Origin of the sequence: Nitrosomonas sp. Nm58, assembly GCF_900107335.1 — a bacterium.
Classification (GTDB): Bacteria; Pseudomonadota; Gammaproteobacteria; order Burkholderiales; family Nitrosomonadaceae; genus Nitrosomonas.
Window position 1 is genome coordinate 173,015 of the sequence record NZ_FNPQ01000001.1, and the last position, 199,783, is coordinate 372,797.

Consider the following 199,783-nt stretch of genomic DNA (forward strand, 5'->3'; position numbering starts at 1 on the left):
TTCTACGATAAATGGTAATCAACAATCACGATAACTATTCCTTTGCAGAACAAGGTTATATTTATCTATGGACACTATTTGCGGTCGCGCTCGCAGGTGTCGTGCTGGCGGGCGTAGGTCCAATGTGGCAAATTGAATCCCAGCAGGAGAAGGAAAGAGAACTCCTGTTTGTAGGCGATCAATTCAGGCGTGCAATCGAGTCGTATTACAATAACTCATCTGGGAAAGCAAAACGGTATCCAGAATCACTTGAGCAATTGCTTGAAGATAGAAGTTCATTGGTAATCAGGCGTCATCTCAGAAAAGTTTTCCTGGATCCAATGACTAATGGTTTTGACTGGGGATTGATTAAGCAATCAGATACGGGAATTACCGGTGTATATAGCCAATCGACCGGAATTCCGATCAAACGAGCCAATTTTCCAGAACATTACTCCGCATTTTCAGAAGCAAAGAGTTATAAGGACTGGAAGTTTGTTCATGCTGGTGGTGCGGCGAGCGGAACGGGATCGCAGCAATCAAAAACCCCCAAGTCAGGTTCGTCAAATACTGCGCCTACCAATCCTTTTGCAAGCGGTCAGGCTCCGGCAGCTCCTAGTCCTTTTTCGCAAAACCAGCCAGCAAGTGGCGCTAATCCATTTACACAAAATCCTGAGTGACAGAATGACTTATACTCATCGCACTTCAAAATTCGGCAACTATACCTTCTCCCGCTGGGAGAAGGCTGGATGAGGGATGATAAAAGCCGAATTTTGAAGTGTGATGAGTATATCTTCAAAAGGCATTTTGTTCGATAGCTAAACAGGCCTTGGATGCATAAGTTAATGTGCGCATCAAAAATGCATATATGTATTGCGATATCGTTAGCTATACTGGGAAGACTGTTAAATATGCCGTAGTATAAGAACTGGTTCAGTTTTTTTTAGTCTTAATGATTTTATTGGCTCGATTCAGATGAATTTTAGAATGCATTGGATATTGTTACTACTCGGGCTAGCTGGATGTACGCAGATCCCAAAAGTTGGAAGTTCTCAGGTAGATGAATTGGCTGGTCAAACCCAACAAGGGCAGCCAAAATTACCCGGCCAAGAATTGACGAGCGAGCTGCTGTTTGATTTTTTGCTGGCTGAAACAGCATTGCAACGCGATAATCTTGATGTGGCGGCTGAGCGATATTCTAAACTTGCTAGAAATACACGTGATCCACGCCTTGCCGAGCGCGCTACTGATGTAGCGCTTCGTGCACGCCGACCTATTGAGGCAGAAGAAGCCGTTACCTTATGGGTTGAGCTGGAGCCAGATTCAATCAATGCCCGTCAAGCTGCAGCAGCATTGTTTGTGAGTATAGGAAAACTTGACAAGGCACGCCCCCATCTTGAAAAACTGCTATCGTCTGAAAAGGGGTCCACTGATAAGGCCTTTATGCACCTAAGCAAGCTGCTTTCACGTCACAGTGATAAAAAAGCAGCGCTGAAATTAATGCAACAACTTACGACCCCTTACCCTGAGTTACCGGAAGCGCATTTTGCAGTTTCTCAGGCGGCATGGAATGCTAATCAGCTTGAACTCGCACTTAAGGAGATGAAGCGAGCATTGGTGTTACGTCCCGATTGGGAAATTGCCGCGATTCATCAGGGCCGGATTTTGCAGAAAATCGCTAATGCCGAAGCGATGGCTTTTTATGAGCATTATCTCGAGAAATATCCTAAAGCCAATGATATGCGGATTGCTTATGTGCGCATGCTGATGTCGGAAAAAAACTTCGTTTCAGCGCGTGATCAGTTCCAGAAATTGATGACGGAGAATCCGTTTAATGCAGATATTGCGCTTGCAGTTGGTTTGTTATCTCTTGAGTTAAATGATTTTGATGGTGCTGAAGAAAATTTTAAGAAAGCTTTGGATCTGGGTTACGAGGATTCCAATAATATCCACTTTAATTTAGGGCGAATCTATGAAGTTACTCAACGAACGGATGCTGCCCTGGAATCATATCGGCAAGTAAATGGAGGTGAACGGTATTTTCCTGCTCAAATCCGTTATGCTGTTTTGCTACTCAAGAAAGAGGGAATTGATCGCGCACGTCAGCATTTGCATCAATTAACGCCAGAGAATGAGCTGCAGCGTACCCAATTAATACTGGCAGAGGCACAGTTATTACGAGAAGTTAATGCACATCATGAGGTCTTTAATTTACTAGACAGAAATCTGGAAAAAATTCCAGATCAGCCTGATTTACTTTACGACCGGGCCTTGGCGGCAGACAAGATTGGCAAATTTGACATCGCAGAAAAAGATTTGCGCAAGCTGATCGAGCTAAGGCCAGATAATGCGCATGTATATAATGCGCTGGGCTATAGTCTTGCAGAGCGAGGATTGCGCTTGCCTGAGGCATTGGCATTAATCAAGAAAGCGGTTGAGCTATCGCCTGACGATCCATACATTATGGATAGCTTGGGGTGGGTGTATTATCGGATGGGTAATCTTAAGGAAGGTCTCAATTATCTGAATCTCGCCTTTTCCTCTCGCCCTGATCCAGAGATTGCTGCTCATTTAGGTGAGGTACTCTGGGTTAAGGGAGCGAGAGAGGATGCTGAGAGAATTTGGCGTTCTGCTCTTGAAACAAATCCAGACAACGAAATGTTGCTGGATACCATGAAAAGATTGATGCAGTAGCTTTGGTTTTTAACGGAGTATTCTAAGAGCAGCTACACGCTGCTCGATTTTTTTTATCAATTGCTGATATCCGGGGGTATCGATACTACCAAAACGGGCGACAAACTCTGATTCAGGCATATGTTCTGGAAAATCAGACCAGGCTGGCATCAAATCAGTATCCTTTAGCTCAGTTGCCATTACCCTCTGTATTTTTAGTGCTGATGCTCGATTTGCAACAGCTTTTTCAGCGAATTTTATGCCTGCACGGTTGGCTGCAATGTCATTAAACGAAAAACCGCTTCCAGACCGTGAATCTTCAATCTCTTTATAGAGACCGATCGCATCGGAAAGCATCGTGTCCGCATAAGCGGTGATGGCGGCAGATACCATAAAATGTTTAGCAAAATCATCTCGCCCATCAAGGGTGACTTTAAGGCCAATAGGTTTTGGCCAGTTACTTGCTTCCGGGAAAAGCAATTTAAAGGGTAAGCCTAGTACATGGAATGTTGTTGCAAGAATGGCAGCGCGATTTTCTTCTAAAGGATTGCCATTAATTGAATGTTTGGAGGCAAGATGCATTGCTCGAGCCAGAAATTCTGAGAGAGGAATGGTTGCTCTATTTCTAAAGCTTTGATTATTAGCAAACATGAGGTGATAACGAAACACTCTTTCTTGCTCCTGTTTGCTCATGATAGGCGCACCAACGACCATATTGCTTGCTTTTCCAAATAAACCACCTTCCCAGCGATAGACGATATTGAGTCCATCCTGAGATATTTTTATCTGCTGGAGTGCATCCAAGCCTGCCCGAAATTCAGGATTATTATTTTGTAGCCAACGCAGAAATTGTTGAGCTAATAGATTGGTGAGGAACTCTGGTAACTGGAGATTTCCAATTCGGATTGATTGAGGCAGCGGAAGATGGCTGGTCTCAGTAAGCATCGTTTCAAAATTTAGATAACCCCTCAGTACGTTGCCGGGAATAGGATAGCTTAATCGAAGCAATACCTCGCCATCATCAAGCGAGGCCTGTGCCCGGCCATTGATGAAAAGATGCGCCAAATAATTTATTCCCATATCAAAGTCTTCCGGAAGAATTCTTGCGGTTGCTATTTCTCCTGGATAAACCTTGTGACGATGAGTATCGATGATGTGCTTAATGCGCTCAATATGCTTGGGAGCAATGGCGATAGCTCTATCAACCTGAGGCCCATTTTCAATGGCGAGATAAAGTATCGCTAGGGGTGAAAGAAAAAATATTAATAAGCCGGTTGCTATTACCCGAAAAAATATACCCAAAATTTTTTACCACCAGTAACGATAAGGTCCATAGTAACCCCTATAGAAATAGGGGTTACCGTAATAGTAAGGATAATAATTGTATCGATAATCTTTGGGCCACAAGTAAATTGCCGTTGCAGAAATAAGCGGTACTCGTATAGTTTTATTGCCAATGGTGCGTTCAATGTCACCCTTGATTGTTCCAGCAACAGTTATCTCAGTGTCTTTAGTGTAGGCGGCGGGATCAAGAAAGTCACTGCTTTCAATGACAAAGCGACCTTCATTTTTCTTGTTCAGCTGTGGGTATCCTTTGTAATCAATGGGGTAGAATAGAACTTGTACTAGACTGAAGTCTTTTTCATTTTCTACATCGATGATAACGCCCCCCCAACGGACGGGTACGTCCTTATACGCGCTGATATCCTGATTGGCCGCTTGATAGGGTACCTGAATAAAGGGAAAATCCCTTATAGCAGGTGGCAGACTGGTGCAACCACTTACCAGAAGAAGTAAACTGATCATTGATAAAGACGATTTCATATTTACTCCTTTCCTAAATGGGTTTGCCTTCGATGTTTGGGGAATGGCTCATCAAACCTAGAAAGAATTGTATCCACCTTATTTGACCATTAATGAAATAAATAATTCTAGTTTAAGTGGTAGAGAAGGCCATTACGCTGAATGGATCGCAATGTTATTAGTTTCACATGCAATATGATAGAGGAAGGCTATCGAGGTTAAATTGTTCAAATACTGAGTAAAATTATTTGCTCCTTTCGATTGAAAGGTATAATGCATACTTGCTGTCGGTAAATAAATTGATATCGATATTATCTTCTACTATTGTGACCCGCTGATTTAACAGATGTCGATAGATCCTGAAAAAATGCACGATGTCCAACCAGTACTGGAAATTAGGAGTAGTACTTTTTTTGTGCCAGTTTTGGTTTTGTACAGTAATGATTTGGCTGTTATCGAGCAACGATTGCAGCAAAAAGTATCTCAAGCCCCGGATTTCTTCGAAAGCTCACCCATCGTGTTTGATTTGCATGAATTGAACAATAATAATGATGAAATAGATGTTGTGAGTTTAGTGGAACTTATTCGTAAGGTTGGCTTATTTCCTATAGGAATACGTGGCGGTAACGAATCTCAGAATGAGCGGGCAAGCTCGATATTTATTCCAGTAGATGCTATTCGAAGTAGCCAAAGTATGGCAACTGAAATACCCAAGGTATCTGCACCTGTTCCTGAGCGCCAAACGGTTGTTAAGGAAGTGGTCGTGAATAATGCAGCGACACTCATTACTCAACCCGTTCGTTCGGGTCAGCGTATTTATGTATCTGGCGATTTGGTTATCTTAGCGCAGGTTAGCGCGGGTGCTGAGATCATGGCTGAAGGTAATATCCATGTTTACAATACATTGAGAGGCAGAGCGCTTGCAGGGGTACAAGGCAATACGGATGCAAGAATATTCTGTTTTGATTTACAAGCTGAACTTGTTTCAATAGCTGGAGATTATAAGACGAGTGAGGATCTTAAAGAGACAGTTCGAAAAAAACCAGTTCAAATCTATTTGCAGAACCATGCTTTGATAATAAAAGAATTAGTATAGGCTATTTCAGCGAAGGAGAATCAAGTGGCAAGAATCATTGTCGTAACGTCGGGCAAAGGAGGAGTTGGTAAGACTACTACAAGTGCTGCTATTGCCATGGGATTGGCAAAAAGAGGGCATAAAACAGTGGTGATTGATTTTGATGTGGGATTACGCAATCTTGATCTTATCATGGGTTGCGAGCGGCGAGTTGTATACGATTTCGTCAATGTGATCAATGGAGAGGCGAATCTCAATCAGGCATTAATCCGCGATAAGAACTGTAATCTGCTCTATATTTTGCCTGCCTCACAAACGCGTGATAAAGATGCTTTAAGTCTGGAGGGGGTAGGAAGAATACTGGAAGAGCTCTCTAAAGATTTTAAATATATTGTGTGCGACTCACCTGCTGGCATTGAAAAGGGCGCTCATTTGGCGATGTACTATGCGGATGATGCTTTTGTCGTGACCAATCCAGAAGTATCTTCTGTCAGAGATTCGGATCGCATGCTTGGCATTATGGCAAGCAAATCACGTAGAGCAGAATTAGCAATGGAGCCCATCAAAGAGTACTTGTTATTGACTCGCTATGATCCCAAGAGAGTTGAGTCAGGAGAGATGCTAAGTCTGGATGATGTGCAGGAAATATTATCTCTGCATTTACTGGGTATTATTCCAGAGTCAAAATCAGTTCTGAATGCCTCTAATTCAGGCACTCCAGTGATCTTGGATGAAAAAAGTGATGCGGGCCAAGCTTATGCCGATGTAGTGGCGCGTTATCTTGGGGAAAAAAGGCCCCATCGTTTTATTGAAAGTAAAAAAGGGTTTCTTAGGAAGCTTTTTGGAGGAAAATAATGAGCTTGCTGGATTATTTTAGATCATCTAAATCTAAATCTAAAACAGCTTCTGTTGCTAAGGAAAGATTGCAGATTCTCGTGGCACACGAACGTTATTATCGTAATAAACCTTCTTACCTTCCACAATTGCAAGAAGAATTACTGGCAGTCATTCGTAAATATGTCAAAGTGGATCAAGACGCTATTTCGGTTAAATTTGAACAAGATGAAAATCAAGAAACGCTTGAGCTGAATATTGTGTTGCCTGACACTCAAAGCAGTAAAAGTACACCGGAAGTTTCCAAGGGTGATCTTTGTTAATCTCTACTTTACTGTGAAGTAATGACGTATAAATTGAAGCAGAAACAAAGCAATAGCAGTAAGCTGAGTACTTCGCTGCTGTGTATGTAGAAAAACAAAACGTAGGTTAGATATCCATTGGTCAATAGCATCAGAAATAATGAGCTTTTTGTATGGAAGTTACTACTTTGCTTACTTCCGATGTTTACAGGCTGTGCAGTATTTGAAAGTCGGGAAGTAGTCGTTACTACAATTGTTACGCAACCCAGCGAAGGGACAGTAAAGGAGGCAGTTACTGATTTTGGTCTGATTGGTAGAGTTTTAGTCAAAGCAGATAAACATGGATTCTCAGGCGGTGTGCATTGGCAACATACAGACATCAGTGACGAGTTACTGCTATTTTCACCATTGGGGCAGACTGTTGCTCAGATTGATCGGGGTCCAGAAGGTGTGTACCTGATTACCTCAGAGCAAAAAACTTATTATGCAAGTAGTGTGGAAGATTTAACAGAAGATGTATTGGGATGGCGTTTACCTCTTTCCGGATTACAGTTTTGGGTGCTAGGTACTCATTTTCCGTTCACAATGTCTGAAAAGGATTTGGACGCAAATGGTCGTACAGTGGCGATCAGGCAAGATGGTTGGAAAATTACTTATTTAGATTATTTTTCGCAGCCTGTTCCAGCATATAATATCCTTCCAAGGGTATTAGAGCTTAGTCGTGTGGACTTGAAACTGAGATTGGTCATCGATAATTGGAAAATCAAAGATTGATGGTATTCATTTTTAGAAGATATCTTATGAAACGCAAAGAATATGGAAATTTTCCCAGCGCCTGCCAAACTTAATTTGTTTCTGCATGTCGTTGGGCGTCGGGAGGATGGGTATCATCTGTTGCAGACAGTTTTTAGATTTTTGGATTTCTCTGATCAGCTAGGATTTGTTTTAAGGGATGACTCCGTCATCAAGTTGCATATGCCTACTCCCGGCGTTCCCGAAGAAAATGACTTATGTGTTCGGGCAGCAAAATTGTTGCAGCAAAGAAGTCACAAAAATCTTGGGGTGGAAATTTTTCTGGAGAAACGTATTCCCATGGGCGGTGGATTAGGAGGCGGGAGTTCCGATGCGGCAACTACCTTGCTTGCGCTAAATCGTTTATGGGGGCTGAATTGGAAAAGAGCCCATTTAATGGAATTAGGTTTGGAGCTAGGTGCTGATGTTCCCATATTTATCTATGGTGAGAATGCTTTTGCAGAGGGGATAGGCGAGAAGCTTTCAGCTATCGCACTACCACCAGCCTGGTATTTAGTATTAACACCATCAGTGCATGTTTCAACAGAACAGATTTTTTCAAGCAAGGAATTGACACGAAATACAAATCCTATCACAATACCGCCCTTTTCCATCTGGCAGGGACGTAATGATCTTGAGTCAGTGGTTTGCCAGATATACCCTGTTGTGGCAAGATGTCTGGAATGGCTGAAGAAATTGAATAATACGACATTGGTAGCAATGAGTGGCTCAGGTGCTTGTGTATTTGCCGAATTTGCAAATGAGCGGGCAGCAAGGCATGCATTTCAGCAATTGCCTAATGAGATGAGTGGTTTCGTAGCAGAGGGATTAGCCTCTCACCCATTGCAAAATTTTTTAGAAAAGTAATGAACTTGGGGAGTCGCCAAGCGGTAAGGCACCGGATTTTGATTCCGGCATTCGTAGGTTCGATCCCTACCTCCCCAGCCAGTCATCTGTAATGATCAGAATCGATTTTAAGAAACTGGTTTTCTGGTTCGAATCAGAGCATATAAATTAAAAGTATGTGGCGAGCTTTGTATTACCAGGAGGGGTCTATGTTTTTCAGTTTCCAGTTAGTAGCAGGAAAGCATTAACCATGTCTTACGATAGCTTGATGGTTTTTACTGGCACAGCTAATCCACAACTGGCCCAGGATGTGGTCAAGTATCTCAATATTCATTTAGGACGAGCGACGGTTTCTCGTTTCAGCGATGGTGAGATCATGGTAGAACTGCTTGAGAATGTGCGTGGCAAGGATGTGTTCGTATTGCAATCCACTTGTGCACCTACCAATGATAGCCTCATGGAAATATTGGTGATTGTGGATGCTTTGAAGCGTGCCTCAGCAGGCCGCATTACCGCAGCGATTCCATACTTTGGTTATGCGCGTCAAGATAGAAGGCCGCGGTCGGCGCGTGTTCCGATTACAGCCAAGGTAGTAGCCAATATGCTTGCTACCGTTGGAGTGGATCGACTTTTGACGATGGATTTACATTCGGACCAGATCCAAGGCTTCTTCGATATTCCTGTGGATAACATTTACGGAATGCCCATATTGCTCGGTGATATATGGAAACATAATTATCAGGATTTGATCGTAGTATCCCCTGATGTGGGCGGTGTTGTAAGGGCGAGACATTTGGCCAAGCGTTTAGAATGTGATCTTGCCATCATCGATAAGCGTCGCCCTAAACCGAATGAATCTAAAGTAATGAATATCATCGGCGAAGTTAAGGGGCGTACTTGCGTCATCATAGACGACATGGTAGATACAGCCAATACGCTATGCGAAGCTGCCAGGGCTTTAAAAGAGGAAGGCGCTGAGAGGGTCGTTGCCTATTCTACACATGCAGTATTGTCTGGAAAGGCAGCGGAGCGAATTGCAAATTCTAAACTGGATAAAGTAGTTGTTACTGATACGATACCATTACGTGAGGATGCCAAGGCATGTGATCGAATTTGTCAGTTGAGTGTAGCGAATTTACTGGGTGAAACCATGCTCCGAATAAGCAATGAGAGTTCATTAAGCTCATTGTTTATGGAGTAAGTGGAGATATTTTTATTTTTTGGTTTATCTGGTCGCGGATAAATCTTGTTTTGGAGAATTGAAATGCAAATTGAAATTGATGCTAATAAACGTGAATTGCAGGGTAAAGGTGCGAGCCGCCGTCTGCGTACAGCTGGTAAAGTTCCTGGTGTGGTTTATGGTGGAGAGGGGACTGCACAATCTATAGAATTAGACCATAATAATTTATTTCACAAGCTTAGACAGGAAGCGTTTCATGCATCTGTTTTATCATTAAATGTTGAAGGTGTTAAAGAGCAGGTATTGTTACGTGATGTACAAATGCATCCATACAAGCCGCAGGTACTTCATGTGGACTTTCAGCGTATTGATAGGAATAAAAAGATGCACATGAAGGTTCCGCTGCATTTCATTAATGCTGAGCTTTCGCCTGGAGTAAAGCTATCGGGTGGCATGATAAGTCATGTGCTTACCGAAGTGGATATATTATGCCTGCCTAAAGATTTGCCCGAGTATATTACGGTAGATTTATCGGAAATGACTGTAGGGGGTAGTACGTTACACTTGAGTGATCTCAAATTGCCAGAAAATGTGGAAGCTTCTGCGCTGATTAGGGGGGATGATTTACCCGTGGCTACTCTCATTGTTCAGCGAGGAGGTGAATCTGAAGAAGGTGGTGCGGGTGCTTAAATAGACCAGATTCTTATCCCATAAATTGGAAATACAGAATGGACCGCCCTTGTGTATTTCGATTCCCCATAATTAAGCAATTGCACATGAACATACCCAGCCTGATGGAATGCTGTTGTTGCGGTCAAACTAAGTAATCAATGAAGCTCATTGTGGGACTCGGTAATCCTGGGGAGAGATATGCTGCTACTCGTCACAATGTTGGATTCCACTGGCTGTGCCGACTGGCCGGAGAATTACGGATCCCATTCAAATCAGAAGCTAAGTTTCATGGTTTATGTGCAAATATTATGCAAGGTGATGAGCCGTTATGGCTGCTTAAGCCGGAGACGTACATGAATGCCAGTGGGATGGCCGTGGCAGCATTATCTCGTTTTTATAAGATCTCTCCTGACCAAGTACTGATCGTTCATGATGAACTGGATTTGCCGCCCGGCACCGCCAAATTAAAACTAGGTGGTGGGGCAGGGGGGCATAATGGTCTTAAGGATATCATTTCACGTCTTGCCACCAAGGATTTCTGGCGTCTGAGAATTGGTATAGGTCATCCGGGAAATAAAAATGAGGTGGCGGATTATGTATTGCATCCACCCCGAAAAGAAGAAGCTTTATTGATCGATGACGCTATCCAGCGAAGCCTGGTTATCTGGCCACTCATTGCAAGCGGCGATTACTCTGCTGCGATGCATAAATTGCACACAAAACAAAAAGAGACCTAAAGCTGCACTTTTTATTTTGTGTATTTTCCCGTTTACTAGAAATTCAATAAGAATCAGATTATGAGCCTGAAGTGTGGCATCGTTGGCCTGCCTAATGTGGGTAAATCAACACTTTTCAATGCACTAACCAAAGCGGGTATTGCTGCTGAGAATTACCCTTTTTGTACGATTGATCCTAATGTGGGCGTGGTTGAGGTGCCTGATCAGCGCCTCAAGAAGCTCAGTGAAATTGTTAACCCCCAGAAAGTACAGCCTGCTATTGTCGAATTTGTCGATATTGCGGGTCTTGTGGCAGGCGCGTCCAAAGGCGAGGGACTAGGCAATAAATTTCTGGCAAACATCCGTGAAACAGATGGGATTGTTCATATGGTACGCTGCTTTGCTGATGACAATGTGGTGCATGTGGCGGGCAAGGTGGATCCCATTTCGGATATCGAAGTAATTCATACTGAACTCGCGCTAGCTGATTTGGCCACAGTGGAGAAGGCATTACAACGAGAAACCAAACTGGCCAAATCGGGCAATAAGGAGAGTATCCGATGTGTGAGCATGCTGGAGAAATTACATGCGCATCTTGATCACGGCCGGCCAGCGCGGAGCCTGGCGTTAGAGAAAGAGCAGCAACCACTTCTGAAATCATTGTGTCTGTTGACATCAAAGCCCACTATTTATGTGGCCAATGTTGCGGATAGTGGTTTTGGGAGCAATCCACTGCTGCAAAGCGTTCAGGAGTATGCGGCAGGCGAGGGAGCGCCCGTTGTTGCCATCTGTGCTTCGCTCGAAGCAGAAATTGCGGATCTATCTGATGAAGACAAGCAAGTATTTCTAGCAGATATTGATCTGGAAGAGCCCGGCTTAAACCGCCTGATTCGCGCTGCTTATCAAATACTCGGACTGCAAACGTATTTCACCGCGGGTGTCAAGGAAGTGCGTGCATGGACGATTCACAAAGGGGATACTGCCCCGCAAGCAGCAGGGGTGATCCATACTGATTTTGAAAGAGGTTTTATCCGCGCCGAAGTCATTGCCTATGATGATTTTGTCGCTTATAGCGGTGAGCAAGGTGCCAAAGAGGCTGGAAAAATGCGTCTAGAAGGTAAGGAATATGTTGTAAATGATGGCGACGTGATCCATTTTCGCTTCAATGTGTAGATTATTGCTGTACGCTATCAGCGTATGAAAATTACTTGATATGGTCTGCCCCTATGTCTGAATGATTGAGATATAAGGGCAGATGTTTTAGTGATTAGAAATTCAGGAACAAGTTGACGCCTACAATATGCATCATTTGATCCGGGCGGGGGTTATGTGGCCTATTGATATATTGGTTCATATAACCAATTTCACCGGTGGCCATTTGATTGAACTTCCAACCTAGCCCAACAAAACCCCTGTTCTGATCAAGACCGTTGGTAATCCAGCCTTTCTGAGGCGTATTCATGGCAATAAACAATTCATCCTGTACTATAAAGCTAAGATTCGGAGAGATAAAAGGCATGGGTATGGCTAGTTTTATTAATTGGCGGAACCGATAGGCCACATCGTTTTTACCGGGATCAGGAACATCATGATCAAAAAAGCGTTGCTCAAAGCGGCTGCGCCATTGGAATCTACCAAACGAGAAATTATCGGTATAGATTAATTGTTGCCAGATCCGGTGCTCATCATAGGGGCCCTGTGCGCCTGAGATTGGTTCAGCGGTTGGTGCCCAGGCATAACCTGCCCAAATCGTAATTTTGTCATTAATGGCATAACCTATGCCTGGACGTATCAGGGATTGAGTAAATTGGGTGGAATCATTGCCAAAACGTCCCTGTCCTTCGAGCCAGAGTCTCCAGTTTTTCAAATTTTCATTACCTGTTACATTGCCTAAATTTACATTCGCCATAATTTGACCCCAGGTTTGGAAGTCAGTGTCAACATCTTCAGCTAAGGCGGGAACCGACAGCAAGCTAAACACAGTGAATACTGTAAAAAGTTTTAGTTTTTTAAACATATGTTTTTTCCTTTGGTTGATAGAAGTCCTTAATTTTCTTATGTATGTATTTAAAAAAAGAAAATTTACTTAAAAACTTATTACGTTGAGCAATTAGAAGAAAGATTAGGTAGCTTTTATTTGTCTTTAAGTGGGCTGATGTTACAAAGCGAAACGCTGCGGGGGCGTAGCGTACCATAAGAAATGTTAAGAAAGTGTTAAGAAAATATTGAGAAAGTGTTGAGAGAAGGTATTTTGGAGCAAAAAAAATGCCTTGACAAGCATTGGATATTGCTGCAAAAACCACGATCAGGGTCGGATTTTTGATCGGAAGAGTTACTTTATAGCACGTAACATCTACTTCTTTCTTAGACTGAGTAAACTGGTGAGAGGATGGGGAAAGCAAAATCAAGTTAACCAACTAGGCTGAATATACTTCTAGCAATGTCCTGCCTACCGGAAAAACCAGGACGATGACTGTTCAGTAAAGAGATATCAATTCGTAAGGATAACGACGATGATAGAAAAATATAAATCCGAGCATCTCTATGAGTGGATGGTAGCAGTACGTCGTATCTTGCATCACCACCCTGAATTAGCCTTTGAAGAAGTCGAAACCGCCAAAGTATTGATGGCGGAATTAGGCAAATTGGAGATTGCTTATGACTATGCTGGCCCTGGCAATGCGGTCATTGGCAAGCTGCTCTGTAAGAATTCTGCTGCGCCGGTCATTGCCCTGCGCGCGGATATGGATGCGCTGCCCGGTACCGAAAACACCGATTTGCCTTTTGCTTCCTGCATTAGAGGTAAAGTGCATGCATGTGGGCATGATGCGCATATGACCATGGTGCTGGGTGCCGCTGCACTACTGAAAGCATCGCCCCCTCCTTGTCACGTCCTGTTTGTCTTCCAGCCAGCAGAAGAAAAAGGTGGCGGAGCGCGCGTGGTCTTGGAATCAGGTGCTTTGCAAGGTGTCAGTGCGATCTTTGGCGGACATGTGACTCATCATTACCGTGTTGGAGAAATGATGGTGGCTGATGGGGTTATCACAGCTCAGTCTGATCGTTTTAAAATTCATATTAAAGGTAAAGGTGGACATGGCGCGCGACCCCATGAAGCGACTGATGCCATCGTGATTACTGGTTTATTCATCATCGCTATGCAAACACTGGTCTCGCGAGAAATTAATCCGGTTTATCCTGCTGTGGTAACAATTGGAATGGTTCATGCGGGCAGTGCGCCTAATGTAATTGCGGAAGAGGCGACTTTGGAGGGATCAATTCGCACCACATTGCCCGAAGTGCGTGATCACATCCATAGGGGACTAAGGCGTATGGCTAAAGCTATGGGTGAATTACACAATGCCAAAGTGGACCTTGACATTACGCAAGGTTATCCACCTGTTGTCAATACCACACGAGAAACCTATATTGCTTACCGTGCGGCTGAGAAAGTTGTCGGGCACGCGGGCTTAATGACTCTTGATCATCCCAGTATGGGATCAGAAGATTTTTCTTATTATCTGCAAAAGATACCTGGTTGTTATGTGCGTTTTGGCGCAAGGCGGCATGAGAATGAATATATTCCGTTACATAGTCCGGAATTTGATATCAATGAGGAGGTATTAAAGGTGGGTTCGGCATTTTTTGATGAAGTCGTCAGAGAGGCGGCGCAAGACTATTTCAGCTGATTCCACCTTGGAATTTACCCCCTCCAAACCATTGACAGTCGGGATAGAACTCGAACTGCAATTGCTCGACAAGGAGAATCTGAATCTGACAAATGGTATTGGACCTTTGCTCAAGTGTTACCCACGGTCGCCCTATATCAAACCGGAGTTTATCCAAAATACCGTCGAGGTAATTTCCAAGGTCGGTGAAAACACTGCTCAGGTCCATGCGCACCTTGCTCATCTCGTCAAAGAAGTGAGGCAAACCTGTCTAACGCTGGGAATGGAGCTATGCGCGGCAGGGACCCATCCCTTTGACAAGGAGCTAGCCTTGTTCACCCCGCTACCCCGTTATCTGAGAATGGAAAAGGATGCCGGTTATTTAGGTCATGCCCAAATCACTTTCGCAACCCAGGTACACATTGGTGTCCAGGAAGCAGCAGAAGCACTCTATCTGATGCATGCATTTAAGGCTTATCTGCCCCTATTAATTGCCCTTTCTGCCAGCTCTCCGTTCTGGCGTGGCTATGACACAGGCTTTGCATCCTACCGTCAGCGTGTTCTGGCGGCCACGCGTAGTTATGGCATACCGCCAAGTTTTAATGATTGGCAGCACTTCATGGATTTTTATAACGCCTTACAACGTGCCGGCATGATACAAACCATCAATGACATCCATTGGGATATCAGAGTGCGGCCGCATTGGGGTACGGTCGAAGTCAGAGTCATGGACGCACAACCGACTCTTACCGAGTCAATGCAACTCGCTAGTTTTATTCGGGTATTGGCAGCCTATCTGTTAGCACACTCGGAAACCAGCATTGAGAACATGCCGCATGCATTACCTTGGTGGATTGAGAAAGACAATTGTTATATGGCTTCGCGACTGGGGTTGGAAGCAAACTGTGTGGTTGATAAAAATGGCTCATTCAAATCTATCTATGAGATCTGGCAGGCAGTACAGGCTGAAATTCAGTCTTATGCTTATTCGATAGGCGAATCAAGATATTTTGAACAACTTATCAAGCGCGTAGCAGAACGGAATATAAGTTATCAGCGTCAACGCAACGTTTACCAGGCAACTCATTCATGCGAGAAAGTAGTTTCAGTGCTCATCAATGAGTTGGAAGATGACCTGGCTTGTGGTTGAGCGAGTACCCTTTCATGTATGAATTGGTTCGTGTCTGTCTCAATTTCCCCCGGTTTTCTCGCCGAGATTCGAGCTGGTCTTGTGATAGGGTTCGTCGGGAAGGTAACGCTCCCATTCTTCAGGGGTGAGTTCGCGATCGGCCTTCAATGCAGCAAATTTCACCCAGTCATTGAGATCCATATTCCACAATATAATCGTTCCATCCTTGCTGCCGGATGCGAGCAATTTTCCATCCGGGCTGAACGCCACACACCTCACTATGTCGCGGTGGCCTAATAGCGGTGGGCTAAGAGGAAATCCGCTGGCCACATCCCAAAGCCTGATATCCGCATCCCCTACATTAGAATGAATGGATCCGCTTGCTGATGCGAGTTTCGATCCATCGGGGCTGAACGCAATACTTGCAATGTCATTTTTGTGCGCTTTCAGAGGAGTGAATTTACACTGCCCGCGTTCGATATCCCACAGAATGATCGTATTCTTGCCTTGGCCGAACCATTGACCGCTTCCCGAAGCAAGCGTTTTGCCGTCGGGACTGAAAGCGAGCGACAGCACCGGCTCTTGGTGACTGTATAGCGGTTCGGTTTTCCCCTCGTCCTTGACTAAATTCCAGAGCAACACGCTTCCGTCCCAGCATCCTGAGGCAAGGGTTGAACCATTTTGACTGAACGCCAAGCTCGTCACCAAACCGTGCAGTCCGCAGGGAAATTTGGCCCGCAATTCAGCCTGAGCGATATCCCACAATAAGATTTCACCTTTTCCCTCGATCGGAATCGCTTGGCCACTAACGTAGGCTAACATAGTCCCATCGGGACTGAGGGCTATGGTGGCTATGCGAGCGTCGGAAGTCAGTGGTTGACACTTTGCCTCGCCGGTTATCGGGTTCCAGATTCGAATGGTCTTGTCCAACAAGTAACTGGACGCGGCGGTAAGCAAGTCTGAGCTAAAAGCCATGCTCCAAATCTTGGATTCATGCTTTTGTGCCGGCTGGTAGAGGGGGGCAGCGACGCCGATGTCCAAATTCAATAGAGCGACTTCACCATCTGAGTCTCCCGACAAAAGCGAACTTCCACTCTGATCGAAAGCGACACCGACAATCACACCATTATGGACCCTGAGTGGCTCGCTGCGGAGTTCTCCTCCGCGCAGGTTCCACAGAATGACTGATTTGTCCAAGCTCGCTGAGGCGAGCGTGCCACCATCCGGACTGTATACAAGACCCATTATGGCTTGTTGATGAACTTTCAGCGCTTCGGGTACGGCTTTCTTCCCGAGCTGCCACAAAACGATTGAACCGTCTGGACTGCCTGAAGCCAGCGTGCCGCCGTCGGGAGCTAAGGCGATCGAGGTGACACCGTTTTGCCCTTGAGATATGGGTGAGGTACCCTGAAGCAAGCTGCCGGTCTCTGCGTCCCAAAAGGTGATCATTCCATCATGCCCGCCGGATAGTAGGATCTCTCCGTCCAGACTAAAAGCGAGGCATGCCACTGCCCCGTCATGACCTCTGAGCGGCTCATATTTGTGCTGTCCAGTTTCGATATTCCATACGCTGATCCAGCTGTCATGCTTTACCTCCCCTACCACCTTAATCCAGCCCGAAATCGATGCCAGTATCTTACCGTTGGGACTGAAAGCAAGTCTGGTCACTGATCCTTCACCCTTGAACGGTTCGCACTTCGGCTGGTTATTTCGCATATCCCACAGGTAAACGGCCCCATCCCAACTTGCTACGGCGAGCGTGATACCATCCGGGCTGAAGCGAACCTCCGAAACCGTACTCTCATAGCCTTCAGGGGCAGGCGTAAGCTTCTTGCCTGTATGGACATTCCATAAAGCGACGCAGCCCTTGTCTTCTCCTGTACCTGCCAGGGTTCCGCCGGTAGCCAATATGCTTCCGTTCGGACTGAAATCGAGGCTTGTAACCAAATGGCCTACTTGCCACACCCATTTTTGGGTAGGGATATCGGACGCCATATCCCACAAAACGACGGTACCGTCGACCCCTCCTGACACCAGTGTTTTACCGTCCAGGCTGACAGCGACACAGGATACCTGCTCGGTGTGCCCATAAAGCGATATTTTGACACGTCGCGTCTTCATTAACAGATCGAGCAGATTTCGCTGTGCTTCGACTGTTGGAAAGCGTCTTACGGCCTCCACGCAAAGCAACAGACCCACGCGAGAATCGAACTCGGTGACAGCCTGTACGGCGAGCTGCCGCGACAAAGCTTTGGCGTAGAGTGCTTTCCATCGCTGCAGTTCTTGTACTTCACGTTTGTCGCTTTTCTGAATAAAGCTGTGTTCTGCTGAACTCAGATCACTCCCTCGCTCGGACAACCAGCGTTTAGCCTCTGCCAATACTGGCCCGCGCAGCAACGTGCTGTCGTCATACCCGGTATGCTCCCAATCAGTTATCTCGCCGCGCAACCGCTGGCGCCACAGGAGGAACTCACGGTCTGAGTTCAACCATCCTGCAAGACGATCCCAACTGCGGAACAAGGCATCATGGGCTACTTCAAGGATTTGTTCCGTGCTCTCGCCACGGGAAATGAGTAGCCGTGCCTGCACAAACTGTTCGAGCAGATCGTGCACATCTTCTGGCAACTCCTCCCAGCGCGCTGGCTTGCGGATATAGCGGCCTTCCTCATCGACGCGGACCATCGCCAGGAATGCCTTATGCAGATGACGCTCTTGATCAGGAGAGAGAGACGTGCACATCATCTCAGCCGCCCGTGCCACCGAGCCCTTCAGCCCTCCGAGCCGATTCCGATACTCTTCCAGGGTCAGCCGTCCGTCACCGCTATACTGCTCCCACAGTTCGCGCAAGGTAAAGGCCAGCAGTGGCAGTCCGTCATCGGTGGCAGTGTCAGCCACCATGGCCTGCGCCAGCCCAGGCTCGAGTTCGACGCCAGCGACTCTGGCTGGACCTTCGATCACTTGCGCAAAATCGGCGAGGGCCATCTGCGGGAGATGAATCGGCTCATATAACAGGTCTTGGATTACTTCATGAACCTGGAATGCGCCGAGAAAGTCGGACCGCAGGGTGGCTATAGCCAAGAACGGGCTGTTGGGCTGGCTTAACACCGCCTTTAATAAGCGCAAGAACAGACTTGTGGACTGATTGGTATCCCGCCCCAGAAGTTCCTCGAACTGGTCGACCACGAGTAGTACCGTCGCCTCGCACCGACCCGCCATAACGCGTAGGTCATTGGCAAAATCCAGTAGATGAGCATCGCTACCATTGGCAGCCGCCTGGTTCAATGCATCACGAATCGACTTCCAGTCGCAGGTATTGCCGAAAGCGGTCAAAGCAACGGCGATCGCCATCGCCAGATGGTCAAGCGGCCTTCCCAGTGGGCGGAAGGGCTCCAGCACCAACCAGTGATCCTTATCCCGTTTGAGCCTGGGAACAATTCCTGCCCGCACCAACGATGATTTGCCGCTGCCCGAGGCTCCTAAAACCATTACCAAGCGCGCGCCACCGAGACGCTGCAGGCGATTGAGGGTTTCCATCGTCCCCTGTATGGCAGCATTGCGGCTAAAGTAGACGGCGGCATCCTGCTCCTGAAATGCCAGCAAACCAGGGTAAGGGGGCCGACTAGGGTCCCAGTCAAAGACATCCAGTGGATCAAGACCCCGTTCCAACAGGCTGATCCTGAGCCGCTGATAACCATCCTCAGGTTCAACCGTGAAGTCGATGTGCTGAGTATCGTTGAACACGTCATGCACTTCGCAAGGCTGGATCTTGACTGGAAAGATGACCTTGCCGCGCTCCCGTGCCTGCACCAGTTCGGCGAAGCACCATTTGGAGGTCAGCCAGTTTGGTGTCAAGAGTGCAATCACCGCTTGGCACTGGCGCAGTTTCTGATAAAGCGTCTGTTCCCAGTCCGAGCCTCCCTTGATTCCCGCCTCGGGGTCGAAATCAAGAAACAGGGAAGTGTGGCCTTGCGCTTCCAGCCAGCGCTTCATGTCCGCCGCCGCCGCGCTGTCGGCGCTGCTGTGGCTGATAAATATCGCGGTCATTTTTACCCCCTTCGGTTAAGGCCGCCTTGGATCCGTAGCTCCTCACCGCGGTCTCTCTCAATAGGTGTTCTGGTGATAAAACCGAGCCCCACGGTCTGGTACGCTGTTTTTCAAGCAGGTACGCTGGCGTTATCTGCCACTCATAATTTATCACATATTTTTACCTTGCAAGTTTCAGAGCTGAGTCCAATACTCAGATGCCATGGTGACCCCTGGAGAAGTGCTCGATGCTACTGAGTGATTCTCAGATGAGGAAGGTGTGATTGACCGGAACGGGTGGATTTTTGCCTGTTAACTGGCCGACGAAATCTGACTAAAATTGGACATTACGCTAATGCTATGTCAGTTTGTATTCTATTTGTACCGGAATGATTCCATCATCCAATCATCGAGGTCATCAATAAAGTTTGCTCGAGAGAGTCGCTGCTGATCTTTCAGCCAGCGTTTGAAGAACTTGTCGTCTTGGATCTGCTGCAAATCCTGCCGCATGGCGTTCAAATCCTGTTTGAGGGATGTTTCCTCCCTCTTCAGGTTGCGCTTTAGATTGGCTGTACTCAGGGTTTCGTAAGGACTGAGACCGAATTCATTGCGCACAGCGTGACGCCGATGGTGCAGTTCGTCTTCGAGTTCCTGGGCTTGTTGCTTGAGTAACAGCGTCAGTGAGGCGATTTTTTCTTCTGCCATTTTGGCGATGGATGCCGTGTCAGTAAGTTCGGTGCGCAGTTGGATCTGCAGGAGTGCAACTAAATCACGGCGATCATAAGCGGCGTTGGCCTCGCTCATTAAAGCCGTTTTGCGAGCATGTTCATCGGGGTCGTTCTCGCGATCGGGGTGCAATGCGCTGGCGAGCTGACGAAATACCTTGCGCAGAGTAATTTCTGCTTCCTGTTGCTCTGCTGCAGCTTTAAGCTGGGCAGCAGTGGGTTTTCTTTTACGTGCCCGGGTTTGCTGGCGTGTTTCTTCTCCGGCTTCAGCCTCGCGCAACCGCGCCATGCCGGCGTTAAACACATCATGCATGGTATCCAGCGGTTCATCGCCGGCCAGCGGTTTACCTAGCATGTCTTCCATTATCGCACGCATTTCCCTGATGCTGGCTTGTTCTTTTTGTGCCAGGCTTTCGGTGCTGTGCTTGTCATGCAGGATTTGCATTTCCTCGTCACCTTGAGCAGCAAGCTGTTCACAGAGATTGCACAAAATCGTGATGGCAATACTTTTTTGAGTGGGACTCAATCCTTTGCGTTGCAATCTTTCATCTAGCCACAGCGCCATTTCCCGTGTGAGCGTTCGATGACGCTCATGAAGTGGCGCCAGCGTCTGGTGGTATAGCGGGCGATGCGCATCGCTGATGGTTTGTACCTCGGCCAGCTGATGCTTGAGTTTTTCGATACGCTCGAGTAAGCGGTTGAAGCGCTGTTGACCCGAAGTTAGCCGGGAATCTTGTGCAGTCAGTTTCAGTGCAGTAGCTGAGTTATTTGCGGTTTGCTGAGAAGCAGCTGTTTCATCAGCAAATAAATCGGATTGGTGGGACATAGTTCTCCAATATAGTCGATTAGTGGGTGAAGGGGGTTAGAGTTCCAATCACTTTTCAAAGTGCCCGCGCAGTAGAGATACTGAAAAGATGATATGTTTCTAAGCTACAGGAAGTCATAGAACTTCCTATTCTTTCTGAGGTCAATATATGCTTAACGTTGAGAGAGATAGAGTGTTTCCAAGCCGTTTGCAGGAGTGTCGATGATGGAATCACCTGTTCTTCCGTTATATACTTACCAGGCTTTGCAAAATAATCCATTCAATTTCCAGTTAACCTACTTGTAATATTCCGTGAGTAATAAATTATATATCAAGACTTTTGGCTGCCAGATGAACGAGTATGACTCGGATAAAATGGCGGATGTGCTTCATGCGGCAAGAGGTATGGAACTGACTGATAATCCCGATGAAGCCGATGTGATTCTGTTCAATACCTGCTCAGTCCGTGAAAAAGCTCAGGAGAAGGTTTTTCACGATCTTGGACGAGTCCGGCACCTGAAAAATACCAACCCCAATTTATTAATTGGTGTTGGCGGCTGTGTAGCCAGCCAGGAAGGGGCGGAGATTGTTAAACGTGCACCCTTTGTGGATCTGGTGTTTGGGCCGCAAACTCTGCATCGTCTGCCGGAATTGATTGAGGAACGTGAATCGACAGGACGGCCGCAAGTTGATATTTCTTTTCCGGAAATCGAGAAATTCGATCATTTGCCGCCGGCACGCACCGAAGGCGTGACCGCTTTTGTTTCTATCATGGAAGGCTGCAGCAAGTACTGCAGTTTTTGTGTGGTGCCTTATACGCGCGGCGAGGAAGTGTCGCGCCCGCTCAATGATGTGCTGGTGGAAGTGGCCGGATTGGCGGTACAGGGCATCAAGGAAATCACCTTGCTTGGGCAAAACGTCAATGCCTATCGGGGTGAAATGGATGATGATGAAATCGCCGATTTTGCGCTGCTGCTCGAGTATATTCATGAGATCCCCGGCATTGAGCGTATCCGTTATACCACCTCTCATCCGAGGGAATTTACCACCCGTTTGATCGAAGCCTATGCGAAACTGCCCAAAGTGGTCAGTCACTTGCACTTACCCGTTCAATCAGGTGCGGACAGGGTTTTGGCGGCGATGAAGCGTGGTTATAGTGTGCTCGAATATAAATCGATCATACGTAGAATACGGGGGGTACGTCCCGATATTTCGATCAGTTCCGATTTTATTATTGGATTTCCGGGCGAGACGGATGCGGATTTTGAAGCAACCATGAAGCTAATTGAGGACGTTAATTTTGATGAATCATTCAGTTTTATCTATAGCCCGCGGCCAGGCACGCCCGCTTCCGATCTGCCTGATGACACGCCGCATGAAATGAAATTGGCACGGCTCTATCGCCTGCAGCAAAGAATCGCTCAGCAGGCGCAGGCCATTAGTCAAGGTATGGTGGGGACAACCCAGCGTGTTCTGGTAGAGGGACCATCTAAAAAGAATCCAGACGAACTCTGCGGCAGAACCGATAACAATCGCGTGGTCAACTTTGCGGGGACGCTTGATCTGGTCGGTCATTTTGCACATATCAAGATTACGGCGGCGCTGTCTCATACATTACGTGGGGAAATCATTACTGAATAGTAGCCGGTAACGGTTCATTATCACTTGCAATCTCTCGTAACCCCTGCGAGAATCAGCAGGTCGCATTTATTTAAAATAGTTTTGAAACCTAAACCTGTCGAGATCTCTTTTTCTCCGGCTGATAATCGGCGTCTTGCCAATCTCTGTGGCGCGTTAGATGAAAACCTTAAACAGATTGAAAATGCGTTGGATGTCGTGATTGCCCGCCGGGGCGAACATTTCAGTCTACGCGGTCAAGCCAATCAGACGCAGCTTGCTGCACAAGCTCTGAAGAATTTTTATAACCAGTCACAACATCATCTCAGTGTAGAACAAGTGCAGCTCGGTTTGATCGAGATAGCCAATTCACACTATTCCTCGCATGCTGCTGCGGATGAAACGGCGGGTGCTGAAGTTACCGTGCCGAAACTGCTCACGCGTCGTAGCAATTTACATGGCCGCACGCCACGTCAGGGGCAATATCTGCAGCAAATTCAGGAGCATGATATTACCTTTGGCATTGGTCCGGCGGGCACTGGAAAAACCTATCTGGCGGTCGCCAGCGCAGTCGATGCATTGGAGCGGGAGACCGTCTCGCGCATTATCTTGGTGCGCCCAGCGGTCGAAGCGGGCGAACGCCTGGGCTTCTTGCCAGGAGATATCGTGCAGAAAGTCGATCCCTATTTACGCCCGCTTTATGATGCGCTGTATGATCTCATGGGGTTTGACAAAACCGGTAAGCAGTTTGAACGCAATGCTATTGAGATCGCCCCTTTGGCCTTCATGCGCGGACGTACCTTGAATCAGTCATTCATTATTCTGGATGAAGCGCAAAATACCACGCCAGAACAAATGAAAATGTTCCTGACGCGAATTGGCTTTGGTTCCAAAGCAGTTATTACAGGCGATATTACCCAGATTGATTTACCCAAGAATCAGAAAAGTGGTCTGGTCGATGCAGACCGTGTCTTGGGAAAGATACGCGGGATTGCCTTTACCCATTTCAAAACCGAAGACGTCGTGCGCCACCCGCTGGTACAGCGCATCGTCGATGCTTACGAGCGACATGAGAAACGCCAGTAAGGCTCCCAAGCCTGCTCCCGCCACAAGTCATAAAAAAATCAAACTAGTGCTGCAATATGCCGCCGATTTTTCCGGAACACCCACCCGACCGCAGTTCCGTAAGTGGGTGAATGCTGCGTTGACGCAAAATGCGGAGATCGTATTGCGTATTGTTGATGAACATGAGGGGAAGGAGCTGAATCGCCATTTCCGTGGTAAAGACAAAGCGACCAACGTACTGACGTTCGTATACGATGAACTGCAGCCCTTGTCAGGGGATATTGTGCTGTGTGCGCCGGTTATAATCAGCGAAGCGCAACAACAACAAAAAGATCTGACTGCACATTACGCCCATCTGACAGTGCATGGCGTGTTGCACTTGCAAGGCTATGATCACGAGCATGACGCAGACGCAGCGATCATGGAGCAGCTCGAAACAGACATTGTCACTCGGTTAGGTTACGCTGATCCTTATCATGAACGATAAGATTGCAAGCGCTTTCATTCCAAATCCAGGTTTTTTAACAGCGCTATCTTGCGCATACATCTATCGATGATGAAATTTATCATGAGTAATTCCTCACCTAAGGTCAGCTGGTTTGAACATATCGGTGCCCTTCTTTTGCGCCAACCTGAAGATCGGGAACAGTTGGTGACATTGTTGCATTCTGCATATGAGCGTAATTTGCTCGATGCCGACGCACTGGCCATGATCGAAGGAGTGATGCACGTATCCGAAATGCAGGTGCGCGACATCATGGTGCCGCGCTCACAGATGGATACCATTGACATCAGTGAAAGACCTGATGAATTCATTCCGTATGTCATTGAAAAGGGGCATTCGCGTTTTCCGGTAACGGATGACAGTAAAGATCAGGTGATTGGCATTCTGCTAGCAAAAGATTTGCTGCGCTACTATGCAGGAGAAGAGGAATTCAATGTCCGTGACATGCTCCGTCCGGCGGTATTTATTCCTGAATCCAAGCGGCTCAATATTTTGCTTAAGGATTTCCGCAGCAACCGCAATCATATCGCGATCGTGGTGGATGAGTATGGCGGCGTGGCCGGCTTGGTCACCATTGAGGATGTGCTGGAGCAAATTGTTGGAGAGATTGAAGATGAGTATGACTTTGATGAAGAGGAAGCGAATATCGTAGCCGATGCGGATGGCTATTATCGTGTCAAAGCGATTACTGAAGTCGCCAGCTTCAATGAGGCGCTGAATGCCACCTTCAGTGACGAGGATTTCGACACCATCGGCGGACTTGTTACCAGCAAATTTGGCCGGCTTCCCAAGAATGAGGAAGCAATCGTGATAGAAAATTTCAGGTTTACGGTATTGCGCGCTGATAGCCGCCGCTTGCATTTGTTAAAGGTTGAACGGGTTAAATCAGATAGTTAAGTATTTTCCAGGATGCATTTTTCAGGATGACTGGCCCGCAGTGTGATTAGCCAGGTTGGCGGGAAATACTTATCCTATTATCTGGACTTAACCTTTACGGATGCCAGATGATAAAATAGCGGGCAAATGCCCAACATCACGACCCGCTGTTTTTCTCAAGACGCTTTTGATTCGCTCAATCAATACGGTTTACCCCCCGTTTTAGCGCGTATTTATGCTGCGCGAGGCATTGAGCAACCCCGCCAGCTTGAGACTGAATTATCACTGTTGCTTCCCTTTGAGCAGTTAAACCATATTGCGCATATGGCTGCACTGCTTGCCGACGCCATCGCTAGGCAGAAACGCTTACTCGTCGTGGCGGACTATGATTCAGATGGGGCGACTGCCTGTGCCGTGGCGATCCGTGCGCTGAAAAAATTTGGTGCCATCGTGGATTATCTCGTGCCCAACCGTTTTGAATATGGCTATGGTCTGACGCCGGAAATCGTGCATCTTGCGGCCTCACGCTACGACGAGCAGCCGGATATCCTGATCACCGTAGACAATGGTATTGCAAGCGTGGAAGGTGTGCGGGAGGCCAATCATCTGGGTATGCAAGTGTTTATCACCGATCACCACCTGCCTGGAGACCAGCTGCCTGATGCGGCGGTGATCGTCAATCCCAATCAGCCTGGCTGTAATTTTCCCAGCAAGCATCTTGCTGGCGTTGGGGTTGTTTTCTACGTGATGCTTGCATTGCGGGCGGAGCTACGTAAACAGGGCGCATTCATTGCCCAAGGCAAAGAGCCTAACCTGGCGAGTCTACTCGATCTGGTTGCGTTAGGGACGGTAGCGGATGTCGTCAGACTCGATAGCAACAACCGCATTCTGGTACAGCAAGGTCTGCAGCGCATTCGTAAGGGGCGAGGATGTGCCGGCATTAATGCTTTGCTGCAAGTGGCCAAGCGTGATTATCGGCAGGTATCCACTTATGAGCTGGGTTTCATCATTGGGCCAAGACTCAATGCAGCTGGCCGACTCGATGATATGACCCTGGGAATTGAGTGCCTTATCACGGATGATGAAAGCAAGGCGAATCAGCTTGCCGCTCAACTGGATGAGTTGAATCGTCAGCGGCGTGAGATCGAGACGGATATGCAACAGGATGCGCTGAGCAAGCTGGCGACCGTTATCGAGATTCAGAAATCGGCAGTCGACCCCTCTTATAGTTTATGTTTGTATGATTCGAGCTGGCACCAAGGTGTGATTGGCTTGCTTGCTTCACGGATCAAGGAAAAATTTCATCGTCCGGTGATTACTTTCGCACCAGGCAATGAAGGTGAAATCAAAGGCTCAGGGCGCTCGATTCAGGGTTTTCATTTGCGGGACGCCCTAGATCTGGTTTCTAAGCGCCATCCTGGTTTGATCCTGAAATTTGGTGGTCACGCAGCCGCTGCCGGGCTGACTGTGCATGAGCAAAATTTTGAAGACTTCCGGGCTGCTTTCGAGCAAGTTACGCAAGCACTGCTGACGCCTGCGGATTTGACCCGGGTCATAGAGACCGATGGGGAGCTAGATGATGCTGAATTAAATCTGGATCTCGCGCGCTGTCTAGCTGACTGTGTCTGGGGACAAGGTTTCCCTGAGCCCAATTTTAACGCCTGCTTTCATGTGGAGAGCCAGCGTGTCGTAGGTGAAAAACATTTAAAATTAAGACTGAAGAAATTTAATTCACACTGCAGCTACGATGCGATACTGTTTTTCCAGGCGGAGTCACTGCCACCACTCATTAACGCGGTCTTTCGCGTGCAAGCCAATGAATATAATGGAAATACTACTTTGCAATTGCTGCTTGAACATTGGTCCCCAATTGATTCGATGACGATATGAATGACGTATTCCTACCGAACGGCGAGCTCGAGCATCTCGCTGCATTTGCTACCAGTCTCGCCATTGGTCTGCTGATTGGTCTGGAGCGTCAGCGTAGCCCGGCAGCAAGAGCGGGATTACGGACATTTGCCCTGGTGGCGTTGTTTGGCACGCTCAGCGCCATGCTGTCACAAAAAGCCAGCTCACCGTGGTTGCTAGTGGGTGGGCTGCTCCTGGTGGGAATAATGACGATTGCTGCCTATTTTCGTAAGCAGGATGAATCAATTGATATCGATCCTGGCACAACCACTGTTGCGGCCATCCTGATGTGTTATGGATTGGGTGCAACTGTTTGGTTCGAAGAATCCACACTGGCGGTGATGCTCGCGATTATCACCACCATTTTGCTGTATTTTAAAACTGAGCTGCATGGTCTAACGCACAATCTTGATCGACGTGATCTGATTTCGATGCTGCAATTCGCAGTGCTTACTTTTATCGTTTTGCCGATCTTGCCCGATCAGAATTACGGTCCATATGATGCGCTCAATCCTTATCAAATCTGGCTGATGATCGTATTGATCTCCGGTATCAGCCTGACTGGCTATATCGCATTGCGCTTTATCGGTCAGCGTTATGGTGCCGTCCTCCTGGGTACATTGGGTGGCCTGGTATCCAGTACCGCAACCACCATGGTGTTTACGCGTCGTAGCCAAGATAATCCGGGTCTGGTGAAATTGGCGGTGGTCGTGATTTTGCTCGCCAATCTGACGGTTTTAATAAGGCTCGCTGTCATCAGTGCGGTCATTTCTCCGGCCATATTGCCGGAATTGTTACCGATATTAGGGACGGGCCTTTTTCTTGGACTGCTTGCTGCTGCTTTCTGGTGGCGTGACTTAAACCAGCAGGCAAAACTTTCCATACCCGAAACCAAGAACCCGGCTGAACTGACCACTGCGGCAGCCTTTGGGATACTTTACGGAATTGTGCTGCTCATGAGCGCTTGGTTATCAGATATTGCTGGGAGTAGCGGGCTTTATATTGTCGCTATCATTTCTGGTTTGACAGATGTCGATGCGATCACGCTCAGTAGTCTGCGCCTGCTTGATATGGGTAAGCTGCAGGCAATGGAAGCGGTAACCGCCATTACCCTAGCCATTATTTCAAATATTATCTTTAAGCTGGGGTTAATACTGGTTATCGGTAGTTCGTTGCTGGCCAAACATACCGCTTTAGGCATGATCATCATGGTGATCGGTTTGGGCGGCGCGCTGCTATTTTTTGGAAAATAAAGTGGTAGACCATGCATTTTAAATTTGCTTTACCTGCGCCTGGCATGTTGACGCGCCATGCTGGCTTTGACGGTTCCAGCGATACATTTGCTCTTGCGGAGCTTGCGCGCATGGTGCAATTGGCCAAGCCATTGACGATTATTACCGCCAATGCGCTGGATGCGCAAAGATTACTCGAAGAGTTGCCTTTTTTTGCACCTGAACTGAACGTACACTTGCTGCCAGATTGGGAAACGTTGCCTTATGATACCTTCTCGCCTCACTTTGATCTGATATCAGAACGACTGGCGACACTCTATCAAGTCATGAATGGGAGTTGCGATGTATTAATCGTGCCTGTGACCACTGCACTGTATCGCATGCTCCCCAGGGAATTTCTGGCAGCCCACACTTTCTTTGTCAAGCAGGGCAGTACGCTCGATCTACCCGTATTCCGCGGTCAGATGACCTTGGCCGGTTATACGCATGTGGCTCAGGTATTGTCACCTGGAGAATACAGTGTGCGCGGCGGATTGGTTGATTTGTTTCCCATGGGCAGTCCGTTACCTTATCGCATGGATTTGCTCGATAACGAAATTGAATCGATCCGCACGTTCGATGTGGATACCCAACGCAGTATTTATCCAGTTAAAGAGATCAGACTGCTGCCTGCGCGTGAGTTTCCATTGGATGAAGCCGGGCGCACCCGTTTTCGTATTAACTTTCGCGAAAAATTTGAAGGCGACCCCTCACGCAGCCGGATTTATAAAGAAATCAGCAAAGGCGCTACCCCCGCAGGAATTGAGTATTATCTGCCGCTTTTTTTCGAGCAAACGGCCACCTTGTTCGATTACTTGCCAGAGAACAGCCTGCTATGCCTGCATCAAGACATTTATCCGGTAGTCGATAATTTCTGGCGCGAAACCCAGTCGCGCTATCAATTATTGCGCGGCGATACGGAGCGCCCACTGCTGCCGCCCGTCGACTTGTTCCTGACCACTGATGGTTTCTTTGGCAAACTGAAGCCTTATGCGCGTATTCAAATTCAAACCAGCAAAGACCTGGCCACAGAACCCTTTACCCAACCTTTGCCAGCCGTGCGAGTGGATCGTCATGCAGGCAATCCCCTTGAGAAGCTGGCGGCATTTATCGCTGATTTTACGCTATCGGGCGGGCGCGTCCTCCTGCTCGCTGAAAGTATGGGGCGGCGCGAATTGATCGCCGAATACCTGCACGAATATGGTCTATCCCCCAAGCTCTGTAAAGATTATGCGGCGTTTCAGTCAGATACCGAACCCTTTATGCTGAGCGTCGCACCGCTGCATAACGGCTATATCCTCAATGCCAGTCGCTATGCACTGATTACTGAGAGTGAGCTTTACGCAACCCATGTGCAGGGGCGGCGTGAACGCGAGACGCGCAAGGCTTCCTCGACGGATGTCATGCTGCGCGATTTATCGGAAATCAAGCCCGGTGATCCAGTGGTGCATGAACAGCACGGCATCGGCCGCTATCTCGGGCTGGTCAATATGGATCTGGGCGAAGGGGAGCCTGGTCAAACCAGCGAGTTCCTTGCATTGGAATATGAAGGCGGCGATAAGCTGTATGTTCCTGTCTCGCAGCTGCATGTGATCGGACGCTACAGCGGGGTATCGCCTGAAGCAGCGCCCTTGCATAAACTCGGCAGTGGACAATGGGAAAAAGCCAAGCGCAAGGCGATGCAGCAGGTGCGCGATACCGCCGCTGAATTGCTGAATTTGTATGCGCAGCGTGCCGCGCGCGAAGGGCATGTTTTCAGGCTTAAACAGCACGATTATGAAGCGTTTGCGGAGGGATTTGGCTTTGAAGAAACCATTGATCAGGCGGCAGCGATTCAGGCGGTCATTAACGATCTGACTTCTGGCAAGCCGATGGATCGGCTGATTTGTGGTGATGTCGGCTTTGGTAAAACCGAGGTTGCCTTGCGCGCGGCGTTCATTGCGGTGGCGGATGGTAGACAGGTGGCGGTGCTGGTTCCTACCACCTTGCTGGCGGAACAGCATTTTCAGAATTTCTCGGATCGTTTCGGCTTGATTGCCGATCAGTGGCCGGTGAAAATCGCTGAGCTATCGCGCTTTCGCTCTGCCAAGGAGCAAACCCAAGCCCTGGAAGGATTGGCCAAAGGGCAGATTGATATCATCATCGGCACACACAAGCTGATTCAGGAAAAAGTCAAATTCAAGAATCTCGGACTGGTGATCATCGATGAAGAGCACCGCTTTGGTGTGCACCAAAAAGAGCAGCTAAAGAAACTGCGTGCTGAAGTGGATGTGCTGACGCTGACGGCTACGCCGATTCCACGCACGCTCGCCATGTCACTGGAAGGGTTGCGCGATTTTTCCATCATTGCTACCGCCCCGCAAAGGCGGCTGGCGATCAAAACCTTTGTTCATCCGTTCTCAGAAGGGATTATCCGCGAAGCGTGTTTGCGGGAATTGAAACGCGGTGGCCAGATTTATTTCCTCTATAACGAGGTCAGCACTATTCAGCGCATGTATGACAAGCTGGCGCAGCTTCTGCCGGAAGCGCGTATCCACATCGCCCATGGGCAGATGCGGGAAAGCGAGTTGGAGCATGTCATGCGGGATTTTTATCAGCAGCGCTTCAATCTGCTGCTTTGCACCACCATCATCGAAACCGGAATCGATATTCCCAGCGCCAACACCATCATCATGCACCGCGCGGACAAGTTCGGCTTAGCGCAACTGCACCAGTTACGTGGCAGGGTGGGGCGTTCTCACCATCAGGCCTATGCCTACCTGCTGACACCAGATGAAGAAGCGCTGGGGGCGCAAGCCAAAAAAAGACTGGAAGCAATTCAATCGATGGAGGAGCTCGGATCAGGTTTCTACCTGGCAATGCATGATCTGGAAATCCGAGGAGCAGGGGCCGTATTGAGCGAATCACAAAGCGGTGAAATGCAGGAAGTCGGCTTCAATCTCTACAGCACCATGTTGGAGAACGCGATTAAATCGCTCAAGGCGGGGTGTGAACCTGATATACAGCATCCGCTCGGCATTGCCACCGAAATCAAGCTGTATGTCCCCACTTTGCTGCCAGAAGATTACTGCAATGATATTCACGAACGCCTGGTGCTCTATAAACGCCTGGCGAATTGCACTGACGATACGCAGCTGGATGACATGCACCGCGAATTGATCGATCGCTTCGGCTTGCTGCCCGATCCGGCCCGGGCGCTATTGGATTGCCATCGCTTGCGCATTGCCGCCAAACCGCTGGGCATCATGCGTATCGATGCCAGTACTGACGGCATACTTATTCAATTTGCCCCCAACCCGCCTGTCGAAGCGGGCAACATCATCGCGCTTATCCAGAGTGGCCGGGAGTACAGCCTGGCCGGCCCAGACCGCCTGAAAGTCCAGGTAAAAATTCCAGATGCGGCGGAGCGTGTTAAACGCGTAAGGAAGCTGATGGATAGGCTGACGTAGGAGTAGCTTCTTCTCTCAGGAATGAATGAAAACAGCAATGGATTACTACGACAGTGTTTCCCCAAGAATATGAAATTGACTGATGTTACCGAAGAACAAGTACAATGGGCAGTCGTTCGTACCAATCACCGACCTCGCAAAGTACTTGGATTTAGAACTCCTCATGAGGTATTCTTCGGATTATCGATTAGCTATACTAATCAGCCATCAAAAGTTGCGCTTCGAATTTGAATCTACGGGATTTGAGAGTGACCGCACTTTACTTTTTACTACCGATCTCCCGCGTTGACTTTGGGAAAATTAACCCGCATTTTGAGGCTGCGCGAGCAGGAGCAGCCCACTTATTGGCTCAACCCATACTAGAAGCCTGCAAGTATTGGCGATTGGTTTATTCCGGAACATTCCAATCGCCAATATTTCAGTATCATGTGTGCAGCCTGCAACAGTCATTATTTCGGCTGCCTTCGGCTACACACTTAGTATTTACAGCACATTATGCCTGCTTAATTCTGGGAAGACTCCGATTTTCCCTGCTTTCTTTCCTGATTCTTTTCACACCACTTTTCATGACGGCGCTGTTTCATTTCTTTGAATTGGGTATTTTGTTCAGGCGTCAATATCTTTTGTAATCGCGATTCGGTTTCCTCATGGATCGCTTTGTATTTCTCGCCTTGCTCCTTGAAAAGTGCTTCGATTTTGACTTTCTGATCCTCGCTCAACTTTAGCTCCTTATCGAGCCGTTCTATTTTCTTGGCGCGATATTGCTCATGATCCCCCTTCTCGCCTGAATACGCGGCTACAGTCAGAGGAAATGCCAAGGCGACTACCATACCTATAAGTTTAGCGTTCATCGTTTAGTTCTCCTGATTAAAGATTGACAATCAAGCAGCATTTCTGCTGCTCTTGGGAATAACTATAAGTAACAAATATGTAAGCAGTTTGCAGCGATTGTGGAAAAAATGTGAAAGCTAAGAGTATGACTAAATCTCAAAGCGATCGTTGCACTAGCCCGAATATTTCATAAATTCGCGTGATGATCACGCAGGATTTTGATTAATAGGGAAGTTTTGAGAAAGAGGGGTGTAGTGACTCATACACCCGACTGAGCAAAATCTTTCTTATTAATCAAAAGGCAAGTGAGGGCACGTGCCAATTTATGAAATATTCGGGCTAGCTCCCTTAGGAAGCGCTGATCAATTAGTCAAACAAGATGAAGTGCAAGGCGGACGGAACACATGAAGCGAGTCTTATCAGATAGACAGACAAGTTTCAGTGCATCACCTAAACAACAATCTACTTGCGCGGATGATTATCCGCGTTCCCCTAATCGGGGTTTTGTGGATCATAACGGTATCCTGCTCCATAGACCGAATGAATCACTTCTTTTTCCGGAATCAGTTCAGCCAATTTTTTCCTCAACTTTTTGATATGACTGTCTATCGTTCTATCTGAAACGATCCGCTGATCCTGATAAATCAAATCCATCAACCTGGAGCGCGAAAAAATACGCCCCGGCTGCTGATACAACACATAGAGCAGTTGAAATTCAACCGCTGTTAATTCGATTTCCTGATTACCGTACTGCACTTTGAAACTTTGCGAGTAGAGCTTGAGCGCCTGTTCCGCTGAATTGATGGTTGGTGGCTGCAGCCGACGTAATACTGCCTTGACTCGTGCGACCATTTCCCTTGGACTGAAAGGTTTACATATATAGTCATCAGCACCCATTTCCAGACCCAGCAAACGATCAATCTCTTCAATCCGCGCAGTCACGATGATGATCGGCACTTGGCTAAAACTGCGAATATCGCGACAGATATCAAGCCCATCCCTGCCCGGCACCATCAAATCCAGCAGCACCAGCTCAACCGCGTTGTCTTTCAGCCAGGGCACCACCTCCAAACCCTGGCTCAAGCAATATGTCTGAAAGCCAGCGTGATGCAAATAATCAGCCTCCAGGCTGGCGAGCTTAGGCTCGTCTTCGACAATCAGGATACAGTTCATGGCGTAACCGGAAATGCAATACGCATCGCAAGGCCACCCAGTGGGGAGTGAGACGCTACCAGGGTTCCTTCGTGTGCCTTTACGATGTTACTGCAAATAGCCAGGCCCAGGCCTGCACCACCCAAATGCCGGTTACGCGAACCATCGACACGGTAGAATCGATCAAACAGATGCGTAATATCCTGCTCCGAAACGCCGGGACTGCTGTCAGCCAGTTCAATCACCAGATTATCCTCAAGGCGCTCAATCATGATTTCCAGTTGGCCGCCCTGATCAGTATGATTCAGGCTATTCGTCAGTAAATTGCGGAATAATTGCGATAGTCGATCCGGATCGGCGTTGATCAGCAATGGTTTGGGCAATCGATTGGTTGATATGACGCTGATCTGCTTGTTATTGAACTCAGGTATAAAGGCTGCGAGATCTTCCTGCAATAGCGGTACCGGATCGAGTAAAACTTTCCGATAACTCAAAGCACCCTGATCAGCCAAAGCCAGTTGGTAAAGATCTTCAGTTAAGCGGTTAAGTCGCATCACATCGCCCGACAACGACTTGATCGTTTCCGATGTCAGCGGACGTATCCCATCCATGATCGCTTCCAGCTCGCCGCGTAAAACAGCTAGCGGTGTGCGCAGTTCATGAGAAATATCCGCCACCCACCGTTTGCGACTTTGCTCTGCCTGCTCCAGCGCTGCGGCCATATCATTGAAATTGCGCGCAAGTTGACCCATCTCATCGTTTGACTCAACCGGGAGTCTAGCCTGGTAATTACCAACCGCAAGCCTTTGCGCTGCCGCTGCGATACGTTTCAGCGGCCGCCCGAGATGATAAGCTAAAAACCAGGCGATCAACGCAGAAAGCAGAATCATCACCAAGGCAATCCAGAAAAACAAATTGGCTTGCCGTTCCATAAAATAAATATCGCTCGCCTGATTAACCGGATTTCCCGGCAAAAGCCCAAGAAAGCCCACGGTTTGATTAGCATGCTGAATCGCATGCAGGTGTAATTGGGAAAGCAACTCCTCCCGTCCAAACAGTATCGATTTGTCTGCGCTTAGCAGCATTACGCGTAATCCGAATGGAGGCCACCTTGAGTTTATTTTTTCAGGTAATGTTCTGGGCGGCCACCACTGTTCAGGTTCTTGCTGCGCCTGCTTGATGACCCATTTTGGCGGATGATGCTGATGCGGATCAGCACGCCAGAGCAATGAAATCCATTTAAGTTTATTGCCTGTCAGGGCGTCCCAACTGCGATTCTCGGCGTAGTACTCTTCCAGTACGTCGATAATTTTATCCACCCGCTCCTGCTGCCTTTTTTCAACAAATTCAGTAAATCCTTTTTCGAGCGACCAGCGGGTAAAGAAATGCATACCCAGGACCACCAATAAAGTCGTCAGCAAGAAGGTTAAAAATAATTTGATTCTGATTGACATGGATCGCTGCTCACTTTTCAAGCGTGAACAAGAAAAACTCAAAAGATTCAGAATGAAGTCATTTGGGTTAATGCTAACTTATCAAGCTAAATAGCCTTTCATTAGATCAGCTCAGGTATGACATTATACGGGGATGATTGTCCCGGCTGATTGTGCAAAAAATATGAATTTCCCTAACTTGCGCACTTGGCAGCTGTTTGGAAATTCAGAGCGCTGTCGATAATGTGGTACTTTTATGTTGTTAACATATACTATTTTATGAATCAACAAAAAGCGTAAGAAGCGTAAGAAGCGTAAGAAGCGTTATCCGAGTAATCCAAGCGCTGGGGCGTGGCATTACTTGAAACCACACTTGCCTGTATCGGCAGTGGGAAGACCGAGAAAAATGCGGACGCTACAAGCACCCGGCGGCAAGTTATCTGAACAGTCAAAACATCAAATGCGCTGCGGTTCCTGGGCAACGTGGTTATGATGCTGGCAATAGGGTTAATGGTCGTAAACCCTATTCTGGTAGACACACCGGGTTACTGTTGACGGTTGTAGTAACCATTGCCAGCGTGCGAGGCCGTGATGGTGCTTGCTTACTGTTGCGTCATCTGCCGGTTAGGTTAGCCTGGGTTTACATCGCCATGCCCCGTGTTATGTTGAGGCACTAGCTTAAAACAGGGGTTTCCAAACAATTTCTTGGAGCGATGATTGCCCATCGCACCAGGGTAAAAGAGCCGCAAGATAATCTGCAAGACAAAACATGCCTTAGTGAAACGAAGGCAAATGTTCATAACTTGCAAATTGAAATACATCTTCAAACTCAAATTCAATACCAGCCAGTGATATAATTGCATCCGAATTGAACAACCATACAGCCTGATTACCTGGGAATACCCGCTTGAAGCACACGAAAACCGATAGAAACGCCCCCAGTCATTTACCCGCTTTCCGCACATCATCATGTGTTTCAGAAGAAAAAATTCTGAACATGCTTCACTTCCACTTCCTGTTTTTGATTCAGCGCTACGGATATATCGATCGATCTATTTAATTTATTGGAGGAGAAATGAGTCATACATTGTTTGAAACCAAGATTCAGCGCGTGCAACGTTGCGAATTGGCTGTGCCAGGTTCGCGCCCCGAAATGTTTGAAAAGGCACTGAAAAGCGGAGTGGATTTTATCTTCCTGGATCTTGAGGATGCCGTTGCCCCGGACGATAAAATACAGGCCCGCAAAAATATCATCCAGGCGATCAACGATCTGGACTGGAAAGGGCATGGGATCACGCTTTCAGTGCGTATCAACGGTCTGGATACTCAATTTATGGTACGCGATGTGGTCGATCTGGTTGAACAGGCCGGGCGCAAGATCGATACCATTCTGATTCCCAAGGTGGGCGTTTATGCAGATGTCTACATGGTTGAAGCGATGCTCAATCAGCTGGAAATGCAGCAAGGATTAAAAAACAGGATCGGCATCGAAGCGCTTATCGAGACCGCGCTGGGGATGGCTAATGTCGAGGATATCGCCCGTAACGGCGCAGCCGGGCGACTGGAAGCGCTGCATTTTGGTGTGGCTGACTATGCCGCCAGTAACCGTGCACGCACTACCAATATTGGCGGACTCAATCCGGATTATCCCGGTGATCAATGGCACGCCGCCATCAGCCGAATGACTGTGGCATGTCGTGCTTTTGGCTTGAGGCCAATCGATGGACCTTTTGGTGATATTCAGGATCCGGAAGGTTATAAGCAGGCGGCCAGACGAGCGGCTGCACTGGGCTGCGAGGGAAAATGGGCGATTCATCCGACCCAGATCGCTTTGGCCAACGAAGTATTTACGCCTCCTGCTGCTGAAATTGAAAAAGCCAGGCGGATTCTGGCTGCATTGAAAGAGGCGGCGGCGCAAGGAAAAGGCGCAGCCTCGCTCGATGGCCGTTTGATCGATGCGGCTTCGGAAAGAATGGCCAATAATATTGTGAAAGCAGCCGAGGCGATTGCTGCAAAAAATAACTAATCAGCAGGCAGGTTTTTAAACAGTTCTTTGAAATTGAAAGGGGATAGGCATTGGATATTCACGAGTATCAGGCAAAAGAAATCTTGGCTGAATATGGTGTCAAGATTGCCGAAGGCGGCTTGGCATACACGGTGGAAGAAGCCGTGCAGCGTAGCCGGGAAATCGATGGAAATGTCTGGGTAGTCAAGGCGCAGATTCATTCTGGCGCACGCGGGAAAGCAGGCGGCATCAAAGTCTGTAGGGCCCATGATGAAGTGGAGGCGGCAGCTGAAGCGCTCTTGGGCAAAAGACTGGTTACCCATCAGACGGGTCCAGCCGGCAAGATGTGCACCCGGCTTTATATCGAGGCGGGGACGGATATTGCCCGAGAGCTCTATCTGTCTTTCATGATCGACCGCAGTCATGAGCGTGTCATTATGGTGGGTTCTGCACAGGGCGGCATGGAGATCGAACGCCTCGCAGTCACTAATCCCGATGCAATCGTCAAAATCTATGTGGAACCCGCAGTAGGGTTACAGGATTTCCAGGCGCGCACCATGGCTTTTGCCTTAGGCGTTGGAGAAGATTTGCTCAATCACGCGGTTAAAACCATCAAGGGATGCTACCGTGCCTTGCGCGATCTGGATGCCAACATCCTGGAAATCAATCCACTGGTTGTGACCAAAAATAATGAGTTGCTGGCGTTGGATGCGAAAATGAGTTTCGATGAAAACGCGTTGTTCCGCCGTCATAGAATTGCCGAATTGCGCGACAAGACACAAATCGATCCACGCGAGGTGGCGGCAGCAGAGGCTGGCTTGAGCTATGTGGGACTGGATGGAGATATCGGCTGCATGATTAATGGCGCTGGCCTGGCGATGGCAACCATGGACATGATCAAGCTGGCAGGTGGTGAGCCCGCTAATTTCCTGGATGTCGGCGGAGGCGCATCGGCGGAACGTACCGAAAAAGCATTCCGCCTGGTGCTGGCTGATGAAGGCGTCAAGGCGATGCTGGTTAATATTTTTGCCGGAATTAACCGATGTGACTGGATTGCAGAAGGGGTGGTTCAAGCGGTTAAAAATATCGATATGAAAGTACCGCTGGTGGTGCGTTTATCTGGAACGAACGTTGAAGAAGGTCAGCGAATTATCGCAGACAGCGGTTTGCCGATTATTACCGCGGAAACATTGGCGGATGCGGCGGAAAAAGTGGTTCAGGCACGCAACGAAATGGTTGCAAAACAAGGGTAGGGGGGACAGAGTGGCCATTTTAATTAATGAAAATACACGCATTATTGTGCAAGGCTTCACAGGCAGAATTGGCAGCTTTCATGCGCAGGAAATGATCGAATATGGATCGAAAGTCGTAGGGGGTGTTACCCCGGGTAAGGGCGGGAAAACGCACTTGGGGCTACCCGTTTTCAATACCGTGAAAGAAGCGGTTGAACAGGTGGGGGCCGAGGCGAGCATCGTATTTGTGCCCCCGGCATTTGCCGCTGATTCGATCATGGAAGCAGCCGATGCTGGCATTAAATATTGTGTCTCGATTACAGATGGTATTCCGACTCAAGATATGATGACAGTCAAGAGTTTTTTACGCCGTTTTCCCAAGGCGCAAAGGATGATGTTGACCGGCCCCAATTGTTCAGGGACGATCAGCCCGGAACGTGCCATGCTGGGCATCATGCCAGGACATATCTATATGCGGGGTAATGTGGGGGTGGTTGGCCGTTCAGGGACGCTGGGCTATGAAGCTGCCGATCAAATGCGGCGGCTGGGGATCGGTATTTCCACCTCTATCGGGATTGGCGGTGATCCGATCATCGGGAGCTCCCACCGCGATGTGCTGGAAAAACTGGAACAGGATCCGGAAACCAAGGTGGCGCTGATGATTGGTGAAATCGGAGGGCCGCAGGAAGTGGAAGCCGGCATTTTTGCCAAAGAGAATATGAGCAAACCATTAATAGCCTATATTGCGGGATTGACGGCACCAGCCGGTCGGCGTATGGGACATGCGGGAGCAATCATTTCTTCTGCAGGAGAAAGCGCTGCAGAGAAAGTGGAGCGATTGAAAGAGCTGGGTGTCACCATATGCCCAACACCGTCTTTGATGGGAAAAACGGTCGCAGAATTATTGGCCAAAATGTAGCCTGAAAGTTGTTTTCTCAACTTGCTGACCAGATTGATTGCGAAATCTGGTCAGCTTCCTTGAATCCGGCACAAGCACCCATACAATAAGCAAGGCGTTTTATGGTGTGCAAAATTGAAGTAATCGAATTTTTAATGATATGGAAATTAACCAGAAAACCGACAAAAAAAGAATTTCAGCGATAGCCCGTTTTCTCTTTTTATCACGTTGGCTGCAATTACCGCTCTATTTAGGGTTAGTACTGGCGCAGTGTGTCTATGTTTTTCACTTTTGGGTCGAGTTAATTGATCTGGTGGGTGCGATCATAGGTGACAAAGAGTCATTGAGGCATATTCTGCATATTGTTTCTCCTGAAGAAGGAGAAGCGCCCATGAAGATCACAGAAACGGCCATTATGCTGGTAGTGCTGGGTCTGATTGATGTGGTAATGATTTCTAATCTATTGATTATGGTGATTATTGGCGGATATGAGACGTTTGTTTCACGCATGAATCTGGAAGGCCACCCCGATCAGCCTGAATGGCTATCGCATGTCAATGCAGCGGTATTAAAGATCAAGCTCTCCACTGCTATTATCGGTATCTCGTCCATTCACCTGCTCAAGACCTTTATCAATGCCACTGCTTATGATGAAAAGACATTGCTGGCCCAAACAGGCATTCATATTACTTTCTTGCTATCTGCAATGGCGATTGCCTATACAGATCGCCTGATGTCTATGACCCTGCACAACAGCATAGCGGAATCAGACGAGTGAAGGTGGCATAACGTCTAATAAATGGATAATGCCCAATAAGGCGGTTCCCACAGCTTGCCGCCTGATTGCTTCGCGATCTCCTGAGAAAAAATGGGTCTCGCTGCCTGCGAGCTCTTGCTTGGATGCCCAGGCAAAGCACACCATCCCGACGGGTTTTTCTTGCGATCCGCCTGCTGGTCCAGCAATGCCGGTTACCGCAACCGCTACCTGGGCATCGCTCATTTTAATGGCGCCTGTTGCCATTTCTTGCGCGGTTTGTTCGGATACTGCGCCATATTGAGTCAAAGTCGCCGCCTGCACGCCCAACATTTGTTGCTTGGCGTGGTTACTATAGGTAATAAAACCCCGATCATACCAGGCTGAACTCCCCGCAACGGCTGTGACCACCTGACCTATCCAGCCGCCTGTGCACGATTCTGCACTAGCCAGTATCAAACCCCTTTCAGCAAGCGCTACGCCAACATGCTGTGCATAAGAGAGCAGTATTCGATCATCGACCATAAATCATCTCTAAAAATTTATCTTGCAGGTGAATCGCAGCACTCTGCGCCTAGCCCTGAGTACCTGAATAGGTTTCTAGGGAAGACCTGAATAAGTGAGCAATGTGTCACAGTAGCTACTTATTCGGGTTAAGCTAAAAGTAGCTTTCGAGTAGAACCAGCGACTTCCAGCCAGCGAGGCAAAGTAAGGTATAGAATGCTGCCAGTAGATCATCGAACATCACACCCAACCCGCCACGAAGCTTGCGCTCATAGTATTTGATGGGCGGAGGTTTAAGGATGTCAAAAAAGCGAAATAATATAAACGCAGCGCCAGACCATAGCCAATGATCAGGAATGAAATAGAGCACTAGCATGAAAGCGACAATTTCATCCCATACCATACCGGGATGATCATGGGCGCGCAACGCTCTGCCAGTAATGGCACACGCCCAGATACCCAAAATGAAGAAAATATCAATAGCGAGTAATAGTGCGATCGGCTCGAGAAACGAATCCAGGGACCAGAATAATGGAAAGGCAACCAGTGTTCCAAAGGTGCCCGGTGCCAACCGACTTAGCCCGGCGCCAGCACCAAATGCAAGAAAGTGGGCAAAGCGGCTGTGAACAAACGCTAAATCAGGTTGCAAAGGAGGAAGCTTGAAACTGGACTGGTAGGGCTCAGGTAAGGAAGTGGTCATAGCCTTTTTTCTCGTGGGTGATCGCGTGACCGTTTGCATCAAGAATGAATAATCCTTTACCCGGAGTAATTTTTCCAATGCGGGCAAGGGGAACAGTCAATTCCTGAGACAATTGTATTATTTCGGGACGCTTTATCTCGGGAGCGGTAAAACAGAGTTCATAATCATCACCTCCTGCCAGTAAACAGTCAACTGCAAGTGATGAAGGTAAATATCTTTGCATGGCCCATGAGCAGGCGATTCTTTCTAAATGGATCGTTGCGGCAGCATGGGAGCATTCCAGAATATGTCCAAGATCAGCCAGTAATCCATCGGAAATATCAATCGCACTATGCGCAAGATCAACTAATCGCTGCCCAAGTTCGACGCGTGCTACGGGGGTATAAAGCGCAGCTAAGCACACAGCCAGTTCTTCTGGATCCAGGGTGATGCGTTGTTGCAGATGAGCAAGCGCCAATGCAGCATTGCCTAAATACCCGGATATCCAGATATCATCTCCCGGAATGGCTCCACTTCTTTTCAGCGCTTTTCCTTTGGCGACTTCACCCATGATGTGTACGCCTATATTAAGCGGGCCACACGTCGTGTCGCCACCTATGAGTTCCACCTGATATTTGCTGGCCAGCGTAAAGAAGCCATCCATAAACGCTTCCAGCCAGCCACTATTCATGTTGACCAAATTGGCAGGTAATGTCAGTGCGAGTGTAACCCAGCGGGGAATGGCCCCCATCGCTGCCATATCAGAGAGATTGACCGCCAAGGCTTTGTGACCAAGCTTGCCAGGATCGGTATCGGCGAAAAAATGCTGACCGGATACCAGGGTATCGGTAGAAACGGCCAAATCGGTCGTCGCTGTGTAGGGAATCAGCGCAGCATCATCGCCTATGCCAAGGATCGCCCGATGAACCGGTCGTGTGAAATATCGACGGATAATATCAAACTCGGAACTCACGATCAGTCCATGGTATGAAATTGTTACCAGAAGGCAGCTAGAAATAGGTTGTTATATTGATTCAATTTTTTTCTTGGCTTGCGATTGAATTTCTATGGCGCGCAATTGTGCCGCAAGCTTATCCAGCACACCATTCACGTATTTGTATCCATCGGTTCCTCCGTATGTCTTAGCGAGTTCTATGGCTTCATTGATAATGGCGCGATAAGGAATTTCCAGATGGTGAATGAGCTCGTAGGTGCTGAGTAAGAGAATGGAAGACTCAACCGGGCTGAGATCAATCAAAGGGCGATCAAGGTAAGGCTGAATATGGTGTTCCAGCGTGGTTGAATTTTTTAGCACACCGCGAATTAAATCGGAAAAAAAAGATTCATCTGTTTTGGGAAAAATGTCTGTTTCACGTAATTGTGTTTCGATAAAACTCACATCGTTTCCAGCGACACGCCACTGATAAATGCCTTGTAATGCGAGCTCACGCGAAAGATGGCGGCGTTTCTTGTATTTAAAGCCGGTTTTTAAAGGTGAAGTAGATTGGATTGCAGTCATGAGCCAATTATTATGTCATTTCATCAAGTTTTGCCAGAAGATTGGCCATTTCGATCGCTGCGCGTGCAGCTTCTATTCCTTTCTGGGTCATCCTGGCAAGCGCCTGATCATCATTGTCAGTCGTGAGTATGCCATTTGCTACAGGAATGCCCGTATCAAGCTGAACAGAGATTAATCCTCTTGCTGATTCATTCGATACCACTTCAAAATGATAGGTGTCGCCTCGTATGACGGCACCTAAAGCGATCAATGCATCAAACTGATCGGATAAGGCCATCTTTTGCAATGCCAATGGAATCTCCAGTGCACCAGGTACTGTAGCCAATAACAGGTTCGATTCTTGAACGCCCTGCTTGGCTAATTCAGCGGTACAAGCGCCAAGTAGCCCCTCTGTTACTTCAATGTTAAAGCGGCTCATCACGATGCCAACGCGAAGCTCGGCACTATTGAGGCTGGTTTCAATTTCCGGGATATTGTCGTAATATGCCATGCTCACTCCAGTAAGCGTGCTAAAAGTTGAAGAAAGGTTGAAGAAATAGAAAAGGTTAGATTTTACTGTAAAGCGGTATATTTATTCAGAGTTTCCAGATATCCCGTCACTTCCAGACCAAAACCCGTCATGCTGGGCATTTTGCGTGGCGTCGCAAGCAAACGCATCTTACCTACGCCAAGATCTTTCAGTATTTGCGCACCGATGCCATGATCCCGTAAATCTGTCTTGACCGAGTCATGATGCTGTGCCTGATTCTGCAAGAGACGTTCTGCCAGGATGGCAGCATCCCCCTTGCGATGCAACAGCACGATCACCCCTTGCCCTGTCTCTGCAATCACACGCATGGCATCATTGATGCTCCAGGAATGCATATGATCGTTGATATCCAGTACATCGATCACGGATAAAGGTTCATGCACGCGTACCAGTACTTCTTTATCTGGATGAAGCGTGCCTTTTACCAGCGCAAGGTGCGTAATATTGGCTGTTTTATCATGATAAGCAGTCAAGTGAAATTCACCATAGATAGTTTGAATGGGACGATCAGCCACCCGTGTCACCAGACTTTCCGTGAGGCTGCGGTGATGAATCAGATCTGCGATGGTGCCAATTTTGAGCTGATGTTTGGCGGCAAATTCGATGAGATCCGGTAGGCGCGCCATTTCACCATCATCTTTCAGGATTTCGCAGATCACCGCAGCCGGAGTCAATCCCGCCATCTGCGCCAGGTCGCACCCCGCTTCGGTATGTCCCGCGCGTACCAATACACCCCCTTTTTGCGCCTTGAGCGGAAAAATATGGCCAGGCTGGACAATATCTTCGGATTTGGCATCTGCTTTGACAGCGGCTTGTATGGTGCGAGCGCGATCAGCTGCAGAAATCCCTGTCGTTACACCCGTTGCGGCCTCAATGGAAACAGTGAAGTTGGTTCCATGGGATGAATGGCTAGTCGAAACCATCAACGGCAATTTGAGTTGATGGCATCGTTCTTCCGTTAGCGTCAGACAGACCAGTCCTCGGCCATGCTTCGCCATGAAATTGATCGTTTCCGCGGTCACGAAATCAGCGGCCAGAACCAGATCGCCTTCATTTTCACGATCTTCTTCGTCAATGAGAATAACCATTTTTCCGGCCCTGAAATCCGTAATGATTTCCTCGATAGTGCTAATTGCCATATTTACTTAACTATAACTCCAGAAGATAGTTCCATTAGACGCGCGATATAGCGTGCCAGCATATCCGATTCCAAATTTAATCGTTCATCCCGTTTAAGATGCTTCAGATTCGTTTCAGCTAACGTATGGGGAATGAGATTGATTTCCAGGATATCGTCCTCTATACGATTGATGGTCAGGCTGACGCCATTTACCGTAATCGACCCTTTTGCTGCAATATATTTTAACAGTGATACCGGTGATTTGATCGCCAGCAGATAATTTTCCCCTGCTTGTTCGAATGTAGTGACTGTGCCTACTCCATCCACATGGCCGCTTACCAAGTGACCGCCTAATCGATCCGTTAATCGCATTGCTTTCTCCAGATTAACATAATTTCCGACGATATTCAGGCCATGTGTGCAGCTTAAAGTTTCATCTGAGACATCGACAGTAAAAAAAGTATTGGCTAATGAAGTGACCGTCAGACATACGCCATTAACTGCAATACTGTCACCGATCTTGACGTCACTCATATCCAGCTTGCCTGGGGTGATATGCAGGCCGAGCGCATTAGTTTTCTGGCTAATTTGTTTAATTTCCCCGACCGCTTCAATAATTCCTGTAAACATTTTATATTTTCCAAACATTAAGATACTGCCACCTTGTTGATGCTGTTCCTGGCGAACAAGAACAGCATATGCCATCTGCCTTAATTGCCGTACAGCAAATAACTGAGCGTTACTCAGTTTCCAACACATAAAGCCGGCTGGCTTTATCAACGCCACATAATAGGGATAGGGTCGAAACATTTTTCGCCTTCCAAAAGGTATTTATCTCATTTGCCGAAACCAGCTTCGCTGGGTCGTATATCTCCGCCTTCATGTTAAAGCCGAAGACTGACTGATTATTTCATTTTATTTTCAATGTATTAACTATTCTACCTGCCGAGCGTTCGGATAACAATAATTTCTGGCACGCTACTTGCTCTTATTTCTAATGAAGGCAACCAAAGTTGAACAAGTTGTCCTGACGAAAATGAAATCAAACGCGTTAACGCTGGGCCTGATGCCTGGATGGGTCACAAGCCGAAGCGTGACGGAGAACCTGAGAATTGGAGGACTAAGCCATGTATGAGAGCGAAAACACATTCGAATTCAATCCGGAAATGAGCAGTCTTGAGAGCGAGCAATACGAGAACGAGCAATACGAGCAATTCGAGTTTGGCGAAGCGGAGTGGGGGGAAGTATTTAACGAGAGTGAAGTGATGGAGCTGGCTGCCGAGCTTCTGGAAGTGACTAATGAAGAGGAGCTTGATCGCTTCCTGGGTGGATTAATCAAGAAGGCCGGCGGGGCTCTCCGCAAGGTAGTGAAATCTCCCATCGGTCGAGCTGTGGGAGGGGTACTCAAGGGTGTCGCCAAAAAAGCCTTGCCCATTGCTGGCGGCGCACTGGGTGCCTATTTCGGCGGGCCGTTAGGGGCCAAGATTGGCAGCGGCCTCGCCTCTGCAGCAGGCAGTGCGCTGGGGCTTGAACTTGAAGCATTGAGCCAGGAAGATCGTGAATTTGAAGGCGGAAAGCAATTCGTCCGTTTCGCCGCTAACACCGTCAAAAATGCAGTTTCAGCACCTGCTTCTATCGATCCACGCACTGCCGCGCAAGCTGCAGCAACTAAAGCTGCGCAAAAGTATGCACCCAGTCTGTTAGCTCCGGGCTCAGGATCTGCGGCGCCATCGACTGTGCCGGGTAAGGGTCGTAGTGGTCGATGGATTCGGCGAGGCCGCAACATCATTATTTTCAATGCCTGAACAACCCCTGGCAACACATTTCTCGAGGAGGATAACACCATGCACGATATCGACCGCACTCAACTGGAAACCAGCCATGAACTGGAAAATTACGAATATGAACAATACGAAGATGGTGAAACCGAATGGAGCACTGAAGCGGGCGCTTTCAGTGAAGCAGAAGCGATGGGGCTCGCTGCCGAGCTGTTGGAGGTCAGCAGCGAAGAAGAGCTGGAGCAGTTCCTGGGTAGCCTCATCAAAAAGGCCGGTCGAGCCGCCGGCCAGTTTATCAAGTCACCGGCAGGCCAACAGCTCGGCGGGCTCTTGAAAGGCGCAGCCAAGAAAGCGCTGCCCATGGTGGGGAGTGCTATCGGCGGTTATTTCGGCGGAAGTGGCGGTGCCAAAATCGGCAGCCAGGTTGCATCCACTGCTGGTCGAATCTTCGGCTTGGAATTGGAGGGATTAAGTCTGGAGGACCAGGAATACGAGGCTGCGAAAAGCTTCGTTCAGTTTGCCGGAACAGCTGCTAAAAATGCAGCCTCAGCGCCACCGACGGCTAATCCGCGAACAGTCGCTCAATCGGCTGTGCTGGCAGCCGCTCGTCAACTGGCTCCAGGTCTAGTCAGTGGCATCCGGCCTACAGTCCCTGGCGGCACAGCGGGTACAGTCTGTCCTTCTTGCGGAAGTGGGGCGAGAAGCGGTCGCTGGATGCGCCGTGGCAACAAGATTATTCTGTTTGGGGTTTGAGCCATCATGGCCGCCGTTTCCTATGCCACATGGATGCTCGAGCAGGAAGCTCGTGCGTTGATGACCAGATTAGAACGCATCAAGCCTTTTGCATTGCATGAAAGCATGTTGCCGGCGGCGGCTATTCTGCCAGCAGCACAAACCGGCATCGAACGGTATCTCATGAAAGGCCGGCGAGAGCTGAGAGGTTTAATCCGGCGTTATATAAGCTGGCTACGGGGGCCGTTAGGTCAAAGAGCGAGCCCGGCGCAGGCGCAACGGCTATTTACAATGCTCCGGCTTAGGTTCAATACCGTCCTGACTCAGTTCGATTTGTTCAATGATGCATTGACGCAGCGTAGCGAGAATGAGATCGGTGTGTGGCTTTCAGGACTCGATGTCGCTTCTGCCGACGCGCTGACACTGACTGGTCATTACTATGATGTGCCCCCCGTCATCTGTTATTTCGATCGCGACGTCGGGGCCGCCATTCGGCGGGCTCGCACACGGCTCCCGGGTGGTGGCGAAAATCCGGTGGCCGTGATTCGTGTGCCGAGGGAACGTCTGATCGGCAGCGGTATCGCCTCTTCCCTGGTTCACGAAGTGGGTCATCAGGCCGCTGCTCTGCTTTATCTGGTGAATTCACTTCGTCCTGTTTTGCAAGGAATGCAACGAGGCAGCGGATCTCATAGCGCTATCTGGTCGTTATGGGAGCGGTGGATTTCCGAGATCGTTGCTGATTTTTGGTCGGTTGCTCGCATCGGGATTGCTTCTACTTTGGGGTTAATGGGTGTCGTAAGCCTGCCGCGTGCTTTTATGTTCCGCCTGAACCGGGATGATCCCCATCCTTCTCCTTGGATACGCGTCAAGCTGAGCTGTGCCATGGGGCAGGCGCTCTATCCTCATCCGCAGTGGGAACGCCTGGCTCGGTTATGGGAAGCGTATTACCCGCTTAGCGGACTGGGTGCAGAGCAGCAGCGGAATTATGGTGCTTTGCAGGCGACGTTACCTGGCTTTGTCGCACTGTTGGTTAACCACAGACCCCTAAGCCTGCGCGGCCATAGCCTGGCCGAAGCCTTGCAGGTGCGAAACCGTCAACCGCACTATCTTCAGGCGCTTTTGCAGGTTTGGCGGCAACAGCCGTCGAAAATGTACCGGGCACCCCCTACCTTGGCTTTTGCCGTGATTGGTCAGGCGCGTTCCGACGGTCGCATGAGTCCGGAACAGGAAAGCGCCATCCTGTCCAAACTGCTGACTCACTGGGCGCTGAGCAGCACCTTGCAAGTATCCGAAGACTGCTCCAGACAGGGCTGGGGACACAGAACACCAGAGTTTAAACTGGCAATCCAATATTGATCATCATTTATTAAGGAGACGTCCATGTCTACAAAAAATACGCAGTTAGGTAAAGTGACCATTTTGGTGACCGACGACCCTACCGTCCAAAATACCCCAATAAGAAATGCTTGGGTTACCCTTACCCGCCGAGGTAAAGAAAGCGCTGAGCAAGCTCAGCAGAAATCTAAAACGAAAGGAGGCGTCGAAGAGCATTCGGATGAGTATTCTTGCGAAGAAAAAATTTATCGAAAAGAGACTAATGAAGATGCTCTTGCCATTCTCGAAGTACCCTGTGGCGACTATGAAATCTGTTGCGAAGCTTTTGGAATCGTCTCTAAAAAAGCGGACATCACGGTAACACAGGACAGCTGTCTCACTAGAACAATAGTCATTCCTTTGCAGTTTGACATCGAGTGGGGAGCACTTGCGGAGAATTGTCAAGGAACAGAATTTAATCAGTGCATTCAGGCGGATGCAGGAACTACCTGGGTTTTCAGCGTCCATCATAACTTAACAATACAACCGGGAAATCGAAAGATCAGATGGGCAACAACCCGCGGCCATTTTTATGAATCCGATACCGCGCGCGATATGGTTCATCTCAGTACGCATGGGCATGTGGGTGAAATCAGAGTCAGCGCCACAATGAGCGAAATAGGAAGCGCCTCAGTCACCAAGGAAATACCTGTCTTTTCTAATCAGCCGCCAATAACCAATGTTGAAGGCAATCTAAACGTCTCGCTGACGCGTACGGAGACTTCTTTCACTGAAGACACCGCGTTCTGGACAGGAATTCGCAACAGCACAGACGCACTCTCGTTCAATAATTATCTTCGCTTCATGGATTGGGTTTTTTGTGGCGGGAAACCTCCAAACCCAAAAAATGGCTTTGAAGATGGGCGTTTTATTACCAAGAAAGAAGAATACGATCGACTGAAGATTCAACGTTTCCTGCCCTTTGCCGACTCCGACGCTTATCGCGTCATGAAGGCAGCCACCGAGGCCTTCGTGATGGTCAACTGCGGCGTGCAGCAGGAACCGCTACCGTTCGATCCGAATACGAATCGCCCAAATCGCGATGACGCCTATCTTAACCGCAGAGACCTGCCCATTCCAAACGTGGGGTTGAGTACCGCTTTCGACCAATATCTTGTACCCGTGAACGGCGACAAAACACTGCCTTATCTTGCGGTTATTCGGCGAAAACTACCCGATATTCCAATCAAGACTACATTGTTCGAAAACGCCGTCCCGAGAAACCAAGGAGATTTAGCCGAAATATTCGACAATTGCTTCGGTTTGCTGCAAGAGAAACTTGAAAACCCTTGCCTGTTGGAACTCATCTGGTCCTACTGGCACGAAGAAGGCATGCTCGTGCAGTCGATGAACACTATCTCGCGACGCTTCCAGAACATACGCTCGTCAGTCCAGGACCCGCTTGCCAACCTGGAGATGGATCCATTGCGTCCACTTAATAATTTGCTATGGAGTTATATCCAGGATGAGCCGCATCGGCTGACGATCAATCGGCGCAACTACGAATACGATCACCATTACGGCTTGCGACTGGAAGGTAAGGCTGTTCAGAATTTCAGTCCTGTGGATACACGTTCGAAATTCCTGGAGGCATTCCACCACTTGTTACGCTTGTGTACCGTGTTCTATAAGCAGGATGACGATACCACGGTTAAAGCCGACGCCTTCCCGGTGCTCAATGCGCTCAAGGAAGTGCATTTGATTCTTTCCCAAGGGGCTCACAACCAGTTCGGAGATCTGCCGTCGAGTGCCCGCATTGAAATGCTGATGCAGCAGTGGTTGCTGGCCAGACCCGAATTTCGGGAGCTTTTGCCGACCCGTATCATGGTCGCTTACCCTGAACCCTGGATGGACCGCGTCGATGCGATGAAGAAACTCCAGGGGTGGACCGACACCAGTGTACTGCACTTCCGCAACCTTGGCATGTTCGGCGAGCAGCTATTGCTTTCAATCCGCTGGGGTCATTGGAGCGATGAGTTCGAGCCTGTTAAGGCGCTTAATTGGGCACGGTTTTTCCGTCCGCAGGTGCAGGGTTACATCCATGCTTACCGTGCGGCAACGGGCGTGGATCTATCGGCTGATCCAACGGTGAATGCGCGTGTGGATTCCACCTTGCCATCAGTGTTGTTGCAGAGGCGCTTGGCAAGCCAGCAGCGGGCAAGTTGAGGTCATCAAAGATGATCAACTTCACTTCGGCACTCTACCTTGGGTTGCATCACCCGAGTCGGCTTCTGCAGCCTTGGAAGCAGCTCACCTTGGGTGTGCCGGCGGCTCTGGCCGAACCCCCCGGCGCCGAAGAAGTGGCTCAAAGACTGGCGCAGTTACAGGGCTGCGAGCAAGGCGTTCTGATGCCTTCCACCTTGCATTTGTTTTGGGATTTATTCGGGATGTTATGCCAGCAACCGGTGACTGTATATCTGGATGAGGGGGCTTATGCGACCGTGCGGTGGGGAGTGGAGCGGGTAGGTGCAAGAGGTGTTGCCGTTCACCGCTTTCGTCATCACGATGCCACAGCGCTTTTGTCTCAAATTAAGCTACAGATACGTAAAAGGAAATATCCGGTGGTGGTCGCCAATGGCTTCTGCCCCGTTTGTAGCAAGGCAGCCCCCATCGGCGACTATTTGGAGATTGTGAGACGCTTTGGCGGTCTGCTGGTTTTGGACGATACTCAGGCGTTGGGCATCTTGGGGGAAGCGCCCGTAGGGTGTGCCCCCTATGGCCATGGCGGGGGAGGCATTTTACGCTGGAGTGGGCATTTCGGGCCGGACATCCTGGTGGGTTCTTCTCTGGCAAAGGGATTGGGTGTGCCGGTAGCGGTTCTTGCAGGGAGCCAGCATTGGCTCAAACGATTTAAAACTGCAAGCGACACCCGAGTGCATAGCAGTCCTCCTTCGGTGGCCGTTATCCAGGCTGCTGCGCATGCGCTGACGGTAAACCAGGTTCAGGGTAATTTGTTGAGACAAAGGCTCGCTCAGCGAGTCGGACAATTCCGAAAAGGATTGGAGCTCGTCGGAGGGTCTTCCGCCGGCGGCTGGTTTCCAGTTCAAACCCTCCACGGCATTGCTGGGGATGCGGCTGTGCGGCTACACCAACGTCTTTCTCAGCGGGGCGTTCAAGCCGTATTATCACGCCCCCACAATAATAGGGAAGCCCGTCTGAGTTTTTTGATCACGGCCCGGCACTGCGCTATGGAGATGGATCGATGTATAGATATGTTGGATTCATTGGCCAATAGTGTCAAAACCCCAACAAACAACGAACAGCTTAAGGGGCAGCCAACTTCGGCCTGCCAATCAAGATAGTGACACTACATTCTAGAGGTGAATCATGAATCAAGAACCCAGCTTTGAAACGTTGCCCTTTGAACTCGCTCCCGAATTTGCTGGCGAGATGTTCGAAGTAGAAAGTGAACGAGGAAGTCGTCGATCATTCGGCAGGAGCGGAGGACGGTATTCCCAGTCCCCCTCCCTGTCTGGATTACGACCGAAGGGAATCAAGCGCCCGCCGATTGCAAAACCCCGCCCCCTCCCGAAGGGGCGCCGTAGGCCTTGGGGCGTGGGACGTGAACCCTATGGTATCGTGAGCGAGCCCTATCCCATTGGACCCGAACCGTTAGGGTCGGAGCGAGTGCGCTGGCTACAGGATTGTCTGAATCAAGCGATAGGAACACAGCTTCCAGTGACGGGCGTTGTGGGACCGGAAACGCGCAGTGCTGTCAGGCGTTTTCAGCGGCAGCAAGGCCTCAGAACAACCGGTATCGCCGGCCCCGATACCGAGGAGGCATTGAGGGTTGCTTGTGAAAACCGGGGTGACCAACCATCATCGGAGGAACTGGAATTCGGTGCCATCTACGAGAGCGAGTGGATGGAAATGGAATTGCCCGCTGCATTTCGAGACAATTACAGCAGGCTCCTCACACACATGTTGCCAGCAGATCAGGGACTCTGGGCCACCAGGCGATGTTATCGGCTCTCGCAGTATCATCGCGCTCCTCAGCAACGGGGTGTATATCTTCTCATTTTCCGTAATCGCTCGCCCAGCGGCCACATCGGTTATGTCGGTGAAAGCGAAAACCTTCGCGAGCGAATGCAAGGATACCGCCGGGATGCGATATTCTTCGGTCTCAATCCCGACAATTATGCCTTTTGCTGGGTACTGACATCTCAACATAAAGCAATCGAAGAGGGCCTTCGGGCTGCTCTGAATCCAACTGGGCTGGTCACCAATCAGCGAGAGCTCGAAATAGCACTGGAAAGCCCGTTCAATGAAGCTGAAGAAATCGAGCTTGCCGCGGAATTGTTATCGATTTCCAGTGAGGAAGAGCTGGACCAGTTTCTCGGCAAGTTGTTCAAGGGAATAGGCAGGGGGATCAAGAAAGCGGGCCGCTTCATTGGCAAGCGAGTGCTGCCCGTACTGGGCAAAGGTCTGAAAGCTATTGGCAAGGCCGCGCTTCCGGTCGTGGGCAAGGCATTAGGATCCTTTATTCCGATACCGGGGGTCGGCACGGCAATCGGTGGTGCTGTGGGAACAGCGCTGAGCAAAGCACTGGAACTTGAATTCAGTGGCTTGAACGCGGAAGAAGCAGAGTTGGAAAAGGCGCGGCGCTTTGTCCGCATTGCGGGCACAGCAGCCAGGCAAGCAGCGCTGGCCGACCCCAATGCGGACCCTCAGGCCGCAGTAAGAACGGCATTGATGGCTGCGCTACACCGGCATGTGCCGAATCTCCCGGCCAGCCTCACTGACAATGCTTTGCAGACGAGCGGAGCTAAAGCCTCTGCGAGCACCGGCCGGTGGGTTCGACGTGGGCGCACTATCGTTGTGGAAAGAGCCTAAAGCAAAAAGGCGCATGGAAGTCCGGCTGAACCGTATTGAAAGACAGGAAATAAGCACAGTGATTAACTCTCCGGAGCCCCGGACCTCCATCCTGTTACGCTGGCTGGCCTTAATAAATATATCTCAGTAGCGTAGGAGGTCACTCATGAGTACGCCATTCAGTTTTGAAGATGAGCTGTTCGAGGTGGTGCATCTAGCCGTGATATTGAGGGAGCCAGAAACCGAACATAGTACGGTAATGCTTGATCGCTGCGCAGCGCCCTACCACAGATGCCTGGCGCCATTTCAGAATCCGGCCGCTGTTGACTGGGCATCCGTACGACAGCAGCGGCTCACGAATTGTCCTCTACCGGCTATCTTGGCAGCCGTTGGCCGGGCTTGCCCCAAGTTTCTGCGAAACATGATCTTTCATGACCTCACACAGCCTTACAAAGCTACTCTGGGGAAACGGCCAGGTTCGGGCTCCAGCGTGTTCCACATCACATTTAGAGGAGTGAACAGAACGATTATCATTTCACTCCGACTGCATTTCCCGCGGCCAGAGGATGCGCAGCACCCGGTAGCGCCGGAACTTCACAATCTAATGTTTTCCAGAGCGTCTGATGGGGGTTGGGCCAGCTACATTGAGAAAGCCTATGTTGTGATGCGAGGAAAGAATCGTTATGAAAATTTAAACATGCATGCAATGGATCCACCCCTTACCGTCAATCGTTTTTTCTTCGATGTGCTGGACCGATTTACGAAGATTCAATTCGAGACAAACGAAATATTCTTCAGCCTAAGGCCAAGCCTGAACATTGAAGGAAAAGAAATCTGGATAACTGAAGAAAGATTCATAAGGCCGTTGACGCGCGGAAGACTCAAGGCATTACTGATTTTGACGCATGAACGCCCAACGATTGCTACAACTCATGCTGCTTCATCACGGCTGATTCGTGAACATACTTACCTAGTGACACATTTGTCCAGAGCGGGCGTTCATGTTCAGGAATTCATGCGACGCTCGCCGCCGGAGGCTATTCCGCTGGCTGATCTCGGCAGGGAGTTTGACGCTATTTATCAGAGTTCAAGCAATTGTGCCTAGTGTTGAATGGGAGGAAATACCATGATCATCGATTGCCACTGCCATGCCGGAATGGGCGATGGCTTAACCGGGCCGTGGGATACCCGGGCATCCTTGCGGGATTATCTGCAGCGTGCAGCAGCGGCAGGGATTCATCGTACGGTGCTGTTTTCTGCTTTTCATTCGAACTATGCCGTTGCTAACCAGGAAGTAGCGCGTATCGTAGCCAGTGGATCCAGCCGATTTTACGGTTTTGCTTTTGTGCATGCTGAACGTGATCGGGGACGCATACACAAATTGATTGAGATTGCCGTAAAACGTTATGGCTTCGTTGGCATCAAGGTGCACCGCCACGATGCCGCCATCACGCGCGAGATCTGTGCGGCTGCCCGGGCTTATGCTTTACCGGTGTTGTACGATGTGGCGGGGGAGGTATCCGTTTGTGAATTGCTGGCCCAGGAATATCCAGACGTCAACTTTATCATCCCGCATCTCGGTAGCTTTGCTGACGACTGGCGTGCCCAGTTGGCCGTGATTGACCATCTGGTTCGCCATCCGAATATTTACGCTGATACTTCTGGGGTGCGGCGCTTTGATTTGCTGGAACAAGCCGTTAAACGGGCGGGAGCGGCCAAGATCCTATTCGGCTCCGACGGGCCATGGCTGCACCCGGGCGTTGAGCTGGCCAAGATCAAGGTTTTGCGATTGCCGCTTTCTCAGGAGAATCTGATTCTGGGAGGAAATTTTCGAAATTTAATCGGCATAGCTGGGCGCCGTCAGGCGATGTTATTGGCAGGTGGATTGCGAAGCTAGTCGTTGATGATCCTAAAACAATTACAAAAGGTATTCGGTCTTACTTGTTGAGGATCTATCTTTCTTCCAGTTCTGAACAGTACGATCGGTTACACCTAAAAGTTGGGCTGCCCGTTGTGTATTGCCGTTCACTTGCTCTAACACAATGCGGAACGCAGTCTCTTCAGTGTTCCGGCTGATGGCTTTGAGTCCTACGCCTCGACTCAGCGCGATACGAATTGCACGTTCGAAACCAGTATCACGCCACTCCTTCCAGTCCTCTGTCCAAACCGGTCGATCATCCGGCGGAATACACCCTACCGTGATAGCGCCCTGCCCAGCGTGACGACATAGCATGCGCGCGATAACTTGCTTGAGATCACGTACATTACCAGGGTATTCACGGCGCAACAGGTACTCCTGAACAGGAGCATCCAACTTGGGTGAGTCCTGATCAGGGTAGTTTACCTTCAGGAAGTGGTTGGCCAAGGGAAGAATGTCTTCAGGACGCTCCCGCAAGGGAGGTAAATGACATACATTACTGGCAATGCGGTAGTAGAGGTCCGCGCGGAATTCACTCCGCTGAACTTGCGCCCAAAGATCGCGATTAGTGGCGCAAACCAGCCGGAATGAAGTGCGTTGCCAAGCGTTGCCGCCGACGCGCTTGAAGGTGTTTTCTTGAATGACTCGCAGTAACTGGGTTTGCAGTGTAAGGGGCAGCTCTCCTACTTCGTCAAGAAACAGCGTGCCGCCGTTTGCAAGTGCGAACACGCCGTCACGCGAAGATGCCGCGCCAGTGAATGCGCCACGCTCATGGCCGAAGAACTCGCTACCAGACAATTCCGAAACAATAGTGGTGCAATCCAGAATGACGAGGTCGCCTTTGTCGGGGCGAGGGTCCAGGGTATGGATGAGATTCGCCAGCAACTCCTTGCCGGTGCCACTTTCGCCCAGAATCAAAACCGATGCATCCGTAAAATGAGCCACCTCTACAACTTGACGCAGGATCGCCTTTAAAGCCTGGCTTTCTCCTACTAATACATTCTGCACTGCTGGTGAATTCACCATACGATCCACTGCCACCCAGCGGCGGAGGCGTGAGGTGATCTCATGGATGATCGTACTGCATTCCGAGCACACCAATACATCAGAGGCCCCCGCCTCCAATAGTTGCCAGACTGCATCACCCGGAATGGCCGTATCACAACAGGCAAGAACTTGTAGCTGACCATTATGGCTAAATTCGCGTAGCTGCTCGCAGATTTTCGGAGTGACTTCATTACTAAAAATCACACCAGGATTGCGGGAAAGATGATCATCATAGTCTTGCATTTGAATACCCTGTTCGATCAAGAGATCAGTAATTTCATGAGCAGTTTGTTTCTGATATCCACTCATCCAGCGAACCCAGATTTTGATAGCCACCTCAAACCTCCAGTACTCAGTATTTTCGAATAGAAAAGTAACTCTTAACCCGAATATTTCATAAATTGGCACGTGCCCTCACTTGTCTTTTGATTAATAAGAAAGATTTTGCTCAGTCGGGTGTATGAATTACTACACCCCTCCTTCTCAAAACTTCCCTATTAATCAAAATCCTGCGTGATCATCACGCGAATTTATGAAATATTCGGGTTAAATAAAGAGGAAAATAGAAGGTTGCTTGTATTAGTCGGGTTCCTTGGGGGATGTAAAGAAAAAGAACGGCGTGTTATTCCTGATCTCCTTAATAATCGTGACGCTCATAGTCTCCTCCGCAAGATGAGTGTAGAAAAGTAAGAGATTCTATCGGCCCCGCGGCGTATCACACTGAATCAGGCCATTGCCCGTGTGCTGGGGATTAAAGATTATATAAATGCTTTTTTTGAGTTTGGATACTCCGATAGGTTATCGAAATATACTCACTAAAAAAATACGTGCAAACACGTAAAGCATAATTTTTTTGACTCAAACTATGCTATATATTCAAAGTTTGGATGCATTTTGTCTTTTGGGTAAAGACAGCTGGAGGATGAGTCAATGCATGAATAAGGAAAGACCTTGGCTGGCTATGTTACTGATCCGATGGTATAATCTTGCCCCTTCTTTGCATCAATTTCAGGTTAATTCTTAGGGATTTATTATATGTCACGCCCACTCCGAAACATCGCTATTATTGCTCACGTCGATCATGGCAAGACCACAATGGTGGACAAGCTGCTACATCAGGCAGGAACGTTTGCCGCGCATCAGACCATCGCCGAACGTGTCATGGATTCCAACGATATCGAACGCGAGCGGGGTATTACGATTTTTTCCAAGAATTGTGCGGTCGATTATGAGGGCGTGCATATCAATATCGTTGATACACCCGGTCACGCGGATTTCGGCGGCGAGGTCGAGCGCGTGCTATCGATGGTGGATGGCGTGTTGTTGCTGGTAGATGCTGTGGAAGGGCCTATGCCGCAGACGCGTTTTGTCACCAAGAAAGCGTTGGCGCTGGGGCTGCGACCCATTGTGGTCATCAATAAGATTGATCGCCCGGGTGCGCGTCCGGATTGGGTGATCAATCATACCTTCGACCTATTCGATAAATTGAATGCAACGGAAGCGCAACTGGATTTTCCGGTGGTGTATGCGTCCGCGCTCAATGGTTATGCCACACTGGATCCGAAACAGACCAGCACCGATATGCGTCCGCTTTTCGACACCATCCTCAAGCATGTGCCTGAGCCAACGGGTAACCCTGACGAGCCTTTGCAATTACAAATCAACGCGCTTGACTATTCGAGTTTTGTTGGCCGGATTGGTGTGGGGCGGATCGCGCGCGGCCGTCTCAAGCCTGCCCAGGATGTGATGGTCATGACCGGGGATCAAACACCCAAAAAAGCGCGCGTCAATCAGGTATTCGGTTTTCGTGGTCTTGAGCGTGTGCCACTGAGTGAAGCATTAGCGGGGGATATCGTCCTGGTGAATGGCATTGAAATACTCAGTATCGGTACGACGCTGGCCGATATCGATCATCCTGAGGCATTGCCAATGCCAATAGTGGATGAGCCGACACTGTCCATGAATTTCCAGGTCAATACCTCGCCATTCGCAGGTAAAGAAGGAAAATTTGTCACCAGTCGACAGTTGCGCGAACGATTGGAAAAAGAACTGCTGACCAATGTGGCGCTCAAGCTGGAAGAAACAGGTGAGACCGATTCGTTCCTGGTTTCTGGACGGGGTGAATTGCATTTGACCATATTGCTGGAGAATATGCGGCGTGAAGGCTATGAACTGGCTGTTTCGCGTCCACGTGTCGTCATTCGTGAAATTGACGGTGAGAAATGCGAGCCCTTTGAGGTGCTCACGATAGATGTCGATGAAGAAAACCAGGGCGCTGTGATGGAAGCGCTGGGTGCACGTCGGGGTGATTTACTCGATATGGTATCGGATGGGCATGGCCGGGTCAGACTTGATTATCGTATTCCTGCACGCGGCTTGATCGGTTTTCAATCCGAATTCATGACCATGACGCGGGGTACCGGCATGATGAGCCACGTTTTTGATGAATACGCACCGATGCGACCTGAGATCGCAGCGCGCAGAAATGGTGTGCTGATTTCTGCCGAGCATGGTGAAGCAGTGGCCTATGCACTATGGAAACTGCAAGAGCGTGGGCGCATGTTTGTCAGCCCGGGTGATCCAGTTTATGAGGGTATGGTGATTGGCATTCATAGCCGGGATAATGATCTGGTCGTGAATCCGATTAAAGGCAAGCAATTGACTAACGTCCGTGCATCGGGCCATGATGAGGCAGTGACGTTGACACCGCCCATCCAGCTCACGCTGGAGTCTGCCATAGAATTTATCGCCGATGATGAACTGGTAGAAATTACGCCCAAAAGTCTTCGGATACGTAAACGCTTCCTTCTGGAGCATGAACGCAAACGTGCATCGCGCCCGGCAGCATAAGCTATAAGCTACCTTATTATTGCTTTGCCGCATGAATGAACGCACGCTGTTGGTACATTGCCGATCCTATGTGTTCCTGGTGCTGGGGGTTCTCGCCTGTCATTGAGGCAATCCGGCATGAATATGGCGATCGCCTGAAAATCGGACTGATCGTGGGGGGATTGCGCCCTGGTACAACAGAGCCAATTGCGCTCGAAAAGCGCGCAGAGATATTGCATCACTGGCATAACGTGCAGCGGATGACCGGGCAGCCATTCAAGTTTTCAGGCGCTTTGCCGCAAGGATTCATCTACGATACCGAGCCTGCCTGCAGGGCTATAGTCAGCGCTTCGCTCATTGATTCAGCGCACACGTTTTCGTTGCTTGCCGCTATTCAGCATGCCTTTTACGTTGAGCAGGCCAACGTGACGCAGCCGGATGTGCTGACTCAACTTGTCGCTGAGCTGGGCATGCCTGCCGCGCAATTTTCGCAAGTATTTGCCTCGGATGCGGCAAAACGCCACACCCAGGATCATTTTCATCAAGCCATCCGATGGGGGGTGCGGGGTTTTCCTGCTATCCTTGCCCAGGATGCGCCTGTCCCGCAGTTTCTTAGCAAGGGTTATTGCACGCTTGAAGTGTTACGTCAGCGCATTGATGCCTGGCTAAATGCCGGCATCAGTCACAGTTGATTTATTCAGCGCTTCCCTATTTCGATTACGTGCCGCTCCTGAATCAGCGTTATAATTACTCTTTTTTCTAGATGCAGAGTAGTTGATATGACCACCATAGTATCCGTACGACGAGGCAAGCAAGTAGCATTGGGGGGCGATGGGCAGGTAACGCTCGGTGCTGTCGTTGCCAAAGCCAGCGCGCGCAAGGTGCGCAGGCTTTACCATGGTAAGATTTTAGCGGGGTTTGCGGGCGGAACAGCTGATGCCTTTACCTTGTTTGAGCGTTTTGAGGGCAAGCTGGAAAAACATCAGGGCCATCTGATGCGATCAGCAGTTGAACTCGCCAAGGATTGGCGGACCGACCGTATTTTACGGCGCCTTGAAGCCATGCTGGTGGTGGCTGATGGTGAAGCCACGCTGATCATCACTGGGGCAGGTGATGTGATTGAGCCAGAATTGAGTTTGGCTGCGATTGGCAGTGGTGGCGCCTATGCGCAGGCTGCGGCGAGGGCGTTGCTGGAGAATACTGATCTGTCTGCCAAGGAAATTGTTGCCAAAGCACTCGCCATTGCGGGCGATATCTGTATCTATACCAATCAGACTCACGTCATCGAGTCCCTCGATTAATTTGATTCATTCCTCCGAGAAGCTATTACCATGTCACAAATGACTCCCCAGGAAATCGTTCACGAACTCGATAAACACATCATTGGCCAGCTTAGCGCGAAGCGCGCCGTTGCGATTGCGCTCAGGAACCGCTGGCGCAGACAGCAAGTGGCTGAACCGCTTCGGCAGGAAATCACGCCCAAGAATATCCTGATGATTGGTCCTACCGGCGTAGGTAAAACAGAAATTGCGCGCCGGCTGGCGAAGCTCGCGGATGCGCCGTTTATCAAGATAGAAGCAACCAAGTTTACTGAGGTGGGTTATGTTGGGCGCGATGTCGATTCCATCATTCGTGATCTGGTGGAGTCCGCCATCAAACAGGGGCGCGAACGGGAAATCAGAAAGATGCGTCCACTTGCGGAAGATCGTACCGAAGAGCGGATTCTCGATGTATTGTTGCCGCCCGCGCGTGATCTGGATTTCCGGGCAGAGAGCGAAGAAAGCAATGCAACCCGGCAAAAATTCCGCAAAAAACTGCGTGAAGGCGAGCTGGATGACAAGGAAATAGAGATTGAGGTCGCTACACCCCAAGCGGGCATGGAGATCTTCGCGCCTCCGGGAATGGAAGAGCTTACTTCACAGATTCAGGGCATGTTCCAGACGATGGGGGCAGGTAAGAAGAAAACACGCAAACTCGCGATCCGTGAAGCCAAAAAAATTCTGCTCGAGGAGGAGGCAGGACGATTGATCAATGACGAGGAGCTCAAGCTGCGCGCGGTGCAGAATGTCGAGCAAAACGGTATCGTGTTTCTTGATGAAATCGACAAAATTACCAGTCGCTCTGAAACATCCGGCGCTGATGTATCGCGGCAGGGCGTGCAGCGTGATCTATTGCCGCTGGTCGAAGGTACCACGATTTCCACTAAGTATGGCATGATCAAGACCGATCATATCCTGTTTATTGCCAGTGGCGCCTTTCATCTGGCCAAGCCTTCTGATCTGATTCCCGAGCTGCAGGGGCGTTTTCCGATCCGGGTTGAGTTGGGCAGCCTGAGTGCAGACGATTTCGAGCAGATTCTTACCAATACCGATGCTTGTCTGACACGGCAATATCAGGCGCTCCTGAAAACAGAGGGGATCGAGCTGAGCTTCTCGGAGGATGCCATCAAGCGATTGGCGGAGATTGCCTATTCGGTCAATGAAAGAACTGAAAACATTGGCGCAAGAAGACTGCATACTGTCATGGAAAAACTGCTGGAAGAAGTTTCTTTCAACGCGACCAAGCGCAGCGGTGAATCGATCGTCATCGATGCGGTGTATGTCGATACGCGTCTCAAGGAGCTTTCTCAGAGTGAGGATCTGGCGCGATATGTGCTGTAGTAGAGGAAAGCCTGCTAAGTGATCGCAGTGACACATTACTGTGTTGCGCGGTGCTGGCTCCCTTGCCTATCTACGAGGTATGTGATTTCGCCGAGACTCACTAAGCTTTTTTTCCCGGGTTCTGGGTATCGTACGCTTTTCACGGTGCCGACTTCGCTCACTTATTCAGGCTTTTCCGAAATATTCATTCAATCAAGGAGCATCTTTCGTGCCAGCACGTGAGGTCGTCATACTCAGTGGCGTGCGCACTGCAATCGGAGATTACGGCAGAGCGCTCAAGGATGTCGCCCCTACCGCCCTGGCGGCAAAGGTGGTGCGTGAGGCTGTTATGCGTGCAGGTGTCGAATCCGCTGAAGTGGGGCATCTGGTTTTTGGCCATGTGATTCACAGTGAAGCACGCGATATGTACCTGGCTCGAGTGGCTGGCCTGGAAGGAGGGTTGCCGCAATCAACCGCAGCCTTGACGCTGAACCGGGTATGCGGCAGCGGTTTGCAAGCGATTCTATCTGCTGCGCAAACCATTATGCTAGGTGATACGGATGTTGCTGTCGCAGGTGGCGTGGAATCGATGAGTCGGGCAGGTTATCTGTTACCTGCGCTGCGCTGGGGGCAGCGCATGAAAGATAGCCAGGCGGTAGATATGATGGTTGGCGCGCTGACCGATCCGTTTGATCAAGTTCATATGGGTATAACGGCGGAAAACATCGCCAGGAAATGGGGCATTACCCGCGAGGAACAAGATCAATTTGCCATGGAAAGCCATCGGCGGGCGATGGTTGCAATCCAGCAGGGCTATTTTAAAACGCAGATTTTGCCCATCGAGATCTCTACGGGCGAAGGAATCAGGCTTTTCGATACCGATGAGCATCCCCGCGAGCAGGTTAGCCTAGGGAAACTGGCCAGGCTTCCCAGCGTTTTTCAGGAGAATGGCACAGTCACTGCGGGCAATGCATCCAGCATCAATGATGGTGCGGCTGCCATGGTACTTATGGCAGCGCAAACTGCTGAGCAAAAGAATCTGAGCCCGCTGGCGCGTCTGGTCGCTTATGGTCATGCTGGCGTCGATCCCAGCTATATGGGGATCGGTCCGGTTCCAGCCGTGCAGCAGGCGCTCGATCGGGCCGGACTTAAACTCGCCGATATAGATGTAATTGAGTCGAATGAAGCCTTCGCGGTTCAAGCCTGTGCAGTGGCGCGCGAGCTCGGCTTTGATCCAGTCAAAGCGAATCCTAATGGCGGCGCAGTGGCATTCGGGCATCCGATTGGGGCGACCGGCTGTATTCTGTCAGTCAAAGCGATCTATGAACTGCATCGGGGAGGCGGGCGTTATGCTTTGGTGACAATGTGCATAGGCGGCGGACAAGGAATTGCCGCCATCTTTGAACGACTTTGATCGCATTACGCGCGGCCGTTTATTTAACAAACCATGCCATCCATTTCTTCCCGTCACGCGCTCCAAGTCCTCTTCATTACGCCGGAAGTCTATCCATTGTGTAAGACCGGCGGATTGGGCGATGTCAGTGCAGCATTGCCTGCTGCTTTGCGTGAACTGGAAGTGGATATTCGCTTGTTATTACCCGGCTACCCATCCGTTCTGTCAGGACTCAAATATAAGCGTAAGGTAGCCGTATTCGGTGATCTTCCTCATTTTCCGCCCGCTACGTTATGGTCAGCCAAGTTGCAGATCAGCCCATTGACGAGTGTACCGGTCTACGTCATTGATTGCCCGGCGTTGTACCAGCGTGAAGGCGGACCTTATCTGAATGCTGTGGGGAAGGACTGGCCGGACAATGCCTTGCGCTTCGGCTTACTTTCAAAAATAGGTGCGATCTTGGCGAGTGACGCCAACCCGCTGACATGGCGGCCGGATATTGTGCATTGCAATGATTGGCAAAGTGGGCTCGCACCTGCTTACCTTCATTTTCATCCAGGAAAAAAAGCTGCTTCCCTGATGACGATTCATAATCTTGCCTTCCAAGGCTGTTTCCCCTCTGAAACCGTTACCCAGCTGGGATTGCCCACGAGCAGCTTTGATATTAACGGTGTGGAATACTACGGTAATCTGTCGTTTATCAAGGCTGGCCTTTATTATGCCGATCGTATTTCGACAGTCAGTCCCAGTTATGCCCTGGAAATCCAGCAGGCACCGCTTGGCTTTGGCTTGCAAGGATTGCTGGCTGCACGTAGCCGGCATATTCATGGCATCGTCAACGGTATTGATACCAGAGAATGGAACCCTGTCACCGATCCTCATCTCAGCAAGAACTATTCCAGCAAACAACTTGCTGCAAAGCAGGACAACAAGCTTGCGATCCAGCGGGAAATGGGGCTGGAAGTCGATCGTGATATTTTGCTGTTTGCCGCAATCAGCCGCTTCAGTGAACAAAAAGGCTATGACCTCATACTGCAGGTAGCCTCGCAGCTCGTGCAAATACCGGCGCAACTGGTCTTGCTGGGAAGTGGTAATGCTAAACTGGAGGAAGATCTGGCCAAGCTGGGAGAAACTTATTCTGGCAAGATTGTGGCGCAAATCGGTTTTGATGAGGCTTTATCGCACCAGATTGAAGCGGGTGCTGACAGTTTTCTGATGCCGTCACGTTTTGAGCCATGTGGCTTAAACCAGATGTATAGCCAGCGTTATGGTACGCCTCCGCTGGTCCATGCCACTGGGGGGCTGATCGATACGGTGGTGGATTGTACGCCAGCTACGCTTGCAGATGGAAGCGCCAGCGGCTTTCAATTCCCTCGCATGACCCCTGAGGATTTTCTGGCGGGCATTCAGCGTGTCGTGACAGCCTACCGCAATAAGCCACTTTGGCAGCAGCTGCAGAAAAACGGCATGCTCAAGGATTTTAGCTGGCAAGCCAGTGCCATGGCATATCGTGACATTTATCAGTTATTGGCGACTGGTTCAGATTGATCACAACTGAAGGCGATCTACCACGCCTTCTGATTTTCTGCCGATACCATCAGTTTGTGGTAGACAGCCAGACGCCGCGCATTGATTTTGCCATCCTGAGCGGCTCGCAACAATGCGCAATCCGGTTCTGTCATGTGCCGGCAGTTGCTGAAGCGGCATTGTCCGAGATAGGGACGGAATTCGGTGAATCCCCATGCCAGCTCCCTGCTGTCAATATGATGCAGCCCAAATTCCTGCAAGCCAGGTGAATCGATGATGCTACTTTCCGAATCAAGATGATAGAGCCGCGTATGCGTGGTGGTATGTCGTCCACTATCGAGTGCGGTGGAAATTTCCATGGTGGTGCGCTGTGCATCCGGAATCAGCGCATTGATGATAGTCGATTTACCCATCCCGGATTGGCCGGCCAATACACTGGTATGACCCTGCAGATAAGGCCTGAGCGGTTCGATATCCTGACAGGCGCTGATAGTCAGCAGGGGATAGCCAAGCGATTGATAAAATGCTAGCGTGGCAATAGGCGCACGTGTCTGTTCCAGCAAATCTGCTTTGTTGAGCAGAATGAATATCTTAATATGCTGGTTTTCCGCCGCAATCAGGCAACGGTCGATTAATTCCTCACTGAAGCTCGGTACCGCCGCAACCACAATGATGAGTTGAGTCACGTTAGCCGCAATCAGTTTTTGGCGAAAGGCATCACTGCGATACAATAAGCTTGAGCGTGGTAAAACCGTTTCGATGACACCTTGTCCTGGTGTCGTAGGCAGGATTTCAACCTGATCCCCGCAAGTTACGCCTCCTTTCTTCCCGCGCATGACACACGTTAGCAGAGTGCCATTCTGTGTTTTGATTTCGTATTGCCTGCCGTAGGTGGCGATTACCTGGCCTTGGCCTACGGTTGGCTGAGTAAGTTTTCTGGAAGAGGGATGCTTTGAGCTCAAATTCTGAACAGCCAGTCAATTTTAGCTGCGCAAATAAAATCATTTTCAGACAGCCCATTGATGGCATGCGTCATATACTCGACATGACACTTGTTATAACCTACTGCCATGTCAGGGTGATGATCTTCGCGATGAGAGATCCATGCGGCTGCGTTGACAAAGGCCATCGTTTGATAGTAATTTTTGAATTCAAATGTCTTGCTGATTTTATTGTTTGCAAGCGACCAGCCTTCGAGCTGTTGCAGCAATTTGCTTGCTTCCTCGGCAGTGAGGGGAGGCACACCGCCTTCGCAGGGTTTGCATTGCTTGTTCGTTAAATCACAGATATCGGTCATAAGCACACCTATACGGAAATGAGTTTTTTGAGTTGGGCAATACGAATCGCAGCCGGAGGATGCGAATCGTAAAAAGCGGAATGCAAGGGATCAGGCGTGAGCGTTGCCGCATTATCCTGATAAAGTTTTACTAACGCACGAATCAAATCAGCTGCAGAAGCATTCTGTGCCGCATATTCATCTGCCTCGAATTCATGTTTACGGGAGTATAGGCTAGAGAGGGGGTGCAGTAAAAAAGTAAATACCGGCATCACCAGAAAAAACAGCAGCAGCGCCATGGCCGTGGAGGAAAGGGATGCGGTAGAAGCGCCTAATCCTTGATAGAACCAATCCTGCTGCATCAGATAACCTAATAACCACAAAAATGCCAGGCTGACGAGGAATGACCAGACGATCCGTTTGATGACGTGATAGCGTTTGAAATGACCGAGCTCGTGGGCGAGTACGGCCTCTACTTCCGTTGCTTCGAGACGCGATAGCAAGGTATCGAAAAAGACGATGCGTTTGGTTTTGCCAAAGCCGGTGAAATACGCGTTACCATGGTTGCTGCGGCGTGATCCATCCATCACGAACAAACCGCTGGATTTAAAACCGCACTTATGCAAAAGCTGCTCAATACGCGTTCTGAGAGAAGCGTCTTCCAGGGGTGAAAATTTGTTGAACAGGGGCGCGATCCATGTCGGATAAACGGCCAGCAGGAAGAGGTTGAAAGCGACCCATGCGAGCCAGGCATAAAGCCACCAGTTATCGCCCATTTTCTCCATCAGCCATAAAATGCCGAACAACAATGGCGCACCCAGCAGCAGGCCTAATGCATATTGCTTGATGAGATCAGAAAAAAACATGGCTGGTGTCATCTTGTTGAAGCCAAACTGCTGCTCAATGACAAAAGTCCGGTAATAACTAAAAGGGATTTCGGTCGCGCTCAACAGCAAAGCCGTGCTGATAATGAGCGCCATGCCATGTTGTATCGGATCGGTAAACCAGTTCGCCCAGAAGTTTGCGAGAACATTCAATCCGCCTCCCAGCGTGAGTATCAGTAGCAGGAGGACATGCATTAAGGTACTGGGATAATCCAGGCGGGTTTTAGCGCAGGTATAATCGGCAGCTTTTTGATGGGCCGCAAGATCAATTTGTGATGCGAAATCTGGTGGAACATTGCCGCGATAGGCGCGAATATGACGGATGTGCCGCGTAGCTAGCCACAATTGGGTAAAGGTAGTCAATAATAGTGCAATGATAAATATAGCAGTGAAAGTTTGCATAGCAATATAGTCGGAGTGGAAATATAACAAAATTTGCGTTCGCCTATCATAAAGTGACGGGCAACTTGCAATATGACACAATCAATCTATTAAAATTCAAGAAAGTTCATTATGGCACAAGATAGTAATAACCTCATCTGGATAGACATGGAAATGACCGGTCTGAATCCTGATACCGACCGTATCATTGAAATCGCCCTGGTCGTGACCGATTCACAACTCAATGTGGTGGCGGAAGCGCCGGTATTGGTGGTGTCGCAGCCAACCGCCATACTGGATGGCATGGATAAATGGAATCAATCGACGCATGCTAAATCTGGGTTGATTGATAAGGTCAAAGCTTCCAGAATTACGGAAGCGCAGGCAGAGGCGAGTATGCTGGTTTTTTTACAAGCCCATGTACCCTCCGCTACCTCACCGATGTGTGGTAATTCGATTTGCCAGGATCGGCGCTTTCTTGCTCGCGCCATGCCACAGCTGGAAGCTTACTTTCATTACCGTAACCTGGATGTCAGCACCCTCAAGGAACTGGCTAAACGTTGGAAACCCGGCATCATGGCGGGGCTAAGCAAGGAAAGTAAACATGAAGCGTTGGCAGATATTTATGATTCGATCAACGAATTAAAATATTATCGCGAGCATTTTATCGTCCCATGACCATCACGGTATTTATCTCGTCAAGGAGAGCAATTAATGAGTACCCGAACTGCATTCACCGTCACAGTCAATCCCAAAATACCCTCCCGCCTGTCCCGCATGGAGGAGTTAGCCAATAATCTTTGGTATAGCTGGGATCGCGAAACACGTGCTTTGTTTTCCCGTATCGATCCACGTTTGTGGGAAGCTACCGGGCATAATCCCAAAGCTTTCCTCAAGCGAGTCGATGAGTCATTGCTATACAAAGCTGCGGCGGATCAAACGTTTCTTTCCAGTTATAACAGCGTGTTATTAGCTTATGATTCCTATCATTCAGAGTCTTTGCAGTACAATCACATCGAAGGCTTCAACCCAGGCGATCGGGTTGCTTATTTTTGCTTTGAATTTGGCTTCCATGAAAGCCTTCCGGTCTATTCAGGAGGGCTGGGTATCCTGGCAGGAGACCACTGCAAGGCCGCCAGTGATTTATGCCTACCTTTTGTTGCGGTCGGTCTGCTTTATCGGCAAGGTTATTTCTTCCAGACCATCGATAGTCAGGGTAATCAGCAGGCGGTTTATACCGATTCAGATTTTGAAGATCTGCCCGTGAAGCCGGCTTTGCATGATGATGGTTCAGAAGTCCGCGTGCAGGTGGCCCTGCCGGGACGTAAGGTGATGGCGAAAGTATGGCAAGTTATCATAGGTCATGTGAGTTTGTATTTGCTGGATACCGATTTGCCGGAGAATCCCCAGAATGATCGCTTGATCACCCATCAGCTTTATGGCGGAGATAAAACGCTGCGCATTGAGCAGGAAATCATTCTGGGGATAGGGGGGGTTAGCGCATTACAGGAAATGGGGATCAAACCCACTGTATGGCACAGTAACGAAGGGCACGCGGCATTTATGATGCTGGAGAGGGCGCGCAATCTGGTGCGGCAGGGACTGGATTTTGCCAGTGCGGTTGAAGCAGTGGCGGTCAATACCGTGTTTACCACGCATACTGCCGTACCCGCTGGGCATGACCATTTCTCCAAAGCCATGATGCATGACTATTTTAGTGGGTTTTGCCATGATCTGAAGATTTCCTGGGAAGAATTTATGGCACTGGGGCATATGCCAGGTTGTGATGATTTCAATATGACGGCGCTGGCTATCCATATGTCACGCACGCATAACGGTGTCAGCAAGATACATGGTGATGTGTCTGCCCGTATTTGCCATGATCTCTGGCCGCAGATCGAGCCCGAGGAAAATCCGATTGCCTATATCACCAATGGGGTGCATGTGCCGACTTTTCTGGCGCAGGAGTGGTCCGATCTGTTTGATCGCTACCTTGGCTACGAATGGCGCAGCAAGATGTGCGACACGGAATTCTGGTCATTGGTAGACGCCATTCCTGATCATCTGTTCTGGAGTGTGCGGCAGACGCTGAAATCACAAATGTTTTATGGCATCCGTGCGCGCCTGACCGAACAAAATAGACGTAATAGCGGTTCAGAAGCCCATCTCGATCGGCTCTTGAAGCTGGTCGATCCGATTAACCCCAATGTGTTGGTATTAGGCTTCGCACGCCGCTTTGCGACTTATAAACGCGCGACCTTGTTATTCGAGAACCTCGACTGGTTAAGAAGAATTCTGCTTGACCCGGAACACCCGGTACTGTTTATTTTTTCGGGCAAAGCCCATCCAGCGGATATTCCAGGTCAGGATTTGATTCGACGGATTAGCCAGGTATCACGCATGCCGGAATTTGAAGGGCGGATTCTTCTGGTGGAGAACTATGATATGCGCCTTGCTCGCAGGTTGGTGGCGGGGGTGGACGTCTGGCTCAATAGCCCCATTTATCCCCTTGAAGCGAGTGGCACTTCCGGCATGAAGGCAGGGATCAATGGCACGCTTAATGTGAGTGTGCTCGATGGCTGGTGGGAAGAGGGCTACGATGGCAAAAATGGCTGGGCAGTCAAACCGGCGTCGGATGATACGGAAGCTGTCTTGCGGGATAAGGATGAGAGTCAGTCGTTTTACGAGATTCTGCAGGACCAGGTCATTCCTATGTATTATCGCCGCGGCAAATTCGGCTATTCTTCAGAATGGGTTAAGATGGCCAAATACTCAATGACTTCTCTATTACCGCGCTACAATGCGACGCGCATGGTGAACGAATATGTCAACAAATTTTACGTGGCCGCTAATGAGCAAGGCGCGCAATATGCTCGGGATGATTTTGCCAATGCCAAAAGCATCGCTGCCTGGAAGGCGAAAGTAAGGGCGGCATGGGGAGATGTCTCGCTGCGACGGCTGGATACGCCATGCAAGCAGATTGATTTTGGCACTACCCTGAATTTCAAGGTGGCAGCCAAATTAAATGGCTTGCAGCCAGACGATGTCGCGGTGGAACTGTTACTTTGCCGACAGTACAAGAAAATGAGACTGAACAGTTTCCAGCGTTTCCGTTTTGAGTTTGCCGAAGTGGACGCGACTGGCGAGCATTTATTCGAGCTGCATCACATGCCTGAGTTATGTGGTAAGCAGGAATACTATTTGCGCATGTATCCTTGTCATCCGCTGCTGACCCACCCGCTGGAGATGGGTAGGATGGTGTGGTTGTAGCGCTTTTCCCGGAGCGCTATTTGACTGGATGATGCTTTGTTTTTTTTGCTTGCTCGTATTGGGCTAGCCCGAAATTTCCAGATTATCAATCAGCCGGATCTGGCCCAGCCTTGCTGCGCCGAGGATGACCAGATCAGTGTCGCTGGCATGGGCAGGCAGGAGCGTTTCACGCTGCTGCAAGGCGATGTAGTCGACTTGCCATCCGTGGCTGGTAAGGTCCGATTCTGCGGATTCTTCCAGTGACCGGAAGTCACGATGGCCTCGTTCTATGGCTTGCTTTATTTGGAGCAAAGTACGAAATAGATGACTCGCCTGCTGTCGTTCCACTCCACTCAGATAGCTGTTACGGGAGCTCAGCGCGAGTCCGTCTTCAGAACGCACCGTTTCACCCGTCATGATATCGATGGGTAGATTCAATTGCTGCACCATGTTTCGCACGATGTGCAATTGTTGGTAATCTTTCTTACCAAATAGGGCTAACTGCGGCTGGACGATATTGAACAATTTCAGTACGACGATCGCCACGCCTCGAAAAAATCCGGGGCGGAATGCGCCTTCCAGCGTATCGGCTAGCGGCGGGAGCAGCAGTTGGAATTCCTGGGAGACGGGATAAAGCGTTTTTTCATCAGGTAAAAATACGATGTCAACACCGAGCTTTTGGAGAAGCTGGCAATCGTTTGCCTGAGTGCGCGGATAACGGTCAAAATCTTCATGGGGCGCAAATTGCAGGCGATTGACGAAAATACTCACCACGGTACAGCCTGCGTTCTGCTGTGCAATTCGCACCAGAGATAAATGACCCTCGTGCAAATTGCCCATGGTGGGCACCAGTGCAATCGATGGCTCGCGTTGCAGGCGAGTTCGCAACGCTGCAATATCAGTAATGATTTCCATGGGTAGCGCTTTGAGAGAATTGAGGCTTGTGGTTAGAAGGTATGCTCTGCTGCCGGGAATTTCCCGGCCTTCACTTCTGCGACATAATGCGCGATCGCTGCCTGAACGCTCTCTGCACCTATCATGAAATTTTTGATGAAACGCGGTTTGTTTCCCGGATAGATTCCCAGCATGTCGTGCAGAACCAGTACCTGAGCAGAGCAATCTGCTCCCGCGCCGATGCCGATGGTGGGAATGGAAAGTTCCCGGCTAATCTTGCCGGCCAAGGAAGCCGGAATCGTTTCCATTAACAACATGCCGGCTCCCGCTTCCTGTAAAAGAATAGCATCGTTCAGGAGCTGTTCCGCTTCGTTAGCCGTTCTTCCCTGGACTTTATAGCCCCCAAGCTGATGAACGGATTGCGGCAGTAGGCCGATATGCGCGCATACCGGGATACCCCGCTGGGTAAGAAAATCAATGGTGTCAGTCATCACCTGACCGCCTTCAATCTTGACCATTTGCGCGCCTGCGGCCATGAGCCTGGCGGCATGCATGAAGGTTTCTTCAGGGGATATCTGAAACGTGCCAAAAGGCATGTCGACCATGATGAACGCTTTGCTTGATCCACGCACGACGCACTGGGTATGATAAATCATGTCATCCAGCGTCACGGGCAAGGTGCTGGCATGGCCTTGCAGAACATTCCCCAACGAATCGCCCACCAATAGCATATCGACTCCTGCATTCTCCAGCAGGGTGGCAAAGGCGGCATCATAGCAAGTGAGCGCAGCGATTTTGCTACCTGCTGCGTGCATTCTCTGTAAGGTATCTCGAGTTATTCTCATGTCAATTTAGTCCTTAACGACTTATAGATATTCCCTAAGACCGCAGTTGAAATATTCCCGTGCGCCTCGCATCTGGCTGATGCGCTGGAGCAACAGGTTAAAATCAGCCGTGTTGTTGGCAAAATTGAGATTGTCGCTATTGACAGTGATCACGGGCGCTTTATCGTATTGATGAAAAAACTGCGTGTAGCTACTGGACAATTTATGCAGATATTCTTCGGATATATTTTTCTCGTAAGCGTTGCCGCGACGTTTGATTCGCTCGAGCAGCTTCTCCGGTGAAGCCTGAAGATAAATGACCAGATCAGGGAAAGGTGCCTGAGGCTGCATTTGATGATAAATTTTCTGATAGAGATCAAATTCGGATGGGCTCAGCGTGATGCGGGCAAATAATTGGTCTTTCTCCAATAAGAAATCGCTGATCATCGGTCTTGAGAGCAGGTCAGCTTGCGTCCAGCCCCGGAATTGGTTGATGCGCTGGAGTAAAAAGGAGAGCTGGGTTGGCAATGCGTAACGCGCGATATCGCCATAAAATTTTCCAAGGAAAGGGTTTTCTTCCGGACACTCCAGTAATAAGGCGCATTCCAGGTAGTCTGCCATATTCTGGGCCAGGCTGGTTTTACCCGCACCAATAGGACCTTCGATGACAATATAGTGGTATTTTTCCAGTATCATGATGTTGAAATACATTCCAGTCGTTGTTCAGTACAGGCGGCCAGCAGGCCGGTAACTAATCCCTGTCCAGGAATCATGCAATCCTGTTTGATCTCCATGAGTGGCTGCAATACGAACGCGCGCTCATGCATGCGGGGGTGCGGCAATGTTAAGCCTTCCTCATGGCATTGCAGATCATCATATAACAATAAGTCAAGGTCGAGGGTGCGCGGCGCGTTGGGATAGGTTCGAATGCGTCCGCAACGCCGTTCGATTTCGAGTAACGCCCTGAGAAGATCATGAGGCATCAGCGTTGTTTGCAGGTGGACCACTGCATTAATGAAATCAGGTTGATCAACTGATCCCATTGGCGCGCTGCGGTACAGGGAAGATTGTTTTATCAGGCGGCAATCGGGAAGCGCTGCAAGCAGTGAAATGGCTCGTCTGATTTGGTATAGGGGGTTTTTCAGATTGCTGCCTAAACCAATAAAGGCTTGTCTGGCTGGTTGGGTTCCAGTAGCGGGCATCAGATCATGTTTCCGTAGGGGGCGCTAAATTGGTCACATCGCTTTTTTTATGGTCTGCCGATTCTGCTGGCTTGCGACGCCGCTTGCTTCTCTTGCGCCGTTTGGGTGTGGTTTCCTTTAACAGCATTGCTTCGCGGGTGGAGGCATCAGTATGCTGGAAAACTTTCCACCATTGCCCCACTTCCATATCGACTTCGCCGCTTTCACAGCGTAGCCATAAAAAATCATACGCCGCGCGGAAACGCGGGTGTTCAAGCAAGTGAAATGGTCTGCGTCCTGCCCGCGCCACAAAGTGCGGCTGGAGTGTCCAGATATCATAAATGATTGAATCCAGCCGTCGAGGGATGGCGAGCTGCTGGCGTTGTAATGCCAGGATTTCAACCATCGCCATATGGAGGGCGGGAATAGGCTTTACCCCTTCTGCTTGCCGTTTGTTCCAGGCGGCGAGCACTTCATGCCAGAGCAGGGCCGCAAACAGGAAGCCGGGTGATACGGGCTTATCCTGCTGGACACGCTCATCGGTATTTTTAAGCGCTAAAGTGATAAAGCGTTCTCCGAGGGGCTGCTCAAGAAGCACATCCAGCATGGGCAGCAAACCGTGATGAAGCCCGCGCATACGCAAATCCACGATACAGCTAAGGGAGTGGCCAGACATCAACAGTTTCAGCATTTCATCGAATAATCGGGCCGCGGGCACATTTTGCAACAACGGCGCTAAGTCACCTATGGGCGCTGCAGTTGAATCATCAAGCTGGATATGCAGCTTGGCTGCTAGGCGAACTGCCCGCAGCATGCGAACGGGATCTTCCCGATAACGTTGGATCGGTTCACCAATGATGCGCAGGCGCTTGGCCTTGATATCCTCATAACCATTCAGATAATCAAGAATTTCTTCAGTGGCAGGATCATAAAACAGCGCATTGATTGTAAAATCACGCCGCATCACATCCTCTTCCTGACTGCCAAAAATGTTGTCCTGCAGCAAGCGCCCGTATTGATCGGCGTGGTTCTGGGCCGCCATGTCCGTGTCACCATCAGCAGCGCAATTGGCGCGAAAAGTAGATACTTCCACAATCTCGGTACCATAGGTGACGTGCACCAGGCGAAAGCGTCGTCCAATGATGCGAGAACGACGAAATAGCCCACGCACCTGCTCCGGTGTAGCATTGGTCGCCACATCGAAATCCTTGGGTTCCAATCCCAGCAATAAATCACGAATAGCGCCACCGACTACGAATGCGGAGAATCCGCCCTGCTGCAAGGCTACCGTCACTTTTAATGCGGCCGGGCTAATTTGCTGGCGGGTAATGCCATGTTCCTTGCGCGATACCGTGTGCAACACTGAAGTGGTGTTGGCGGCAGGTGGATTACGCGTGAAGATACGTTTAAAGAATTTACGGATCATTGCAAAACGCTGAAAGAATCAGTCACGGATTATCCTAAAAACCGCGGTTGAACGGAAGGGGGGCGTGTGACGATTCGGGTGCGAGGCAAGGCGCGACAAGGCCACAGGGCTGCTCTCTGCAATAGGGAGCAACACCGCCTTCGCGCCTGGAGCGACGTACGATGCACGCCGTAGCGACATTACCATTTGGTTGAATGAAAAATTTTCGAAGATGTCTTTATGTGTCATGGGCTTGGCTTGCCGGTCAAGCGGTCAACTGCGGTTTTTAGGATTATACACTTGGTCATGCAATCAATACGCCGCTAACAGGCTTGGGATCAAAGGGTCAGGAATAAGGGAAGCTGACCGATAAGCCGGATTCTGTCTTGGACAGTCATTCCTCTAGGTACACAGTTACCCGTGTACTCAAGCAACCTACCCGCAGGCTCAGCGAGCAGCATCGTAGCCTGCCTATTTGGTCTTGCTCCGGATGGAGGTTACCGCGTTTCACCGTAACTTAATACGCTCGTCTCTGTGGCCCTATTCCTCGCCTCACGACGGCCGGCCATTAACCGGCATCCCGCTCTATGGAGTCCGGACTTTCCTCTCCCTGCTTTCGCAGGCAGCGACTGTCTGGTCAGCTTCGAATACATTCTATCAACTTCCTGTACCGGGAAGGATAGATTTTTATCCTATAGCAGCGCGTTGATCTCTTTCAGCACGTCTTCATCCAATTCTCCCGCTTCGGCTTTCAGCCGTAATCGTGACATCAGATAAGTGTAATAGGCTTGCGCCAAATCTCTGCGTGCAGAAAAGAACTGCTGTTGCGCATTTAAAACATCCACTTCTGTTCTGACGCCAACTTCCTGTCCTAGCACCGTAGAGTCCAGCTGGCTCTTGCTGGTTGTGAGCGCCTGTTTCTGAGCTTTGATCAGGGCAATGCCGTTGGTCACATTCAGATATTGCTGGCGTACTTGCAGACCGATGGTTCTCCGGACATTTTCCAGATCCTGACGCGCCTTGTCCCGATTGGCTAGCGCTTCGCGAACACGAGATTGTACTGAAAGTCCCTGGAATATGGGTACATTAAGCTGAAGTCCTACCGATTTCGATTCTAAATCGATACCACGCCCGGTAATCGCGCCCCCGACGCCCTGTTGATTGCTGTACTGCGCGACCAGATCAAGCGTGGGGTAATGGCCTGCCTTGGCTTTTTTGATTTCCTGCTCGGCCAGATCATAGGCGATTTGTTGTACCTTGAGAGAGAAATTTTTCTGCTCGGCCAATGCTACCCACTCTTCCATGTTGTCATAGGGCAGGGTAAGCGAATCTGACACTATTTTATCTATGCTGGTACTGGCCAGGGAATCTGGAAATCGATTGATGATCCCTTGCAGGGTCCGCTTATTAACCTCCAGCGTATTTTTAGCCAAAATCTCTTGCGAGACCGTCAGATCGTAACGAGCTTGAGCTTCATGCGTGTCTACGATCGTGGCAACGCCCACCTCGAAGTTGCGCTTGGCTTGTTCCAGTTGCTCGCTGATAGCTTTTTTCTGGGCGCCCATCACCTCAAGATTGTTCTGGGCGATCAGGACATCAAAATACGCTTGCGCTACGCGCAATATCAGATCCTGGGCAGCCAGAACAAACCTTGCATCAGCTTGTATAACCTGATTTTTTGATTGTTCATAGATGATGAAATTTTCAAAGCGAATTAGCGGCTGGGTGGCTGCGATGACTATTCCACGATTTTTGATCACTCTCTCAGGACCCAGATTGGTATCGATATACTGATTCTGACCTGTTCCTGTGAAATTGATATTAGGCAGTAATCCCGCTCTTCCTTGAGGCAGTTTTTCCTGGGCTGCGATGTAGGCCGCCCGTTCGGAGCCATATTTCGCATCCTGCTCCAGCGCTTCACGATAAATATCCATGAGGCTGGCTGCTTGCAGAGGCGTTTGCAGCATGACGCCGATCGCAAGCGCCATCCTCCAATATCGCAGATTTTTCATGAACGCTTGGAGCACGATTTTTCCGGATAAGGCGTGATGCCAACGCGCCTATCCTGTTGAAATGGTGAGCTATCGTACTCAATTAGAAACATTAAAAAGTGAACCGCTGTGGTTGCAGGGCATTCCTGAGGGGCGCTGTGCAGGTTTCGAACAGTATTTTGGTATGGTAGACACCCGGCGTGACGCACGTAACGAGCATTGCCTCCATCAAAGGCTCTTCCCCGACAATCGCAAATAAACGTCCCCCCGGATTAAGGCTTTTTTGGAAAGACTCCGGTAACACCGGTATGGAAGCTGTCAGCACGATGACATCATAGGGGCCATGCTGAGGCCAGCTTTGCGCGGCGTCGCCTTGTTCCAGGGTGACGTTGGTAATGCCATGTACCTGGAGATTGATCTTGGCCATGGTGCAGAGCGTGGGCACGATCTCAACGCTGTAAACATGCGCGCCCAGTTCTGCGAGCAAGGCGGTCATGTAGCCGCTGCCGCTGCCCACTTCAAGGATTTTATCGGTCTTTTTGAGGTGTAATTCCTGCAGGATGCGCGCTTCCATCTTGGGTGTCAGCATGACTGCGCCATGCTCCAAAGGGATTTCCATATCCGTGAAGGCGAGCGAACGATAAGCCGCTGGCACGAATTCTTCGCGTCGTACTTTGTAAAGTAAATTAAGAACTGTCGTATCCAGAACACTCCACGTCCGAATTTGCTGTTCAACCATATTGAAGCGGTTTTGTTCGAGATTGGTATCGAGTTTCATAATCGTTATTTTTATGGATGAAATAAACAGGCTTGCAATTATTTCATATTTCTATTAGTTTCACAGCTTAAGCTAGGGGTCCGCACTTGGAAGTTATCCAGAGAGCCTGTGAAGAAATCGTGGTGCGCGGTAGATTGGTTAGCAAAACTACGTTTTATCGAAACTTCGTTTTAACGAAACTACGTTTTCACAGGGGCAGGGTGCTGGTGAGATAGTCCCTTAATACCTGATGCGGATAACGCCGCCGTAGGGAAGCTGGGAATAGCCCTGCTCCTTACGGTAATTTGAGGAGCATAACATGAATACAATTATTTCAAAGCTGGAAAAGTTTACGAGCGATACTGCGCAGGTGGATGAAGCTGCGATCAAGCCGCTGCCCAATTCGCGCAAGATCTATGTGCAGGGCGCTCGTCCTGATATTCAGGTCCCCATGCGGGAGATCAGCCAATCGGATACGGCGACGCGCGATGGCACCGAAAAGAATCCTCCCATCTATGTTTACGATACCTCCGGCCCCTATACTGATCCGGCTGTCAGGATCGATATTCGTGCCGGGTTAGCACCCTTGCGCGAACAATGGATCGAGGCGCGTGGCGATACCGACTTGCTTTCAGGGCTGACTTCAGCTTATAGCCGGGAGCGGCTGAATAATCCGAAGCTTGCGGAGATGCGCTTCAATCTCAAACGCCCGTCCCGGCGTGCCAGGACAGGCGCCAATGTGACGCAGATGCACTATGCGCGTAGGGGCATGATTACCCCGGAGATGGAATATATTGCCATACGGGAAAACCAGTGCCGCGAAAGCATCGATGTGCAAAGCAATGAATGGCTCGCGCGCCAGCATCCCGGCCAGGATTTTGGCGCCGCGATTCCACGCCTGATTACCCCGGAGTTTGTGCGCGATGAGGTCGCGCGCGGGCGCGCGATAATTCCCGCCAATATCAACCATCCGGAATCCGAGCCGATGATCATCGGGCGTAATTTTCTGGTCAAAATCAACGCCAATATTGGTAATTCCGCATTGGGCTCCAGCATCCAGGAAGAGGTCGAGAAAATGACCTGGGCGATCCGCTGGGGAGGCGACACGGTGATGGATCTTTCCACTGGCAAGAATATCCACGAAACGCGCGAGTGGATCATTCGTAACAGTCCGGTGCCGATCGGTACGGTACCCATTTACCAGGCCCTGGAGAAAGTCGATGGGAAAGCAGAGGAACTGACCTGGGAAATATTCCGCGATACCTTGCTTGAACAAGCAGAGCAGGGCGTGGATTACTTCACCATTCACGCCGGGGTCCGTTTACCGTTCATTCCCATGACGGCCAAGCGCATGACCGGGATTGTTTCACGTGGCGGCTCGATCATGGCCAAATGGTGCCTGGCGCATCATCGGGAGAGTTTCCTCTACACGCATTTCGAAGAAATCTGCGACATCATGAAAGCGTATGACGTCAGCTTCTCGCTTGGGGATGGGCTTCGCCCCGGTTCGATTTATGATGCCAACGATGAAGCGCAGTTTGCCGAATTGAAAACACTGGGCGAGTTGACGCAGATTGCCTGGAAACACGATGTGCAGGTCATGATTGAAGGGCCGGGTCATGTGCCCATGCACTTGATCAAGGAGAACATGGATTTGCAGCTCAAGTATTGTCAGGAAGCACCGTTTTACACCCTGGGGCCGCTTACCACCGACATTGCGCCTGGCTACGATCACATTACCTCCGCGATTGGCGCCGCCATGATCGGCTGGTATGGAACAGCCATGCTATGTTATGTCACCCCCAAGGAACACTTGGGACTGCCTGATAAGGATGATGTCAAGGATGGGATCATTACCTACAAGATTGCAGCGCATGCGGCTGATTTGGCCAAGGGGCATCCCGGCGCGCAAATTCGCGACAATGCGCTTTCCAAGGCGCGCTTCGAGTTTCGCTGGAATGATCAGTTCAATCTCAGCCTGGATCCGGATAAAGCCAAGCAGTTTCATGATGAAACGCTACCGCAGGAAGGCGCCAAGCTGGCTCATTTTTGTTCGATGTGTGGCCCTAATTTCTGCTCAATGAAGATCACTCAGGACGTGCGTGATTATGCGGCGCATCAAGGCATCACCGAGGACGAGGCACTGAAAGCAGGCATGGCGCAGAAATCCACGGAGTTCGTGGAAAAAGGCGCGGAGATTTACAGTAAATTATGATCGTTTTCTCAAATCTTGCTATTTTTATGGTTCTTTGAACGCAAATGGATTGGCTGATACTGATCAAAGCATTGACCCTCGGGATTGTTGAGGGATTAACGGAGTTTCTGCCGATTTCTTCCACGGGACATTTGATTCTGATGGGGGATCTGCTCGATTTCAATGATGGCAAAGCCAAGGTGTTTACCGTGGCTATTCAGCTGGGCGCGATTCTGGCGGTGTGCTGCGAATATCGCGCCCGCCTGATGGCGGTTGCCACCGGGATTGGGTCGAAGGAATCGAATCGCTTCCTGTTAAACCTGCTGATCGCTTTTTTACCCGCGGCCATCCTGGGATTCTTGTTCATCAAGACGATCAAGTATTATCTCTTTCATCCGCTGCCGGTGGCCTTGGCGTTGATCATAGGCGGGGTGCTGATTTTATGGGCGGAGCGCCGTGATCATGTGGTAGATGTCGAGCGGGTGGAGGCAATGGACTGGAAACATGCGCTGAAAGTGGGCTGTGCCCAGTGTCTTGCCTTGATTCCGGGCACCTCCCGGTCGGGAGCCACCATCATTGGCGGCCTGCTGTTTGGTTTGTCGCGTAAGACAGCCGCCGAGTTTTCTTTTTTTCTGGCGATCCCGATCATGTTTGCGGCCACCTTTTACGATGTTTATAAAAGCCGTGACCTGCTGCAAATGGAAGATCTCAGTATGTTTGCCGTGGGCTCTCTTGCCTCCTTTGTGAGCGCATGGCTGGCGATCCGCGGATTGCTGCGCTATATCAGCCATCATGATTTCACGCTGTTCGCCTGGTATCGCATCGGCTTCGGCATCATCATCCTGTTAACCGCTTACTCGGGCGTGATTGCCTGGTCAGCGGGTTAGTTTAAAGGCAGGGCGCCATGCCCATCGGGCAGGACGCCGCCTTACGAGACACAGAATGTCCGCCGGTGATTAACTCTGCACCCAGGGCAGACCTGCCGCTTTCCAGCCCCCTTTCTGGCCACGGTGGCCCGTTTCATCCTTGTCGCCTTCGAATCCTTCCAGGATGTTGTAGCAATTGGGGAAATCTGACTGCGTGGCAATCATGGCCGCATAATCCGAGCGTCCGCCGCTGCGGCAAAGAAACATGATCAGATCGTCCTGGTCTACTTTTTCCGCAATCTGGTCAATAAAATCGGGATTAGGCTGCATGCCCGGGTAGCGTTTCAGCTCGACTTCGATCGCGCCGGGAATGCGGCCAACCCAATCGAGCTCAGCTTTGCAGCGGACATCGATCAGTTTGGCATCGGGAGCCTGCTGCAACAATGCGAAGGCTTCATCGGGTAACAAAGCGCCTTTGTAAGGCAAATCCATATCTTCGGCGCGTTCCTGCGCTTTTTCCAGTATCGTGGTGATGTTTTCCTTTTCCATGGGCCTGTTTTAATCGATAAAACGAGCAGTGTAATCAAAGTAAGGCGCTGAAGCAAAAAAAGCCCTCGATGCCCATCTGAACTGATGCTGTCAGGATGAATCTCATGTAACGTATCGCAAATTAATTTTCTTCCTGGATAATCGAAAAAGCGCCATGTTTTATTTGATATTGATCATTCTGCTCGTTGTTTTAGTCGTTGGACCTTCCTACTGGGTCAAGCACATCATGGAGAAATATAGCCAGCCGGACGATCGCTATGCGGCAACGGGGGCGGAATTGGCCCGTACCCTGCTCGATCGGGCAAATTTGCCGCAAGTCAGCGTCGAGATCACAGCGCTGGGTGATCATTATGATCCGCTGGAAAAAGCAGTTCGCCTTACCCCGGATAAATTCAATGGCCGATCACTTACGGCGATTACGGTAGCGGCGCATGAAGTGGGTCACGCGATTCAGGATCAGGCTGGCTATTTGCCTTTGAAAATGCGCACCCGGTTAGTGCAGCTTGCCGCGCCGGCGGAAAAACTGGGCGCGGGCATCCTCATGCTGGCGCCGCTCATGGTGGTATTGGTTCGCGCGCCTATCGTCGGGGCGTTATTTCTGGCGGGAGGGTTGTTAACTTTGGGAACCTCAACATTGGTGCACTTGATTACCCTGCCGATGGAAATGAATGCAAGTTTTGCGCGTGCATTGCCGATATTGGAGCAGGGAAATTACCTCAAACCGGGCGACGCGCCGCATGCCCGGAGATTACTCACCGCCGCAGCCTGGACGTACGTTTCCGCATCGCTCATGACCTTGCTCAATATCGCGCGCTGGTGGGCGATTATTCGCAGATAACGCGGTCGCAGAAATATACTCATCGTACTTCAAAATTCGGCATCAATACCTTCTCCCGCTGGGAGAAGGCTGGATGAGGGATTATGAAAACCGAATTTTGAAGTACGATGAGTATAAATCGCCTCTTTTTTCGGCAAGCGTATCGTCAGCAATAATGGTATCTTGAAAGGGATGTCAATACGGTTTGCCGGATTGGCCGCGCGTCCTGATCCTCCTTCGACAAGCTTGTGTGATATCGGGAGCGAACGGATGCTTGGCGGCTTCTTTAACGATACGATTTAACCCGAATATTTCATAAATGGGCACATGTCCATTTATGAAATATTCGGGTTAAAAGCACAGGAGAGTGGGATGACTTCTATCAAGGGATGGGCAGCGCAGGGCGCAAAACAGAAACTCGCACCGTTTACTTATGAGGCTGGCCCGCTTGGCGCGGAAGAAGTAGAAGTGGCGGTCGAATACTGCGGTCTTTGCCATTCTGATCTTTCGATTATCAATAATGATTGGGGATTGTCGCGCTATCCCCTTATTCCGGGGCATGAAGTGATTGGCCGTATCGTGGCAGTGGGTGATCGCGCCAAGGAATTGAAGATCGGGCAGCGGGTCGGCATAGGCTGGAATGTCGATAGCTGCATGCACTGCCATGAATGCCTGACGGGTAACCATAATCTTTGCCGGGAAGCCGCGCCGACGATTATCGGCCATCATGGCGGCTTTGCAGAGCGGGTGCGCGCGCACTGGCTCTGGACGATTCCTTTACCCGGCACGCTTGAAGCCTCTTCCGCAGGACCGCTGCTCTGTGGCGGCGTGACAGTTTTTGCGCCGTTGCTGACCTATGGCGTGAAACCCACTGACCGGGTGGGCATTGTCGGCATCGGCGGCCTTGGGCACCTTGCGCTGCAATTTGCCCGCGCCTGGGGCTGCGAAGTGACAGCGTTTACCTCGGACCTGTCGAAAGCGGAAGAAACCCGGGGATTTGGGGCGCATCGCGTCGTTTCCAGCCGTAACAGTGCGGAAATCCTCAAAATGGCCAATTCGCTCGATTTTCTGATGATCACCGTGAATGTGCCGCTCGACTGGCCGTTGCTGCTTAAAACACTGAAGCCGAATGGCCGCATGCACGTTGTGGGCGCTGTGCTGGAGCCGATGGCTATTCCCGCATTCGATCTGATCATGGGACAGAAAAGCGTTTCGGGATCACCGACCGGCGGGCCTGCGGTCATCGCCGCCATGCTGGATTTTGCGGCACGACACCACCTTGCGCCGCAAGTCGAGCATTTCCCGCTCAATAAAGTCAATGACGCCATCGCCCATCTGGCGGCAGGCAAGGCGAGGTATCGGGTGGTGCTGGATCATGCGGGTTCTTTCTGAGTTAAAACCAGCGGCTGCAGGGTGGGCACGATAGTGCCCACCGAATACCCGCAAAAATACCAACCAGTTCGTAGGGTGCAATAAGCGTAGCGCATTGCACCAGATTTAGCCTCTACTCCATGTCTGCCCCTATGACATACTGTCGAAGGCCGAACGGTCTGCCAGCCTTATTTTTTCCGCTTCGCACGCGGATGAGCGCTATCGTAAATCTTGGCGAGGTGCTGAAAATCCAGATGGGTATAGACCTGCGTGGTGCTGATGCTGGCATGTCCCAGCATTTCCTGCACGGCGCGTAAATCCCCGCTGGATTGCAGCACATGGGAAGCGAACGAATGGCGCAGCGCATGGGGATGCACCTGATTGCCGAGATTCTGCCGGGCAGCCCATGCGTCCAGGCGGTACTCGACTGCACGGGGGCTGATTTGACAGCCGCGCAGCGACACAAAGAGCGCGGTCTCTCCGGGTTTCAGCATGCCTGCGCGCTGCGTCAGCCATGCCTGAAGCGCCTGCAAGGCATAGCTGCCGACGGGCACCACGCGCGTCTTGCCGCCTTTTCCTTGCACCCGCACCGTGCCCTCGGCAAAATGGATATCCTCTGGCCGAAGCTGCGTCAATTCTGCGAGCCGTAATCCCGAAGAATAAAACAACTCGAACATGGCGCGATCGCGCACGCTGAGCGGATCATCATGATCGAACGCCATCAACCTCGCGGTTTCATCCGGGGAAAGCGCATGCGGTAAGTTTTTCGGCGATTTGGGAACGCGCATTCCGTTGCAGGGATTGTCAGAATAGCCGTGATGGCGGCTTAAATAGCGGTAAAAACCTCGCCAGGCAGAGAGCATTCTCGCCAGGCTTCTGCCGGAAAGACCGCCCCCATGCAGCTTGGCGACGAAGTGGCGAATATCGTGCGCCCGCAACTGATTCAGGGGAACTGCTTCAGAAAGCTGCAATAAAACAGCCAGATCCCGGGCATAACTTTTTCCGGTGAGCGGTGACAGCCTGCGCTCATGCGTCAGATGAGCAAGGTAGGCGCTGACCAGCGCTGGCTTCTCGTCAGGATCAGGAGAATTCATGCGTCGCTATCTCCACCCTTATCAGCCCTTGTTCTTGAGACGGGTCAGCGCGCCCGTGATCAGCGCGCCTAACCGCTCCAGATAAAGCGTGCCCATGTCGGGATAAAATCGCTCCAGTTCCGGGCTGCCCATCACCAGCAAGCCAATGGTATGTTTCCTGCGTAGCGGAATCATGCAGAAAGAGCGCAGCAACTGCGCATCCTGTCCAAACCATTGATTGATCTCGTCCGCCAGATGCGGGCCGCAGTAAGGCCGCGTCATGTTGTCAACGAGGGCGTGCACGGTGTCGCTGACCGGCGTGAATTCAAGGCGTTGTCCCTCGCTGGCAGCCTGGTTTGAAGACCACAAGCGTAACGCCACATGGGGAATGGCGAAATCATCGCGCAGATGATTATTCAGCCCATGCAGCATTTCTTCCAGCGAATTGAATGCCACCAGCGCAACCGCCAGCCGATGCATTTTCTCGCTGATCTTATCATTATTCTCGCCGATATTGATCAGCTCATGCAGCTTGACCTGCAGCTGGCGGTTTTTCTCCCGCAGCGAGATCATCTGGCGTTCACTGATCGAAATCACCCGGCCCTCGTAGGGATGCGGAATCCTGATATCCGCCAGCATTTCGGCATAGTCATCGAAAAACTGCGGATTTTTCCGCAGATAGTGTGCAACATCTTCCGGTTTCATCATGATTTCCTGGTCAGCAAAAAAACGGTGATATTAGCGTATAAACCCCTCAACAGTGTGACCACTTTCAGCTATTGAGTCCTTCTGGTTTGTCTCGCGCCATGCCGCTTCCGCAGCACGGTCTCCGCCGTTCGTCATGCAGATCATTGTCATATTCCCGGAAGGCGATCGGTGTTAGAATGAAAAGAAGTCGAAGTTCTGCGGACCGATGACAAGTCATTAATGTGGGAAAAATCACGCGCTTTTCAGTCGTTCGACTGCACAATCTTAATGTAAGATGGAAAGTATAGTCATCGCACTTCAAAATTAGGCAGCTAGGCCTTCTCCCGCTGGGAGAAGGCCGGATGAGGGATGATAAAAACCGAATTTTGAAGGGTGACGAGTATAAATAGCGAAGGCAGCTTGCGGGAATGGCTGGCGGCTGCTGTTTATTGACAGGTGATGTGGCATGGCGCGCAAGCCTGTTCCTTGCAATACGCAAACTGTTGCAAATAAGCGACAAAATATTTTTAAGCATCCCAGCTTGCTTGCACGGGTCGGATTTTTTAGGCAGAATCGTTGAGACTTGTCAACTGTGTCGATTTCTGGTAGCAATTATTGTCATGAAGGATGCAATCAGACAAACGGGAACGCGAAAACCGGCTTATAACAGGTTGCAAGGACTGTTTGTTTCATATTCAGCAATTTCGTAACATAGAGTTTGTGGTCTGACGTTTTTTTAACTCAATTTAAAAGGAAGCTTTTACTTATGGCTATTTCTGACATTCAAAAACAATACATTGTGGGGTTGACGGTGGGCTTGTTCAACGGTGCCCCTGGCGCTAATTTTCTAAGAGAGTTCTCTAACCTGATTGAAGGCGGGATGTCCTTCGAGGAGCTGGCTGATTTCCTGGTAGCGACGCCGCAGTTCCAGCAGGATATTCTGAAAGGTAATGTAACGGTTGCCCATCAGACGGAGGTGCTGCTGAAAAATTTTGGCCTGACACCAGGTAATACCGATCCTGCCAGCGCTGACGCCCAGGCGGAAAAATTTATCACCGACAGCTTCAATGCAGGCAGAGACATTGGTGATATCGTCATTGAAGCGGGCCTCTATCTGCTCGGCAATCCGGCGCCCGAATTTGCAGATACCGCTAATCTGTTCAAAAACAAGATCCTGGTGGCAGAAATCTATTCCAGAGAGAATTCGGATGACAATGTAACTGATCTGCAAGCCATCCTCGCCGGCGTGACCGCGGCGGGTCCGGCAACTGATGCTGATGCCGTAGCTTATCTGGAAAGCATTGGTATTGGTGGCAATCCAGGTGAGACTTTTGCATTTACTGTCAATCAAGATAATCTGATCGGTACAGTGGGTAATGACACTTTTATCGCTGCGGCAGCGCAGGATGGAACCGGTAACCTGATCAACACGCTGCAAAGTGTGGATACGGTAGATGGTGGCGCGGGTATCGATACGCTTAAATTTACCGACGTAGATGGTTCAACCGTAACTCCGGTCATGAGCAATGTGGAAATTGTTGAGGCACGCTTCACAAGTTCTGGTGCGATTGATCTCTCGAATGCTGATGGTGTTACCGAAGTTAGGGTGCTGGGTAGCACGAGTTACGGCGAAGTTAGTGGTGTCGGTACTGCTGGGAAGTTTGTGATCGGCAACGACAAAGCGGGTAATGAAGTGGATTTTTATGGCGGTACTGCGACTGCATTGGATATCACGTTCAATGGCTATGGTAATACCAATCCTGATGATGAGACTCAAGGTGCTGTCTGGTTTAATGACAATGCCGTGGAATCGGCAACAGTCAACTTGAATAACTCGAATGTCGAGCTGCATTTCCATAACGAGGAAAATCTCAAATCGATGTCGGTCAATGCGACAGGCACCAATATCTTCGATACAGTGGATGAGGGTGACGAGTTTATTGAAACGCTAACTGTGACAGGAGCGGGCTCAGTTGACTTTGATGACAATGACTGGGAAGCGCTCAAAACATTGACGGCAGATACGGCAACTGGCAACTTGACCAATATTCATGTTGGTGCCGCTGCTGTTTCAGTAACATTGGGATCAGGTAATGACGAGATTACCTATGACGCAGCACCTGCTGCTACGGCTGTAGTCAATCTGGGCGCAGGTGACGATAAGCTCGTATTGACAGCAGCGCCAGCCGCCGGAGTAACCCTGACGGGGGGGGATGGTAAAGATACGATTTCGCTGACTTCTGCCATTGCAGCAGATATTGGATTATTGTCGGAAGAGGAACTTGCAAAAATTACTGGTTTCGAGGTTCTGTCTATCTCTGACGCGCTAACCGGTGGCGATCCCTACGATGTTTCCAATCTGGCTGGTGTGACTGATTTTGTGGCAGAAGATGGTGTGGTTACTGGTGAAACAGCGACTGTGAAGGTGGCAAGCAATAGTACAGTTACCTTGGCAGGCAATCTTGGGACCAATAATGGCGCACTCGTTGTTGATGTGAAGGATGCAGCCACCACTGATGCAACAGCGAATGTTGTACTGAACAGTTCTGGTTCTGGTAGCATCGGAGTCGATTTGACTGCTAATGATGTCGAAACCCTCAACCTAACAGCATCTAGCACCGCGACTAATGGTAGTAGCTATAATGTTACGCTAACTGATGATGCACTGGTGGCGCTGAACATTGGTGGCGATCAGATCGTGAATTTTGCTTCTGATGCTGACATGGCCAAGCTGGCAACGATTAATGCCTCTGGCAACACGGCGGGTGTAAATATCGATGTGTCTGCCGCTACTGCTACCGCTGCTGCAATCACCGTTACCGGTTCTGCTGGCGATGACACCATTTTAGGTTCTGGCAATGCTGACACCATCTCTGGCGGTGCTGGCAACGACACCATCACGGGTGGCGCTAAAGCAGACACCTTAGCTGGTGGTGAGGGTAATGACATATTTGCCTACACTGCACTTGCCGATTCCACGCTGGTTAATCTTGACGTCATTTCCGATTTCAAGGCCAATACCTTCGGTAACGGTACCAACGGCGCAGTAAACGAAACAGGTGCTGCTGCGGATGCAACGAAATGGACAGGTGATGTGATTGATTTGTCTGTTGTAAATACAGGAGGATTTGATAAGATTGATGTCAGTGTCCAGGCAAATTCATCCGATGCCCAGACCTTCCTGCAAAATCTGGGTCAAGCGACTACTGACACAATCGGTGCCGCTTTGGATTCCAGTACCGGTCGAGTACTCATAGATGTCGATTCGAATGGTACGGCTGATATGGTGATTCAGTTGACAGGCGTCACCACCATTGATGAGGCTGCTTTTATCATCAACATACCTGTTTAATGGCACGTTGAGCCACGTAGGGTGGGTACGTGTTGTTTGTGCCCACGCGGAACAATCCCCGGATTAACCGCAAATCCTGATCAAACGAAACCGCCCTTGGGAAACCGGGGGCGGTTTTTTATGTGCGGTTTCTGGCTACAAAAGAACGCCCCTCACTGGGGAGACGTCTTGAGGCTTTATGTGAGATTGACCAAACATTACGATGAGTATAGATTAAAAGCCGGAATTTCCTTTCATGAAAAAATGTTTTTTACGGCAATAGCCATGATGCTTGGTTTGTTGGGATGGGTTGCAAGCAATTATTTATCTGCAAGTACCGTGGTTCTTTTTTAGCAATGATCGGCCTGTTCGGTACAGCTGGCTTTGGTGTCTGGAACTATAAAAGGATCAAACAACTACTGGAGAGACTTGAAAATGCTGAATAGTATCCTGATGGCATTGATGGGATGTATTTTTGTTGCTTTTGTGTATTACCTTGCCTATGACGCATGGAAAGATTATTCAAAAAAGGATTGAATGGCGCTTGATCCAACCACTGCTCTCTGGAAACCGGGAGCCAGGTAGCGTGGGCACGCGCTGTTTGTGCCCACGCGGACTAATCCTCTGATTAACCGCAAACGCTAACCAAACGAAACCGTCCTTGGGAAACCGGGGGCGGTTTTTTTATGCTTGTTGTTTTGCGCTGGTTGGCATTTTTGTGGGGATGTCGGGGCACATTGGTCTACTGCGGGTTCCCGTTTTTATGGTTTCACATTCCCAAATGCACGGCTTTATTTTCCCGAATGCACGTTGATAAGTTCCCGGTTGCACGATACTATTCCCGCTATGAACGGTACACAATCTCTCTATCCGCGGCTCATTGCGGCACGGATCACTGTACGATGGCGCGGAAACCTTGCCGCTTGGAGCGGGCTTATGGGCTGCACCATTGTCGTCTTTGTGGGGAAGATGATGCGTCAAGCGGGTAGGGTGGGCACGCGTTGTCTGTGCCCACGCGGGATCTTGAATTAACCGCAAAACCTGATCAAACGGAACCGCCCTTGGGAAACCGGGAGCGGTTTTTTTTATGCTTGCTGTTTTGTGCTGATCGGTATTTTTGTGGGCATGCGGTGGGCTTTAGTAAAGATGCACCAAAGTACACCTGTCCCTTTGTACGATTCCCCGCCTGGATCAAATTCTTCATGATTAATCCCCGTAACGCCCTGCTGAATAGAAATACGGAAGAAGAATAATTCAAGCGCTTCTGATGGCATTCAGAAAATTGGGGCAAGGTAATGATTTAATCAATAAGAATAAGGAGATACGATGGAAATGGCTGGGGAAAAAAAGAATGGCGCTTGTAGAACATGTATTAAACATGTTTTTGTGTTTAGGAAAGGCACAAACCATCTGCTGCACTTAACATTGACAGTTATGACTTTCGGTGTATGGTCAATAATCTGGCTTCTGATATCACTTAATAAATTGGGTGGCTGGAGGTGTATTGAATGCGGATCATCAGAAGTAAGGTTGTAGCCCGTAGGATGTGCCGACGTCAGGAGGCGCATCATTCGTGTTATTCAATGCCTTCAATATCCTGGTTTTCATGGCTTGCCCAATCTTCTGGATAAATATCTTGTGCCAGGTAGCGATGAAAACTGGAGTGAGGCCAATCACGAACCTTTTTGACCCAACCGTGTTTTACTGGGTTCCAGTGAATATAATCGACATGCCGATTAAAATCAGACTAATCGCGTAATGCATGTTCCCAGAAACGTCGTTGCCATATTCCTCTTTCTCTTCGGGATTTCCGGCTGGCGGAAATTCGCTCACCTTTTTCTAAATTGCGGGAAAAATAACCTTTCAGCATATTCCATCGGCAGGAAAAATCAGAGTCCTCTGCTGGTAATGTCCAGATACAATGCAAATGATCAGGCAAAATAACCGCTGCATCCAGACGAAAAGGATGACGTTGTTTGGTGTATACAAAGGCTTGGCGTAATAAATCGATATTATCGATCAATAACCGGTTGTCTTTGCGCTCGGCAAGATTTACGGTGAAAGACCAGGATGCGCCAGGAATATAAGTGCGGCGGTATTCGGTCATGCTGTTTTTTTCCTGTTAATGACGCATCACGCGAATGATGCGCCTCCTGACGTCGGCACATCCTACTCCCTATCGGTCATTCAACCTGGGGTAGCTAATGTAAGCGCCTGCTGCAACACGCTGCCCTAATTGCATCTTACGATTGTAAAAAACGACTGCTTCTGAGAAATCTGGAGTGGTTTTTTGCACTCCGATTATGCGGCCCGCCCATTCTGTAGTCTGTAGGATGTGCCGACGTCAGGAGGCGCATCGTTCTCAGTGATGACTTACCCCACCCTGCGCGGTTAAAGCAATGCACTCCAGACCACTTTGGTTATCATGCCGATGGCGATACAGCCGGTAAGGAGAGCGAAGGCCTGCTGCAATCTGGGTCCGGCAAAACGATCGGCAAAGGTTCTGCCAAGCAGCATGCCTGCAATCGTTCCAGCGCAAAAGGGGAGGGCTATCGGCCATTTCATGACGCCAATCAGTATTGCTGAGATGACGCCCGTGGTGGAGATCAGTGCCGTGATAGCAAGCGATGTCGCCATGATGGACAATATGGGAATATTCGTGGCTTTCCTGAGTGCCGGCACGATTACGAAGCCACCGCCTACGCCCAGCAGGCCTGACAGGAAACCAGCTGTCGTGCCTGAAAATACTAACGCGCTGAAACATGGCCAGGTCCAGATCAAACGTCCGCTGGTGTCATCTAGCTGGCAAGGCGGAGCGCTATGCCGGTCAGTCATGTCCTTTGGATGTTCGCGCAGGCTTTGGCGCAGCATGTGCTGGGCAACGTAGACGAGCACGCCGGCAAGCAGCAGTGTCAACGGGGTGTTGGGTATTCGCGGGGCGAGCCATATGCCCGCGGGTGAGACCAATGCGCCGGTGAGCGCGATAAGGCTGGCTGCCCGGTACCGGACTCTTTTCTGCCTGAATGCCAGCAATGCGCCGATGGCTGCCGATAAGCCGACCGCCAGCAAGCCAACGGGAGCCGCTTCTGCAACGGTCAGGTGCAGGCTGAACATGAGCAGCGGCACCGCGATGAGGGTGCCGCCTGCCCCGGTGAGCGCCAGCACGAGGCCGGTAAATGAACCCAGCAGGATACTGATCAAGTCAGGCTCCATGCGTTGCTCAGTTTGTACCTTTTACACGCGCAAGCCATTCGCGGCCTTTCAACATGCCGTTCCAGTACAGCCAGGGAAATAATTTTACTTTGAATAGCCAGTAGAGCCGCCTTGCTATCAGCGGATCGAGCGGAAAAGTGGGTAGCAATTTGCCGCCAAAACCAAATTCGGCCAGAATCACTTTGCCTTTTTCCACGGTAAGCGGGCAAGCGCCATAGCCATCATAAACATCGGGAAGTTCTCTGCCTTCTTTGGCGGCCAGAAGGTTTTCGGCTACGATGACGATTTGCTTTCTGGCTGCGGCAGCCGTTTTGGTATTGGGCGAGGAGCAGGCATCTCCCAACGAGAAAATATTGGGGTAGCGGGGATGTTGTAAGGTTTTGGGATTGACTTCGCAATAACCCGAAGCATCTGCCAGTGGGCTTTTGCTCAGAAAATAGGGGGCGGCCTGAGGGGGGGTAACGTGCAGCATATCGAACGGTTTTTCTACCTGAGTGATATTGCCTTCACTGTCCTTGATTTCGAAAGTGGCGATTTTTTTAGCGCCATCCACTTTTACCAGGTTGGAGTTGAAAACCAGCTTAGCGTGGTAGCGCTTCACATATTCCATCAGTGGCGGAACAAAATCAGCGACGCCAAACAGGACTGCGCCGGCGTTGTGGAATTCGACTTCGATGTTATCCAGCGTGCGCTGGTGCAGCCAGTAATCGCATGAGAGATACATGGCCTTTTGCGGCGCACCGGCGCATTTGATCGGCATGGGCGGTTGGGTGAACAGCGCCTTGCCGCTTTTGAGGTTTTTCGTCAGCGTCCAGGTATAAGGCGCCAGCTCGAATTGGTAATTGGAAGTCACGCCATTCTGGCCAAGCGTTTGCTGGATGCCTTCGATTTTTTCCCAGGCCAGGCGAATGCCTGGGCAAACGATCAGTTGCCGGTAACCGATCGAGCGGCCATCGGCCAGATGAACCAGATTGTTGTCCGGGTCGAATCCGCTCCCGGCTGCCTGTATCCATTCTGCCTCCGGCGGGATGACGTCCGCCATGTCTCTTACCGTTTGGGCAATGTCATAAGCGCCGCCGCCCACCAGTGTCCAGGCGGGCTGATAATAATGCTTATCGCTCGGTTCGATAATGGCGATGCGTAACGATGGGCGGCGATGCAGCAGGCTGGCTGTCACGCCAATTCCCGCAGATCCTCCTCCTACCACGACGATATCAAAAGCGTTGCCCCAGTTGCAGGCGGCAGTTACTGAAAGCTGTTTCTCCTGGGAGGGAGGGGGGACGTAAATGGTTTCTGGCGGCTCTTCTGTCCAACTACAGGCGGCGGTGACTGATTCTTCTTCGCTTGCGGGTTTTTCCGGTTCGGGCGTTTCCTGCGCTTGTCCGGCTAGTTGATACAGCGCCTGGGGCCGGCTGCCAGTTTTACAGAATGCGAGAACGGGCCCTGGTAATTCTGCCAGCAGCTTGTTGAATGCCGCGCTTTTTTCTACTGAAACGGCGCCGATCTCGACGGGTAAATAAACAAAATCGATACCCAGCGAGCGCGCTGCCTGTTCGAGTTGGGTGCTGGTGGGTTGGGTTTCTCCGCCTTCCTGATCGGGACGGTTGCAGATAACCGATTGATAGCCTGCTGCAGCGATTTCTGCTAAATCATCCACGCTGATTTGACTGGTAACAGACAGTTTTTCATTCAGTTTGGTCGTGACAAGGTTCATTTTCTTCTCCTCTGGAAGGGATCGGTTTCTTTAATTCAAGATGACTGTTTTTCTGCGGGTGATAAGGGGTCTTATTCATGCAATAAAGTTGGTACAGCGTTTGCATGATTTGTAATGCTTCCTGACTGGCGAGGCTGTAATAGATATATTTACCCTTGCGCGCAGTATTCACAAGCTTTTCTTCACGCAGGACAGTAAGTTGCTGTGACAAGGTCGGTTGACGGATTCCCAGCGATTGCTCCAGTTCACCTACATTTTTGTCACCTTGCACGAGGTGACAAAGAATGAGCAAGCGGTCTTCGTTGGCCAACACTTTCAGCAGCGCACATGCTTGTGCAGCAGACGCCCGATTTGACAGTATGCCAGTCAAATCGGCAGGGTCTTCTGTTTTTTTTATAATTAAGGGATTATTCAGCATAAAGGCATACTCAAATTTTCTTATTTTCCGATTTGGATTGCGTTGCCTGGTGTCGTTCCAGAAGCTCAAAAATACCCATGCCAAGCAGCATGGCGGCGACAAATACGATGCCGTGCAGGCTGCCTGTTCCAACCAGCACGAGCCCGGGGCCTGGACAGATACCCGCTAATCCCCAGCCGATTCCGAATGCCAGGCTGCCAAGCACCAGGCGCTTATCGATTACACGGGAAGTAGGGAGTTGGAGGGATGAGCCCAGGTAAGTTTGGCCGCGGCGACGCGCCAGGGTGAAAGCCATCACGCCAACGCTGATCGCGCCCATCATGACAAATGCCAGCGAGGGGTCCCATGAACCGGTTATGTCAAGAAATGACAGCACCTTGGCCGGATTGGCCATCTCCGACAGAATCAGTCCCATCCCGAAAATAAGACCTGCCAGTAATGCGATAAGAATAGTGATCATCAGTGTGTCCTCCTTGACGAAATCATCAGCTCAATAGATGTCTGATGAGATAAACCGTGATAGCGCCTGTGGTCATGAATACCAGCGTGGCGACGATCGAACGGGGTGACAGTCGCGATAGTCCGCATACGCCATGACCGCTGGTGCAACCTGAGCCATAACGCGTACCCAGGCCCACGATCAACCCTGCCAAAGCCAGTGCCGCGTAACTGGTGTCAATCTGGATGGGCGGCAAGTCATGGAATAACCGCCAGATGAAGGGCGCCAGGATGAGCCCTGAAACAAAGGCGAGGCGCCATCCCATGTCGCCCCTGCTCAGCTTGAACAAACCACCAACTATGCCGGAAATGCCCGCAATCCGGCCGGCAAGCAATAACAGTATTGCAGTGGCGATACCGATTACCATGCCGCCTGCCAGGGCAGACCATGGTGTGAAATGTGTCCAATCAATAATCATGATGGCTTTCCTCGATTTATCTTTATATATAATTATAATTGATATTATGTTAATAAATAGATTATAGTCAATTGATATGAATTTATTGGGACTTAAAAAGGAGAGCACCGTGCAGCCAAATATCCAAGCATTCTTTGATCCCGTGACCTGGACCGTGACTTACGTGGTGTATGATGAGCCGGGTGGAAGCTGCGCCGTCATTGATCCTGTGCTTGATTACGACCCCAAGGCGGGCAGGACGAAAACAGTTTCTGCCGACAAAGTGATCGCCTTTGTCACTGAACAGAAACTCACTGTGAGCTGGCTTCTCGAAACGCATGCCCATGCCGATCATCTCTCATCCGCTGATTATCTCAAGGGCAAGCTCGGAGGGAAAACGGCGATAGGCGACCACATTCCGGTCGTGCAGCAAACTTTCAAGAAGCTGTTCAACATGGAGCCCCAGTTCGCGACAGATGGGACGCAATTCGATCATTTGCTGGCGGAGGGCGAGCTATTCAGCGTGGGCAAGCTGACTGGCAAAGCCATTTCAGTGTCGGGGCATACGCCAGCCGACATGGCTTATCAGTTTGAAGATGCGATATTTATCGGCGATACCCTGTTCATGCCGGATGTAGGGACCGCACGCGCCGATTTTCCTGGGGGCGATGCGCGCCAGCTTTATCGTTCCATCCGTAGATTGCTGGATTTTCCGCCGGAAACGAGACTGTTCATGTGCCATGATTATCCGCCCAAAGATCGCTCTGCTCAGTGGCAAAGCACGGTGGCGGAAGAACGCGCGCATAATATTCATGTCCATGATGGCGTCAGCGAGGATCAATTTGTCGCCATGCGCACTGCGCGTGATGCGACACTGGACATGCCGGTGCTGATATTACCTTCGGTGCAGCTCAATGTGCGCGCGGGGCAAATGCCTTCCGCAGAGGATAATGGGGTGTCTTATTTTAAGATACCGATCAATGTACTTTGAACGCGGTTAATGTGACTTAAGAGGAGGGAGGATGATGGCACATTTCGATGATAAAAGACGGCAATTTTTGCAGTTTGCAGCATTTGGTACGGCAGCTGCGGCATGGCCAGGTTTTGCCCTGGCGGAAATGGCCAAGATGACCAATGCGCCCAGCAGCGCCTTCAAACCCGATGTGGAAATCGAACTGACTGCTCGCGCAGGCGCGGTTTCCATCAAACCTGGCGCAGCCACCCGTGTTTTTCAATACCAGGGAAAACTGCTCAAAGGCCCTGCCTCCACGTTAACCGGGATGCCCGGCTATCTCGGTCCCACCCTGAATCTCGTTCATGGCCAGAAAGTTCGCATCATTTTTTATAACCAACTGGCTGAATCCACCGTTGCGCATTGGCATGGCCTGCATGTGCCGCAGAAAATGGATGGACACCCGATGTACGCAATTAATCGAGGTGAGCGTTATGTGTATGAATTTGAGGTCAAGAACCCTGCTGGCACAAACTGGTATCACGCGCATACCCATGAGATGACCGCGACTCAGGTTTATCAAGGACTCGCAGGATTGATCACCATTACCGATGAGCAAGAACAAAAACTGGAGCTGCCGAGCGGCGAATACGATCTGCCGATCGTGATTCAGGACCGGCGCTTTACTTCCGACAATCAGTTGCTATATCTCCAGCATGGCATGCAGGAGCGGATAAGGGGTTTTCTGGGCGATACTATCCTGATTAACGGGCAGATTGACCGCATCATTCCGGTTAAAACCCGCGCGTATCGGCTGCGTTTGTTCAATGGATCGAATTCAAGGATTTATAAACTCGGCTGGGAAGATGGTACGCCCTTGACAGCAATTGGAACGGATGGGGCGTTGCTCGAAAAACCAGAGACTTTCCCCTATATCATGCTGGCGCCGGCTGAACGGGTCGAATTATGGGTCGATTTCAGTGGGCGTGAACCTGGTTCCGATCTCGTGCTCCATAGCCTCGAATATCACGGCGTCATGCCGCACATGGGAGGCGGAATGCGTGGCGGCAGAGGCATGATGAGGGATGGACTCGGGCAAGGTAGCAAATTCCCGCTGGTTAAATTCCATATTGCCGGGAAAACCAGCGAATCGCCCCAATTACCGCCCGTGCTGAGCAAGTTTAAACGCCTTACCGACCGTGATGTAGCAAACCCGGATAAGCCTATCCAAATTGGCTTGAGCATGATGCATATGTCACCCGAACTCAATCACCGATCATTTGAAATGCTGGCAGTCTCAGAGGGTGAGAAAATTCCTGTTGACACCATCCAGAAAATCAAGATAGTCCAGGAAGATCATGCAATGCGCGGAAGAAGAGGAATGGGCGGGGGAGATGGCAGGGAGGGGGGGGGCAGGAGAGGCGGCGGTATGGGCATGATGATGTCGATGGCGCACCCGATCCATCTACACGGACAGCAGTTCCAGATACTTTCCCGCTTGATACAGGATCAGCATGGCAGCGGCTATGAAACTGTCAAGGATGGCTTCATCAATAGCGGCTGGAAAGACACCGTGCTGGTCATGCCTGGCGAGGAAGTCACGATTATCAAGCCCTTTCAGGACTATACCGGTCTTTACCTCTATCACTGTCATAATCTTGAACACGAAGACATGGGTATGATGCGCAATTTCCTGGTGAGCTGAAGAAATTGCAACCGTCGATCATGCAGGCAGAAACGGCTTAACGAGGATTGGAGATTAACCCGAATATTTCATAAATTGGCACGCACCCTCACTTGTCTTTTGATTAATAAGAAAGATTTTGCTCAGTCGGGTGTATGAATCACTACACCCCTCTTTCTCAAAACTTCCCTATTAATCAAAATCCTGCGTGATCATCACGCGAATTTATGAAATATTCGTGTTAAGGATGTCAGGCGGTCTTGCTCGTGGCCGCGCTTTTCCAGGCAAACCAGGCGCCGATCACTGCGCCGATAAAATTGAGCGCAACATCGGTGAGGCTAGCATACCGGCCAGGAATAGCGAACTGATGCCATTCAAGCAGCGCACCGTAGGCGCCCGCGATCGTTACGACCAGCGGCAACCCAACCCAAGGATGCAGATACAGAAACAGGCAGCGGCAAAGAGTCCACGCAAGTAAGGCATAAGCCGGGACATGCAGCATATTATGCACAGTCGGAGAAAACCAGGAGAACACGGCATGGATGAGAGTTGGGTCGTCAGGCGGTTCCCCGGATATCGAAGAGACGGCATATAAGCCGCTCATCACACCGAGCGGCCAGATGAAAGGTGGAATGATTTTTGTACTTTCAGCATTCATCGTGTGTGCGTCATTGGGGTAAAGGTGGATTGGTCCACATATTACCAGCATTGATAGCGCATAAAAAATAAACATAAAAAGTTGGAGAGTCAGATACCGTCTTGCCTTTTATAAAATCTATAGTAACTGGCAAATAACTCAAATAACTGGGGTAACTTATTAGTTAGTTTTACGCTGACCTCAATTTTTCCTGCTGTCTGCTTTCGATAACGATATTCTGCGCCAGATGAATGGCCGGGTCCGTTCCTTCGTGCCCACCGGGCGTATGGTGATGTTGACCGGCAGCCACATGATCTCACCGCTGTTTTTCCCGGGTGATGATATCGGCAGGTTGTCTGTCCATGGCACGCTCAACGATGTTGCCATGTCCGGCGCTAGGCCGCGCTATTTATCCGCCACCTTTATTCTGGAAGAAGGTTTTCCGCTGATGATCTCAAGCGCATTGCCGAAAATTCTCATGCTTTGCAGAGAAAAAGGTAAAGAAGCAAGTAAAGTCTTGCGATGCTTCAATTTCACCAGAAAAAAACCCCGGTTAATCCGGGGTTTTTGGGTTAACTTGTGCTTAAACCTATTGGGGCACAATATTTGATGCCTGTTGACCTTTAGGTCCCGCCGTCGCTTCGAAGGTAACGCGTTGACCCTCACGTAACGTTTTGAAACCGTTGCTATTGATCGCAGAGAAGTGTGCAAATAAATCTTCTCCACCATTATCCGGGGTAATAAAGCCAAAACCTTTAGCGTCATTGAACCATTTTACAATACCTGTTGCCATGCTATTTCTATTCCTTAATAATGAATTTATGTTTACGGCGATCCGTATATGGCCATTGAATATCAAGGAAAAAAGGTCAACCAGAGGCATTACATTTAACAACTTGAATCCAAAAGACTCATATAAGAGGCGTCTTTCCCGAGAAAGTTCAATTACTTATTCATAAGCTTATAAGCATGGCAAGCATATGGTTTCATGCTAGCCCGAATTTATGAAATATTCGGGTTAACTGCATTCTGAGAGGTGGTGAAAATGCAGTTTCGCCAAAACGAAGTTTCGTCATTTATTTGCCTGACGGATTAGCGAGGCCTCGATTTCCGCTTCCCAGCCAGTCAATTCGCCTCTCTTTTTACGTGCATCATTAATCAACCGCAGGTTGCGGGCGGTGGTTTCAGCTTCCCACGCCTCCCGCACGGCGGCGAGTGCATCACCAAGGGCATTCGAAGCCACTTCTTCGTCTTGCGCCAGTACCGCAAGTTCCAGCCGCGTGGCATAGTCCCAGTAATCGGGTTTGCCAGCGGCGATGCGTCGTTCGACCGCATAGGCGACCACGGGCAGCAGTTCTTTGCGGCGTGGATCGGGAGGCTCGGCTAGTTCCATGAGTGTGACCGCATTGATGCCGGGGTAGGCATCGCGCCAATCCGCTTCAAAGCCTTTAAGGTAGGCGTCGATGCTTTTCTTGAGCAAACCTTTGGCGCGCAGGGTTTCGCCCGCCTGGGCGGCCACCTCCCACCGGTCTTTGTAGACACGGCCCAGGATGCCGTAGGTTTCACTGCTCGGGCCGCGCTGGGTGATGATATCGAGCAGCACGCGCTCTGCCTCCTCGCCCCGGCCTGCCCGATTCAGGGCAAGTCCCAGTTGCTCTTGCACCATGACCGTGTTAGCAAGCGGTGGCGACATTTTCGGCACGAGATCGATCATTTCCTGCCAACCTTTAACTGCGCGGTAGGATAGAAAAAGATCAATCACCACACCTGATTCGGTGTCTCCAATCTTAGCCTGCTGACCGAGTTCCTGCTCAATCGCCCGTACCGCATCCAACCCCTGCCTGCGAGCCTCAACCAAATGCTTCTTGACCTGCTCCGAATAGTCAACCCGCTCACGAAACACATCCGTCTTGAGACGCTGGATATCCGGAAAACCCTCCACCAGTTGATAGATGGGGCTATCTGTCAGATGCTTGCGCGCCTCCTTGAATCGCTCTGTCAGCACAGTGGCGACTGCTGGGATAGGGTCAGGTTTGCCATCTGCGCCGATGTCATACGGTATGCTGCGCAGCGGGGCGGCATCGAAGGGAAGTTGCCCCGTATTCTTGGCGAAAAGCAATACCGTAGAGGAAGGTCGTACGGCATGGCGCAATCCGAGCTCATAGAAGACGTTGGCATTGGCCGTGGTGAGATCAGCAATAGCGTATTCGCATAAAATCAGCCGTTCAAACATCGGTTTGTGGATGATGCCGCCGGCCATTTCCTCGTCCGCTCGGATCGGTTCAAGATCGGCTGACCGGATAGCTGGTTCGATCAGGTCATGATAGACCGCATCGAAATCAATCATTTTGCCGGCAGTCGTCGGTTTCTGTCCAAATGGCATGAGCACGAAGCAGAGAGGTTTGGTCATGGGAATCTCCCGAAAGGGCAATTAAGGAAAGTTTTATAGGGATGGCTGAGTAACCTGTTTACTGCGCTTTGGATGTATCATCTCATAACATTTACCCTCAATAGAGTAAGGATTAACTCATTCTAGCGGATTCTTGATCAGAGTGACCGTCAAGTGCATCAAGAACTCACCCTGTAAGTCTGTGCTCGTTGAATGGGTGTTAACCCGAATATTTCATAAATTCGGGTTAAGCAGGTACTTTACTCAATTACTTTTAACAAATACTTGCATTACTCATTTTCTTGTATATAATGAGAATCATTCTCATTAACAATATTAAATATATTAGATGCCATGAATCAGTCGGATATGAATTTGCAAACTGCCAATGAATCCCATTCATTGATTCTACGAGATCCTGCCAAACCCATCAGTAGTGAGAGCTTGTTTGTAGCGGGTAACGAAGTGCTTATTCAACATCAGGGCCAACAGTATCGGTTGCGTCGAACGCGGAATGGCAAACTAATCCTGACGAAATAATTCGCAGAAAGCAAGTTTTTGCGATGCAAAACAAGAGATCAATAACCGAATAATCAGTTTTCTCATCAGTCGCTGGAAGTACTCTCTCTCCTCTGCCAGTGACGATTTTAGCCAGCCAGCCCATCCCTCTTCGGGCAAGCCAGCCAACTTTTTTTATCGATTTAAGGAGCATGGGCGATGAAATCACTAAAAAAACTCCCCTTTATGCTGGCTTTTCATGGAATAGATTATCTTTCCAGCAATTTGTTACGTGATCATTATCATCGCTCATCATTCATCGCAAAATGCTCTGTAGGTGTTCCCGAGAAAAAATTTGCTTCTATCAATAAGCTCTTTGGGATAAGAGAGGCATGGCTTGGATGGCTGTCTACATTTAGAGCAGCCCCTCATGCTGAGAACCGGCAAGCGTCCGATCAAGAATATACCACGGCGATGCCTCGCCATTTCCCTGGACAGGAGATCAATGCAAAAGCGAATATCAAGCCTGATACAGAGTGGATTCCCTTGATCAAGGCAAGCTTAGCGGTTAAGTCTGATGCCGGTCAGGAGCTAACCAGAATGCTCAATAATAACCATAGCCTTGCGGGACGAACTGTATTGTGCGTGGGTGGACGGGCAGCACTCTACCCAGACTACCTTCGGCTGGTGGAAACCGCAGGGGGAAGTTTCATAAGCTATCGTGGCAGCCCGGAAAATAGCAGGAGTCGCTTGTATGCCTTGCTGGATCGCGTCAACATGGTGATTTGCCCGGTCGACTGCGTCAGTCATGATGATTATTTTGCGGTTAAGCGTTACTGCAAGCTGTCGGGCAAGTTTTGCGCATTTCTGGAGCGTTCCAGCTTACCTGCTTTTACTCAGGGTTTGGCAATGCTCATATTACAATTACATGGAGATCATCACTTGGAGTAAGCCATGCATGCTAAAAATATAATCTGGATCATTTTCAACGTATTGCTGGCTATCAGCGTGCTGTTCATTTTGCCAGCGCAGGCCCAGGCCAAGAAAGTCAGGGAGTACTGGATTGCTGCCGAGAAAGTAACCTGGAATTATGCGCCCACTGAGAAAAACTTGATTGAGTCAGAGGGCGATCTCGGTGTCTGGGGGAAAACATTGGCCTACACCAAGTATCGCTATATCGGTTATACCGACGGCAAATATACCACGCCTGTACCACAGCCTGAGTGGGCAGGCATCCTGGGTCCTCAAATACGCGCCGTGGTAGGCGATACCATCAAGGTGCATTTTCTGAATAAAACAGACCGTCCGCTTTCCATGCATCCGCATGGCGTGTTCTACCAGAAGGACGACGAGGGTGCAGATGGGGGTAAAGGCGCGAGTATCGCTCCGGGAGCGCGCTATACGTATACCTGGGTCGCGGACGAAGCGGCGGGCCCTGGCCCCAACGATCCCTCCTCCGTTATCTGGCTGTATCATTCTCATGTCATGGCGGAGGAAGAAATGAATCTTGGACTGATCGGCACCATCGCCATCACTCGTGAGGGTAAGGCGCGCTCTCAGGATGACCCGACTCCCCGGGATGTTGATCAGGAATTTGTTTCCTTATTCACCATTTTCAATGAGGAAAATGATGAGGAGAGTGGTTTGAAGCACACTATCAACGGGCGTATCTTCGGCAATCTTCCAGGGTATGAAACCAGTCTGGGCAAGCGGGTGCGCTGGCATCTCGTCGCGCTCGGCAACGAAGTGGATAACCATACTGTGCACTGGCACGGTCAAACCGTGCTGGCTCACGGGCGGCGGACCGATGTCATCGAACTGATGCCTGCCAGTATGATGGCTGTCGATATGGTTCCGCGTTCAGCGGGTGACTGGTTATTTCATTGCCATGTGAATGACCACATGATGGCGGGCATGTCTACCCGCTGGCGGGTCCTCCCTTAACTTTAAAAAGCAGTTGTTTTGTAGGAGTATGAGCGAGCTAACGCCAGCATTGGTTACGCTGATACTGCTGGCAGCGCTTGTATTGGCAGTTGATGGTGGAGGTAATCAAACCATCGATCCAGGGTGCGTCCTGATTACTGGCAAATGGAAAAACATGGGTCGTTTCAAAGGGCCGGTTCTGTGTTCTGTTGCATCACGGCCGCCGTATTTCCATGATGGTTAAGCTAAAGATCTGCTGGCAGTTATTAGTTTTTATAATAACCATTTCGCAATCGGTTTCGGTGATCGCGAAAAGCGGATCTCGTAGCTTTTCTCGCTTCACTGTAGCAACACTGCTAATGCATACTGTCAAACAAAAGAAAAAGCGCATTTCTAGTTAATAAGCAAGTTATCTCATTTTCTTTCCTGTTAGCCAGCCTAGCCTATCACGCAAGCCAGCCAGAGGTCGTTCTAACCCTAACTGGAGGCTATCCAAACAAAAAAACAAGCAACAAAACACAATTGTTCCGGTGAAATACCTTCTGTCTGCCGGATATTCAGTATTTACAGACTTTCTGTGATCAAACCATGAAAGGAAACATTGGATGAAGCATATTAAATCAATTGGATGCGCAAGCATGACTTACGCACTCAAGAATCATACTTTAACCTTCAGTATTGACCCATGAGCCACCTGCCTTCCGATACGCGCATAGGGAGTACGCGTTCAACCGAACCCAAGGGGTATCTTTTTTTAACACACCGCATGAAACGTGGTGGCCGGTTTGTCGTCTGGCTACGCCGTGCTCATGCCTGGCTCGGGTTATGGGGCGCGGTGCTAGGGTTAATTTTCGGGATATCGGGCATATTGCTCAATCATCGTACTGAAATGAAAATTCCGCTGGCTGAGCAGCAGGAAATCCGCCAGAAACTGACGCCACCTATCACCAGTCTGCAATCGCCTGAATCATTGGAAGCCTGGTTGCGTAAGGAGTTTGACTTGTCTTATGCCAAGTCGCGTATACAGAAAAAACCGGCTGGACCGGCTCCATGGGGGAGAGGTCAAATAACTCAGCCAGAACACTGGGGCATCATATTGCTAACCCCTAATCGCAGCGTGAGTGCGCAATACTGGCAGGGCGATGCGAGTGTTCAGATTGAGCAAAGAAAGGCTAATGCTTGGGCAGTGCTCAACAATCTGCATAAAGGGAGCGGCATGTCCAATGCCTGGATATTGCTCGCGGATACACTGGCGGGCGGACTGCTGGTTCTGGCCATTACCGGCACTTTGCTCTGGAGCCGCCTGCATGGACCGCGTCTGCTCGCAGCCAGCTTGATTGGCACAACGCTGACCGCTTCGCTGATGCTTATCTTCAATGCGTTATCGCTGTATTGATTATTGAAGAGGGTCATAGCCGCATCATGCGGAGCATATTTAGCAATCAATAATTCACCTTTATCAACCATAAATCGCCAGCCAGAAAGCGACTGTCGCTTGTAAGCCAGCCCATACTTACAAAACAACAGGGAGCTTCGTCTGTGAAAAAAATAACACAATGTTTCAAAGCAGAATTTAAATTTAAACGTATTCCCATGACTGTCCTTATCGCTTTGGCAGGCATGCCGCCTCAGGCAGCCGCTGAGGAAACGGAAGGCAAACAGCAGGACAAAGCTTTGTCAGCCACCGGGGATGTCCAAGTTGTTCAACAAATGCTACCCGAAATTCGTGTGAATGCGGCCAAAGAGTCGAGTTACAAAGCAGATACCTCGACTACCGGCCTCAAATTCGAGGCGCCGTTGCGCGACATACCGCAATCGATCAATGTGGTGAAAGAAGAATTGATTCGTTCACAAAATGCATTCAATCTGGGGGATGCACTCAGGAATGTCAGCGGCCTGACGATTGCCGCTGGGGAAGGCGGGCGCACAGGTGACTCGATCACACTGCGGGGATTTGCCGCCCACTCCGATACTTATCAGGACGGCGCGAAGGAAAATGGTCAATACTTCCGCGATACCTTTTTCATGGAACGGGTGGAAGTGCTCAAGGGATCGTCTTCCGTGCTGTTTGGGCGGGGTGCAACTGGCGGGATCATTAATACCGTGACCAAGAAGCCTGCCTCACAGGGTGATCCATTTGCCTCTGCAGATTTCACCTATGGTGCCTTTGATTTCAAGCGGGCAACAGCCGATGTAGGCATGGCACCCACTGAAAATATTTCATTCCGGCTTAATGCGCTCTATCAGGATGCGGATTCCTACCGTAATTTTAATTTTACCAATCGCTGGGGCATTGCGCCGTCAGTGCGATTCGATTTTACGCCGGATACGAATCTCGTTTTGCACCTGCTGCATCAGCATGAGGATAGTGTGTTTGATTATGGCGTGCCGATATATCAGGGACGACCCGCGGATGTATCCATCAAGCGGTTCTATGGTTTTGGTGAGGATCGTTTACAGAAAATCGATGCTACCATTGCAACCGCAACGCTGACTCACTACTTTTCAAGCGATTTCACGGTGCGCAATACTTTCCGGTACGGGAACTATGACCGGCGCTATCGCACGCATCTATTTGGCGCAGTTACAGAAGCGGGCGCAGACTCAACGGTTGCACGTACCCAGGCGTTGCGTGACAGTCCGCAAGAAAACTTTTTTAATCAGACGGATTTCAGCTTCAATAAGCCTATATTGGGTTTCAATAACACCTTATATTTTGGAACAGAAATTGGCTGGGAAGATTTTACTTTCCGTTCCAAGAATTCAACGGGAGTAGGTTCCATTTCTATTTTTAATCCGGTGCTTACTTCGACAGTGGGAACAGGACGAGCCAATGATTTTTCAGGAACGCTCGCTACGAATCGGTCTATCACCTTACAGACCGTTGCAGGTTATGTGCTTAATCAGTTCGAGATTACCCCCCAGTTGAAGCTGCTTGGAGGAACGCGCTACGATGTGCTGGAAGCCAAACAGATGGACAGGCTGACGAATACTGAACTTTCCAACAAGGTCAATGAATTCAGTCCGCGTGCCGGTATTGTGTGGCAGCCGGCGAGTTGGCAGTCACATTATTTCAGCTACGGAAAATCGTTTAATCCTTCTGCCGAAACGTTCAATCTGTCGGCTGCGACAGCGGGTATTGATCCTGAGCAGAATCAGAATTTTGAAATGGGCACCAAGCTGGATTTTTTCAATAACCGGTTATCGCTGACCGGTGCAATTTTCCGGCTGGAAAAAACCAATGCGCGCACGACCAACCCTAACGACCCCCTGCTGAATGTGCTGGCAGGTGAACAGCGCACCGACGGTATCGAATTTGGCCTGGCTGGCGAGCTGCTGCCTAACTGGAACCTGTCCGCTGTTTATGCCTACCTGGACGCGGAGATCATCAAATCCAATACGATGGCAGTGGGTACGATCAGTGGTATAAGCCAGTCGCTGCAAGGCAAGAAACCGATCAATGTGCCCGATCATAGCGGTACCGTTTGGACGAGTTACCGCATCACGCCGCAATGGGAAATTGCTGGCGGGGTATTTTTTGCCAGCTCGCGTTATGCGGACAACGTTAATGAAGTGACTTTGCCTGGTTATGCGCGGGTTGATGCCAGCGTGTCGTATATCCATAAACATTTCACCCTGCAGGGCAACGTGTTTAATCTGTTTGACGAGAAGTACTATCAGTCAGGCCAGGCCAGATCAGCATTGCCGGGTGTGCCATTAACAGGGCAGGTCAGCCTCCGCCTAAGATTCTAGGCGTACGAGTATTGATAAACCAAGAATGATTTCATGAATAAAGGAAAGAATGCTCCTCGTCATTGATAATATTTTAACCGCCGAACAGCTTTCCCATATTCGGATGATTTATTCAGAAGCGCAGTTTGGTGACGGTCGGGCTACGGCCGGTGAACTGGCCGCTCAGGTAAAGAATAACTTGCAACTCGCGGCACATGCACCTGAGACACAAATGCTGACAGGGATTGTGCATGATGCGCTGCATCGCAATGCACTGTTTGTTTCCGCAGTTTTACCCAGGATGATTTGTGCTCCGTTATTCAACCGTTATGGAGCAGGCATGGGGTTTGGCATGCATGCCGATAATGCGATACGGCTTGGGTCTCAGACCATGCGTGCCGATGTATCCGGCACGTTGTTTCTGTCGGATCCGGATGAATATGAAGGGGGTGAGCTGATCATTGAGGATACCTATGGAGTCCAGCAGATCAAACTCCCTGCCGGATATCTTGTGCTTTATCCCTCAGGCAGTTTGCACCGAGTGGAACCCATTCGTCGCGGCTGCCGGGATGTCGCAGTATTCTGGGTGCAAAGCATGGTGCGTGATACGAGCCAGCGTGCGTTACTGTTCCAACTGGATGCGTCCATTCAGGGGCTACGCACGCGTAGCCCGGAAAGTCCGGAAATCGTCGCGCTGGTATCCTGTTACCATAACTTGCTGCGCATGTGGGCGGATGTTTGACAGAAAATCTTTTTTTGCGGCATAAGGCCTCAGGAAGGTTTGAATAAGAGTCATGCTGGCTTGTCCAATCCTGCAGAAATACCTTCAGATCCTGTATCATCCTGCTTTTAGAGTTACATGCATACTTTCATGAAAACGATTTTTCTGGATTTTGAAAAGGGCATCGAGGAATTTGAAGAAAAGATCGAGCAACTACGCTTTACTCAGGATAATTCAGCGCTGGATATTTCCGCTGAGATTGCTAAATTACAGGCAAAAAGCCAGTCGCTAACCAAAAGCGTCTATGCCAAGCTCACACCTTGGCAGATATCACAGGTGGCGCGTCATCCGCAGCGTCCCTATACATTCGACTACATACAGCACTTATTCACTGATTTTGAGGAGCTTCACGGTGATCGCCATTTCGCTGATGATCATGCGATTGTCGGTGGATTAGCACGTTTTAACGGCAAGACGGTAATGGTAATTGGTCATCAGAAAGGTCGCGATACCAAAGAGAAAATTTACCGTAATTTCGGTATGCCGAAACCGGAAGGCTATCGCAAGGCGCTCAGATTAATGCGCTTGGCGGAGAAATTTTCGGTGCCGCTGGTGACGTTTATCGATACGCCAGGCGCCTATCCGGGGATCGATGCGGAAGAACGCGGGCAGTCCGAGGCGATCGGGCAAAATCTCTACGTAATGGCTGAACTGAAAGTCCCGATCATTTGCGTCGTGATCGGTGAAGGGGGTTCAGGCGGTGCGCTGGCTGTTGCTGTCGGGGATGCGGTCATGATGCTACAGTATGCAACTTACTCGGTGATTTCTCCGGAAGGTTGCGCTTCTATTCTGTGGAAGAGTGCAGATAAAGCTTCCGAAGCGGCAGAAATCATGGGGATTACCGCTGATCGCCTTAAAGAAATGGGGCTGATCGATGCTGTTATCAGCGAGCCGATTGGCGGGGCCCATCGCGATTATCCCGCCATGATGCATTCAGTCAGGAGCACCTTGCAGGATTCCTTACGAAAACTTCAGGATCTCCCGCATGAGGCGTTACTGGAGAAACGTTTCAATCGATTGATGGGGTATGGTAAATTCAAGGAAATCAAGCTCGATCACCATTCTTGAGTATGTTGAAAGTATCCTGCGCGAGCAAGTCACCAGGAGAGATCATTTGGTGGTTGCGCTAAGCGGGGGGGTCGACTCAGTGGTACTGCTGCATTTACTCCATACGCTTTCAAGATCGATGGCCTTCAGACTTTCCGCAGTGCATGTTGAGCATGGCATTAGCGCTTATGCTGCCCAATGGAGTGATTTCTGTCAGGATCAATGTAACGCCCTGGGTATTCCCATCCAGATTTTTCGTCTGAAAGTCAAGAAGGCGCCCCAGGTGAGTCTCGAAGCGGCTGCCAGGCAGGCGCGTTATCAGGTATTCGAGTGCGTTCAGGCGGATTACATTGTGCTGGCGCACCACCAGGATGATCAGGTTGAAACCGTGCTATTGCAGCTTCTTCGCGGTGCCGGCGTTAAGGGGTTGGGAGGAATGCCGGTTGTCAGGAAGCTCGATTCAGCAGGTGCGATCCGGTTATTGCGGCCACTGCTCGAGGTATCTCGCGAAACTATTATGCAGTATGCACGACAACACTATCTTGGCTGGGTGAACGATGAGAGTAATGACGACACGACGTTCAACCGTAATTTTCTTCGACATGCCATTTTCCCTCGACTGGAGCAGCGATTTCCGGCCTATCGGGAGACAGTCTCGCGTGCCAGCCATCACTTGGGTGAAGCGGCTCACTTGTTGGATGAGCTTGCTGAAATTGATAGCAAACGCGCCATGACAGCAGGCAATCTTCATATTGAGAGCCTGCGCAAGCTTAGCTTTCCTCGTGCAAAGAATCTGTTGCGTTATGTGTGCTCGCAGCACGATGTCATCCAGCCCAGTACCGTAAAACTTGAAGAGATCTTGCGGCAATTATTCACTGCGGCGGCCGATACCAAACTCCATCTTGTTTTTGGAGAAATGGAGATACGATGCTTTAAAGGCTTGGTCAGGATGCAATCAAAACGTGCGCAACCCGAGATAACAGCGCCACTTGTCTGGCATGGGGAGCGTCACTGGGTTCTTGAGTCCCTGGGAGGAACAATCGAATGCGTTCAGCAGGAAGGCGCCGGAATCAAGCGGGATAAGCTGGTTGAGAAGCCGGTGACCGTGCGTTTGCGCGTGGGTGGAGAACGATTCCAGCCTGATTGCAAGCGACCCCGCCGCAGCCTGAAAAAAATCCTGCAGGAGGCTTTGCTGCCACCCTGGGAGCGTAGAGCCCTGCCGTTACTTTTTAGCGGGGAACAACTCGTCTGGGTGCCTGGCATCGGTGTGGACTGCGCTTTCCAGGCAATGCCGGGAGAATCGGGACTAATGCTGACATGGCGGCCTAATGAATTCAATTGAGCTATCAAAATGACTTTTCAAACAACTTTTCGGAAAGAAATATGATTCTAGTAACAGGTGGGGCAGGATTTATTGGGGCAAATTTCGTACTGGACTGGCTGGCGCAATCGGATGAGCCCGTCATTAATTTCGATAAATTGACTTACGCGGGCAATCTGCAGAATTTGGTTTCATTAGAGGGAGATCTGCGGCACATCTTTGTGCAAGGTGATATTAACGATCACCAGAAAATGGCCACATTGCTGATGAGATTTCAGCCTCGTGCGATCATCCATCTGGCAGCAGAAAGTCATGTTGATCGTTCCATTCATGGGCCGGAAGAATTCATTCAGACAAATATCGTGGGCACCTTCCGGTTACTGGAGACAGTCTACCATTACTGGAAAGAGCAGGAAGGGAAGACTCGACAAGATTTCCGCTTTCTTCATGTATCAACGGATGAAGTGTATGGTTCTCTCTCTAAAGATGCGCCTGCTTTTACGGAAACACACCGCTATCAGCCCAATAGTCCTTATTCAGCCAGCAAGGCCTCCAGTGACCAACTGGTACGTGCTTATCATCATACCTATGGGCTGCCCACCCTGATCACGAATTGCTCCAACAACTATGGCGCGTTTCAGTTTCCGGAAAAGCTCATTCCATTAATGATCGTGAACGCATTGGCGGGTAAGCCATTGCCGATATATGGAGATGGTCAGCAAATCCGTGACTGGCTTTATGTGAAGGACCATTGTAGTGCCATTCGCCGAGCACTGGAGGCCGGCGTCCCTGGAGAAACTTACAATATCGGAGGCTGGAATGAAAAAACCAATATGGAGATTGTGGATACCATTTGTAATTTGCTCAAGGAGTTTCGTCCTGCTGATTACCATAAATTAATCAAATATGTAGCGGATCGTCCAGGTCATGACCGCCGCTATGCTATCGATGCACGTAAAATCGAACGGGAGCTAGACTGGAGACCCGTTGAAACATTTGAAACGGGTATTCGTAAAACCGTCCAATGGTATTTGGATAATCAGGATTGGGTTGCCAATGTCCAGTCCGGCGAGTATCGGCAGTGGATTGAAACCCACTATCAGGGACAGGCCGAGTGAAGATACTGTTATTCGGAAAGAATGGACAGGTCGGCTGGGAGCTGCAACGCAGCTTGATGCCGCTTGGCGAAGTGGTGGCACTGGATAGATCCAGTCAGGAATATTGCGGTGATTTGGCCGATCTGACAGGGATTGCGCAGACCGTGCGAGCGGTTGCGCCAGATGTCATCATCAATGCCGCCGCCTATACCGCAGTTGATCAGGCTGAGGCTGAGCGAGGCCTCGCATATCGAATCAATGTCGAAGCACCGGCCGTTTTAGCGCAGGAAGCGCGCCATATAAATGCCTGGCTGGTCCACTACTCGACGGATTATGTGTTTGATGGCAGCGGCGATCAGCCATGGAGCGAATCTGATTTGCCATCACCTTTGAATGTTTATGGCCAAACCAAATTGCAGGGAGAAGAGGCTATTCGCAGCGCTGGCTGCCGACATCTGATTTTCCGAACGAGCTGGGTTTATGCTGCGCGGGGTAACAATTTTGCTAAAACCATGCTGCGTCTGGCGCGGGAACGTGATCAGCTTACAGTCATCGATGATCAGATGGGCGCTCCTACGGGAGCTGACTTGCTTGCCGATGCTACTGCCCACGCAGTTTTAATGGCATTGAAGCAACCTGAGGTAGCCGGACTTTATCACCTGGTCGCAGACGGGGAGGTCTCGTGGTATGGCTATGCCCGCTTTATACTCGATTTTGCAAGAGAACATGCTTGCGCAATCAAGGTTCAGTCAGACGCCATTCTGCCAGTGGCCAGTCGTGTTTTTGCCACAGCCGCAAAGCGCCCGCTTAACTCTCGCTTGAAGACTGAGAAATTCCGGCGTACCTTTGGATTAAATATTCCTCAGTGGCAAATGGGCGTTGCTCGAATGCTGACTGAGGTACTTGAGAAATGATGACAAGCATTATCGCAATTGCCAGTTTTCCGTTCTAGCCAGCAGATTAGCGGTCATTCTGCCGAAACGCTTGGCAAAATGCTCAGCCAATCCTTCCTTGGTAGTAAAATCAACCATGCGCTCAGTCTTGATGATTTCTCGGGCAACGTATTCAGCGCTGCCCAGCGCATCGACAAGGCCGAGGTCAATGCTCTTCTCGCCGGTCCAGAGCAATCCGCTGAAAATCTCCGGCGTATTCTTCAAGCGGTCACCTCTGCCGTGTTGCACCACCTGGATGAACTGCTGATGAATTTCAGCCAGCATTTGTTTGGCGTGATCTCGTTGCTTGGGATCAGAAGGTAGAAAAGGATCCAGGAAACCTTTATTTTCTCCTGCGGTGAGCAGGCGTCGCTCGACACCCAGCTTTTCGAGGGTGCCCGTAAAACCAAAGCTATCCAGTATGACGCCGATTGAACCAACGACGCTTGCTTTATCCACGAAGATTTTGTCGGCAGCCACTGCAACGTAATAGCCTCCTGAAGCGCAAATGTCCTCTACAACAGCATAAAGTGGAATTTGCGGATATTCCGCCCGTAACCGGCGAATTTCGTCATTGATATAGCCTGCTTGAACCGGGCTGCCTCCCGGACTGTTGATTCGCAGGATAACACCCGCAGTGTTTTTGTCTTTAAAGGCTTTTTGCAAAGCCGCGTTAACATTGCCTGCGCTCCCCATGCTGTCAGGCTTGATTTCACCACGTAAATCAACGAGCGCAGCATGTTTGTCAGAAGTTCCGACAGTTTCATCCCCAACCCAACCTAATCCCCAGAAAAGTAAAACGTAAAGGTAAATAAAAGTGAGCGATTTAAAGAAAATGCCCCAATAACGCGCGCGACGCTGCTCCTGTAAAGATGAAAATACTAGCTTTTCCAGCATTTCCTTCTCCCAGCCTTCTTTACGATTTGTTGGATCTGTCATAGCTTCCTAAACTCTTTAGAATTATTTTTCTGAAAATGGAGATGAGTATGGTTAGAATATTTTTGAAATTCTACACGCATTACATTGAATGGTACGACTGTCTGTGTCAATAAACAGTCGTACTTTTTTAAAGTTCCTGATGCTCCATATCTCACTGTTGAGGTAGCGCAGGTGATGATGCTTGCTGCTCCATGACAAAGATTTCAACCCGGCGATTCTTGGCTCGATTATAAGAGCTATCGTTAGGTGCGACAGGTTGAGACGAACCACGGCCATCGATCTGGATACGCTGAATAGGTACGTTGCGGCTGACCAAGTAATCGCGTGTACTGGCGGCCCGATTGACTGATAAAGGATTGTTAATGGCATCATTGCCGGTATTATCAGTGTGCCCCACAATCATCACCGTTGTGCTGGGATTATTAAGCAGGCTGGTCGCAAAGCTATCGAGAATGGGCCTGAAATTGGACTTAATATCTGCGCGCCCCGTATCGAACGAGATATCACTTGGGATATTGAGCATCAGGCGATTATCTGCTGTTTGTGAAACTTGTACACCGGTACCGGCTGTTGCCGCTTCCATCTGCTTTCTTTGCTCTTCCATTCTTTGCGACCATAGGTAGCCTGCTCCTGCGCCCAGTACAGCGCCTGAACCTGCGCCAATCGCAGCACCTTTGCCACCGCCTATGAGTGCACCAATCACCGCTCCCGTGCCTGCGCCAACGGCCGCGCCTTGCGTGGTGCCACGTTGGGTATCAGTCATGGCGGCACAGCCGCCGAGCATCAGTGAAATTGTAAGAATTGTGATGGTCATCCGGGTCGTCATAAATGCCTCCTGAGTAAATAGTAAACTGTACTGTAGCAGAAGAAGCAAAAAATTCAATCTTCGTTATCTTTATGGCAGTGCGCTACCATTTTTCACTGATAGCGTTAAAATCACTTTTTTCTAAAAGGATTGAATACATCATGACGCAACAACTCATTGCATGTGAACTTCATGATTATATTGAAGTGGCTTGCATGTATGGCTATCAGGTGAGACTTATTTTAAAAGATCAGCAAGTCTTTGAGGGTAAGGCAAAAGATATTGTAACAACCACAGAAAAACGTGAATTCCTGGTTATCGATAATGAACAGGGGCCACAGCAAGTTGAGTTGATACAACTCGAAAAAATACAGGTGTTGACGCCAAATGCACAGTTTAAAGAAGTTGTATTCTGATTATTATCTTGCCATTGAGCTAACGGGGGGAGGGGGAGCGTCTTCTTTCTCCGGGGCAATCCCTGAATAGGGTTAGTTCAGCCAATCATCACTAATGATTCCGAGTAGAGAGGTTATTGAGTGAAATAGCCGTCGTTTTGCCAGACCCTATTACTGTCGTTTATCGTCTGCACTATTCCAGTATCTGGTATGATCGCTGCTCACAGGATTTTGCAAAGAGCCTCTTTAAAGAATGATGTTTTTTCTTGATATTTTGCCCGTAATAGCTAGATAGTAGGTACAACCCAGCAGTAGAGTGATCCCAAATTAATCAGGTCGTATATGCAATTCTTGTAGTGCCGATGGATAAATGATAATCAAAATTTAAGTCTTGAGGTCTTACACAAAAATGATTTGCATTGCCTGGCGTTAAATATTTAATTGTTTAAATTAAGGAGACATCATGAATTTGAATCTTACCGGAAACCATGTAGAAATCACGCCAGCCATGCGTGATTATGTGAATTCTAAAATAGACAAGATTGCTCGGCATTTTGATCATGTGATTGAAGTGAATGTCATTTTGTCAGTAGAAAAACATAAACAAAAAGCTGAAGCCAATGTGCATATCCGCGGCAAAGATATTTTTGTCGAGGCAGAGGGTGTCGATATGTATGCTTCGATCGACAGTCTTGTGGACAAGCTTGACCGGCAACTTCTTAAGTATAAGGAAAAGAATATAGAGCGTCGTAATCATGACGCACTAAAAAATCAGGAATTTGATCACCCTGAGTAACACCCGATCAACTTAATAGAAAATTGCAGTGCCAGAGATTATCCTGCTTTATCAACACCTGCTGACCTGGAACAGGGTTAAGGTCCAGGAATAAAAGAACGATGACATATCGAGATGATTGAAGATATGTTGCCAATACAAGCTGATCTTCCCAATCTTATACAAATCCGCCTAAATACAGCTTTTATTTCGATGTCAAAAAGATAATTTCTGGCGAAATGTACTATGTTACGTTTATCGAGGGTAATTTTTATTTTCTTTTTATGAATCTTATTTCACAGTTAATACCTGAATCAAATGTGATCGTCGATCTGGATGTCGCCAGTAAAAAGCGTGTCTTTGAGCAGGCTGGATTATTATTTGAGAACACGTTACACGTCGCACGCAGTCAGGTTTTTGATAGCTTGTTCGCGCGAGAAAGGTTGGGTTCTACCGGCCTTGGCCAAGGTGTAGCGATTCCACATGGTAGGATCAAGGGGCTTCGTGAAGCAGCGGCTGCTTTGGTTAGAATAAAAGAAGCCATACCCTTTGATGCTCCGGATGGTTTGCCCGTCAATATCGCTTGTATTCTCCTTGTACCTGAGAAGGCGACTGATAAACATCTGCAAATTTTAAGCGAGCTGGCGCAAATGTTTAGCGATAAAAGTTTTCGTGAAAAATTACTTCTGAGCAAGGATGCAAAGGAGATCCATCAACTTATCACTGACTGGACGCCTCATAATGTCTCAAATTAGCATTACCCAGCTATTTGAGGGTAGTCAGGATAAATTGAGCCTGACCTGGGATTGCGGGCAGGAGTATGGCAGCAAACAGCTTGATAATGACGCCATGGCTAAATCCGCTCAAGGAATGATTGGCCTCCTCAATTTTATTCATCCCAACTGGATACAGGTGCTGAGTAGTATTGCTATTGATTATCTCAATCAGCTTGATCCTTTGCCACTGCAGAAGAAATTCCAGCAATTAGCTCAAAGTGATTTAACATGTATGGTCGTGGCTGATGGTGCCTTGGTTTCTGATGCATTGAGATCATTCGCTATAAGCAAACAAGCACCGATACTTTGTTCAACTTGTTCAAGTCTGGAAGTAATCTGGGTGTTGCGTTCCTTTCTGGCTAAAGTACTGGCGCCGAGTATCAGCAAACATGGCGTGTTATTGGATGTTCTGGGAATGGGCGTGCTGATAACGGGTGAAAGCGGGGTGGGTAAAAGCGAATTGGCGTTGGAGTTAATCAGTCGTGGTCATGGGTTGGTGGCGGACGATGTCGTCGAATTGCGCCGTATCGGACCAGAAACACTTGAGGGGTCGTGTCCACTGATATTACGTGATTATCTTGAGGTGCGCGGGCTTGGCATGTTGAATATCCGTACTATTTTTGGAGAAACCGCGGTTCGCCGGCGCAAGAACATGAAATTGATCGTTCATTTAGAGAAATCTAGTGGCTCGGATATCAGTTCGTTTGAACGGCTGCCCCTGAGTAATCTCAATGAGAATATTTTGAGTGTAACCATACGCAAAGTGATTATTCCCGTTGCCGCAGGACGAAATCTGGCAGTATTGGTAGAAGCTGCGGTCAGGAATTATATTTTGCAGTTACGCGGAATTGACAGCACCCAGGAATTCATCAAGCGTCATGAGCAGGAAATGAATGGTCATGCCTCAGAATAATATTTGAGATTCTATGTTTATTTTTTTATCTTGAGATGAGTGCTGCGCGGACGATCACGCTTGCCTTTACAGGGGCCTCCGGAATGCCTTATGGCATTCGTCTGTTAGAAATGTTACTGGCTCAGGGTATTCGCGTTTATTTGTTGTATTCGCAAGTGGCGCAGATCGTGGCCCAGCAGGAGATGAAATTGATGCTTCCTTCCCGTGCGCAGGAAGCAGAGGCATTTTTCAATGACTACTTCAATGCAGAAAAAGGATTACTCAAGGTATTTGGGCGAGAAGAGTGGTTCGCGCCAGTAGCCTCCGGCTCTAACCCGGCTGATGCGATGGTGATTTGCCCCTGTACGATGGGAACATTGTCGGCTGTTGCTTCAGGCTTGAATCAGAAGTTAATCGAGCGCGCAGCAGATGTCATGCTCAAGGAAAACCGCAAGCTTATTTTAGTGCCGCGTGAAATGCCATTTTCTGTGATTCATCTCGAAAATATGTTACGGCTTGCACGCTGTGGTGCGATTATCCTGCCAGCGAATCCTGGGTTTTATCATCATCCTCAGAGCATACAGGATATCGTCGATTTTGTGGTCGCACGTATTCTGGATCATCTGGGGGTTGCTCATACGTTGATGCCACGTTGGGGCGAGGAAAGCTAAGGCAAAGTTTTTCACCAGAGCTGACGCTATTCCAGCGCATTTTCCATGGCGCACATCTCCCGCGAAATCGGCTGTAACACATGATCAGCTAAACAATAGACGGTTTTTTCGGTGACGATATAATCCATCGCAATATCGTGTTCATGGGGATAAATGGTCGGTAGGTGGAGCAACTCAAAAGCAATACCGATGGTTAATGGCCGAGGATGGATTGCAGCCAGAGTGCGATCAAAAAAACCACTGCCATAACCTAACCGGTAACCTTGATTATCAAACCCTATCATTGGGATAACTGCGGCGTGGATGACCACTTGCTCGGTATCGTGAGGCATAGCGATGCCGTAGGCATCTTTTCTCATAGGGGCCTGCGGCCACCATTTGCGGAATTTTAACGGTTGATGCGGACCAATCACTTCAGGTAACGCCAACGTTGCTCCACGAGCAGATAAATACGCCATTACCGGTGCTGGATCGTATTCGCCTTGGTAGGGTGAATAAAATCCCACACAGCGTTGCTGCAGGACGGGGAAGCCTTGTGTGAGTGAGGTAGTAATCGCTTCACTCCAGACGGAGCGCTCTGCAACAGTAATTTGTTTTCGGCGCGCTATCAAATAAGCGCGTTGTTGTTTTCGCCATTCTCGCCAGTTATCCATAGGGCGGCTATTCTAACCTAGAAACAGAAACTGTAGTTGGGCGAGATGGGGGGGGGTGGTTTTTTTGCGAGCTTTTGCTTTACGGCGAAGCGCCTGCTTATCCTGCCTGAGGGAAAGTACAAGGTGCAATGATTCGAAATACATTCCAGGAAGTTGTGACGTCGCGAGGTGCGCAGAAAATCGTGCGATCCATTTCGTAGCGGGCTTACCCATTGGATGAGTCTGTTATTTAAGAGTATTTCTATTGTAAACATGCGCTTAGAGATATTGTGAGGCAGTCAACCATGGTTTCTAGGTTTAATGCGCCAGAAGCTGTTGCCGGAAGACAGTTTTCAGCAAAATTTTTCTAACAGGCGCTGGGATGGCTAATTGCAATGCATCATCAATGGTTATCCATATTTCATGATCCGTTTTCCTGCGAGGCCGATTGATGATTTGCAGTAATTGCGTATAGATTCGCAGTTTAAAGTGGGTAAAGGTGTGATCAAGGGGAGGTAACTCAGCGAAGAGTGCTGCATCCATCCCAAGAAATTGCATGCAGTAAATCTGGCTGCTGTTATCCATCTGCCTTTCTGGCAGACACCATAGTCCGCCCCAGATGCCTGGGCTTGGCCGTTTTTCAAGCAAAATCTTGTCTTGATCGATCAGTATCAAAAAAGTAGTTTCCTTACTGGGTAATGGCTTTCTGGGTTTGGGGGTGGGTAGGCTAGCTACGCGATGTTCTCTGAAAGCAACGCAATCCGGCTGCAATGGACAACGCGAACATCTGGGCTGATGACGCGTACACACGGTTGCACCCAGATCCATCAGCGCTTGGGTATAAGTAGCCATATGTTGTGCAGCATTTTCTTCTGGAAGGAGCGCTTCCGCTTTCTGCCACAAGAGTGCTTCAGTTTTTTTCTCTCCTGGATAGCCGATGATGCCAAAGTAGCGAGTCAACACGCGCTTGACGTTCCCATCCAGTATCGCGCAACGTTCGCCATACGCGAAAGCAGCGATGGCGGCAGCCGTAGAGCGGCCTATGCCTGGGAGCTGCTGAATTTCCGCTGCATGCTGTGGAAACCTGCCCTGATGATACTCCGCCATCTGGCAGGCTGCTTTATGTAGATTGCGGCCGCGCGAGTAATAGCCAAGGCCACTCCATAAAGCGAGTACCGCGTCAATAGAAGCTTTAGCGAGGCATTCGATATCCGGAAAAGCTTCCAGGAAACGCTGGTAATAGGGGATTACCGTCATCACCTGTGTTTGTTGCAGCATGATTTCCGCGATCCAGATGGCGTAAGGATCGCGTGTTCCCTGCCAGGGCAGCCCATGCCGGCCATGCTGAGTTTGCCAAAGAATCAGGGTATTAGCGAAGGTTGACATTGTTTCAATGGATAGGGGAGTGCGGTGATCTGTTTCTTGGCTGGGTATGCTGAGGAGGTAGATGCTGCTGGAATATGTTACTGGATGGAAAACACCACATGACTGTTAGGTTGCTGGCCTGCGCTTGCTGATTCTACTTTTGTCCCCAGCACGAATATGCGCTCGCTGGAAATGCTACCTTGCTCAATTAACCAATGGAGAACGGTGCTTGCTCTGTGCTGGGCGAGCTCATGCAGTTCCTCATCGCTGATCGTGGTGTGAGCGAGTATAAGTTGTTCCATTTCGTCTATGGGTAGGCTTTTAGTCAATCCGATGATATTTTTGGGTTTTTCAAAATGGGCTTCCTTATAGACACGCGTGAGATAGTGGGCATATTCTTTTTCATCCAGCTCGATTTCCTCTAGTGAACCAATGGCTTGTCCTTTTTTCACGCTTTCGGAAAGTTTCTGAGCTTTTATTCTGCGATCGAGTAATGCTCGTTTGAGTTCTTCATGATCGTTGACTGGATCCGCGAAACCCGTAATTTCGAGTTTGAGCGCAGGGCGTTCCATCAGGGCTGATGAGAGCGCTTGAAGGCGTTTCTCCATTTCAGGTTCAAGCGTAGCATGGCCTGATGGAAAGCTGATCTCTGACAATTCTTCTCCATCTCCGAGCAGCGAGCCCAGCAGGGAAAACGGTGCTGTGATGGCTTTGGTAAGCAAATTAACGAATGCCTTCCAGATAATTCCACTTAAACTGAACTCTGGGTCGTTAATCGATCCGCTAACTGGCAGATGAATATCAATTTCACCATGCCGATTCTTAAGCAGGGATATTGCAAGATCCAGGGGTAATGACGCAGCCTCGGGACTGTCTATTTTATCTCCCAGAACGAATTGGTCAAGAAAGATGTTGTTTTTGGCTTTCAGCTCACCCTGTTCAATATGATAGTTAACGTCGACCGAGAGTTTCCCTTTTTCAATGACATAGCCAATATATTTGCCTGCATAGGGACTGAAAGTCGGCATGTCAATCCCTTTGACAACTGACACAATATCCAGAAAGAGTTGCCCGCTGAATGGGTCGATCGTTCCAGAGATTTGCAACGGAGCAGATTTATCGACTGAGCCACGGATATCTATTTTTCCAGATTTACCCGGATGAAGCGGTCCGATTTGTCCTTTGAGCCCAGTCAAATTAGCCCGATAGTTCGGCTTGATGAATTGATCTGCAAAATTGACATGACCATTTCGTAAGATAATCTTATCGATACGAACGGGCAAAGGCGCATTTGCGGTGGCGTCAACAGGTACAGCCTTGTTAACAGATTCGGCCGATGCAGAGACCGGTGCTGGTGCAGGTGCAGGTGCCTGGGCAGTTCCTTCCTGACGCACAAGGTTGCGAAGGTTGAGTTCTTTGCTCGGTAATAAAATTACATGAGCATAAAAATCAGAGAGTTCAATGGAGGTAATATCCACTCGCAGTGGTTCGTTGATAAACTGAATGCCTGTGAAATCAATGTTTTTCCAGCGAAGCAGCTCGGAGGCTTTGATCTTGTCCAGTACATTGAATTTGGTAAGTTGCCCTTTTCCATTTAGGGCTATCTTGAGCGGATTTCCATCGGCCTTGAGATGACCCTGGAAAGAGATGTCACCTTGTGTGAGTAGGGCGTTTAATCGATCGCCCGCCCAGCCCTGTAATGGCACAAGATCGACATGCTGGAGATCGATCGCGAGATTAGTTGCTAAAGGTGCCCATGCGAGAGAGCCTTTGGCTTCGATACTGCCACGCTGATTAACTTTTGCCTGAAGTATCAGATCCAGTGGTTTGATACCACTTAAATCAATATTGTCGATCACTAAATCCAATGAATCAATGTTCATCGGTACGACCTTTGTCAACGTGTGATCTTCAAAGTGCAAGGTTGCACCGGTCAGTTTCACTTGATCGATTTGTGTTGTCCAGGCTTTGTCAGTTTCTGCAGCGGCAAGCGATGGAGTGGATTCTTCCGCTATTTTGCCCTGTTCAGCGGAAGGGGGGGCGGTATGAGCAGGTTTACGATCTGGGATCAGCACAACGGCTTGCTTCGAGAGCGATGCAATTTGCCTGGGCTTATTTGGAGAATGAGCTGTATCGGCAGGTTTTTTACCAGGAATAACGAGTCCAGGAGATACGGATGCTTGTGTTGATATGGGCAGCGATGATGATCCCGCTTCAGGCATACTATCTTCTGGTAGCGAAACGGGCGCGAATAGACGAGTTAAATCAAGCTGTCCATCAGTTTGCCGGCGTATCGAGGCGCTTGCTCCATCCAGTATCACCGGGCTAAGCTCTATATTTCGTTGAGTCCGATCGACCTTGATCGTGTCGATACTCAGTTTGGGTAAATGAATGACAGGCTTGGCTTCACCGAGACGTGTCAGCGCGGTATCTGCCAGCATTATCGCCGCCTGTAACGGTTTGGGGCCGGTTAAATTAGCTTCGTCTAGCGTTATATCAATTCGTTTCAGTTCCACCTTGTGCGGCGATTCAACCGCCCTGTTTTCAATGACCAGTTGTTTGAGTGCTGCATGCCCGGATAAACCAATGCTGGGTGCTTCGTCCGTTATTTGTGTGAAAGTCAATGATAAATCACTGTCCAGGCTCCCGGAAAGCAGGTGGATACCGATCGGAATGGGTGAATACTCGTCGATATCAGTGAGATCAATATCATTAAATTTGAGTGAGAGCGTGGCTTCTCGCTTATCAGAGAACGGATGCAGCTTACCATCGAGTGCGAAAGGGGCATCATTGATTTTGGCACTGAGATAAGGTTCAACCCAATTGACGTCTGCGCTTTTAAGATTGGCAATAAATGGAATTCTCAGCTCGATTTCAGCAATTCTCTGATGGCTTTTTTTGACTTGATCCTCAAATTCAAAGGAACCCCCCTCAATACTAATGTTGCTGACTGAAAATAGCATCTTGCTTTGCTTATCATTAGCCTGATCTTCAGGTTGTTTAAATTTTTCAATCAGATCGGAAATATTGAAACGATTCTTATCTTCACGTACTAGGTGCAGCCTGGGTGCCGCTAAGGTGACAGCGCTTACAATGGGCGCGAGGCGGGTAATCGATTCGATGCTTAGATCGACATACAATCGATCGAAAGCAAATAGAGCGCTGTCTGGATTGACCGCCGCTTTTTCTCCTACGCGAAAGCCTTGTACCGTGATTTCCATCGTGTAAGGTTGAATATCGATGGATTGAATAGTTACCGGCCGATTCAGCTTCTCGGATAGAATTGTCTCGAGCTTGGCTTTTGCATAGCCGGGCAACCAGTAATAGCCCAGCAATCCAAACAATGCCACCACCGAAATGACGGCACCGAAGCCAATAGCCAGGCGCTTGCCCGTTGAGAAACGATGTGCAGCTTTTAAAGGAGTTGAATCGGTTTCCATACAATCGTCTCCAAAAGTAGCTTGCAGGAGGTGGTAACGCGAAGTAAGCAGCGTCCATTCAGTAGGCTGATACCTGCGTTACCCGCTTGAATCTGTTGCTATTGCAAGCCGATCAGTTCAACATCAAAAACCAATGCCGCATTGGGTGGAATCACGTTGCTAGCACCGTGTGCGCCATAAGCCATATTGGGGGGGATAATCAACGTGCGCTGCCCACCAATTTTCATACCCAGTACCCCTTGGTCCCAGCCTTTGATGACACGTCCCGAGCCAAGCAGGAAGGAAAAGGGTTCCTTTCGATCATGTGAGCTATCGAACTTTGCTCCTTTTTTATCAGGGGCTGCCGCATCATAAAGCCAGCCAGTGTAATGTACCTTAACTGTTTTACCCACCACGGCTTCTTCACCAGTGCCGACCTTGGCGTCGATTTTTTGCAGCTCACTCACTTCGGATGTTGCAGCGTGCGGCTGCGTAGCATGTTCTTTGTAGGCAAAAGCACTCAGCGGTAACAATGTTAAGCTCAATAGAAAAAAGCCAAAACCCAATGAATTTTTTGTTTTAGACATGATAACCTCAAAAGAAAAATCAAAAAAATATATTACCCTTCAATAAATACCTCCGGCTATTATACTCACTACGCTTGATTCGTCATTGCGATCCATGTGGTTTCATGGATTAATTCTATCTATTCATGTGAGTGTACAATAACTTGACTCATTGCATGGTGTGCATTGATTAACCCGAATATTTCATAAATTCGCGTTAAGAGCATTTTATTTTTTGAGATTTTAGTAATTTAATTTTTTGCCGATGCAATTAAATGAACAAACGAATCAGGGCGAGGAGGGTGTGCACATCTTGCGCCTGCATGATTCACTTTTTATGCGCTGGCTTTATTTAGGGGTCGGCATCACGGCATTGCTGATGGGAATATTGGGTATTTTCTTGCCTATCCTGCCTACTACACCGTTTATCTTGCTGGCGGCAGCATGTTTTGCACGTAGCTCGGAGCGTTTTCACGATTTTTTGTTAAATAACCGTGTTACAGGTCCTATCATTTACGAGTGGTGTGTGCATCGCAGCATACCCCGTCGGGTCAAACGCTGGGTGTATCTGGTGATGGCCTTGTCATTTGGCAGTTCCATTCTGCTCGTGTCATCATCTTGTCTTAAACTCATGCTAGCCTTATTGGCTATCGTGCTGACGGTATTTATCTGGCGCGTGCCAGTCAGGGATATCGACATCCTTCCCAAAACAAATTGAAGCCAGAGAGATGTGCTAAACCTAAAATGAATGAAGTGATTTCCTGCGCTTCATTACACAAAAAGAAAGTAGTTATTTCATGAATTTGCTGTTTATTGTTCTAATGCCATTCATTGGCGCTCCTTTTGTTGCAGCTATTTCCAGGTTTGGGCGGTTGCATGCTGCCTGGATGGCAGGTGCTGTTGCGCTGTTTGCCATCATTTTGCTAATCCCTGGCTTAATCGATGTCTTTGCAGGACAAGTGCTCATTCAGCGTTTGAGCTGGATTCCCACGGCAGGTCTTGATCTGGCTTTTCGGCTGGATGGTCTGGGTCTTTTGTTTGCCTTACTGATATTGGGAATTGGCTTACTCATCATTCTGTACGCGCGCTACTATCTGTCTGCGCAGGATGATATGGGGCGCTTTTATGCTTATTTGCTGCTGTTCATGGGCTCCATGTTGGGGATCGTACTCTCCGAAAATATCATTCAGCTGCTGATTTTTTGGGAATTGACCAGTCTTTCTTCCTTTTTGCTGATCAGTTACTGGCAGCATCGTCACGAATCACGCAGCGGCGCGCGCCTGGCGTTGACGATCACAGGTGCGGGAGGGCTGGCATTGCTTGGCGGATGTTTATTACTCGGTGAAATAACTGGCAGTTATGAGTTGTCCGTGATTCTGGAATCGGGTGACATCATTCGTGCCCACCCGTTTTATCAACCGATGCTGATATTGATTCTGCTGGGTGCTTTTACCAAATCCGCACAATTCCCTTTTCATTTCTGGTTGCCCAATGCCATGGCTGCCCCTACACCGGTATCGGCTTATTTACATTCTGCAACCATGGTCAAGGCGGGGGTATTTTTACTGGCGCGGCTATTCCCGGCGCTGTCTGGTACGGTGGAATGGTTTTGGTTAGTCAGTGTAACAGGGCTCATTACGTTGCTTGCCGGCGCTTACATTGCGCTGTGGAAGCACGATCTCAAAGGGTTGCTGGCCTACTCCACGATCAGTCATCTGGGACTGATTACCTTGCTGTTTGGTATCGGCACGCCGATGGCTGCGGTAGCTGCTGTTTTTCATATCATTAATCATGCTATTTTCAAGGCATCCTTGTTTATGGCGACTGGCATCATCGATCACGAAACGGGCACCCGGGATATGCGAAGGCTCAGAGGATTGTGGAGATTCATGCCACATACCGCATTACTGACTATCGTTGCTGCCGCAGCCATGGCGGGCGTGCCCCTGTTGAATGGTTTTTTATCCAAGGAGATGTTTTTTGTGGAAACCTTGCATGCTATTGATCAGTCGTGGGGATGGCTGATGCCGGCTGGTGCAACCTTGGCTGGCATCTTTGCCGTGGCTTATTCGCTGCGTTTCATCCATAACGTCTTTTTTGATGGTCCGCCGGTTGATCTGCCAAAAAAACCGCATGAACCACCTCGTTGGATGAAAATTCCGGTGGAAATCCTGGTGGTCTTGTGTTTAGTGGTGGGTGTGCTTCCTGCTCTGACCGTCGAGCCGATTCTGAATATTGCAGCCGCTAGTGTATTGCATGAACCAGTGCCTGAGCATGATCTGGCGATTTGGCATGGATTTAGCCCTGCATTCTGGATGAGCGTTATCGCCATGCTGGGTGGCGTTCTGGTTTATTTTGGATTTAGCACTTTTTTGTCTCTGCGTACTCATGCGGGAGACTGGCCTGAAATGAGAGCTGTTTATCATCGCTTGCTGGAAGGATTGTTTCTTGTCTGCCAGTTTTTTACCCGCTTGCTTCATATTGATTCTTTACAAAGAATGGTGTTCGTCTTTATCTTGTTTGCTGTGTTACTCGGTGCAGCGAATTTCCTGACGGGGGAGGCAGCTGTGCTGACGGGTGATCGGGAGTTGCTGACTATCGATGGCGTGAGCCTCATCATAGCACTGATCATGATGGCTGCAGCGATGAGTACTGTCCTGCTTCATCAGCAACGCTTCGTTTCCTTGATTATGATCGGGACTGTTGGACTGGGTGTGGCCTTGATATTTGCTAAATTTTCAGCCCCTGACCTGGCGCTGACACAACTTTCGGTGGAGGTTGTTACTATTATGCTAATGTTGTTGGCGCTGTATTTCTTACCGCAATATACGCCAGTCGAATCAAAACCATTTCGACGGAGTCGTGATTTGCTGTTGGCAGTACTGGCTGGCGGTGGGGTCGCATCGTTGGTCTGGGCGGTATTGACTCGCCCTTATGAAACGATTGCAGATTATTTCATAACTCATAGCGTGCCGGAGGGTGGGGGACGCAATGTGGTCAATGTGATCTTGGTGGATTTTCGCGGATACGATACGCTGGGTGAAATTACTGTTATGGCCTTGGCTGGATTAGGTATTTATGCCATGCTTGAGCATCTTCAGCTGAAAGGCCCGAGCCATGATAGTTTAAAGCGTCCGTGGGATGAAGATAAGCATCCCTTGATCATGGCGTCACTGACCCGCGTGCTGTTGCCGCTGGCGCTGTTGGTTGCTGTTTTCATTCTGTTACGTGGACATAACCTGCCGGGTGGCGGGTTTATCGCGGGGCTCATTACGGCAGTCGCACTTATCACTCAGTATCTGGCTAATGGTATTGGCTGGACGCAAACGCGTCTTCCGATCAATATGCATATTGTTATTGCTATAGGCTTGCTGTTTGCGGCGATGACAGGCATAGCGAGCTGGCTGTTTGGCTATCCGTTTTTAACTTCTGCGTTTGGCCATCTGGATTGGCCGCTGGTGGGTGAATTTGAACTGGCCTCTGCGATGGCATTTGATCTGGGAGTTTATTGGGTGGTTGTAGGGGTGATCTTGCTTATCATGGTTAACCTAGGAATGGTGCACAGCGAAAGCCATTTTGTAAAAAGTGACCATAAAATACGTTAATGGAAGCACTGATTTCTCTGATTATCGGCGTACTCACTGCTTGCGGTGTTTATCTTTCGCTACGCGGCCGTACTTTTCCCGTGGTGTTGGGGCTGACATTTTTATCTTATGCGGCTAACCTGTTTTTACTCGCAATGGGTAGGCTGGTCATCGGCGCGCCACCCATCATAGCCGACGGAATGACCGGCTATACCGATCCATTGCCTCAGGCGCTGGTGCTGACTGCTATCGTGATTAGCTTTGCCATGACTGCATTTGTGGTCGTGCTTGCGCTCAAGACATACAAGGAGCTGGGTAACGATCATGTAGATGGAATACACAAACCATGATGGCGCACCTTGTCATCGCACCTGTGCTGTTACCCCTCTTCGCAGGCATTTTACTATTACTGTTAAATCAACGAAGTACTGTACTCGAACGTGGTTTGAGTATTTTTTCAATCATCGCTCAAATTTTTCTGGCTTTCAAGCTGTTATCTATTGTCAGCAGCGGTGACATTCTGGTCTATGCACTGGGTAACTGGCCGGCTCCTTTTGGCATCGTTCTGGTGGCAGATCGCCTGGCTGTCTGGATGCTGGTTATTACAGCGCTGCTTTCCCTGTTTGTGTTACTTTATGCCATCCCTGTTACTGAGCGGGCGGGCAGACATTTTCATGTGCTTTTTCAGCTGCAGTTGTTTGGCTTGAATGGTGCATTTTTGACGGGCGATTTGTTTAATCTGTTTGTGTTTTTTGAGATCCTGCTGATTGCTTCCTACAGTTTACTTCTGCATGGCGGCGGACGCTTGCGCACCAAAGCGGGTTTGCATTTTGTTGTGATTAATCTGGTTGGTTCCACGCTGTTTTTATTTGCGGTAGGAGTCCTTTATGGCACACTGGGTACGCTCAATATGGCCGATTTGGCTGTCAAGCTGGCCTTGCTGCCTCTTGGCGATAGCGCCTTGGTGCGGGCAGCCGGCTTGTTGTTATTTGGTGTGTTCGCGCTCAAAGCAGCACTGGTGCCATTGCATTTATGGCTGCCTTCAGCTTATGCCCAGACCTCTGCGCCTATTGCAGCACTGTTCGCCATTATGACCAAAGTCGGCGCTTACAGCATTTTGCGTGTCTACACCCTTATTTTTGGTGCTGAAGCGGGGCTGGGTGCCAATCTGATCGAAGGATGGCTACTACCGCTGGCACTGATCACCCTGGTGGTTGGAATGACGGGTGTGGTCGCCAGTACGCATTTGCGACAGCAAGTGGCTTATTTGGTGATAGTGTCTATTGGTACAGTGTTGACTGCATTTGGTTTGAATACTCATGAGGGAATTGCCGCCGGTCTTTTTTATCTGTCCCATTCTACTTTTGCAACAGCTGCATTCTTCTTGTTGGCTAATACGATCGCCATTCGTCGCGCTGAGCTGGATGATCGATTGGATCCGGGTACTATCATTCCTCATTCACGCCTGATCGGTGCGTTCTTTTTTGTAACGGCGGTATTGCTGGCAGGACTTCCGCCACTATCCGGCTTCATTGGAAAATTCTTGATTTTGCATGCCTCGCTGGCGCACGAGGCGCTCCCTTGGATTATGAGTGTCATATTGATAACCAGCTTGTTGGGTTTGATTGCATTGACCCGTAGTGGTAGTCTGCTGTTTTATCGAGCGCAGCCATCGAAAGTATTGGCCACAGGTGTGATTACCATCCATCCTGTTTACAAAGAGCTGTTGCCGATTGTCGGCTTACTCGCTTTATGTGTGATGTTGGTGATCGGGGGGGGGGCTGTTACACAATTTCTGCACTTTACCGCTGAACAGCTACTGCAAACATCTCATTATATTCAGGCTGTGCTCATGACTGGAGAATTACCTTGATGCATCGCTTTTTACCTCATCCAATTCTTGCATTGATATTAGCAGGGATTTGGCTGCTACTGGTTAATAGTATCCACCCGGGACAGATTGTCCTGGGATTGCTGCTTGGCTGGGTGATTCCTTTGCTCACGACTCAGTTCTGGCCGGAGGAGGTGCGAATCTATAAACCATTTCATCTGCTTCGCTTTGTAGGCGTCATACTGATCGATATCATACAGGCCAATTTCACTGTTGCACGGCTTGTTCTGGGACGTCCGGATCGCTTGCAACCTGCTTTCATATCCATGCCGCTGATTCTCAAATCGAATCTGGCCATCAGTTTTCTGGCTAATGTGATTACCCTGACGCCTGGCACGGTATCAGCGCGCCTTTCCCATGATCGATGCCATCTGCTTGTGCATGCGTTAGATGTGACCAATACCGAAGAACTCGCCAATACCATCAAATCCCGTTATGAGAGGCCGTTGAAGGAGATTTTCGAGAAATGTTGAGCGCTGCCGTATTTATAGCCTTGATGCTGGTTACGGCAGCAGTTGCATTGAGTTTTTGGCGATTGTTGTGTGGCCCAAGTATGCCTGATCGGATTCTTGCACTCGATACCTTGTATATCAACACGATTGCCTTGTTAGTATTGCTTGGAATCCATCTTTCCAGTGGATTGTATTTTGAGGTGGCCTTGATTATTGCGGTTATGGGGTTCGTAGGTACTGTGGCTGCATGCAAATATTTGTTGCGTGGCGATATCATTGAGTGAGTGATGCTGGAAGTTTTTATTTCTTTATTGATCCTGACAGGTGCAATCTTTACGTTTATTGGGTCGTTAGGACTCGTTCGACTTAAGGATTTTTATACCCGAATTCATAGCCCAACCAAGGCAACTACTTTGGGGGTAGGTAGCTTGCTGATCGCTTCAGCATTATATTTTAGTTATCTTGAAAGAAGTATCAGCTTGCATGAGGTGCTCGTGACGTTGTTTCTTTTTATCACTGCTCCGGTAAGCGCGCATATGCTTACCAAAGCAGCGCTTCATCTTGGGTTACAGTCGCTTGCAAGATTACCGGAGCAGCAAGTTAACCGTCAACATAATGAGCAGGAAGCTAAACATGATCAGGGTGATTGATGCGCTATCTGGTGTCCAAGCCATTTCCGAGGTTTAGATAGTTTATTGTTTAAACAAGAGAAATTGGATTGCAGGGGGTTGCAGGCGATTTTGGGTGCTCAGTATGATAGACTATAGATTAGAGTATCTAATTATTTAAGAAGAAGTTAACAGGAGAGAAGAATGAAGAAAAAATTACCTTTGTTGTTATTAGGCTGTGCGCTGATCGTATTGAGTGGTTGCTCACGGGATAAATATATGCCTGTGGCCGGTGCAACACCCGAAACTATTTTCCAGGAAGCTTGTGCAAAATGCCATTCTCCTGTAAATGGTAAAGTCATGGCGCTAAGTCCTGAAACGGCAAACGTGGCTGCTATTATTGATAGAGTGAGAAATGGAAAAGGTTTTGCTATGCCAGCTTTCCCTAATCTCATGGGGGATTCAGTGGAAGATCTGGCGAAGTATGTATTAGAAAATAGCGCAACTAAATAAATTACTGCCGGCTGTCATTTTTTTTCTGTGGCAGAGATTCCAGCTGGCCGTTATGAGTTGTTCCCCATGCCGCATAAGAATTTCTGAATGATTTGCTTATGCGGCTTTTTTGATTGAAGCAGTCATTTGAGGTTGACTCAATTCGCATTTAACCAGGAATTTGCTTTGTCTAATAACGCAATAGCCAGAGGTTACGTTGTATCGAGAGCTGAATCAAAATGTGCAACGTGCAGTTTGCGAGAGTTGTGTTTGCCAGTGGGTCTTGATGAACGGGAGACTGAGATCCTGGGAGACTTGATTAATCATAAATTCAGAATTCGCCGTGGAGAACATTTGCTTCATGCCGGATTAGATTTTAGTTCACTTTATGCTGTCCGGAATGGATTTTTTAAATCTTATGTGCTTGATTCGGATGGTCGCCAGCAGGTTACTGGTTTCTATATGACAGGGGAGTTATTGGGGTTGGATGCGATCAGCTCAGAGAAACATACCTGTAATACTGTTGCTTTAGAAGATAGTGAGGTTTGTGAAGTTCCTTTTGGGAAGCTTGAAGAGGTTAGCCGAAGTATTCCTTTGCTTATGCACCATTTTCATAAAATGATGAGTCGTGAGATCGTGCAAGATCATAACATCATGATGCTATTGGGTAGTCGGAAAGCTGAAGAGCGATTGGCTGCTTTTTTGCTTAATCTGTCGGGACGCCTTGCCAAGCGAGGGTACTCATCAACAAATTTTATTCTTAGAATGACGCGAGAAGAAATCGGCAGTTATCTGGGACTTAAACTTGAAACGGTTAGCCGTTCATTATCCAGATTGCAAGAAGAAGGAATTATTACGATAAATAACAAGCACGTCAGACTAAACGACATTCCTCGATTGAGTCAAAAAATCTGCGGTTCCTCAGATTGATAGTAGCTCTGTGATTCATGATTTATTGCTGCATAAGCAATGTCTTTGGGTTGCAAAGGCTTTTCTTGAGAGTAGGCTGGAGCGTGTTATAATCGCCAGCGCAATTAGATCTCAGATTTGGTTGTAATTCAATATAGTTAATATTAATAAATACACACACTCGTCATTGTAGGGTGCTTAGTAAGCAGGAATAGCTGGAGACGAGTGGCGGTTTAACCCTAAAGGAAAATTTATGTCAGTAAATATGCGTCAAATGTTAGAGGCGGGTGTGCATTTTGGGCATCAGACCCGTTTCTGGAATCCCAAAATGGCTCCGTACATTTTTGGGCAGCGAAACAAGATTCACATTATCAATCTTGAAAAAACATTGATAATGTTCGAGGATGCGATGAAGTATTTGAGCAGACTTTCTGCAAATGGGGGCACAATCTTGTTTGTAGGGACAAAACGCCAAGCACGCGACATCGTACGCGAAGAGTCGACTCGCTGCGGTTCCCCTTATGTAAATCAGCGATGGTTAGGGGGGATGTTGACCAATTTCAAAACAATCAAACAATCGATCAAACGTCTCCAAGAGATGGAGGCAATGGTGCAGGATGGTTTGCTTGCCAAGCTAGTCAAAAAAGAGGCGCTCAATTTTCAGCGTGAGCTCGATAAACTCAATAACAGTCTAGGAGGTATCAAGGAAATGAAGGGGCTTCCTGATGCCATGTTTGTTATTGATGTGGGATATCAGAAAGGCACAATCACTGAGGCAAACAAACTGGGTATTCCGGTTGTGGGCATCGTCGATACTAATCATAGTCCTGCTGGCGTGGAATATGTTATTCCGGGTAATGATGATTCAGGTCAGGCGATCCGCCTTTATGCGCGTGCAGCTGCTGATGCCATTTTGGAAGGCCGCAATCAATCTATCCAGGAAATCATCGAAATGAGTAATTCTAGCGCTGAGAGTTAATTGGATATCGCTGGAAATACCGAAAGCAGGTAGTTTAGGCATGAAAGGCAGAATTTGAAATGTGAAAGGAGTTCAATTTCAAGTTTTGTGATAAAAAGAAAAAGGTAAAGTAATAGAAAGCGTCATTTAACTTTCTCATTGTGTTTTTAATTAATCAATAATTGTAGTTTTTAGTACGTGGAGCAAATATGGCGGAAATTACCGCAAGTATGGTAAAGGAATTACGTGAGCTAACGGGCTTGGGTATGATGGAGTGTAAAAAAGCCTTGGTAGAAACGAGCGGTGATATGAAAGCGGCGGAAGATCTTTTGCGAATTAGGAGTGGTGCTAAAGCGAGCAAGGCTGCTGGGCGTATCGCAGCGGAAGGTGTTATTGGGGCTTTTATTTCGGCAGACAAAAAAAACGGCGCATTGGTGGAAATCAACTGCGAGACTGATTTTGTGGCTAAGAATGACGATTTTGTCAATTTCGCAAAAAGTTTAGCCCAGTTGGTTGCAACAAAAAAGGTTACTGATACGGATGCGCTGGCAACCATGGTGCTGCCTAATGGAGAAGCTGTTGAGGCATCCCGTCAGGCTTTGGTGATGAAACTGGGTGAAAATATCAGTATAAGACGAAGCGTTTGTTACGCTGCAAAAGGTTATCTTGCGATGTACCTGCATGGATCAAAAATTGGTGTGATGATCGATTACGCGGGTGGAGATGAAGTGCTCGGTAAAGATTTGGCCATGCATATTGCAGCAAGTAAGCCGCTGTGTGTCTCTAGCGATCAAATATCATCGGACTTGTTGGAACATGAACGTCATATTTTTACTGCGCAAGCTGCTGAAAGTGGAAAGCCAGCCAATATTATTGAAAAAATGGTAGAAGGCCGAATAACCAAATACCTGGCTGAGGTGACGTTATTAGGTCAACCTTTTGTCAAGGATCCAGACCAGACTGTTGAAAAATTGCTTGCTGCTAAATCTGCTGTGGTTAATGGTTTCACACTTTTCGTGGTTGGTGAAGGAATAGAGAAAAGATCTGACGATTTTGCGGCCGAAGTAATGGCCCAGGTAAGTCAAGTAAAAGAGAATAAAGCATAGTAGTAGATTAGTTTTTCTTGTTTATGCCATCTATTTATAAACGTATCCTGCTGAAACTTTCCGGTGAAGCCCTTATGGGCGATGATAAGTATGGGATTAATCGCGATGTGGTGGAGCATATCGTAGTTGAGATAACGAAGGTATCCCAGCTTGGTGTTGAGGTTGCAATTGTTGTAGGAGGTGGAAATATTTTTCGTGGCATGAAATCTGCCGGTGACGGAATGGATCGAGTGACTGCAGATTATATGGGCATGCTGGCTACAATAATGAATGCTCTGGCCTTACAGGACGCGATGCGGCGAAAAGGCTTAATATCACGGGTGCAATCTGCGTTGCGAATTGATCAGGTTGTGGAATCCTATATACGCAATAAGGCAATACGGTATCTCGGAGAAGGGAAAGTAGTGATATTCGCTGCGGGCACAGGTAATCCTTTTTTTACTACCGATACTGCTGCTGCTTTGCGTGGAATGGAAGTGAATGCAGATATTGTACTCAAAGCAACTAAGGTGGATGGTATTTATTCCAGTGATCCTAAAATAAATTCCAATGCGACGCGCTATCAACGCTTATCCTTTGATGAAGCGATTGCTAAAAATCTGCAAGTCATGGATGCTACAGCTCTGACACTCTGTCGCGACCAGAAATTGCCAATCAATGTTTTTAGTATCTTTAAATCAGGTGCGCTTATGAGGATACTCATGGGGGAAGACGAAGGAACCTTAGTGAGTATTTGATGATTCAGATAGGATGATTAATTATGATCGCTGGCGTTAAAAAATCTGCTGAGCAAAAAATGCAGAAGAGTCTGGAAGCACTTAAAACTGATTTTAGCAAGGTGCGAAGTGGGCGTCCTCATACAGGTCTATTGGACCATATCATGGTTGATTACTATGGAACTCCGACACCTATTAATCAAGTTGCTAATATTAGTTTGCCCGATGCGCGCACCATTGGTGTGGTGCCTTGGGATAAGAAAATGTCAAATGCTATTGAAAAGGCCATTCGTGATTCTGATTTAGGATTAAATCCGATGACGGTCGGTGAGATGGTTCGTGTGCCTATGCCGTCGCTGACTGAAGAGAGACGGCGTGAACTGGCCAAGATTGTAAAGAACGAAGCAGAATCTGCTCGCGTTGCCATACGTAATGTTCGTAGAGATGCAAATGCTCAAATGAAAGAATTACTCAAAGACAAACAGATCTCTGAGGATGATGATCGACGAGGTCAGGAAGAGATTCAGAAGCTTACTGACCGGTACATTGCTGAAGTTGATAAATTATTGCAAGCCAAAGAAGCCGAATTGATGGCTGTGTAGGTATATGCCACAAAGTCCGAGCTCAACTCGCGAAATACCAGAAAAAGGTAAAATTCCCAGACATATCGCCATCATAATGGATGGTAATGGGCGCTGGGCAAAAAAACGCTTCTTGCCAAGAATAGCTGGGCACAGGCAAGGTGTAGAGGCTGTAAGGGGTGCCATTAAAGCCTGCATTGAACAGGGTGTGGAATATCTCACGCTGTTTGCTTTTAGTAGCGAAAACTGGCGCAGGCCGGAGGAAGAAGTCACGTTCCTGATGCAGCTTTTTGTGAGCACGCTTGAGCATGAAGTTATCAAGTTAAATGAAAATGGGATTCGCTTCAAGGTTATAGGTGATCTGTCCAAATTTGATTCTAAAACTGCAGAGTTTATTCGTCAGGGCGAAGAACTGACCGCTAATAATACTCGGTTGATATTTACAGTTGCAGCAAATTATGGCGGGCGTTGGGATATTATGCAGGCTGTCCGGAAAATGATGATTCATTCACCAAATTTGCTGGAAAATTTCAATGAAACGGATCTTTCCAAGCATTTTGCGATGAGTTATGCGCCTGATCCAGACTTATTTATTCGGACTGGTGGAGAATGCCGCATCAGTAATTTTCTGCTATGGCAATTAGCATACTCGGAATTATATTTTACTGATACGCTTTGGCCAGATTTCGATGCGCATGCACTTGATTTAGCGATAAAATCTTTTCAGCAACGAGAACGCCGGTTCGGTCGAATCAGTGAGCAACTTCAAAATATGCCTGTTGAAAAAGGAATGACCACAATTGCTGCCAAGAAAAAATTCTAGTTTTTATATTTCTCAATTCAGCGGGATGTGACCCGCTCATGCTTAAAACCCGGATTCTTACTGCTATTATTCTGATAGCTTTTTTTATATCAGCTTTATTTTATTTGCCAGCGATATTTTGGGGAGCATTGCTTTTAGGGCTGACTATTGTTGCGTCCCGCGAGTGGTGCAGGCTTGCAAGATTTACAATCAATCAAACTATACTCTATTTAATTTTAACGACATTGCTTGGGGGAGAGCTGCTACTAATGCTGAGTGAGGCAGTCGCTAGTAATCCAAACAGTACAAGCATGATATGGATCTATGTGGTGTCCTGTTTATTCTGGGGGATAGTTGCGCCGATTTTATTAAAGATATCGTATCCGGTTAAAAACATAAGCTTGCTAATGCTGATGGGCTGGTTAGTACTCTTGCCAACCTGCTTGGCTTTATATCAATTACGAGCTATTAATCCTTTGTTGCTACTTGGATTTATGGGCGTGATCTGGGTATCAGACAGTGCGGCCTATTTTGTCGGGCGCTCGTTTGGTAAGCATAAACTTGCTCCTGAAATCAGTCCAGGTAAAACGTGGGAGGGTGTGGCTGGGGCTTTAGTAGCTGTTTTTTGCTATGCGCTTATATGGGGACAAGTGATAGAGAGCGGCATGGTAGTAATCGGGCTTGTTGTATTGTCGCTTGTACTGGTCGGATTGGGAATTATGGGTGATTTATTTGAGTCGCTGATGAAGCGACAGGCTGGTGTAAAAGACAGTGGCCATATCTTGCCTGGCCATGGTGGTATACTCGATCGAATAGATGCGCTTACTTCAACATTGCCAATTGCAGTATTGGTATTTCTCATTTTTTATTCATTAGAACTATGACAGTAACTCGCCACCTGACCATACTTGGATCTACGGGAAGTATTGGTGAAAATACATTGGATGTAGTAGCTCGTCATTCCGACCGATTCCGCGTTGTTGCGCTTACTGCTAATCAGAATGTAGATAAAATTTTTGCTCAATGTCAACGTTTCCGCCCCTCCTATGCAGTTATGCTGGATGCGATCAGTGCTGAGCGTTTGGATAAAAGAATAAGAGCGGCTGGAATGGATACGCAGGTATCAGCGGGAGTTGAATCATTGGAAAGGGTGGCTTCTTTACCTGAAGTAGATACTATCATGGCGGCAATTGTGGGTGCTGCTGGGATCCGCCCGACGATTGCTGCAGCGCGCTCTGGCAAGAATGTTTTATTGGCAAATAAAGAAACGCTGGTGATGGCCGGTCGTATCTTCATGGATATAGTGAAACAGTGCCGCGCTATCCTGTTGCCAATCGATAGCGAGCATAACGCTATCTACCAATCATTGCCTAAGCATTTTAATGGAGACTTCACTTCCGCAGGTGTTCGCCGTATCCTGCTAACGGCATCAGGAGGTCCTTTCCGACGCCTGGCATTATCCGATTTAGAGCATGTAACACCGGAGCAGGCCTGCGCACATCCTAACTGGGTCATGGGAAGAAAGATTTCAGTAGACTCCGCAACCATGATGAATAAAGGCCTGGAAGTTATTGAAGCACATTGGCTATTTGATGCTGCACCAGACAAAATTCAGGTTGTGATTCATCCACAAAGCGTCATTCACTCCATGGTTGAATATATTGACGGCTCGGTTCTCGCGCAGTTGGGTAATCCAGATATGCGCACCCCAATTGCGCATGCACTGAGTTATCCTGACAGAATGGAAAGTGGTGTGAGATCGTTGGATATATTTGAAATTGCACAATTGAATTTTGAAGCGCCAGATTTTGCACGTTTTCCTTGCCTGAGACTTGCCTATGAGGCATTGTCTGCGGGAGGTAATATGCCAGCAGTGCTTAATGCTGCCAATGAAGTGGCTGTTGAATCATTTCTCACAGGTCAAATGGCATTTACCGAAATTCCATCCATGATTGCGCAGGTTATGCAGACAATCAGCCGGGAAGAGATTGCGACATTAGAGGATGTGCTTGCAGCGGATGTGATGGCGCGAGAGGTTGCACGAGAATGGTTGATGTGTCAGGCTTGATGCTAGAACAATCTCTTTATCTGTTTTGATCCCATTTTAAGTGCTTCGGAATTTATTGTTACCATCATGTTTGATTTGATATGACGCTACTTTTTACAATTCTTGCTTTTGTTGTCGCGCTAGGCGTATTAATTACCTTTCATGAGTTTGGCCACTATCTGGTTGCTCGCTGGAGTGGTGTAAAGGTTTTGCGCTTTTCAATTGGCTTTGGTCAGCCACTGTTTAAAAAGCGTCTAGGTAAAGATCAAACCGAATGGGTGATTGCAGCCCTTCCCCTCGGGGGATATGTCAAGATGCTGGATGAGCATGAGGGAGAAGTTTTACCCCAGGATTTAGCGCGCGCATTTAACCGCCAGCCTGTCTCAAAGCGTTTCGCAATTGTTGCTGCAGGGCCGATCGCTAACTTTTTGTTGGCAATTTTGCTTTATTGGCTTCTCTTTATGTCAGGAGTTAGTGGCATAAAGCCAGTACTGGGTCCAGTAAAGCCATTGACACCCGCCGCCTTTTCAGCTTTTGAGGAAGGGGAAACTATTGTAAAGATTGAGAATGAATCTGTTGCAACATGGCAGGATGCGCGTTGGATATTATTAACCCATGCAGTCGACCGTAACCCTGAGGTAACAGTGGAAACAGTTACTGATCGCGGAGAAATTGTCTGGCGGAAATTGAATTTAAGCAGCATGGAGGCCAATGATCTGGATGGAAATTTCCTGGAAAAAGTTGGTTTGGTAAGTTATCAACCTACCATGGCACCCATTATAGGCCGGGTAATTACGGATGGAACTGGTCATCGTGCAGGGTTACTTGCCGGGGATGAGATTCTTGCAGTAAACAATCAAGACATTTTGTCCTGGGAAGAATTCGTTAAAGAGATTCGCGCCAGTCCGGGACAATTGCTTATCCTGGAAATCTTGCGTGATGGCAAGACAATGGATATTTCTGTCACACCGGATAAGGCGATTGAAGGTAATACAGAGATCGGGAAAATTGGCGTTGCTCCCAAGATTGATCGTGCAGCGATAGATAAATTCTTGGTTAATGTGAGTTATCCTGCCGGAACAGCATTGCTGAAAGCATTCGATAAAACCTGGGAAATGACCATTTTTACTTTTCGGATGCTGGGGAAAATGGTGGTGGGTGAAGTTTCGTGGAAGAATATGAGTGGCCCCATTACGATCGCTGATTACGCTGGTCAATCAGCACAAATGGGGATAATTGCTTATCTTGGATTCCTTGCGCTGATCAGCGTGAGTCTTGCTGTGCTGAATCTATTGCCTATCCCTGTATTGGATGGGGGGCACTTAATGTATTATGTGATCGAAATTATCAGAGGTTCCCCATTGCCGGAAAGAGCTATGGTGATTGGCCAACAGATTGGTATGGCGATGTTGTTTACCCTCATGGTTATTGCTATATACAATGATATTTATCGGCTTATTTCTGGTTAAGCATGAAATTCAGGTGTCTTGTCATACTTTATTGTTTATTCTATTCACTTGTTGGTGAAGCAGCTGAACCATTCGTTGTAAAGGATATTCGTGTTGATGGGATACAGCGTACCGAAGCGGGAACAATCTTTAGCTATCTTCCTATAAAAGTAGGTGATGTGCTAGATGAAGCTAAAGCCACTGCTGCAATCAAAACACTTTATGAAACTGGCTTCTTCCAGGATGTAAGACTAAAAGCCCAAGATGGATTACTGATTGTGGAAATACAGGAGCGTCCTGCCATTGCCCAGATTAACATCAACGGTGCCAAGGAATTTGAAAAAGATAAGTTGAAAGAAGGTCTAAAACAGGCAGGCCTAGCCGAATCGCGTATCTTTAGCCGCTCCTTGTTGGAGAAAGCTGAACAAGAGCTAAAGCGGCAATATATCAGTCGCGGCAAATATGCTGTCAAGATTACCACGACTACAACCCCGCTGGAACGTAATCGTGTAGGGATTAATTTCGATATTGAAGAAGGTAAAACAACCAGAATCCGCCAGATCAATATTGTGGGTAATGAAGCCTTTAGTGATAGTGATTTGGTTGGCTTGTTTGTGCTGAGAACCCCAGGACTGCTGACCTGGTTCACAAAAGATGATCAATATTCGAAACAAAAATTATCTGCCGATCTAGAAACGTTGCGATCCTACTATCTTGATCGTGGATATCTGGAGTTCAATATCGATTCTACCCAGGTATCCATCACGCCTGATATGAAGGACATCTACATTACCATCAATATCACCGAAGGACCGCAATATACGGTTTCAGATATCAAGCTTGCTGGAAATTTCTTGGTGCCAGAAGAAGAATTACGCAAACTGATTAAACTCGAGCCAGGTGGTGTATTTGTTCGAGAAAGATTAACAGAATCCGTCAAACTTATTACCGACCGGTTGGGCGATGAGGGTTACGCATTTGCCAATGTTAACGCTTCGCCTGAGCTCGATAAGGAGAGCAGGAAAACCGCTTTTACTTTTTATGTTGATCCGGGGCGCCGGGTTTATGTGAGACGTATCAATATCAGTGGCAATGATCGTACCCGCGATGAAGTCATTCGCCGGGAGTTTCGTCAGATGGAGGGGGCTTGGCATTCAACCAGCCAAATTAATCGCTCCAAGCAGCGCGTTGACAGGTTAGATTTTTTCACGAGCGTCAATGTGGAAACTCCCCCAGTGGCAGATGCGCCTGATCAGGTTGATATCAATGTTAATGTGACCGAGAAGCCAACAGGTGCGATCATGTTTGGGGCAGGCTACTCAGATCTGGAAGGTATTATTTTAAATGGCTCTGTTTCCCAGAATAACATTTTTGGCACGGGTAATTTTTTGAGCGTCTCAGTCAATACCGGTAGTGTCAACAAGATATTCTCGGCATCTTTTACCAATCCCTATTATACGATTAACGGAATCAGCCTTGGGTTTGATGTTTTTAAGCGGGATATTAATACTCGATCGTTACCCAGCGTTGGAATTTTTAATACAGATACAGCCGGTGCGACGTTACGTTTTGGTATCCCGATAGCGGAAAACGATATTGTTTCTTTGGGCTTGGGTGCTGAACATACGAAAATTGATCTGAGAGCCAACAGTCCTCAGCGCTTTTTTGATTTTGTAGAACAATTTGGGAGCACGACCAATAATCTTCCTATCACGCTTAGTTGGGCGCGTGACAATCGTGATAGCGCGATATGGACAACTTCTGGGACGACACATCGATTATTTGGAGAATTTAGTTTGCCTTTTGCTGAACTGGAATACTACAAGGCGAGCTATGAGCATAAATGGTTTTTTCCTATTTCGAGAATATTCACCTTGATGCTTAATGGACAAGTAGGCGTTGGGGATGGTTATTCGGGTGAATCGCTGCCTTTCTTTAAAAATTTCTTTGCAGGGGGCTTTAATTCGGTCCGTGGCTACAATATTAATTCACTGGGGCCTCGTGACCCTGTATTGGATGAGAATGGTAATCCAATACCAGGAAGACGAGGAACTATTGTAGGGGCGAGTAAGCGTGTTGTCGGCAGTGCAGAAGTATTGTTTCCAGCCCCCTTTATGAAAGATGAAAAGACCGTACGGTTAGCGGCTTTTATTGATGGCGGGAATGTCTTCAATGATTGGTCACAACTGGATCTAAACTTCTTGCGTTTTTCTACAGGGATTGCTGTGACATGGATTTCTCCAATGGGTCCTCTGAGGTTTAGTGTTGCTCAACCATTAAATGATCAGAAAGGCGATGATATACAAAGATTCCAGTTCCAGTTGGGGCAAACATTTTAAATCCAGATCAGCTGATCAGGAGGAGCAATTGAACTGCAAGCTTTTATGGTTGCAATGGTTGATCACGCTGTTTACGCTGGTTTTCCTTATTGGCGGGTATTCCGGTGTCTTAGCAAGAGAAATCAAGATTGGGGTTGTGAATACCGAGAGAATCTTGCGGGAATCAGCCCCTGCTATCCTGGCGCAAAGAAAAATAGAGAAAGAATTTCTGGTTTATGATGAGCGTATCAAAAAAATGGCTTCTGAAATCAAAGACCTGCAGGAGCAATTAGAGAGGAATGATAAAAGCATAGCAATAGAAGAAAGGCGAACCAAGGAGCGTGAGCTTGCTAACATTAGTCGCCAATATCAGCGTGCACAACAACAGATGCGGGAAGATTTAAGTATGCGTCAAAATGAAGAATATAGCTTGATTTTGGAACGCGTTAACAAAACCATTAAAAACATAGCAGAAAATGAGAGCTATGATTTGATCTTGCAATTACAGGATTCAGTTTATCGCAGCCAGCGTATCGATATCACGAATCAGGTTATCAGGGCACTTGCAGGGCAGGAGTAGGTAACCGAAAAGTAATTCATATTTTATGTGATGCTTTCCATTAATACTAATTTTAGGCAGTGTTATTTTGGGTTATTGTGCAGATGATCAACCCACTTTCCAGGCTAAAGGGAGACAAGAATGAATGCCATGGACATTTATGAAATTTTAAAGTATCTGCCTCATCGTTATCCTTTCATTCTGGTTGATCGAGTTATTTCTTATGAACCAGGTGAACGGATCATTGCACTCAAAAATGTATCGATCAACGAACCTTATTTTGTTGGACATTTTCCACATCACCCGGTCATGCCGGGTGTCCTAATCGTCGAAGCCTTGGCGCAGGCAGCGGCATTACTTACAATCAAAACAGAGAACCCCACCAAAAATGATGCGCAAGTTTATTATTTTGTAGGGATTGATGGCGTGCGTTTTAAGAAACCCGTCACGGCAGGTGACCAACTCTTGCTGAAAGTGGAAATCACCAGACAGATAAAAGGTGTTTGGAAATATTCAGCACGTGCAGAGGTAGGTGATCAGCTTGTGACCGAGGCACAATTAATGTGCACAGTGAGAAATATATAGAAACTGCCTCATTTGTTGCCGGCAGATTTCTTTATTTTTTGTCTTTCTGCATTCATAGATAGCTGGCTGTAAGCTACATGCATGAAACTGATTGGATTGGTGGCGTGGATGAAGCTGGAAGAGGGCCCCTTGCTGGGCCAGTCTATGCGGCGTGTGTCATTTTAGGCCCGGATTGCAACATTGAAGGATTGGCTGATTCCAAAAAATTGAGTGAGAGCAAACGTACTTACCTTGCCGCTCTCATCAAGCATCATGCGAAAGCATGGGCGATTGCTTCTGCTTCTGTTGCCGAAATAGATCATTTGAATATTCTGCAAGCCAGCTTGCTCGCCATGAAGCGGGCCGTTGAAAGATTACCGCTGATTCCTTCAATTGTTTTAGTCGATGGCAATCAATCGCCACGACTAAATTGCCCTATGAAGACGATCATAAAAGGTGACAGTCTCGTTCCTGAAATTTCGGCAGCTTCGATACTGGCCAAGACAGCGCGTGATGCTGAGATGTTGCGATTGCACAAGCATTTTCCTGTTTACGGACTAAACCAGCATAAGGGTTATCCTACAAAAGCTCATTTGGCGGCATTACGGCAACATGGCATCTCTGAAATTCATCGACGCAGCTTCGCTCCTGTGAGTGCTTTGATGGGAGAGCATACCCATTCCTGACTACACTTTTCTAGATAAGGATTCACATGAAAATACCATTATTTCTACATCTGTTGGGGGTGATCGTTTGGGTGGGGGGGATGTTTTTTGCTTATTGGGTTCTGCGCCCGATTGCTGCACAGCTGCTTGAACCACCCATACGATTAAAGCTCTGGAGTGGCGTATTTAGCCGGTTTTTTCCATGGGTATTTTTATCGGTGGGATTCATCCTGGCTAGCGGTCTTTATATGGTGATGCAAATGGGAGGATTTGCGGCCGTAGGTCTGTATATTCATTTCATGTTTGCGTTAGGCCTTCTTATGATGCTGATCTTTATTTATGTTTTTTTCTCGGCATTCAAGAAACTCAACTATCATGTTGCCAGAGAAGAATGGCCATCTGCAGGTGCTACGTTAGGGAAAATTCGCCTATTAATTGGGCTTAATCTTATACTGGGAGTCGTGACCATTACGGTTGCGGTTCTAGGAGGGTCAGTTTAATCTGGCCAATCGTGGGAGTGTACAAAAAACTTTTTTGTATTTGTGTATTCCATTAATCAATGAGAATCAATATAGGTGGTAAAGAAATGCTTATAGAAAAGGATACCGTGGTATCGCTTCAATATTATAAATTGTCCAATTCAGAGGGTGAAATTGTCGAAGAATCCACTTCTCCAGTAAGTTATCTGCACGGTGGTTATGGCGGGATGTTTCCGATTGTAGAGGCAGCACTGCAAGGAAAGGAAGCAGGATACCGTCTATCCATAGCGATGGAGCCAGAAGAAACTTTTGGAGAATATGATAGTGAGTTGATTCGCATAGAGCCACGCAACGCTTTTCCAGATACTGTCGAAGTAGGTATGCAGTTCGAAGGTGGAGTCGAGGGTGGAGAAGAGAATTCAGAAGATATGATGATTTATACGGTTACTGATGTAACCGAAGATATCGTGGTCGTTGATGGCAATCATCCGCTAGCAGGAATGGCTTTACAATTTGAGTGCACCGTAATGGAAGTGCGTTCGGCCACCCCCGATGAGCTTTCGCATGGCCATGTGCATGGACCACATGGTCACCATGATCATTAAGAGGCTGTAAAAACGAAGTTTCGTTAAAACGAGGTTTTGCTAATGAATCTACTGGGCAGGCAATCTTCTGCGCTCCGTCTGCTTTGCGCTTGATGCGCTCGCACGAATTCTTCACAACCGCTGATCGGAAGCCTCTCGGAAGAGTTAGCCCTTATCCAACATTGATTTTAATGTATAGAGATGCGCCAATGCTTCCCTGGGGCTTAGCTCATCAGGTATAAGTTTACTTAAATGTGTAAAAATAGGATGTAATGTTTCAGGAAACTGATTGATTGTATCCGGTTGCTCTGAGAATAAATCGAGTTGGGGGTTTTTGCTGACATTTTCCTGCTCCAGCTTGGTCAAGATTTTTCTGGCTGCCTTGATCACTGGACTGGGCACGCCCGCCAGTGCTGCCACATGCAGACCGTAGCTCTGACTAGCAGGTCCTTCATTAACCGTATGCAAAAAAACGATATGTTGCTTGTACTCGACAGCTCCCAGATGAACGTTAGCAGCTTGTTCAAATTCTTCTACTAGTCTGGTCAACTCGAAATAGTGGGTGGCAAACAGCGTATAGCTCTGATTTTTGGTCAGTAAATAGCGGGCAATGGCAAAAGCCAACGCCAGACCATCAAAGGTAGATGTTCCTCTTCCGATTTCATCGACTAATACCAGACTCTGGTCGGTGGCATTGCGCAGGATATTGGCAATTTCGGTCATTTCGACCATAAAGGTAGAGCGACCGCCCGCCAGATCATCGGATGCGCCAATGCGAGTAAAGATCTGATCGATCGGGCCAACCCGTACACTGTTTGCAGGTACAAAACTACCGCAGTGTGCAAGCAATGCAATCAAAGCAGTTTGCCGCATATAAGTGGATTTCCCACCCATATTGGGACCCGTGATGATGAGTAGTTGTCGCCTGCCAGTTGCACATAAACCAAGCTGCACATCATTGGCAATATAATGATCCACCTGACTTTCCACGACAGGGTGGCGGCCTGTGTTGATTTCTATGACTGCTTCATCGGTAAAGACCGGTGCAGTATAGTTAAGCGATTGAGCGCGCTCAGCAAATGTACTCAGCACATCGATTTCTGCCACGCTATGCGCCATATTCTGTAAATGGCTAATAAAGGCAGTGAGTTTTTCCAGCAGGGCATCATATAAGAATTTTTCTCTAGCAAGTGCATGATCCCTGGCTGCTAGCGCCTTGTTTTCAAAAACCTGTAGCTCTGGAGTAACATAGCGTTCGGCATTTTTCAAGGTTTGCCTTCTGCGATAATCGGGCGGAATCTTGTCGCTATATGCATGGGTGATTTCGATATAAAAACCGTGAATCCGGTTATATTCCACCTTGAGGTTAGGAATACCCGTACGTGTTTTTTCGCGCGCTTCCAGTTGCAGCAAAAATTCGCCACAGTTATTTTGTAAGGCACGTAATTCGTCTAGCTCGGCATCATAGCCATCGGCAATGACCCCTCCCTCGCGTAGCAGCACGCTTGGTTCAGGGAGAACTGCCTGGTGCAATAGTTCAACCAGACTGCTATCCGGTATCATGGCTCGCGCCAGTCGGGTGAGGTGCTCGCTGAGAACATGGGTTGCCATAGCAGCGATCTCAGGCAGGTAAGCTAGACTACCACGCAAGCTGGAGAGGTCACGCGGTCGAGCTGATTTGAGAGCAATGCGCGCAGTGATGCGCTCAATATCGGCAATGCGCTTGAGATGTTCCCTGATACCCACGTAAGGCGTTGCTATCCCAGCTGCTTCCATCAGGCCGGAGACGCTGTCAAGACGATGCTGGAGGATCGAGTAATCCCGTAGTGGATGATGCAGCCAATGCCGTAACAAACGGCTGCCCATACCGGTTGAACAAGTATCCAGTAATGACATTAATGTGGGTGAAGTCTCCCCCCGCAATGTTTCAGATATTTCCAGATTGCGACGGGTGGCGGCATCCATACGAATGTAGGCACCATCGCGTTCGACCTGTAATGTCTTGACATGCGTGATATCGGCCCCTTGCGTGAGGCGGACATATTCGAGTAACGCCCCGGCAGCTTGCAGAGACGCGTGCAAATCATCGCAGCCAAAAGCGGAGAGATCATGGGTGCCAAATAGCTTGGTAAGATTACGGATTGCGCTGCTGTAATCGAATTGCCAGGCTGGTAGTTGTTTGGAGGGACTTGATTCAGTAAATACTAAAGATATATCCAGTGACTCAGGCAAAAGAATTTCAGCAGGCTGAAGGCGCTCTAGTTCGCTCGTCAGATTATCCGGGGAAGTTTCCAGCATACGCAACTGGCCAGCGGCCAGATTAAGCCATGCTAACCCTAACGTCGATTTGTGCAATGACAGCGCCAGTACGATACAGTCGCGTTTGTCTTCCAGCAAAGCGGCATCGGTCAGTGTACCCGGTGTGATAATACGGATTACTTTGCGTTCTACGGGTCCCTTGGCAGTGGCGGGATCACCGACTTGCTCGCAAATGGCAACTGATTCGCCTAATTTGACGAGTTTCGCCAGATATTGATCTGCAGCATGATAGGGCACACCGGCCATTTTGATAGGCTCACCTGCCGAGGTCCCACGCTGGGTCAGTGTGATATCGAGCAACTTGGCTGCTTTCTCGGCATCCTCAAAGAATAACTCATAGAAATCTCCCATGCGATAAAACAGTAGCTTGTCAGCATGCTGTGCCTTGATGCCCAAGTATTGCTGCATCATGGGGGTATGATTTTCTGGAGTCATGAAATTGACGGATTATTAATCAAGCAGCCTATTTTAGCAGGCTAAGGCTGTTGCAATAAGTAAGTCATTGCAGTAGATGGTCTGTTTCTTAGTCGAATACGTTGATATTTGCATAAATGCGCATCAGCGTATTTGATTGATTGATATCGTGGGTGGGTGCACGCCAAACTTGTCGAAAAATATACCGATTCCAACAAGTTTGGCTAGAATGAATGCATAACTTACCGTGCCGGATCAATCATTGGCCAATGAGGATGTTCAAGTTACAGTACGATTACATCGGGTAAAGGAAAGCCATTGAAATTACTGGCGTAGGCAGTGGTATAGGCGCCTGCATTGGGAATAAAGATGAAATCGCCTTCCTGAATATCTTCAGGCAACAGCTCGTCATGCATGAGCACATCAACAGAATCACAGGTTGGGCCAGCAATGGACCATGGGATATTGCTCCCCTTGCGGTTAGTCAAAATCTCATAGCGTAGCCCTTCGCTTACTTCAATAATACCGCCAAATATGCCGGCATCCCAGTACATCCAGCGTTTTCCATTGCGGGTGGCAGTGCCTACTACCCTGCAAACAAAACATGCTGAATCCGATACCAGAAATCGACCCGGCTCAGCCATGATGCGAATTTCTTCCGGGAGATCAGCAATTGCAGTATTGATGACATCTGCAATTACTTCAATGGAAGGGATGGGTTTAACATGGCGTACCGGATAGCCACCGCCGATGTTGAGCAATCGAGGCCTTAATCCGGCCTGCCTCATATCAGCGAAAACGTTTTTGGCACGCTCGATACCGACTCGCCAGTTTTGCGGATTACGGCATTGGGAGCCCACATGAAAGGTCACGCCAGCAAGATCGGCGCCCAGAGAGGCGGCTTCGTTAATAATTTCATTGATATCAGCAAGGTGTGTGCCAAATTTACCTGCAAGTGGCCAGTCACTACCGATGTTAGGCGTATCGATGCGCAAGTATAATTTTGCATCTGGCTTGACGCTGACGATTTTACGAAGCTCTTCAATACTATCCAATACGTACCATTCTACGCCTTTGGCTGCGGCGTACTCCAGGTAGGCGCGAGATTTCATTGGGTTACTATAGTAGATTTCCGCTGCGGGAACACCTAAACTAAGCAATAGATCCAATTCGGCGATGGACGCAATTTCAAAACCTGAGCCTTCTTCTATCAATGTTTTTAATACGCGCGAATCCGGATTTGCTTTTGCTGCGTAATGCGGATGAACGCGTGGCATGGCAGCTTTGAAACGGCGAATTTTGTTACGGATAATATCGCTGTCGACTAGCAAGAAAGGTCTGCTATAACCCTTTTTCAGGGCTTCTTCAACGAGAGAGAGATCCAGACTAATCTCAGGGTGGGTATCAAAGATAAAGTCACTTTCAGTTCTCTTTTGCACAGTGGCGGTACGAATTTTCATTATTAATTCCTCTTACAGGTCGCTACGTTTCTGGGATATGAATATGAACCAAATCAGTTTGTGCAAAAGAATTCGCTTTGCTTATCATGATGACCTCCTTATTTCTTAATGCTAATGAAGCTAATAAAATTATTAAAGGGTACGAATTATAGGCCGCATTTTTGTGGAATCAAGCATTTTTTTTAATGAAAGAAAAAATAATTTATTCTTAAAATGGTTACTTGAAATCATGAAGTTGTAGCATAAGATATTTTTTACTTTCCATGCATTAAATGCTGATTGAGACAATAAAAAAAATTTATTGTTCAAGGTAAAGTACGTCAGTTGTTAATCAATGAAATTTCGATGCACCCAAGCAAGCCAGGATATTCACAGACTTTCTGATGTGGTAGCTCCACCACGCCAGAATCAAGCCAAGAGAGGAGAAATATGAGTGCGATTAATCCATATATATGTACAGAAAAGATTTCCAATGTTCGCCAACTTGCTATTATTCAATTCAGGGCGAATTTGTTGCTTCTTAAGTTCTGAGGATTGATATCAATGTGGCAAAGCGGGTGTAGTTTAAAGGAGCAGCAGCGTGCAACGAAAATATGCCACAGCAGTCACTTATTCAAATCTTCCTGAACGTTATAACTCGGCATACCATCGGTTGATCAAAAAACAGCAATCGCATGTACAATTCTTAGCCTTTTGACACATCCCAATAAAACGATTTCTGAAATAAATACATTATGTGGTTTAAGAATTTACAAATTTATCGTATCACTGACTGGAAGCTCACGCATGGAGAGCTTGAAGAGTTGTTAGCAAGACGCACCCTGGAAGCCTGTTTGAGTATGGAAATGCAAAGCCATGGCTGGGTTCCGCCCGGCATGGAAGAAGAACATCTGGTTTGTGCGCGCGGCCAGCAGATGCTCATCGCCCTGGGGTCAGAGAAAAAATTGCTGCCTGCCTCCGTCGTTAATCAGCGTGCCAAAGCGCGTGCCGAGGAAATGGAAGTGCAGCAGGGCTATCCAGTTGGCCGTAAACAGATGAAAGAAATCAAGGAGGCCGCTTTATACGAACTGCTGCCACGCGCCTTTGTCATCCGGCAGAAAAGCCATGCCTGGATCGATCCGGTTGACGGTTGGTTTATCATCGATAGCGCGAATGTCGCCAAAGCTGATACCTTTGCAGAGACTTTCCTGAAAACGATTCCCACGATTGCGCTCAAGCGCATCAAGACCACGATAACCCCCACATCGGCCATGACTAGATGGCTATCAGGGGATGAGCTGTCCGCTGCGTTCGCCATCGACAGCGACAGCGTTTTCCGCAGCAGAGAAGATAAAAAAGTCTCGGTAAGTTATCAGCGGCAACCACTTGACTCGGATGAAATCACTCGGCATGTCAGGGCGGGTAAGGAAGTGACCAAACTGGCGATGGTCTGGGAAAATAACCTTTCCTTTATGTTGGACGAAAATCTGCAGATAAAGCGGCTCACCCTGCTGGATATCGAGAAAGAACCCGCAGAATCCGCTGAAGAGCAGTTTGATAGCAATTTCTTTCTCATGACCGAACAATTGAAGCAGTTATTGCCTGATTTAATTGATGCATTGGGCGGCGAGGTGGTTGAATAACACGCTAATTCTGAATTTTTGGGTTAAATCCAATGACAGAAGCTGCATGTCAAGATATGCAGTGAGCCAGTCGGATTAATATCACAACTTTATCGTTTCTTATATTTGAACGCGATAGATATTCGGAAGCTTTATAATTATTTTTTAAGACCATAAAGGGAGAGCTTGCTTGGATATATCAAAAGCGCTTGAGAGAATAAAAAGCATAAATTTCAAGAGCGTAGTCGAGTTCTGATAGGTTATTGAATCTTATATTATTTTGATGCCGCTCTGCGTTAAAGTGGCATCAAGGTGCACAGATTTATGGTCGCAGCCTCTAGTGGTTAGTGCGTTCAACTTCCAAGCTTATCTTGAGCTTCTTGCAATGGTCTGTCCGGTTTCGCAGGATAAGCGGTATAATTCCTTACTACTTTCATGACAAATTCTGAAGTCATAACTGGAGCTAGGTTTGAGTTTCTATTCGTGTGCCTTATTTTTTCCCCAGAATTGCATCTATCAATCAATGCTTGCCGCTCAGCTTCGGTGCTGAAGGTTGGCAGCACTTTCTCCATTCCTGAAGGTGAATAATTGATCGCGCTGGGTACAGGAGCCTCACTGCTACAACTGATCAAAGCGCACTAAGGGCAGTAATAAATACACTATATTTAAAGTGTATTTAGAATCTTCCTCTTTAAAAATCATTAGCATGGCTTGATTTATTCTGCTAATTTTTCAATCTTTCGGCGCAGATCCAGCCACACGTGAGTTAAGTAGCTAATTCTACCTGAATCCTTGATGTCGTAGATTCCATTACCATTAGGAGGTGACTACACGCTGCAAGCCGTTCAGGCGGGGTTAGCGGTCTATCATGTTATTCAACGCGAAATCAAGGCGCTGGAACAATTCGTTCACTGAACGATAAACTTAACCAAAGCTTTTGAAATACTGAAAACAATCCGGAGTATCGGAAGAATACTTGAACTGACCATTATGCTGGAGACGGATGATATTCATCGTTTTACCAGCGAGAGTAAGTTTGTTTCTGGTTGCCGTTGTATAAGATAGCACAAGCACATCAGCAATCGCAGAAACAAAGAGGAAGGCAATCCCGGAGCACGCAACATATCTCTCCCGGATCTTTTCTGAAGCAGCGCATGTGCATGTGCATGTTCCGTGCGCTATGAACTATTGACGCAACGGTTTTATGAACGAAAAAAGCCAAAACGAATAGCACTATTGTTATCTGGATCGTTTGCCTAGAGGCTGGCAAGAACAAACTGGGCTTCTAGGTGTTTGTACGTATTGTTATTGTGATAAAGATAGAAAATAATAACCATGAAATTAACAAGGATCAAGAGAGTTTTGCCCTCATTGATTCCAATGATTTCTGTTTCGTATTTTTGTGGTTCTTAATGGATTATTTGTTTTTGTATGAGCTACTTGGAAATTCCGCTTTCAAGAGCGGCTGATTCCAGCTTTCTTAGAAAGGATTGATTATGATTGTAAATATAAGTGATAACGTTCATAGTCACGAAAAACGACTTACACCAGCGCTATATAGATTGTTAGAGGCTTGCCTTGAAAAAAAAACAACAAATACCAAAGTTCTTGCAGCACATCTATGCCGCTCTCCTGCAACCATTCGAACTGAGTTTCAACGGGTGCTTGCATTTATGGATGTGCATTGCAGATATGAAGCATTACGGGCAGCAGAAGAAAATGGATTGATCCGGCGTAAGCGCAGATAAGCTGGATATGAGCCTGAGTCTGGTAGACAACTGCTAAAGCCAATACCATTATTATATTTTCTATTTACAAGAAAATACGTGCGGCATAGTAGCCGTTTATGCCGCTACGACTCTCTGTAAGCGTTTTGTCTGGGTTAAAGTGGATGCTATTATCTCTTAGCATGACAACCAGATCTACATGACTGTTTTTCGATGTCCAGGTACTAAGGAATAAAAATTGCATGCATATACATGATTGCCTGCCCATTTGTTATTCCTTAGCATCATCATGCAATAAAGCTGGATTGGCTTAAGCTGTTGCTCTTGCTCTTGCTCTGCTTCAAGTGCCGATCAGAAAATTAGGAGCAAACATTAAGTCTTTCCGATCTTAATCATTGTATTGAAAGAGCGCTGCTTATTAATAACCGCTGTCAACAGCGTCTGCTTTTTCCTTTAACGTATCGCTAGCTTCTTCAATTTTTTCTGGGGCATCCTCGAAAGTTTTGCTCATAGTATCCTTCAAGCTTTCCACAGTTTCGTCTATTTTCTCACCCATCTGCTCAGCGGGGCCTTGAGAAGTACCACCAATTTCTTCAATTTTTTTAGCGGCCTTTTCAATAACTTCATCAATGGTTTTTTTACTGCTATATATAGACTCGTCTATTTTTTTGCCCATTTGCTCTGCAGTCCCTTCTTGTCCTGAGCAGCTTATAAAAAGAAAAGATAGAAAAAATAAGGATAGCGATAAAATTAGTTTGTTCAACAATACCTCATAAAAATGAAGGATGGGTTTTTGAAATACTGCTAAACACTCTCTGAGTCATTCTAAAAATTATGTTCTTCCTGTTCGAATAAAGCCAGCTAATTAATCCAATGGGAAACCTGGTGTTCGGTTCCTCAATTTTTATATTGAGCTGGATTTTGGCTAGAGAATAATAAAATTAAAAAGAAATAAGCCGAGACGCTAGCATGGTAACACCCCCTAGCCAACTTCGACAAATTCACTCACGAGCACTGAAAAGCAGGACTATGCTCTGAAAAACCTTTTTTATTAGAAGGATTGATCAATGAGCAATGAGAGACCTTTGCAAAGGTCTCAATGAATATGGCAGAAATTGTTCCAAATGAAGGCTACGTACTAGATATCAAGGCTGATGATAGGTTGGACTGGCCTGTTTGACGTAATGTCCTGTCATTTGAAGAGGAGTGTGGAGAGGACCTTGCTGCAGCTACCATTGTGGTACGATGGTAGCTCAAGGGAAATGAAAACGCTCACAATAAGGTGCTTAATTTGTGCTGCCTCAGTTACCGCGCTCCTTCGGCAGCCGCTGAGCGCAAACATTCTGCGATTGTAAAAAACCATCCAGCCAACGCCAAGAAGTGGCGTGGCTGAGTGAGGTGTGCAATTGATTCATTCGTGTTTCCTGGTTACTTATTTTTATCATGCTTGGTTTGTTCAGAAACTCCTGTCAAAACACCAGAGGTAATTTTATGCAACAAATCAGCAGTTGCTTGAGTCAGTTGTAAGCCTGCTTCAAACTGGGCATGTCCGACAGATGCTATCTGGTGGGTAAAGGTCGCCAGTGTTTCTTTGAGCTGGGCGCCGATCGTTGTTCCATTGCGCTTTGCATGAGTAAGCAGATCATTCAATGTTTCGGCGATCACCCCTTTTGCGACCGTTGATGTATGTTGTACGATATCCAGAAATAGGCTTTCTAGGGTTTCAAGATCAGCGCGCGTTTTAGTCAGCTCGTCACGTGAAAATTGTTGAGCCTTTCCGGCCGCTTCCTCTACTGCCAATTTTGAAGCTTCAGCAAATTGTGCTAAGGCGGTGTCCAATCCAGATACCGCGTGGGTAATTTGGGTTTGGGCGGCATGCGATTGTTCTGTTGCGTGCTCCAATTTCTGCTGTGCACCATCATGCACACCTTGCATTACTGCAGTAGCAATCCGGCCCAGTGATTCAATGTCTAATCGATTCGCCTGCATTGCCTTGAGCGTCAACTGCCGTACAGTTTCCTTGACGTCACCACCATGAGCGATTGCCTCACGTACGTCGGATTCGAGCTTTGCCATATCTTCCTGGTTATGAGTCGTGCGATTACTTTCATTTTTCATTTCAAATACCCTCCGGAGTTAGAGAAATGTGCCACATCAGGATCATTTTCCGCCTTCAATAGTGAGTCGGTCAAGGCCACCCATATAAGATTGTAAAACAGATGGAATAGTTACGCTGCCATCCGCTTGTTGGTAATTTTCAAGAATAGCGACCAACGTTCGCCCAACCGCCAAGCCAGAACCATTCAGCGTGTGGAGCAATTCCGGTTTTCCTTTCTCGTTACGAAAGCGCGCCTGCATGCGTCGTGCCTGGAAAGCTTCGCAATTGCTGCATGAGGAAATCTCGCGATAGGCATTTTGTGCAGGTAACCACACTTCGATATCATACGTCTTTGCAGCCGAAAAACCCATATCACCGGTACATAATGCCATCACTCGATAGGGCAATTCCAGTTTCTGCAAGATTTTTTCAGCATGACTGACGAGCTGTTCCAACGCCTCATAGGATTCTTGCGGATGTGCGATATGGACGAGTTCGACTTTGTCGAACTGATGCTGTCGGATCAGCCCACGGGTATCCTTGCCATAGCTGCCCGCTTCAGAACGAAAACAAGGCGTGTGGGCAACAAATTTCAGGGGAAGTTGCTCGCGTGGGATGATTTCATTGCGTACCATATTGGTCAGGGGTACCTCGGCGGTGGGGATCAGGTGTAATTTGCATGAATCCTGGTCGGTTGGTATTGCTGAATCAGGATGACTGTTTCCTCCCGGATATGCAACAAACAGGTCCTCTTCAAATTTCGGTAATTGTCCGGTGCCTCGCAAGCAATCTGCATTGACTAGGTAGGGCACATAAACCTCGGTATACCCATGCTCCTGAATATGTGTGTCCAGCATGAATTGCGCCAGTGCGCGATGCAGACGAGCAAGGCCACTTTTCATTACGTTAAACCGTGCGCCGCTCAGTTTGGCAGCCGTTTCAAAGTCGAGTAATCTTAATTGCTCGCCAATAGCGACATGATCTTTGATAGCAAAATCGAATAATCTGGGCGATCCCCGGCGCCGTATTTCGAGATTATCCGCTTCGCTGTTACCTTCTGGGACACTATCATGCGCTAAATTAGGTGTTGTCAGCAGTATCTGCTGAAGCTCAGTCTGTAAGTGTTCGAGCTGGTTTTCAGCTTGCTTGAGTTCATCACCGAGATGAGCAATCTCTGTCATGATCGCAGTCACATCCTCGCCTTTTTGCTTGGCAATGCCAATTTGCCTGGAAGTTGCGTTGCGTTTTGCCTGCAACTCCTGTGTATGGGTCTGGATGGATTTACGCTGCGCTTCCAGCGAATTGAATTGCATTACCGGAAAGGTGTAACCACGTTTAGTCAGGCGCGAGGCGATGTTTTCCAGATCGGTGCGTAATTGTTGAATATCTAGCATGTGTACTCCAAAAGACGTGACTCATCTTAACCCGAATATTTCATAAATTGGCACGTGCCCTCACTTGCCTTTTGATTAATAAGAAAGATTTTGCTCAGTCGGGTGTATGAATCACTACACCCCTCCTTCTCAAGACTTCCCTATTAATCAAAATCCTGCGTGATCATCACGCGAATTTATGAAATATTCGGGTTAATTGACCGGGCAGATATTATGCCTGTAATTAAAGTGCTCTTTGTGTTGATAATACTATTTTGAACCTGCTAGATTCTATTTAAAGTGCATTCAAGCTAAGCCTGTCGAAGTGTGAACTCGTCGAAGGAATAGATATGGTCATCAGTTCAATCAAACAAATGCGCGAAGCAGTGTGGTTGATTAACTTCCTTCAAATGTGCATAGCGCGAACACTTTCTGCCCCTGCTTCTCTAGGCGCGCTCTGCCGCCAATATCTGGCAGGTCAATTACAAAGCAGCATTCGATGATTTCTCCACCCATTTCCTGGACTAGCTTGACGGCTGCCTCCATGGTGCCGCCCGTGGCAATCAGATCATCCACCAGCAATACCCGTTCTCCTCGTTGGATCGCATCAACATGAATCTCGATCTGGTCACTGCCATACTCTAACTGATATTCACGCGCGATCGTCTCAGCAGGCAATTTACCCGGCTTGCGAATGGGCACAAAACCAACACCCAGTTCATACGCAACGGGAGCGCCAATAATAAAGCCACGCGACTCAATACCTATCACTTTATCGATTCTCATCGTCCGGTAGCGCTCGACTATTTTCTGAATGGTAGTACGCAAACCAACAGGATCTTTCAAGAGCGTGGTAACGTCACGAAACATGATTCCCTCATGGGGATAATGGGGGATGGTGCGTATGCGGGATTTAATAGGCATAAAAGTTTTATCAATAAAAATCTATTGATCTGGGTTAAGTTGAAATTTTTGTAACCATCTTAGCGTATTTTTACCCAATCCGGCAGCATGCTGAATTTGTGGATGTACACATTGGGTTATGATGAGAGCCAAATTAATCCACTATCGGAGAACGCTGGAGTTATTATAAATTTTGCTGCGATAGATACTATTGATAACTGCGTCTTCCGAATTTCTGCATACGTTCCATCGTTCATTCGTTTCACTTGCATCAGCAGATGAAACATGTGCAGTTTCCTGTATTAACCTAAATAGGCTATAAGGACTCCCCTCTAATGACAAGGGTGCAAGCTCATCATTGATGACTTAATAGTGAGTTTTATCCAATTTTTCTGACCAGCTTGAAAATACTTTCAGTGCCTCCGATCGTAGTAGCTGCTCCATTGGGATCTTACGTCGCCGTAGATCCGACATGATTTCTTCATAAATAAACTGATCATCAAATCCGATTTGGGCCGCATCGGCTCTTGTGCAGGCATAGAATACCTTTTCTGGACGAGCCCAGTAGATGGCACCCAGACACATTGGACAAGGTTCGCAGGAAGTGTACAGTTGGCAGCCATCAAGCTGGAAAGTACCTAAATGCCGGCATGCATTTCGTATTGCGATGATTTCGGCATGAGCAGTGGGGTCGTTCGTGGAGATTACTTTATTGTTGCCTCTCCCAACGATCACGTTATTTTTGACAATGACACAACCAAATGGGCCACCCTCATTATTGATCATTCCATGAGCTGAAAGACTGATGGCTTCCAGTATAAATTGCTCTTGCTGCACTTTATTCATATGTTGCTATTATTTTTGGCCTCCATTGGCTTAATGTAAAGATCAGTTCATTTATACCCTGGAGCCAGGCTATCTGTCTTACCAATAGCGTACGTCCCCTGAATCAAGATGCACAAAGTTAGAGTCTGGATAATAACCAACGCCACCTACTTTTAACGATAATGCTGCTTTTCGCAAATCGGTCAGTGAGAATTCAGGTAGTCGAATGTCGATTGCCTTGCCCTGCATATGCAAGCTCTGTTTTGCCACACCATGATTATGCATGGCGAGCATCCTGTTGGTTTCGGGTGACCGATAGCCAGAGATGACTTGGAATTCCTTCCTTGCACCCATTCGACTATGCAGAAGTTGCATCATGTCGAGTAATCGAAGATCAATTATATGGGTCTTTCCGGTACGATGATCACGCAGTATTTTTTCAATATCTCTTAGTGCGCCAGAAATGTAGCGACCTTTTTCCCAGTAGACAGATTTGACCTTTTCACCAGTATGCAAATTATGTAAAGTTAATTGCTTTACGGTTGTCCTTGGGTTATTAGCATATGCTGCTGGCAGCGCGAGCATAGTGCAAGCACTCAATCCAGCTTTAAAAAAATGCCGCCGACTAGCCCCCAGCTTTGTTAACTGATCATGATCATTAGGTTCTTGTAAAAGCATTCCGGGTCCTCCAATAAGATATCAAGAGTATATTTATACTTGAAATGGGTAATATCGCTTACCAGCGAGCATGTTCTAGAACTCGCTTATCTCGTCCATAAGTGTCTGATGAGAAATAAATATTATTCAGCTCATCAACCCATGTCGTGAGATAGGTCAAATAGATAGGTAAGCGCCTAGGTAAATTGACTGTAATCGTTTTGCCGCTTTCTATTTTGGCAACGAGATCAGTCACTGCATTGGGTTCATTCAAAACAAACCCAGCCAATTGCAATGGCTTCTCCAAGCGGATACATCCCGAACTAAACATTCGAACATCTTTCAGAAACAATTGCTTAGAAGGCGTATCATGCAGATATATGCTGAAAGGGTTTGGAAACATAAATTTTATAGTGCCTAACGCGTTTTTCTCTCCTGGGTTCTGCCGCAATACATAAGGAAAATTCTTGCCTACCGCATGCCAGTTAATTGATTCCGGATTAAGCGCTTGTGAACGGCTGTCATGGTTTGAATAAACGCTTATTCCTTGTGACGTAAAGTAATTAAAATCATTTTGTTGTTTAGGGAGCAAATCTTTATGCGCGATACTGTTGGGGATATTCCAGTATGGATTCAGGATAAGATGTGAAATGAGGCTATTGAAACTGGGTGTTGAGCGATAATCGCGCCCTACAATAATACGCATATCCAGAATATGTTTTCCATACTCAATGGCAGTCAGGCGAAACCCGGCAATATTAACCAACAGATAACGATCGCCCAATTCTCTTGGCAACCATCGTAAACGTTCCATATTGATACGTAACTGCCGGATTTTCTGTTCAGGTGTTTTATTCAGTGCCGCCCGTGTATTTTTTCCGATAACCCCATCAGCATTCAATCCATGCTGGTACTGGAATACCTTAATCGCGTTTACCAATTCATCATCGTACTTTTCACTTTTACTAGGGACGATATCATATTCAGGATTGCCGTGTATGGCAAAAGCTTGAACAATTCGTGTGCGGATCTGCGGAATAACCGGATGATTCATGTTGGGCCGAATCAAGGGTATTTCCGGGATAGCTGTCCAATGAATGCCGCGCACCACTTGCTCACGGTAATGGGCTAAGGCCTGCCTCATTAGCTGATAGTCCTTTGTTTTAGGGGGCAAATCTTCCAGGAACGATTTTAAATTTCCAGAGTTAATCGCTTTCTGCAAGTAATCCGCCGGATCGAATGTCTGTTGCTGAATATGCCAATCAGGGTCAACTTCAGAAGCTATCAGACGGCCCCTGCATAAATCTCTAGCGAGCGCCAATACTGCTTGAGTAGTATGCAATTCGAGATCGAGCGGAGTAGGGCCCTCGCTACTTTGCTTACGTAGGCGTAATAGTTGTTCAAGCTCATAATCTTTGCTGTCCAAGCCTTCCTGTTCGGCGGTTGCAATAAATGCTATCGCAATATCAAGTTCAGGTGATATTTTGTCGTCCTGTACCCAAACAGGTTGATAATCACGCATCGCATAAAAGCGCTTTAAAATGGCTAAACCAGTTTTGCCTGATGCTGCAGGAGAAATTTTATCAAGCTGATTATGTAATGCTTGAGCATTAACTAAAATGCTGCCATCAGCAGTTGAAGGGAGTAAGCAAAATATTCCAATAGTAAAAAAAGCCGCTTGGAATGCTTGAATATTTGCGATTAGCGTATTTCTAATGCGAATATAGAAAAACCTCCTGCTATCTTCCAGTTCTTCTAAAAGACTACCCATGAAATGTCAGTGTGAATGAAGCTTATTTATAGTAAATTAACGTTTTACCACATATCGGCCAGAATTTCTAAGAAAGAACGGATGTATTTGGGGCTTATTGGGAAGATTTATGAGAAAAACCAAGATAAACCAATACGATTATTAATGGTAAATTAAAGCGTCATGGCTAGATCATTGACCCTAATGGCGCTGTCACGTAAAGTTAAATCTTATTGGATGTAAGACAAATCTACTGATATATACAAAGAAGGAATATTCAGAAAACCATGAGTATAAAAAAATGGACTGATGAGGAACTCTCATCGACACGCGATAAGCTTGATGAGTGGTGTCTCAAGCATGCCAGCCCTAGCTGGGGGAACCGCATGTGGCTATTGACCGCGATACTTGGCGCTGCAGCGATTTCAACGGGTGTGGTATTTATTTTTTTTGATGGCATTACAGCACTGAGTATATTCTTGATCGTCCTTGGCGTAATCACCTGTTACACCTGGTACAAAAGTGAGAAGCAACGCAAAATCAATGTGAATTTCCTTGAGGAACTTAAGGTGGAAATCGCGCGTAGGGCTAAGCATAAAGATGAGAAGTCAGTAAGTTAAGCTTATTAACCCGAATATTTCATAAATTGGCACGTGCCCTCACTTGTCTTTTGATTAATAAGAAAGATTTTGCTCAGTCGGGTGTATGAATCACTACACCCCTCTTTCTCAAAACTTCCCTATTAATCAAAATCCTGCGTGATCACCACGCGAATTTATGAAATATTCGGGTTAACGCCAGATATCAGACTTTTTGCATGGTGTGAGCGATTATTCTTTGATAAACCACATAAGCAGATAGTGACTGAGAGTAAGGTAGTTTCGATCCTGTATTAACGGCTTTGCGAGAAGGAGAAATTGTTTGCTTTAATGCACTTTGCCTAAATCCAGGGTGAACCGATACTTCTTATTTATGATCCCGACCGCGAACAATCAATTTGACCTTGGCCAGAAATTGTTGGTGGAGGCAGATAAAAGACTGGCATGGGTTTTTTCACCTGCGCATGGGAGGCGATGGTTACCTTGCCACAGAAAATCATAGTCAATTTCCTCGATGGCGGGTTGTTGGTTACGTGCCTTTAATTAATGGCAGAATAGACACTGCTCTTTTGATTGATCTGCGTAATGCGGCAATATTTTTTATATCGTTTCGCGAATATACCTCGTATTGATTCTCATGGCGATCGAACCAATGGCGATAAAAGCTGCGCCACATATGATCAGAACTAATGGCCAGCCAAGCGTATCGCTGAAGTGTTCATAAGTAAAATAGCTGATATAAGCGAGCATGGACAATGTGCCGGTCAGGAGTAATGTTCGACTGTGTGCAGCTGTGCTGATATAGATCATCAGTGCGGTCAAACCAAGGTAAAGCACTTCAAAGGGGGTGTCCTGTAACAAGTCGAAAGCCGCGATTAACAGGGCAATAGATCCGATGAAATACCAGAATGCCGAAATGGCGCGATGAGGGGAACTGTTTAGTGCCCATGAAATACACATTAATGATGTGCCTATAATTAGGGAGATAAGATTTTCTTCAATCTCTAGAAGCTCCATCGCAGTGATAAAAAAGCCGCAACCGAAAAAGATAGTCGTGAAAGCCAGTGTGGTGCGTTTCATTTGCCAGAAGATAGCTCCTTGCTGAATGAGCATAACCGTTGACATAAATAAAACGCCATAAAGCGGCTCATTCCCCTGCGAATGCTCATCCAGCATGACGAAGATGCCGGTAGGCTGGAACAGGGCTGCCATCAGCAATAAAGGCGTTGCAGAACGGTCATATTTAGGGTGATCTATTGCTACCAGTGCAAGTAGGAAGGCAGCAAAACCAGTGCCGAGCGTGACAGCAATCCGTGCCCCGGAAGTAAACTGATCCCATTGCATTCCGATGAGAATACAGATTCCCGCAAAAACCAGGATGCTGCCAATATAACCAAACAAGCGCGAAAGAATACCGCTGGACCTTTGAGCAGTGATCGCCTGTATATCCGTCAAGGCGACCATAACCTCATTGACGGTCAATTGATTGTTCTGGACAATCGTAACGATTTCCTGCAATGCTTCCTGCTTATTGGGCATGACCAGGATCTCCAGCTTTTTCTGAATTGGTTATCCAGCCAATGAAATTAAAGTTGCCGTATGAAGATTCGTTGTCATAATCAGGAATAATAAAACTTCCACCGCCTGCCTTTTTCACCCGATGAACATACCTTCCGGAATGACTGCCGAAGATTTCACCCAGAAGGCCACGGGAACGATAACTACCCAAAACGAATTCATAACCATCCAGGGATCTACTGTTGTTGTCGATGATGAAGTCGTTGAATTCGGCGACCGGCATCTCATCATCTTGCTGATTTTGCAGACGCTGTGGTAGCAGATAGTCAATTTTGCGCACGCTTCCTTTCTGACCGTTATAGATGAACAGTTCTTTCACATAGATTCCTTCTTGCTCTTTTCTCGGAGTAAGCTTCATATACAGTTTCTGGTTTCTGATAGCAAAATCGATATGAAAGGGTGAGTGATTGTCATAATGCGAGGCGCTGAATACCAATTCGTATCGAGGAGGGGTATCAAGCTTCTGAGGTATATGGCTTGCCAGTAGAAAGCCTAAGACAAGTATCACAGGCAAACTTAAGCCAATGATCAAGGCAAAGTTTGCCTTAAGAAAATTTTTAAGTGTCATTCAGAACAATCTCATTTAACAGAAAGAACAAGCTTACTATGCCAGAAGATAGCAAAACGGAGGAAATAAGACGGTTTGGCAACTCATTCTTATTTCTTTTGCGGTTAATATGCCTGCTCCATAGGATATTTACAAATACCCAGTGGGGGTATACGATGGCTTCGTTTCTACAATAAAAGTAAGATGAAAGTAAGGAGAATCGTGATGAGTGTACTTACGCATAAATACATTGAGCTGCCGATCGAAGGGATGACGTGTGCAGCTTGTGCGGCCCGAATTGAAAAGAATCTCAACAAATTGCCTGGTGTTCATGCAGCAGTCAATTTTGCTAGTGAGAAAGCGAGGATAGAATTTGACGAGGCTACCACGCATGCTGAAGAGCTGATCCACTCGATCAAGAAAGCTGGTTTTCATGTCGCCCCCCAATCGGTACAACTCCAGATCAGTGGAATGACCTGCGCTGCATGCAGCGGCCGTATCGAGAAAGCATTAAATAAAATTCCCGGTGTTACAGCTACCGTCAATCTGGCGACAGAAGTTGCTCATGCGAGTTTCTCTCCGGGGGCAGTAATGATAGATGATCTGATTGCAGCTGTTGTGAAGGCAGGTTATGGTGCGAGTGAGATCAGCGAAGCCAGCCGCAATGAAGAGAAAGCCAGGCGGCTCGCAACCTATCAGGCAGAGCTTCGCGCCTTCTGGATTTCCGCTGCGCTTACCTTGCCATTCATGCTGCAAATGGGTGTCATGCTTATGGGGGATCATACCGATCTGTTGCCACGCTGGCTGCAGTGGTTGTTGGCGACACCCGTTCAGTTCTGGGTGGGTAGACGTTTCTATGTGGGGGCCTGGCATGCATTACGGGGTGGTGGAGCCAATATGGATGTATTGATCGTACTGGGCACCAGCATGGCTTATTTCTTCAGTGCGGCTGTCATACTTTTTTCGCTGAACCAGCATGTTTATTTCGAGGCAAGCGCAGCGATCATTACGCTGGTGTTATTAGGTAAGCTGATGGAAGCCCGCGCAAAAAGCAAAACCTCGGCAGCTATTGAGGCGTTGATCAAGCTGCAACCCAAAACGGCACGGGTGGAACGTGAAGGTGAAATCATCGAAGTTGACGTCAACACGCTTAAAGTAGGTGATATTTTTATCGTGCGTCCCGGCGAGAGTTTGCCGGTAGATGGCGTCGTGATCGAAGGCACATCCAGTGTGAACGAAGCGATGCTGACGGGCGAAAGTCTACCGGTAGCCAAACAAGCCGGTGTCAAGGTGTTTGCAGCTACCCAGAATCAGCAGGGGTTGCTGAAATGCCGTGCTACCAGCGTGGGTGCGCATACACAGCTTGCGACCATCATTCGCTTAGTGGAGGAAGCGCAGGGTTCCAAAGCGCCGATTCAGCGCATGGCTGATACCATTGCAGGCATATTTGTGCCCGTGGTCGTGGTCATCAGTATTCTGACCTTGGTATTAACTTGGTGGTTGACAGGAAATTTCGTACTCTCGCTGATCAACGCGGTTGCCGTGCTGGTGATTGCCTGTCCGTGTGCCTTGGGTTTGGCGACACCGACAGCCATCATGGTGGGCACCGGGCGCGGGGCGCAAGCAGGTATACTCGTGAAAAATGCTGCTGCACTCGAACATGCTGAAAAAATTCGGGTTTTGATCGTAGACAAGACGGGAACCCTCACGGAAGGGAGACCCGTTGTTACCGATGTCGTTCCGGTAGGCTCAATCACAGAACAAGTATTGCTAGAGATCGCTGCTACCCTGGAACAAGGCTCAGAGCATCCACTCGCAAAAGCCGTGCTCGAGCATACTGCTAGCATGGCTATCCGGCCTCAAGTGATGAGTCATTTTACAGCGGTGACCGGGAGTGGGATCATGGCCCGAATCAGTGATGCTGGATATCTAGTGGGCTCACCAAAGTTTCTGCACGCGCAGGGCGCAGCCATCGATCAGTCTCGTATAGCGGCGCTTCAGGCTGAAGGCAAGACCGTAGTTGGTGTGGCTGCTCAGCTCGGGGAGACATGTCAGGTACTTGGCTATCTTGCGATCGCCGACCGGTTGCGGAGTACCTCGGCGCAAGCTGTCAGGCGATTGCAGGCAATGGGCATTGAAGTCATCATGTTGACTGGCGATAATGCTGCGACGGCTGCTGCTATTGCCAAGCAAGCAGGCATTGCCCGGTATCGTGCCGAAGTCTTGCCACAAGATAAAGCAGCTGAGGTGATCAAGATAAAGGTAAGCGGGCAATTTACCGGCATGGTGGGGGACGGCATTAACGATGCACCTGCGCTGACTGCGGCTGACGTGAGTTTTGCCATTGGCGCAGGTTCTGATGTGGCGATCGAGGCGGCGGACATTACGCTGATGCATAATGATTTGATGAGCGTGGTCGATGCGATTTCGCTTTCCCGTGCGACCTTGGGCAAGATCCGTCAGAATCTGTTTTTTGCCTTTATCTATAATGTACTGGGGATTCCATTGGCCGCCATGGGCATGCTTAACCCGATTATCGCAGGCGCCGCCATGGCCATGAGCTCAGTATCGGTCGTTAGTAACTCACTGCTGCTAAAGCGCTGGCAGGCAGGTGCCCAGATTAATTCATAACATTGAAAGGGAATCATTAAATGCAAACAACCATCATCAACATCAAAGGCATGACCTGCATGGGCTGTGTCAGAAGTATTAAAAATGTGCTGGAAAAGATCCCTGGCGTCAGCAGCGCAGAAGTTTCGCTGGAGGATGCTCAGGTTACCATCCAGTTCGATGCGACTATCGTCAGTAACGATCAGTTTAAGCAAGCAATTGAGGAAGCGGGCTTTGAAGCCATCATCTAATAAAAAGGAGTTATGCCATGTGCCTGATCATGTCATGCAGCCTGATAAGGAGGCGTTAATAAAACGTCTTAACCGCATTGAAGGTCAGGTACGGGGTGTAGCCAAAATGATTGCGGAAGATCGCTATTGTGTTGAGATTCTGAATCAGGTTTCCGCTTTGCAATCCGCACTGGATGCTGTGGCCATGCAGTTACTCGAAAACCATGCGCATGGCTGTATGCATGAAGCCATTCAGTCTGGTAATGGCGATGCTGCCATTGATGAACTCATGACCGTGGTGCGGAAGTTCGCGCGATAGTGAGGGATGAAATACCGGCAAGTGATAATTTTTATTTGTATGGAATATGCGGCTCAGGATGTCCAAAGAAATATCCCTGCGCAAGATCGATACCCATGCTTTTTACCATGTCCAGAGTGGCGGCATCTTCGACAAACTCCGCTACTGTTGTTTTTCCGAGTCCGCGTGCTACTTCTACCATGGCTCTGACAAAAATCTGGTTGTCGCGATTTTTAGGAAGATCACGGATAAATAAGCCGTCTATTTTGAGTATTTCCACTCCCAAGTATTTAAGGTAACCAAAGGTGGAAAACCCGCTGCCAAAATCGTCCAGGCAAACTCGGCAGCCAGCTTGCTGGGCTGCTTCGATAAAGCGCTGGGCATCCTGGATGTCCGATACCGCCGCAGTTTCGGTCAGCTCTATAATGAGGCGTCCGGGATCCACATTGAATTCGTTTAACAGATTACGGATATAGTGTGGAATTGCCGGATCGTCAAAGGTGCGGCCGGAAATGTTAATTGCGACCGGTGGCATATCCGGATTTTGACTGAGTAGCTTGATACTGCGTTTTATTACCCATCGATCAATGTTGACGATTTGTCCGTTTTTTTCTGCGACAGGTATGAATTGACCCGGCATGATCAAATGATCAGGGTTATTTGAATCTCGCATCCTGACGAGTGATTCTAAATGAGTCAAGGTATTCCGGGTAGTTTCATATACGCCCTGAAAATGAATTTCAAATAGATCTTGCTCAAGGGCTTGAGCTATCCGGTTATACCAAGTCATTCGATGCATCATGGCCTCAGAAGTGTCACGTGCAGGATCGTAGACGGTCCAGGTATTTTTGCCTTTATTTTTGGCCTGATACATAGCAGCATCGGCATGAGCAATCAGATTTTCTGCTGTTTCTCCATGTTCTGGGAAGATGGCTACGCCTACACTGCTGGTAAGACGAATATTTGTACCGCGAAAACGCAAGGGAATAGACGAAATAGCTGCCACAATACGAGCAGGTAGCGCACTGATATCATCTTTTGGTTGAATAAGACTTAGAATGGCGAACTCATCCCCCCCTAAGCGAGCGAATATTTCGATATGACGAACAATGCTGGAGATTTCTCCGGCAGCCCGGATCAATACTGTATCGCCTGCCCGATGACCAAAGGTATCGTTAATATATTTGAAATCATCTAGATCAAAATAGAGCAGCGCAAATTTGCTTTGATTGCGCAGGGAGGTCGCGATCAAATTATCCAGCTCCTCCTGGAAGCGGTGTCGGTTGTATAGACCTGTCAGCGGATCACGCTCAGCTAGGTAGATGAGTTGTTGGGCAGTTTGCCGTTCCTGGGTAATATCTTCATAAATCCACAACCGTCCCATAGTTCGGCCTTCAGTATCGTTTACCGGGTAAGACAATTGCGTAAATATCCGCCCGTCGGTGAACTCAAGCTCAGACCGTTCGCTAACTCCATGAGTATCCAGTGTATGCACATATTTTGATGCATGGTCGGGCTGCACAAAATATTTGGTAGATCGCTCGAACACAGTTTTAGTCGGTATGTTCAGTAAGTTTTCATGCTTACCAATATCCCACATACGGAGGAAAGTCGGGTTCAAGTACTCCACTCTCTGCTCATTATCTTCAAACAGAATTCCGATATTCATGGCTGATAGCAAAGCACTCATGCGACTTTGTTCCCGCTCCGCCAGGGTGCGTAGTTCACGCTGATGCGTCTCAGAAATACGCAGTTCTCTTATGGCTGAATTTAGGTTTTCTTCAGTTTGTCTTTGTTTCGTGATATCAAACATGACACCTTGAAGCAATATTGGTTTGCCCGCTGCATCTTTTAGTAAAATGGCATCATCCCGAACCCAGGCAATACTGCCATCTTTTTTAAAGATACGATATTCCAAATGATAAGGCTCACCAGTCGTTAGGCTCACTGACAAGCCAGTCATAATTCGCTCTTGATCATCCGGATGAATCTGTTTTATGCGGAGTTGAGGATCATCGAGCCACTCGTGCTTGCTAAAGCCAAGCTTGGGCTCGATTTGTGGGCTGACGTAGATGGTTTTTGCTATCGGATTGATATCGGCGATGTAAGTTACCGCTGGAATTTGCTCAATCAGTGTTCGATATTTTGATTCGACACTCAAACGATCAGTAATATCCCGGGCATACGCCAGTACGCCAGTTATTTCGCCGTTGGCATTCCGCATCGGCAGCTTCAAAGTGTCAAACCAGCGTAGCTGCCCATCTGCAAGGGTAGCAGGATCGGCAGGGTTATGTACTTTCTTGCCGGCAATCGCCTCATCGTCATCTGCGTGAAAACCTCTGATTCCCTGGGCCGGATCACCGTAGCACAGATGCTCAGGCCAGAAATCAGTATCCAATTTACCCAACATTTCTGCAGGCTTAAACCCTTGACTGCTGGCAAAAGCCTGGTTTACCAATACAAATCGATGCTCTTTATCTTTTACGAAAATCCAGTCTGGTGTGGCGTCAATAACTGTTCGCAGTAAAGTCTTAGCATGCTTGACGACTGCCTCTGCGAATTTGCGCTCACTGAGATCCTGAACCGTCCCCAGTATTTCGATTGCTTTGCCGCTACTATGAATCGTGATCTCAGCTTGTTCTTTAACCCACTTGATCGCCCCATTTGCGTTGATCCGGTATTCGATATCGTAAGGCGTGCCCTGCAAGGCTGCGCGCCAGGTATGATCGACCCGATCCTGATCTTCCGGTACAACGCAGGCGAGAAAGCTTCCGTAACTAAGAGGAGTGCTATCTTTTATTCCAAATATTTTGAAAGTTTCCTCGGAGCAGGTAAGTACATTATTTTCCAGATCCAAATGCCAACTGCCCAGTTTGGCCAGAGATTGTGCGCGACGCAGCGCATCTTCGCTTTGACGTAAAGCAAACTCCCTGGCTTTTCGATCACTGATGTCGGTATATGTGCCCAGCATGCGCAGCGGATGTCCTTGATCGTCCCATTCGACTACTTTGCCCAGAGAAAGTATCCATTTCCAACTGCCTTGCCGGGTGAGCTGCCGAAATTCCGCCTGATAATCTTCGCGTAAGCCACTGATGTAATCTTTGTAAATCTTGAAGGCCGGTTCGCGGTCCTCCGGATGGAGGCGATCGCGCCAGCGGGCACTGGTTTCCTCGAAAGTTTGCGGCTCATAACCCAGTATACGAGCATATTCAGGACTGATAGTTGCCATTCCTGTTTGCACATTAAGATCATAAAGACCTTGGTTAGAGGCTGTCAGCGCCATACGGAGGCGCGATTCACTGTCACGCAAGCTTTGCTCTGCTTGACGCCAGCTTGCCTGAATACCGATCATCATGTGCGAGATGAGCGCAACGGTTGCTATAAACATGCATAAGATCAGCTGATTTAGCTGAGGATGGCCTTGAGAAAAAGGACCAAGGTTCTGTGCGGTTCCCCATATGGCAAGCAAGGTAATTGCCAAGGCTGCAATAGAGACACCTCTGACATTAAAACGTAGCCCTGCCCAAATCAAGGGGGGGAACACAAGGAAGGCGATCGATAACTTGAGATGGCTGAGCACCAGAGCATTGCCGAATACCAGCCAAGCCATGGCAACACAGCTACTCATGACCAGGATGAATTCTAATCGAAGTCGGGAATGAAGAGGTTGTGAGTTTGCCTGATGGGCCACCCAGGCTAGCAGTAGAGGTGAAAAAATCATTACACCGGTCATGTCTCCGAGCCACCAGCCGAGCCATGCGCTAAGTACCAGGTTGCTTGATAGCAAGTCACTAAAGTACAGCGATAATGTGCCGCTCGTCGCGCTCAATAACATCGAGCTAGACGCGATCAGAATGAAGGTAACTACATTTCGACCTCGCCCGAAAATGTTTTGAGAACCTATAGTTTTTTTCAGTATTAGCGCGCCCAATATTGGAGCGAGGGTATTGCCTACGGCAATTCCAAGCGCAGTGGAGAATGTAAGTTCGCCTGTCGTTAAATTGATCAAGAGCGAACCGAGAAAAATGCCTGGCCAGCACGAAGGTCCCCATGCCAAGGTGGCTGCGAACGCTATTCCGGCAGGTGGCCAGAACAAGGTAATATTGGAGTTCACGAAAGGCATGCTGAGCCCAAGCTTGCCAGCTAGAAAATATGCGGCTGCTAGCACTATAACCCGTATCATGAAAAACTCGGGCGAGCTGGGTAAGCGCAGTTTCATATTGGATTTAACTGCGGTCCAGGAGCGGAGTAATGATCAGATATTTGTGGGATAGATTGACAACCGCCTTCTATGTCTGTGCTAAATAGAGGTATCCTCTGGTAACATATAGCTATGTTAATTGCCTCTGCCCTTGCTTTTATACCTTTACTGGCTACCGTGAACATGCCAACCTTTTATATTCAGTGCTAATAGATTAATGAGGTTTCATTATATTATTTGGGCCTGACTTTATGTCATATAAATTTTTAGTGTGTGGTGATAGATACGCGATAACGGGGTGGGCATAGTCAAAATAAAGCACATGAATAATGTGTTGGTTTTTTAGTATTTTTCCAGATAATCAACGATGATATGCCGGGATGGCGATAAGGAAGGGGATATCTCATGTCAAATTGGTACCAAGACAATTCACAATCAATTGGGCGAACACCGTTAGTTCGACTCAATCGGGTTACTGATGGCGCAGGAGCGACTGTGCTAGCCAAGATTGAGGGGCGTAACCCGGCATATTCGGTCAAATGCCGTATTGGCGCTGCAATGGTCGATGATGCCGAACGCCAAGGATTACTCGGCCCCGGTAAAGAGTTAGTAGAACCAACCAGTGGTAACACTGGTATTGCCTTGGCATTTGTTGCCGCTGCCCGAGGTATTCCATTGACCTTGACCATGCCGGAAACCATGAGTGTCGAGCGCCGGAAGTTACTTGCTGCTTTTGGTGCCCATCTGGTTCTGACGGAGGGTCAGCGTGGTATGGGAGGCGCTATTGTCAAGGCCAATGAGATCGTAGCTGCAGATCCTGGTCGTTTTGTTTTGTTACAACAATTTACGAATCCGGCTAATCCAGCGATACATGAACAAACGACAGGTCCTGAGATCTGGCGGGATACTGACGGCGCAATCGATATTTTTGTTGCCGGAATAGGAACAGGTGGTACGATGACTGGCGTTTCCCGTTATATCAAACAAGTTAAAGATAAGGCAATTACGTCTGTTGCAGTCGAACCCGCTGCCAGCCCTGTCATTACTCAGCAGCGGTCAGGTCAGCCTTTAGTACCGGGCCCTCACAAAATTCAAGGAATTGGCGCTGGCTTTATACCGGATAACCTTGATCTTTCCCTGGTGGATGAGGTTGAGCAGATCAGTAATGAAGAGGCGGTTTTATATGCGCGCCGCCTTGCGCGGGAAGAAGGGATAATTTCCGGTATTTCCTGTGGCGCTGCAGTTGCTGCGGCTATTCGGTATGCCAAGCGTCCAGAAAATGCAGGCAAAACGATCGTTGTTATTTTGCCGGACTCGGGTGAACGTTATTTAAGCAGTATTCTCTTTGAAGGTATGTTCAATGAACAGGGGTTGAATATAGAGTGACTAACGTCAATAGGATCAGCGATCTCCAGTTAAGAAGTACCTACCTTGAGATTGATCATATCGTTGCAGAATTACATGCCCTGCGGATGGCTGCGCTGGAAAATCGGCAGGGGCATAGAAGACCCCCCAAGCTTCCTTCACGCAAAATTCTGGTTGGCGTTGCAGAGGGGTTGAGTGCTGCGATGTTTCCTAATCGCCTGGGCTCAGCTGATCTGGCGGATGAGGGGGTCGATCATTATGTTGGACATACGCTGAATACTACCCTGCGCGCACTGCTGGTACAGATACAGCATGAATTACATTTTAGCTCAGGTTTGGAAAACTTGAGCGATGAAGATCGTGAACGGGCAGTAGATATCACACAAGCATTTGCCAAGTGCTTGCCTGCGATTCGCAACTTGCTGGAAAGCGACATTGTTGCAGCTTACGAAGGTGATCCTGCTGCTCACAGTGTTGATGAAGTGTTGGTATGCTATCCAGGCATCACAGCGATTATTTACTATCGACTGGCGCATGAGTTGCACCGACTGGGTGTGCCTCTGATTGCGAGGATGATTTCAGAAATAGCTCATTCACTGACTGGGGTAGAAATACACCCTGGCGCCCAGATTGGCGGCAGTTTCTTTATCGATCATGGTACGGGCGTGGTCATCGGAGAGACTGCTATCATAGGCCGCAATGTACGGCTATATCAGGCAGTGACTTTAGGTGCAAAACGATTCCCGGTAGATGAACACGGGACTTTAGTAAAAGGTATTCCGCGTCATCCTATTGTGGAGGACGATGTCGTGATTTATGCAGGTGCGACTATTTTGGGGCGTATCACGATCGGATGTGGTTCAACGATTGGCGGGAACGTTTGGTTGACACGTGGCGTGCCACCTGGCAGCCATATTACTCAAGCGCAGACGCGTCATGAAACATTTGAAGGTGGAGCGGGGATTTAAGGACTATATTTGAGGAACAGCCATGGTAAACAGCAAACTTTTTCTGACACTTGATGATGCCAAAGAGATCGCTGCTGCTGCAGAAGCAGAGGCGAAGCGCAATAATTGGTCGGTAGTGATTGCTATTGTAGATGAAGGGGGGCATTTACTTTACTTTATGCGGCTGGATAACACGCAATATGGCAGTGTTGAGGTCGCCATACAAAAAGCCAGATCAGCCATTGCCTTTCGACGACCGACTAAAATATTGGAGGAACAAGTTAGTCAAGGGCATGTACGTTACTTAAGTTTGCCTGGAGCAATACCCATTGAAGGTGGGGTGCCTATTGTATTGGGAAATCAATTTGTGGGCGCGATCGGTGTGAGTGGCGTAAGGTCTTATCAAGATGCACAAATTGCGCAAGCGGGAGTCAATGCACTTAATCCAGATTCTCTTTAGCTCGTAATTTCTAATGGAAGGGAGGAGCGCCGTGATTGTAGAGGTGCCAACCAGTCCAAGGCGCTAATATCAGAGCCTGCAGCTATCAACGGCGATATAATCTAAGTAGTGGTATCTGGGAGGGGGCCGAGTGTTCTTGTGACAGCTTTTGCTGTAATCGTACTGCAGATCACCGCAACTTCCGATATTCTCATCCTCACGAGTAATTCTTGCTTAGCAGCAGCTTCACGCACCTGGACGATTAATACACTCAGCTTGACTGTTACCATTGGATTTCGGTTGATCTCATTTGCTTATCTTTAGTGCTACCAAATATTTATTCGGTAGCATAGGGCAAAAACGATTTGATCTTTTTGATAATCATCAAGCTACAAAAAATTTGGAGATCCACTCTTCAGTGGACTGTATAGGTTTACTAACGACTGTGCGTAATATTCCGAGAATGTCATGCAGGTTATCTGCGGTCGCGATAGCTTCAGTAAAAGTGTATTCAATACCACTTCTTGTGAGTCTTCCAACTCCTTCGCTTGCTTTATACATGAAACCTAGCCTGTCACATAATTTATTAGTATTGTTTTGCGCTTTTTGTAGCCTCTCAGAAATGGAGCCATCTATATCAATCGGAATATTTAGATTCTGAATGGCGACTATTGATTTACTAGCAAAGGCCGCATCTGCTGTCATTTGTGCTATAAGTCTGTTTAATTGTGATTGTGTGGGTTGGGCGTCTTTCAGTAAATCGAGATTACGGACACTTTCCGCTACTATTTCGAGGCTAAAAGTATGTAAATCGGTATGAAGTTTGTTCAACTCTATCATCTTGTTTCCTAATGAGGGTGTGCATCATTTGATCACGCATAGCATAGTTACGACACATCTTTAGAAAGTAATTCGAAAAGCCTGTTACATGATCCAATGGTTGCGTTGGGTAGCGTCACATGATTGCCAGCGATTAAACGGCTTGATTTATTGTTGTCATAAATCATTGTTTAACTGTTATTTTATTTCCGGTTTTATAATAAGCATGGCGGTTTATGCTTGATTGGGTGGCGTAGGATTTAATTGCTGAGCTGATATATTTTGTATAATCGATCATGTAAACTATTTTCCACGAAGAGAGGAGTCCCAGTAGATTGGAGCGTCATCTCCTTCGTAAAGAGTGTGCTGGCTTTTTTATGTTTTTTCTTCTGCTTGAGCTAAATATATCAAAGCTCATTGATTTCTTAGAAAGCTGAGTGCAAACATAATTTAGCTAGATTGATATTGATTACCCAGAGATTATAAACCAGCAGCTTATGCAATTCGAGTATTTGTCGCTGGGATTCGAGGTGAGCGCGTTTAAATGAGGTAATTCTAAAAAATTATGACGGAATCTCAAAAGTGTAGTATCGAGATTCCATATTCAACTCAACGGATTTTGGTTATGGCTCATAAAGAAGCCATCTATTAATCAAACGAGATAAACAGGTCATCCATCTTTCTTTATAATTGGTTGTTAACATGGACTTACTTACTCAAGGATTGTTGGGAGCTAGTCTGGCGCAGGCAGGTACTCAGAGAAATGAAATACGTATAGCGACAGGAGTTGGATTCTTTGCGGGATTGCTTGCGGATGCGGATATTCTGATTCAATCATCCAATGATCCCTTATTAACAGTTGAATTTCATCGCCATTTCACGCACTCCATCTTCTTTGTTCCGTTTGGCGGATTCATTGCAGCACTTATTCTCTGGCCATTTCTTCGGAGGCGGCTGTCTTTTACACGTCTATACCTGTTTTGCTTCTTGGGCTATTGCTTAAGTGGCGCGCTGGATGCATTGACCAGCTATGGCACTCATTTATTCTGGCCAGTTAGCGAAGCCCGTGTTGCGTTCAATATCATTTCTGTCATTGATCCCATTTTTACCTTGATACTGTTGATAGCAGTCGTCTATGCCTATAAGAAGAATGCTGTATTTGCTGCGAGGGCTGGCCTGACTATCGCGGGAATTTATCTTGTGTTTGGTTGGGTGCAGTTACAGCGCGCAGAAGCAACAGCTGCGGCTTTAGCCGATTCCAGGGGGCATGCCACTGAACAATTGCTGGTAAAACCCACGTTGGCCAATTTGGTGTTGTGGCGTTCGGTTTATGAAACAGAGGGAAAATTCTATGTAGATGCGATTCGTGTTGGCTTGTTTTCAGAACCCCGTATCTATCCGGGGGAATCCATCAAAAAATTCATGGCTGATCAGCACCTTGATCAATTCCCCAAGGATTCAGTATTAGCGAAGGATATTTCTCGTTTCACTATTTTTTCTGGTGGTTTTGTCGCTATTCAACCTGAACACCCTGATCTATTGATTGACGTGCGTTACTCAAATTTGCCCACGACTATTGCGCCGTTATGGGGGATAGAGATGAATCTGCAAGACACCAGTCAACATGCGTTATATCGATTATTCAGAGATGCTTCCAAAGAAACACGTCAAAAATTTCTAGCTTACTTAATGGGTCAATCTATCGATTAATAATATCCCTATCCCGCCTAATTTGCGGTTATTCCCAGTTAGCGCCTGACATTAGTTTGAAGCTGCTTGTTCAGGAACGATTACGCGTAATTCATGGAATAAAGCCCGGAAACTCTTAGGGGGTTTTCCTGCGAGCTTTTCTTTGTTGGTATTGCGTACCAGTGTTCGTAAGCGTTGCAAATCAGCGTGGGGGTATTGCTGTCCAAATTCAGTAAAAGCTGTTTCATCCGTTAGGAGACGCTCGCGCCAGCGCTCCAGTTGATGCAGCCATGCTGTATGGTGTAGGTTCGTGCCTTGCCAGGTATTGATTTTCTCCTGAATAGGGGTTGCATCGATTTCCCGCATCAGCTTGCCAATGTATTGTAATTGGCGACGACGTGCTTCATGCTTAGTTATACGTTGGGCCTCAAGGATAGCGTCCATGAGTGTTTCTGGTAAATCAAACTCAGCTATCTGTTTGGGATCAAGCGCAACCAATTGTTCCCCGATATCCTGCAATGCATGCATGGCGTGTTTGCGGCGTGTCTTGCTGGGTGGTGATTCCTGCCCGGAATCATTTTTTAGGTCATTTTGCATAGCTAGCTATGTAATGCGATAACGATAAGCTGCTATCATAACGCTCTTTGAGAGCTAAACTGATTAAATTTCCCTTAAAATGATCATATTGACTTCATCGTAAGTTGATTTTCATAAAACCAATTATATGAATAACGATATTTCGTCATCTCAACATTTTTCTTATCCCTTTGAAGTACTTCAGCAGATTGCGCGCGATATTCTGGGTCATGCCAAGAAAGGGGGGGCAAGTGCATGTGAAGCCAATGTGTCTGATGGCTGTGGATTAAATGTCACAGTCCGGCAAGGTACTGTGGAAACCATTGAGCACGCCCGCGACAAAGGCTTGTCTGTGACAGTGTATATTGGCCAGAAACGCGGTCATGCAAGTACCTCAGATTTTTCTCCACAAGCCATCGGCGATACAGTTGCAGCTGCACTTTCCATTGCCCGGCACACATCTGCAGATGATTGTGCGGGACTGGCTGATGCGGAGTTGTTAGCAACCTCATTTCCTGATCTTGGCTTGTATCATCCATGGGAATTGTCAGTTGAACAGGCAATTGAACTTGCACAGGGTTGCGAAGCAGCGGCGCTTGCAGCTGACAAGCGCATTACTAACTCGGAAGGAGCGACTATTTCTATCAATACTTCCCGGTTCGTGTACGCGAATAGTCATGGATTTGCAGGGGGATATCCTCTTTCGCGACACAGTATTAGCTGTGCGGTCATTGCAACAGAACATGATAATATGCAGCGTGATTATTGGTATAGCGTGGCACGTGACGCAACTGACCTAGAATCTATCAATGATGTGGGTAAAAAAGCAGGGATGCGTAGTATCGCTCGCTTGGGCGCAAAAAAAATTGCCACATGTGAAGTGCCAGTGTTATTTGAAGCCTCGATTGCTTCCAGCCTGATTGGGCATTTTACTCAAGCTGTAAGCGGTGCGAGTCTTTATCGTAAGTCATCATTCTTGCTGGACAGCATGGGAAAACAGGTATTCTCTCCAGATATTCAAATACGTGAATTGCCCCATATCAGAAAGGGGTTGGCAAGTTGTGCATTTGATGATGAGGGGGTCGCCACCCATGAGCGAAGTGTCGTTGAGAGCGGGATCGTACAAGGGTATTTTCTCGGTAGCTATTCTGCGCGCAAGCTTGGTTTGCGTACGACCGGCAATGCGGGAGGCAATCATAATCTGGTTCTGGAAAACGCCACACCGCTACCGTTTCTCGATTTGCTCAAGAAAATGGACAAAGGTTTGCTCGTAACGGAATTACTCGGCCATGGTGTGAATGGAGTAACGGGAGATTATTCACGAGGTGCTACCGGTTTCTGGGTGGAAAATGGCGAGTTATGTTATCCAGTCGAGGAAATTACTATCGCTGGCAATTTAAAGGAAATGCTACGTGGAATAGTGGGGGTGGGTAGTGATAGGATTGTGCGTGGCTCTAAGCAGTGCGGGTCGCTGCTGATAGAGCGTATGACGGTTGCTGGGCATTAAATGGAGCTGCGGAAGGGGACTTGAGGCTTGTGAGCAAATATTGATCAATGCTAATGAAATTCTGGCGTCAATTTGAACGGAGAGTGGGCAGGTTTTCTGAGACTGTAGATACCGTCTTTTAAGTCAAATAATTTTTGGATAATTTGCGTGATTTATCGAAGTAATTACTCGTTACTTTTTCAGGTGGACTCAATTGCCATGCAGGAGCTGGAACGGCAGTTATTTGCGGGTCCTCTGCTCATTAAGTGTTCTGTTTTAGTTTGGCATACTTGTCGCATGAATTTGCAAGCTTCTTTTTTGATGCTCCCATTGGGTTCCGCAGTATTTTACTTGCGCGATGTTATGTTGCTCATTTTCTTCAGCTATTAGCATTGCTGATCATTATTTTTTCAGAGATCATTTCATTTGTCTGATGAAAAGCCTCATTTCTTTTTTAAGTAAAATAAAAATTCGCCAGTCGTTTCAGCTAACGATAATAGCTGATTGCCCGTTTGTTCGGCAAAGACCTGAAAATCAATGACAGAAGCAGGATCGGTGGCGACAATTTTCAGTATTTGTCCATGGGCCATCTCTGCCAGAGATTTTTTAGTGCGTAGTATAGGTAATGGACAGACGAGTCCGCGAACATCGAGTTCCTTGTCAAAATTCATACTTCTCCTTTTGTGTAAGAAAAATTTTATTTAATTTTACCGGGCATAGCATGAGGTGCCAAATAGGCCGATTTCAGATTGTTGTAACTTCCAGTTCAAGATACGTTACGATAATACGTTTTTTTAATCATTTTATTGTATGCCAGTTAATATTCCTTCCTTGCTACCTCAACAATTGTTACCGATTCAGGGTGTATCACTAGGTGTAGCTGAAGCAGGGATCAAACGGCCTGATCGTAAAGATCTTTTGGTTATGGTGCTTGATGGAAATGTGGAAGTGGCGGGTGTTTTTACAAAGAACCGCTTTTGTGCTGCGCCAGTCGTAGTAGCTAAGGAACATCTCTCTGTTGCCGGCTCAATTCGTGCATTGATCGTTAATACCGGGAATGCCAACGCCGGTACCGGAGAAGAAGGTATCACCCATGCTCATGCAACCTGTGCAGCCCTGGCTAAGTTACTTGGCTGTCAACCGCAGCAAGTATTGCCGTTTTCCACAGGTGTGATTATGGAGCCATTACCGGTTGAGAGAATCATTGAGGGCTTGCCGCGAGCATTGAGCAACCGTAAATCTGATAATTGGTTTGCCGCCGCGCAAGCGATCATGACGACCGATATTGTTCCTAAAGGGGTTTCCAGTCAGATTCAGATCAATGGTGCCACGATCACGATAACCGGCATTGCCAAGGGTTCGGGTATGATTCACCCGAATATGGCCACCATGCTCGGGTATATCGCAACCGATGCCAATATTTCCCAATCGCTACTACAGGAGATGGTGCGTCATGTTGCCGATCATTCCTTCAACCGTATTACCGTAGATGGTGATACCTCTACTAACGATGCTTTGCTATTGATAGCAACTGGCAAGGCAAACCACTCGCAGATTGTCGATCGGGAAAACCCAGAATTTAGCTTGCTGCAGAATGCAATCATGGGAGTAGCTATACAACTGGCTCAGATGATTGTACGAGATGGTGAAGGCGCAACCAAATTTATCACGGTGCAGGTAGAAAAAGGAAGAACGCTGGAAGAATGTTCTCAGGTGGCTTATGCAATTGCTCATTCGCCATTAGTTAAGACGGCTTTCTTTGCATCTGATCCTAATCTGGGGAGAATCCTTGCTGCTATTGGTTATGCCGGCATAGACGGTCTTGATGTTAACGATATTCAGCTTTATCTCAATGAAGTGTTGGTTGCAGAGCAGGGTGGCAGAGCAAAAAGCTACTGTGAGCAGGATGGTCAGCGTGTGATGAGGCAATCTGAAATCACGGTACGAGTGATATTGAATCGTGGAGCAGTCACAACCAAGATATGGACATGTGATTTTTCTTACGACTATGTGAAAATCAATGCAGATTATCGTAGTTGATTGATTATGAATGAGCTTGATTTGTTCCATGATCGCTTAGATAAGCTGCTTACTCGTATCGAGAATGTGCTTCCTGCCAGGCAAGCTGATGCTGATCTTAATTCCGCGATCGCATTCCGATGGCGCAAAGACGCCAATGCGGGCTATATTCAATCTGTTTCCCATCCACATAACATCGTACTTGATGCATTGCAAGGCATTGATGAGCAAAAGCAGCTTATCGATCAAAATACGCATCAATTCGTATTGGGTTATCCTGCCAATAATGTCCTACTGACTGGAGCGCGCGGTACAGGAAAATCGTCTTTGGTAAAAGCATTGTTAAACAAATACGCAAGCAAAGGTTTGCGCTTGATCGAAGTGGAAAAACACAACCTTATTGATTTGCATGATATCGTTGAGCGGGTTTATCAGCGGCCAGAACGCTTTATTTTATATTGTGATGATTTATCATTTGAAACCGATGAGCCAGGCTATAAAGCGCTGAAAGTCGTTTTGGATGGCTCTATTGCAACGACCTCCGATAATGTGCTCGTTTATGCCACTTCCAATCGCCGACATCTGATACCTGAGTTTATGCGGGACAATCTTGAAGCGCGCCATATCGACGGAGAGATCCATCCGAATGAGTCTATTGAGGAAAAAATTTCCTTGTCAGAACGTTTCGGTTTGTGGCTATCGTTTTATCCTTTTGATCAAGAGCAATACTTGGAAATTGTCCGTTACTGGCTCGCTTTTTACAGTATCAGGAAAATGACAGCTCTGATACGGGAAGAAGCGTTGCGATGGGCGCTTGCGCGTGGCTCGCGAAGTGGACGAGTAGCTTGGCAATTCGCTCGAGATTGGACTGGAAAACAAAAGCTGCTTTGTCAGCGACCCTTCCAGTAATAACTCGTAATTTGTTGACAAGTAATCTTATGGTTCAATCTATTCCATTTGTTGAAGTGGTGGCTGCGGTCATCATTCGACCAGATGGTCGTTTTTTGCTTACAAGCAGACCAGAAGGAAAACCTTATGCGGGGTATTGGGAATTTCCTGGTGGGAAAATTGAAGCGGGCGAATCGGCTTTACAAGCGATTACCCGGGAATTACAAGAAGAACTCGGTATCCAAGTCGAGCAAGTTTACCCCTGGATCACACGGGTATTTACTTATACGCATGTGACTGTTCGTCTGCATTTCTACCGTGTGGTTGAATGGTATGGTCAACCATTCGGGCGCGAGAATCAGGCGTTGTCCTGGCAAACAGTCGATAATGTATCGGTAACACCTTTGTTGCCAGCTAACCTTCCGGTGATACGGGGACTTGCTTTGCCACCAGTGTATGCGATTACTAACGCATCAGAGCTAGGTGAAGAGGCCATGCTATGCAAGCTTGAGCATGCTTTTCAGCAGGGCTTGAAGCTTTTGCAGATTCGCGAGAAGTCGATGACTAACGATAGGTTTCGATGGCTAGCAAGCGAGATTATCAGACGTGCGCATACATTCCAGGCTAGGGTGGTCATCAATAGCGATATTTCGCTTTCTCGGGAATTGGGCGCAGATGGCGTTCATTTAACTTCTGCGCAGCTCATGTCGCTGACTAAACGACCCGATGTAAATTGGTGCGGTGCTTCTTGTCATAATGCCGAGGAGCTTTATCAGGCAGAGAGCATCGGAATGGATTTTGTAGTACTAGGTCCTCTATTGCCGACGTTAAGCCATCCAGGATTACCTGCATTAGGCTGGCGAAAGTTTTCCTCCCTGATACGCGATTACTCTTTGCCAGTCTATGCGTTAGGTGGTTTAGTTCATGCTGATTTGGCTATTGCCCTGGAACAAGGGGGGCATGGTATTGCCATGATGCGGGATATTTGGGTAGACGAATGAATGTTATGGTTTGATCTTATTCCACTACAGAAATGTAACATCAACTAAAGCTACCTGGTTTCTTGTCAATAATCACGGATTCTTCTTCCTGCTCCGTCTCCGATATACGATAAGATTCTGTCGCCCATTGCCCTAGATCATGCATTTTGCAACGCTCAGAGCAGAATGGGCGATAGCGGTTTGTTGTATTCCAAGCTGCTGCCTTACCACATTGAGGACAGTTAACAACGGTTTGTTTCATTGCTTCATGGGGTTACAAATTACAGTAAGTTAGTTCAAAATCAATGTCTTCTTCGTAGACATTAATTTTCTGATCGGATCCAAACGGAATAAAACGTATATTGAGTGCATATTTATTGGCACTGATTTCAGGTACGCATGGAAATTCTTTATCGATTTTCAGGCGCAGCATTTGTGCTAAGAGACCCGAATCAGTTTGCTGAAATAAACCTTGGTAAGCAGTATAGTGAAAGGTTCTTCCACTATTTCTTAGCAGTTTTAATATTGTATTAAAACCGCTGCGAATGGGTAATAGCGGCGTGATCCACTCATTAAAATCATGATGGCGCATTTCAGGCGCTACACTTAACCAATAGTGGTAGGATGGTAAATCAAACTCACATGCTCCGCCTAGGATACTCATGCGCTGTTTAATGCCCATCAACCATTCATTGTCACGTAGATGTCCGCCTATTCGACCAGGAATATTGAGTAAATCTCGGAATGTGACTTTAATGTCATTGAGCACATGGTTTAATGCTTCTTCAGAAATTTCCGGATTCTTGCGTAAACCTTCCAGCAAACTTCTTTGTCGTTCCAGTTCTTGCAGTAAATCCGATTTAAGATCGGCGCGGCTGGTCACATCAAGAATCTCAAATAACGCAACAAGCGCAGCGTGATGTTCGGTCGACGTGTCGCGCGCTGAAAAGAAATCAACTTTGTTAAACAAAACTTCAAGTCGCAGCAATGTGCGAATACGTTCATTGAGGGGGTGTTCGTAGCAAATCACGGTAATTATGAAACATGGAGTATTAATAACATATCAGAATCATACCCCATGAAACATCATTTCTGTATGAAAGTTTGATTCTTTTAGCCAATTGTATCGGCTTTGGTTAAACAGGTTTGTTTAATTTATCTATTGATAAAGCAAGATATTTTAGATGTAGCGTTTCGACCTGTTTATACAAATAATCAAGGTCTCGGTCATTGACAATGATGTCATCAGCTTGCTCTAGACGTTCTTTCCGCGAAATTTGTGTTGCCATGATAGCGCGCACTTTCTGTTCGTCCAATTTACTGCGTGCAATCGTACGTGAAATCTGTAATTGTTCAGTACAATCGATGACCAAAATTCGATGGATTAGCTTTTGGAATACGTTTGTTTCCAGCAGCAGTGGTACAACAACGATGATATAAGCAGAAGTCGCTAAGCTAACGCGACGTATCACTTCATGGTAGATAAGCGGATGTAGGATGGCCTCAAGTTTATTTCTGAAGATCGGATTTGAGAACACCAGCTCACGCATTTTATTTCTATCCAGAGAGCCATCTTTTGCAATAAAATCCATGCCAAATGTTTTTTTAATGGTATCCATTGCTTTACCTCTTGACAGAGTTAATTCGTGTGCGATTTCATCCGTATCGATAATGTCAATACCATACGTTGCGAAGAATTTTGTAGCGCTGGATTTACCACAACCAATGCCTCCAGTTAATCCGATGATCAAAGGCATGCACTAAAATAAGCCAAGATACGCGTGGTTGATCTTATTTCCCCAGAATAAGGCGATTAGGCCTCCTCCGGCAAGATAGGGGCCAAACGGGATCGTGGTGCTTCTCTGGTGCTTTTTAAGAATTATCAAGAAGATACCTATTATTCCTCCCACAAACGAGGAAAACAGAATGACTAATGGCAGCATCTGCCAGCCTAGCCACGCGCCAATTGCAGCAAGTAGCTTGAAATCACCGTAGCCCATACCTTCTTTCCCGGTAATGAATTTGAAGCACCAATAAACTGTCCACAGAATAAGGTAGCCGGCAACTGAACCGATGATAGCTGATCGAATATCAATAAAACCGTTACCCAAATTAAATAAAAGCCCAATCCAGAGTAAAGGTAATGTAATAGCATCCGGTAATAATTGCATGTCGAGATCAATGAAGGTAAGCGCAATCATTGCCCAAATAAAGATCAAGGTAGCGATAGCAGGCAGGCCGAATCCGAAATGCCATGCGGTGAAGCCGCTCATCGTGCCCGTCAGTACTTCAACGATGGGATAGCGAAGGGAAATACGCGTATGGCATTGAGAACAGTATCCTCGAAGGAATAGATAACTGATAACAGGAATATTTTCGAGCACGGAAATTCTATGTCCACACTGAGGACAAATGGAGCGAGGGGTCACAAGATTGAATGCTGGTAAATTATGAGTGGTTCCTCCGTGTAATTCAGCGCATTGCTGGTGCCATGCCCGTTCCATCATTTTGGGTAGTCGATGAATGACTACATTTAAGAAGCTTCCTATCATTATTCCAATGATGGCGCTGAAAGTAATGAAAAGAGCGGGTGTATTCTGAAGAGAATCGATCAGTGTCATATATTGTTTAAGAGATGAGTTCTATGCCAGGAACTAGCCAACAACCTGGCCCATTTTGAAGATAGGTAAGTACATTGCGATAACCATCCCTCCGATGAGTGTGCCAAGAACTACCATGATAATCGGTTCCATCAAACTTGAGAGGGCTTCCACTGCATTATCTACTTCTGCTTCAAAGAAATCAGCGATCTTGCTTAACATGGAATCCAGTGAGCCAGATTCTTCTCCTATCGCTACCATTTGTAGAACCATATTGGAAAACACGTTTGTTTTTGTCATCGCATCTACCAGACTACTTCCCGTAATAACTTCTACCTGAATATTTTTAGTGGCATCAAAATAAACATGGTTTCCTGCAGCGCCAGCGACTGAATCCAATGCTTCAACCAATGGGACACCTGCAGCAAACATGGTAGAAAGTGTGCGAGACCAGCGTGCAACGGTGGCTTTCCTGATAACATTCCCAAAAATAGGTAATTTCAAGACAAGTTGGTCCATGATCCGTTGCATAGTATTTGAACGCTTCCATGCATAAAAGAATGCATAAAGGCTAAGCCCTATCCCACCAAAAATTGCCCACCAGTAATCGACAAAGAAATCCGAGATAGCCATGACCATCAGCGTTGGGACTGGGAGATCCGCTCCAAAACTATGAAATAATTCTTTGAACGCAGGAATGACGAAAATCATGATAACTGCTGTAATGATAAAAGCAACAACAATAATTGATATGGGATAAAACAATGCAGATTTGATTTTTCTCTTGATCGCCTGAATTTTTTCCTTATAAGTCGCTAAGCGATCCAGCAAGTTGTCAAGAATACCGGCTGCTTCACCTGCCGCAACAAGGTTACAAAACAGGGAGTCAAAGTAGAGCGGGTATTTTCGAAATGCATTTGCTAGACTATTCCCGGTTTCAACATCCATTTTTATATCCATCAACAGTTTGCCAACCGCACGGTTACTGTGTCCCTTACCTACGATATCAAAAGCCTGTAACAGGGGAACGCCAGATTTCATCATGGTGGCGAGTTGACGCGTAAATAAAGTAATGTCTTTGTCACTGATTGTTCCATTTGATTTGGTTTTGGTAACTTTAGTGGCGCGGATGCCTTGACGGCGCAGTGCAGATGTGACGACGACGGCACCTGCTGCTCGCATCTCCCCTTTAACCACTTTGCCAAATCGGTCTTTGCCTTCCCATGAGAAACTAATTTCCTTGATTTTCTTATCTGAACGTGCCGCCACAGTTGACATAACAACTCCTTGTTAACCCAATTTTATTAATATTTCCACAATATTTTAAGAGCTGATGCGCTTACTAATTTCATTAAAAGTAGCGCCAGAAATGGATTGATTCGATATTGGGTTATAACGACAATTGTTATAGATTTGCTTAGATTTAAATTTGAATGATTCTGATTAACTTCTATTCGTAGAGCGAATTACATCACTGTAAGTGTTCATTGAGGCTGTAGAAAATTTGTTTTCCTCTTTCCCCTAGGGTCTGTTGGCGTTTTGAGGTAAGTATTTCATAAGTCGAAGTAAACTCTTAATATTGAGAGATTTTTACACCACCCACAAAATGAGTTTGCGATGCCCCGACTGATGCTCAGTGATAAGTTCTGGTCGAAGCTAGAGAAGATTCTGCTTCAAGAAGCCATTTATAACAAGCGCAATTTGCGCATGACAGTATAGAAGGTATGTTGTATCGAATGCGGGTTGGGTGCCTGTGGCGAGACTTGCCGAAGGCATAATCCAAGGCTGCATAGTGTGGGTACGGTGGATGAGACATCCAATCATCTGGGATGCGCAAGCCCACGGCCCAGGTTCTGAACAGGCGTTCTTAATGGCTGGGGGTGAATGCTGCAGAATCTTTGTGCAACGCTGTCACTGCGATTGCAACCGATGCAGGCTATCACTCTGAAGTCAACGTAAAAGATTTAGCACACATAGATGCGTACATTTCCCGACAACGGCTACCGTCAATATGATGAACGTTATGCTGGTCAGGCTGCCTACAAAAGTAAGCATGAGCCATTATGGAATAAAGCTAAACAGGAAAAGAAAGCTTCGTGTTTTATCGCTGCGAATTTTCAATTAGCTGACGATCACAACCATTGCACCTGCCCGGCAAGTAAACGCTTATATCGTAATGATCGCGGTCATGCGCCTAAGGGGGTTATATTGCTATCCGGCTTCGCGCCGCTGCATAGGATTACGTGCCTGCGAGCGACGTGATGAATGTCTGTGCGTACGCTAGAAAAAACACACGCGCATTTTTGCGGGATAAGCAGCCAAGCCGGAAAGTCTCCTCGACAAAATTTGGTAATTTACCAAACAACAAACGCTTAAATCGTTCTACTCTAGTAGCATCACTTCGTTAGATTCATGTTGGATTGTCTTAGTGATACCGATAGCGACGGTAGGATAAAGTAGTTTGATGCGTAGCTCTTGTTTAATGCGATTATTTGTCAAGCGCCGTGATTCATTCATAAATGACATTAGGTTAGGCGATATATATTTATTTGCTTGATAGCGCGGAATTCTTGGGGGGCGTGGCAAACCGAAGTAATCAGCTACAAGATCAAAATAGTCACCCATTTTTAAATGGGAATCATCACTCGCGTGGTAGACTCTACCTGATTTTCCATGATGAAGTGCGGCAGCAATGATGCGAGCAAGATCATCAGCGTGGATATGGTTGGTATAACTGTCTTCATCTGCTGAAAGTACAGGTGTATGTTGCCTTAGGCGTGCAAGAGGCAGGCGATCAGCTGCATAAATTCCAGGCACGCGGAGAATGGAAACCTGCACATCGTTGCGTAACCCCCAATTTCTAATTTGACTTTCCGCATTAACGCGTCGCCATGCGCGTTCATTAGTTGGGTTGAGTGGATGGTTTTCACTTACCCAGCTACCCTGGCAATCACCATATACTCCACTGGTACTGATATAGATTAGCCGATGTGGTAGTATTCTTCTTTTTACTAAAGTCCCTCGGGTCAGAGCTGCTAACAGATGGGTCGTACGTAGATCTTTTAAACCATAACTAGGTGGTGGGGCTAAATGGAGTACTGCGTGTGCGATTCCCGCTAGTTTATCAAGACTGTCGGGCTGATCAAGATCACCGAGTATGGGTGTGATTGCGTGGGCACGTAACTTGCAGATATTTTCCGGTTTTCGACATAAACCTAGTAGCCGGTAGCGTTTATGTAGTAATGGCGCCACACGGAAGGCGACCTTACCACATCCTACAATCAAAAGCGTTTTTTTCATTATTACTTATTTTATCAATAGTTTTTCGTTTACTCACAAGAAAATGCCGTACCAAATCATTATTAAGCCGAGTAATCATATTTTTACTGTAGAGCCTGACGAAACGATACTTGGAGCTGCGTTGCGGCAAGGGCTTTCACTTCCTTATGGTTGTCGTAACGGCTCATGTGGAGCATGTAAGGGAAAAATCATACAGGGTATTGTTGATTATGGCAGATATAATCAAGAAACGCTCACTGATGCCGAGAGGCAGCATGGCGTAGCACTATTCTGCTGTGCTCAGCCGTTATCTGATTTGGTTATTGAATGCCGTGAAGTAGATGCTATCAGGGATATTAAAATCCGAATAATGCCAAGCCGTGTACATAAACTAGAACGTGTTGCGCCCGATGTAATGATCATTTACTTGAAATTACCTACAAACGAGCGATTACAATTTCTGCCAGGTCAATACATCGATATTCTATTGAAAGATGGAAAGCGTCGAAGTTTCTCGTTGGCAAACGCACCGCACGATGACGAGTTTTTGCAGATCCATGCTCGTAACTATCCTGGGGGCGTATTTTCGGAACATGTTTTCTCGCATATGAGAGAGAGGGATATTATTCGTTTCGAAGGCCCACTAGGCTCTTTTATGCTACGTAATAACTCGGTTGATATCCCGATCATTTTTCTTGCGAGTGGTACTGGCTTTGCCCCTATAAAAAGCATGCTCGAGCATATTTTCTATACTAAAAATATGCATGAGCATAACAGAAAAATGACGCTTTACTGGGGAGTACGTACGAAGGCAGATCTTTATCTGGAGAAATTAGCAAAAAAGTGGGAACAACAACATAAAAACTTTACTTTCATTCCGGTATTGTCGAATGCACTACCTACAGATAACTGGATCGGTAGAGCCGGATTGGTTCATCAAGCTGTCCTTGAGGATTTCGAGAGCTTGGTAAATCATCAAGTATACGCATGTGGTTCACCGCTCATGATTAGAGCGGCTTATCAAGATTTTACACAGCTAAGAAATCTGCCAGCAGATAGCTTCTTCTCTGATATATTTGCGCCTTCAACCAATACTCCTCCTGTCATATAAATTTAAGTATTTAATTTTTTTAATGTGATTCCTAATCCTTGCTGATAATGATCCGCAGCTAGTTCATGTTTATCTAGCTTTTCGAATAATTGCGCTAAAGCAAGATGAGCGGCACGGCTTGGCTCGATCGATAAGCTCGCTTCCAGATAGTTCTGCGCCTTACCCCATAATTCACAGTAGGTGCATAATTTCCCTAGTGTTAGTAATAATTCAGCATTATTGGGATGCTTTCTTAGCCAACCTTCCGCTCGCTGAATTTGCCAACTTACACTGCCATCTAAGCATTTTCCATAAAGTGAAATTAGCTCGGGATCTGGTCTGGTATCAATACTTTGTTCGATAATTTTTTGAGCGATTGATACCTCATTCAATGCCATATAAGCGCGAGCTGCAGTTGCAGCTAATCTACTATCGAGTTTTTCTGCGGGAGACAAATTGCTCCAATATCTATTAAGTAATTCTAAATTCGATCCATTTTTCTTGATATTTTCTAAATGAGCGCGATGCTTGATTTGTTCAATTAGTGTCTTATCAAAGGGATGGCGTTTCTCAAGAATATCTGTCAGCTCCAGGACTGCAACCCAGTTTTGGGCCATCTGTTGCGCTTTCAACTCCAATTGAAGAACAGCGGTGCTTTGTAGTCCGCCCGCTGAATAAAGGGACTGTAAGGCGCTCAAGGCTTCTTCATGACGTCCCTCTTCAAGCAATAGCTCTGCTTGAGTTATGAACCTTAATGCTCTCTCCTGAGGGGCTTTTGCTTCTGAAGCATCTAGATATTTGTCACGTTGTGAGTAATTTGCTTGTTGATGTGCTGCACGTGCCGCAATAGCAGCGTTAATCGCGCTAATGAGAGGGGGGCTTTTTAGTTTTAATACTGCTGCAGCGGCTTTTTCAGCTTTATCATATTGTTCTTCAAAGAAAGCTTTTAGAGCGGCGAGTGTTGTTTCATTTATTTTCTTCTGGTTTAAATGTTTATTCAATCCAGATACTTTTATAATAAGCCTGAGTAACAGATAGAAAATAAAGAAAGCAGCAATCAATAAAACGGCGAAAATATTAATCGTGAGTTCAATTCTGTAGGGCGGCACTACAAATAATACAGAACCATTGTCATATTGGGCGGCGATCACAACAGCTACTGCCGCAGCAAATAGAGTTAACACCCAGAGCACCAATTTCATTCACCCTCTCCTCATTGTATTAGCTGATAATTGCGCACTGTATCAAGACGTTTTGAAACATTTGACGTTGCTTCACCAATTGTATAACTATGTAGTTGATCTAATTGATTGAGTAGGTCAATGACAGACCCTGCCTGTTTGTCATAATGGTGATTGATCCAATTTATCGCCGTTTCTAGATTTTCCTGGAAGCTTGTTTGATCATGGGAAAGAAGGGAAGATTGCGCCAATACTAGCTGTAGTTTTATATTCTCTTGTAAGAGCTTGCGCTGAGAAGGAGATAATAACTCAATTCCTGGATTGTCAACCTTTTGAACAATTACAAATTGTTGAAGATCTTGCCAAACATCGTTTATGAATTTATACCAGCGATTATTTTGTGGTGGTATGAGCTGTTCCAGAGAAAAATCAACTTTAATCAAATGAGTATCCATTGCAAAGGGGAGTGCATCAATCTTTTCAATCAGATTCAAGAGTTTTTCTATCATTTCTTGTTGATCTTGAGATGCAATAACCTCAGCACTCAGCTTATTAAACTGCTTTTGGTTTTTTTCCTTAGCTGCTTGTACTTCAGCAATAAGCTGACGTGGTTTCTTGCCAAAAAAATCAACATTGCCCATGTATTCAGCTATGGATCGTTGAATACCGGTGATGTGGTCCCGCCTATCCACCCATTGCCCTGCCAAGATAGCAATTGTTATAAAAATAATAAAAAATAGGACAGATGTGATTCGGTATGATGATTCTGGTGGAGCCGTTTTAATCTCTCTATTCATGATTTTCGAGAAGCTATGTTTGATTTCTAATTGACAGAAAATATTCCAGCAATCCCTGTACTAATCCATCATCTCCAGCGGCAGTAACATGCACGTTTGTAAGCCCAAGTTCTTTTGCGACATGAGCGATTCGTTCATGAGCAGTAAACAAAGGCGTTTCTTTTAGTAATTGTTGGCCAACTTTACCCACCATGTCAAATAAATTATGCAGCCCTTCACTGCTTGTTATTGTGACAGCATGTAAAGCACTACTTGACCAGTGATTTAACAGTAAGGAGGTGTCTGTTTTAGGCTTATCGCGACGATAGCATTCGATGTATTCTAATCGAGCGCCTCGTTGAACTAATGTATCACCTAATAATCTTCGCCCCTTGTTCCCACGAAAAATAATAATGTGTTTATTCAGTACCTGCTGTAATTCCGCCATCTCGAGCAAGGCTTCACTGTCATGGCGATGGGTAGGTACAATAATGTCGTTTACGCCATACTGTCTGAGCTTGTTAGCGCTTCCTTCTCCTACCACGGCGATTTTCAGGTTGGGTGGTAATGTTCTGCTGGCCTGGATCAGGTGCATTGCTTTATCCACAGCGTTTGGGCTGACAAAAATGGCCAGGTCAAACTCAGTGAGGCGGTCAATAGCTTCTAGAAGTGGCTGGGGATCCTTTGTATCCGATATTTCCAGGACGGGAAGTAGTATCGGGTTGCCACCCATTTCCTTAATTTTATTAACCAGATAGGTGGCTTGATGTGCCGGACGTGTGACTAAAACATATAATCCTGAAAGTGGTAGCGTTTCAGACAAGTTGCACCTTTAATCACGAGATTGTGCTAGGGTAGCTAAAATTTCATCAGCGCCTTGTGCCTTCAGGTTCTGTGCCAATTGCTGTCCAAGGGCAACACCTGCTTCCGGTTTACCGCATAATTCATCGCTGATCATTTTTGTTCCATCGGGATTGGCTACAAAACCACGTAAAGTGAGTACACCATCTGTGATTCCTGCAAATCCTCCTAGCGGCACTTGGCAGCTTCCCCCCAGTATGCGGCTCATCGCCCGCTCTGCTTCAACGCAATATGCTGTCTCGGCATGATGTAATGGTTGCATTAGTAATGCCAGGTCAGCTCGGTCGTTACGGCATTCTATGCCGAGCGCGCCTTGTCCTACTGCAGGCAAGCTGACTTCAGGTTCGAGTAGTGAGGTAATCCGGTAAGTCAGCCCCAGACGTTTTAGTCCAGCTGCAGCCAGAATGATGGCAGCGAACTGGCCCTCATCCAGTTTCCGTAGTCGTGTTTGAACGTTCCCGCGCAAGGGCCGCACTTGCAGATGCGGAAAACGTGCACGCAATTGAGATTCGCGCCTTAGGCTGGAAGTTCCAATTATGCTGCCGGCTGGTAATTCATCAAGTTGAGCATACTGATTTGAAACAAAAGCGTCACGAGGATCTTCGCGTTCAGTGATGGCAGCCAGCATGAACCCTGGTGGCATGTTCATCGGCACATCTTTCATGGAGTGAACTGCAATATCTGCACGACCATCTTCCAGTGCTTGTTCGAGTTCCTTGATAAATAATCCTTTGCCTCCAATTTTTGAGAGAGAGATATCAAGAATTTGATCACCTTGTGTGGTCATGCCAAGTATGTTGATTTCGGTTTGCGGGTATAATTCGTATAACTGCTCCCGAATAAAATTTGCTTGCCACATGGCAAGAAGACTTTCCCGTGAAGCAATGGTAATTTTAGAAGAAGGGGTAGATGAATTTGACATTGATCTTAATATGAAAAGATTGCAAAACTTTCAAATACTAATCATTTTAGCATGGCTGACTATAATATGGCTTATAGCATGCATGAATAACCAGGGTTTTATTAGAGGGGAGAGATATTGAGATGAGTTCCGACGCCGGCGTAAGCGATTATTCTGACAATAGTGTGGGTGAGGAAAAGGATAAGCCTTTACGTGATGACATTCGTATGCTTGGACGCATGCTGGGGGATACTTTACGGGAGCAGGAAGGAGACGCGGCGTTTGAATTGGTCGAAACCATTCGTCAAACGGCAGTGCGCTTTCGTCGTGAGCAGGATCCTAAAGCGCGGCAGGAGCTTGACGCGATTCTGAATCGATTAAGCAATAAGGCCACTATTGCCGTGGTTCGTGCATTTAGTTACTTTTCACTGCTTTCCAATATTGCGGAAGATCTACACCATAACCGTCGCCGGCGTGCTCATTTGCGTCAAGGATCTTCACCCCAACCTGGTAGTGTCACTCTGGCGCTGGAACGTGTGCTGGCAAGTGACATAGATAACGCTCACTTGAGTAATTTTTTTGCTAAAGCAATGGTGTCGCCGGTATTGACGGCTCATCCTACAGAGGTTCAGAGGAGAAGCATACTTGATTGTCAGTTGACTATTCAGCGTTTATTGCAAGAACGCGATCGTATCCAGCTTACTCCTAACGAATTGCGCCACAATGAAGAAGCGTTGCGTGCTGCCATTCAGATTTTATGGCAAACCCGCATGCTACGATCAGTACGCCTTACCGTTCATGATGAAATCGAGAATGGCCTAATTTACTACAGCTACACCTTCCTGAGTCAGGTGCCTTATATTTATGCAAAGATCGAGGATTTGCTTGAGCGACATATGAAGGGAAATGCTCCTCGTGTCGCATCTTTTCTGCGTATTGGAAGTTGGATAGGTGGAGATCGCGACGGAAACCCGTTTGTGACGCATCAGGTCATGTTGCATGCAGCAGAGCGCCATGCAGCGCTGGTATTGGATTTTTATATGGACGAGGTTACCAAGATTGGGCGAACCATGAGCTTGGCTGAGCGTCTGATCAACGTAACTGACGAACTTGAGCAATTAGCGGCGACCTCGCCGGATATTCCTGCCAGTCGCATCGATGAGCCCTATCGGCGAGCCTTTCTTGGTATTTATGCGCGGCTAGCTGCAACCAGTCAACGGCTTGGGCTTGCAGTGATGCAACGGCAGCAAGTTGATCCAACGGAACCTTATGCAGATAGCGCAGAGTTTGTTCATGATCTTGATACCGTGATCAATTCACTCAAGCAGCATAAATCGGATTGGTTGGCGCGGGGAGCGTTGCGGAATCTGCATCGGGCTGCCGACGTGTTTGGATTCCACCTGGCGCCGCTAGATATGCGGCAGCATAGCAAAGTGCATGAGCAGGTTATTGCAGAGTTATTTGCGCGAGGCACGCATCGGAATAATTATCTCGAGCTGTCGACCGCTGAACGTAAGGAATGGTTATTAGCGGAAATTTGCAGCTTGCGGCTACTTCATTCACCCTATTTAAGTTACTCTGATGCAACACAAGGCGAGTTGCGGATTTTGCAGATGGCAGCAGAAATCCAGCGCCGTTTTGGTCACGCCGCGCTGCCGAATTATATTATTTCCATGGCCACGGGCGTCGTCAATGTGCTGGAGGTAGCGTTATTATTAAAAGAGGTTGGTTTACTCCAGGCTGGCGAGAAGCCGCAGCTGGGTCTCAATATTATTCCTCTGTTTGAAACCATCGAAGATTTGCACAGTTGCAGCAGTATCATGGATGAATTATTTTCATTGCCATACTACCGCAAGCTGTTGGATTCTCGCGGGAATGTGCAGGAAGTGATGCTCGGTTATTCGGATAGCAACAAGGATGGCGGTTTTCTTACATCCAACTGGGAAATATACAAAGCTGAAATCGAGTTGACGAAAGTGTTTGCCAAGCATAAGGTGGAACTACGCTTGTTTCACGGACGGGGCGGCACTGTGGGAAGAGGTGGAGGTCCTAGCTATCAGGGGATCTTGGCGCAGCCACCGAAAAGCGTTAATGGGCAGATACGGTTGACTGAACAAGGCGAGGTGGTGGCGAGCAAATATACGGATCCTGAAATAGGCCGGCGCAACCTTGAAACGCTGGTCGCCGCAACGATTGAGGCGACATTACTGAGCCAGGATGTCATTCAGGAAAATGCGCCCCGCTATTGTCAAGTGATGGAAACACTCTCATCCCATGCATTTGCTGTCTATCGGAATCTGGTATATGAAACGCCGGGTTTCAAGCAATTTTTCCAGGAATCCACTCCGATTCGGGAGATTGCTGGATTGCATATCGGCAGCCGGCCTACCTCCCGTAAACCTTCTGACCGGATTGAAGACTTACGTGCCATACCATGGGTGTTCAGCTGGAGTCTCAATCGCACGATGCTTCCCGGATGGTATGGTTTTGGCTCGGCGGTTGAAGCATTTGTTCAGCAAGAGCAACTTGAAGCAAAAGGATTAGCATTGCTGCAGGAAATGTATCGCAATTGGCCATTCATGCAAACATTGTTGTCGAACATGGACATGGTATTGGCAAAAACCGATATGGGCATTGCTTCACGATACGCTGAATTGGTTACCGACATTACACTGCGGGAGCAGATTTTTGGGCGTATCCAGACAGAGTGGGAGCGTAGCATAAAATGGTTGTTTGCAATAACGGATCACACCGAGTTGCTGCAGGAGAATCCTACTTTGTCACGTAGCATTCGTATTCGTTCGCCTTATATCGATCCGCTTAATCATTTGCAAATTGAATTGCTGCGCCGTTATCGTGCAGGCGATGATGTAGAGCAAGTACATCGCGCCATTCATCTTACGATCAATGGCGTCGCAGCGGGGCTTAGAAATAGTGGCTAAGGTTATGACATTCGCAGTAACAAGGATAAGAGAGCTAGTGATTAAAAGTTTATTCTGTTAATAGTCAAATCAGGAGAGGGATATCCATCATGCAATATCGTACCCCGCAAATAGACATCACCCCGGCTGGAAATGAGCATGCACTCCCTTCTCCGGATCGGCCGCCGTGGTTAGGGTCAAAGAGACTAATAATTTTTATCATTGCATTCCCAGTCTGCGCCTTAATTACGTTGAGCTATGTGTTTAGCCGCCCAGCGATTTATCTTAGTTACGCTACCTTGCTAACGGTAGCTGAAACGGCTATTGATCAAAGAAGCAGTGATGCTGATATCCAACATGTTGCTATTCAGAAGCAGATACTTTTTGGAGCGGAATTGCTAGCTGAAACAGCAAAACGACTCCAATCACATCACGATCTTAAAGGTAATGCCAGTAATTTAACCGTTGCAGACATTCGTAACATGCTGGATGTAAGATCTGTAGTCAATACTAATTTAGTAGAGATGGTTGCTGAAGGATCTGAGCCCGATATTCTTCCAGCGCTCATCAACACTTGGATAGATGTTTATCTTCAAGCAAGAGCTGAAGAAATCTCCAGATCCATGGGTACCACAGCTCAGATGCTTCAAGCTGAACTGGCAGGATTATCCGAAAAAATTGATCTAAAGCGTGCTGAACTAGAGCAATTCAGGGAAAACAACAATATCCTTTCTTCAGGGCGCGAAGAAAATGAGGCATTAGCGCGATTAAAAGGACTGAATGATTCATTGAATAAAGCAAGTGAAGAAGAGGTCAAGGCAAAAGCGAAGCTCGACTCGATCAAGAAAGCAATTTCCCGAGGTCAGACAGTTGTTCCCAAGGAAGATACGCGGACGCTCAGTTTGCTTGAAAATCGCGCCCAGGAGCTGCGAGAAGAATTGGAGGAGCTAGACAGGCGTTTTACTCGCGAATACATGGCATTAACCCCCTCTTTGAAGGTCATTCCAGAAAAATTGGCTAATTTGCAAGCAGAAATAGAGCGTATGCGTAAAACAGGCCAGGATATTGTTATTTCCGAAGCAGAGCAAGAGTATGCGGCGGCTAGACAAACAACCCAAGCTGTCCGTGAGCAACTTGAAGAGCATAGAAGAAAAGCGGCTGAGTTCACAGCACGATTTGCTGAACATGAAGCGCTGAAGAATGACCTTGAGGGAATGGAGAAACTTTTTCGTGAAGCACAGGAACGATTAGTGCAAATTGAAACCAAGTATGCTGGCAAGTATCCTCAAGTCAATGTTGTTGAATGGGCATTCTTGCCGCATAACCCCATTAGACCGGATTATCGACGAGATGCGATTATTGCCATTGTGGGTTCGTTATTATTTGCTCTTTTTTGTGTGTGGATGGTCGAATTTCTAACTCGTAGAGAACGGGCAAAACTAGCGATCAACCTGTCAGGCATTCATGTATACGGTAATGAAGACTCTTCCCGCGAAGCGATTGATCGATTGCAGTTTTCGCGAGAAACCCTGGCGCAATCACATCAATATGCGCTCAAGCGTCCCCTAACAACGGAAGTATCCCCTGGACGGATCGATGCGCTTCTCAGGACCGCAAATAAAAAAGAGCAGCAGCTGGTGGCATTGTTATTGAGTGGACTAACCTTGGAGGAGATTGCTGCCCTGCAAGCTGTGAATATCGATCTTGAGAATGATGAGCTGGTAATTAGCGGCACCTCTCCTAGGAAGATTCCATTAAATCCTTTGCTAAAAACACTGTACCTTGATGTAGGGTATTGTCTAGTGAGTCCATCCGGACAGGCGCTTACCCAGGATGATCTGGCAGCATTATTGACTTGCGCCATTGTCGATGCAGGGATGTCAGTTGCAGATGACATTTCGGCAGCTTCGCTTCGTTATACCTATATTGCTTATCTAGTTAGACAGGGTGCTCGTCTCTCAGATCTTGAAAAAATCGTAGGTTATATCCGGCCGTCTGAGCTATCCACTTACAGCATGTATTCTCCAGCAGGTTCCAAACGAGAGATTCACGAGATCAATTTACTTTACCCTGTGCTGGTGCAGCACAAGAAATGAAAGTTTGTGAATAAATCTGTTGTGGATCCTGATGCCTGCATTGAGCAGTCTCGTGTCTTCGGTTTATTTGTTTGATATGTAGTATGACCAAAACGCATTGCTGTGTTCGAATCCGCCATCTTCTCGGAAGACTGTTCGTCGCAGGTTTTTTTACATTTTTACAGGCTCAAGATGGTTTGGGTCGTTACCTAGTAGTGCTTTGATCAGCTTAGATTCAATATCTTGATATTGTGGATTTTGATTCCGAGAAGTAGAAGGCTTATACCATACAGGGTTTTGCTGAAGAATGCTGATAATATCAGGCCAATCATGAGGTAATTCTCCTGAAGCGGAGATGGTGGCAGTATCGATCTGGTCTGCATGGTAAGCAGCATGACCACGATGCATCAGTTTTGCCAGCAATTGATACTGGCGTAGATAGAGTATTTGTAGCGTGTTTTCATCTACACACAACCATTGCGTGCCTTGAATTTTTGCTTTGATCTCCTTGCCATAGCGTTTGAATGTTGACCAGCCAGTGCCCGCGATCGCACCTAGGGCGCTGGCTGCACCTAAACTTAGTCCGCCTACCATCAAATCGATTCCTGCTCCTGCTGCAGCACCTTTGAGCGCAGCACTCCCAACATCAAGACCATATGACTTGAGTACGCCGGGAGCGAATATATCAAGCTGCCATCGGCCATTACTGACAGGGATTTTTTGGAGAGCGATGTCTTTTTCTGAGAAATTAAAAATGGCTAGCAAATCCCCCAAACAACTTTGCTCAGCTTTTCTTACGAAGTCCTTTAATTTTTGAGCAGCGGCTAAATTTACAGTGTTATCGCTCTGACTACATTTGCTCTCACGATAGCAGGCAATAGACACAATCAGATCAACGATGCGCTTGGCGGCTGATAGGCAAAGTTGATCCCATACCTTAGCCCGATAGTTGATGAGTTTTTGCAATCTGTCATAGTGTAGCTCCACCAGACTTTGTATTTTCTGATACAACCGCTTCTCAGCTTCAAAGGAAAACGCAACAGTGTCGAATTCTAGCGAGGCATGAATATTAAAAGCGGCCAGCTTTTTGCGCCAGATGGCGAGCTCTTCTGTATGTTCAGCAATGAAATTGAAGATCGGGATGATGGGTTTCATTGCTTTGCTGAGTATCTCGATCTCAATCAGATACTTCTCCAATACAGGCTCACGCACATCGATAACGTACAGCAATACATCACTGCGTAATACTTGCCTAATTACCTTGGCTTCTTGCTCTAACGGATCATCGATCGGTGTGGTTGAGATGAACTTTTCCAATATTTCAGCTGCTGAAAGTGATTTATGCTGAGAGCTGATTGATTTAAGTTGCCTCGATAGCGCATGAGAATCTTCGATGCCCGGGGTGTCATGTAAATTAAGTATGGCTTCATTACCAGCAAAAATAGTTGCACGTTCAACATGACGAGTGGTTCCTGCGCCATCTTCAATTTTGCCAAATTGAGTGCTTCGCAACATGGTACGAATCAGCGAGGTCTTGCCCGTATTGGTGTGACCCACAACTGCAATATTCAGCAATGAGTAAATATCCTGGAGTGATGCCTCGTTTGCTACTTTCATAGTTATTGAGTGATAACGTGTTCAGCAGAGATGGCGCATGCCTCAGCCATTCTAAACCATGCGAGTTTACGTGTGTCTGCAACGGGAATGGCTGCGCGACTGCGCAATAAAATCAGCCAGACTTCCCCCGAGGTATTGGCGATCAGCTCCCTGATAGTACGCTGCACTCCTCGATCAGGTAGTCGATGAGCGGCCACACCAATCAACAACGAGCCATCAAATTTTTTGATTACTTTAGCGGCTTCCGAAAATGATGTCTGATCGATGACGTTTTTGCTACAGCTCATACCATTTGGCCAGATGATATGATCATCAAGTTCAATGCCAATTGCGAGTGCATTCTGCGGTATTCCCCGGCCAAGTTTTCGAGGAGCAGTAATCGTTTTTTCTATGACTATTTGGGGATCTGCATCAATGACGCTCGACTCGAATTCGTGCGCCATTAAGCGTTGCCGTAAAGTAATATAGTAAGGTAAATAAAGATCCAGCTTGAAACGATGCTCAACCAGTTTTTGCATTAACACAGAAACCAGCAGTAATGCCAGGCGAGGCAGAATACCATAGAGTAATAAGGCACCTAACAAAAATTTGGCCCATGCGCTTCTTGTTTCTGCATCTTGTATAGCCGCACCCACTCGGCTTGCCGCAATCTGGTAGCTATCCGGGGGAATCAATCCAAAAAATTCCATGGGCTTGCTCAGCAATTGAGTCAGTTCGGGCAGGCTACTTTCTGGCAGCAATGTAGTTCCCCAAATAAAGTCGTATTGCTTCGCCATCATAAGCAGTATCAATAAGGCCATACCAGTCGCCAGATAAGTCAGCCAGAATTGATGAGTGAGCACGCTGATCCGCCATTTGCCGACCGCACCAGTCAAACAGGTCTCCCACCAGCCACGTGCTGCAAGTGAAGAAATCGAGTCACTTTCCTTTTCCTTGTGACGATAGGGCAACCAGCAGATCAGCTGAGCGATGACTCCTGCGCTCAATCCTTGTAAATTGAATGAAATGCCTGTCATCCATAGCATGATGGAAATCAAATTGAAGCCGAGTAAAACTGCTAATAACCAGTATATGTTCAACGTTGAGGATTCGCCTACCGCATTAGCTGCTGCTAATGCGCCCAGAATCGCAGCGACGATCAAACTTGCTCGGCTGGCACGTATAAATAGTTTTTGGGGGTGTTGTAATGTTGTCGCTAGCGCATTGTCCTGAATCAGATGCCGAGCACGGATTGTTAGTCGTTTTAGAAGAACAGTGTAATTGAAATCAGTGGCGGCATGAGTTTCCATCTCAGCGATACTTGTGTATGACAGTGCTTCTGCTTTGCTCGTTTCAATGTGGCGCAATTGCTCTAAACGAACCAGATCAGAGAACGTATTATTTTTTATTGTCATAACTGTTGATTTCAAAGAATGGAGAAACAGAGTGTTGTTCCTCTTGATCTGTTAACCTGATTATAGCGTCATGTAGCCATACTTCTAAAGGCAAATGACAATCGATTAAATTGAGTTTGAAGAAAGTGAACGTACTTATTTCCTTATACAAAAGCATTTAAAAGTACAGTCAGAAGAAAGGAGTCAATGGAAAAAAGCTACAATTAGCAGTAAGAGATTTGTTATCACCAGAAAGGTTATTGCCATGAAACCAGTTGCAATTTTCAGATTTTTTCCTATCGAAGGACCTGGCTATTTTGCCACATTTCTCGATAACAATCATATTCCCTGGCAGCTAATCAGCGTCGATCAAGGAGAGTGTCTTCCTGCGGATATTAATCTATTTAGTGGTTTGGTTTTGATGGGAGGTCCCATGAGTGTCAATGATAATTTGCCCTGGATTGAACCTGTGCTTGTCCTGATCAAGCAAGCGGTAGCTAATGATGTGCCTGTATTGGGGCATTGTCTGGGTGGACAACTCATGTCCAAGGCGTTAGGAGGTATTGTTGAGGCTGGTCCTATTAAGGAATTGGGCTGGGGAAACGTTAACGTGACAGATAATCCGGTTGCCTATGAGTGGCTAGGGGATTTAAAGGAATTTGAATCATTTCACTGGCATGGGGAAACATTTTCTTTGCCTGCTGGGGCAATATTACTGCTTTCCAGCGCTTACTGCAAAAATCAGGCGTTTGCATTGGGAATCCATTTGGGGATGCAGTGTCATGTGGAGATGACAGAAGACATGGTGCGCAGCTGGAGTAAAGTCAATGCTGCAGAAATTGCACAGAACTTGACGAGTCCCGCAGTCCAGTCAACTGAGACAATGCAAGCGAATCTAGCGTCCCGAGTATCAATACTGAATACCGTTGCCGACCGACTATATGGCAAATGGATCTGCGCATTGAAAAACTGAAGACCCCTTGTTCTGAACTCAATGTGTCGTTTTTTTTAGATAACGCAGCTTTAGTAATCAGAAAATCTCTCAAGAAACACAATATATCCACATGATTAGTTGAATGATTTTTTAAGTTGATTGAGGAGCGGGAACGAGTTGCATACCAAGTTTTTCAGCGC

General features: G+C 47.8%; 179 protein-coding genes, 1 tRNA gene, 1 other RNA gene, 2 pseudogenes and 1 riboswitch (1 of these 184 only partly in view). Of the genes and pseudogenes, 110 read left to right on the forward strand and 73 right to left on the reverse strand.

Annotated elements, in window-relative coordinates; all coding sequences use genetic code 11:
• The 3 genes from BLW34_RS00720 to BLW34_RS00730 all read left to right on the forward strand — a co-directional run.
• Positions 1–18 carry the 3' portion of a type II secretion system protein gene (locus BLW34_RS00720; RefSeq protein ID WP_090540629.1) on the forward strand. 366 nt of this gene lie to the left of the window's left edge, so only the last 18 of its 384 coding nucleotides appear in the window; the start codon falls outside the window, past its left edge; the stop codon is at positions 16–18.
• A complete protein-coding gene (locus tag BLW34_RS00725; RefSeq protein WP_090574347.1) occupies positions 12–659 on the forward strand; it encodes a hypothetical protein in 648 nt (215 codons plus the stop codon). Before BLW34_RS00720 ends, BLW34_RS00725 begins: the two co-directional genes overlap by 7 nt.
• 307 nt (positions 660–966) lie before the next feature.
• On the forward strand, positions 967–2,673 hold the full coding sequence (locus tag BLW34_RS00730) for a tetratricopeptide repeat protein (protein ID WP_256203511.1): 1,707 nt from the start codon (positions 967–969) through the stop codon (positions 2,671–2,673).
• Positions 2,674–2,682: 9 nt separating this feature from the next.
• On the opposite strand, the gene BLW34_RS00735 is transcribed toward BLW34_RS00730, so the two are convergent.
• Together BLW34_RS00735 and BLW34_RS00740 are read right to left on the reverse strand one after the other, a co-directional pair.
• Positions 2,683–3,954, reverse strand: a complete 1,272-nt coding sequence (locus BLW34_RS00735) for a YfiM family lipoprotein (protein WP_090574352.1) — start codon at positions 3,952–3,954, stop codon at positions 2,683–2,685.
• A gap of 6 nt (positions 3,955–3,960) precedes the next feature.
• Positions 3,961–4,476, reverse strand: coding sequence for a Slp family lipoprotein (locus tag BLW34_RS00740; protein WP_090574354.1), 516 nt, complete (start codon positions 4,474–4,476; stop codon positions 3,961–3,963).
• Between the two features lie 325 nt (positions 4,477–4,801).
• Here BLW34_RS00740 and minC point away from each other — a divergent pair, with 325 nt between their 5' ends.
• The 10 genes from minC (at position 4,802) to ychF (ending at position 12,045) form a co-directional block, all read left to right on the forward strand.
• Positions 4,802–5,551, forward strand: coding sequence for a septum site-determining protein MinC (gene minC / locus BLW34_RS00745; RefSeq protein WP_256203512.1), 750 nt, complete (start codon positions 4,802–4,804; stop codon positions 5,549–5,551).
• 24 nt (positions 5,552–5,575) lie between these two features.
• A complete protein-coding gene (gene minD / locus BLW34_RS00750; protein WP_090574356.1) occupies positions 5,576–6,385 on the forward strand; it encodes a septum site-determining protein MinD in 810 nt (269 codons plus the stop codon).
• A complete protein-coding gene (minE, locus tag BLW34_RS00755) occupies positions 6,385–6,687 on the forward strand; it encodes a cell division topological specificity factor MinE (RefSeq protein ID WP_090540571.1) in 303 nt (100 codons plus the stop codon). The genes minD and minE overlap by 1 nt, the downstream gene beginning before the upstream one ends.
• Before the next feature lie 180 nt (positions 6,688–6,867).
• Complete coding sequence (lolB, locus tag BLW34_RS00760) at positions 6,868–7,440, forward strand: lipoprotein insertase outer membrane protein LolB (protein ID WP_090574360.1); 573 nt, start codon at positions 6,868–6,870, stop codon at positions 7,438–7,440.
• A 42-nt stretch (positions 7,441–7,482) separates the two neighbouring features.
• The gene (gene ispE, locus BLW34_RS00765; RefSeq protein WP_090574362.1) at positions 7,483–8,325 is read left to right on the forward strand and encodes a 4-(cytidine 5'-diphospho)-2-C-methyl-D-erythritol kinase; all 843 of its coding nucleotides are present in this window, start codon (positions 7,483–7,485) and stop codon (positions 8,323–8,325) included.
• Positions 8,326–8,331: 6 nt separating this feature from the next.
• Positions 8,332–8,406 (forward strand) — tRNA-Gln (locus BLW34_RS00770).
• 148 nt (positions 8,407–8,554) lie between these two features.
• Complete coding sequence (locus tag BLW34_RS00775; protein WP_090574364.1) at positions 8,555–9,505, forward strand: ribose-phosphate pyrophosphokinase; 951 nt, start codon at positions 8,555–8,557, stop codon at positions 9,503–9,505.
• A 63-nt stretch (positions 9,506–9,568) separates the two neighbouring features.
• Positions 9,569–10,174, forward strand: coding sequence for a 50S ribosomal protein L25/general stress protein Ctc (locus BLW34_RS00780; protein ID WP_090540580.1), 606 nt, complete (start codon positions 9,569–9,571; stop codon positions 10,172–10,174).
• A 140-nt stretch (positions 10,175–10,314) separates the two neighbouring features.
• Positions 10,315–10,893, forward strand: coding sequence for an aminoacyl-tRNA hydrolase (gene pth, locus BLW34_RS00785; RefSeq protein WP_090540582.1), 579 nt, complete (start codon positions 10,315–10,317; stop codon positions 10,891–10,893).
• Between the two features lie 60 nt (positions 10,894–10,953).
• A complete protein-coding gene (gene ychF / locus BLW34_RS00790; RefSeq protein ID WP_090574366.1) occupies positions 10,954–12,045 on the forward strand; it encodes a redox-regulated ATPase YchF in 1,092 nt (363 codons plus the stop codon).
• A 94-nt stretch (positions 12,046–12,139) separates the two neighbouring features.
• Here the strand turns inward: ychF and BLW34_RS00795 are convergent, their stop codons facing one another.
• The gene (locus BLW34_RS00795; protein WP_090574368.1) at positions 12,140–12,889 is read right to left on the reverse strand and encodes a DUF2490 domain-containing protein; all 750 of its coding nucleotides are present in this window, start codon (positions 12,887–12,889) and stop codon (positions 12,140–12,142) included.
• A 496-nt stretch (positions 12,890–13,385) separates the two neighbouring features.
• Between BLW34_RS00795 and BLW34_RS00805 the strand changes: the two genes are divergently transcribed.
• Together BLW34_RS00805 and BLW34_RS00810 are read left to right on the forward strand one after the other, a co-directional pair.
• Complete coding sequence (locus tag BLW34_RS00805) at positions 13,386–14,558, forward strand: M20 metallopeptidase family protein (protein WP_090574372.1); 1,173 nt, start codon at positions 13,386–13,388, stop codon at positions 14,556–14,558.
• Positions 14,518–15,687 (forward strand): carboxylate-amine ligase, encoded by a 1,170-nt coding sequence (locus tag BLW34_RS00810; protein WP_090574374.1) that lies wholly within the window; start codon positions 14,518–14,520, stop codon positions 15,685–15,687. Before BLW34_RS00805 ends, BLW34_RS00810 begins: the two co-directional genes overlap by 41 nt.
• A gap of 39 nt (positions 15,688–15,726) precedes the next feature.
• Here BLW34_RS00810 and BLW34_RS00815 read toward each other — a convergent pair whose 3' ends face one another.
• Positions 15,727–19,710: an nSTAND1 domain-containing NTPase gene (locus BLW34_RS00815; protein ID WP_090574376.1), complete on the reverse strand. Its 3,984-nt coding sequence runs from the start codon at positions 19,708–19,710 to the stop codon at positions 15,727–15,729.
• Between the two features lie 354 nt (positions 19,711–20,064).
• Positions 20,065–21,240 carry a hypothetical protein gene (locus tag BLW34_RS00820; RefSeq protein WP_090574378.1) on the reverse strand — a complete coding sequence of 392 codons (1,176 nt, stop codon included), beginning with the start codon at positions 21,238–21,240 and terminating at the stop codon, positions 20,065–20,067.
• Between the two features lie 291 nt (positions 21,241–21,531).
• On the opposite strand from BLW34_RS00820, the gene miaB reads away from it, so the two are divergent.
• The 7 genes from miaB to mfd all read left to right on the forward strand — a co-directional run bounded on the left by miaB (position 21,532) and on the right by mfd (position 31,910).
• Positions 21,532–22,860, forward strand: a complete 1,329-nt coding sequence (gene miaB / locus BLW34_RS00825) for a tRNA (N6-isopentenyl adenosine(37)-C2)-methylthiotransferase MiaB (protein ID WP_090574380.1) — start codon at positions 21,532–21,534, stop codon at positions 22,858–22,860.
• Positions 22,861–22,941: 81 nt separating this feature from the next.
• Complete coding sequence (locus BLW34_RS00830) at positions 22,942–23,922, forward strand: PhoH family protein (RefSeq protein WP_090574382.1); 981 nt, start codon at positions 22,942–22,944, stop codon at positions 23,920–23,922.
• Positions 23,906–24,388, forward strand: coding sequence for an rRNA maturation RNase YbeY (ybeY, locus tag BLW34_RS00835; protein WP_090574384.1), 483 nt, complete (start codon positions 23,906–23,908; stop codon positions 24,386–24,388). The genes BLW34_RS00830 and ybeY overlap by 17 nt, the downstream gene beginning before the upstream one ends.
• An 81-nt stretch (positions 24,389–24,469) precedes the next feature.
• Entirely contained in the window at positions 24,470–25,303 is an 834-nt protein-coding gene (locus BLW34_RS00840; protein WP_090574387.1) for an HlyC/CorC family transporter, read from the forward strand.
• Between the two features lie 126 nt (positions 25,304–25,429).
• Entirely contained in the window at positions 25,430–27,172 is a 1,743-nt protein-coding gene (recJ, locus tag BLW34_RS00845) for a single-stranded-DNA-specific exonuclease RecJ (protein ID WP_090574389.1), read from the forward strand.
• Complete coding sequence (locus BLW34_RS00850; RefSeq protein ID WP_090540600.1) at positions 27,169–28,443, forward strand: MgtC/SapB family protein; 1,275 nt, start codon at positions 27,169–27,171, stop codon at positions 28,441–28,443. Before recJ ends, BLW34_RS00850 begins: the two co-directional genes overlap by 4 nt.
• A gap of 11 nt (positions 28,444–28,454) precedes the next feature.
• A complete protein-coding gene (mfd, locus tag BLW34_RS00855; RefSeq protein WP_090574391.1) occupies positions 28,455–31,910 on the forward strand; it encodes a transcription-repair coupling factor in 3,456 nt (1,151 codons plus the stop codon).
• Between the two features lie 503 nt (positions 31,911–32,413).
• Here the strand turns inward: mfd and BLW34_RS00865 are convergent.
• The 3 genes from BLW34_RS00865 to BLW34_RS00875 form a co-directional block, all read right to left on the reverse strand.
• Positions 32,414–32,761, reverse strand: a complete 348-nt coding sequence (locus BLW34_RS00865) for a hypothetical protein (protein ID WP_218138711.1) — start codon at positions 32,759–32,761, stop codon at positions 32,414–32,416.
• Positions 32,762–33,233: 472 nt separating this feature from the next.
• The gene (locus tag BLW34_RS00870; RefSeq protein WP_090574395.1) at positions 33,234–33,914 is read right to left on the reverse strand and encodes a response regulator; all 681 of its coding nucleotides are present in this window, start codon (positions 33,912–33,914) and stop codon (positions 33,234–33,236) included.
• The gene (locus BLW34_RS00875) at positions 33,911–35,347 is read right to left on the reverse strand and encodes an ATP-binding protein (protein WP_090574397.1); all 1,437 of its coding nucleotides are present in this window, start codon (positions 35,345–35,347) and stop codon (positions 33,911–33,913) included. Before BLW34_RS00875 ends, BLW34_RS00870 begins: the two co-directional genes overlap by 4 nt.
• 1,054 nt (positions 35,348–36,401) lie before the next feature.
• Between BLW34_RS00875 and BLW34_RS00880 the strand changes: the two genes are divergently transcribed.
• The 4 genes from BLW34_RS00880 to BLW34_RS00895 all read left to right on the forward strand — a co-directional run bounded on the left by BLW34_RS00880 (position 36,402) and on the right by BLW34_RS00895 (position 40,239).
• The gene (locus tag BLW34_RS00880) at positions 36,402–37,352 is read left to right on the forward strand and encodes an HpcH/HpaI aldolase/citrate lyase family protein (protein WP_090539516.1); all 951 of its coding nucleotides are present in this window, start codon (positions 36,402–36,404) and stop codon (positions 37,350–37,352) included.
• 50 nt (positions 37,353–37,402) lie between these two features.
• Complete coding sequence (locus BLW34_RS00885; protein WP_090574399.1) at positions 37,403–38,584, forward strand: malate--CoA ligase subunit beta; 1,182 nt, start codon at positions 37,403–37,405, stop codon at positions 38,582–38,584.
• Between the two features lie 10 nt (positions 38,585–38,594).
• Positions 38,595–39,482, forward strand: a complete 888-nt coding sequence (gene sucD / locus BLW34_RS00890) for a succinate--CoA ligase subunit alpha (RefSeq protein WP_090574401.1) — start codon at positions 38,595–38,597, stop codon at positions 39,480–39,482.
• A 139-nt stretch (positions 39,483–39,621) separates the two neighbouring features.
• The gene (locus tag BLW34_RS00895; protein ID WP_090574403.1) at positions 39,622–40,239 is read left to right on the forward strand and encodes a YqhA family protein; all 618 of its coding nucleotides are present in this window, start codon (positions 39,622–39,624) and stop codon (positions 40,237–40,239) included.
• Here BLW34_RS00895 and BLW34_RS00900 read toward each other — a convergent pair.
• From BLW34_RS00900 to BLW34_RS00930, 7 genes are all read right to left on the reverse strand, one after another.
• Positions 40,228–40,740, reverse strand: coding sequence for a CinA family protein (locus BLW34_RS00900; protein WP_090574404.1), 513 nt, complete (start codon positions 40,738–40,740; stop codon positions 40,228–40,230). The genes BLW34_RS00895 and BLW34_RS00900 overlap by 12 nt on opposite strands.
• Positions 40,741–40,873: 133 nt before the next feature.
• Positions 40,874–41,419, reverse strand: coding sequence for a phosphatidylglycerophosphatase A family protein (locus BLW34_RS00905; protein WP_090574406.1), 546 nt, complete (start codon positions 41,417–41,419; stop codon positions 40,874–40,876).
• Positions 41,400–42,371 (reverse strand): thiamine-phosphate kinase, encoded by a 972-nt coding sequence (gene thiL / locus BLW34_RS00910; RefSeq protein ID WP_090574408.1) that lies wholly within the window; start codon positions 42,369–42,371, stop codon positions 41,400–41,402. Before thiL ends, BLW34_RS00905 begins: the two co-directional genes overlap by 20 nt.
• 51 nt (positions 42,372–42,422) lie before the next feature.
• Positions 42,423–42,917, reverse strand: coding sequence for a transcription antitermination factor NusB (nusB, locus tag BLW34_RS00915; protein ID WP_090574409.1), 495 nt, complete (start codon positions 42,915–42,917; stop codon positions 42,423–42,425).
• A gap of 10 nt (positions 42,918–42,927) precedes the next feature.
• Positions 42,928–43,407 (reverse strand): 6,7-dimethyl-8-ribityllumazine synthase, encoded by a 480-nt coding sequence (gene ribH, locus BLW34_RS00920; protein ID WP_090574410.1) that lies wholly within the window; start codon positions 43,405–43,407, stop codon positions 42,928–42,930.
• Positions 43,408–43,469: 62 nt separating this feature from the next.
• The gene (gene ribBA, locus BLW34_RS00925) at positions 43,470–44,585 is read right to left on the reverse strand and encodes a bifunctional 3,4-dihydroxy-2-butanone-4-phosphate synthase/GTP cyclohydrolase II (RefSeq protein WP_090574412.1); all 1,116 of its coding nucleotides are present in this window, start codon (positions 44,583–44,585) and stop codon (positions 43,470–43,472) included.
• Positions 44,586–44,587: 2 nt separating this feature from the next.
• Complete coding sequence (locus BLW34_RS00930; RefSeq protein ID WP_371263897.1) at positions 44,588–45,376, reverse strand: riboflavin synthase; 789 nt, start codon at positions 45,374–45,376, stop codon at positions 44,588–44,590.
• Positions 45,377–45,693: 317 nt separating this feature from the next.
• On the opposite strand from BLW34_RS00930, the gene BLW34_RS00935 reads away from it, so the two are divergent.
• The 8 genes from BLW34_RS00935 (at position 45,694) to BLW34_RS00970 (ending at position 55,159) form a co-directional block, all read left to right on the forward strand.
• On the forward strand, positions 45,694–46,371 hold the full coding sequence (locus BLW34_RS00935) for a hypothetical protein (protein WP_090574415.1): 678 nt from the start codon (positions 45,694–45,696) through the stop codon (positions 46,369–46,371).
• Between the two features lie 39 nt (positions 46,372–46,410).
• Complete coding sequence (locus BLW34_RS00940) at positions 46,411–47,097, forward strand: hypothetical protein (protein WP_090574417.1); 687 nt, start codon at positions 46,411–46,413, stop codon at positions 47,095–47,097.
• Between the two features lie 6 nt (positions 47,098–47,103).
• Positions 47,104–48,432: a hypothetical protein gene (locus BLW34_RS00945; protein WP_090574419.1), complete on the forward strand. Its 1,329-nt coding sequence runs from the start codon at positions 47,104–47,106 to the stop codon at positions 48,430–48,432.
• A 24-nt stretch (positions 48,433–48,456) separates the two neighbouring features.
• Positions 48,457–50,616 carry a hypothetical protein gene (locus BLW34_RS00950; RefSeq protein WP_090574421.1) on the forward strand — a complete coding sequence of 720 codons (2,160 nt, stop codon included), beginning with the start codon at positions 48,457–48,459 and terminating at the stop codon, positions 50,614–50,616.
• Between the two features lie 11 nt (positions 50,617–50,627).
• Positions 50,628–51,752, forward strand: coding sequence for a pyridoxal phosphate-dependent aminotransferase family protein (locus tag BLW34_RS00955; RefSeq protein WP_090574423.1), 1,125 nt, complete (start codon positions 50,628–50,630; stop codon positions 51,750–51,752).
• 25 nt (positions 51,753–51,777) lie between these two features.
• Positions 51,778–53,283, forward strand: a complete 1,506-nt coding sequence (locus tag BLW34_RS00960) for a peptidoglycan-binding domain-containing protein (RefSeq protein ID WP_177165907.1) — start codon at positions 51,778–51,780, stop codon at positions 53,281–53,283.
• 145 nt (positions 53,284–53,428) lie between these two features.
• Positions 53,429–54,367, forward strand: coding sequence for a calpain family cysteine peptidase (locus BLW34_RS00965; protein WP_090574425.1), 939 nt, complete (start codon positions 53,429–53,431; stop codon positions 54,365–54,367).
• Positions 54,368–54,388: 21 nt separating this feature from the next.
• The gene (locus BLW34_RS00970) at positions 54,389–55,159 is read left to right on the forward strand and encodes an amidohydrolase family protein (RefSeq protein WP_090574427.1); all 771 of its coding nucleotides are present in this window, start codon (positions 54,389–54,391) and stop codon (positions 55,157–55,159) included.
• A 21-nt stretch (positions 55,160–55,180) separates the two neighbouring features.
• Here BLW34_RS00970 and BLW34_RS00975 read toward each other — a convergent pair whose 3' ends face one another.
• On the reverse strand, positions 55,181–56,563 hold the full coding sequence (locus BLW34_RS00975; RefSeq protein ID WP_218138713.1) for a sigma-54-dependent transcriptional regulator: 1,383 nt from the start codon (positions 56,561–56,563) through the stop codon (positions 55,181–55,183).
• Between the two features lie 699 nt (positions 56,564–57,262).
• On the opposite strand from BLW34_RS00975, the gene typA reads away from it, so the two are divergent.
• From typA to glgA, 6 genes are all read left to right on the forward strand, one after another.
• Positions 57,263–59,077 carry a translational GTPase TypA gene (gene typA, locus BLW34_RS00980; protein WP_090574430.1) on the forward strand — a complete coding sequence of 605 codons (1,815 nt, stop codon included), beginning with the start codon at positions 57,263–57,265 and terminating at the stop codon, positions 59,075–59,077.
• Positions 59,078–59,112: 35 nt separating this feature from the next.
• A complete protein-coding gene (locus BLW34_RS00985) occupies positions 59,113–59,748 on the forward strand; it encodes a DsbA family protein (protein ID WP_090574432.1) in 636 nt (211 codons plus the stop codon).
• 87 nt (positions 59,749–59,835) lie between these two features.
• Complete coding sequence (gene hslV / locus BLW34_RS00990) at positions 59,836–60,357, forward strand: ATP-dependent protease subunit HslV (RefSeq protein WP_090574434.1); 522 nt, start codon at positions 59,836–59,838, stop codon at positions 60,355–60,357.
• A gap of 30 nt (positions 60,358–60,387) precedes the next feature.
• Positions 60,388–61,716, forward strand: a complete 1,329-nt coding sequence (hslU, locus tag BLW34_RS00995) for an ATP-dependent protease ATPase subunit HslU (RefSeq protein WP_090539474.1) — start codon at positions 60,388–60,390, stop codon at positions 61,714–61,716.
• 208 nt (positions 61,717–61,924) lie between these two features.
• Entirely contained in the window at positions 61,925–63,109 is a 1,185-nt protein-coding gene (locus tag BLW34_RS01000) for an acetyl-CoA C-acyltransferase family protein (RefSeq protein WP_090574436.1), read from the forward strand.
• 33 nt (positions 63,110–63,142) lie between these two features.
• Positions 63,143–64,636, forward strand: coding sequence for a glycogen synthase GlgA (gene glgA / locus BLW34_RS01005; protein WP_090574438.1), 1,494 nt, complete (start codon positions 63,143–63,145; stop codon positions 64,634–64,636).
• Between the two features lie 17 nt (positions 64,637–64,653).
• Here glgA and rsgA read toward each other — a convergent pair whose 3' ends face one another.
• Genes rsgA through BLW34_RS01020 form a run of 3 tightly spaced genes read right to left on the reverse strand, consistent with a single transcriptional unit; the run spans position 64,654 to position 67,177 of the window.
• Complete coding sequence (rsgA, locus tag BLW34_RS01010) at positions 64,654–65,577, reverse strand: ribosome small subunit-dependent GTPase A (RefSeq protein WP_256203515.1); 924 nt, start codon at positions 65,575–65,577, stop codon at positions 64,654–64,656.
• Positions 65,574–65,912 (reverse strand): 4a-hydroxytetrahydrobiopterin dehydratase, encoded by a 339-nt coding sequence (locus BLW34_RS01015; RefSeq protein WP_090574444.1) that lies wholly within the window; start codon positions 65,910–65,912, stop codon positions 65,574–65,576. The genes rsgA and BLW34_RS01015 overlap by 4 nt, the downstream gene beginning before the upstream one ends.
• A gap of 8 nt (positions 65,913–65,920) precedes the next feature.
• Entirely contained in the window at positions 65,921–67,177 is a 1,257-nt protein-coding gene (locus tag BLW34_RS01020) for a M48 family metallopeptidase (protein WP_090574446.1), read from the reverse strand.
• A 111-nt stretch (positions 67,178–67,288) separates the two neighbouring features.
• Between BLW34_RS01020 and orn the strand changes: the two genes are divergently transcribed.
• On the forward strand, positions 67,289–67,834 hold the full coding sequence (gene orn / locus BLW34_RS01025) for an oligoribonuclease (RefSeq protein ID WP_090574448.1): 546 nt from the start codon (positions 67,289–67,291) through the stop codon (positions 67,832–67,834).
• A 36-nt stretch (positions 67,835–67,870) separates the two neighbouring features.
• Entirely contained in the window at positions 67,871–70,426 is a 2,556-nt protein-coding gene (gene glgP, locus BLW34_RS01030) for an alpha-glucan family phosphorylase (RefSeq protein ID WP_090574450.1), read from the forward strand.
• Positions 70,427–70,489: 63 nt separating this feature from the next.
• Here glgP and panC read toward each other — a convergent pair whose 3' ends face one another.
• The 8 genes from panC to BLW34_RS01070 form a co-directional block, all read right to left on the reverse strand.
• Positions 70,490–71,320, reverse strand: coding sequence for a pantoate--beta-alanine ligase (panC, locus tag BLW34_RS01035; RefSeq protein ID WP_090574452.1), 831 nt, complete (start codon positions 71,318–71,320; stop codon positions 70,490–70,492).
• 32 nt (positions 71,321–71,352) lie between these two features.
• The gene (panB, locus tag BLW34_RS01040; RefSeq protein WP_090574454.1) at positions 71,353–72,144 is read right to left on the reverse strand and encodes a 3-methyl-2-oxobutanoate hydroxymethyltransferase; all 792 of its coding nucleotides are present in this window, start codon (positions 72,142–72,144) and stop codon (positions 71,353–71,355) included.
• A gap of 21 nt (positions 72,145–72,165) precedes the next feature.
• Positions 72,166–72,819: a deoxynucleoside kinase gene (locus BLW34_RS01045; protein ID WP_090574456.1), complete on the reverse strand. Its 654-nt coding sequence runs from the start codon at positions 72,817–72,819 to the stop codon at positions 72,166–72,168.
• Positions 72,816–73,325 (reverse strand): 2-amino-4-hydroxy-6-hydroxymethyldihydropteridine diphosphokinase, encoded by a 510-nt coding sequence (gene folK / locus BLW34_RS01050; protein ID WP_090574458.1) that lies wholly within the window; start codon positions 73,323–73,325, stop codon positions 72,816–72,818. The genes BLW34_RS01045 and folK overlap by 4 nt, the downstream gene beginning before the upstream one ends.
• Positions 73,326–73,329: 4 nt before the next feature.
• Positions 73,330–74,730: a polynucleotide adenylyltransferase PcnB gene (pcnB, locus tag BLW34_RS01055; RefSeq protein ID WP_090574460.1), complete on the reverse strand. Its 1,401-nt coding sequence runs from the start codon at positions 74,728–74,730 to the stop codon at positions 73,330–73,332.
• A gap of 333 nt (positions 74,731–75,063) precedes the next feature.
• Positions 75,064–75,354: RNase P RNA component class A (gene rnpB / locus BLW34_RS01060), an RNA gene on the reverse strand.
• A gap of 47 nt (positions 75,355–75,401) precedes the next feature.
• The gene (locus tag BLW34_RS01065) at positions 75,402–76,721 is read right to left on the reverse strand and encodes a TolC family outer membrane protein (RefSeq protein ID WP_090574461.1); all 1,320 of its coding nucleotides are present in this window, start codon (positions 76,719–76,721) and stop codon (positions 75,402–75,404) included.
• Positions 76,722–76,812: 91 nt separating this feature from the next.
• On the reverse strand, positions 76,813–77,478 hold the full coding sequence (locus BLW34_RS01070) for a protein-L-isoaspartate O-methyltransferase family protein (protein WP_090539446.1): 666 nt from the start codon (positions 77,476–77,478) through the stop codon (positions 76,813–76,815).
• A 181-nt stretch (positions 77,479–77,659) separates the two neighbouring features.
• A riboswitch (TPP riboswitch) is annotated at positions 77,660–77,750 on the forward strand.
• Between the two features lie 26 nt (positions 77,751–77,776).
• Here BLW34_RS01070 and thiC point away from each other — a divergent pair.
• A complete protein-coding gene (gene thiC, locus BLW34_RS01075; protein WP_090574463.1) occupies positions 77,777–79,672 on the forward strand; it encodes a phosphomethylpyrimidine synthase ThiC in 1,896 nt (631 codons plus the stop codon).
• A gap of 44 nt (positions 79,673–79,716) precedes the next feature.
• Positions 79,717–80,538 carry an undecaprenyl-diphosphate phosphatase gene (locus BLW34_RS01080; RefSeq protein WP_090574465.1) on the forward strand — a complete coding sequence of 274 codons (822 nt, stop codon included), beginning with the start codon at positions 79,717–79,719 and terminating at the stop codon, positions 80,536–80,538.
• 69 nt (positions 80,539–80,607) lie between these two features.
• Here the strand turns inward: BLW34_RS01080 and BLW34_RS01085 are convergent, their stop codons facing one another.
• Positions 80,608–81,066, reverse strand: coding sequence for a rhodanese-like domain-containing protein (locus tag BLW34_RS01085; protein ID WP_090574467.1), 459 nt, complete (start codon positions 81,064–81,066; stop codon positions 80,608–80,610).
• Between the two features lie 154 nt (positions 81,067–81,220).
• Here BLW34_RS01085 and BLW34_RS01090 point away from each other — a divergent pair, with 154 nt between their 5' ends.
• Complete coding sequence (locus tag BLW34_RS01090) at positions 81,221–81,904, forward strand: zinc metallopeptidase (RefSeq protein WP_090574469.1); 684 nt, start codon at positions 81,221–81,223, stop codon at positions 81,902–81,904.
• 351 nt (positions 81,905–82,255) lie between these two features.
• Positions 82,256–83,275: an NADPH-dependent aldehyde reductase Ahr gene (locus BLW34_RS01095; protein WP_090574471.1), complete on the forward strand. Its 1,020-nt coding sequence runs from the start codon at positions 82,256–82,258 to the stop codon at positions 83,273–83,275.
• A 167-nt stretch (positions 83,276–83,442) separates the two neighbouring features.
• Here BLW34_RS01095 and xerC read toward each other — a convergent pair whose 3' ends face one another.
• Together xerC and BLW34_RS01105 are read right to left on the reverse strand one after the other, a co-directional pair.
• On the reverse strand, positions 83,443–84,348 hold the full coding sequence (gene xerC / locus BLW34_RS01100) for a tyrosine recombinase XerC (protein WP_090574473.1): 906 nt from the start codon (positions 84,346–84,348) through the stop codon (positions 83,443–83,445).
• A 21-nt stretch (positions 84,349–84,369) separates the two neighbouring features.
• Complete coding sequence (locus tag BLW34_RS01105; protein WP_218138714.1) at positions 84,370–85,035, reverse strand: DUF484 family protein; 666 nt, start codon at positions 85,033–85,035, stop codon at positions 84,370–84,372.
• A gap of 745 nt (positions 85,036–85,780) precedes the next feature.
• Between BLW34_RS01105 and BLW34_RS01115 the strand changes: the two genes are divergently transcribed.
• Positions 85,781–88,366 (forward strand): calcium-binding protein, encoded by a 2,586-nt coding sequence (locus BLW34_RS01115; RefSeq protein ID WP_090574479.1) that lies wholly within the window; start codon positions 85,781–85,783, stop codon positions 88,364–88,366.
• 1,726 nt (positions 88,367–90,092) lie between these two features.
• Here the strand turns inward: BLW34_RS01115 and BLW34_RS01130 are convergent.
• The 6 genes from BLW34_RS01130 to BLW34_RS01155 form a co-directional block, all read right to left on the reverse strand.
• On the reverse strand, positions 90,093–90,452 hold the full coding sequence (locus tag BLW34_RS01130; RefSeq protein ID WP_256203516.1) for an REP-associated tyrosine transposase: 360 nt from the start codon (positions 90,450–90,452) through the stop codon (positions 90,093–90,095).
• A 284-nt stretch (positions 90,453–90,736) separates the two neighbouring features.
• Positions 90,737–91,558, reverse strand: a complete 822-nt coding sequence (locus tag BLW34_RS01135; RefSeq protein ID WP_090574485.1) for a sulfite exporter TauE/SafE family protein — start codon at positions 91,556–91,558, stop codon at positions 90,737–90,739.
• Positions 91,559–91,565: 7 nt separating this feature from the next.
• Positions 91,566–93,272: a bifunctional protein tyrosine phosphatase family protein/NAD(P)/FAD-dependent oxidoreductase gene (locus BLW34_RS01140; protein ID WP_090574488.1), complete on the reverse strand. Its 1,707-nt coding sequence runs from the start codon at positions 93,270–93,272 to the stop codon at positions 91,566–91,568.
• The gene (locus BLW34_RS01145) at positions 93,244–93,690 is read right to left on the reverse strand and encodes an ArsR/SmtB family transcription factor (RefSeq protein ID WP_090574490.1); all 447 of its coding nucleotides are present in this window, start codon (positions 93,688–93,690) and stop codon (positions 93,244–93,246) included. Before BLW34_RS01145 ends, BLW34_RS01140 begins: the two co-directional genes overlap by 29 nt.
• 10 nt (positions 93,691–93,700) lie before the next feature.
• Positions 93,701–94,150 (reverse strand): YeeE/YedE family protein, encoded by a 450-nt coding sequence (locus BLW34_RS01150; protein ID WP_090574492.1) that lies wholly within the window; start codon positions 94,148–94,150, stop codon positions 93,701–93,703.
• Positions 94,151–94,175: 25 nt separating this feature from the next.
• Positions 94,176–94,610, reverse strand: a complete 435-nt coding sequence (locus tag BLW34_RS01155; protein WP_371263899.1) for a YeeE/YedE family protein — start codon at positions 94,608–94,610, stop codon at positions 94,176–94,178.
• A gap of 106 nt (positions 94,611–94,716) precedes the next feature.
• On the opposite strand from BLW34_RS01155, the gene BLW34_RS01160 reads away from it, so the two are divergent.
• Together BLW34_RS01160 and BLW34_RS01165 are read left to right on the forward strand one after the other, a co-directional pair.
• Positions 94,717–95,577 (forward strand): MBL fold metallo-hydrolase, encoded by an 861-nt coding sequence (locus BLW34_RS01160; RefSeq protein ID WP_090574494.1) that lies wholly within the window; start codon positions 94,717–94,719, stop codon positions 95,575–95,577.
• Positions 95,578–95,608: 31 nt separating this feature from the next.
• The gene (locus BLW34_RS01165; protein WP_371263898.1) at positions 95,609–97,243 is read left to right on the forward strand and encodes a multicopper oxidase family protein; all 1,635 of its coding nucleotides are present in this window, start codon (positions 95,609–95,611) and stop codon (positions 97,241–97,243) included.
• A gap of 229 nt (positions 97,244–97,472) precedes the next feature.
• Here the strand turns inward: BLW34_RS01165 and BLW34_RS01170 are convergent, their stop codons facing one another.
• Entirely contained in the window at positions 97,473–97,955 is a 483-nt protein-coding gene (locus tag BLW34_RS01170; protein ID WP_090574495.1) for a VanZ family protein, read from the reverse strand.
• Between the two features lie 118 nt (positions 97,956–98,073).
• Here BLW34_RS01170 and BLW34_RS17240 point away from each other — a divergent pair.
• Positions 98,074–98,354, forward strand: a pseudogene (locus BLW34_RS17240) (AIR synthase related protein); the annotation flags it as partial.
• A 94-nt stretch (positions 98,355–98,448) separates the two neighbouring features.
• Here the strand turns inward: BLW34_RS17240 and BLW34_RS01180 are convergent.
• Together BLW34_RS01180 and BLW34_RS01185 are read right to left on the reverse strand one after the other, a co-directional pair.
• On the reverse strand, positions 98,449–98,652 hold the full coding sequence (locus tag BLW34_RS01180) for a cold-shock protein (RefSeq protein WP_090574497.1): 204 nt from the start codon (positions 98,650–98,652) through the stop codon (positions 98,449–98,451).
• A gap of 279 nt (positions 98,653–98,931) precedes the next feature.
• Complete coding sequence (locus BLW34_RS01185; RefSeq protein ID WP_090574499.1) at positions 98,932–100,269, reverse strand: TRAFs-binding domain-containing protein; 1,338 nt, start codon at positions 100,267–100,269, stop codon at positions 98,932–98,934.
• Between the two features lie 348 nt (positions 100,270–100,617).
• Here BLW34_RS01185 and hemP point away from each other — a divergent pair, with 348 nt between their 5' ends.
• From hemP to rfbD, 11 genes are all read left to right on the forward strand, one after another.
• Positions 100,618–100,788: a hemin uptake protein HemP gene (gene hemP, locus BLW34_RS01190; protein WP_090574501.1), complete on the forward strand. Its 171-nt coding sequence runs from the start codon at positions 100,618–100,620 to the stop codon at positions 100,786–100,788.
• A 177-nt stretch (positions 100,789–100,965) separates the two neighbouring features.
• Positions 100,966–101,697, forward strand: a complete 732-nt coding sequence (locus tag BLW34_RS01195; protein ID WP_090574503.1) for a DUF2325 domain-containing protein — start codon at positions 100,966–100,968, stop codon at positions 101,695–101,697.
• Between the two features lie 3 nt (positions 101,698–101,700).
• Positions 101,701–102,690: a multicopper oxidase domain-containing protein gene (locus BLW34_RS01200; RefSeq protein ID WP_090574505.1), complete on the forward strand. Its 990-nt coding sequence runs from the start codon at positions 101,701–101,703 to the stop codon at positions 102,688–102,690.
• A gap of 28 nt (positions 102,691–102,718) precedes the next feature.
• Positions 102,719–102,913, forward strand: a complete 195-nt coding sequence (locus BLW34_RS15945) for a hypothetical protein (protein WP_177165910.1) — start codon at positions 102,719–102,721, stop codon at positions 102,911–102,913.
• 441 nt (positions 102,914–103,354) lie between these two features.
• Positions 103,355–104,065: a PepSY-associated TM helix domain-containing protein gene (locus BLW34_RS01210; protein ID WP_090574508.1), complete on the forward strand. Its 711-nt coding sequence runs from the start codon at positions 103,355–103,357 to the stop codon at positions 104,063–104,065.
• A 143-nt stretch (positions 104,066–104,208) separates the two neighbouring features.
• Entirely contained in the window at positions 104,209–106,422 is a 2,214-nt protein-coding gene (locus BLW34_RS01215; RefSeq protein WP_218138715.1) for a TonB-dependent receptor, read from the forward strand.
• A gap of 49 nt (positions 106,423–106,471) precedes the next feature.
• Positions 106,472–107,143: a Fe2+-dependent dioxygenase gene (locus tag BLW34_RS01220; protein WP_090574511.1), complete on the forward strand. Its 672-nt coding sequence runs from the start codon at positions 106,472–106,474 to the stop codon at positions 107,141–107,143.
• Positions 107,144–107,272: 129 nt separating this feature from the next.
• Positions 107,273–108,250: an acetyl-CoA carboxylase carboxyltransferase subunit alpha gene (locus BLW34_RS01225; RefSeq protein ID WP_090574512.1), complete on the forward strand. Its 978-nt coding sequence runs from the start codon at positions 107,273–107,275 to the stop codon at positions 108,248–108,250.
• Positions 108,210–109,571 carry a tRNA lysidine(34) synthetase TilS gene (gene tilS, locus BLW34_RS01230; protein ID WP_090574513.1) on the forward strand — a complete coding sequence of 454 codons (1,362 nt, stop codon included), beginning with the start codon at positions 108,210–108,212 and terminating at the stop codon, positions 109,569–109,571. The genes BLW34_RS01225 and tilS overlap by 41 nt, the downstream gene beginning before the upstream one ends.
• A 41-nt stretch (positions 109,572–109,612) precedes the next feature.
• A complete protein-coding gene (gene rfbB, locus BLW34_RS01235; protein WP_090574514.1) occupies positions 109,613–110,668 on the forward strand; it encodes a dTDP-glucose 4,6-dehydratase in 1,056 nt (351 codons plus the stop codon).
• A complete protein-coding gene (gene rfbD, locus BLW34_RS01240) occupies positions 110,665–111,561 on the forward strand; it encodes a dTDP-4-dehydrorhamnose reductase (protein ID WP_090574516.1) in 897 nt (298 codons plus the stop codon). The genes rfbB and rfbD overlap by 4 nt, the downstream gene beginning before the upstream one ends.
• Positions 111,562–111,570: 9 nt before the next feature.
• Here the strand turns inward: rfbD and BLW34_RS01245 are convergent, their stop codons facing one another.
• Together BLW34_RS01245 and BLW34_RS01250 are read right to left on the reverse strand one after the other, a co-directional pair.
• Entirely contained in the window at positions 111,571–112,518 is a 948-nt protein-coding gene (locus BLW34_RS01245; RefSeq protein WP_090574518.1) for a S49 family peptidase, read from the reverse strand.
• Positions 112,519–112,669: 151 nt separating this feature from the next.
• The gene (locus tag BLW34_RS01250; RefSeq protein ID WP_090574520.1) at positions 112,670–113,344 is read right to left on the reverse strand and encodes a YiaD family glycine zipper/OmpA-like lipoprotein; all 675 of its coding nucleotides are present in this window, start codon (positions 113,342–113,344) and stop codon (positions 112,670–112,672) included.
• Between the two features lie 140 nt (positions 113,345–113,484).
• Between BLW34_RS01250 and BLW34_RS01255 the strand changes: the two genes are divergently transcribed.
• The 5 genes from BLW34_RS01255 to BLW34_RS01275 all read left to right on the forward strand — a co-directional run bounded on the left by BLW34_RS01255 (position 113,485) and on the right by BLW34_RS01275 (position 116,832).
• The gene (locus BLW34_RS01255; protein ID WP_090539534.1) at positions 113,485–113,739 is read left to right on the forward strand and encodes a Rho-binding antiterminator; all 255 of its coding nucleotides are present in this window, start codon (positions 113,485–113,487) and stop codon (positions 113,737–113,739) included.
• Between the two features lie 442 nt (positions 113,740–114,181).
• Complete coding sequence (gene hpf / locus BLW34_RS01260) at positions 114,182–114,514, forward strand: ribosome hibernation-promoting factor, HPF/YfiA family (RefSeq protein WP_090539385.1); 333 nt, start codon at positions 114,182–114,184, stop codon at positions 114,512–114,514.
• A 263-nt stretch (positions 114,515–114,777) separates the two neighbouring features.
• Entirely contained in the window at positions 114,778–115,248 is a 471-nt protein-coding gene (locus tag BLW34_RS01265; RefSeq protein WP_090539532.1) for a PTS sugar transporter subunit IIA, read from the forward strand.
• On the forward strand, positions 115,235–116,182 hold the full coding sequence (gene hprK, locus BLW34_RS01270) for an HPr(Ser) kinase/phosphatase (RefSeq protein ID WP_090574522.1): 948 nt from the start codon (positions 115,235–115,237) through the stop codon (positions 116,180–116,182). Before BLW34_RS01265 ends, hprK begins: the two co-directional genes overlap by 14 nt.
• Before the next feature lie 35 nt (positions 116,183–116,217).
• Positions 116,218–116,832: a flavin prenyltransferase UbiX gene (locus BLW34_RS01275; protein ID WP_090539381.1), complete on the forward strand. Its 615-nt coding sequence runs from the start codon at positions 116,218–116,220 to the stop codon at positions 116,830–116,832.
• Between the two features lie 26 nt (positions 116,833–116,858).
• Here BLW34_RS01275 and BLW34_RS01280 read toward each other — a convergent pair whose 3' ends face one another.
• The 4 genes from BLW34_RS01280 to BLW34_RS01300 all read right to left on the reverse strand — a co-directional run bounded on the left by BLW34_RS01280 (position 116,859) and on the right by BLW34_RS01300 (position 122,835).
• Positions 116,859–117,485 carry a 5-formyltetrahydrofolate cyclo-ligase gene (locus tag BLW34_RS01280; RefSeq protein WP_090574524.1) on the reverse strand — a complete coding sequence of 209 codons (627 nt, stop codon included), beginning with the start codon at positions 117,483–117,485 and terminating at the stop codon, positions 116,859–116,861.
• Positions 117,486–117,782: 297 nt separating this feature from the next.
• On the reverse strand, positions 117,783–118,850 hold the full coding sequence (gene mutY, locus BLW34_RS01290) for an A/G-specific adenine glycosylase (RefSeq protein ID WP_090574528.1): 1,068 nt from the start codon (positions 118,848–118,850) through the stop codon (positions 117,783–117,785).
• Between the two features lie 77 nt (positions 118,851–118,927).
• On the reverse strand, positions 118,928–122,269 hold the full coding sequence (locus BLW34_RS01295) for a DUF748 domain-containing protein (protein ID WP_090574530.1): 3,342 nt from the start codon (positions 122,267–122,269) through the stop codon (positions 118,928–118,930).
• Between the two features lie 98 nt (positions 122,270–122,367).
• Positions 122,368–122,835: an FKBP-type peptidyl-prolyl cis-trans isomerase gene (locus BLW34_RS01300; RefSeq protein WP_090574532.1), complete on the reverse strand. Its 468-nt coding sequence runs from the start codon at positions 122,833–122,835 to the stop codon at positions 122,368–122,370.
• Positions 122,836–123,079: 244 nt separating this feature from the next.
• Here BLW34_RS01300 and BLW34_RS01305 point away from each other — a divergent pair, with 244 nt between their 5' ends.
• The 23 genes from BLW34_RS01305 to BLW34_RS01415 all read left to right on the forward strand — a co-directional run bounded on the left by BLW34_RS01305 (position 123,080) and on the right by BLW34_RS01415 (position 143,598).
• A complete protein-coding gene (locus BLW34_RS01305; protein WP_090574534.1) occupies positions 123,080–123,532 on the forward strand; it encodes a YbaN family protein in 453 nt (150 codons plus the stop codon).
• Between the two features lie 79 nt (positions 123,533–123,611).
• Positions 123,612–126,419, forward strand: a complete 2,808-nt coding sequence (locus BLW34_RS01310) for a monovalent cation/H+ antiporter subunit A (RefSeq protein WP_090574536.1) — start codon at positions 123,612–123,614, stop codon at positions 126,417–126,419.
• Complete coding sequence (locus BLW34_RS01315; protein WP_090574538.1) at positions 126,419–126,748, forward strand: Na+/H+ antiporter subunit C; 330 nt, start codon at positions 126,419–126,421, stop codon at positions 126,746–126,748. The genes BLW34_RS01310 and BLW34_RS01315 overlap by 1 nt, the downstream gene beginning before the upstream one ends.
• A complete protein-coding gene (locus tag BLW34_RS01320) occupies positions 126,745–128,271 on the forward strand; it encodes a monovalent cation/H+ antiporter subunit D (protein ID WP_218138716.1) in 1,527 nt (508 codons plus the stop codon). Before BLW34_RS01315 ends, BLW34_RS01320 begins: the two co-directional genes overlap by 4 nt.
• Positions 128,271–128,762 carry a Na+/H+ antiporter subunit E gene (locus BLW34_RS01325; RefSeq protein ID WP_090574540.1) on the forward strand — a complete coding sequence of 164 codons (492 nt, stop codon included), beginning with the start codon at positions 128,271–128,273 and terminating at the stop codon, positions 128,760–128,762. Before BLW34_RS01320 ends, BLW34_RS01325 begins: the two co-directional genes overlap by 1 nt.
• The gene (locus tag BLW34_RS01330) at positions 128,756–129,025 is read left to right on the forward strand and encodes a K+/H+ antiporter subunit F (RefSeq protein ID WP_090539363.1); all 270 of its coding nucleotides are present in this window, start codon (positions 128,756–128,758) and stop codon (positions 129,023–129,025) included. Before BLW34_RS01325 ends, BLW34_RS01330 begins: the two co-directional genes overlap by 7 nt.
• Positions 129,026–129,028: 3 nt before the next feature.
• Positions 129,029–129,391, forward strand: a complete 363-nt coding sequence (locus BLW34_RS01335) for a Na+/H+ antiporter subunit G (RefSeq protein ID WP_090574543.1) — start codon at positions 129,029–129,031, stop codon at positions 129,389–129,391.
• Between the two features lie 162 nt (positions 129,392–129,553).
• Complete coding sequence (locus tag BLW34_RS01340) at positions 129,554–129,862, forward strand: c-type cytochrome (RefSeq protein WP_090539359.1); 309 nt, start codon at positions 129,554–129,556, stop codon at positions 129,860–129,862.
• 165 nt (positions 129,863–130,027) lie between these two features.
• Positions 130,028–130,771: a fumarate/nitrate reduction transcriptional regulator Fnr gene (fnr, locus tag BLW34_RS01345; RefSeq protein WP_090574760.1), complete on the forward strand. Its 744-nt coding sequence runs from the start codon at positions 130,028–130,030 to the stop codon at positions 130,769–130,771.
• Between the two features lie 232 nt (positions 130,772–131,003).
• Positions 131,004–131,729 (forward strand): 30S ribosomal protein S2, encoded by a 726-nt coding sequence (gene rpsB, locus BLW34_RS01350; RefSeq protein WP_090574545.1) that lies wholly within the window; start codon positions 131,004–131,006, stop codon positions 131,727–131,729.
• Positions 131,730–131,917: 188 nt separating this feature from the next.
• Positions 131,918–132,814, forward strand: coding sequence for a translation elongation factor Ts (gene tsf / locus BLW34_RS01355; protein ID WP_090574547.1), 897 nt, complete (start codon positions 131,918–131,920; stop codon positions 132,812–132,814).
• A gap of 23 nt (positions 132,815–132,837) precedes the next feature.
• Complete coding sequence (pyrH, locus tag BLW34_RS01360; RefSeq protein WP_090539354.1) at positions 132,838–133,551, forward strand: UMP kinase; 714 nt, start codon at positions 132,838–132,840, stop codon at positions 133,549–133,551.
• A gap of 23 nt (positions 133,552–133,574) precedes the next feature.
• Positions 133,575–134,132: a ribosome recycling factor gene (gene frr / locus BLW34_RS01365; RefSeq protein WP_090574549.1), complete on the forward strand. Its 558-nt coding sequence runs from the start codon at positions 133,575–133,577 to the stop codon at positions 134,130–134,132.
• Between the two features lie 4 nt (positions 134,133–134,136).
• Entirely contained in the window at positions 134,137–134,934 is a 798-nt protein-coding gene (locus tag BLW34_RS01370; RefSeq protein ID WP_090574551.1) for an isoprenyl transferase, read from the forward strand.
• Positions 134,935–134,972: 38 nt separating this feature from the next.
• The gene (locus BLW34_RS01375) at positions 134,973–135,797 is read left to right on the forward strand and encodes a phosphatidate cytidylyltransferase (RefSeq protein WP_090574553.1); all 825 of its coding nucleotides are present in this window, start codon (positions 134,973–134,975) and stop codon (positions 135,795–135,797) included.
• The gene (gene ispC, locus BLW34_RS01380; protein WP_090574555.1) at positions 135,794–136,981 is read left to right on the forward strand and encodes a 1-deoxy-D-xylulose-5-phosphate reductoisomerase; all 1,188 of its coding nucleotides are present in this window, start codon (positions 135,794–135,796) and stop codon (positions 136,979–136,981) included. Before BLW34_RS01375 ends, ispC begins: the two co-directional genes overlap by 4 nt.
• A gap of 80 nt (positions 136,982–137,061) precedes the next feature.
• Positions 137,062–138,429 (forward strand): RIP metalloprotease RseP, encoded by a 1,368-nt coding sequence (gene rseP, locus BLW34_RS01385; protein ID WP_090574557.1) that lies wholly within the window; start codon positions 137,062–137,064, stop codon positions 138,427–138,429.
• A 2-nt stretch (positions 138,430–138,431) separates the two neighbouring features.
• Entirely contained in the window at positions 138,432–140,747 is a 2,316-nt protein-coding gene (gene bamA, locus BLW34_RS01390; RefSeq protein WP_090574560.1) for an outer membrane protein assembly factor BamA, read from the forward strand.
• 58 nt (positions 140,748–140,805) lie between these two features.
• A complete protein-coding gene (locus tag BLW34_RS01395; protein WP_256203518.1) occupies positions 140,806–141,306 on the forward strand; it encodes an OmpH/Skp family outer membrane protein in 501 nt (166 codons plus the stop codon).
• A gap of 120 nt (positions 141,307–141,426) precedes the next feature.
• Positions 141,427–141,870: a 3-hydroxyacyl-ACP dehydratase FabZ gene (fabZ, locus tag BLW34_RS01400; RefSeq protein WP_090574566.1), complete on the forward strand. Its 444-nt coding sequence runs from the start codon at positions 141,427–141,429 to the stop codon at positions 141,868–141,870.
• 77 nt (positions 141,871–141,947) lie between these two features.
• Positions 141,948–142,535: a ribonuclease HII gene (gene rnhB, locus BLW34_RS01405; protein WP_090574568.1), complete on the forward strand. Its 588-nt coding sequence runs from the start codon at positions 141,948–141,950 to the stop codon at positions 142,533–142,535.
• Positions 142,536–142,561: 26 nt separating this feature from the next.
• Entirely contained in the window at positions 142,562–143,014 is a 453-nt protein-coding gene (locus BLW34_RS01410) for a CopD family protein (RefSeq protein ID WP_090574571.1), read from the forward strand.
• 86 nt (positions 143,015–143,100) lie between these two features.
• Entirely contained in the window at positions 143,101–143,598 is a 498-nt protein-coding gene (locus BLW34_RS01415) for an FKBP-type peptidyl-prolyl cis-trans isomerase (RefSeq protein WP_090574763.1), read from the forward strand.
• Positions 143,599–143,742: 144 nt separating this feature from the next.
• Here the strand turns inward: BLW34_RS01415 and mutS are convergent, their stop codons facing one another.
• Positions 143,743–146,331, reverse strand: a complete 2,589-nt coding sequence (gene mutS / locus BLW34_RS01420; RefSeq protein WP_256203519.1) for a DNA mismatch repair protein MutS — start codon at positions 146,329–146,331, stop codon at positions 143,743–143,745.
• A 263-nt stretch (positions 146,332–146,594) separates the two neighbouring features.
• Positions 146,595–147,770, reverse strand: coding sequence for a type III PLP-dependent enzyme (locus BLW34_RS01425; RefSeq protein WP_090574576.1), 1,176 nt, complete (start codon positions 147,768–147,770; stop codon positions 146,595–146,597).
• Between the two features lie 734 nt (positions 147,771–148,504).
• Here BLW34_RS01425 and BLW34_RS01430 point away from each other — a divergent pair.
• The 3 genes from BLW34_RS01430 (at position 148,505) to BLW34_RS01450 (ending at position 151,119) form a co-directional block, all read left to right on the forward strand.
• Entirely contained in the window at positions 148,505–149,392 is an 888-nt protein-coding gene (locus tag BLW34_RS01430) for a recombination-associated protein RdgC (RefSeq protein ID WP_090539325.1), read from the forward strand.
• 924 nt (positions 149,393–150,316) lie between these two features.
• Complete coding sequence (locus BLW34_RS17285; protein ID WP_371263901.1) at positions 150,317–150,436, forward strand: transposase; 120 nt, start codon at positions 150,317–150,319, stop codon at positions 150,434–150,436.
• A 431-nt stretch (positions 150,437–150,867) separates the two neighbouring features.
• Positions 150,868–151,119, forward strand: coding sequence for a helix-turn-helix domain-containing protein (locus BLW34_RS01450; RefSeq protein ID WP_090574584.1), 252 nt, complete (start codon positions 150,868–150,870; stop codon positions 151,117–151,119).
• A gap of 397 nt (positions 151,120–151,516) precedes the next feature.
• On the opposite strand, the gene BLW34_RS16315 is transcribed toward BLW34_RS01450, so the two are convergent.
• From BLW34_RS16315 to BLW34_RS01485, 7 genes are all read right to left on the reverse strand, one after another.
• Positions 151,517–151,861 (reverse strand): hypothetical protein, encoded by a 345-nt coding sequence (locus tag BLW34_RS16315; RefSeq protein WP_218138717.1) that lies wholly within the window; start codon positions 151,859–151,861, stop codon positions 151,517–151,519.
• 665 nt (positions 151,862–152,526) lie between these two features.
• The gene (locus BLW34_RS01460) at positions 152,527–153,216 is read right to left on the reverse strand and encodes a DUF6781 family protein (RefSeq protein ID WP_090574590.1); all 690 of its coding nucleotides are present in this window, start codon (positions 153,214–153,216) and stop codon (positions 152,527–152,529) included.
• A gap of 42 nt (positions 153,217–153,258) precedes the next feature.
• Positions 153,259–154,590: a serine--tRNA ligase gene (gene serS / locus BLW34_RS01465; RefSeq protein ID WP_090574593.1), complete on the reverse strand. Its 1,332-nt coding sequence runs from the start codon at positions 154,588–154,590 to the stop codon at positions 153,259–153,261.
• 375 nt (positions 154,591–154,965) lie between these two features.
• Positions 154,966–155,493, reverse strand: a complete 528-nt coding sequence (locus BLW34_RS01470) for an adenine phosphoribosyltransferase (protein ID WP_090574596.1) — start codon at positions 155,491–155,493, stop codon at positions 154,966–154,968.
• A gap of 345 nt (positions 155,494–155,838) precedes the next feature.
• Positions 155,839–156,318, reverse strand: a complete 480-nt coding sequence (locus BLW34_RS01475; protein ID WP_090574601.1) for a nucleoside deaminase — start codon at positions 156,316–156,318, stop codon at positions 155,839–155,841.
• A gap of 78 nt (positions 156,319–156,396) precedes the next feature.
• Positions 156,397–156,975, reverse strand: a complete 579-nt coding sequence (locus BLW34_RS01480; protein WP_090574605.1) for a peptidoglycan L,D-endopeptidase MepK — start codon at positions 156,973–156,975, stop codon at positions 156,397–156,399.
• 58 nt (positions 156,976–157,033) lie between these two features.
• Complete coding sequence (locus BLW34_RS01485; RefSeq protein WP_090574609.1) at positions 157,034–158,725, reverse strand: L,D-transpeptidase family protein; 1,692 nt, start codon at positions 158,723–158,725, stop codon at positions 157,034–157,036.
• Between the two features lie 266 nt (positions 158,726–158,991).
• Here BLW34_RS01485 and BLW34_RS01490 point away from each other — a divergent pair, with 266 nt between their 5' ends.
• Positions 158,992–159,324, forward strand: coding sequence for a hypothetical protein (locus BLW34_RS01490; protein WP_090574612.1), 333 nt, complete (start codon positions 158,992–158,994; stop codon positions 159,322–159,324).
• A gap of 579 nt (positions 159,325–159,903) precedes the next feature.
• On the opposite strand, the gene BLW34_RS01495 is transcribed toward BLW34_RS01490, so the two are convergent.
• Together BLW34_RS01495 and BLW34_RS01500 are read right to left on the reverse strand one after the other, a co-directional pair.
• On the reverse strand, positions 159,904–160,842 hold the full coding sequence (locus BLW34_RS01495) for a hypothetical protein (RefSeq protein WP_090574615.1): 939 nt from the start codon (positions 160,840–160,842) through the stop codon (positions 159,904–159,906).
• A complete protein-coding gene (locus BLW34_RS01500) occupies positions 160,832–161,449 on the reverse strand; it encodes a hypothetical protein (RefSeq protein ID WP_090574617.1) in 618 nt (205 codons plus the stop codon). The genes BLW34_RS01495 and BLW34_RS01500 overlap by 11 nt, the downstream gene beginning before the upstream one ends.
• Before the next feature lie 204 nt (positions 161,450–161,653).
• Between BLW34_RS01500 and BLW34_RS01505 the strand changes: the two genes are divergently transcribed.
• The 3 genes from BLW34_RS01505 to BLW34_RS01515 are packed head-to-tail and all read left to right on the forward strand — an operon-like array spanning position 161,654 to position 164,587.
• On the forward strand, positions 161,654–164,059 hold the full coding sequence (locus tag BLW34_RS01505; protein WP_090574620.1) for a heavy metal translocating P-type ATPase: 2,406 nt from the start codon (positions 161,654–161,656) through the stop codon (positions 164,057–164,059).
• Between the two features lie 20 nt (positions 164,060–164,079).
• A complete protein-coding gene (locus tag BLW34_RS01510) occupies positions 164,080–164,289 on the forward strand; it encodes a heavy-metal-associated domain-containing protein (RefSeq protein WP_090574623.1) in 210 nt (69 codons plus the stop codon).
• The gene (locus BLW34_RS01515; protein ID WP_256203520.1) at positions 164,273–164,587 is read left to right on the forward strand and encodes a metal-sensitive transcriptional regulator; all 315 of its coding nucleotides are present in this window, start codon (positions 164,273–164,275) and stop codon (positions 164,585–164,587) included. The genes BLW34_RS01510 and BLW34_RS01515 overlap by 17 nt, the downstream gene beginning before the upstream one ends.
• A gap of 31 nt (positions 164,588–164,618) precedes the next feature.
• Here BLW34_RS01515 and BLW34_RS01520 read toward each other — a convergent pair whose 3' ends face one another.
• Complete coding sequence (locus tag BLW34_RS01520; RefSeq protein WP_218138718.1) at positions 164,619–168,785, reverse strand: EAL domain-containing protein; 4,167 nt, start codon at positions 168,783–168,785, stop codon at positions 164,619–164,621.
• A 387-nt stretch (positions 168,786–169,172) separates the two neighbouring features.
• Here BLW34_RS01520 and cysK point away from each other — a divergent pair, with 387 nt between their 5' ends.
• The 3 genes from cysK (at position 169,173) to BLW34_RS01535 (ending at position 171,539) form a co-directional block, all read left to right on the forward strand.
• Positions 169,173–170,153 carry a cysteine synthase A gene (cysK, locus tag BLW34_RS01525; protein ID WP_090574626.1) on the forward strand — a complete coding sequence of 327 codons (981 nt, stop codon included), beginning with the start codon at positions 169,173–169,175 and terminating at the stop codon, positions 170,151–170,153.
• 86 nt (positions 170,154–170,239) lie between these two features.
• The gene (epsC, locus tag BLW34_RS01530) at positions 170,240–171,100 is read left to right on the forward strand and encodes a serine O-acetyltransferase EpsC (RefSeq protein ID WP_177165915.1); all 861 of its coding nucleotides are present in this window, start codon (positions 170,240–170,242) and stop codon (positions 171,098–171,100) included.
• Positions 171,101–171,122: 22 nt separating this feature from the next.
• Complete coding sequence (locus BLW34_RS01535) at positions 171,123–171,539, forward strand: GlcG/HbpS family heme-binding protein (RefSeq protein ID WP_090574632.1); 417 nt, start codon at positions 171,123–171,125, stop codon at positions 171,537–171,539.
• Between the two features lie 101 nt (positions 171,540–171,640).
• Here the strand turns inward: BLW34_RS01535 and BLW34_RS15950 are convergent, their stop codons facing one another.
• Complete coding sequence (locus tag BLW34_RS15950) at positions 171,641–171,808, reverse strand: hypothetical protein (RefSeq protein ID WP_177165911.1); 168 nt, start codon at positions 171,806–171,808, stop codon at positions 171,641–171,643.
• A gap of 94 nt (positions 171,809–171,902) precedes the next feature.
• Positions 171,903–172,358: a hypothetical protein gene (locus BLW34_RS01540; protein WP_090574635.1), complete on the reverse strand. Its 456-nt coding sequence runs from the start codon at positions 172,356–172,358 to the stop codon at positions 171,903–171,905.
• A gap of 681 nt (positions 172,359–173,039) precedes the next feature.
• Here BLW34_RS01540 and BLW34_RS01545 point away from each other — a divergent pair.
• On the forward strand, positions 173,040–174,047 hold the full coding sequence (locus BLW34_RS01545) for a metal-dependent hydrolase (protein WP_090574638.1): 1,008 nt from the start codon (positions 173,040–173,042) through the stop codon (positions 174,045–174,047).
• Positions 174,048–174,098: 51 nt separating this feature from the next.
• On the opposite strand, the gene yjgA is transcribed toward BLW34_RS01545, so the two are convergent.
• Positions 174,099–174,623: a ribosome biogenesis factor YjgA gene (gene yjgA, locus BLW34_RS01550; RefSeq protein ID WP_090539285.1), complete on the reverse strand. Its 525-nt coding sequence runs from the start codon at positions 174,621–174,623 to the stop codon at positions 174,099–174,101.
• A 127-nt stretch (positions 174,624–174,750) separates the two neighbouring features.
• Here yjgA and pmbA point away from each other — a divergent pair, with 127 nt between their 5' ends.
• Positions 174,751–176,109 carry a metalloprotease PmbA gene (pmbA, locus tag BLW34_RS01555; protein WP_090574641.1) on the forward strand — a complete coding sequence of 453 codons (1,359 nt, stop codon included), beginning with the start codon at positions 174,751–174,753 and terminating at the stop codon, positions 176,107–176,109.
• A 422-nt stretch (positions 176,110–176,531) separates the two neighbouring features.
• On the opposite strand, the gene BLW34_RS01565 is transcribed toward pmbA, so the two are convergent.
• Complete coding sequence (locus BLW34_RS01565; protein WP_090539282.1) at positions 176,532–176,759, reverse strand: sulfurtransferase TusA family protein; 228 nt, start codon at positions 176,757–176,759, stop codon at positions 176,532–176,534.
• 139 nt (positions 176,760–176,898) lie between these two features.
• Between BLW34_RS01565 and argJ the strand changes: the two genes are divergently transcribed.
• Genes argJ through BLW34_RS01580 form a run of 3 tightly spaced genes read left to right on the forward strand, consistent with a single transcriptional unit; the run spans position 176,899 to position 179,996 of the window.
• Positions 176,899–178,128, forward strand: coding sequence for a bifunctional glutamate N-acetyltransferase/amino-acid acetyltransferase ArgJ (gene argJ / locus BLW34_RS01570; RefSeq protein ID WP_090574647.1), 1,230 nt, complete (start codon positions 176,899–176,901; stop codon positions 178,126–178,128).
• Between the two features lie 6 nt (positions 178,129–178,134).
• Entirely contained in the window at positions 178,135–179,016 is an 882-nt protein-coding gene (locus BLW34_RS01575) for an ATP-binding protein (protein WP_090574650.1), read from the forward strand.
• A gap of 29 nt (positions 179,017–179,045) precedes the next feature.
• On the forward strand, positions 179,046–179,996 hold the full coding sequence (locus BLW34_RS01580) for a Nudix family hydrolase (protein ID WP_090574653.1): 951 nt from the start codon (positions 179,046–179,048) through the stop codon (positions 179,994–179,996).
• A gap of 40 nt (positions 179,997–180,036) precedes the next feature.
• On the opposite strand, the gene BLW34_RS01585 is transcribed toward BLW34_RS01580, so the two are convergent.
• The 5 genes from BLW34_RS01585 to BLW34_RS01605 form a co-directional block, all read right to left on the reverse strand.
• Positions 180,037–180,237, reverse strand: a complete 201-nt coding sequence (locus tag BLW34_RS01585) for a DNA gyrase inhibitor YacG (protein ID WP_090574656.1) — start codon at positions 180,235–180,237, stop codon at positions 180,037–180,039.
• A 12-nt stretch (positions 180,238–180,249) separates the two neighbouring features.
• A complete protein-coding gene (zapD, locus tag BLW34_RS01590) occupies positions 180,250–181,005 on the reverse strand; it encodes a cell division protein ZapD (protein ID WP_090539272.1) in 756 nt (251 codons plus the stop codon).
• 106 nt (positions 181,006–181,111) lie between these two features.
• Complete coding sequence (gene coaE, locus BLW34_RS01595; protein WP_090574660.1) at positions 181,112–181,732, reverse strand: dephospho-CoA kinase; 621 nt, start codon at positions 181,730–181,732, stop codon at positions 181,112–181,114.
• A 3-nt stretch (positions 181,733–181,735) separates the two neighbouring features.
• Complete coding sequence (locus BLW34_RS01600) at positions 181,736–182,596, reverse strand: prepilin peptidase (RefSeq protein WP_177165912.1); 861 nt, start codon at positions 182,594–182,596, stop codon at positions 181,736–181,738.
• Positions 182,597–182,629: 33 nt separating this feature from the next.
• Positions 182,630–183,853, reverse strand: a complete 1,224-nt coding sequence (locus tag BLW34_RS01605; protein WP_177165913.1) for a type II secretion system F family protein — start codon at positions 183,851–183,853, stop codon at positions 182,630–182,632.
• A 339-nt stretch (positions 183,854–184,192) separates the two neighbouring features.
• Between BLW34_RS01605 and BLW34_RS01610 the strand changes: the two are divergent.
• A pseudogene (locus BLW34_RS01610) lies at positions 184,193–184,350 on the forward strand (transposase); the annotation flags it as partial.
• Positions 184,351–184,552: 202 nt separating this feature from the next.
• Positions 184,553–184,837 (forward strand): hypothetical protein, encoded by a 285-nt coding sequence (locus BLW34_RS01615; protein WP_090574663.1) that lies wholly within the window; start codon positions 184,553–184,555, stop codon positions 184,835–184,837.
• Between the two features lie 120 nt (positions 184,838–184,957).
• Here BLW34_RS01615 and BLW34_RS01620 read toward each other — a convergent pair whose 3' ends face one another.
• Positions 184,958–185,875 carry an SDR family oxidoreductase gene (locus tag BLW34_RS01620; RefSeq protein ID WP_090574666.1) on the reverse strand — a complete coding sequence of 306 codons (918 nt, stop codon included), beginning with the start codon at positions 185,873–185,875 and terminating at the stop codon, positions 184,958–184,960.
• A gap of 43 nt (positions 185,876–185,918) precedes the next feature.
• Here BLW34_RS01620 and BLW34_RS01625 point away from each other — a divergent pair, with 43 nt between their 5' ends.
• Positions 185,919–186,965 (forward strand): CDP-6-deoxy-delta-3,4-glucoseen reductase, encoded by a 1,047-nt coding sequence (locus tag BLW34_RS01625; protein ID WP_090574669.1) that lies wholly within the window; start codon positions 185,919–185,921, stop codon positions 186,963–186,965.
• A 2-nt stretch (positions 186,966–186,967) separates the two neighbouring features.
• Here BLW34_RS01625 and BLW34_RS01630 read toward each other — a convergent pair whose 3' ends face one another.
• From BLW34_RS01630 to hemC, 4 genes are read right to left on the reverse strand one after another with little or no spacing between them, the layout of a single operon-like run.
• Positions 186,968–188,146 (reverse strand): heme biosynthesis HemY N-terminal domain-containing protein, encoded by a 1,179-nt coding sequence (locus tag BLW34_RS01630; protein WP_090574670.1) that lies wholly within the window; start codon positions 188,144–188,146, stop codon positions 186,968–186,970.
• Positions 188,147–188,157: 11 nt separating this feature from the next.
• Positions 188,158–188,922: a uroporphyrinogen-III C-methyltransferase gene (locus BLW34_RS01635; protein ID WP_090574673.1), complete on the reverse strand. Its 765-nt coding sequence runs from the start codon at positions 188,920–188,922 to the stop codon at positions 188,158–188,160.
• A 13-nt stretch (positions 188,923–188,935) separates the two neighbouring features.
• A complete protein-coding gene (locus tag BLW34_RS01640; RefSeq protein ID WP_256203521.1) occupies positions 188,936–189,724 on the reverse strand; it encodes a uroporphyrinogen-III synthase in 789 nt (262 codons plus the stop codon).
• A 9-nt stretch (positions 189,725–189,733) separates the two neighbouring features.
• Positions 189,734–190,684: a hydroxymethylbilane synthase gene (hemC, locus tag BLW34_RS01645; protein ID WP_090574676.1), complete on the reverse strand. Its 951-nt coding sequence runs from the start codon at positions 190,682–190,684 to the stop codon at positions 189,734–189,736.
• 122 nt (positions 190,685–190,806) lie between these two features.
• Between hemC and ppc the strand changes: the two genes are divergently transcribed.
• The gene (ppc, locus tag BLW34_RS01650) at positions 190,807–193,605 is read left to right on the forward strand and encodes a phosphoenolpyruvate carboxylase (RefSeq protein ID WP_090574679.1); all 2,799 of its coding nucleotides are present in this window, start codon (positions 190,807–190,809) and stop codon (positions 193,603–193,605) included.
• An 89-nt stretch (positions 193,606–193,694) separates the two neighbouring features.
• Entirely contained in the window at positions 193,695–195,680 is a 1,986-nt protein-coding gene (locus BLW34_RS01655) for a GumC family protein (protein ID WP_090574682.1), read from the forward strand.
• Between the two features lie 150 nt (positions 195,681–195,830).
• On the opposite strand, the gene BLW34_RS01660 is transcribed toward BLW34_RS01655, so the two are convergent.
• A complete protein-coding gene (locus tag BLW34_RS01660) occupies positions 195,831–197,276 on the reverse strand; it encodes a DUF3482 domain-containing protein (protein WP_090574685.1) in 1,446 nt (481 codons plus the stop codon).
• A gap of 2 nt (positions 197,277–197,278) precedes the next feature.
• The gene (locus BLW34_RS01665; RefSeq protein WP_090574687.1) at positions 197,279–198,670 is read right to left on the reverse strand and encodes a DUF2868 domain-containing protein; all 1,392 of its coding nucleotides are present in this window, start codon (positions 198,668–198,670) and stop codon (positions 197,279–197,281) included.
• A 244-nt stretch (positions 198,671–198,914) separates the two neighbouring features.
• On the opposite strand from BLW34_RS01665, the gene BLW34_RS01670 reads away from it, so the two are divergent.
• On the forward strand, positions 198,915–199,622 hold the full coding sequence (locus tag BLW34_RS01670) for a type 1 glutamine amidotransferase (RefSeq protein WP_090574691.1): 708 nt from the start codon (positions 198,915–198,917) through the stop codon (positions 199,620–199,622).
• Positions 199,623–199,783 lie beyond the last annotated feature (161 nt).

Excerpts from the sequence above, each read along its gene's own strand:
- BLW34_RS01535 (WP_090574632.1), top strand. The coding sequence starts at position 171,123 with ATGGTAAACAGCAAACTTTTTCTGACACTTGATGATGCCAAAGAGATC.
- ribBA (WP_090574412.1), bottom strand. The coding sequence starts at position 44,585 with ATGGCAATTAGCACTATCGAGGAAATCATTACGGATTTCAGGGCCGGA.
- BLW34_RS15950 (WP_177165911.1), bottom strand. The coding sequence starts at position 171,808 with ATGGTAACAGTCAAGCTGAGTGTATTAATCGTCCAGGTGCGTGAAGCT.
- BLW34_RS01450 (WP_090574584.1), top strand. The coding sequence starts at position 150,868 with ATGATTGTAAATATAAGTGATAACGTTCATAGTCACGAAAAACGACTT.
- BLW34_RS01045 (WP_090574456.1), bottom strand. The coding sequence starts at position 72,819 with ATGATACTGGAAAAATACCACTATATTGTCATCGAAGGTCCTATTGGT.
- BLW34_RS00725 (WP_090574347.1), top strand. The coding sequence starts at position 12 with ATGGTAATCAACAATCACGATAACTATTCCTTTGCAGAACAAGGTTAT.
- BLW34_RS00775 (WP_090574364.1), top strand. The coding sequence starts at position 8,555 with ATGTCTTACGATAGCTTGATGGTTTTTACTGGCACAGCTAATCCACAA.
- BLW34_RS00805 (WP_090574372.1), top strand. The coding sequence starts at position 13,386 with ATGATAGAAAAATATAAATCCGAGCATCTCTATGAGTGGATGGTAGCA.
- cysK (WP_090574626.1), top strand. The coding sequence starts at position 169,173 with ATGTCAAATTGGTACCAAGACAATTCACAATCAATTGGGCGAACACCG.
- BLW34_RS01275 (WP_090539381.1), top strand. The coding sequence starts at position 116,218 with ATGAGTGCTGCGCGGACGATCACGCTTGCCTTTACAGGGGCCTCCGGA.
- BLW34_RS01620 (WP_090574666.1), bottom strand. The coding sequence starts at position 185,875 with ATGAAAAAAACGCTTTTGATTGTAGGATGTGGTAAGGTCGCCTTCCGT.
- pth (WP_090540582.1), top strand. The coding sequence starts at position 10,315 with ATGAAGCTCATTGTGGGACTCGGTAATCCTGGGGAGAGATATGCTGCT.
- BLW34_RS01180 (WP_090574497.1), bottom strand. The coding sequence starts at position 98,652 with ATGGCAACAGGTATTGTAAAATGGTTCAATGACGCTAAAGGTTTTGGC.
- BLW34_RS00865 (WP_218138711.1), bottom strand. The coding sequence starts at position 32,761 with ATGAACGCTAAACTTATAGGTATGGTAGTCGCCTTGGCATTTCCTCTG.
- BLW34_RS01340 (WP_090539359.1), top strand. The coding sequence starts at position 129,554 with ATGAAGAAAAAATTACCTTTGTTGTTATTAGGCTGTGCGCTGATCGTA.
- BLW34_RS01330 (WP_090539363.1), top strand. The coding sequence starts at position 128,756 with ATGTTGAGCGCTGCCGTATTTATAGCCTTGATGCTGGTTACGGCAGCA.
- BLW34_RS01195 (WP_090574503.1), top strand. The coding sequence starts at position 100,966 with ATGAAATCACTAAAAAAACTCCCCTTTATGCTGGCTTTTCATGGAATA.
- BLW34_RS01505 (WP_090574620.1), top strand. The coding sequence starts at position 161,654 with ATGAGTGTACTTACGCATAAATACATTGAGCTGCCGATCGAAGGGATG.
- BLW34_RS00955 (WP_090574423.1), top strand. The coding sequence starts at position 50,628 with ATGATCAACTTCACTTCGGCACTCTACCTTGGGTTGCATCACCCGAGT.
- BLW34_RS01480 (WP_090574605.1), bottom strand. The coding sequence starts at position 156,975 with ATGCTTTTACAAGAACCTAATGATCATGATCAGTTAACAAAGCTGGGG.
- frr (WP_090574549.1), top strand. The coding sequence starts at position 133,575 with ATGATCGCTGGCGTTAAAAAATCTGCTGAGCAAAAAATGCAGAAGAGT.
- BLW34_RS01280 (WP_090574524.1), bottom strand. The coding sequence starts at position 117,485 with ATGGATAACTGGCGAGAATGGCGAAAACAACAACGCGCTTATTTGATA.
- BLW34_RS01095 (WP_090574471.1), top strand. The coding sequence starts at position 82,256 with ATGACTTCTATCAAGGGATGGGCAGCGCAGGGCGCAAAACAGAAACTC.
- serS (WP_090574593.1), bottom strand. The coding sequence starts at position 154,590 with ATGCTAGATATTCAACAATTACGCACCGATCTGGAAAACATCGCCTCG.
- BLW34_RS01665 (WP_090574687.1), bottom strand. The coding sequence starts at position 198,670 with ATGACAATAAAAAATAATACGTTCTCTGATCTGGTTCGTTTAGAGCAA.
- BLW34_RS01020 (WP_090574446.1), bottom strand. The coding sequence starts at position 67,177 with ATGCAAACTTTCACTGCTATATTTATCATTGCACTATTATTGACTACC.
- bamA (WP_090574560.1), top strand. The coding sequence starts at position 138,432 with ATGAAATTCAGGTGTCTTGTCATACTTTATTGTTTATTCTATTCACTT.
- BLW34_RS01425 (WP_090574576.1), bottom strand. The coding sequence starts at position 147,770 with ATGAAAATTCGTACCGCCACTGTGCAAAAGAGAACTGAAAGTGACTTT.
- recJ (WP_090574389.1), top strand. The coding sequence starts at position 25,430 with ATGCCCAACATCACGACCCGCTGTTTTTCTCAAGACGCTTTTGATTCG.
- BLW34_RS01085 (WP_090574467.1), bottom strand. The coding sequence starts at position 81,066 with ATGGAAAAGGAAAACATCACCACGATACTGGAAAAAGCGCAGGAACGC.
- BLW34_RS01495 (WP_090574615.1), bottom strand. The coding sequence starts at position 160,842 with ATGCCCAATAAGCAGGAAGCATTGCAGGAAATCGTTACGATTGTCCAG.
- BLW34_RS01470 (WP_090574596.1), bottom strand. The coding sequence starts at position 155,493 with ATGCCTATTAAATCCCGCATACGCACCATCCCCCATTATCCCCATGAG.
- BLW34_RS00850 (WP_090540600.1), top strand. The coding sequence starts at position 27,169 with ATGAATGACGTATTCCTACCGAACGGCGAGCTCGAGCATCTCGCTGCA.
- BLW34_RS01575 (WP_090574650.1), top strand. The coding sequence starts at position 178,135 with ATGAATGAGCTTGATTTGTTCCATGATCGCTTAGATAAGCTGCTTACT.
- BLW34_RS00730 (WP_256203511.1), top strand. The coding sequence starts at position 967 with ATGCATTGGATATTGTTACTACTCGGGCTAGCTGGATGTACGCAGATC.
- BLW34_RS01245 (WP_090574518.1), bottom strand. The coding sequence starts at position 112,518 with ATGACAGATCCAACAAATCGTAAAGAAGGCTGGGAGAAGGAAATGCTG.
- BLW34_RS00740 (WP_090574354.1), bottom strand. The coding sequence starts at position 4,476 with ATGAAATCGTCTTTATCAATGATCAGTTTACTTCTTCTGGTAAGTGGT.
- panB (WP_090574454.1), bottom strand. The coding sequence starts at position 72,144 with ATGAGAATAACTCGAGATACCTTACAGAGAATGCACGCAGCAGGTAGC.
- BLW34_RS01475 (WP_090574601.1), bottom strand. The coding sequence starts at position 156,318 with ATGAATAAAGTGCAGCAAGAGCAATTTATACTGGAAGCCATCAGTCTT.
- BLW34_RS01485 (WP_090574609.1), bottom strand. The coding sequence starts at position 158,725 with ATGGGTAGTCTTTTAGAAGAACTGGAAGATAGCAGGAGGTTTTTCTAT.
- BLW34_RS01090 (WP_090574469.1), top strand. The coding sequence starts at position 81,221 with ATGTTTTATTTGATATTGATCATTCTGCTCGTTGTTTTAGTCGTTGGA.
- hslU (WP_090539474.1), top strand. The coding sequence starts at position 60,388 with ATGTCACAAATGACTCCCCAGGAAATCGTTCACGAACTCGATAAACAC.
- hemP (WP_090574501.1), top strand. The coding sequence starts at position 100,618 with ATGAATTTGCAAACTGCCAATGAATCCCATTCATTGATTCTACGAGAT.
- BLW34_RS00795 (WP_090574368.1), bottom strand. The coding sequence starts at position 12,889 with ATGTTTAAAAAACTAAAACTTTTTACAGTATTCACTGTGTTTAGCTTG.
- glgA (WP_090574438.1), top strand. The coding sequence starts at position 63,143 with ATGCCATCCATTTCTTCCCGTCACGCGCTCCAAGTCCTCTTCATTACG.
- BLW34_RS01165 (WP_371263898.1), top strand. The coding sequence starts at position 95,609 with ATGATGGCACATTTCGATGATAAAAGACGGCAATTTTTGCAGTTTGCA.
- BLW34_RS01585 (WP_090574656.1), bottom strand. The coding sequence starts at position 180,237 with ATGAAACAAACCGTTGTTAACTGTCCTCAATGTGGTAAGGCAGCAGCT.
- BLW34_RS01510 (WP_090574623.1), top strand. The coding sequence starts at position 164,080 with ATGCAAACAACCATCATCAACATCAAAGGCATGACCTGCATGGGCTGT.
- BLW34_RS01460 (WP_090574590.1), bottom strand. The coding sequence starts at position 153,216 with ATGAAAAATGAAAGTAATCGCACGACTCATAACCAGGAAGATATGGCA.
- BLW34_RS01250 (WP_090574520.1), bottom strand. The coding sequence starts at position 113,344 with ATGACGACCCGGATGACCATCACAATTCTTACAATTTCACTGATGCTC.
- rnhB (WP_090574568.1), top strand. The coding sequence starts at position 141,948 with ATGCATGAAACTGATTGGATTGGTGGCGTGGATGAAGCTGGAAGAGGG.
- hslV (WP_090574434.1), top strand. The coding sequence starts at position 59,836 with ATGACCACCATAGTATCCGTACGACGAGGCAAGCAAGTAGCATTGGGG.
- orn (WP_090574448.1), top strand. The coding sequence starts at position 67,289 with ATGGCACAAGATAGTAATAACCTCATCTGGATAGACATGGAAATGACC.
- thiC (WP_090574463.1), top strand. The coding sequence starts at position 77,777 with ATGAATACAATTATTTCAAAGCTGGAAAAGTTTACGAGCGATACTGCG.
- BLW34_RS00905 (WP_090574406.1), bottom strand. The coding sequence starts at position 41,419 with ATGACCACTTCCTTACCTGAGCCCTACCAGTCCAGTTTCAAGCTTCCT.
- BLW34_RS01220 (WP_090574511.1), top strand. The coding sequence starts at position 106,472 with ATGCTCCTCGTCATTGATAATATTTTAACCGCCGAACAGCTTTCCCAT.
- xerC (WP_090574473.1), bottom strand. The coding sequence starts at position 84,348 with ATGAATTCTCCTGATCCTGACGAGAAGCCAGCGCTGGTCAGCGCCTAC.
- yjgA (WP_090539285.1), bottom strand. The coding sequence starts at position 174,623 with ATGCAAAATGACCTAAAAAATGATTCCGGGCAGGAATCACCACCCAGC.
- BLW34_RS01605 (WP_177165913.1), bottom strand. The coding sequence starts at position 183,853 with ATGTCAACTGTGGCGGCACGTTCAGATAAGAAAATCAAGGAAATTAGT.
- BLW34_RS01105 (WP_218138714.1), bottom strand. The coding sequence starts at position 85,035 with ATGATGAAACCGGAAGATGTTGCACACTATCTGCGGAAAAATCCGCAG.
- mutY (WP_090574528.1), bottom strand. The coding sequence starts at position 118,850 with ATGTCAACCTTCGCTAATACCCTGATTCTTTGGCAAACTCAGCATGGC.
- BLW34_RS01660 (WP_090574685.1), bottom strand. The coding sequence starts at position 197,276 with ATGAAAGTAGCAAACGAGGCATCACTCCAGGATATTTACTCATTGCTG.
- BLW34_RS01305 (WP_090574534.1), top strand. The coding sequence starts at position 123,080 with ATGCAATTAAATGAACAAACGAATCAGGGCGAGGAGGGTGTGCACATC.
- BLW34_RS01375 (WP_090574553.1), top strand. The coding sequence starts at position 134,973 with ATGCTTAAAACCCGGATTCTTACTGCTATTATTCTGATAGCTTTTTTT.
- ispC (WP_090574555.1), top strand. The coding sequence starts at position 135,794 with ATGACAGTAACTCGCCACCTGACCATACTTGGATCTACGGGAAGTATT.
- rpsB (WP_090574545.1), top strand. The coding sequence starts at position 131,004 with ATGTCAGTAAATATGCGTCAAATGTTAGAGGCGGGTGTGCATTTTGGG.
- BLW34_RS01335 (WP_090574543.1), top strand. The coding sequence starts at position 129,029 with ATGCTGGAAGTTTTTATTTCTTTATTGATCCTGACAGGTGCAATCTTT.
- BLW34_RS01080 (WP_090574465.1), top strand. The coding sequence starts at position 79,717 with ATGGATTGGCTGATACTGATCAAAGCATTGACCCTCGGGATTGTTGAG.
- rfbB (WP_090574514.1), top strand. The coding sequence starts at position 109,613 with ATGATTCTAGTAACAGGTGGGGCAGGATTTATTGGGGCAAATTTCGTA.
- ribH (WP_090574410.1), bottom strand. The coding sequence starts at position 43,407 with ATGGCATATTACGACAATATCCCGGAAATTGAAACCAGCCTCAATAGT.
- BLW34_RS00930 (WP_371263897.1), bottom strand. The coding sequence starts at position 45,376 with ATGTTTCGACCCTATCCCTATTATGTGGCGTTGATAAAGCCAGCCGGC.
- BLW34_RS01615 (WP_090574663.1), top strand. The coding sequence starts at position 184,553 with ATGCGTACATTTCCCGACAACGGCTACCGTCAATATGATGAACGTTAT.
- BLW34_RS01320 (WP_218138716.1), top strand. The coding sequence starts at position 126,745 with ATGATGGCGCACCTTGTCATCGCACCTGTGCTGTTACCCCTCTTCGCA.
- mutS (WP_256203519.1), bottom strand. The coding sequence starts at position 146,331 with ATGACTCCAGAAAATCATACCCCCATGATGCAGCAATACTTGGGCATC.
- nusB (WP_090574409.1), bottom strand. The coding sequence starts at position 42,917 with ATGACTGCAATCCAATCTACTTCACCTTTAAAAACCGGCTTTAAATAC.
- BLW34_RS01625 (WP_090574669.1), top strand. The coding sequence starts at position 185,919 with ATGCCGTACCAAATCATTATTAAGCCGAGTAATCATATTTTTACTGTA.
- hemC (WP_090574676.1), bottom strand. The coding sequence starts at position 190,684 with ATGTCAAATTCATCTACCCCTTCTTCTAAAATTACCATTGCTTCACGG.
- BLW34_RS01135 (WP_090574485.1), bottom strand. The coding sequence starts at position 91,558 with ATGGAGCCTGACTTGATCAGTATCCTGCTGGGTTCATTTACCGGCCTC.
- BLW34_RS15945 (WP_177165910.1), top strand. The coding sequence starts at position 102,719 with ATGAGCGAGCTAACGCCAGCATTGGTTACGCTGATACTGCTGGCAGCG.
- BLW34_RS00935 (WP_090574415.1), top strand. The coding sequence starts at position 45,694 with ATGTATGAGAGCGAAAACACATTCGAATTCAATCCGGAAATGAGCAGT.
- BLW34_RS01300 (WP_090574532.1), bottom strand. The coding sequence starts at position 122,835 with ATGTCTAAAACAAAAAATTCATTGGGTTTTGGCTTTTTTCTATTGAGC.
- ybeY (WP_090574384.1), top strand. The coding sequence starts at position 23,906 with ATGAGAAACGCCAGTAAGGCTCCCAAGCCTGCTCCCGCCACAAGTCAT.
- BLW34_RS01070 (WP_090539446.1), bottom strand. The coding sequence starts at position 77,478 with ATGAAACTCGATACCAATCTCGAACAAAACCGCTTCAATATGGTTGAA.
- BLW34_RS00815 (WP_090574376.1), bottom strand. The coding sequence starts at position 19,710 with ATGACCGCGATATTTATCAGCCACAGCAGCGCCGACAGCGCGGCGGCG.
- BLW34_RS00970 (WP_090574427.1), top strand. The coding sequence starts at position 54,389 with ATGATCATCGATTGCCACTGCCATGCCGGAATGGGCGATGGCTTAACC.
- BLW34_RS01210 (WP_090574508.1), top strand. The coding sequence starts at position 103,355 with ATGAGCCACCTGCCTTCCGATACGCGCATAGGGAGTACGCGTTCAACC.
- BLW34_RS00960 (WP_177165907.1), top strand. The coding sequence starts at position 51,778 with ATGAATCAAGAACCCAGCTTTGAAACGTTGCCCTTTGAACTCGCTCCC.
- BLW34_RS01185 (WP_090574499.1), bottom strand. The coding sequence starts at position 100,269 with ATGACCAAACCTCTCTGCTTCGTGCTCATGCCATTTGGACAGAAACCG.
- folK (WP_090574458.1), bottom strand. The coding sequence starts at position 73,325 with ATGCCCGCTACTGGAACCCAACCAGCCAGACAAGCCTTTATTGGTTTA.
- BLW34_RS01015 (WP_090574444.1), bottom strand. The coding sequence starts at position 65,912 with ATGACCGATATCTGTGATTTAACGAACAAGCAATGCAAACCCTGCGAA.
- hprK (WP_090574522.1), top strand. The coding sequence starts at position 115,235 with ATGTCTCAAATTAGCATTACCCAGCTATTTGAGGGTAGTCAGGATAAA.
- rseP (WP_090574557.1), top strand. The coding sequence starts at position 137,062 with ATGACGCTACTTTTTACAATTCTTGCTTTTGTTGTCGCGCTAGGCGTA.
- epsC (WP_177165915.1), top strand. The coding sequence starts at position 170,240 with ATGGCTGCGCTGGAAAATCGGCAGGGGCATAGAAGACCCCCCAAGCTT.
- BLW34_RS01370 (WP_090574551.1), top strand. The coding sequence starts at position 134,137 with ATGCCACAAAGTCCGAGCTCAACTCGCGAAATACCAGAAAAAGGTAAA.
- BLW34_RS01670 (WP_090574691.1), top strand. The coding sequence starts at position 198,915 with ATGAAACCAGTTGCAATTTTCAGATTTTTTCCTATCGAAGGACCTGGC.
- hpf (WP_090539385.1), top strand. The coding sequence starts at position 114,182 with ATGAATTTGAATCTTACCGGAAACCATGTAGAAATCACGCCAGCCATG.
- BLW34_RS01520 (WP_218138718.1), bottom strand. The coding sequence starts at position 168,785 with ATGAAACTGCGCTTACCCAGCTCGCCCGAGTTTTTCATGATACGGGTT.
- BLW34_RS01255 (WP_090539534.1), top strand. The coding sequence starts at position 113,485 with ATGACGCAACAACTCATTGCATGTGAACTTCATGATTATATTGAAGTG.
- BLW34_RS00950 (WP_090574421.1), top strand. The coding sequence starts at position 48,457 with ATGTCTACAAAAAATACGCAGTTAGGTAAAGTGACCATTTTGGTGACC.
- BLW34_RS00810 (WP_090574374.1), top strand. The coding sequence starts at position 14,518 with ATGAAGTCGTCAGAGAGGCGGCGCAAGACTATTTCAGCTGATTCCACC.
- ispE (WP_090574362.1), top strand. The coding sequence starts at position 7,483 with ATGGAAATTTTCCCAGCGCCTGCCAAACTTAATTTGTTTCTGCATGTC.
- BLW34_RS01315 (WP_090574538.1), top strand. The coding sequence starts at position 126,419 with ATGGAAGCACTGATTTCTCTGATTATCGGCGTACTCACTGCTTGCGGT.
- pmbA (WP_090574641.1), top strand. The coding sequence starts at position 174,751 with ATGAATAACGATATTTCGTCATCTCAACATTTTTCTTATCCCTTTGAA.
- BLW34_RS01295 (WP_090574530.1), bottom strand. The coding sequence starts at position 122,269 with ATGGAAACCGATTCAACTCCTTTAAAAGCTGCACATCGTTTCTCAACG.
- BLW34_RS01635 (WP_090574673.1), bottom strand. The coding sequence starts at position 188,922 with ATGAATAGAGAGATTAAAACGGCTCCACCAGAATCATCATACCGAATC.
- BLW34_RS01565 (WP_090539282.1), bottom strand. The coding sequence starts at position 176,759 with ATGAATTTTGACAAGGAACTCGATGTTCGCGGACTCGTCTGTCCATTA.
- BLW34_RS01410 (WP_090574571.1), top strand. The coding sequence starts at position 142,562 with ATGAAAATACCATTATTTCTACATCTGTTGGGGGTGATCGTTTGGGTG.
- BLW34_RS01145 (WP_090574490.1), bottom strand. The coding sequence starts at position 93,690 with ATGCTGAATAATCCCTTAATTATAAAAAAAACAGAAGACCCTGCCGAT.
- BLW34_RS01415 (WP_090574763.1), top strand. The coding sequence starts at position 143,101 with ATGCTTATAGAAAAGGATACCGTGGTATCGCTTCAATATTATAAATTG.
- BLW34_RS01140 (WP_090574488.1), bottom strand. The coding sequence starts at position 93,272 with ATGAACCTTGTCACGACCAAACTGAATGAAAAACTGTCTGTTACCAGT.
- minC (WP_256203512.1), top strand. The coding sequence starts at position 4,802 with ATGTCGATAGATCCTGAAAAAATGCACGATGTCCAACCAGTACTGGAA.
- ppc (WP_090574679.1), top strand. The coding sequence starts at position 190,807 with ATGAGTTCCGACGCCGGCGTAAGCGATTATTCTGACAATAGTGTGGGT.
- coaE (WP_090574660.1), bottom strand. The coding sequence starts at position 181,732 with ATGCCTTTGATCATCGGATTAACTGGAGGCATTGGTTGTGGTAAATCC.
- BLW34_RS00840 (WP_090574387.1), top strand. The coding sequence starts at position 24,470 with ATGAGTAATTCCTCACCTAAGGTCAGCTGGTTTGAACATATCGGTGCC.
- BLW34_RS01540 (WP_090574635.1), bottom strand. The coding sequence starts at position 172,358 with ATGATAGAGTTGAACAAACTTCATACCGATTTACATACTTTTAGCCTC.
- BLW34_RS01630 (WP_090574670.1), bottom strand. The coding sequence starts at position 188,146 with ATGAAATTGGTGCTCTGGGTGTTAACTCTATTTGCTGCGGCAGTAGCT.
- BLW34_RS01325 (WP_090574540.1), top strand. The coding sequence starts at position 128,271 with ATGCATCGCTTTTTACCTCATCCAATTCTTGCATTGATATTAGCAGGG.
- BLW34_RS01065 (WP_090574461.1), bottom strand. The coding sequence starts at position 76,721 with ATGAAAAATCTGCGATATTGGAGGATGGCGCTTGCGATCGGCGTCATG.
- pcnB (WP_090574460.1), bottom strand. The coding sequence starts at position 74,730 with ATGATCCGTAAATTCTTTAAACGTATCTTCACGCGTAATCCACCTGCC.
- minE (WP_090540571.1), top strand. The coding sequence starts at position 6,385 with ATGAGCTTGCTGGATTATTTTAGATCATCTAAATCTAAATCTAAAACA.
- BLW34_RS00900 (WP_090574404.1), bottom strand. The coding sequence starts at position 40,740 with ATGGTCGATGATCGAATACTGCTCTCTTATGCACAGCATGTTGGCGTA.
- mfd (WP_090574391.1), top strand. The coding sequence starts at position 28,455 with ATGCATTTTAAATTTGCTTTACCTGCGCCTGGCATGTTGACGCGCCAT.
- BLW34_RS01500 (WP_090574617.1), bottom strand. The coding sequence starts at position 161,449 with ATGACACTTAAAAATTTTCTTAAGGCAAACTTTGCCTTGATCATTGGC.
- fabZ (WP_090574566.1), top strand. The coding sequence starts at position 141,427 with ATGAATGCCATGGACATTTATGAAATTTTAAAGTATCTGCCTCATCGT.
- tilS (WP_090574513.1), top strand. The coding sequence starts at position 108,210 with ATGGTAAATTCAAGGAAATCAAGCTCGATCACCATTCTTGAGTATGTT.
- BLW34_RS01600 (WP_177165912.1), bottom strand. The coding sequence starts at position 182,596 with ATGACACTGATCGATTCTCTTCAGAATACACCCGCTCTTTTCATTACT.
- BLW34_RS01115 (WP_090574479.1), top strand. The coding sequence starts at position 85,781 with ATGGCTATTTCTGACATTCAAAAACAATACATTGTGGGGTTGACGGTG.
- BLW34_RS00965 (WP_090574425.1), top strand. The coding sequence starts at position 53,429 with ATGAGTACGCCATTCAGTTTTGAAGATGAGCTGTTCGAGGTGGTGCAT.
- argJ (WP_090574647.1), top strand. The coding sequence starts at position 176,899 with ATGCCAGTTAATATTCCTTCCTTGCTACCTCAACAATTGTTACCGATT.
- BLW34_RS01150 (WP_090574492.1), bottom strand. The coding sequence starts at position 94,150 with ATGATCACTATTCTTATCGCATTACTGGCAGGTCTTATTTTCGGGATG.
- BLW34_RS00780 (WP_090540580.1), top strand. The coding sequence starts at position 9,569 with ATGCAAATTGAAATTGATGCTAATAAACGTGAATTGCAGGGTAAAGGT.
- tsf (WP_090574547.1), top strand. The coding sequence starts at position 131,918 with ATGGCGGAAATTACCGCAAGTATGGTAAAGGAATTACGTGAGCTAACG.
- typA (WP_090574430.1), top strand. The coding sequence starts at position 57,263 with ATGTCACGCCCACTCCGAAACATCGCTATTATTGCTCACGTCGATCAT.
- BLW34_RS01225 (WP_090574512.1), top strand. The coding sequence starts at position 107,273 with ATGAAAACGATTTTTCTGGATTTTGAAAAGGGCATCGAGGAATTTGAA.
- BLW34_RS00985 (WP_090574432.1), top strand. The coding sequence starts at position 59,113 with ATGAACGCACGCTGTTGGTACATTGCCGATCCTATGTGTTCCTGGTGC.
- BLW34_RS01545 (WP_090574638.1), top strand. The coding sequence starts at position 173,040 with ATGGACTTACTTACTCAAGGATTGTTGGGAGCTAGTCTGGCGCAGGCA.
- BLW34_RS00895 (WP_090574403.1), top strand. The coding sequence starts at position 39,622 with ATGGAAATTAACCAGAAAACCGACAAAAAAAGAATTTCAGCGATAGCC.
- glgP (WP_090574450.1), top strand. The coding sequence starts at position 67,871 with ATGAGTACCCGAACTGCATTCACCGTCACAGTCAATCCCAAAATACCC.
- lolB (WP_090574360.1), top strand. The coding sequence starts at position 6,868 with ATGTTTACAGGCTGTGCAGTATTTGAAAGTCGGGAAGTAGTCGTTACT.
- BLW34_RS00875 (WP_090574397.1), bottom strand. The coding sequence starts at position 35,347 with ATGTCAATCAGAATCAAATTATTTTTAACCTTCTTGCTGACGACTTTA.
- BLW34_RS00870 (WP_090574395.1), bottom strand. The coding sequence starts at position 33,914 with ATGAACTGTATCCTGATTGTCGAAGACGAGCCTAAGCTCGCCAGCCTG.
- BLW34_RS01130 (WP_256203516.1), bottom strand. The coding sequence starts at position 90,452 with ATGACCGAATACCGCCGCACTTATATTCCTGGCGCATCCTGGTCTTTC.
- BLW34_RS00820 (WP_090574378.1), bottom strand. The coding sequence starts at position 21,240 with ATGTCCCACCAATCCGATTTATTTGCTGATGAAACAGCTGCTTCTCAG.
- BLW34_RS01580 (WP_090574653.1), top strand. The coding sequence starts at position 179,046 with ATGGTTCAATCTATTCCATTTGTTGAAGTGGTGGCTGCGGTCATCATT.
- BLW34_RS00940 (WP_090574417.1), top strand. The coding sequence starts at position 46,411 with ATGCACGATATCGACCGCACTCAACTGGAAACCAGCCATGAACTGGAA.
- BLW34_RS01490 (WP_090574612.1), top strand. The coding sequence starts at position 158,992 with ATGAGTATAAAAAAATGGACTGATGAGGAACTCTCATCGACACGCGAT.
- ychF (WP_090574366.1), top strand. The coding sequence starts at position 10,954 with ATGAGCCTGAAGTGTGGCATCGTTGGCCTGCCTAATGTGGGTAAATCA.
- BLW34_RS00880 (WP_090539516.1), top strand. The coding sequence starts at position 36,402 with ATGAGTCATACATTGTTTGAAACCAAGATTCAGCGCGTGCAACGTTGC.
- BLW34_RS01430 (WP_090539325.1), top strand. The coding sequence starts at position 148,505 with ATGTGGTTTAAGAATTTACAAATTTATCGTATCACTGACTGGAAGCTC.
- BLW34_RS01170 (WP_090574495.1), bottom strand. The coding sequence starts at position 97,955 with ATGTTTATTTTTTATGCGCTATCAATGCTGGTAATATGTGGACCAATC.
- BLW34_RS01265 (WP_090539532.1), top strand. The coding sequence starts at position 114,778 with ATGAATCTTATTTCACAGTTAATACCTGAATCAAATGTGATCGTCGAT.
- BLW34_RS01655 (WP_090574682.1), top strand. The coding sequence starts at position 193,695 with ATGCAATATCGTACCCCGCAAATAGACATCACCCCGGCTGGAAATGAG.
- BLW34_RS01310 (WP_090574536.1), top strand. The coding sequence starts at position 123,612 with ATGAATTTGCTGTTTATTGTTCTAATGCCATTCATTGGCGCTCCTTTT.
- panC (WP_090574452.1), bottom strand. The coding sequence starts at position 71,320 with ATGGAAATCATTACTGATATTGCAGCGTTGCGAACTCGCCTGCAACGC.
- BLW34_RS01200 (WP_090574505.1), top strand. The coding sequence starts at position 101,701 with ATGCATGCTAAAAATATAATCTGGATCATTTTCAACGTATTGCTGGCT.
- BLW34_RS00945 (WP_090574419.1), top strand. The coding sequence starts at position 47,104 with ATGGCCGCCGTTTCCTATGCCACATGGATGCTCGAGCAGGAAGCTCGT.
- pyrH (WP_090539354.1), top strand. The coding sequence starts at position 132,838 with ATGCCATCTATTTATAAACGTATCCTGCTGAAACTTTCCGGTGAAGCC.